This is a genomic window from Nostoc sp. (genome assembly GCF_036917235.1).
In the GTDB taxonomy this organism is placed as follows: domain Bacteria; phylum Cyanobacteriota; class Cyanobacteriia; order Cyanobacteriales; family Nostocaceae; genus Nostoc.
On record NZ_JBALDU010000007.1, the window covers coordinates 57,672 to 229,938 of the forward strand.

Annotated in this window: 166 protein-coding genes, 3 tRNA genes, 1 rRNA gene, 8 pseudogenes and 1 CRISPR repeat array (1 of these 179 running past the window's edge); of the genes and pseudogenes, 91 read left to right on the forward strand and 87 right to left on the reverse strand. The window is 40.9% G+C overall.

The features are described 5' to 3' along the window. Nucleotides 1-444 carry the 3' portion of an ATP-dependent 6-phosphofructokinase gene (locus tag V7K44_RS01945; RefSeq protein ID WP_334928423.1) on the forward strand. The gene continues 639 nt to the left of window position 1, outside the view, so only the last 444 of its 1,083 coding nucleotides appear in the window; its start codon lies beyond the left edge, outside the window; the stop codon is at nt 442-444. Nucleotides 445-552: 108 nt separating this feature from the next. Here V7K44_RS01945 and V7K44_RS01950 read toward each other — a convergent pair whose 3' ends face one another. After that, nucleotides 553-1,680, reverse strand: a complete 1,128-nt coding sequence (locus V7K44_RS01950) for a succinylglutamate desuccinylase/aspartoacylase family protein (RefSeq protein ID WP_334928139.1) — start codon at nt 1,678-1,680, stop codon at nt 553-555. Nucleotides 1,681-1,891: 211 nt separating this feature from the next. Between V7K44_RS01950 and V7K44_RS01955 the strand changes: the two genes are divergently transcribed. Further along, nucleotides 1,892-3,118 carry a cytochrome P450 gene (locus V7K44_RS01955; protein ID WP_334928141.1) on the forward strand — a complete coding sequence of 409 codons (1,227 nt, stop codon included), beginning with the start codon at nt 1,892-1,894 and terminating at the stop codon, nt 3,116-3,118. A gap of 40 nt (nt 3,119-3,158) precedes the next feature. Here the strand turns inward: V7K44_RS01955 and V7K44_RS01960 are convergent. The 3 genes and pseudogenes from V7K44_RS01960 to V7K44_RS01970 form a co-directional block, all read right to left on the reverse strand. Beyond that, a pseudogene (locus V7K44_RS01960) lies at nt 3,159-3,797 on the reverse strand (histidine phosphatase family protein). A gap of 914 nt (nt 3,798-4,711) precedes the next feature. Next, nucleotides 4,712-4,894 (reverse strand): CsbD family protein, encoded by a 183-nt coding sequence (locus V7K44_RS01965; protein ID WP_069070399.1) that lies wholly within the window; start codon nt 4,892-4,894, stop codon nt 4,712-4,714. Between the two features lie 359 nt (nt 4,895-5,253). Beyond that, nucleotides 5,254-5,718, reverse strand: coding sequence for a hypothetical protein (locus V7K44_RS01970; RefSeq protein ID WP_334928143.1), 465 nt, complete (start codon nt 5,716-5,718; stop codon nt 5,254-5,256). A 254-nt stretch (nt 5,719-5,972) separates the two neighbouring features. Here V7K44_RS01970 and uvrB point away from each other — a divergent pair, with 254 nt between their 5' ends. The 4 genes and pseudogenes from uvrB to V7K44_RS01990 all read left to right on the forward strand — a co-directional run. Then, nucleotides 5,973-7,970 carry an excinuclease ABC subunit UvrB gene (uvrB, locus tag V7K44_RS01975; RefSeq protein ID WP_334928145.1) on the forward strand — a complete coding sequence of 666 codons (1,998 nt, stop codon included), beginning with the start codon at nt 5,973-5,975 and terminating at the stop codon, nt 7,968-7,970. 423 nt (nt 7,971-8,393) lie between these two features. Beyond that, nucleotides 8,394-9,332, forward strand: coding sequence for a GIY-YIG nuclease family protein (locus V7K44_RS01980; RefSeq protein WP_334928147.1), 939 nt, complete (start codon nt 8,394-8,396; stop codon nt 9,330-9,332). Between the two features lie 195 nt (nt 9,333-9,527). Continuing rightward, nucleotides 9,528-10,088: a Uma2 family endonuclease gene (locus V7K44_RS01985; RefSeq protein WP_334928149.1), complete on the forward strand. Its 561-nt coding sequence runs from the start codon at nt 9,528-9,530 to the stop codon at nt 10,086-10,088. A gap of 157 nt (nt 10,089-10,245) precedes the next feature. Further along, a pseudogene (locus V7K44_RS01990) lies at nt 10,246-10,404 on the forward strand (Uma2 family endonuclease); the annotation flags it as partial. On the opposite strand, the pseudogene V7K44_RS01995 reads toward V7K44_RS01990, so the two are convergent. Continuing rightward, a pseudogene (locus tag V7K44_RS01995) lies at nt 10,388-10,834 on the reverse strand (tetratricopeptide repeat protein); the annotation flags it as partial. The pseudogenes V7K44_RS01990 and V7K44_RS01995 overlap by 17 nt on opposite strands. A gap of 215 nt (nt 10,835-11,049) precedes the next feature. On the opposite strand from V7K44_RS01995, the gene V7K44_RS02000 reads away from it, so the two are divergent. Together V7K44_RS02000 and V7K44_RS02005 are read left to right on the forward strand one after the other, a co-directional pair. Next, entirely contained in the window at nt 11,050-11,769 is a 720-nt protein-coding gene (locus V7K44_RS02000; protein ID WP_334928151.1) for a rhomboid family intramembrane serine protease, read from the forward strand. A 126-nt stretch (nt 11,770-11,895) separates the two neighbouring features. Further along, on the forward strand, nt 11,896-12,567 hold the full coding sequence (locus V7K44_RS02005; protein WP_334928153.1) for a rhomboid family intramembrane serine protease: 672 nt from the start codon (nt 11,896-11,898) through the stop codon (nt 12,565-12,567). A gap of 141 nt (nt 12,568-12,708) precedes the next feature. Here the strand turns inward: V7K44_RS02005 and V7K44_RS02010 are convergent, their stop codons facing one another. The 5 genes from V7K44_RS02010 to V7K44_RS02030 all read right to left on the reverse strand — a co-directional run bounded on the left by V7K44_RS02010 (nt 12,709) and on the right by V7K44_RS02030 (nt 19,847). Continuing rightward, nucleotides 12,709-14,883 (reverse strand): GumC family protein, encoded by a 2,175-nt coding sequence (locus tag V7K44_RS02010; protein WP_334928155.1) that lies wholly within the window; start codon nt 14,881-14,883, stop codon nt 12,709-12,711. A 225-nt stretch (nt 14,884-15,108) separates the two neighbouring features. Beyond that, entirely contained in the window at nt 15,109-16,461 is a 1,353-nt protein-coding gene (locus V7K44_RS02015) for a polysaccharide biosynthesis/export family protein (protein WP_334928157.1), read from the reverse strand. A gap of 235 nt (nt 16,462-16,696) precedes the next feature. Then, nucleotides 16,697-17,419, reverse strand: coding sequence for a cyanoexosortase B system-associated protein (locus V7K44_RS02020; RefSeq protein WP_334928159.1), 723 nt, complete (start codon nt 17,417-17,419; stop codon nt 16,697-16,699). A gap of 201 nt (nt 17,420-17,620) precedes the next feature. Beyond that, nucleotides 17,621-18,514, reverse strand: a complete 894-nt coding sequence (crtB, locus tag V7K44_RS02025; protein WP_334928161.1) for a cyanoexosortase B — start codon at nt 18,512-18,514, stop codon at nt 17,621-17,623. Nucleotides 18,515-18,662: 148 nt separating this feature from the next. Further along, nucleotides 18,663-19,847, reverse strand: coding sequence for a DegT/DnrJ/EryC1/StrS family aminotransferase (locus tag V7K44_RS02030; RefSeq protein WP_334928425.1), 1,185 nt, complete (start codon nt 19,845-19,847; stop codon nt 18,663-18,665). A gap of 749 nt (nt 19,848-20,596) precedes the next feature. On the opposite strand from V7K44_RS02030, the gene V7K44_RS02035 reads away from it, so the two are divergent. Continuing rightward, a complete protein-coding gene (locus tag V7K44_RS02035) occupies nt 20,597-22,150 on the forward strand; it encodes a GAF domain-containing sensor histidine kinase (RefSeq protein WP_334928427.1) in 1,554 nt (517 codons plus the stop codon). Nucleotides 22,151-22,478: 328 nt separating this feature from the next. Next, a complete protein-coding gene (locus V7K44_RS02040; RefSeq protein WP_334928163.1) occupies nt 22,479-23,897 on the forward strand; it encodes an IctB family putative bicarbonate transporter in 1,419 nt (472 codons plus the stop codon). 77 nt (nt 23,898-23,974) lie between these two features. Here V7K44_RS02040 and V7K44_RS02045 read toward each other — a convergent pair whose 3' ends face one another. Both V7K44_RS02045 and smpB read right to left on the reverse strand, forming a co-directional pair. After that, nucleotides 23,975-24,256: a WGxxGxxG family protein gene (locus tag V7K44_RS02045; RefSeq protein WP_334928165.1), complete on the reverse strand. Its 282-nt coding sequence runs from the start codon at nt 24,254-24,256 to the stop codon at nt 23,975-23,977. Nucleotides 24,257-24,438: 182 nt separating this feature from the next. Beyond that, nucleotides 24,439-24,906, reverse strand: coding sequence for an SsrA-binding protein SmpB (gene smpB / locus V7K44_RS02050; RefSeq protein WP_094349892.1), 468 nt, complete (start codon nt 24,904-24,906; stop codon nt 24,439-24,441). 649 nt (nt 24,907-25,555) lie between these two features. Here smpB and V7K44_RS02055 point away from each other — a divergent pair. Next, nucleotides 25,556-26,239 (forward strand): response regulator transcription factor, encoded by a 684-nt coding sequence (locus V7K44_RS02055; protein WP_334928167.1) that lies wholly within the window; start codon nt 25,556-25,558, stop codon nt 26,237-26,239. Between the two features lie 63 nt (nt 26,240-26,302). Here the strand turns inward: V7K44_RS02055 and V7K44_RS02060 are convergent, their stop codons facing one another. From V7K44_RS02060 to murC, 4 genes are all read right to left on the reverse strand, one after another. Then, nucleotides 26,303-26,782 (reverse strand): low molecular weight protein-tyrosine-phosphatase, encoded by a 480-nt coding sequence (locus V7K44_RS02060; RefSeq protein WP_334928430.1) that lies wholly within the window; start codon nt 26,780-26,782, stop codon nt 26,303-26,305. 118 nt (nt 26,783-26,900) lie between these two features. After that, on the reverse strand, nt 26,901-27,248 hold the full coding sequence (locus V7K44_RS02065; protein ID WP_323229391.1) for a YbaB/EbfC family nucleoid-associated protein: 348 nt from the start codon (nt 27,246-27,248) through the stop codon (nt 26,901-26,903). Between the two features lie 173 nt (nt 27,249-27,421). Continuing rightward, nucleotides 27,422-28,423, reverse strand: coding sequence for a UDP-N-acetylmuramate dehydrogenase (gene murB, locus V7K44_RS02070; RefSeq protein ID WP_334928171.1), 1,002 nt, complete (start codon nt 28,421-28,423; stop codon nt 27,422-27,424). A gap of 124 nt (nt 28,424-28,547) precedes the next feature. Next, nucleotides 28,548-30,011, reverse strand: a complete 1,464-nt coding sequence (gene murC / locus V7K44_RS02075; protein ID WP_334928173.1) for a UDP-N-acetylmuramate--L-alanine ligase — start codon at nt 30,009-30,011, stop codon at nt 28,548-28,550. A gap of 403 nt (nt 30,012-30,414) precedes the next feature. Between murC and nadD the strand changes: the two genes are divergently transcribed. Next, nucleotides 30,415-31,041 carry a nicotinate (nicotinamide) nucleotide adenylyltransferase gene (nadD, locus tag V7K44_RS02080; protein WP_334928175.1) on the forward strand — a complete coding sequence of 209 codons (627 nt, stop codon included), beginning with the start codon at nt 30,415-30,417 and terminating at the stop codon, nt 31,039-31,041. Between the two features lie 116 nt (nt 31,042-31,157). Next, nucleotides 31,158-32,171, forward strand: a complete 1,014-nt coding sequence (locus V7K44_RS02085; protein ID WP_292734731.1) for a type I glyceraldehyde-3-phosphate dehydrogenase — start codon at nt 31,158-31,160, stop codon at nt 32,169-32,171. Between the two features lie 54 nt (nt 32,172-32,225). On the opposite strand, the gene thiL is transcribed toward V7K44_RS02085, so the two are convergent. Continuing rightward, nucleotides 32,226-33,293 carry a thiamine-phosphate kinase gene (gene thiL, locus V7K44_RS02090; RefSeq protein ID WP_334928178.1) on the reverse strand — a complete coding sequence of 356 codons (1,068 nt, stop codon included), beginning with the start codon at nt 33,291-33,293 and terminating at the stop codon, nt 32,226-32,228. An 89-nt stretch (nt 33,294-33,382) separates the two neighbouring features. Here thiL and V7K44_RS02095 point away from each other — a divergent pair, with 89 nt between their 5' ends. After that, nucleotides 33,383-33,970: a Uma2 family endonuclease gene (locus V7K44_RS02095; protein WP_334928180.1), complete on the forward strand. Its 588-nt coding sequence runs from the start codon at nt 33,383-33,385 to the stop codon at nt 33,968-33,970. A gap of 45 nt (nt 33,971-34,015) precedes the next feature. Here the strand turns inward: V7K44_RS02095 and V7K44_RS02100 are convergent, their stop codons facing one another. After that, complete coding sequence (locus tag V7K44_RS02100) at nt 34,016-35,122, reverse strand: peptidylprolyl isomerase (protein WP_334928182.1); 1,107 nt, start codon at nt 35,120-35,122, stop codon at nt 34,016-34,018. A 202-nt stretch (nt 35,123-35,324) separates the two neighbouring features. Between V7K44_RS02100 and efp the strand changes: the two genes are divergently transcribed. From efp to V7K44_RS02115, 3 genes are all read left to right on the forward strand, one after another. Continuing rightward, nucleotides 35,325-35,882: an elongation factor P gene (efp, locus tag V7K44_RS02105; RefSeq protein WP_194042039.1), complete on the forward strand. Its 558-nt coding sequence runs from the start codon at nt 35,325-35,327 to the stop codon at nt 35,880-35,882. A gap of 108 nt (nt 35,883-35,990) precedes the next feature. Then, nucleotides 35,991-36,548, forward strand: coding sequence for an acetyl-CoA carboxylase biotin carboxyl carrier protein (gene accB / locus V7K44_RS02110; RefSeq protein ID WP_334928184.1), 558 nt, complete (start codon nt 35,991-35,993; stop codon nt 36,546-36,548). 62 nt (nt 36,549-36,610) lie between these two features. Beyond that, nucleotides 36,611-36,958 carry an ArsR/SmtB family transcription factor gene (locus tag V7K44_RS02115; protein WP_094349905.1) on the forward strand — a complete coding sequence of 116 codons (348 nt, stop codon included), beginning with the start codon at nt 36,611-36,613 and terminating at the stop codon, nt 36,956-36,958. 84 nt (nt 36,959-37,042) lie between these two features. Here the strand turns inward: V7K44_RS02115 and V7K44_RS02120 are convergent, their stop codons facing one another. Both V7K44_RS02120 and V7K44_RS02125 read right to left on the reverse strand, forming a co-directional pair. Further along, a complete protein-coding gene (locus V7K44_RS02120) occupies nt 37,043-37,654 on the reverse strand; it encodes a GerMN domain-containing protein (protein ID WP_334928186.1) in 612 nt (203 codons plus the stop codon). Between the two features lie 331 nt (nt 37,655-37,985). Next, nucleotides 37,986-39,800 (reverse strand): proline--tRNA ligase, encoded by a 1,815-nt coding sequence (locus tag V7K44_RS02125; protein ID WP_334928188.1) that lies wholly within the window; start codon nt 39,798-39,800, stop codon nt 37,986-37,988. Between the two features lie 211 nt (nt 39,801-40,011). Between V7K44_RS02125 and V7K44_RS02130 the strand changes: the two genes are divergently transcribed. From V7K44_RS02130 to V7K44_RS02150, 5 genes are all read left to right on the forward strand, one after another. Continuing rightward, nucleotides 40,012-40,581 carry a Uma2 family endonuclease gene (locus V7K44_RS02130; protein ID WP_334928190.1) on the forward strand — a complete coding sequence of 190 codons (570 nt, stop codon included), beginning with the start codon at nt 40,012-40,014 and terminating at the stop codon, nt 40,579-40,581. A 227-nt stretch (nt 40,582-40,808) separates the two neighbouring features. Further along, nucleotides 40,809-42,191, forward strand: a complete 1,383-nt coding sequence (locus tag V7K44_RS02135) for a 1-acyl-sn-glycerol-3-phosphate acyltransferase (protein WP_334928192.1) — start codon at nt 40,809-40,811, stop codon at nt 42,189-42,191. A 493-nt stretch (nt 42,192-42,684) separates the two neighbouring features. After that, nucleotides 42,685-43,614, forward strand: coding sequence for an XDD3 family exosortase-dependent surface protein (locus V7K44_RS02140; RefSeq protein WP_334928193.1), 930 nt, complete (start codon nt 42,685-42,687; stop codon nt 43,612-43,614). A gap of 651 nt (nt 43,615-44,265) precedes the next feature. Then, nucleotides 44,266-44,772, forward strand: coding sequence for a hypothetical protein (locus V7K44_RS02145; protein ID WP_334928195.1), 507 nt, complete (start codon nt 44,266-44,268; stop codon nt 44,770-44,772). Beyond that, nucleotides 44,762-45,076, forward strand: a complete 315-nt coding sequence (locus tag V7K44_RS02150; protein WP_334928197.1) for a protochlorophyllide oxidoreductase — start codon at nt 44,762-44,764, stop codon at nt 45,074-45,076. Before V7K44_RS02145 ends, V7K44_RS02150 begins: the two co-directional genes overlap by 11 nt. 152 nt (nt 45,077-45,228) lie before the next feature. On the opposite strand, the pseudogene V7K44_RS02155 reads toward V7K44_RS02150, so the two are convergent. The 15 genes and pseudogenes from V7K44_RS02155 to V7K44_RS02225 form a co-directional block, all read right to left on the reverse strand. Beyond that, nucleotides 45,229-45,498 (reverse strand): annotated as a pseudogene (locus V7K44_RS02155) (Uma2 family endonuclease); the annotation flags it as partial. Between the two features lie 102 nt (nt 45,499-45,600). Beyond that, nucleotides 45,601-46,146 (reverse strand): (2Fe-2S) ferredoxin domain-containing protein, encoded by a 546-nt coding sequence (locus V7K44_RS02160; RefSeq protein ID WP_334928198.1) that lies wholly within the window; start codon nt 46,144-46,146, stop codon nt 45,601-45,603. Between the two features lie 102 nt (nt 46,147-46,248). Continuing rightward, nucleotides 46,249-46,452 carry a putative nitrogen fixation protein NifT gene (nifT, locus tag V7K44_RS02165; RefSeq protein ID WP_114083693.1) on the reverse strand — a complete coding sequence of 68 codons (204 nt, stop codon included), beginning with the start codon at nt 46,450-46,452 and terminating at the stop codon, nt 46,249-46,251. Further along, on the reverse strand, nt 46,427-46,714 hold the full coding sequence (locus tag V7K44_RS02170) for a nitrogen fixation protein NifZ (RefSeq protein ID WP_094349913.1): 288 nt from the start codon (nt 46,712-46,714) through the stop codon (nt 46,427-46,429). Before V7K44_RS02170 ends, nifT begins: the two co-directional genes overlap by 26 nt. Continuing rightward, entirely contained in the window at nt 46,701-47,834 is a 1,134-nt protein-coding gene (nifV, locus tag V7K44_RS02175; protein ID WP_334928201.1) for a homocitrate synthase, read from the reverse strand. Before nifV ends, V7K44_RS02170 begins: the two co-directional genes overlap by 14 nt. 371 nt (nt 47,835-48,205) lie before the next feature. After that, the gene (locus tag V7K44_RS02180; protein ID WP_334897333.1) at nt 48,206-48,403 is read right to left on the reverse strand and encodes a DUF2949 domain-containing protein; all 198 of its coding nucleotides are present in this window, start codon (nt 48,401-48,403) and stop codon (nt 48,206-48,208) included. A gap of 305 nt (nt 48,404-48,708) precedes the next feature. Then, on the reverse strand, nt 48,709-48,939 hold the full coding sequence (locus tag V7K44_RS02185) for an Asr1405/Asl0597 family protein (protein ID WP_069070444.1): 231 nt from the start codon (nt 48,937-48,939) through the stop codon (nt 48,709-48,711). Nucleotides 48,940-48,991: 52 nt separating this feature from the next. Further along, on the reverse strand, nt 48,992-49,732 hold the full coding sequence (gene cysE, locus V7K44_RS02190; RefSeq protein WP_334928204.1) for a serine O-acetyltransferase: 741 nt from the start codon (nt 49,730-49,732) through the stop codon (nt 48,992-48,994). Nucleotides 49,733-50,103: 371 nt separating this feature from the next. Beyond that, a complete protein-coding gene (locus V7K44_RS02195) occupies nt 50,104-50,631 on the reverse strand; it encodes a hypothetical protein (protein ID WP_334928209.1) in 528 nt (175 codons plus the stop codon). Nucleotides 50,632-50,677: 46 nt separating this feature from the next. Beyond that, on the reverse strand, nt 50,678-51,154 hold the full coding sequence (locus V7K44_RS02200; protein ID WP_334928211.1) for a hypothetical protein: 477 nt from the start codon (nt 51,152-51,154) through the stop codon (nt 50,678-50,680). 237 nt (nt 51,155-51,391) lie between these two features. After that, nucleotides 51,392-51,832 (reverse strand): HNH endonuclease, encoded by a 441-nt coding sequence (locus tag V7K44_RS02205; RefSeq protein ID WP_334928213.1) that lies wholly within the window; start codon nt 51,830-51,832, stop codon nt 51,392-51,394. A 9-nt stretch (nt 51,833-51,841) separates the two neighbouring features. Beyond that, entirely contained in the window at nt 51,842-52,096 is a 255-nt protein-coding gene (locus V7K44_RS02210) for a hypothetical protein (protein ID WP_334928215.1), read from the reverse strand. A gap of 32 nt (nt 52,097-52,128) precedes the next feature. Continuing rightward, nucleotides 52,129-52,359: a type II toxin-antitoxin system HicB family antitoxin gene (locus tag V7K44_RS02215; protein WP_334928217.1), complete on the reverse strand. Its 231-nt coding sequence runs from the start codon at nt 52,357-52,359 to the stop codon at nt 52,129-52,131. Between the two features lie 40 nt (nt 52,360-52,399). Beyond that, a complete protein-coding gene (locus V7K44_RS02220; protein WP_334928219.1) occupies nt 52,400-52,630 on the reverse strand; it encodes a hypothetical protein in 231 nt (76 codons plus the stop codon). Nucleotides 52,631-52,645: 15 nt separating this feature from the next. Then, nucleotides 52,646-56,266, reverse strand: coding sequence for a HEAT repeat domain-containing protein (locus V7K44_RS02225; RefSeq protein ID WP_334928221.1), 3,621 nt, complete (start codon nt 56,264-56,266; stop codon nt 52,646-52,648). A gap of 140 nt (nt 56,267-56,406) precedes the next feature. Between V7K44_RS02225 and V7K44_RS02230 the strand changes: the two genes are divergently transcribed. Together V7K44_RS02230 and V7K44_RS02235 are read left to right on the forward strand one after the other, a co-directional pair. Continuing rightward, nucleotides 56,407-56,565, forward strand: a complete 159-nt coding sequence (locus V7K44_RS02230) for a hypothetical protein (protein WP_334928224.1) — start codon at nt 56,407-56,409, stop codon at nt 56,563-56,565. Nucleotides 56,566-56,946: 381 nt separating this feature from the next. Then, entirely contained in the window at nt 56,947-58,554 is a 1,608-nt protein-coding gene (locus V7K44_RS02235; RefSeq protein ID WP_334928228.1) for a sugar dehydrogenase, read from the forward strand. 509 nt (nt 58,555-59,063) lie between these two features. Here the strand turns inward: V7K44_RS02235 and V7K44_RS02240 are convergent. Further along, nucleotides 59,064-59,213: pseudogene (locus V7K44_RS02240) on the reverse strand (Uma2 family endonuclease); the annotation flags it as partial. Between the two features lie 954 nt (nt 59,214-60,167). Then, the gene (locus tag V7K44_RS02245) at nt 60,168-60,329 is read right to left on the reverse strand and encodes a hypothetical protein (RefSeq protein WP_334928230.1); all 162 of its coding nucleotides are present in this window, start codon (nt 60,327-60,329) and stop codon (nt 60,168-60,170) included. Between V7K44_RS02245 and nifB the strand changes: the two genes are divergently transcribed. The 8 genes from nifB (at nt 60,323) to V7K44_RS02285 (ending at nt 68,465) form a co-directional block, all read left to right on the forward strand. Continuing rightward, entirely contained in the window at nt 60,323-61,774 is a 1,452-nt protein-coding gene (nifB, locus tag V7K44_RS02250) for a nitrogenase cofactor biosynthesis protein NifB (protein WP_334928232.1), read from the forward strand. The genes V7K44_RS02245 and nifB overlap by 7 nt on opposite strands. 122 nt (nt 61,775-61,896) lie before the next feature. Beyond that, the gene (locus tag V7K44_RS02255) at nt 61,897-62,253 is read left to right on the forward strand and encodes a 4Fe-4S binding protein (RefSeq protein ID WP_334928235.1); all 357 of its coding nucleotides are present in this window, start codon (nt 61,897-61,899) and stop codon (nt 62,251-62,253) included. Nucleotides 62,254-62,290: 37 nt separating this feature from the next. Next, nucleotides 62,291-63,499: a cysteine desulfurase NifS gene (gene nifS / locus V7K44_RS02260; protein ID WP_334928237.1), complete on the forward strand. Its 1,209-nt coding sequence runs from the start codon at nt 62,291-62,293 to the stop codon at nt 63,497-63,499. A gap of 114 nt (nt 63,500-63,613) precedes the next feature. After that, nucleotides 63,614-64,513 (forward strand): Fe-S cluster assembly protein NifU, encoded by a 900-nt coding sequence (nifU, locus tag V7K44_RS02265; protein ID WP_289794937.1) that lies wholly within the window; start codon nt 63,614-63,616, stop codon nt 64,511-64,513. 223 nt (nt 64,514-64,736) lie between these two features. Then, nucleotides 64,737-65,093 (forward strand): globin domain-containing protein, encoded by a 357-nt coding sequence (locus tag V7K44_RS02270; RefSeq protein WP_334888291.1) that lies wholly within the window; start codon nt 64,737-64,739, stop codon nt 65,091-65,093. Between the two features lie 348 nt (nt 65,094-65,441). Next, the gene (gene nifH, locus V7K44_RS02275; protein ID WP_334928240.1) at nt 65,442-66,335 is read left to right on the forward strand and encodes a nitrogenase iron protein; all 894 of its coding nucleotides are present in this window, start codon (nt 65,442-65,444) and stop codon (nt 66,333-66,335) included. Between the two features lie 150 nt (nt 66,336-66,485). After that, nucleotides 66,486-67,868, forward strand: a complete 1,383-nt coding sequence (nifD, locus tag V7K44_RS02280) for a nitrogenase molybdenum-iron protein alpha chain (RefSeq protein ID WP_334928242.1) — start codon at nt 66,486-66,488, stop codon at nt 67,866-67,868. Nucleotides 67,869-68,225: 357 nt separating this feature from the next. Continuing rightward, nucleotides 68,226-68,465 (forward strand): DUF2281 domain-containing protein, encoded by a 240-nt coding sequence (locus V7K44_RS02285; RefSeq protein WP_334928244.1) that lies wholly within the window; start codon nt 68,226-68,228, stop codon nt 68,463-68,465. A gap of 73 nt (nt 68,466-68,538) precedes the next feature. On the opposite strand, the gene V7K44_RS02290 is transcribed toward V7K44_RS02285, so the two are convergent. From V7K44_RS02290 to V7K44_RS02375, 18 genes are all read right to left on the reverse strand, one after another. After that, a complete protein-coding gene (locus V7K44_RS02290) occupies nt 68,539-69,372 on the reverse strand; it encodes a hypothetical protein (protein WP_334928246.1) in 834 nt (277 codons plus the stop codon). A gap of 115 nt (nt 69,373-69,487) precedes the next feature. After that, a complete protein-coding gene (locus tag V7K44_RS02295; RefSeq protein ID WP_334928248.1) occupies nt 69,488-69,664 on the reverse strand; it encodes a hypothetical protein in 177 nt (58 codons plus the stop codon). After that, entirely contained in the window at nt 69,664-69,843 is a 180-nt protein-coding gene (locus V7K44_RS02300; RefSeq protein WP_334928250.1) for a hypothetical protein, read from the reverse strand. Before V7K44_RS02300 ends, V7K44_RS02295 begins: the two co-directional genes overlap by 1 nt. Then, nucleotides 69,843-70,022: a hypothetical protein gene (locus V7K44_RS02305; RefSeq protein ID WP_334928252.1), complete on the reverse strand. Its 180-nt coding sequence runs from the start codon at nt 70,020-70,022 to the stop codon at nt 69,843-69,845. The genes V7K44_RS02300 and V7K44_RS02305 overlap by 1 nt, the downstream gene beginning before the upstream one ends. Then, nucleotides 70,022-70,183 (reverse strand): hypothetical protein, encoded by a 162-nt coding sequence (locus tag V7K44_RS02310; RefSeq protein ID WP_334928254.1) that lies wholly within the window; start codon nt 70,181-70,183, stop codon nt 70,022-70,024. The genes V7K44_RS02305 and V7K44_RS02310 overlap by 1 nt, the downstream gene beginning before the upstream one ends. After that, entirely contained in the window at nt 70,180-70,593 is a 414-nt protein-coding gene (locus V7K44_RS02315; protein ID WP_334928256.1) for a type II toxin-antitoxin system VapC family toxin, read from the reverse strand. The genes V7K44_RS02310 and V7K44_RS02315 overlap by 4 nt, the downstream gene beginning before the upstream one ends. Beyond that, a complete protein-coding gene (locus tag V7K44_RS02320; protein WP_334928258.1) occupies nt 70,590-70,904 on the reverse strand; it encodes a hypothetical protein in 315 nt (104 codons plus the stop codon). Before V7K44_RS02320 ends, V7K44_RS02315 begins: the two co-directional genes overlap by 4 nt. A 246-nt stretch (nt 70,905-71,150) precedes the next feature. Next, nucleotides 71,151-71,480, reverse strand: a complete 330-nt coding sequence (locus V7K44_RS02325; RefSeq protein WP_334928260.1) for a type II toxin-antitoxin system RelE/ParE family toxin — start codon at nt 71,478-71,480, stop codon at nt 71,151-71,153. Beyond that, entirely contained in the window at nt 71,464-71,727 is a 264-nt protein-coding gene (locus V7K44_RS02330; RefSeq protein WP_334928432.1) for a hypothetical protein, read from the reverse strand. The genes V7K44_RS02325 and V7K44_RS02330 overlap by 17 nt, the downstream gene beginning before the upstream one ends. Before the next feature lie 349 nt (nt 71,728-72,076). Then, the gene (locus V7K44_RS02335; RefSeq protein ID WP_334928261.1) at nt 72,077-72,499 is read right to left on the reverse strand and encodes a hypothetical protein; all 423 of its coding nucleotides are present in this window, start codon (nt 72,497-72,499) and stop codon (nt 72,077-72,079) included. A gap of 98 nt (nt 72,500-72,597) precedes the next feature. Next, on the reverse strand, nt 72,598-73,197 hold the full coding sequence (locus tag V7K44_RS02340; RefSeq protein WP_334928262.1) for a hypothetical protein: 600 nt from the start codon (nt 73,195-73,197) through the stop codon (nt 72,598-72,600). Nucleotides 73,198-73,741: 544 nt separating this feature from the next. Further along, nucleotides 73,742-74,248: a hypothetical protein gene (locus V7K44_RS02345; protein ID WP_334928264.1), complete on the reverse strand. Its 507-nt coding sequence runs from the start codon at nt 74,246-74,248 to the stop codon at nt 73,742-73,744. Nucleotides 74,249-74,486: 238 nt separating this feature from the next. Next, entirely contained in the window at nt 74,487-76,013 is a 1,527-nt protein-coding gene (locus V7K44_RS02350; RefSeq protein ID WP_334928434.1) for a slipin family protein, read from the reverse strand. A gap of 592 nt (nt 76,014-76,605) precedes the next feature. Then, nucleotides 76,606-76,680 (reverse strand) — tRNA-Met (locus tag V7K44_RS02355). Further along, nucleotides 76,680-76,755, reverse strand: a tRNA-Met gene (locus tag V7K44_RS02360). The genes V7K44_RS02355 and V7K44_RS02360 overlap by 1 nt, the downstream gene beginning before the upstream one ends. Nucleotides 76,756-76,892: 137 nt before the next feature. Continuing rightward, on the reverse strand, nt 76,893-77,387 hold the full coding sequence (locus V7K44_RS02365; RefSeq protein ID WP_334928266.1) for a COP23 domain-containing protein: 495 nt from the start codon (nt 77,385-77,387) through the stop codon (nt 76,893-76,895). A 132-nt stretch (nt 77,388-77,519) separates the two neighbouring features. Next, nucleotides 77,520-77,777: a hypothetical protein gene (locus tag V7K44_RS02370; RefSeq protein WP_334928268.1), complete on the reverse strand. Its 258-nt coding sequence runs from the start codon at nt 77,775-77,777 to the stop codon at nt 77,520-77,522. 343 nt (nt 77,778-78,120) lie between these two features. Beyond that, the gene (locus V7K44_RS02375; RefSeq protein WP_334928270.1) at nt 78,121-78,699 is read right to left on the reverse strand and encodes a hypothetical protein; all 579 of its coding nucleotides are present in this window, start codon (nt 78,697-78,699) and stop codon (nt 78,121-78,123) included. A 169-nt stretch (nt 78,700-78,868) separates the two neighbouring features. Between V7K44_RS02375 and V7K44_RS02380 the strand changes: the two genes are divergently transcribed. The 3 genes from V7K44_RS02380 to V7K44_RS02390 all read left to right on the forward strand — a co-directional run bounded on the left by V7K44_RS02380 (nt 78,869) and on the right by V7K44_RS02390 (nt 81,146). After that, entirely contained in the window at nt 78,869-79,522 is a 654-nt protein-coding gene (locus V7K44_RS02380; RefSeq protein WP_334928272.1) for a TraX family protein, read from the forward strand. Nucleotides 79,523-79,644: 122 nt separating this feature from the next. Continuing rightward, nucleotides 79,645-79,797: a hypothetical protein gene (locus V7K44_RS02385; RefSeq protein ID WP_334928274.1), complete on the forward strand. Its 153-nt coding sequence runs from the start codon at nt 79,645-79,647 to the stop codon at nt 79,795-79,797. 389 nt (nt 79,798-80,186) lie between these two features. Then, complete coding sequence (locus V7K44_RS02390) at nt 80,187-81,146, forward strand: orange carotenoid protein N-terminal domain-containing protein (protein ID WP_334928276.1); 960 nt, start codon at nt 80,187-80,189, stop codon at nt 81,144-81,146. 310 nt (nt 81,147-81,456) lie between these two features. Here V7K44_RS02390 and V7K44_RS02395 read toward each other — a convergent pair whose 3' ends face one another. Next, nucleotides 81,457-83,070 (reverse strand): AAA family ATPase, encoded by a 1,614-nt coding sequence (locus tag V7K44_RS02395; protein ID WP_334928278.1) that lies wholly within the window; start codon nt 83,068-83,070, stop codon nt 81,457-81,459. 571 nt (nt 83,071-83,641) lie between these two features. Between V7K44_RS02395 and V7K44_RS02400 the strand changes: the two genes are divergently transcribed. The 4 genes from V7K44_RS02400 to V7K44_RS02415 all read left to right on the forward strand — a co-directional run bounded on the left by V7K44_RS02400 (nt 83,642) and on the right by V7K44_RS02415 (nt 88,224). Then, a complete protein-coding gene (locus tag V7K44_RS02400; protein ID WP_334928280.1) occupies nt 83,642-84,067 on the forward strand; it encodes a hypothetical protein in 426 nt (141 codons plus the stop codon). Nucleotides 84,068-84,201: 134 nt separating this feature from the next. After that, nucleotides 84,202-85,032 (forward strand): pentapeptide repeat-containing protein, encoded by an 831-nt coding sequence (locus tag V7K44_RS02405; protein WP_334928281.1) that lies wholly within the window; start codon nt 84,202-84,204, stop codon nt 85,030-85,032. Between the two features lie 110 nt (nt 85,033-85,142). Next, entirely contained in the window at nt 85,143-85,805 is a 663-nt protein-coding gene (locus tag V7K44_RS02410; protein ID WP_334928283.1) for a hypothetical protein, read from the forward strand. A gap of 232 nt (nt 85,806-86,037) precedes the next feature. Further along, entirely contained in the window at nt 86,038-88,224 is a 2,187-nt protein-coding gene (locus tag V7K44_RS02415; protein ID WP_334928285.1) for an ATP-binding protein, read from the forward strand. 68 nt (nt 88,225-88,292) lie between these two features. Here V7K44_RS02415 and V7K44_RS02420 read toward each other — a convergent pair whose 3' ends face one another. Beyond that, nucleotides 88,293-88,490 (reverse strand): hypothetical protein, encoded by a 198-nt coding sequence (locus tag V7K44_RS02420; protein ID WP_334928287.1) that lies wholly within the window; start codon nt 88,488-88,490, stop codon nt 88,293-88,295. A 188-nt stretch (nt 88,491-88,678) separates the two neighbouring features. Here V7K44_RS02420 and V7K44_RS02425 point away from each other — a divergent pair, with 188 nt between their 5' ends. After that, nucleotides 88,679-89,326: a class I SAM-dependent methyltransferase gene (locus V7K44_RS02425; protein WP_334928289.1), complete on the forward strand. Its 648-nt coding sequence runs from the start codon at nt 88,679-88,681 to the stop codon at nt 89,324-89,326. Nucleotides 89,327-89,380: 54 nt separating this feature from the next. Here V7K44_RS02425 and V7K44_RS02430 read toward each other — a convergent pair whose 3' ends face one another. Next, nucleotides 89,381-90,178: a dienelactone hydrolase family protein gene (locus V7K44_RS02430; RefSeq protein WP_334928291.1), complete on the reverse strand. Its 798-nt coding sequence runs from the start codon at nt 90,176-90,178 to the stop codon at nt 89,381-89,383. A 316-nt stretch (nt 90,179-90,494) separates the two neighbouring features. On the opposite strand from V7K44_RS02430, the gene V7K44_RS02435 reads away from it, so the two are divergent. Together V7K44_RS02435 and V7K44_RS02440 are read left to right on the forward strand one after the other, a co-directional pair. Further along, entirely contained in the window at nt 90,495-91,034 is a 540-nt protein-coding gene (locus tag V7K44_RS02435; protein ID WP_334928293.1) for a DUF2267 domain-containing protein, read from the forward strand. A 171-nt stretch (nt 91,035-91,205) separates the two neighbouring features. Next, nucleotides 91,206-91,406 (forward strand): annotated as a pseudogene (locus V7K44_RS02440) (Uma2 family endonuclease); the annotation flags it as partial. A 59-nt stretch (nt 91,407-91,465) separates the two neighbouring features. Here V7K44_RS02440 and V7K44_RS02445 read toward each other — a convergent pair. From V7K44_RS02445 to V7K44_RS02460, 4 genes and pseudogenes are all read right to left on the reverse strand, one after another. Beyond that, a complete protein-coding gene (locus tag V7K44_RS02445) occupies nt 91,466-91,930 on the reverse strand; it encodes an SMI1/KNR4 family protein (protein ID WP_334928295.1) in 465 nt (154 codons plus the stop codon). A gap of 122 nt (nt 91,931-92,052) precedes the next feature. Further along, nucleotides 92,053-92,328: a DUF5615 family PIN-like protein gene (locus tag V7K44_RS02450; RefSeq protein ID WP_334928297.1), complete on the reverse strand. Its 276-nt coding sequence runs from the start codon at nt 92,326-92,328 to the stop codon at nt 92,053-92,055. Beyond that, on the reverse strand, nt 92,325-92,609 hold the full coding sequence (locus V7K44_RS02455; protein ID WP_334928299.1) for a DUF433 domain-containing protein: 285 nt from the start codon (nt 92,607-92,609) through the stop codon (nt 92,325-92,327). Before V7K44_RS02455 ends, V7K44_RS02450 begins: the two co-directional genes overlap by 4 nt. An 85-nt stretch (nt 92,610-92,694) precedes the next feature. After that, a pseudogene (locus tag V7K44_RS02460) lies at nt 92,695-94,038 on the reverse strand (site-specific integrase); the annotation flags it as partial. A gap of 544 nt (nt 94,039-94,582) precedes the next feature. Between V7K44_RS02460 and nifK the strand changes: the two are divergent. From nifK to V7K44_RS02520, 12 genes are all read left to right on the forward strand, one after another. Then, a complete protein-coding gene (gene nifK, locus V7K44_RS02465) occupies nt 94,583-96,118 on the forward strand; it encodes a nitrogenase molybdenum-iron protein subunit beta (protein ID WP_334928301.1) in 1,536 nt (511 codons plus the stop codon). 145 nt (nt 96,119-96,263) lie between these two features. Continuing rightward, complete coding sequence (locus V7K44_RS02470) at nt 96,264-96,617, forward strand: Mo-dependent nitrogenase C-terminal domain-containing protein (RefSeq protein WP_334928303.1); 354 nt, start codon at nt 96,264-96,266, stop codon at nt 96,615-96,617. 113 nt (nt 96,618-96,730) lie between these two features. Further along, on the forward strand, nt 96,731-98,113 hold the full coding sequence (gene nifE / locus V7K44_RS02475; RefSeq protein WP_334928305.1) for a nitrogenase iron-molybdenum cofactor biosynthesis protein NifE: 1,383 nt from the start codon (nt 96,731-96,733) through the stop codon (nt 98,111-98,113). Further along, nucleotides 98,113-99,450, forward strand: coding sequence for a nitrogenase iron-molybdenum cofactor biosynthesis protein NifN (gene nifN / locus V7K44_RS02480; protein ID WP_334928307.1), 1,338 nt, complete (start codon nt 98,113-98,115; stop codon nt 99,448-99,450). The genes nifE and nifN overlap by 1 nt, the downstream gene beginning before the upstream one ends. Before the next feature lie 186 nt (nt 99,451-99,636). Next, a complete protein-coding gene (gene nifX, locus V7K44_RS02485; protein ID WP_185580866.1) occupies nt 99,637-100,050 on the forward strand; it encodes a nitrogen fixation protein NifX in 414 nt (137 codons plus the stop codon). After that, complete coding sequence (locus V7K44_RS02490) at nt 100,047-100,523, forward strand: NifX-associated nitrogen fixation protein (protein ID WP_334928310.1); 477 nt, start codon at nt 100,047-100,049, stop codon at nt 100,521-100,523. Before nifX ends, V7K44_RS02490 begins: the two co-directional genes overlap by 4 nt. A gap of 128 nt (nt 100,524-100,651) precedes the next feature. Then, a complete protein-coding gene (locus V7K44_RS02495) occupies nt 100,652-100,867 on the forward strand; it encodes a CCE_0567 family metalloprotein (RefSeq protein ID WP_265270016.1) in 216 nt (71 codons plus the stop codon). Then, the gene (nifW, locus tag V7K44_RS02500) at nt 100,864-101,181 is read left to right on the forward strand and encodes a nitrogenase-stabilizing/protective protein NifW (RefSeq protein WP_334928314.1); all 318 of its coding nucleotides are present in this window, start codon (nt 100,864-100,866) and stop codon (nt 101,179-101,181) included. Before V7K44_RS02495 ends, nifW begins: the two co-directional genes overlap by 4 nt. A 10-nt stretch (nt 101,182-101,191) precedes the next feature. Beyond that, entirely contained in the window at nt 101,192-101,998 is an 807-nt protein-coding gene (locus V7K44_RS02505) for a HesA/MoeB/ThiF family protein (RefSeq protein WP_099099962.1), read from the forward strand. Nucleotides 101,999-102,077: 79 nt separating this feature from the next. After that, nucleotides 102,078-102,449: a HesB/IscA family protein gene (locus tag V7K44_RS02510; protein WP_094339971.1), complete on the forward strand. Its 372-nt coding sequence runs from the start codon at nt 102,078-102,080 to the stop codon at nt 102,447-102,449. Between the two features lie 215 nt (nt 102,450-102,664). Further along, complete coding sequence (locus tag V7K44_RS02515) at nt 102,665-102,964, forward strand: 2Fe-2S iron-sulfur cluster-binding protein (RefSeq protein ID WP_069069799.1); 300 nt, start codon at nt 102,665-102,667, stop codon at nt 102,962-102,964. 104 nt (nt 102,965-103,068) lie between these two features. Continuing rightward, a complete protein-coding gene (locus V7K44_RS02520; protein WP_334928316.1) occupies nt 103,069-103,329 on the forward strand; it encodes a FeoA family protein in 261 nt (86 codons plus the stop codon). Between the two features lie 210 nt (nt 103,330-103,539). Here the strand turns inward: V7K44_RS02520 and V7K44_RS02525 are convergent, their stop codons facing one another. Further along, entirely contained in the window at nt 103,540-103,749 is a 210-nt protein-coding gene (locus V7K44_RS02525; RefSeq protein ID WP_334696543.1) for a TOBE domain-containing protein, read from the reverse strand. A 319-nt stretch (nt 103,750-104,068) separates the two neighbouring features. On the opposite strand from V7K44_RS02525, the gene V7K44_RS02530 reads away from it, so the two are divergent. From V7K44_RS02530 to V7K44_RS02550, 5 genes are all read left to right on the forward strand, one after another. Then, complete coding sequence (locus tag V7K44_RS02530) at nt 104,069-104,950, forward strand: AAA family ATPase (protein ID WP_334928319.1); 882 nt, start codon at nt 104,069-104,071, stop codon at nt 104,948-104,950. Nucleotides 104,951-104,985: 35 nt separating this feature from the next. Continuing rightward, the gene (gene lysS, locus V7K44_RS02535) at nt 104,986-106,125 is read left to right on the forward strand and encodes a homocitrate synthase (RefSeq protein WP_334928321.1); all 1,140 of its coding nucleotides are present in this window, start codon (nt 104,986-104,988) and stop codon (nt 106,123-106,125) included. Between the two features lie 328 nt (nt 106,126-106,453). Further along, on the forward strand, nt 106,454-106,942 hold the full coding sequence (locus tag V7K44_RS02540; protein ID WP_334928436.1) for an ankyrin repeat domain-containing protein: 489 nt from the start codon (nt 106,454-106,456) through the stop codon (nt 106,940-106,942). Further along, nucleotides 106,905-108,191: a SagB/ThcOx family dehydrogenase gene (locus V7K44_RS02545; protein WP_334928323.1), complete on the forward strand. Its 1,287-nt coding sequence runs from the start codon at nt 106,905-106,907 to the stop codon at nt 108,189-108,191. Before V7K44_RS02540 ends, V7K44_RS02545 begins: the two co-directional genes overlap by 38 nt. An 18-nt stretch (nt 108,192-108,209) precedes the next feature. Further along, nucleotides 108,210-108,584: a hypothetical protein gene (locus tag V7K44_RS02550; RefSeq protein WP_292842932.1), complete on the forward strand. Its 375-nt coding sequence runs from the start codon at nt 108,210-108,212 to the stop codon at nt 108,582-108,584. Nucleotides 108,585-108,603: 19 nt separating this feature from the next. On the opposite strand, the gene V7K44_RS02555 is transcribed toward V7K44_RS02550, so the two are convergent. Beyond that, nucleotides 108,604-109,074, reverse strand: coding sequence for a hydrogenase maturation protease (locus V7K44_RS02555; RefSeq protein WP_334928328.1), 471 nt, complete (start codon nt 109,072-109,074; stop codon nt 108,604-108,606). A 3-nt stretch (nt 109,075-109,077) separates the two neighbouring features. On the opposite strand from V7K44_RS02555, the gene V7K44_RS02560 reads away from it, so the two are divergent. Both V7K44_RS02560 and V7K44_RS02565 read left to right on the forward strand, forming a co-directional pair. After that, entirely contained in the window at nt 109,078-109,461 is a 384-nt protein-coding gene (locus tag V7K44_RS02560; RefSeq protein WP_334928330.1) for a DUF2281 domain-containing protein, read from the forward strand. Then, on the forward strand, nt 109,461-109,865 hold the full coding sequence (locus V7K44_RS02565; RefSeq protein WP_334928332.1) for a type II toxin-antitoxin system VapC family toxin: 405 nt from the start codon (nt 109,461-109,463) through the stop codon (nt 109,863-109,865). Before V7K44_RS02560 ends, V7K44_RS02565 begins: the two co-directional genes overlap by 1 nt. Before the next feature lie 106 nt (nt 109,866-109,971). On the opposite strand, the gene V7K44_RS02570 is transcribed toward V7K44_RS02565, so the two are convergent. Beyond that, the gene (locus V7K44_RS02570; protein WP_334928334.1) at nt 109,972-110,394 is read right to left on the reverse strand and encodes a hypothetical protein; all 423 of its coding nucleotides are present in this window, start codon (nt 110,392-110,394) and stop codon (nt 109,972-109,974) included. Nucleotides 110,395-110,732: 338 nt separating this feature from the next. Between V7K44_RS02570 and V7K44_RS02575 the strand changes: the two genes are divergently transcribed. Both V7K44_RS02575 and V7K44_RS02580 read left to right on the forward strand, forming a co-directional pair. Further along, nucleotides 110,733-111,401: a cold shock and DUF1294 domain-containing protein gene (locus V7K44_RS02575; protein WP_334928336.1), complete on the forward strand. Its 669-nt coding sequence runs from the start codon at nt 110,733-110,735 to the stop codon at nt 111,399-111,401. 163 nt (nt 111,402-111,564) lie between these two features. Further along, a complete protein-coding gene (locus tag V7K44_RS02580; RefSeq protein ID WP_334928338.1) occupies nt 111,565-112,143 on the forward strand; it encodes a Uma2 family endonuclease in 579 nt (192 codons plus the stop codon). 82 nt (nt 112,144-112,225) lie between these two features. Here the strand turns inward: V7K44_RS02580 and V7K44_RS02585 are convergent, their stop codons facing one another. The 4 genes and pseudogenes from V7K44_RS02585 to V7K44_RS02600 all read right to left on the reverse strand — a co-directional run bounded on the left by V7K44_RS02585 (nt 112,226) and on the right by V7K44_RS02600 (nt 116,539). Further along, entirely contained in the window at nt 112,226-113,821 is a 1,596-nt protein-coding gene (locus V7K44_RS02585) for a nickel-dependent hydrogenase large subunit (protein WP_334928340.1), read from the reverse strand. A 221-nt stretch (nt 113,822-114,042) separates the two neighbouring features. Beyond that, nucleotides 114,043-115,005, reverse strand: coding sequence for a hydrogenase small subunit (locus V7K44_RS02590; RefSeq protein ID WP_334928342.1), 963 nt, complete (start codon nt 115,003-115,005; stop codon nt 114,043-114,045). A 440-nt stretch (nt 115,006-115,445) separates the two neighbouring features. Continuing rightward, nucleotides 115,446-115,667 (reverse strand): hypothetical protein, encoded by a 222-nt coding sequence (locus tag V7K44_RS02595; RefSeq protein WP_334928344.1) that lies wholly within the window; start codon nt 115,665-115,667, stop codon nt 115,446-115,448. A gap of 92 nt (nt 115,668-115,759) precedes the next feature. Continuing rightward, a pseudogene (locus V7K44_RS02600) lies at nt 115,760-116,539 on the reverse strand (Rpn family recombination-promoting nuclease/putative transposase). Nucleotides 116,540-116,964: 425 nt separating this feature from the next. Between V7K44_RS02600 and V7K44_RS02605 the strand changes: the two are divergent. The 11 genes from V7K44_RS02605 to hypB all read left to right on the forward strand — a co-directional run bounded on the left by V7K44_RS02605 (nt 116,965) and on the right by hypB (nt 127,620). Then, entirely contained in the window at nt 116,965-117,933 is a 969-nt protein-coding gene (locus V7K44_RS02605; protein WP_334928346.1) for a hypothetical protein, read from the forward strand. A 53-nt stretch (nt 117,934-117,986) separates the two neighbouring features. Further along, nucleotides 117,987-118,253, forward strand: coding sequence for a hypothetical protein (locus V7K44_RS02610; protein WP_334928348.1), 267 nt, complete (start codon nt 117,987-117,989; stop codon nt 118,251-118,253). 8 nt (nt 118,254-118,261) lie between these two features. Then, complete coding sequence (locus tag V7K44_RS02615; protein ID WP_322697716.1) at nt 118,262-118,486, forward strand: hypothetical protein; 225 nt, start codon at nt 118,262-118,264, stop codon at nt 118,484-118,486. 136 nt (nt 118,487-118,622) lie between these two features. Then, nucleotides 118,623-119,468, forward strand: coding sequence for a NifU family protein (locus tag V7K44_RS02620; protein WP_334928351.1), 846 nt, complete (start codon nt 118,623-118,625; stop codon nt 119,466-119,468). A gap of 630 nt (nt 119,469-120,098) precedes the next feature. Further along, complete coding sequence (locus tag V7K44_RS02625; RefSeq protein WP_334928353.1) at nt 120,099-121,316, forward strand: hypothetical protein; 1,218 nt, start codon at nt 120,099-120,101, stop codon at nt 121,314-121,316. Then, nucleotides 121,306-123,654: a carbamoyltransferase HypF gene (gene hypF / locus V7K44_RS02630; RefSeq protein WP_334928355.1), complete on the forward strand. Its 2,349-nt coding sequence runs from the start codon at nt 121,306-121,308 to the stop codon at nt 123,652-123,654. The genes V7K44_RS02625 and hypF overlap by 11 nt, the downstream gene beginning before the upstream one ends. An 82-nt stretch (nt 123,655-123,736) precedes the next feature. After that, the gene (locus tag V7K44_RS02635; protein ID WP_334928357.1) at nt 123,737-124,051 is read left to right on the forward strand and encodes a HypC/HybG/HupF family hydrogenase formation chaperone; all 315 of its coding nucleotides are present in this window, start codon (nt 123,737-123,739) and stop codon (nt 124,049-124,051) included. Between the two features lie 27 nt (nt 124,052-124,078). Beyond that, nucleotides 124,079-125,257 carry a hydrogenase formation protein HypD gene (gene hypD / locus V7K44_RS02640; RefSeq protein WP_334928360.1) on the forward strand — a complete coding sequence of 393 codons (1,179 nt, stop codon included), beginning with the start codon at nt 124,079-124,081 and terminating at the stop codon, nt 125,255-125,257. A gap of 58 nt (nt 125,258-125,315) precedes the next feature. After that, nucleotides 125,316-126,419 carry a hydrogenase expression/formation protein HypE gene (gene hypE / locus V7K44_RS02645; protein ID WP_334928362.1) on the forward strand — a complete coding sequence of 368 codons (1,104 nt, stop codon included), beginning with the start codon at nt 125,316-125,318 and terminating at the stop codon, nt 126,417-126,419. 20 nt (nt 126,420-126,439) lie between these two features. After that, complete coding sequence (gene hypA / locus V7K44_RS02650) at nt 126,440-126,781, forward strand: hydrogenase maturation nickel metallochaperone HypA (RefSeq protein WP_334928364.1); 342 nt, start codon at nt 126,440-126,442, stop codon at nt 126,779-126,781. Next, nucleotides 126,772-127,620 carry a hydrogenase nickel incorporation protein HypB gene (gene hypB, locus V7K44_RS02655; RefSeq protein ID WP_334928366.1) on the forward strand — a complete coding sequence of 283 codons (849 nt, stop codon included), beginning with the start codon at nt 126,772-126,774 and terminating at the stop codon, nt 127,618-127,620. Before hypA ends, hypB begins: the two co-directional genes overlap by 10 nt. 165 nt (nt 127,621-127,785) lie before the next feature. Here hypB and V7K44_RS02660 read toward each other — a convergent pair whose 3' ends face one another. The 6 genes from V7K44_RS02660 to V7K44_RS02685 all read right to left on the reverse strand — a co-directional run bounded on the left by V7K44_RS02660 (nt 127,786) and on the right by V7K44_RS02685 (nt 131,048). Continuing rightward, entirely contained in the window at nt 127,786-128,160 is a 375-nt protein-coding gene (locus V7K44_RS02660) for a hypothetical protein (protein WP_179064263.1), read from the reverse strand. Beyond that, on the reverse strand, nt 128,150-129,157 hold the full coding sequence (locus tag V7K44_RS02665; RefSeq protein ID WP_334928438.1) for an LLM class flavin-dependent oxidoreductase: 1,008 nt from the start codon (nt 129,155-129,157) through the stop codon (nt 128,150-128,152). The genes V7K44_RS02660 and V7K44_RS02665 overlap by 11 nt, the downstream gene beginning before the upstream one ends. Nucleotides 129,158-129,305: 148 nt before the next feature. Then, nucleotides 129,306-129,641: a hypothetical protein gene (locus V7K44_RS02670; protein ID WP_334928441.1), complete on the reverse strand. Its 336-nt coding sequence runs from the start codon at nt 129,639-129,641 to the stop codon at nt 129,306-129,308. A gap of 347 nt (nt 129,642-129,988) precedes the next feature. Then, complete coding sequence (locus V7K44_RS02675; protein ID WP_334696574.1) at nt 129,989-130,300, reverse strand: hypothetical protein; 312 nt, start codon at nt 130,298-130,300, stop codon at nt 129,989-129,991. Nucleotides 130,301-130,302: 2 nt separating this feature from the next. After that, on the reverse strand, nt 130,303-130,590 hold the full coding sequence (locus tag V7K44_RS02680) for a hypothetical protein (RefSeq protein ID WP_334775473.1): 288 nt from the start codon (nt 130,588-130,590) through the stop codon (nt 130,303-130,305). 35 nt (nt 130,591-130,625) lie between these two features. Next, on the reverse strand, nt 130,626-131,048 hold the full coding sequence (locus tag V7K44_RS02685; RefSeq protein WP_334928370.1) for a hypothetical protein: 423 nt from the start codon (nt 131,046-131,048) through the stop codon (nt 130,626-130,628). A 1,019-nt stretch (nt 131,049-132,067) separates the two neighbouring features. Here V7K44_RS02685 and cysK point away from each other — a divergent pair. The 4 genes from cysK to V7K44_RS02705 all read left to right on the forward strand — a co-directional run bounded on the left by cysK (nt 132,068) and on the right by V7K44_RS02705 (nt 136,233). After that, nucleotides 132,068-133,027: a cysteine synthase A gene (gene cysK, locus V7K44_RS02690; protein WP_334928372.1), complete on the forward strand. Its 960-nt coding sequence runs from the start codon at nt 132,068-132,070 to the stop codon at nt 133,025-133,027. 589 nt (nt 133,028-133,616) lie between these two features. Then, nucleotides 133,617-134,312, forward strand: coding sequence for a LabA-like NYN domain-containing protein (locus tag V7K44_RS02695; RefSeq protein WP_334928374.1), 696 nt, complete (start codon nt 133,617-133,619; stop codon nt 134,310-134,312). A 116-nt stretch (nt 134,313-134,428) separates the two neighbouring features. Further along, entirely contained in the window at nt 134,429-135,139 is a 711-nt protein-coding gene (locus tag V7K44_RS02700; protein WP_334843397.1) for a response regulator transcription factor, read from the forward strand. 5 nt (nt 135,140-135,144) lie between these two features. Beyond that, the gene (locus V7K44_RS02705) at nt 135,145-136,233 is read left to right on the forward strand and encodes a sensor histidine kinase (RefSeq protein WP_334928376.1); all 1,089 of its coding nucleotides are present in this window, start codon (nt 135,145-135,147) and stop codon (nt 136,231-136,233) included. Between the two features lie 336 nt (nt 136,234-136,569). On the opposite strand, the gene V7K44_RS02710 is transcribed toward V7K44_RS02705, so the two are convergent. Beyond that, nucleotides 136,570-137,451 (reverse strand): succinate--CoA ligase subunit alpha, encoded by an 882-nt coding sequence (locus V7K44_RS02710; protein ID WP_334928378.1) that lies wholly within the window; start codon nt 137,449-137,451, stop codon nt 136,570-136,572. Between the two features lie 272 nt (nt 137,452-137,723). Then, entirely contained in the window at nt 137,724-138,950 is a 1,227-nt protein-coding gene (locus tag V7K44_RS02715) for a succinate--CoA ligase subunit beta (protein ID WP_334928380.1), read from the reverse strand. Nucleotides 138,951-139,569: 619 nt separating this feature from the next. On the opposite strand from V7K44_RS02715, the gene V7K44_RS02720 reads away from it, so the two are divergent. The 9 genes from V7K44_RS02720 to V7K44_RS02760 all read left to right on the forward strand — a co-directional run bounded on the left by V7K44_RS02720 (nt 139,570) and on the right by V7K44_RS02760 (nt 149,902). Further along, nucleotides 139,570-141,309 carry a hypothetical protein gene (locus tag V7K44_RS02720; RefSeq protein ID WP_334928382.1) on the forward strand — a complete coding sequence of 580 codons (1,740 nt, stop codon included), beginning with the start codon at nt 139,570-139,572 and terminating at the stop codon, nt 141,307-141,309. A gap of 584 nt (nt 141,310-141,893) precedes the next feature. Continuing rightward, nucleotides 141,894-143,564, forward strand: a complete 1,671-nt coding sequence (locus V7K44_RS02725; protein WP_334928384.1) for a tetratricopeptide repeat protein — start codon at nt 141,894-141,896, stop codon at nt 143,562-143,564. A 390-nt stretch (nt 143,565-143,954) separates the two neighbouring features. Beyond that, a complete protein-coding gene (locus tag V7K44_RS02730) occupies nt 143,955-144,659 on the forward strand; it encodes a hypothetical protein (RefSeq protein WP_334928386.1) in 705 nt (234 codons plus the stop codon). A 3-nt stretch (nt 144,660-144,662) separates the two neighbouring features. Further along, nucleotides 144,663-145,904 (forward strand): hypothetical protein, encoded by a 1,242-nt coding sequence (locus V7K44_RS02735; protein ID WP_334928388.1) that lies wholly within the window; start codon nt 144,663-144,665, stop codon nt 145,902-145,904. A gap of 70 nt (nt 145,905-145,974) precedes the next feature. Continuing rightward, nucleotides 145,975-146,112, forward strand: coding sequence for a hypothetical protein (locus V7K44_RS02740; protein WP_334928390.1), 138 nt, complete (start codon nt 145,975-145,977; stop codon nt 146,110-146,112). 357 nt (nt 146,113-146,469) lie between these two features. Beyond that, a complete protein-coding gene (locus V7K44_RS02745) occupies nt 146,470-148,329 on the forward strand; it encodes a Mu transposase C-terminal domain-containing protein (protein ID WP_334928392.1) in 1,860 nt (619 codons plus the stop codon). Between the two features lie 3 nt (nt 148,330-148,332). Beyond that, nucleotides 148,333-149,187, forward strand: coding sequence for an ATP-binding protein (locus V7K44_RS02750; protein WP_334928394.1), 855 nt, complete (start codon nt 148,333-148,335; stop codon nt 149,185-149,187). After that, a complete protein-coding gene (locus V7K44_RS02755; protein ID WP_334928396.1) occupies nt 149,141-149,695 on the forward strand; it encodes a TniQ family protein in 555 nt (184 codons plus the stop codon). Before V7K44_RS02750 ends, V7K44_RS02755 begins: the two co-directional genes overlap by 47 nt. Before the next feature lie 66 nt (nt 149,696-149,761). Then, a complete protein-coding gene (locus tag V7K44_RS02760; protein WP_334928398.1) occupies nt 149,762-149,902 on the forward strand; it encodes a hypothetical protein in 141 nt (46 codons plus the stop codon). Here the strand turns inward: V7K44_RS02760 and V7K44_RS02765 are convergent. The 4 genes from V7K44_RS02765 to dcm all read right to left on the reverse strand — a co-directional run bounded on the left by V7K44_RS02765 (nt 149,893) and on the right by dcm (nt 160,668). Beyond that, nucleotides 149,893-155,478 (reverse strand): DEAD/DEAH box helicase, encoded by a 5,586-nt coding sequence (locus V7K44_RS02765; RefSeq protein WP_334928400.1) that lies wholly within the window; start codon nt 155,476-155,478, stop codon nt 149,893-149,895. The genes V7K44_RS02760 and V7K44_RS02765 overlap by 10 nt on opposite strands. 30 nt (nt 155,479-155,508) lie before the next feature. Further along, entirely contained in the window at nt 155,509-156,411 is a 903-nt protein-coding gene (locus V7K44_RS02770) for a hypothetical protein (protein ID WP_334928402.1), read from the reverse strand. Then, on the reverse strand, nt 156,408-158,405 hold the full coding sequence (locus V7K44_RS02775) for a hypothetical protein (RefSeq protein WP_334928404.1): 1,998 nt from the start codon (nt 158,403-158,405) through the stop codon (nt 156,408-156,410). The genes V7K44_RS02770 and V7K44_RS02775 overlap by 4 nt, the downstream gene beginning before the upstream one ends. Nucleotides 158,406-158,520: 115 nt before the next feature. Continuing rightward, nucleotides 158,521-160,668, reverse strand: coding sequence for a DNA (cytosine-5-)-methyltransferase (dcm, locus tag V7K44_RS02780; protein WP_334928406.1), 2,148 nt, complete (start codon nt 160,666-160,668; stop codon nt 158,521-158,523). Between the two features lie 801 nt (nt 160,669-161,469). Here dcm and V7K44_RS02785 point away from each other — a divergent pair. Together V7K44_RS02785 and V7K44_RS02790 are read left to right on the forward strand one after the other, a co-directional pair. Next, entirely contained in the window at nt 161,470-161,862 is a 393-nt protein-coding gene (locus V7K44_RS02785; RefSeq protein ID WP_442940654.1) for a hypothetical protein, read from the forward strand. 127 nt (nt 161,863-161,989) lie between these two features. Beyond that, nucleotides 161,990-163,855 (forward strand): GmrSD restriction endonuclease domain-containing protein, encoded by a 1,866-nt coding sequence (locus V7K44_RS02790; RefSeq protein ID WP_334928407.1) that lies wholly within the window; start codon nt 161,990-161,992, stop codon nt 163,853-163,855. Nucleotides 163,856-163,943: 88 nt separating this feature from the next. Here V7K44_RS02790 and V7K44_RS02795 read toward each other — a convergent pair whose 3' ends face one another. Continuing rightward, entirely contained in the window at nt 163,944-164,183 is a 240-nt protein-coding gene (locus V7K44_RS02795; protein ID WP_334928408.1) for a hypothetical protein, read from the reverse strand. Between the two features lie 84 nt (nt 164,184-164,267). On the opposite strand from V7K44_RS02795, the gene cas12k reads away from it, so the two are divergent. Further along, on the forward strand, nt 164,268-166,175 hold the full coding sequence (gene cas12k, locus V7K44_RS02800) for a type V CRISPR-associated protein Cas12k (protein WP_334928409.1): 1,908 nt from the start codon (nt 164,268-164,270) through the stop codon (nt 166,173-166,175). A gap of 487 nt (nt 166,176-166,662) precedes the next feature. Then, a CRISPR array of direct repeats spans nt 166,663-167,283; the repeat unit is 37 nt; unit sequence GTTTCAATTACCATCCCGACTAGGGGTGGGTTGAAAG. A gap of 638 nt (nt 167,284-167,921) precedes the next feature. Here cas12k and V7K44_RS02805 read toward each other — a convergent pair. The 5 genes from V7K44_RS02805 to rsmA all read right to left on the reverse strand — a co-directional run bounded on the left by V7K44_RS02805 (nt 167,922) and on the right by rsmA (nt 171,530). After that, a tRNA-Gly gene (locus tag V7K44_RS02805) sits at nt 167,922-167,993 on the reverse strand. A gap of 171 nt (nt 167,994-168,164) precedes the next feature. Further along, a complete protein-coding gene (locus V7K44_RS02810; protein ID WP_334928411.1) occupies nt 168,165-168,776 on the reverse strand; it encodes a sporulation/spore germination protein in 612 nt (203 codons plus the stop codon). 397 nt (nt 168,777-169,173) lie between these two features. Next, the gene (locus V7K44_RS02815) at nt 169,174-169,503 is read right to left on the reverse strand and encodes a DUF3082 domain-containing protein (RefSeq protein WP_094353499.1); all 330 of its coding nucleotides are present in this window, start codon (nt 169,501-169,503) and stop codon (nt 169,174-169,176) included. 187 nt (nt 169,504-169,690) lie between these two features. Then, complete coding sequence (ispE, locus tag V7K44_RS02820) at nt 169,691-170,638, reverse strand: 4-(cytidine 5'-diphospho)-2-C-methyl-D-erythritol kinase (protein WP_334928414.1); 948 nt, start codon at nt 170,636-170,638, stop codon at nt 169,691-169,693. Between the two features lie 67 nt (nt 170,639-170,705). Next, a complete protein-coding gene (gene rsmA / locus V7K44_RS02825; RefSeq protein WP_334928416.1) occupies nt 170,706-171,530 on the reverse strand; it encodes a 16S rRNA (adenine(1518)-N(6)/adenine(1519)-N(6))-dimethyltransferase RsmA in 825 nt (274 codons plus the stop codon). 643 nt (nt 171,531-172,173) lie between these two features. Here rsmA and V7K44_RS02830 point away from each other — a divergent pair. Next, nucleotides 172,174-172,267 (forward strand): 16S ribosomal RNA (locus V7K44_RS02830); the annotation flags it as partial.

Sequence of the window (172,267 nt, forward strand, 5' to 3'; positions counted from 1 at the left end):
GAGCATATTTGCCACAAAATCAAAGAACGCCAAGAAAAAGGCAAAAACTATTGTTTGATTATTGTTTCTGAAGCAGTTCGTACCCAAGATGGCGAAAATGTGACGATTACCAATCGTTTAGGTCAATCTCGATACGGTGGGATTGGTGAATATTTAGCCGATGAAATTATTCAGCACATCGGTGTAGAAACGCGAGTCACAGTTTTAGGACACATTCAACGAGGTGGAACTGCTTCACCACTGGATAGATTAGTTGCAACCGCCTTTGGCGTAGCGGCGGTTAATTTGATTGCCGAGGATAAATACGATCGCATGGTGACATGGCAAAATCGCCAAGTATTAAGTGTACCAATTACAGAAGCGATCGCTCAATATAGCGCTGTCGATCCCAATGGTACTTTAGTTAAAACTGCTCGTGGTATGAGTATTTATTTGGGAGACTGAATTGAGTGCTGAGTGCTGAGTGAGGAGTGAGGAGTTAAAAAACTCTAAACTCCCAATGATAAATGACCAATGACCAATGACCAATGACCAATGACCAATGACAAATGACTAGCTAATAATTCCTAGTACAAACTCGCCTTCATTCACAGCCTGATTGGTTGCGACATCATAAACTAATCCATCATGTTGAGCGCAGACATCAATTACAGTAGGTAGTTGACCTTCTTTATTAAAGCTGAGAATCTGATACAGTTTTTCTCCAGCTTTGACTGTGCTACCTAATTCGATTCTGGATTGAATCATACCACCTGCGATCGCATAATATTTTTTCCGGTTGCTGCTAGATGCAAAAGTCATTTCATAGGTTTTTGTGTCATCCAATAAATTAGGAATTTGCAGTACACTTTTTTGCACTAAATAGTTTTTTACACCCCGTACACCTTTAGCAACTGAATCAGCGTTCATTTGCATTCCTGTTCCTAATTCCAGCGTCCAAGCTTCCACATCAAACTTAATTTCTCTACCCAAATCTTTAAAACAAGCTTCCAGTGCTAACCAAGGTTTGATAAAAGCTTCATCAAAAGCATCACCATCATATTTATCAAGTAAGATTCCGAAATCTAGTAGGAAGTATTTTGCACTATCTTCTCGATTTTGAAAGTAATAAACGTAGTCTAATGCTTGATTTGTAGAACTATGTAAATCAATTAAGTAATCTGCATCTAAACTGAGATTTTGTAGCTTATAGGCAAAAAGCTCAGTGTAAGGGACACCACTAGAAGAATTAAGTTTTTCTAAAATTTTTGCGAATTGTTGCTTAATTATAGTTAGATAATTTTGTCGAATGACCTTTAGATCACTATGAAGTTGAGATTTAGTAAAAGCTACTAAATCATCAGCTTCTTTCTCGTAGTCCCAAAAGATGCGATTCCAGTCTTTGGCTTCATAAACGCAGTAACGCCCAGGGGAGAAATGATGAGCGCGTTCATTTGTCCCCATTGGATTACAAACGGGAACTAGCCAAATTTCTCCAGTTAAATCTGTATCATTTATTGTTAGCAAAAACTCAATTAGCTGGTGAATAACGGCATTACCAGCAATTTCCGCACCGTGCAGATTGGATTGAATGTATACCTTTTTACCAGATTGAGCGCCGATGAATTTGTATATTTGTAAGTAGAGGCGATCGCCCGAAGCCATTTGACGTAATACAATGCTTTCAATAACTGGCTGCATAAAAATTTATTTGAGTAAATTATGACTGTATCTGTAATAAATCAAAAGCCACATAAACCCAAATCATACCAAGTATTTTCGTAAGGGAAGCAGTTGCAATTATTTGAGTTAGTATGTCGCAGTACAGACGAAGCAACCTGAATGTTGCTTTTGCTCTGGGATACTACTAGATATAGAATTATTGACTTATATCCTTAATCGCTTCTAACTCATGTCGTCACTCAGTAATCTAGAACAAGACCGATACAATCTATCTGCCCCAGAAGTACTGGCCAATCCCTATCCTACTTACCGCCGTATTTTATTAGAAGATCCTGTTTACTGGAGTGATTTTTTTGGGGGCTGGTATCTAATGCGCTATAAAGATGTTGCCGCAGCTATGCAAGACAAACGAATTTCGGCCAAGCGTCCGCCTATTAGTAAAATACCAGAATCAGAGCAACAGAATATACTTCCCCTTCTGGAAACTCTATCAAAATGGATTCTATTTTGCGACCCCCCAGAACACACGCGTCTGCGTGCGTTGTTTAACAAGGCATTCACTCCTAGTATCATTAGCAGCATGGCAGAGCGAATTCAGACGCTAGTAGACGAACTAATTGATGGTGTCTATGAGCGAGGTAACATGAATATTATTCATGATTTAGCTTACCCAATGCCCGCGATCGTCATCGCCCAAATGCTGGGCGCAAAGTCCGAAGACTGGGAACAGTTTAAGAAATGGTCTGACGATTTGGCAAGATTTTTTGGCATGTTCCGCATGAAGCCAGAAATTTTGACTAGCGCTCAACAAAGTATTATCGAAATGACCGAATATTTCCGCCACATCCTTGAAGAACGTCGTCATAATCCCCAAGACGATCTCATGAGTAGCCTCATCTTTGCACAAGAAAAGGGAAATTCTCTCAATGACGACGAAATTTTATCCAATTGCGTTTTCTTAACTTTTGCGGGTCATGAAACTACCACCAACTTGATTGCTAACGGCTTACTTGCTTTACTCAAAAATCCTAGTCAAATGCAAAAGTTAAAGGATGACCCCTCGCTAATTACAACTACTGTAGAAGAGTTTTTGCGCTATGACAGCCCAGTACAACGTCAGGCCCGCATAGCAGTTACCGATCTCGAAATTGATGGCAAACAAATTAGCCAAGGGCAACGCCTATTTCTGGTAATTGGTGCTGCCAACCGTGACCCTGAGCAATTTTTAGACCCCGATAAATTAGACATTACACGCCCTGAAAACCCACACTTGGCATTCGGAAAAGGAACCCACTTTTGCCTCGGTGCATCTCTTGGCAGACTTGAAGCACAAATTGCCATTAATACCATTGTGCGCCGCCTTAGTAATCTCCACTTGGATACAGATCGAATTGAATGGCATCAAAATCCATCCTTGCGAGGTATGAAATCAATGCCTGTAGCTTTCAATCCCTAAAATAATCCCCTAGTGAGAGTAATGCAATGTCAGTGACTCCTCACGTTCCTAGTAAATTTTGCAACCGCTCATCCAAATGACCACGGTCTGCCAAAACCTTTAACAGCGTCCCGTGTGAGGTAAATTCTACAATACTGACCGAAGCAACAGGACATCCCAACCGAAAACGGAAGCGTCCCACATCAATCCCCAGAAAACTACACAGAATAATTCTAATAGTTGCCTTGTGCGATACAACTAAAACATTGCCAGTACTGTAATTTTGCTTGATTTCTTCAATTACCTACAAGGCGCGATAAGCAATTGTAACAGCCATTTCTCCACCACTGGGAGCATTCCAAGCCGGATCTGCTGACCAGCGAATATAATCATCGTGATATTCACGCGTAATTACTTCTGGAGTTTTTCCTTCCCACAAGCCATAGTTGATTTCCTTCAAACCATCCCTAAATTGTGGTTCTATCCCTATTGCTTCACACAAAGGTTTTGCTGTCAATACAGTTCGCCGCATTGGACTACAAAATATTGCGGTCCAATCCTTAGAAGTATATGCGTCAGCAAAAGCCTTTGCCATATCCAACCCTTCTGGGGTAAGTTCTGAGTCTATGGAACCGCAAAATGAATTATTACGGCTGCATTCTGTCTGTCCGTGACGGAGGAAATAGAGAGTTAAGCTCACGGTATATTCTCATCGATTGTGAATTTAAGAACGCTAACAATCAAATGTAGCTGAAGATAGTTAATGCCCGTGTTATATTACTACAATTTCCTGATATTTGGAATAATTTTACCATTAAACAAAGTTACCGCAGCTACGCCCATCGTAAACATCACGCTACTTTGCTAATATCATCAGCAGTCATAGTCATGCAGTTGAGGTTATGTGTAGAAGGGTGCATCCCAGTTTTTACTTTGCGATCAGAGAATAACTTGTCATTGCGAACGCGAACAGCGTCTCGTAGAGAGGAGGGACGACGAACGCAAGTGCGCGTCGCAGACAAGCAATCCCCCAATATCTTACTAAGCACCAGTTGATGGGATTGCCACGCTCCACTTCGTTACGCTTGCAATGACAGGCAAAAAAGTGGGATGCTCCCTGTGTAGAAAGTCTCAACTATTGATATATGCCGATCGTTTAAATTTTGAAAGCTATTCTTTTAAATCTACGTAAACTAATTAATTGAATTTTTCAATGATAAGTTTAAATTTATGCTTAACTAATCACCATAGTGCTTAGTACAAGCTTTCAATACTGGGAGCATCCCAAACGTGTAAAAACATATTTTGTCATTGCGAACGCTTCATTCGCAATGACAATCTGTTATCTTAGTAAATTTGCAAAATTGGGATGCTCCCTCAATACTAACTTGCCAAAATAACTATATCTAAATTTTAAAATTTTTTGGAAAGTGTAGAGACGCGATCGCATCTCTACAAAAACTCTGCCAATGAAGCCAATACTTTACTGTCTACTCCTTGCTCAGGGAATATCACAAGAGTTTAGCTTGGTCTTCAAACAACTCACATTTTTCTGCAAAAATGGAATCCATCCCATTTATATTCCTAGACTTTCTGCAAAACAATCATGAATTATTAGTCAATGTTTTTCTTTACATTATCTTTTACGTCTTCAATCCCGTGACGTACTTCACTTTCAGCTTGCTTTGCTTTACCTTTAGCTTTATCTTCTGGATCTCCAGTGATATTTCCTAAGGCTTCTTGGGCTTTACCTTCAACATTTTTAGCAGCAGCCTTTGCGCGATCTTCGATGCTCATTTTGATACTCCTGATTTAATTAAAAACTCATACTCATTTCAAAGTTATAAAAAAACTAACTTTGAAACTCTTTGTTACTACTTTTACACAGTAACTTAATGTTTTTGCTAAAGCCTTCTACCACAAGGCATATTAAACAATTAAAAATTAAAAATTAAAAACTAAAAATGAAGAAAAGTAATGGTAGCAAGCATCCTGGCTGTTGACTTAATGTAAATTAAAGTCAGGCAAGTTTAGTTACCTATGCTAAAAGACGTAGAACAAATGTAAATATAAATATGGTAATATCTACTTTTTAAAGAAAAAACCCAGTTTCTTGTAGAAAATGGGTTACTTAAAGTTATGGGGATGTTTTTTGTTTAATCTAGAAAACCCATCAGGGTTTCAGAATTGTCAATCTCATTTGGTGCTATTGGACGATTACCGAATGTTGAATAGCTTTCAGAAATCACCAATGAACTTGAGGCAATTGGACGAATCCCAGAAAGATTTATACTTTCAACTACTTGGAATGTATTAGCGCCAATTGGACGAATACCCATTGAGTTATAGGTTTCAACTACTTCTAACGTACTAGTGCTAACAGGACGCACCCCAGCAATTGAGAGGTGTTCAGCAACTTCTAAGTCGCTAGCACCTATAGGACGAATTCCAGAAATGGCGAGTGTTCCAGAAGCTCCCACTGGCAGTTCAGTAACTTCCTCGACTTTATCTGCATTCAAGCTCTGGTCTTGTTGATTTTCAACTTCCTCTGTAGCTTCCCCTGGAGACTTGGCATACTTTTGCCGAGAACTGGTTGCTTTGCCAGCGTTGCTAATAGTCATAAACGAACACCTCTAGTTTGTTAATTGAATTTTACAATAATTAAGGAAAGATGAAATTTTTTCCCATATACCTTAGAGTTTAACCTTAAAAAACCTCACATAGATATAAGTATCTTTAAAACTGATACATAAGTAAACTTGAATTAATAATTTTCGTAAACAATGATTACTATTTATTTTAGTCTAAGAAGCCAGCTACAATGGACACAGGGCGGAATCGTCACCATGAGATAGGGTATTTACAGCAAAACTGTATGACAGAATTTTGTCTTCAAGCTCCCTTTAGTCCCACAGGCGATCAACCACAAGCGATCGCACAATTAACTGCTAGTATCCAATCAGGCAATCGTTACCAAACTTTACTAGGGGCCACTGGAACTGGTAAGACATTTTCGGTAGCAGCAGTTATTGAGAAAATTGGCAAGCCTACTTTAGTTCTGGCACATAACAAAACCCTGGCTGCACAGCTTTGTAACGAGTTGCGGGATTTCTTCCCCAACAACGCAGTCGAGTATTTTGTCAGCTACTACGATTATTATCAGCCAGAAGCGTATATTCCCGTTACCGATACTTATATTGAAAAAACGGCGGCAATTAATGATGAAATAGATATGTTGCGGCATTCAGCGACGCGATCGCTTTTTGAACGTCGTGATGTCATTGTCGTAGCTTCCATCAGTTGCATCTATGGTTTAGGAATGCCAGCAGAATATCTGAAAGCTGCCATCCCTCTTCAGATAGGTATGGAAGTAAATCAACGCCAAATTTTACGAGATTTGGCAAATGTTCAATACAGCCGCAACGACATCGAAATGGGCCGGGGAAAATTTCGTGTTCGTGGTGATGTCTTAGAAATTGGCCCAGCTTATGAAGACCGAATTATTCGCGTCGAATTCTTCGGTGATGAAATTGACGCGATTCGCTACATCGATCCGGTGACAGGTGAAATTCTCAAAAGTTTGGAAGCGGTGAATGTTTACCCCGCGCGTCACTTTGTCACGCCAGAAGAACGCTTAGAAGTAGCTTGTCATGACATTGCAGCCGAGTTAAAACAGCAAAAACTAGACTTAGAACAAGCTGGGAAACTATTAGAAGCCCAACGCATAGATCAACGTACACGCTATGACCTAGAAATGCTGCGCGAAGTCGGTTATTGCAACGGCGTTGAGAACTATTCCCGCCACTTAGCAGGAAGACAAGCTGGAGATCCACCAGAATGTTTAATTGATTATTTTCCTAAAGATTGGCTATTAGTTATAGATGAATCTCACGTTACCGTACCCCAAATTCGCGGGATGTATAATGGCGATCAAGCGAGAAAAAAAGTTTTAATTGAACATGGATTTCGGCTTCCTAGCGCTGCTGATAACCGTCCTTTGAAAGCAGAAGAATTCTGGCAAAAAGTTAATCAGTGTATTTTTGTTTCAGCAACTCCCGGAAATTGGGAAATAGAAGTTTCTGAAGACCATGTAATTGAGCAAGTGATTCGGCCAACTGGAGTGGTTGATCCAGAAATTTCCGTGCGTCCCACAGAAGGACAAATTGATGATTTACTGGGAGAAATTAAAGATAGAGCCGACCGCCATGAACGAGTGTTGATTACTACATTAACTAAGCGGATGGCCGAAGATTTAACCGAATATTTGCAAGACCACGGTATAAGAGTACGGTATTTACATTCCGAAATTACTTCTATTGAGCGCATTGAAATTTTACAGAACTTGCGCGAAGGGAAATTTGATGTATTAGTTGGTGTGAACTTGCTGCGGGAAGGGTTGGATTTACCTGAAGTTTCCTTAGTAGCAATTATGGATGCAGATAAAGAAGGTTTTTTGCGAACCGAGCGTTCCTTAATTCAAACTATTGGTAGAGCCGCGCGTCACGTCCAGGGACAAGCCATTTTGTATGCCGATAATATGACAGGTAGCATGATTAAAGCCATTGATGAAACAGATAGGCGGCGTGGGATTCAAACAGCACATAATAGATTGCATGGGATTACACCCCAACCAATTGTGAAAAAATCAAGTAATGCGATTTTGGCTTTTTTAGATGTATCTCGGCGGTTAAATGCAACTGACTTGAAAGTTGTAGATGAACATCTAGATGAACTGCCATTAGAACAGATTCCAGGGTTGATTACTCTGTTAGAAGCGCAGATGAAAGAAGCGGCGAAGAAACTGGAATTTGAAGAGGCGGGGAAATTGCGCGATCGCATTAAACATCTGCGGGATAAAATGTTAGGACGTTAACCTAAATCTTACGCTCACGAATCAGCAATTACCCGCATAGAAAGTTTATTAGGTCAACGTTTAGGTGACAAAGCACTCAACTTGCCACCAAGAAGCGATAATTTGAATCTACAACAGATGCTCAGTGGGATCGTGTAGCTGATATGGTACATTAAGAAATTGCTACGAGCTATAGCAATCCTATTTGATTCGTGAAAAATTTTAAATAAGAAAACGAACCGCAAAGTACGCTAAGGGCGCAAAGGGAAGAAAGAAGAAAGAGATATATAATTTTCACAAATGATTTAGGACTGCTATAGCTGTAACGCTTGATATATTACGATCAAGAAAAAGACTATATGAAAAGTTTCCATATAATCAATAGTTAGACCTAGCTCTGTTTTGGGATAACTATTAAAAACCTCATTATGGAAAAATTGGCTTATGTCTGGACGATCTATCCGCATTTTTCTTGTAGATGGAACAGCTACAGGAATAATGACAACTGAGATCATGAACTGGACGGGGAAAGTGATTGTAGCTCCTAGAACGCAGCTTGTTAGCCTAGCCCAACGTAGCGAAACAAAGCGAACAGGTATTTATGCGCTGGTTGGCGAAGACCCAAGTAGTCCACTCAAAGATAAGATTTATATAGGGGAAAGTGATAACATTCTAAAACGTTTAACACAGCACAATACCGATCCTGCAAAAGACTTTTGGAGCCGTACAGTTATTATCATTAGCAAAGATGAAAATCTGACAAAAGCTCATGTGCGCTACTTAGAGAGCCGACTAATTAAAATCGCGGTCCAAACTGGTCGAGCAACATTAGAAAATGGAACATCTCCTGATACGCCAGGTTTACCAGAACCCGATGTCGTAGACATGGAGTCTTTTCTTGAGCAATTATTAACTCTCTTACCGGTACTCAACTTTCACTTTGCAACTCCTGCGCCGACAATTTCAACAGTTTTAGCAGTTCAGACAGATCAACCAGCTTCAACAGAACCAAACAGTATTTCACCAATTTTTACAGCAAGTAGTTCTGACTATAATGCTCAGGCTCAGGAAATAAACGGACAATTTGTAATTTTGAAAGGTTCAAAGATTAAAAAGGAAACCAAGAGTTCTATTGGTGCAACATATAGAGCTATGCGAGATCAATTCATGAAAGATGGAATATTGGTAGAAACATCGGATGGAGTAAGTTTACAACTCACACTAGATGTTTCAATTCCTAGTCCAAGTGGTGCTGCCAGTATAACTACCGGAATATCTGTTAACGGAAGAGAGTTTTGGAAAGTCCAGAGCACTGGTCAGACTTACAATCAGTGGGATCAAGAACGTATTTCAAAAGTTGCAACACTGACAGTTGATGAGTAGTTTTGCTAAGTTTTAAGGCTGGGTAGGTGTAATTGCGCCACAATATCTAACACGTCATGGCAGAGGACGGTTGCAAATCGCTGGTGCTTAGTCTAAGGTTGCTGGCCGTTGCTGATTTTAGCCGTTAATGACTTGCTCAAGCGATCGCCAGAAAGCATCTGCGGGATAAAATGTTAGGACGTTAACGTGAATCTTATGCTTACCAATATTCGCCTAATTAGTGTTCAAGAATATCACCAAATGGCGGAAGCGGGAATTTTGCATCCTGAAGAACGCTTAGAATTAATCGCGGGACAAATCATCAGAATGTCAGCAAAAGGAACTGCTCACGAATCAGCAATTACCCGCACAGAAAGGTTATTACGTCAATGTTTGGGTGACAAAGTTTTATTAAGAATACAGTCACCAGTGCAACTTGATGATTACTCGGAACCAGAACCAGATATTTCAGTAGTGAAGCTTAATCCATTAGATTATGAGGATCATCATCCCGATGCTTCCGAAGTATTTTTACTGATTGAAATAGCTGATTCCAGTCTTAAATACGATCGCGAAGTCAAAGCGATCGCTTATGCTAAGTCAGGTATTATTGAGTACTGGATTTTAGATGTCAATGGACGCAAGTTGTATATGTATCGTCTCCCCAGTCCAAACGGATATCACAGTGAGAGCATACTTGCAGAAGATGTGACAATTTCACCTTTAGCCTTCCCTGATTGTGCGATCGCTATTCGAGAATTATTGCGTAAAGTCTGAGAGGCGATCGTGGCTATCAATCACTCCTTTATTATTATTAGCAGGGATAAAAAATTCGATGCTTATTCTGTTCAGAAAATGTGGGAATAGTCATAACAAAAGAGAAGGCTCTTTTTTCGCTATTCTAGATTAAGTCAATCATTAAGAGATCGCGCCGATGGTTGCTTTACCCGACAACATTTTGATGAGTGCAGAAGAATATCTGGTTTGGGAACCTACCCAAGAGGAACGCTACGAGTATTGGGATGGCGAAGTTGTGATGATGAGTGGTGCTACACGCAACCATAATCGGATTTCTCTGAATTTCTCGAAGTTAAAACATCATCTGGTGTACAATTTCCCGCATACAAATCATATACGCGCTGCATGATGCGTCGAGGGTCATTTTTCACAGTTAGCAAAGAATTACGTGCCTCTTCAACACCTAACAAACGAGCTATGCAGAGATATCGCCATACTGTTTCTTCTACATCTTGAGCATTCACTGTCAAATCTATTTCAAATTGTTCAGCACCCTCAGCAAATCTTTCTGCATAATAGTACGATAATCCCCATTGCCAGAGGTAAGGTTTAATACGGGCATCCAATTGTTCTGCTATGTCAAAATCTTGAATGGATTCATCAATTTGAGCCAGTTGAAAGTTAACCATGCCTCGGCGAATGTAAGCATTTGGGTTTTTTGGCTGATTGCGAATGGTTTCGTTCCAGCGCTGGAGTTGATTTTCCAAAGAATTTGAAAAAAACATGGGTTTGATGGGCTATTGAATTGGAATCAGATGTAGTGAACGGTTTAGAGATGGCGATCGCCTACATTATGACAAAAGGTGATCGCATTGGCCACTTACAAAATGACTCTTTTGGTTTTTAAGTCTCAAAATGAGATCCATCCACGAGGTAGAAGAAACTACTTAAAAAATTCAGTATTGTGATATTACTGTCTTAAAATCAGGAAAAAACGCCCGTGGTACCCATTAGAGATAATAATCCGACAAAAATCACGCCTTATGTTACTTATGGGCTGATTGCTGCCAATGTCCTCGCTTTTCTTTATGAAGCAAGTCTTCCCCCACAAGCATTAAATGGATTTTTACACCTTGCGGCTGTGGTTCCACGAGAACTGACTTTAAGCTTTGCTGGTACTTCTGTACATCAACCGGTGCCAGAATGGGCAACTTTGATTACTTCACAATTTTTGCACGGTGGTTTTTTGCACTTAGCTGGCAATATGTTGTTTCTCTGGATTTTTGGCAACAACGTTGAAGATAAGTTAGGTCATGCCAAATATTTACTGTTTTATTTATCTTGCGGTGTTTTGGCATCCTTGACTCAGTGGTTCTTCGCTCAAGATTCTAGCATTCCTTCTTTGGGTGCGAGTGGTGCGATCGCAGGTGTTATGGGTGCATACATTCTCCGCTTTCCCAACGCCGAAGTTCTTGGCGTTGTACCTTTAGGGTTTTTCTTCCCAACTTTCCGTGTCCCCGCATATTTCTTTTTAGGATTCTGGTTTCTCGAACAAGCCTTCTACGGACTTACCAGCCTGGAAGCACGTACCAACATCGGTATGGAAAGTGGTGGTATTGCCTACTGGGCCCATGCCGGCGGGTTTATCTTTGGGGCAATTCTCGGCCCACTGTTGGGTTTATTTAGTGATAAATCCCAGGAAGAATCTTGGTATAAGTAATTTTTCATAGTATCGTATTTACCCTCAATTATACTGATTAATTTAATAGGTGAAATTGTTTAACCTTCGCAACTGCTAGCCTTACAAGCTATATTGCAGTTAGTCAATAATTTAGGAAAAACACCTGTGTTTCCCCTCTACGATGAAAATCCGACGCGAATTACCCCGTATTTCACCTATGGGTTAATTGGCATGAATGTTTTAGTTTTTATTCACGAGGTGAGCCTGTCACATCCACAATTGAGTCAGTTTTTAAGTGAGTATGCAGTAGTACCTCAAGAGTTAACCACCAATTTGAATGGAGAGTGGATAACGTTATTTACGTCGCAATTCTTACATGGTGGTTGGTGGCACTTAATCTCAAATATGGTGTTTCTCTGGGTTTTTGGCAACAATATTGAAGATCGATTAGGTCATGCCAAATATCTGATTTTTTATTTGGCGTGTGGTGCTTTAGCTGCCTTGTGCCAATGGTTTATTGGCATGAATTCTCAGATTCCTTCCTTGGGGGCAAGTGGTGCAATTTCTGGGATTTTGGGTGCGTACATTATCCGCTTTCCCCACGCTCAAGTCATGACTTTAATATTTTTGGGGTTTTTCATCACCACAATCAGAGTTCCAGCACTAGTCATAATTGGAATTTTCATTGTGCAAAATGTCATTTCCGGTCTTGCTACCCTGCAAACAGCCGCTAACATGAGCGTGGAAACTGGTGGAGTTGCATATTGGGCGCACATTGGTGGTTTTGTATTTGGGGTAATTCTTGCTCCCTTATTTGGCTTGTTTCGACGTGACTGAATACAGCATTTCTTGAAACTCGCAGCACAAAAATTGCTATTTTTCAATTCTCTGCGCTAACCTTCTCTGCGAGATGATTCTCTTTGAGAGACGCCAACGCGAATGCGATAGTCTGTGTTAAAATTTACACATTTGAAACTATTAGTTTTTGTTGGCCCTGGCTGAAACTTCTTCTGACTGTTCTACCTCAGATGTAAATGCTGATGATTTTGGAACTTCTTCAGGTACAGAAACGATGATATCAGCACCATTAATAATTGCTCCCAATAACCCTAGTTCAGATTCAACCAATTGATCGATAGCTTCACCTAGCATATTCTCTTGCGTATAGTTTGGTCGCGCCACTAGTACGATCCCATCGCTGTAGGGTTGAATTAACAAAGGGTCATTGGATATGCTGAGGGGACTAGTATCTAAAATGACTAAATCAAAACGTTCGCGGACATCTTCTATCAGCCGCCGCATTTCACTGGATTCAAGAATAGCAGCGGATTGCCGTACTGGGCCAGGGCTGGGAAGAATGTATAAATTTTCAATATCAGGAACTAAACGAATACATTCACTCAAATTAGCGTAATAACGTAGGGGTTCAATAGTGGCTTCAGGGTCAGGAATTACTTTTAAGGATGCACAACGGGAAGGCGATCGCAAATCTGTTTCGATAATTAAGGTTCTTTTACCAGCACGGGCGGAAGCAACACCCAAATTATAAGCACTTGCTGTTTTACCCTCTAGGCTACTGGTGCTAGTAATCAATACTACCTTTAAGTTTTTACCACCAATCCGGCGCATATTACTACGGAATTTCTCATAAAATTCTAAATAAGGAGAATCTTGGGAAAATACTACCGGTACAGCATCTGGCTCCAAATCATCAACTGGCATTAAAGGCAATTCTCCCAACAGTGCCACTTCTCGTTGCTTGAGGCTCTCGCGAATATCCTCTCTGGTTTTGAAAGTCCCTTCCAGCGCTCCCAACAAAAATATCACCCCGCCACCAATCAATACACCTAAGAAACCACCCACAGCAAGGGTAATAGGCACACTCTTCGGAGGTTTGGGATCGAGAGTGACTGCGGGGCGTCTGGCAATGCTGAGACTACTAGTAGTTTCTGCCTCTGCGGTTTTCGCATCGGTTAGCTTCACCTGCATTTGGTCATAAATAGCTTTTTTGAGTCCAACCTCTTGTTCTAAACGCGATCGCTCTAATTGCTTATTGGGTATTAGAGCATACTCTCGCCGGAGTCGCGCTTCTAGTTGGATTTCTTGAGCTAGTTGTTGTTGCAGTGTCTCCCGTTGGGTTTGCAAAGACACCATTTGGTTTGCCAATTGCTGGCGTGTTGGATCTAAGCTGCTTTGAGTGCGAATACCTGCAACGTTACCCTGAAGCGGAGCCGCCGTTCCATCACCACCTAAAACTTCAGCAGCACGTTGTTGGAGTAATTCCTCAGCAGCTTGTTTCTGACGCATTAACTGCACCATCGTTGGATGTTCCGGCCGCAAATCTTTTCTGAGTACAGCGATTTGCGATTCGCTTTGATAAATTTGCGCTCGTAAGTTACCAATAATTGGATCGGCACTCAAAGCAGAAGAAACATAAGCTTGTGCGACTGTTAAGCCTAACTTATTTTGTAAACTGCGAACTTGACCATCAACCCCAGAAATAGTTAATTGAATTTGCCGTTGGAGATTTTGGCTGGCAGTAATGGCGCTTAACAAGCTGCCATTCTCTGCTGCTAATATTGCTGTTCGCTCGACGCGATCGTACTGTTCCAGTTTCTTTTCAGCAATTTGCAATTCCCGTTTAGCTTGTGGTGTGCGATCGTTAATCTTTTGAATAATTGCTTGTAATCGCCCAGTATTGATGTCACTACTAACCTTGACCATTGCTTGCATCAATTCTGTCAAGGCCTGTATGGCTCGTTTAGCGTCAGTATCTACATATTTCAGTTCAAAGAAAGGAGATTCTAATTCTCCACTCTTAGCATTTTTTTTCGGTAGAGAAAGGGCAACACTTGCACCGAGTTGTTTCGGTTTGACACCGACTTTCTCTGCCACGGCTGCAATTATCTGGTTTGATAGTAAAAGATCTTCATTCAGTTCCTTTCCTTGCTGTTGGATTTCATTACCAGTTGTAGAGAAAGAAACTGGTGGTCCACTATAAGTAAGTGCCCCAGATGCTATATAGCTAATAGGTGGCTCTGGTTGCATAGCCACCACAGTTGACCCAGCGACAACTAAAGCAAAACTAGCTAGTCCAATCCATTTATATTTATCAAAAGCAATAAGATAGCGTTTAACAATTGGTGGGGTCATGGTCGCTTCGCTCCAATTCAAAATTTAAAATACAAAATTCAAAATTTAGGAAGCACCAAACAAAGATAGTGGCTTTGATACAAGGACGCTATCAACTTCCTACTGTATATATCGGTTGATATCTTTAAGACTTTTCCATTAATAAATTCAAATATTCAGTTAGAGATGTGGCTTACTACACTCCAAACTATTTCTAGGTTGTATCCTGCTTTTAATGTTACTAATTTATCTACCACCAACGTTGTCAAAAAACCGGAGAAAGGATTGAACATTGAAGAAAGGCTGGGTAATAGTAGTTAGGAAATTAGTAATTCTACCAATGAGGTTCCGACCAACAACAATAACATCATTATCTTGAAGTGCTACATTTTGCGACGCATCACCGCCTAGAGCTTTTTTAGCATCAAGTTTTTGGGTAACAGCTTTGCCTCGTTCCGAATCAAAGCGAACCAGAGCGATATCTCTCAGATTAGCAGTGTCTAGATTTACACCTCCCAAAGCATCTACAAATGTACTGCCGTTAGGCAGTGCTTGAACGGAAAGACCACCCGCAGCGTAGTTTAAAACTCGGACTCTAATCTGTGGTGTGGCTAAGGATGAACGTGCTACTAAATTGCGGTCATAACCATCCTCATTACCAACTTCACGACGGGGCACGAGTATTGCATCTCCGTCTTGTAAGCGTAAATTCGGGATTGAACCGCCATTTTGCAATGCTGCGTATAAGTCAATCGTTTGTGAAATCACAGAACCATCGATTAACTTCCGCCGTACTTGTATTTGTCGCAGGTCTGCATTCAACGTTGAACCACCAGATGTTAGCAAAGCATCAGCAACGCGGGGTGTTGGTGAATTAATTGGATAAATTCCTGGTCGAAATATTTCCCCGCTAATGGTAACTTGAACTGGTCGCGTTCCTGCCAAGGATACTACCACGATTGGATCAGGGAAAAAGCGACTCAAGCCCAAACGAATTTTTTCTTGAGCTTCTTCCAAGGTTAAACCTTTTAATGACACCGTTCCCACTTGTGGCACGATGATGTTGCCTTCTGGACTAATTACAGCTTGAAAACTGAGGTCTTGACGCTGCGTTGCTAATGCTAAAACTATTATTGGATCGACTACATAACGATTTAAACCCAAGCGAATTTTTTCTTGAGCTTCTTCCAAAGTTAAACCTTGTAAAGAAATTGTTCCCAATAACGGCACCGCAATATTACCTTCTGGGTTGATTAAAGCTTGAAAGCTCAAATCTGGAAAGCGCTGAACCGAAACGCTAATTCCATCTCCTATGCCTAAACGGTATGGACCAGGTGGACGCTGAAGCACAACACCAATTGCATCTCCTGGCCCCAAAAGGTAGCGGCTCAGTTGCGGGGAAATTTCTTCATTTGCACCACTAGGTGCAACTTCATTAACTGGCACAGGTGAAGGGAATTTCTCTGGTGATTGTCCTTGAGATGGAAAAGGCTGGGCAACAACAAGTTGGATAGGTGTTGTTAAGAAAACTCCCACTTGAAGACTGACAAAACACAGGGCGCTGAATCTACGCATATAATAACTGGGATCTATGAACATCGGTGTAGAAAATATTGATATAGAAATTAGTCGCGCCGAGTGGTTATTTTACTCTAAAAATGCCTTAAATGTCTCTTTTATCTAGAAGTATTTACCAAGAGAAAGAGAATAATTTTGCTAAATTTAATTTCTAACTTCATGTTGTTAACATCATTTTAGGTGAGTTTCAGCCTGAACACAATTTATAGACATACTCTTGATAAATCCCTGCACTTGATAAATCTCTTAACAGACTCTACAAAGCGCCTGCCATTAATGCAGCTTGAACTGTTTCCCCAATAGACTGGGCTAAAGGCCAAGATGTTTCTACCTGCCCCAAAGGTTCCATTGGAATCAGAATGCTCACGCCAACCCAAGGAGTGCGTTGCTTGCGCCACTGTGCCAGTTGATCTGCCAAGAACCAGTGAAAAGGTGATGGATTTCCGCCGTCTGGCATCGCATACCATTGCAAAACAGCGAAGGTTTGCTGTGGTGTGGAGGCGCGAAAAAACCTAGCTTCTACTTTAGTTTCGACATTAGAAGCTAACTTTGCAGATGGTTTGACAGTAAATTCCGCAGAACGAGATTGAGCTATATCCCACTTTCCCCAGCGCGATCTTCCCCAACCGTTAACATCTGTCCACTCTACCTCTGGTTGATCCATAGGCCCATTTTGCGGCAACAAAAGCAGGATTGCTTGGGATTCGGAACCTTCTTTTTTAATTACCTGCAAAGACCAATTATGTTCGCCAATTTGCTGTTCTGCTTGTTCAATGGTTTGCCAACCAGGAAGGGTTAACCCAGTCTTGCGGATCTGTTTTAATTCGTGGAGGGTAGGAACAGGGGGCGGCTGTTTCCATTGCCAGTGTCCTGTCAGATATCCGGGAACCCCCGCCATTGCTAGCAGCAGTAGCAACAACAAAAGTGCTGCTACCTGAGTCAATTGGTTTTCCTTGAAAAATTTAGAGAAGGAAATCATCAGTAAAATTTGCAATACTTAGGCAAAATCTTACTTTATAAAATCACATTGTGAGTTCAGTAATATTTAGGACTTACGTAGAAGTGATGAAAAATTAAGGGATCAGGGGAGCAGGGGAGCAGGGGAGCAGGGGGGCAGAGGAGAATTTGCAGTAAGTTTTTCCCTCTGCCTTTTGTGTCCAATGCCCAATAATCAATGATTCTAACTTTCTACTTCTTGTTCAGTTTCTAGGGATGCTGAAAAATAGCTATTAATCCAATTCAGTAAGGGCACTAGTGACACCAGCATACAAGCAGAGTAGAGATCGCCACCCCAACCCTCATGCAGCCATTTAAAAGACGCTTCTTGACCCGTGCCGTGAAAGAAAGTCAGTAAAGTATTACGAATGATATTGGCAATAATACTAACGATCGCAGCAAGAGATAAAAACGATATGGTTGTGCGGCGTGAAGACAAAGCATCTGTCCAATAAAGCAGCATCAAGCCCACGTAGAGAGTCGTAAATAACATTTTCAGCCCTGCACAATAGGGAGCAACTTCTACAATCCGTCCTCCCACGTAAAGATTGATCTCATCAACGGTTACTTCCATACCAAATTGGTTCAGTATGAAGCCTGCTGTGCCAGCGATGAAGCTTTGGAGAGGCATGGTATAGGGAGCAATGAGATAGGGTAATGCTGTTGGGGTTGCTAAAAATACTAATAGTAGAGGGAATCCTTGTAATTGCAAACCTGCTATTCCTTTAAACCACAAGCATAATCCGATCAATATCACGGGCAAGGAAAGGTTAACCCACTCTGTAACACCGCTAAGATAAAAAATTGCCCCTAATAACAATAAAACAGCGCCCAAAGGATTGATGGTATCTGGCAAACGTTTCCACTTTTTCCGGTTCATCCAGGCCAGATAAGCCGCAAATGGTAGACCAATAATTCCGTGGCTGAAATATTCGTGTTCTGTACTGATATTTTTGTGCAGCCAACCATCCAACCAGTGTAACAATATCGGAGCATAAAGCAGCAGCAAAACGCCTAAAATAGCTAGATTTAACAAGCCTGATGCGTTTATATTTTTAACCTGTTGCTGGAGTGCCATGATTTTCAGTATTAGTCATTGGTCATTAGTCATTGGTCATTAGTCATTGGTCATTAGTCATTGGTCATTAGTCATTGGTCATTGGTCATTAGTTTTTAACAAAGGACAAATGTCTAATTTTTAGATGTACATTAAGTATGAATTAACTTCAGGCTACCACGCTGCCCAAGTCGGCAGGAGATAGATTATCTACCTGATAACTCGTTGAGACTGCATTAGCGATCGCTGCTACAACTTCTTTAACTTGGCTACTACTCAAACCAGGATACATCGGTAATGATAATATTTGCTTTGACAACTTCTCTGCTTGGGGAAAATCTCCCAGTTGATAGCCTAAGTTGGTGAATGCTGGCTGGAGATGACAAGGAATTGGATAGTGAATACCAGTTTGAATTCCCGCCGCTGTGAGTTTTTCCTGGAGTTGCTGGCGTTCTATTGGGCAAGAATCATCTACTTTAATCACATAAAGATGATAAACGTGTCCTGTATCGCTTTGATTTTCTATAGGGATAATTCCAGCGGTTGCTAAGGGTGCTAGTTCATTATCATACTGCTGGGCAATAGTCAGGCGATCGCGATTCCACTGCGGCAAATATGGGAGTTTTTTGTGCAAAATTGCTGCTTGCAAGGTATCCAAGCGGCTATTTGTACCTGGTTCAGTATGAAAATACTTTTGCGATGCACCATAATTTCGTAAGCGCACCATCTTTTGGGCTACATCTGCATCTCGTGTCAGCAGCATTCCCCCATCCCCAAATGCTCCCAAATTTTTGCTGGGATAGAAACTAAAAGCTGCTGCTATTCCTACTGAACCAGCGTGATATCCGTCTCTTTGGGCAAGATGTGCTTGGGCTGCATCTTCAAAAATTAGGAGTTTGTAGGTATCGGCAAAGTTCACTAGCTCGCGTGGTGATACCATCTGACCATAGAGATGGACAGGGATAATTGCTTTGGTTTGAGGTGTAATTGCCTTTGCTGCTTCTCTTAAATCAATTAAAGCAGTTTGGCGATCGCAATCTACCAAAATTGGCTTGGCCCCAGCACGTATTACCCCAATTAAGGTGGCGATAAAAGTATTTGCGGGTAAAATCACTTCATCACCAGCACCAATATTACACGCTTGTAATCCCAGAGCGATCGCATCTGTTCCTGATGCCACACCAACTCCATAAGCCGTACCAGATACTGCCGCAAATGCTGCTTCAAAATCTGAAAGTGCTTGTCCTAAAATAAAATCTCCCCGTTCCAACACTGATTGGATTGCATCTTGCAACTGCGTTTGAATTGGTTTATGTTGTAACTTCAAGTCTACAAACGGAACTCTAATAGTCATTTTATTCATTACCAGTCGTCCTCAAAAAATGTTTCATCACATGGAAAAAATAGAAAACCTTCTACAATTTTCGGCATGAAATTGTAATAGATTTAATCTATTGGGTAAAAGCTTAGATCAACTATTTAGGCGGTTATGGTTAATTCAAAATCACGCCCTCTTAATTTGAGCAACCGAAGTTGCCATCAGACTTCTCTGAAGCCGCCACTCCAACTTCTCTCAAAATTCAAAAAGTTCAGAAAGTGGGCTTTTCAATAATTTGATAGCTTGCTAATCCGTAGGGATATGGTTGGTCTATTTAGATCATCCTGCACTAGGATTATCATCTCTGGGTACTAGCTGTTATCAGTAAAATGTCTATATTTAATTACATGAATGTCTATTATTTTAAGTAAATTTACTTTGAATGTTCCAGTAAAAATTTTCCCTTATATACATAAAGAATGACAGCCCCTTTGTATTGTATCCTTAGCATTAGCTTACCCTGGCTGAATCCAAATCTAACGCAGTCTGATTGCAAAATCTCAAGCAAGAAAGACTACACCAGTGCTAAATAAAGAACATTCAGCACCAGTAACTAGTAACTAGCAGACACCACATCTTGGCTTAATGGAAGGGAGAAAAAAATTTTGCCCTAAATTTGTTTGTCAGAGGCAAAATTAGGGAATGCTTAAAAATAGCAATTGATAACCTAGAAATAGGACTTGGATCAATTACACGATCGAGAAATTATTAAGGTAGCAGTGGCAATGATAGAGCCTGAAAACAAATTATTTGCCCTAAAGGATGGTTGGGATTCTCATGAATCAAGAGAACAGCAACGCCTCAAAGCTTTGTCCGATTTAGGTTTGCGGCAACCAGAAACGATTCCGGTTTTTGAAGAAGCCACACAGACTGCCGCCCGCTTTTTGGAAGCACCAATTTCCATATTGGGATTTGTGGATCAAGAACGCCATTGGTTCAAATCGGCGGTAGGCTTATCTAGGCTGGGACTAATGAATCATTTGGCACAAAGCCGCCAACTACTACGCCGGGAATCATTTTGCACTCAGGTAGTAGAGAGTTTGCAATACATTAAAATAAATGATACGCATAAACTTAACGACCCAATACTTGTTAGCAGCAAGTTGGTGCAAGATTATGGCATTCGTGCTTATTTAGGAGCGCCACTGATTGATGCTGAGGGACGTTGTTTGGGTGCATTGGCAGTGATGGATTTAGTGCCACGCAATTTTACACCCCAAGACATTGAGTTTTTACAAATCATTGCTCGTTGGAGCATGAGTGAATTTGAACGTAACCGACTCCTGCAAGGGAAACTCGAATCAAGCGCTGCCAAGAACGTTCCGATATTCTCACTTAATGAGGAACGTAATACTGAGATTAAAATCACTGCATCCACTCAAGATAGCGACTCTGTTTCTACTAAACAATTGAAGCTAGAACTTTTGAGTCAGCTAACTCAGGAGTTACGCACGCCCTTAACATCTGTACTCGGTATGGCTAGTGTTTTGGGACGTGAGATTTATGGGCCTTTGACGACTAAGCAGAGAGAATATTTGGAAATTATCCAACACAGTGGTCGCTACTTACTTTCCCTAGTAAACGAAATTACCGAACTAGGAGCTATGGATGAAAACTCAACTGTGCTAAATCTAGCTCCCGTGGATATTGAAATGCTATGCCAACAAGCTATCAATACCCTAGAAGAAGTAGCTAATCGCCGCGAGCAAGATATTCGCCTGTCTATAGAACCGGGACGCAGCCGCATTTGGCCTTTAGATAAAGACAAGGTGCGGCAAATCCTCTATCACCTGGTTTTCAGTGTGATTCAACTTTCGGCTACAGGTAGCATTGTTCGCATTCATGTTTCTTACAAAGAAGATACGCTCAACATTACTATTTGGGTTTCCCATCCCTGGTTAGGGGATGGTATAACAGAGGTCGATCCTTATTTCCGTCTCAATTCTTTGTCGCTGCTGGAGCTTACAGGTGAGGTAGCAACTTACAATACTCATACAGAAAGACAAGAACAACTAGATACTTCATCAGTAGCAGTAGAAAATTCCAAAAACTTGAATGATTCCCACTCAAATTTCTTTGCTACTAGTTCAGGTATAAATTTAGCTAAATCACATGGAAGTCTTTCTCGTGAAAGCTTGGGTCTATTATTAAGTTGTCAACTAGCAGAATTGCATGGTGGACACATTTTGATTCAAGGTTCACCAGAATCAGGATATCGTTATGTACTTTCTTTGCCACTGCAACTAGCGACTTCCTCAAAAGCAATTAGCGATGTCTAATCGTGGGGATTGGGGAAGGTGGGGCCCCCTCTGGGGATAAGAGGTAATGGAGATTGGGAAAGACGTATTTTCTATCTAGATTTCATTAATTCTCTGTGTGCTTTTGCGCTTACCTATGCCTTTAAATTTCAAACCTCAATTCGCCACCATTTTACGTCAAGCTGTACTAAGTATATGAAGAACTATCTTAACTTCCTATTGGATGATGGCTAGGAATAAGAGCGCCATCATGCGATGTGCAATTTCTGTTATTACCTTTTTATAGCTATAGGCATTATGATCGATTCCAAGTTCTGCGTCGGCAGGCTAATCGATCGCAATGTTTTTTATGAATTTAGTCTGGCAACGATTTACTCTATCAACTTTACCGCTCAAAGAATATCTTGCTACCAGTTATGTACATCGCTCTCTGGTGGGACTGCTAAGTTCTTGGCGGCAAACTAGCGTCTTGCTTCAATGGGGAGATGCGATCGCAGCGGCTTTACTCAGCTTAATATATGCTCTAGCACCTTTTGCTTCGAGTACATTGGTGGGTTTTTTGCTGGTGGCTTGTGTCGGATTTTGGCTGTTGTTGACTTTATCTGATGAAGTAACACCAGCAAATGTCTCGTCAGTCACTCCCATTCACTTGCTGGTATTGCTCTACTGGGGAGTTGCCGCAGTCGCAACAGCATTATCACCAGTGAAAAAGGCGGCACTTAACGACTTGGGAACCTTGACCTTGTATTTGCTACTATTTACCCTTTGTGCCAGGGTATTAAGGTCACCTCGCCTGCGTTCTTGGATTATCATCCTTTATCTGCACGTATCGTTAATTGTTAGTGTATATGGGTTGCGGCAATGGTTTTTTGGAGCCACAGCATTGGCAACTTGGGTCGATCCAGAATCTCCTATGTCTAAGACTACAAGAGTCTATAGTTATTTAGGCAATCCCAACTTATTGGCTGGATACCTCCTACCAGCAGTAATTTTTAGCTTAGTGGCAATTTTTGTATGGCAAAGTTGGCCTAAAAAAGCTCTTGCATTAACAATGCTAATTGTCAATATTTCCTGCCTGATTCTGACTTTTAGTCGTGGCGGTTGGATTGGACTAGTGGTGGCAGTGTTAGCTGTGATGGCATTGCTAGTTTATTGGAAAAGCGTGGAAATGCCTCGTTTTTGGCGTACTTGGTCAATACCGATTGTTTTAGGGGGTTTGATCGGCGTATTGGTTCTAGCAGTAATATTTGTAGAGCCAGTGCGGCTGCGAGTCTTTAGTATTTTTGCCGACCGTAAGGATAGCAGTAATAATTTTCGCCGAAATGTGTGGGATGCTGTTTTTGAAATGATTCGCGATCGCCCGATTTTCGGCATTGGCCCCGGTCACGGCTCTTTTAATAAAGTTTATCCCCTCTACCAACGCCCTCGTTACACTGCTTTGAGCGCCTATTCGATATTGTTTGAAGTGACTGTTGAAACTGGCTTTGTTGGTTTAGCCTGCTTTCTCTGGTTACTAATTGTCACATTTAATACCGCATTTTTACAAGTGCGACGATTGCGACAAATCAGAAGTGTAGAGGGATTTTGGTTAATCGGAGCGATCGCTATTTTGTTGGGTATGCTAGCTCACGGTACCGTAGATACTGTCTGGTATCGTCCTGAAGTCAATACCCTTTGGTGGCTCATCGTTGCCTTAATTGCCAGCTACTGGACACCTTTAGCTCAAAACCAGACAAATTCAACTAACTCAGAAGCAGCAACAAACTAATATAAATAAGTTGTCAGTTGTTTTCTTATCGGACAACTGACAACTTTTGAATTTTCCATGAATAAATTTTGAATTGTCTAGTCTCTGTAGGTAGTGGCACTTGGAGCATTAGGGTCGCGATAAGCTACAGATTCGCGATCGTTCTTTTTGCCAGCCAAACCGCCTAGACCGAGTAAACCAAGCAATCCTAGCCAACCCCAATCAAAATCGTTGCGATTGTCAGTAGTCGTTGTTGGAGCAGTAGTAGTGGCTCCGGTGTCATTAGTTGTCTGAGCTTGTGCAGATAGAGATAAGGGTAAAATTCCCATACTCAAGGTGAGAACGCCAGCGCCAACAGCGGTAATAAAATTACTTTTCATAGTTGTAAAAGTTCCTGATGCTATTTGAAGTCACTCACCACTGTATCGAGTCTCAACCTTAACAAAATCAATCTGCGGCTATAAACTCGGCATTTTCATCACTCACGCTGTAGACATACAACATAACTTTCACAGCAATCCGTTCCTCACTCTTGCTGTGGTAGTTTAGCAACACCGAATCCTCAGTAGCTTTTCATGGCCCGTTGAATATCACGCTGGTCTTGGCGTCGTTTCAGGTCTTCTCGTTTATCGTGGAGCTTTTTACCTTTGCCAAGAGCTATACTCACTTTTAGCCAGCCTCGTTTGAGATACATTTTCAAAGGGATTAAAGTTAAACCCTGCTGTTCCACTTTGCCAATTAGCTTACGGAGTTCTTGACGATGCAATAGTAACTTGCGTGTACGCCGTGGTTCATGATTAAAATATTGTCCGCTAGCGTTGTAAGGCGAGATATGCACATTGATCAACCATGCTTCGCCATTGCGAAGCAAAGCATAGCCATCTTGGAGATTGACTTTACCCGCACGAATCGACTTCACCTCTGTTCCTGTCAACTCAATTCCAGCTTCGTAAGTTTCTAGAATTTCATACAAATAACGGGCTTGACGGTTGTCGCAAATAACTTTGTAACCTTCGTTCTTGTCGCTCATTGATAATTTTGTGTGCTTTAAATGTACCTAAAAAATTATTTGGATTGGCTTGTAAATTATACGGTGTATCTTAGAACCGCTATAAACGGTGAACTGTATATCACTAATTTAGCTTTTCTAAGTTCACAATTAAGCTTTTCTGGCAACTTTAAGTTATCTGATACCGATTACCTCTGAGGTTTCATAGAACAAGTTGCTTGAGCAACTTGTCTCACCAAGCCTGATTTTGTGCAGTTTCACAAATAGGACTTCATCAAGTAGAGGCAATACCCTTGGGAAGCCGCTTGTACGAAAGCCTCCGCGTAACTTTCTTCTTTGCGTTTAGATAAATTCCCCTCACTCCCTTTTTGCATAAATCCTGACAAATAATTGGTATGACGCTAAGGAATGAACATTCACTCTCCTTGATTGATGAGTTGTTACAAATTACAAAGCTCTCTATACCTCATAAGCACAGGGAGTCTAGGGTGGTACTTCGTTAACCTTCCTAATGATTTAAGATTTTCTTTATAAATAAACCCTGAGAGCAGTCATTAGCTGGTAATCCTGTCATAGTATGAAACATAAGAACACTATTATTGTCTGTGTTCAGTAACGGAGTACATAGAAGCAAATTTCTGAGTAAAAAAATGCTAGGGGTGTATTATCCATGCCCTTGACGATCCTTGTAGTGGATGATGATTTGGGCACTCGTCTGTCTGTTAGCGACTATCTTGAACTGTCTGGCTACTCAGTGATCACGGCTAATGACGGTCAAGAGGCCTTGTTTATGGTGGATGAGTATCATCCTGATTTGATTGTGACGGATATTGTTATGCCACGGATGAATGGCTATGAACTGGTGCGCCGGGTGCGTCAACAACCAGTGTTTCGTTTATTGCCTGTAATTTTATTAACGGCACGCATTAAGACCCAAGAAAGAATTCTGGGCTACCAGTCAGGGTGCGATTTATACTTACCCAAGCCTTTTGAACTGGAAGAGTTAGCAGCAGCAATCCGCAATCTTTTGGAGCGATCGCAAATTATCCAATCAGAGTATCGTTTTTCTCATAAAGATAGTTTGGGAATTTCCGGCTTGACAAAAGCGGGGGATGCCCATAATTCTCTGTCCACTCAAATTCAGAAATCCCATCTGCCCTCAGCCCTAACTCACAGAGAACAGGAAGTCTTAGAGTTATTAACTCATGGTCTTTCTAATGCCGAAATGGGCCTTCAACTACACCTAAGTCCTCGAACTGTGGAAAAGTACGTTAGCAGTTTATTGAGAAAAACCTCAACCAGCAACCGCGCGGAATTAGTCCGTTTTGCGATGAAGCATGGTTTAGTGGAATAAAAGTTAGGAGGAGAGACGCGATTAATCGCGTCTGTACAGGAGTGAGGAATTAAAACTCCTAACTCATAACTCCTCACTTTTAACTTTTGTCAGCAAACCTTCACAAGCATCGATCAGTAAATCAATAACCTGATTAAATCCCTCTTCACCGCCGTAATAGGGATCTGGAACTTCCTTTAGAGTGTGTCGAGAGCAAAACTCGCACATCAAACGCACTTTATGCTGATACTGCCTAGTTTGATCGAGAGTGAGGATGTTCTCATAATTTTCTCGATCCATAGCCAAAATTAAATCAAAGTCTTGAAAGTCTGACTTTTGAAACTGGCGTGCTCGACCACGCAGTTTAATTCCCAACTTAGTAGCAGCCGCAGCACTCATGCGTCTGTCAGGTGGGCTACCAAAGTGATAGCTAGATGTACCAGCAGAGCCACAGAGGATGCGATCGCTCAAGCCAGCCTGCTCAATTAAATGATTCATGAGATTTTCTGCCGATGGCGATCGGCAGATATTACCTAAGCAGACAAACAGCAACTTGTAAGGCATAGATATACTTTGTCCTTTGTCAATAGTCATTTGCCCTTTTTCCTTTGTCAATAGTCATTTGTCTTTTGACTAATGACCAATGACTAATGACCAATGACTAATGACTAATGACCAATGACTAAAATCCAGGTAACTCCAACCCACTGGTTAATTCTTCCATACGTTCCCGCATTGTTGCTGTGGACTTGTTGTAGGCTTCTTTCATTGCCACTGTTACAAGATCGGAAAGTACTTCTGCACCTTCTGCTAAAGCATCTGGAGAAATTTCCACTCGCTTGGGTTCTTGGTTCCCACTGACAATAACCTTCACCAGACCACCGCCAGATTCTCCTAGAATCTCCATTTGCTCCAATTCTTCTTGGAGTCGCTTTGCACCTTCTTGAACTTGCTGCGCTTTCTTAAAAGCTTCGGCTAATTCTTTCATTTTTCCTAAGCCAAAGCCGAATCCCTGTCCTTTTCCTGTCATAATTATTTGTACGCGTGTGCGTTGAATAACAAATCAAATTCAATTATAGATGCGGTAAGTAATTTGACTCTTTTTTTACCAATAATTAATGCGTCATAGAGTTGAGAGTAGGGAGTAAGGTATTGGACATTGGTTCTTATATTCTTCTACCTTATCTCCCCATTCCCCATTCTTTATCCACAAGCACCTTGAAACTCTCCGAGCATTTTGACTTCTGGCTCTAAATTAATAGACCAACGTTCTTGTACTTGATGTTGGATGTGGCGAATGAGACAGAAGATATCACTAGCTTTTGCTCCACCACGGTTAACGATAAAATTAGCATGGAGTAGCGCTACTTGCGCTCCACCAATTTGGTAGCCCTTCAGACCAGTTTGTTCAATTAACCAGCCAGCACTGTAAGGTTTGGGATTGCGAAACACACTGCCACAACTGGGGAAGTTGTATGGTTGAGTACTTAACCGATGCTTTTTATGTTCTTTGGTAATTGCCACAACTTTTGCTGGGTCTGCACCTGGCGCGAGTTGTAAGGTAGCTTGGGTGACTATGCGATCGCCACCTTGCAATAATGAAGTCCGGTAGCTATAACCTAACTGATCGGGGGTAAGAGTTTCTAGCGTACCATCGGGTGAAAGTACCTCGGCACTAACTAACATATCTGCGATACAGCTATTATGTGCCCCTGCATTCATCACCACAGCACCTCCGGCTGTTCCAGGGATGCCAACAGCCCACTCCAATCCTTGCCACCCTAATTCTGCTGCCGCCAATGCCAAGCTAGGAATTGATTCTCCAGCAGCAACGGTTAATTGACCGATTTGGGGGTCAAAGTTGCTGAAGCGGAGATGACGAGTAGCAATGACTAAGCCTGATATACCACCATCGCTCACCAGGAGGTTAGAACCTGCTCCCAGTGTTGTCACCTTTAAATTACGTTCTTTTGCGTATTTAAGACTTGCTTGCAGTGCTTCTAAGTTTCGGGGGGCAACGTATAAATCAGCTGCTCCCCCAACTCTATAGGAAGTAAATGCTGACAAAGAAGCCTGGGACTTGATCGCACAATCAGTACTCGGTAAGTAAATTACTTCGCTCTCCACTGAATTAGCTGTTTGCTGTTTCTTTGTATTCAAAGCAGAAACTGTGCAGACGTTTCCAGCTGCCTGGGAAATGGTCATCTTTACTTTGGTTTGGTAAAATTTTTACATTAATCTACCGCAAAGATACGGTAATAGAGTTCACAGATGAAACCGTTGCGAGAAGGGCGCTTTGCTTAGAAATAAAACTTCGCAAAGTTTCCACTTAGGATGTGGCTTTAGCCGGCTCACAAAGTGCCGTAATTACTTCAGGAATCACTTGGTTCAAATTTCCAGCCCCTAAAAACAGCGCCAAGTCTCCTGGGCGTAGTGTTTCTAGCAAGTAATCACACACTGCGGGTAAAGTTGGTTGATAAACTACCTGCGAATGCTGTTTAGCAATTTCCGCCGTTAGACGTTCACCACTAATTTGCCCTAAATTAGGTTCGCCTGCACTGTAAATATCAGTCAGCACCACCAAATCAGCATGGGTAAAGGACTCGGCAAATTCTTCTAAAAAGGTCAGTGTACGGCTATAGCGATGGGGTTGGAAGATAGCAACCACTCTTTGCCCTGGTCTTGCCTGTAAACGTGCTGCGGCGAGAGTAACGCGAATCTCGCTAGGGTGATGAGCATAGTCATCAATGAAGGTAATGCCATTGACTTCACCTCGGAACTCAAAGCGTCGTCTTGCTCCTTCAAAAGTGGCGATACCTTTGGCAATTGCTCCAAATTCTAAGCCCAAAACACGACCAACAGCTACTGCGGCTAGGGCATTGCTGAGATTGTGCCGACTGAGCAACCGCAACTTTAACACGCCCAAAGCTTTGCCTCTTTCCCAAACCAAAGCCGTGGTACCATCAGCACGATAATCAATATTGGTGACGGTGTAATCAGCGTCGGTATCTGAGTGTAAGCTGTAGCTGATTGTGGGTTGCAAGCGATCGCGCACCGTAGCACAGTCAATGCTACCTATTAACGTTTTACAACCCTTAGCAAATGTCTGGAACGTATCAATAACTTCTTCTAATGTATCGTAGTGGTCAGGGTGATCGAGTTCAATATTGGTGATGATACCAATTTCGGGAGCGTGTTTTACCAGAGAACCATCTGATTCATCTGCTTCGGCTACCAAATATTGGCTTTGTCCCAATCGAGCATTACCGGACCATGCATTGACTTCGCCACCGACCAAAATCGTTGGGTCTAAACCTGCTTCTAGAAGCATATAGCCAATCATGCTACTGGTTGTAGTTTTGCCGTGTGTTCCTGCCACTGCAATACTGTAGTAATCGGCAATTAAAGCTGCTAGTACATCTGAACGATGTAAAACTGGACAACCTAATTCCAGTGCTGCTTTGTATTCTAAATTATTAGTGTTAATTGCTGTTGAACAAATGACTTGAGGCAGTTTTGACTTAGTATCAGTAGGTAATTGTTCTTGTGAATTTAATACTACTGGATTCGCTAATATCTGAGGGCGAAAGAATTCGAGATTGCTTGCCTCTTGTTTACCAAAAATATGAGCGCCGATAGATTCCAACTTGTGCGTAATGTGGTTAGGACGAAGATCCGAACCTGATACTGGAAATTGACGCTTTGCAAGAACGTATGCCAGAGCAGACATACCTATGCCACCGATGCCAATGAAATGAAATGGTCTACCACTAAAATCTACAGAATTAGTCATTTATTGCTCCTCTTACACCACACCACACCATAATCACAAATGACACGCGTATCATAACAGGAATTTGATTTTTACCGTAACTACTCCTGTATCATGTTAATGTTTGATGCCCAAATGATGTTTCTGCTCTGGTTTTCCTGGTTGAGAATGATTTTACCTTGGTTAGAGGTTTTTGCTATTTCTGAACTGTTCTTAAGATTATTCTGAAAATTTTGGCCGCATCGGGAAAGAAATTCTTGTAATGTCAAATACATATTTTTGGCTACCTTACTGGAATTGGCTACATAATACATTGTTTAGTGAAACTAAATTGAAATTGCATCAAGTTTAGGCGTGAATTGAGTACAATAGTACATTGGTAATGAAACTATTTTTCAATTGCATATAACCCAGGCTTATCTGGATGCAGCAACTAGCAATTTTTGGTGGCACATTCGATCCAATTCATTGGGGACACCTGCTCGTAGCCGAGACAGCTTTGCATCAAGTCTCCCTTGAAAAGGTAATTTGGGTACCAACCCTAAATCCTCCTCACAAAAAAGCAGCTTTGTTTGAGCATCGTCTGCAAATGCTGCAATTAGCCATAAAAGATAACCCAGCATTTACTGTCTCACTAGTGGAGACTAATCGCTCTGGGACTTCTTATGCCATTAACACCCTGATTGACTTATCTACTTGTTACCCAAATACTCACTGGTACTGGATTGTGGGCTTGGATACTTTCCAAACCTTACCCGGTTGGTACCGGGGACACGAATTAGCACAAATGTGTGATTGGTTAATCGCACCCCGACAGCTAGGTGGTGAGACTATAACTCAAAGCAAATTAATCTGCAAGCAAGTGGAGCAACAACTCAAGGAGCAGTCTGCGATCGTTCACTGGCAACTCTTGAATATACCTTTGGTAGGAGTTTCGTCAAGTCTAATTCGCAAATTTTGCCGCGAACGCCAGTCAATTCGTTATTTAGTCCCGGAAGCGGTCAGATCATATATCACTAACAACAATCTCTACTCTTACAAATCTGAATAAATTATGTGTTTTTTTATTGATCTAACACTTTATGGTTAAAAGTGCCCCCCCCCTTTGCGATATGATTGGGGTCAACGATATCAACATATAAGCATAAATACAGAGGGCAAGACACTGTGATTAGAGTTGCAATCAACGGTTTCGGGCGGATTGGACGTAACTTTGCGCGTTGTTGGGTGGGTAGAGAGAATAGTCAAATCGATCTTGTCGCTATTAATGACACTTCAGACCCTAGAACAAATGCTCACCTGCTAAAGTATGACTCAATGCTAGGCAAGATCAAAGGTGCTGAGATTAGTGCCGATGATAACTCTATCATCGTTAACGGTAAGACCATCAAGTGCGTATCCGATCGCAACCCCGAAAACTTGCCCTGGAAAGATTGGGGAATTGACCTAATTATCGAAGCAACTGGGGTATTTACTAGCAAAGAAGGAGCGCTCAAGCACGTAAATGCTGGAGCCAAGAAAGTTCTGATTACCGCTCCTGGTAAAAACGAGGATGGTACTTTTGTGGTTGGTGTGAATCATCATGACTATGACCACAACATACACAATATTATCAGTAACGCTAGCTGTACTACCAACTGCTTGGCACCAATTGCCAAGGTGTTGAACGATAAGTTCGGCATCATCAAAGGTACGATGACCACTACCCACAGCTATACAGGCGATCAGCGATTGCTAGACGCTTCTCACCGGGATTTGCGACGGGCGAGGGCCGCAGCGATAAACATTGTACCCACCTCTACTGGCGCAGCAAAAGCAGTGGCGCTGGTTATCCCAGACCTCAAAGGCAAGCTAAATGGTGTTGCCTTGCGCGTACCAACCCCGAACGTCTCAATGGTAGATTTCGTAGTTCAGGTTGAGAAGCGTACTATTACTGAAGAAGTTAACCAAGCTCTCAAGGATGCTGCGGAAGGCCCACTTAAAGGAATTTTGGACTACAGCGAACTAGAATTAGTATCTTCCGATTATCAAGGTAGTGATGCTTCTTCAATTGTCGATGCCAATTTGACTTTGGTGTTGGGTAATGACTTAGTAAAAGTTATGGCGTGGTATGACAACGAGTGGGGTTACAGCCAACGAGTCTTGGATTTGGCAGAATTAGTAGCCGAGAAGTGGCAATAATTTGTCATTGGTCATTAATCATTGGTCATTAGTCATTAGAAAAATCACAAAAGACTATTGACCAAAATGTTGAAATCCCTGGCTAAGATTCAGAACTTGGTCAGGGAATTTTTTTTGCTCGTCGTGCAATATTACTGTCGATCCGGCTGTAATCCTGCCTGCGATCGCAGCACCTTCTCCAATATGTTGCACTAAGGCTAATGCTAATTCTGGTGGTAAACACAGTACTAATTCAAAGTCTTCGCCACCATATAGAGCATATTTTAACGCTTGCTCTGGTGGCAACCAATGATTAAAAGTTTTTGGTACGGGAATTTGTCTATGTTCTAAAACAGCGCCAACGCCACTGGCGCGGCAAATTTGGATAATCGCATCTGCCAAACCATCGCTGCTATCCATACCAGCAACAGGAATTTTGGATTTTAGACTTCGGCTACGCTCAGTCGATCGATTTTGGATTTTGGATTGGGATTCTAGAATTTTCTGGAGGATTGGTAAGACATCTAATCGTGGCTGTGGGCGTTGGTGTGCGAGGATTAGAGCCGTGCGTTCTGTATCTTTGAGGTTTTGTGTTAATTCGGGATGCAAGAGTAATTCTAAGCCAGCGTAGGAGCCTCCATGAACGCCTGTAACAACGATTGCATCCCCGATCGCAGCAGCAGAACGGCGGATAATTTGACTAGGGTTAACTTGACCAAAAGCAGTAATTGACAGAGTAGTAACAGGCGATCGCACCACATCACCCCCAACAATCGGGGTATTGTATTTTTGCAGGCATTCTGTCATTCCCTGGTACAAGCGTTCTACCCAACTCACCCTAAGTTCACCGGGTAGTCCCAACCCGACAGTGATTCCCAATGGAGAAGCACCCATTGCTGCTAAATCTGATAAATTGGCAGCAGCAGCTCGCCAACCAGCATCTTCTGGGGAAGTGGTGAGGTTGCTAAAATGAACGCCATCAACCAGCACATCTGTAGTCACTACCAAAGATTTCCCTGGTGCAGTCTCAATTACTGCGGCATCATCACCGATCATTTCTGGAGGACAGAAACGCTGTAATCTTTCTAAAAGACCTTGTTCGCCAATGTCTTTTACCTGTTGAGAAGATAAATCACTGTTCACAATCGGTTTTCCGTGTTGCAAAATTACGAAGAAAACTGATGATTTACTTTACTGTTTAAGATAAGGGTATCGTCTAGGAGTCAGTTGGAATGGTAACAACACCAGTAACCAGCATCACATTTGAGGAGTACTTAACCTATGATGATGGTAGCGATTTTCATTATGAATTGGTGGATGGCAAGCTAGAGCTAATGAATCCACCTACTATTGAACATTTTCTGATTGCCAAATTTCTTGAGCAATTACTAGATGCAGAAATCAAACGTTGTAACTCTACTTGGCTGTGTTTTCGGGAAAGTGGGGTGAGAACGGGTAGAAATAAATCTAGGTTGACTGATCTGTGTGTGGTGACACTTGAGCAAGCTAGAGAATTGTTGAATGCTTTAGCAGTATTTGAGTCACCCCCGTTACTAATTGTCGAGGTAGTCAGTCCAGAATCGGTGAAACGGGATTATCGCCATAAGCGATCTGAATATGCGGCCTTAGAAATTCCTGAATATTGGATTGTAGACCCACTACAAGCAAAAATTTCAGTGTTAATACTGGAAGATGGATTTTACGAAGAAACAGTTTTTACAGCCAACCAGGAAATTGTATCACGGACTTTTCCAGAATTAAGGATCATAGTTAAGCAGATATTCACCGCCGGAAATTTGAATCAGGAGAGACGCGATTAATCGCGTCTGTACAAGAATTATTCTTCTCCTGCCCTCTGTGTCTTCTTATGCAGCTTGCGGTTCAACTAGATTTTCTATCCCCTGAACCACTTTTGCTGATTCGATTTTGTCACCAGCTTTCAGTTTATCCAAAACTTCTTTACCTTCGGTAAGATAGCCAAAAACGGCATAGCGACCATCCAATAGATTGCGTCCGGCGGGAGTGAGTTCTGGTTCAAACAAAAAGAAGAAAAATTGTGATGAACCACCATTTACTTCACTTTCAGGACGAGCCATCACTACTGCACCAAAGGCAGAGAAAGGTAGAACTGGCATATCAACGTAACGACCAGCTTCTTCTAAAGTAATGCCATAAGTAGGTGCTTTATCTCCTTGAACTAAGACCTCTAAGGGAATAGCGCGATATTTGCCCGTTTTGGGGTCAATGAAACCCACATCTTTCCCAGTTGGATCTCCAGTTTGGAGAAAGTAAGATTCTTCAGAACGGGTAAATTCTAAACCATTATAAAAACCCCTCTGCACCAAATCTACAAAATTACCAGCAGTCACAGGAGCGCTGTAACCATCCACGACAAGCGCCAAATCGCCTTTGTTGGTTTTGATTTCTACAGTGGCATGACCTTTAAGTTGTGGCAGGTTACTGTACTCAGCGGGAACTTCAAAGGGGAATTGTTTCACCATTGACTCTTCTAGCTGAGTAACGAGATTTAGCAGTTTACCTCTCTCTTGCAGAATTTGTTCTTTATCTTTGCTATTCGCCAATTCTTGCAATTTACCCACCCCAGATTTCAACTCGGTAATCCAAGCTTCGGCTTGGGGTTGGCGTTCTGCGGGAACGCTTGTTAAGATTTGGGAAGGTTTATCGAGAATGCGGGATGCTTGGCTGATGTCTTTGGAAATAGCACCCCAACGCCGATTCGCCCGCAGTTGGGCAGAGATGTCTTCTAAACTGCCTTGTAGTTGCCGCACAGGTTTGTTATCTATCGGGAGTGCATACCGCAACAAAGCCTTTCCGTCGGTAATTGCATTGCCGGCTGGCAGTGCGGCGCTACTGGAGGGAGTCCACCCAGCTGTAGTTATGCCTAAAAATATTGTTACCAGCAGTATTGCTATTAGGCTGTTCTTCAGCCAGGATTTTAATAAGTTAAGCATGGGATAACTCAAATGCAGCAGTGAATTGTTGACTGGACGTAACCCATAAATAATCTTCCCACGTTAGGTGATGAGTGGAGCATAGGTCTAGGGCAGAGGAAAAATGACTAATGACAATGACACTAAACTAATGACAAATGCCCAATGACGACCCTAGAAGGGTACAATAAATGCCGATTGTCTTCCAAAATTTGAAAGTTTCATGATCTCCAGTAACGACTTTCGACCCGGTGTTTCAATTGTATTGGATGGGTCTGTATGGCGAGTGCTTGAATTCCTACACGTCAAGCCAGGCAAAGGTTCCGCCTTTGTACGAACTAAGCTAAAAAATGTCCAGAGTGGGAGCGTGATGGAAAAAACGTTCCGCGCAGGGGAAACAGTGCCGCAAGCCACTCTAGAAAAAAGCACGATGCAGCATACCTATAAAGAAGGCGATGAGTTTGTCTTTATGGATATGGAAACATACGAAGAAGGCAGATTGACTCGCGAACAAATTGGCGATCGCGTCAAGTACCTGAAGGAAGGTATGGAAGCTGAAGTTATTAAGTGGGGCGAACAGGTACTAGGAGTAGAATTGCCTAAGTCTGTGGTTCTAGAAATTGTCCAAACAGATCCAGGTTTAAAAGGTGACACCGCCACAGGTGGCTCAAAACCAGCAACTCTGGAAACTGGTGCAGTTGTGATGGTTCCTTTGTTTATTTCCCAAGGAGAACGCATCAAAGTTGATACCCAGGAAGATAAATATATCAGCAGGGAATAACTTTCATCTCTACGGAGATGCAAGTCCCGATTTAAATCCCTACATAGGGATTAATCCCCTGCCACACTTAAAATGCTAATTTACGGATAGGTCGAGGTAATAAAAACTGTGCCATTGGACTTTAATGAAATCCGCCAACTTCTGGCAACTATCGCACAAACAGATATTGCAGAAGTCATACTCAAAAGCGATGATTTTGAGCTAACAGTCCGTAAGGCTGTGAGTATTAGCAATCAGATGTTGTCGGTAGGTCAAGGGACTTTAGGCGGTGTGGTAGGTTCAGGCTTGACATCAGGTTCATCTGGGGGAAACCAGGTGAGCGGAAGTCAGGTAACGGAGGTGTCCACATCTCGTGTGTTTGAGAATACTGGTACTAGCACACAAATGCAGCTGTCAGTAAGTCCTCCCTCAACCATTGACCAAAGATTAGTAGAAGTACCTTCCCCAATGGTAGGAACGTTTTATCGCGCTCCTGCGCCTGGGGAAGCGGCATTTGTGGAAGTGGGCGATCGCGTCCGCAAGGGTCAAACAGTCTGTATCATTGAAGCTATGAAGCTGATGAATGAAATCGAAGCCGAAGTTTCTGGACAGGTGATGGAAATTCTCCTCCAAAATGGCGACGCTGTAGAATATGGTCAACCTTTGATGCGAATTAACCCTGATTAAGTATTAATGTATATATGATGTGAGTCATTGTTAAAATTTTCTTTCCTTGCGGGTTAACCCTGATGAAACAAACGTTGCCTTTACCACCAGAAGTGGTGCAACAAGTAGCTGAATACTTCAGCCTGTTAAGTGAGCCAATGCGCCTACGGCTGCTACACTTATTACGGGATGAAGAAAAATGCGTGCAAGAGTTGGTAGAGGCAACACAGACTTCTCAGGCAAATGTGTCAAAACACCTGAAGGTAATGTGGCAAGCAGGTATCCTTAGCCGCCGCAGTGAAGGAACTTGCGCCTATTACCGGGTAGAAGATCAAATGATTTTTGAGTTGTGTAATCGGGTTTGCGATCGCCTCGCCACAAGGTTAGAGCAGCAAGCCCGTAATTTTCGTGTATTAAATAGCAAACGTTAGTCTTTTGTCATTTGTCCTTTGTCATTTGTCACTTGTAAAAAACTAATGACTAATGACTAATGACTAATGACCAATGACCGATGATTAAAGGGGATAATCTTTCTGAAACTGTTCACGAGTTAGCGGTTGTTGTATCTCTACACCCTCACCGCCTAAAACATCCAACGGTTTGCCGTTCACATCAATGTACACCTTGGCTTTGGGATTTAAAGTTGTTGCAGTGTAAACAACTTGTCCCACGCGGCCCATCATTGAGGTGCTACCACCACCGCTGGTAAAATCTTCAGATAAATTAACGTGAACTTCATTATTTTCCGCTTTCAGCCCTAATAGCTTGGTTCCTTTAGGGATAGTTGTTGAATCTGTCCCTTCTGTTGGGCCTGCTAACAAACTTTGGAAAGCTGATTCTAAAGCTTGGTTGGGTAGTACAGAAGCTACTTTAACAGGCTGAGGAACCAAAGTAACATTTTTGTCTTTTGGTCTTAGCCAGTAAACGTTCGGGGTTTGCTCATTAGCTGGCTGTCTAGTTGATGGCTGTGCTGGCTGTTCAATGCGGCCAGAGGGGTTTGACGGTGTAGGAGTATTGTTGGATTGTGTGGTAAACCAAGCTACACCACCACCCACCGCTACAACCACTGCTGATACAGCTGCAATTGCGCCTGAAGAAATACGATTAGATCCTTGTTGGTCTTTCATGTTCAAAACCTTCCTAACTGAGGGCTGATATGGTAGTTATGTGAGGAGCAGCCTGGTTAAAGACGATACTTACAAGTAGAGAGTTTCCCACAACCTAGAGGAGACTTGATGCCTTTTAATTCTGCAAGTCCCTAATCCAATTCTAGAATTTTTATTTCTAATCCGTCACCCACCTGCCAAATTATGTAAATTTTGGGGAATGGGGAGTAAAAAGTTAAGAGTTAGGAGTTAGGAGTTAGAAGTTAGGGACAAGGGGACAAGGAAGACAAGGAGAAATTATTGAACAAGTCTCTCCCTTGTCTCCTCCCTCTTCCTTGTCTCTTCTCCAAACTTATGCCTTATGCCCTATTGCTTCTGTAATCCACTGTTTAAGTGTTGTTGTCACTTCATCAATGACTATTTCTTGAGATTTACGGGTGGCTCTTTCTACAACTTCAACTTTGCTATTAGCGATCGCACGTCCGGTTACAATTCTATAAGGTATGCCAATCAAGTCCGCATCTTTAAATTTCACTCCCGCCCGTTCGTCGCGGTCATCTAGTAGGGTTTCAATTCCCGCTTGATTGAGTTCTGTGTAAAGTTTTTGGGCGATTTCGATTTGTTGAGCATCCTTAATGTTGGGAATTGTGACGATCACGTGGTAGGGTGCGATCGCAACTGGCCAAATAATCCCATCTTTATCGTAAGATTGCTCTACGGCAGCTTGTGCTAGTCGTGATACGCCTACACCAAAACAACCCATAAATAGCGGCTTTTCTTCACCCTGTTCATTGGTATAAGTTGCACCCATCGCTTGAGAATATTTAGTGCCTAATTGGAATATATGACCTGCTTCAATTCCACGGGCGCTTGCAAGAGTTTGTCCTGGGTTATGAAGGGCGCGATCGCCTGGTCTTGACTTACGAATATCTACTACTCGCTCTGGTAGTTTAAATTGCTCACCCCAATTAGCACCAACTACGTGATAGCCAGCTTCATTTGCGCCTGTAACAAAGTTTTTTAAATCAACGGCTGTTTGATCTACCAAGCGCAAAAATTTAGGATGAATCTGTTTATTAGCGGTAATATACTCATCTGTGATGTCTGGCGCAATGTAGCCTAAAGGTAGAGATTTCGCTGTCCATGCTTGCTGTGCTTCTACATTTGATACATTCAAACTAATAATAGTTTTAGCGCCATACTCAGAAGCTAATTTGGTCAGTTCATTTTGCAATTTAACTTCATTAACTTCCTGATCGCCTCGGATGCTTACCAGAACCAACACCGTTAAACCATTATCATAAACTGTCTGATAAAGGACATTTTTCACTAATTGAGTGGGAGAAGAGTTGAGGAGTTGACAGACCTTTTCAATGGTTTCTGTTCCAGGTGTATCGCGTTTCTCGTAGGTTGTAAACCGTGAGGTTTCGGCATCAATTGGTAAAGAAACAGCCTTTTCTACGTTGGCGGCGTATTTACCATCTTCAGTGTAGAGAACTTCATCTTCACCAGCTTCCGCCAAAATCATAAATTCTGTGGAACCAGAACCGCCAATTGCACCAGAATCAGCTTCCACTGCGCGAAAAGCTAAACCCGAACGCCGTAGGATATTGCTGTAGGCTTTATACATATCCTGGTAAGTTTCTTTGAGGCTGGCTTCATCGAGATGGAAAGAGTAGCCGTCCTTCATGATAAACTCTCGTCCGCGCATTAAACCAAAACGGGGACGAATTTCATCGCGGAATTTGGTTTGAATTTGGTAGAGGTGCAGTGGTAGCTGGCGATAAGAGCGAATCATATCACGAGCGATCGCTGTGATTACTTCTTCATGAGTTGGGCCTAATCCTAATTGTTGCTCGCGGCGGTCAATTAGGGAAAACATAATTCCCTCAGCTTTGGTGTAAGTGTCCCAGCGTCCCGATTCCTTCCATAAATCAGCAGGTTGTAATTGTGGTAAAAGACATTCTTGTGCGCCTGTAGCGTTCATTTCTTCCCGCACAATCTGGGAAACTTTTTGCATTACCCGCCACATTAACGGCAAATAAGCATAAAGACCACTACCGATGCGACGAATGTAACCTGCACGGAGTAATAATTTATGACTGGGAATCTCAGCATCAGCTGGATCATCCCGGAGTGTAACGAATAACATTTGTGATAGTCGCATCGTTTATTCCCTTTCCAGAATCTCTAATTTGTTTATAAACCACCTGGCGATTATAAATCGCGGCCACACAAACCCTCGTCCGCCTGGGTGCATTCAGAAGGTATCCTAGTTTTTGAACCTGCGAGGTAGGCAAAGCGCAAGCGCGATCGGCATCAGCCGTTAAGATATGGCATGATATAATCTTTGCAACTATTTAATCTAGGTCTAGGTTATGAGTCATTTGACATTAAAACTAGACACTGTTCACCTTAGTGACGAACAATTTTATCACTTATGCCAAAATAACCGCGAATTGAAATTTGAACGCACTGCCAAGGGAGAATTAATCATCATGTCCCCCATTGGAGGTGAAAGCGGCAATCGAGAAGCAGATTTAATTATTGATTTGGGAATCTGGAATCGGCAAATTGGCATTGGTTTTACCTTCAGTTCTTCTACTACATTCAAATTACCTAATGGTGCTGACCGTTCTCCAGATGCCGCTTGGATTCAACGAGAACGTTGGCAAGCACTTACACCTGAACAAAGACGCAAATTTCCCCCCATTGCACCCGATTTTGTCATTGAATTAAGGTCAGCAACGGATGATTTGGAAATGTTGCGTTCCAAAATGCAGGAATATATAAATGCAGGGGTGCAATTGGCATGGTTAATTAACCCCCAACAGCAACAAGTAGAAATTTATCGCCAAAAACAAGATACGGAAGTGCGAAATCTACCCACACAATTATCGGGTGAAAATGTATTGCTAGGATTTAGCTTGAGTCTTTCTTGTTATTAAGATTTGCAAGTGCCGCTAAACTCCACTATCTGCCCATACTTTCCATAGCAGTAAAAAATACTCTATAAGTCTGCGTAGGTGCGCTTCATTAGAAGAACCTGCCTAAGCAGATTTTGTCGTGTGTGGCTGTGACTTCTAGTCGTCAGGACATATTACAGCAGCTAAGATAGCTTAAAAGAAATAACCATCAGGCGATTAGAATCAGGGCATCTTTAGGAGAAACTACTTTGGCAGATGTAATTTATCAAGCACAAGCACCCTTAGAATTTATTCCCCCCGCGTTTAACCCTTTATTGCTACGAGTTGTCCATCTGTTGCTACCCAGTTGGATAAAATGGCAAACACCTATTACCCAAATTGAAGCAGACAACGTAGAGGTTCTGGTGGATCTCTATCGCCAATTTCAGGAGGGTAAGATCCGTTTTATGCTGGCATTTCGCCATCCGAAAACAGACGATCCGTTTTGTTTGGGTTACTTGCTATCTCAACTCGTACCAAAGACAGCGCGATCGCAGGGTACAACACTACAACATCCCATTCACGCTCATTTTATCTACGATCGCGGCATTCCTCTATGGGCAGGTTCCCAGGTTGGCTGGATTGTTTCTCATTTAAGTGGGACTCCGATTCAGCGAGGTAAAGCTGACTGGACGGGGTTACGTTCGGCGCGTGACTTGTTCGCCAATGGGAAATTCCCGATGGCGGCTGCGCCTGAAGGTGCTACCAATGGTTTATCAGAGAATATTAGCCCGTTAGAACCTGGTATTGCCCAATTAGGCTTTTGGTGTGCTGAAGACTTGCACAAAGCGGGAAGCGACCAACAGGTTCTAATTGTACCAGTTGGGATTAAATATAGTTACGTTGATGCTCCTTGGGATGCGATCGCTAATCTTTTAAGTGAATTAGAAGCAGCTAGTGGTTTACCTGTAAATCCACCACAACAGGCTTCCGTAGAGTCGCTTTATCCCCGATTGTTGACTTTGGCAGAACATTTACTTTTGCTAATGGAAGAATTTTACACCCGGTTTTATCATCAAAAACTGCCAGATCCCAAGATTGTTGCTGGGCAAATCCCAGATAGAAATGAAGCATTAGCAGTTCGTTTACAAGCGTTGTTGAATGCAGCGCTGCTAATATCAGAACAGTATTTTAATTTACAGTCAAAAGGTAGTTTGAGTGACCGTTGTCGGCGAGTAGAACAAGCAGGTTGGAATTATATATTTAGAGAAGAATTTAAGGATGTCAAAGGAGTATCTGCGGTTGAAAGAGCTTTAGGCGATCGCATTGCAGAAGAAGCAAATGCACGGATGTGGCATATGCGTTTAGTAGAAAGTTTTGTAGCAGTTTCTGGTAATTATATTCGTGAAAATCCAACAGCAGAAAGGTTTGCTGAAACAACCTTAATTTTATGGCAAATGATTGCTAAAATCAAAGGCGATAAAGCTGTACAGCGTCCGCAATTGGGTAAGCAAAAAGTAAAAATAACTGTGGGTGAACCTATATCCATTTCTGAGCGTTACCCGGCGTATAAGGAAAATCGTTTGGGTGCTAGACAAGCTGTTGCTGATGTGACAAATGATTTGCAACACGCGTTGGAAGGTTTGATTTGATTAGAAAGGTTGCATCTTTAGCTAGGAACCAGAATAAAGGTGTCAGTCGTCTAGAGGTTTATTGATTTCGACCCCTGCCTCCTGACTCCTTTAAATAGCAAAATGCAATGTAAATGCCCAAGTGTTCATCCGAATCGGATATTACTTTCTAAAGTAGATGCGCGTTTAGATGCCCTGTACGGAGATGCTGGCGGTATATGGTTTATTAAGCTTACACAAACCCAAAAGTTTTTTAAAGCTATCTAATTAAATGGGTGCAGATAATCGTAGGCTGCTAGACGTGCTTGCCTTTGCTGCTATTTCACTTTAATACCATTGGGTTAGACAAAGGCAATTGTAACTAAATATATCATTTCTTATTTGAGTTTTATAAAATTAACGTTAAGTTATCCAAGTTATATTTTCAGAAAAATCACGCTTTTATATTTTTGTAATTCCAATTACAAATAGAGAAGTCCAAAAAATTGTGATTCTCTAAATCAATTTATAAATAATGAAAACTCAAAACGTATTCAATTTACTGAAGGTTGGTATTGCTACTTTTGGAATCTTCTTTGTGGCTGGTCAAGGAGCCTATGCCTCAGACTTAAAGGGAACAGCATTTAGCATCTCTTTGGAGTGTATGAATGACACTACCGGCCTTTTGATGGGTCAAAACTCCACTGATGCTAGCGGGTGGCAGTATGCATTTGATTCAAACAAAGATGGGATGAACGGGAATTACTGGGTTGGTGCCGCGGCAGGAAAAGTAAATCCCTACGATATCTCTGGTATGGCCATCAAAGAAACTGCTACCAGCATCATTGTGGCAATTAATGGCAATATGAAGTTAACAGGAGAGGCTGAACAGGGTGCTGCCGGCGGTCAAATTGGATATGGTGATTTGTTCTTCAATATGGCGGGTAAGACCTTTGACAATGCTATGAGCAGTGGGGATTTGTTTGGTATTCATTTCGCTTCAGCGAATGCTTCAGGGGTACAACAACTAGGTGTTTATAGTGGTGTTCAGGCAAAGACAGTTACTAATATCAAAGAAGGCTACACTGTTGCTACATATGGTGGTTTAGCAGGAGGAGGGAATTCTTACGAAAGTCAGGTAAAACAAGGTGGTGGTATTGTCGGTTATGGTGATTTGACCAGTAGTTATTTTACTAATAACGGCAAGGACAATACATTTAATCTCAATGTCATCAACTCTGGAAATTATCTGAGTGGAATCTCGTTCCTAGCACAAGGTAATATAACGCAGCAGTTGCTAACCACTGGCTATGATGTCAGCAAATTCAACGGCACACAAACCATTGCATTTGAATTCAAGAAATCTTCTATTGTGCAATCGACTCCTGAGCCTGCTAGTCTCGCTGGTTTAGGAATCGTCGGTCTGGCTTTGGCTGGTAGCAAGCTACGCAAGAAATTAGCATAGCAATTGTGTGGGGACTATTCGCAATACGGTTTGATTTATTTTCAGTGATTATAGACAAGATAAAAGACTATTTTCTCTCATAAAAATGATCGCTGGAGTAATAAAATTTTGGATGAAGCTTAAGCGAAAAGTATCCCAAGCTCTATAGATTTCTCCACTCAACATTAAATCAGTAAATTTAAATGCTCTTACTAGAAAGTAAGGGCATTTTTTCTCTCAGAGAGTTATCAAATACAAAAACTCATCAGGCAATTCTCTAAACCATCTTGGTAAATATTATTACAGCATCCATCAGTAATTAGGCAAACAAAAAGTCAAAATTACTATGGGTGAGTCCATATCTATTTCTGAGTGTTACCCAGCCCAGCGGATAAAAAAATGTTTGGGTGATAGGCAAGCTGTTGCTGATGTAGCGAATGATTTTCAGCACACAATAGAAGGATTGATTTGATTGGGATGGTGAGGCTCTTTCTCTCCTTTACTATTGCAATCTATAAATTATCTTGAACTGTTAATTGCTATCTGACTAGGTAGTTCTTTATAATCTATGAATCTGAAACCTTGCTACTAAAAGTTTATACAACTTAATTGACTACCATTGGCTCCTATAAGGTAAAAGTCCGAATTAAATCGGCAGTCGAGGAAATTGCTATGCTTTCTCCAGCTACAAACAATGATATGCCTACTAATTGGTCTTTTAACTGGTTTAATTTGTGGCAGAATACCGATTTTGACTGTCAAAACATTGTCAAACTTGTTTATGAGGGTAAAGTCTGGGGATTAGTGCGATATGGTCTTTATCCCTATCCCGGCTCTCCAAAGTTTTTAGAGATAGAACAGATAGAAGCTCACCCTACAAGTCGAGGAGAAGGGGCTGAACGCTTTATGGAACCAATCGGCAAATGGTTAATTTGGTATGCAACCAAGGTTGCATTGGAGTTGTGTCAAACAGAAACAGATGAACCACTGGTTGTCCTGGTTGCTCTAGATACGGCTTTGTCCTATTATAGTAATAATGTGGGGATGGAATATCTGGGGTCTGTCACAATCGCTCCAGAAGAAGATGGATATGCTTTTAGATTCTTGCGGAAAGCAGCCCTATCCTTCTGTGATCAACAAGAAAGCTTAAGAGGAGTGCCAAAGTTATATGGCCAGTAATACAATAAAAGCCGGGTCAAAAGTTGTTATGACTCACGCCCAAAGGCAAGCTTTCCTGAAATCGTCTCCTTTGGGACAACTATTCGGAGTAGCACATTTGCTACCTGAAGTCGAAGATTCAAAAAGCTACAACTATGATTTAAGTAATCAAGGAAAATTGGTAGATGTAGATATATCATTCTCTAGCAAACATAAGTTTCAGTATGAGATGTTAGAGCCTTACAGAAAAGGTCGTGGTAAATGGTTCAGAACTATATCTTGGATGGATTTATATCACTTAAAGCTTGAACAAAGTTCATCCTAAAGAAAGACAATGGTAACAGTGTAAGTAGCAATAAAAACACTTTACATAAATCTAAAAGCAAATAATGCAAAGATTAAAGACGTGATTAATCGCGTCTTTAGTTACTTTGATAATTTTAACTTTTTATCCGACACAGCATCAATCTCACTACATTAACCTGGAAATACTTTAGATAAATCCAGAACTAAATCAGTAAAATATGGCAGACTAACTGATTCATTTTGCAGAAAAATTAACTTACGGCGATAACTAAATCTACCTTCTAAATCTTTATAAAGTTCGCTGTAAGATTCTAGGTAGTTATCTACTAAATTAAATATCCAATAGTGGCAAATACCAGCTTCTGCATAAACAGATAATTTTACATCTTGGTTATATTTCAAAGTGAAATTAAAAATTTCAATTACCAACAATACATCAGATAGCCGATCGCAGTTTGACAAGAGTTACTTACAATAAATAGGGATAAAAATTTTACCCCTAAAAAGTTGTGCATTAATTTTAAGAAAAGCTAGAAAAGCTTATTAATCTGAAGTTAAGTGACTTTCTAGCAAAGTTGCGATCGCGTCAGGATGAATATTCTTGTATTTCTTTTTGCCAAGCTGCAAAACACAGTTGGGAGCGCTGCCACAGCATTTTTGGCAACTTGTATGTTCAATAGTAACTTTGTCTAACAAACCGCGATCGCACAAAGTTTTTTCTAATTCTGATAATAACCCTTTACCGCCACGTTTAAGGCAACCGCCCTTTTGACATACCATAATCCTCGCTTTTGATTGAGGTGGTAAATCTTGCTTTGGACACACATCAATTGGTGTTACCCGATAGGCTTTAATTTTTATTTTACTTGTGCGCGAGTCTACTTCACTATGGCCACAAATGCGAAGTTGCTGCCCAGGAACTAAGGATGAACTTAGTAAACGGCGTAACTCTTTAGGCAGTTTTATTTCCACATCTCCAGATGGAACTGCCAATTGCAAGTATTTATATTTTCCTGGTTCACCACCAACAAAACCTAGTAACTGTCCCTCAAGGTTCAATTCTGATAACGTCAAATACTTGTTACCCATGATTGATAAAAATTTAGGAGTGGGGAGTTAAAAGCGAAGAGTTAGGAGTGAGGAGTTAGGAATTAAAATTTATAACTCATAACTCTTAACTCCTAACTGTTTTTAAGCTAGGCGTTTAGCTTCTACTGTTTGAGGTAAATTTGCTGTGTCTGGCAAATCACGAAATTCTAATTCCCAACCATTTGCTAGGGTGAGAATCTTGCCATCATTTCCATCGGTTTGTTTGACGACTTCTTCTTCCAGGTCTTTTTTAGCAACGTAAACTACTAAAGTGCCGGCATCATTCATCCGTAGCATTACTTTCATGAGATTCCTCAACAGATTCTAGTTCTTTTTTCATACAGCCGACGACGAACCCTGTTTCTAAGAAATGCACAGCATATATATAGGAAGTCTGCAAATATGTGCCTATACTCGCTATGTAACCGATATCTCCCTTGTTCACTAAAACTTGGCCTACTTCCTTACCGGGAAAAGTACCATCGTTTTTTAGTAGTTTACGAACTCTGACTTTTTCACCAATTTCAAAAGCAGGTGGCAAGTTTAGTTCTAATTCATCGCGTTGCATGAGAGTACCTCTGTTCTCTGACCAAATTCAACAGTTCTTCTGTCGTCAAACTGCGTTTTTTCTGTACCGATTGATGGCGCACTGCGTCTAAAACAGATTGGGTTTCTTGAGAGTTCAAGAAAATTCCATGCTGTTCTAGCAAGTTAGCAACTAAATGCCGTCCAGAATGTTTACCTACTACTAAACGCCGTTCCCAACCGACTTCTTCAGGTGCAAATGGTTCGTAGGTGATGGGATTTTGCAATACCCCGTGAGCATGGATGCCTGATTCGTGAGCAAAAGTGTTTTCGCCAACGATCGCTTTCCAGGGTGGTACATCGGCTCCTGATGCGGCTGCAACTAGTTGAGAAAGTTCCAGCAAACTGGGTGTGTTGATGCCCAAATCAACGCCGTAGATGCGTTTGATCGCCATGACAACTTCTTCTAAAGCTGCATTTCCTGCCCGTTCACCCAATCCATTAACTGTAGTATTCACTGATGAGGCTCCGGCTTTGATACCCGCAAGAGCGTTGGCAGTTGCCAGACCAAAATCATTATGCGTGTGGATTTCTAGGGGAATCGTCAACGCGGAAACCAGCCTTTGGACTTTGGTGTAGGTGGTGAAGGGGTCGAGAACTCCAACAGTGTCGCAGAAGCGGAAGCGAGATGCACCCCATTCTTGGGCATAAAGTGCTACATCTAAGAGGAAGTTTTCATCAGCCCTGGAAGAATCTTCTCCGCCGACTGCTACCCAAAGACCTTGGTCGAGAGCGAAGTTGATTGAGTCTTTGAGTTTTTGCAAACTTACTCGCCACTGACCATGAAATTTAGTAGCAATTTGGATACCAGAGACGGGAATGGCAATATGCACCCGATTCAGACCGCAAGCGATGGAAGCCTTGATATCTGAGATGACAGCGCGGTTCCAGCCCAAGAGTTTTGCTTGTAAACCCAAGTCAGAAATTGCTGCGATCGCACGGGTTTCTTCGTCGCCCATTGCCGGTATACCCACTTCTAATTCCGGTATACCAATGGCATCGAGAAACTTAGCGATCGCTACTTTTTCTTGTAGAGTAAAGGCAACACCTGCTGCTTGTTCGCCATCACGTAATGTAGTGTCATTAATTATGATTTGATTCATTGCAAATATCCCTCTATTGGAAGTATTCTTAATATCCTTTCCCTCTACAATCCCCAGCGATGGCAAATGCTAAAAATATCACAATTCATAATGTAGGATACATGATCCTTAATTATTGCCCCATTATTAGCATCACATCTGTATGGCAGGGAACTAAATCAATGTATAAATTACTAATCGTTTTTACCGATGTCAGTTGAAATGTCTTCGAGTAGCAATGAGCTAATATAACTATTAGCAAATCCTGAACAAAGTAATACACAAAATCCAGCAATTAAGGATGTAATCATCTTCGTAACCTCATCTTTTCTAGTGCATTTGGGTGTAATTTAGGCAGATAATGCTACTTAAAGCTAAGGGGTACAAACTAGCTAACTGTGGTCTGCTAGCCAATCAAATATCTTTCCTAGCTGCTCCAAATCAACGAAACCATACTGCCAGAGGAGCATCGGTAGTGGGCCATTTTCTAATTCGCGGTGTCGCAGAGCTACAGCAATATCGGCATTTGAAAGTTCAAGTTCATTGTGCAAAAAATTGAGTAGTTTTATATCTCTGTTCCGAGTCGCCATAATTGATTGAACTTTCAATTTCTTAATTTGGGAAAAATTAAAAATCAGAAATCCCAATTTATATTTGAGAATTTCGCCTTTCTAATTGTTGCTATATGTCAGGGGAATTTCAGATTTAGTAGACCCAACAAAATCTAAACCCCATCTAATCCATCTCAGTCTGCAACAAATTCTGCTAGCGGACAGTAGCTTCAAACTCTAAACCTATTTGAGCTTTGTGCATCTATGGACAAAAAGGATAAAGTCCAGTATTTGCGTCATGAATTCAAGATTAATCGTTTCTGAATTAGGTCTTTTTGAAATAATCATGACTCATCACTGTAACGCCAGCAACGCTCTAGCCATTCTAATAATTCGTGACGAGAAGCAAGAAGTTGCATAACTGTACTACGAATTAGAATTACTTCGAGCAAATTGTTCACTTGCACTCGTAAAGAACCATCAGGGGGACAAGAGCAATTAATTTTTAACTCTTGCAATCGGTGATAGATTCGCCAGCGATCGCTCAAAGGTATCTGCAAAACGTGATTTGTCATTTGTCATTTGTCCTTTGTCATTTGTCGGTTGTCCTTTGTCCTTTGCTAATGACTAATGACTCTTAACGCCTAAAGTTTGCAGTTGTTTTTCGAGTTCTTCGATGCGCGAAAGCAAAGAACGAATCACGGTTGCTTCCACATCGGGTAGCTTTCCATGTTCTAGAAGAGAAAGGCTGGCGCTTTCGTTGCGAGAAATAATTCTGCCGGGAACTCCAACAACTGTGCGATCGCTGGGGACATTCTGCAAGACAATGGAACCTGCGCCAATACGGACGCGATCGCCAATTTGCAGATTACCCAAAACTTTCGCACCCGCCCCAATCACTGCATTTTTGCCCACTGTGGGATGACGCTTACCAGTTTCTTTACCAGTTCCGCCAAGGGTAACGCCCTGGTAAATCAGTGTATAGTCGCCCACGATCGCAGTTTCGCCAATGACTACACCCATTCCGTGGTCGATAAACACGCCCTGGCCAATCTCTGCACCTGGGTGAATTTCAATACCTGTCAAAAATCGCCCCAAATGAGAAATTAAACGGGGGATGAAACCGACTCCTCGACCATGTAACCAGTGAGCAAGACGATGCAAAGATAGCGCGTGCAATCCAGGGTAGCAAAACACCACTTCTAGCCAATTACGTGCTGCGGGATCGCGCTCAAAAATAATGCGAAAATCACTCAATAATGGCTCAAAAAAAACGCCAGAGAGGAGATTTTTCAGCATGGATGTGCGGGCAGAATCCTGCTTTTTGGTACTTGGGGGATCGCTAATACTGTCTAAAGACTGTTGCATCGGTAATGTCTATCTGGTAATTGAGTCATCTGCTATTTTTATGCTTATATCAGGTGACTTCCAACTCGATACAAAACTCAATGCTGATTGGATTTATTGGATTGATTACAGTTGTACTCAAACGCCAAAACCCCGACTTAACATAAAGTTAAAATTTGTCTGGGGTTAGAGGCGCTAGTATTTAACGATGGGGGTACTAGTATTTTTAGGGCGGGGGTTAAGAATTTTTGTTCGCGCTACAAGAAACTTTACCCGTAAGCCTTTGCTAAGATTTTGTCAAGATATTTTGCAATATATTAAGCTGTACTCAGATGCACTCAAACATGATTTAGATAAGACTACAAATCAATTTTTTGTATATGCTACTACTATTAGTATCCTATTATTTGGTTGGGCGAAAGACGGATTTCTTTATTTTCTTTTAGGATTTGCTGTCTGTATGCAGATATACGTTTCAAAATATAGTTATAGCTTGTAGCGACTGTTTTCTTATTATATAGATGTGTGGGAATAGCGATCGCCAAAATTTTTATAAATCTCGTTTCCAAATTTAAATTTCGTTTCAGGTAGAACCTAGAAATATACTTCATTGTGACTCTGCCGCGAATTTGGAAGGTAGAGGCTGCAAATAGGCATTCCCAGCCATAGACTGGGAACGACGTATCTGAAGATTTGTTAATAAAGTTCAGAGGTGCATTAATGGAGTTTAGAGGCTCATTAATGGAGTTTAGAGGCTCATTAATGGAGTTCAGAGGCTCATTAATGGAGTTCAAAGGTGCATTAATGGAGTTCAGAGGTGCATTAATGGAGTTCAGAGGTGCATTAATGGAGTTCAGAGGCTCATTAATGGAGTTCAGAGGCTTATTAATGGAGTTCAGAGGTGCATTAATGGAGTTCAAAGGCTCATTAATGGAGTTCAGAGGTGCATTAATGGAGTTCAGAGGCTCAAGAACCAGAGGCAGCTTTAGTAGGTCTACCTTTGATAGCTTTAAAGCGTTCGCCCAACTGTTCAGCGACAGTTTTTAAGCCTGGAGTCTTTTTTGATGCAGTCTTGACGTAATCATAAACAGTCAAACTGCTAGTCATAGCTTCACTACCGACAGCCATTAGGGTATCATCTACCTGTTCGCTGAGTTGCTGGATTGAGGTTAAAAGTTCAGTCAGCGCTGCGGCTAATTGATAATCTCGAACAAGTTCTTCAACATCAAAAGTGGCTGGAAGGATTTCGCGGTTAGACTGAGCAGCAGTGACGCTATTATTTACAAAGGCTAGGCTTTTGTCGCCCATTTTCACCACCTTCCGGCGTTCTTCAGGGCTGAGAGTAACTAAAAAGGGTAGCTTTTGTTGGACTGTCTGTAGCGCAGCTTTAATTTCTTGGATATCTTGTGGCGAAAGGGCGGCTGCAATATTTTGATAAGCCATGATATATTTACCTTGGGAGTTCTAATGGTGAAGTAGCAAGTGTTGCTAAGTATAGAATTCCCGTTGGTGGATGCGATCGCACATTTTGTTATAATTTTTAGTTTAGTAGAGTGTGTTAGCGCAGCGTAACGCACACAATACAACTGCCTAATTGATTATCCCGAACAATTTCTTCTAGCGATGTCTACGACGGGCTTCTCTACGAGACGCTACGCGAATGCCAACGCACATCATAACCTATTTATTTATCTGTTTTAGTGCCGATGCTGAAGGATACTGACCAGATGCAATCAAAGCTTGTCGTTCTTGAAGCCTTTCATCACCGTTAAAATCTAGAATGCGTGCTGTGACTTCTCCAATCTCTGTTTGATGTTGAATTACAGCCTCATCTAGTCGAAAATGCTCACCCCAAAAGTCTCTGCGTGGGTTAAAAAACCGCACAAGTTCGCCAGTTTGCCAATTAATTGATCCTAAATCCGTCCCTTTTTGCAGGTTACAGAAAATACAGGCATAGCAGAGATTATTTTCTGTTGTAGCGCCGCCGTGTTTGACGCTGATTATATGGTCAACTTGAAAGCTTAAACCGTCTCCTTCTGGATATAAACAATACTCGCATAGATGGGCGGCGCGATCGCAAACTAAACGCCGCAGTTCTGCATTAATATATAGACGAGACACTTTGAATACTCACTTAGGGTTAATGTACTGATTAGCTCTTGCTTTTGCTAACCTCATAATATGCTCTAGCGTGAGGAAATGATCTAACTCTCGCTGGTCACTTCCAGTAAGACCTTCAGTTTTTGCCCGATAAACTAAATCCTCTAAACGGTCTTTGGCTGCATCCGAGAGTTTGAAATCGATAACACTTTGGGGCGTGGTTCCAGCAGCAATAAACTCTATAATTTCGTCGTAGACTTTGGTGGTATTTACAGATGTAGTCATGAGATTAGCTCTTTTTATTTAATTTAACTGATTTACAACGCTACTTTTAGCGACTTTCTTAGCGTTTTAGGCTCTGGTAGAGGTTCACCGTCAGCTAAAGATGATTCAATCAGCATTTCTAAAACTTCTTGAGCATTTTTAAGAGCGTCTTCATAAGTTTCTCCGTGAGTACAAGGCTGCATTACATCTGTAAACTCAGGTAAGAAAACTACATAAGATTGGTCTTCTTTTGACCATTGAATCACGATTGTATATTTATTCATAAGCTTCTCGTCGATGAGCAATAGAGCGGATAACACAACGTTATACATCAGACCGAATTGTTCTCCAGTTTTTTACCCGACCTTCAACAATATCTTTTTTACCCCTTTCAAAGGATTCAATAAATCCAGGGATATCAAGCAACTCTTGGGTAGCATCTTCACTTTCTTTATCTGCGAGATACGCTAAAAATTCAGCAACCAGTTCTAGGCGTTCTGAAGATAATCCATCTAGATACTGGTTGATTTGCTGACGAACTTCTGTATTGTTCATATTTTCACTGCTCTTTTACTTCTCTAATTGTGCCAACTTCTTCTGAGCAAATTCCCGCACTTGCTCATCTGGGTCATTCTCGGCGCGATCGCGCAACAGTGGTAAAGTCTGGTCATGCTGAGGAAATTGCTTGATAATTATCTCTAGTGCAATGCGCCGAGGGTTGGGGTTATCGCGGGGATGATAGCTACCTTTAAAGGCATTATCGACAGCGCAGTGATAGTAGATTTCAAGCAACTCAGGTTGATATTTAAAGTGTTGAGCTAATTCTCGGACTGCTGCACCTCGTACATAATTGTCATCATCCTGGGTAGCGCATTCTTTGAGGATGGATTTGGTGTCGGGGTCATCTTTGAAGTGTTGAGCTAATTCTCGGACTGCTGCACCTCGTACATAATTGTCATCATCCTGGGTAGCGCGTTCTTTGAGGATGGATTTGGTGTCGGGGTCATCTTTGAAGTTCCGGGCTAATGCCCTGACTGCTGCACTTCGCACATCTTCGTGAGCATCCTGAGTAGCGCGTTCTTTAAGCCAGGTTTTGGTGTCGGGGTCATCTTTGAAGTTCCGCGCTAATGCCTGGACTGCTGCATCTCGCACACGCCCATGAGCATCCTGGGTAGCGCGTTCTTTGAGCCAGGTTTTGGTGTCGGGGTGATATTTGAAGTTCTCCGCTAATGCCCAGACTGCTGCATCTCGCACATCTTCGCGATCATCCTGAGTAGCGCGTTCTTTGAAGAAGGTTTTGGTGTCGGGGTCATCTTTGAAGTTCCGGGCTAATGCCTGGACTGCTTCAAGTCGCACATACTCATGAGCATCCTGGGTAGCGCGTTCTTTGAGGAAGGTTTTGGTGTTAGGGTCATCTTTAAAGTTCTCGGCTAATGCCCTGACTGCTGCACCTCGTACATAATTGTCATCATCCTGGGTAGCGCGTTCTTTGAACAAGGTTTTGGTGTCGGGGTCATCTTTGAAGTTCCGGGCTAATGCCCAGACTGCTGCATCTCGCACACGCTCATGAGCATCGGTAGCGCGTTCTTTGAGGAAGGTTTTGGTGTCGGGGTCATCTTTGAAGTACTCGGCTAATGCCTGGACTACTACATCTCGCATAAACCAGTGATCATCTTGGGTAGCGAGTTCTTTAAGGATAGATTTGGTGTCGGGGTCATCTTTGAAGTGATTCGCTAATTCTCGGACTGCTGCACGTTGCACAAACGCGTTACCATTTTGGTTAGCACGTTCTTTGAGCCAGATTTTGGTGTCGGGGTCATCTTTGAAGTGATTCGCTAATTCTTCAACTGCTGCACGTCGCATAAGCCCGTTATCATCTTGGGTAGCGCGTTCTTTGAGCCAGGTTTTAGTGTCAGGAGATTCTTGCCAGGTCGTTGCAATTGCTGTGACTGCTTGAGTGCGAATTTTCCTAACTAGCATAGTTTCTTTTGTATTTAAGTGGGAGTCGTAATAGTACCAGAGGTCAAATTGAGTTAAGTCTTTTAACTTCCCAAGTAATTTATTAGCTGTTAACGCGATCGCCAAGCGATTTCTCACCTCTACAAGACACTTAGCCGCTAAAAAGAGATTGGCAAACTTTTCTCCTTCGCCATCTTGCACCATTAAATATTCAATAATTTCACCCACAAATTTAGGCTCAATCATTCCCGCAATTAGCAGCAAGACTTCATGCCAACTTTCATCTTGCCAGTGTTTGCCAAAAACTTCATCCTTAAGTTCCTCAATAGTCAGCGTTTGCGTTTCCTTAAACTGCCAGACAAACTCCCAAGCACAGAAATATTCTAAAAATGTCCGATGCACAAAAGCATAATAATCCGCACCCAGGAAACATAACATAAAGTTGCGAGTCCGCAGTTGATTAATCATCACTCGCGCAACATCTCTGGGTTTATCAAATTCTATAGTTTTGAGATAATCAGTCAGAACTTTGACTAAATCATTTTCATTAATCAAATTACCAGCCAAACCTTTCTCACCAGTTTGCATAAGATAAGCAACCTGACGCAGCATTGCTTGCTTATCTTTATAATCAATCGTCTTGGGGTCTAACCTCTTATCTTCTGTCAAAGCGCGTTCCACATCCCATTGATGTAGCAGTACCCGCGATGCTTGATTATAAAGCTCGGCTCTATCTCTTGGTAGCTCTTGATTACGATTCAGAATTGCCATCATCGTCAACAGCAGAGGATTTCCCGCCAATTCTGCAATAGATTTGGAAGCTGCAATTCCTCTTTGTAGCCGTTCCCGTTTTCTCACCTTATCTACTGCATCGGTAAAAGTTAACTCATGCCAACGGTTGATAAAATCCTGAATTTGTTCTGAGTCTAAATCTTGTAAGATAAAGTGGCGAAACTCAGCATTAAGCAATCGTTGCGGTTTATAGCCAATAATCCGAGAAGTGACAATTACCTGCACATCAGGATAGTCATTAGTAAAGCGATGAATATCAGTAATTACATCCTCTCGCTTACCAGGGTCAAATACCTCATCCAAACCATCAAACATCACTAAGGCATTACCAGCTTTTAATTGTTTATCTACTTCAAGCTGATTGAGATGATGAATTGCACCACTACATTGATGAAAGAATTCGAGAAAATTATTGCACTCTTTATCTTCCCGTCGCCGCATATAAGTGCGTAATTCAATTAGCAACGGAATTGGTAAAGATATAACATTATCCAGTGGTGACTCTGCCCAATTCAAAGCCAGAAATTGCAACAAAGTAGACTTCCCGGAACCAGGATCGCCCAAAATCACAATATATTTATAATCTTGCTTTTTATTGACAACATCTAAGACTGAACGGATCGGCTGTTCAAAATAAACCCGTTTGTGGCGTTCTAATTCTTCTAACTCAACAGCTTCTACTTGCTCACTTTCTCGCAGCCGTCTCAGATGTTCTTTAGGCAGTTCGTGAACTTGCGCTAAAACTTGATGAGTTTCCCGGACATTTTGAGCAGTAAAAATCCGCCATAATTTCAGTTCGTTATAGGCATAGCCGCTTGTATCTAAGCTATCTAACTTGAGATTGCCATAGCACTCACGGATTCCTTCTTGATATTTAACTAAATCAAATGTAGTAATTTTCTGAGCATTGCCTTCTAAGATGTCTTTGATTTTATCCAGATTTTGGGAATCGAGAATCTCTCTGAGTTCGGGAATTCCTTGAATAATCTCTTTAACCTTTTGCAGATATTTCTTAGCAACCCGCTTCCAGTTAAAATCATCTGGTAACGGATTTGAAACATTAATTTTATCCCAAATCTCTTGTAATCTATTAGTATCTATAGCTGGATTATTATCTTTAAAGGCATTTCCCAAAACTTCTTTGACTTCTTGATTTTTGATAAATTGCTTTATCGGCTGCGTATACTTTTTGATTTCATCTTCAGAAAGTTCTCCACCTTTTAAATCTTCCTGCACCAGTTGTAAAAATTCTTTTAAGGCTTTCCCAGCAGCGATTTCTATGTCTTCTTTCTTAAGTTTCTCTAAAATATTGCCAGGGATGCCTTTTAATAAATCTTTAGCCCAATCTTTAGCCGCATCCTTGGCTAAGTCTTCCAGAATGGGTTTAAAAATCAACCCGGCGGCCTGAGTTACACCCCAAATAGCTAACCAGTCCAGCATAATACTCGCTTCTGTTGAGAGTTTGATTACGAGTATATCCACTAGCTTGAGTAATGTTTCCAGATTTCAAGGTTATTGCAGAAATATTACAGGTATCTAAGAACCTCTCTCTAAATCTCTCTCCTAAAAGGAGAGAGACTTTGAAATTTCCTCCTTACCGCGTCGGGAAGTGGGTTAGGTTTCGCGTTGGTTTTTTTAGATCAATTCCTAAGTGCGATGTCTACGACGGGCTGCGCCTACGCAATTTTTCTGCGATCGCAATTTTTCCCACAGCACGCTCACTCTCGCTACAACCATGAGCCACGGCTAGTTATACCAAGGGATATGTGCAATCAATCACCACTATTTGAGAAAAACCAAGTCCTCAGCCTTGGGCTTTGCAAACAAAAACTTGGCTTATTGACTGAGAAGGAACCCTGTTAAGACCCTCTACATAATGGTTTCGAGGCTAAGTAGCTTGAGGAATATTTTAGTTGGGAAGTGCGATCGCTCTGCCTTTTTTATAACTCTCGGTTGATGAATTTTTTGATGAGTTAGAAAAAATAGTGGTAGATAAAGATATTTTAAGTCTTTCCAAAAAATAACACCCCTGAGTTAACTTTGTTCAGACTCTCGGTGAAATCGGCTAGCCGAGAATGATGTGTAACATAAATCACTACCAAGCTAGAGGGAAGTTAAAAATGGTTGCATCTACTCTAAAACCAACACACATATTTGGACGCATACTATCCGCATCGCTAATTAGTTTGATGTCCTTAGAGGTTCTTAGCACCGCAGCGATCGCTCAACCGCCGGCTGCATCTGTTGACACCCAGATAAAAGTGCCTAGTACAATGACCTCTTGGCCCTTTAACACTACCCGTTACTTGAAAATCCCGCCCAATTTCTCCGTCTCTGTTTATGCTCGCATTAACAAAGCTCGCTTTATGGCAGTTGCTCCCAATGGGGATCTTCTAGTATCACAACCCAGTTCCGGTAAAGTGTTAATTGTCCGGTCAAATGGCAGCAAAGACCCAATTATTTCTGACTTCGTAACAGGTCTACGCAAACCACACGACATTGTGTTTCATAAGATTGACAACACCACATACATTTATATCTCTGAGAGTCATCAAATTAACCGCTTCATCTACAACTCTGGAGACTTAATCGCCAAAAATCGCCAAATCGTTGTAGTCGGTTTACCAGACAGCAGCACCCAAGAACTTAGAGGTGCTTATGGTCACGAACTGAAAAATATCGCACTTGATGCCAACCACAAACTCTACGTGTCAATCGCCTCTACGTGCAATGCCTGTAAGGAAGATACTGTCAGCACTCCAAAGCGTGGTGCGATTTACCAGTACGACGCTAATGGAACCAATCAGCGGCTTTTTGCCCAAGGTTTACGTAATGCCGAAGGGTTAGCATTCTTACCTAGCACAAATGACCTTTGGGTAGTTGTTAATAATCGAGATCAGATCGCTTATCCCTTCAACGATAGCAGTGGCAATTACGGTAAAATTATCCCCTCCTATGTAGACAACCACCCACCAGAGGAGTTCACGAAAGTCCGAGATGGCGGTAACTACGGTTGGCCATTCTGTAACCCCAATCCTGACACCTCAAATGGCCTCAACAATATGCCATTTGACCGCGACTATCAGTTCAATGCTAATGGAAGTGTTAATTGCAATGCAATGGACAGGATTAGCAAAGGTATCCAAGCCCACTCCGCTCCCTTGGGACTAACATTCTTACAAAATACTAACTTTCCCAGCCTTTACTCAAATGGAGCAGTGTCAGGGCTGCATGGTTCATGGAATCGGCAGAAGAAAACGGGCTACAAAATAGCTTACTTTCCCTGGAACAGTACAACAAAGACCCCAGAACAAGAGATAGATTTAGTCACCGGTTGGGTAGTTCCAGCAAGCCAAGAAACCTGGGGGCGACCCGTGGATATGGTAGTAGACCAGCAAGGTAATTTGTTAATTTCGGATGACTTCAGCGGCACTATCTATAAGCTTTCTTACACGCCGTCACAACAGGTCAAGTTCTACAGAGACCCTAACTTTGGCGGAATTTCCCAGTCTTTTCCTACGACTCCAGGAGTATATAAATACAACCAAGGTGACTTAAATATTGTTGGTAATGACACTATTAGTTCATTCAGTGTACCACCGGGTACGCGGATACGTGTGTGCCAACATATAAATGGTAATGGTTTATGCCGTGAATATACTGCTGGTGATTATAAATCCCTTGGAAATGACCTTGATAATATCATCTCGTATATAGAGGTCAAGTAGCACCACTCACCGAATTTTAGATTTTGAATTTTGGATTTTGGATTGAATACTTTACAGCAATTTTCATGTATTTGAACCATATCTGCCATAAAAGTAGAGCATTGCTGTGTCCCTACCGCGTGGTCTATTTAGCTGAAATATAGCTGTAAAAGTGTTCTACTGAACGCTTACACCGTACCCCTCTGGGGAAGCAAGCTACGCGTAGCGTTCCGCAGGAAAGTCCAAAATTTAAAAAGGTCTGGTATCAAGTCCGGTTAATCACTTATGATTACCGGATCTGTGCAAAAATCGGAAACGCCTTTTTCCCCCTGCGGTCTAAATTATAAGTCTTTCGCCAGACACGAGATGAGATGATGTTTGGAAAGTCAACTTGAAACTGCGATGTCTACGACGGGCTGCGCGATCGCAATTTTACCCACAGCACGTCCAGTTTCGCTGTAATTGTGAGCCGCCAATGGCTGCTCCTTCCCCCTTTCAAAATAATTATCATTCTATTTATTGGTGATTTTATTTTTTGGAAGTCCCTTATGGGGAATTGTACCGCCTGTCATTGCAAACACTTCACCATTGGCATATTCATAGCGAACGTCTTGCTGAGGTTCCCATTCCAGATATTCCTCAACGGTCATTTTTGGCGCTTCTTGGGGAATGGCTATGATAACTCAGATTTTTATCACACTTAGTTGAATTGTAGCTTTTAAACCTCTCTCCTAAAAGGAAAGAGATTTTGAATTTTCCCCCTTCCCGCGTCGGGAAGGGGGTGAGGTTTTTGCTAAGGTTTGTAATGAGCAATTCAGAAAATTCATTGCGATCGCTCAATCATGTTAGATTATAGTTTGTTGTTTCTCTTAAACACAAAATCCTACAGTTTCTTACCCATCTCCTCATAGTGGTCATGAAAGAAAAGAAGTAAAAAGTTAAGTTTTTTGAAAATGATATGCAGCAACACACCTATTTTCATTACCTCATATCGCTTATCACACAAGGCTTACAACCACAATTGAATATGATTGTCAAAGCAAAAATTAAAAAAATATGAATTGCATTTTTACCCTCAAAAAAATGATATGTTAGATACAGAATTGAATTTCGCACGTTTCTGGAGTAGAACAATGTAGACTACTCCAGTTTTTCACCCTCAAACCCTTGGCATCTCTTGCTTTTGACGGAAACTGAGGGTAATCTGAGTACACATTTTAATAACTCAAATCCAGTTAGAATTAGATTAAATTCCTTGCTGAGATTGAGTTTTAGCTGAGTACAAATAAATCCTGAACCCCTATCTATAAACACTAGAACCCCAACCAAAAAATACTAGAACCCCTACCTGAAAAAAACTTTTTTAATTCTTGTAATGCTTGAAGAATTAGGGTTTTTAGTATTTGAGTACAAAAGTAATAAATCCAATAAATTCTATCCTAGAGAGACGCAACATCTGGCTGGGAGACGGCTGCTATAAATCTTATATCGCCAATCACCTAACGCTCTGAAACAAAACAAAGCGAAGGGTGAGTGGAGGGATGACATAGCACCATGCCTGAAGTGAAGAGAAGTCGCGGCTGTAAGCACAAATTCTACCCAAGAACCGAACGTTGACACACACCAGCCGAACATCAGATATCTATCGCCTGTCTGACTTGAAAATAAGTCGCCCTCACCCAAGGGTTTGCAGGAAGTGTGGAAGACGCGACTTCAATTCTGGGCATAGAGAGCAGCAACAACATCTCCCACAGTGGCAGCCAAGTCCACCGACCTTTTGCGAAACTCAATGACATCACCGTCTACACGACTCCTCAACTCCAACGCTACGGAATCGCCAACCCAAGCAAAATCAGGTGGTTGCGGCTGTGACAGCACCACCAGCACCACCGTGGAAAGGGACGAAAAGCTCCAAGAACGCATTGCTAAACATCCCTGCTACAGCGAAGACGCTCATCACCACTATGCGCGGATGCACGTTGCAGTTGCTCCAGCTTGCAACATTCAATGCAACTATTGCAACCGCAAATATGATTGCGCTAACGAAAGCCGTCCTGGAGTAGTTAGCGAATTGCTAACACCAGAAGAAGCATCACACAAAGCTTTGGTCATTGGTGGTAAGATTCCTCAAATGACCGTTGTGGGAATTGCCGGCCCTGGCGACCCATTGGCGAACCCAGAAAAAACCTTCCGCACATTTGAGTTGATTGCAGCACAAGCACCAGACATCAAGCTGTGCTTATCAACCAATGGTTTAATGCTCCCTGACTACATCGATCGCATTAAACAATTAAATATAGATCACGTTACGATCACCATTAACATGGTAGATCCAGAGATCGGTGCATTGATTTATCCTTGGGTTCACTACAAACGCAAGCGTTACAGAGGTCTTGAAGGTGCAAAAATCCTCCACGAAAGACAGATGGAAGGATTACAAGCCCTGAAAGATGCTGATATCTTGTGCAAAGTCAACTCCGTGATGATTCCCGGAATTAACGACCATCACTTAGTCGAAGTGAATCGAGTCATTCGTGAGAAAGGTGCATTCTTGCACAACATCATGCCATTGATTTCTGCACCAGAACATGGCACACACTTCGGTTTAATCGGTCAACGCGGCCCCACACCCAAAGAACTCAAAGAAGTTCAAGACAACTGCTCTGGTAACATGAAAATGATGCGTCACTGTCGCCAGTGTCGTGCCGATGCAGTCGGATTATTGGGAGAAGACCGCAGCCAAGAGTTTTCCAAAGAGAAATTCTTGGAAATGGCTCCTGAATATGACATGGAACAACGCGCTACTGTTCACGAAGGAATTGAGAAGTTTAAAGAAGAACTTAAAGTAGCCAAAGACAAGGCGTTAGCTGGTAAGAAAATTGCCAATAGTCCGAAAGTTTTAGTTGCAGTAGCAACCAAAGGCGGCGGATTAGTTAACCAACACTTCGGTCATGCGAAAGAATTCCAAATTTACGAAGTGGGTGGGGACGAAGTTCGCTTTGTTGGTCATCGCAAAATTGACCAGTACTGCCAAGGTGGATACAGCGAAGAAGCTTCCTTTGAGCATATTATGAAAGCGATCGCAGATTGCAAAGCAGTTTTAGTTTCCAAGATTGGTAACTGTCCTCAAGAAAAATTGCAAGAAGCTGGAATCAAGACTGTTGAAGCTTACGACGTGATTGAAAAGGTTGCTTTGGAGTTCTACGAGCAATACGTTAAGGAATTAGGGAATAACGAATAGGGCATGGGGCATAGGGCATGGGGCATGGGATAAGAATTATCCTCAATGCCCTCCCCTAAACCCAATCCTCAATGCCCAATGCCCAATGCCCAATGCCCCATTCCCCAAAAGGAGAATAAATCATGGCTTACAAAATTCTTACTAGCCAGTGTATTTCCTGCAATCTCTGTCTAACGGTATGTCCCACAAATGCAGTAAAAGTGGTTGATGGACAGCACTGGATTGACCCTGAACTTTGTACAAACTGTGTTGGTAGCATTCATACCGTGCCTCAGTGTAAAGCTGGTTGTCCCACCTGCGACGGTTGCGTTAAGCAGCCTAGCGATTATTGGGAAGGCTGGTTTGCTAATTACAACCGCGTAGTCGCTAAATTAACAAATAAACAAGATTACTGGGAACTTTGGTTTCAAAGCTATTCTCAGAAATACTCAGAGCAGTTGCAAAAGCGCCAAGCCCAAACAATGGGTGCAGAAGCTTAAATAATTCGTAATTCTTAATTCGTAATTGAAGACAACAATGCAAAATAACTGCATCTATCTCGATAATAATGCCACCACTAAGGTAGATCCACAAGTTATAGAGGTAATGTTACCTTACCTCACAGATTATTACGGCAATCCCTCCAGTATGCATACCTTTGGTGGGCAAGTCGGTAAGGCAGTGAGAACAGCAAGAGAACAACTTGCAGCCATCCTGGGAGCCGATGAGTCAGAAATTGTCTACACAAGTTGTGGAACTGAGGGAGATAACGCGGCGATTCGAGCCGCACTGTTAGCGCAACCAGAAAAGCGACATATTGTCACCACCCAAGTTGAACATCCAGCAGTACTCAATGTCTGCAAACAATTAGAAACCCAAGGTTATAGTGTTACCTATCTATCAGTAAATAATCAAGGGCAGCTGGATCTAGATGAACTAGAAGCTTCCTTGACGGGTAACACCGCCCTGGTGACAATTATGTATGCTAATAACGAAACTGGGACGATTTTCCCGATTGAGCAAATTGGGTTGCGCGTAAAAGAATATGGCGCTATCTTCCATGTAGATGCGGTGCAAGCAGTGGGAAAAATCCCTCTGAATATGAAGACTAGCACCGTGGATATGTTAACCCTGTCTGGTCACAAGTTGCACGGACCAAAAGGAATTGGTGCTTTGTATATTCGACGCGGGGTTCGGTTCCGTCCTTTTATTCTTGGGGGACACCAAGAACGCGGACGTAGGGCGGGAACAGAGAATGTTCCAGCAATTATCGCCTTGGGCAAAGCTGCGGAACTGGAACTGTTACACTTAGAAGAAGCGATCGCAAAACAAAGAAAGCTGCGCGATCGCCTCGAACAAACTTTACTAGCTACAATTCCCGATTGTGTCGTTAACGGTGACGTTACGCAGAGATTGCCAAACACCACAAATATCGGCTTCAAGTATATCGAAGGTGAAGCAATTCTACTGTTATTGAACAAATACGGTATCTGTGCATCATCCGGTTCTGCTTGCACCTCCGGTTCTCTGGAACCCTCCCACGTCCTGCGGGCAATGGGCTTACCCTACACAACTTTGCACGGTTCTATCCGCTTCAGTCTTTGTCGCTACACCACCGAAGCCGAAATCGATCAAGTAATAGAGGTAATGCCCAGTATTGTAGAACGTTTACGCGCCCTCTCACCCTTCAAAAATGATAATGCAGGTTGGTTGCAAGGACAAGAACAAGCACTGGCGCATCGTTAGGGGCTAGGGACTGGTGACTGGGGATTAGGGACTGGGAATTAAGGAAGAATTTTCCCAATACCCAGCACCCAATCCCCCAATCTAAAATCCAAAATCTAAAATCTAAAATTCATTATGTGGGATTACACCGATAAAGTATTAGAACTGTTTTACGATCCCAAGAATCAGGGAGAAATTGAAGAAACGGGCGAAGCTGGAGTTAAGGTTGCAACGGGCGAAATCGGTAGCATTGCTTGCGGCGATGCTCTGAGATTGCACCTGAAAGTGGAAGTAGAATCTGATAAGATTCTAGATGCTCGCTTTCAAACCTTTGGTTGTACTAGTGCGATCGCATCTTCTAGTGCATTAACCGAAATGGTCAAAGGTTTAACCTTAGATGAAGCTCTGAAAGTGTCCAACAAAGACATTGCAGATTACCTTGGTGGTTTACCAGAAGCAAAGATGCATTGCTCTGTTATGGGACAAGAAGCCCTAGAAGCCGCTATCTACAATTATCGTGGCATTCCTCTAGCTACCCACGATGATGATGATGAAGGTGCATTAGTTTGCAGTTGCTTTGGCATCAGCGAATCTAAAATCCGTCGCGTGATTCTAGAAAATCATCTCACGGATGCTGAACAAGTAACAAATTATGTGAAAGCTGGTGGCGGATGCGGTTCCTGTCTGGCGAACATTGATGATATTATTAGATCAGTTCAACAGGAATACGCCTCACCTGCTCTCAACAATTACGGCGTAAAAGTTGCCACAGAAATTGTTACGTCCAAAGAACGATCGCTAACTAACGTCCAAAAGATTGCTCTAATTCAAAAGGTTCTTGATGAAGAAGTCAGACCCGTACTGATTGCAGACGGGGGAGATGTAGAACTCTATGATGTAGAAGGCGATCGCGTTAAAGTTGTACTGCAAGGTGCTTGCGGTTCCTGTTCTAGTAGTACAGCAACTCTGAAAATTGCGATCGAAGCCAGATTACAAGATCGTGTCAGCAAGAGCCTTGTAGTCGAAGCAGTTTAGGAATTGCTGTAGGACTTAACGTAATCTACAAATACGCTCTAATATGCATTCAGCCAGGAACAGAAAGTAGGATTTGAACCATATAATTGTCTCCACATCAATGCTTCAATCCTACCGACAACCGATAGCTAAATTAGCTATAAAGGCTAACAGCATATAGGCTGCATAGATTAAGCGCCTACTTGCAAATTTCATCATCCAACTCGCTTCAAAGGAACAGGATATGAGCACATTGTACGACAACATTGGTGGACAACCAGCTATTGAACAAGTAGTAGATGAACTCCACAAACGCATTGCCGCAGACAGCCTCCTCAGTCCCATTTTTGCTGGTACAGACATGGCAAAGCAACGTAATCATCTAGTTGCTTTCTTAGGTCAAATATTTGAGGGGCCAAAGCAATACGGCGGTCGTCCAATGGACAAAACCCACGCAGGAATGAATCTACAGCAACCACACTTCGATGCGATCGCCAAGCATCTCGGCGAAGCAATGGTTGTGCGTGGAGTGTCAGCAGATGACACCAAAGCTGCACTAGATCGCGTCACAAATATGAAGGGCGCTATTTTGAACAAGTAATAGGACTTATGCATTGATTGTTGACAAATAACAACATCAAGTCCTATTGAATCTTGCAAGCTGAAACACATTATGACGTATTTGTAAATTGCGTATTTTTCTTTGTTCTTTGTCAAAACAAATGACAAAGGACAAAGGACAAAAACCAAAAGAAAAAAATTTTAACGAGGAAGATCGATGAACTTACTGTCAATAATTTTGGCTGTGGAGCGATCGCCCCCAGCAGGCATTTATGCCAATGCTACCAACGATGCTCTACACGCGCTCACTACTGTCGCTCAACTGGCGTGAACGCAACTGACAAACGCACAGACCCACCAACCAACCAATTGCAGGGAAATACGAATCATGACAGACGAAAAGATAAGACAGATAGCTTTCTACGGTAAGGGCGGTATCGGTAAATCTACCACTTCCCAAAACACCTTGGCAGCTATGGCAGAAATGGGTCAACGCATCCTCATCGTCGGTTGCGACCCTAAAGCTGACTCCACCCGTTTGATGCTGCACAGCAAAGCTCAAACAACCGTTCTTCACCTCGCCGCAGAACGTGGTGCAGTAGAAGATATCGAACTCGAAGAAGTAATGTTAACCGGTTTCCGTGACGTTCGTTGCGTAGAATCTGGTGGGCCAGAACCCGGTGTAGGTTGCGCCGGTCGTGGTATTATCACTGCCATCAACTTCTTAGAAGAAAATGGTGCTTACCAAGACCTAGACTTCGTATCTTACGACGTGTTAGGTGACGTTGTGTGCGGTGGTTTCGCAATGCCTATCCGTGAAGGCAAGGCACAAGAAATCTACATCGTTACATCAGGTGAAATGATGGCGATGTACGCTGCTAACAACATCGCTCGTGGTGTTCTTAAGTATGCTCACACTGGTGGCGTGCGTTTGGGTGGTTTGATTTGTAACAGCCGTAACACAGACCGGGAAATCGACTTGATCGAAACCTTGGCAAAACGGTTGAACACCCAAATGATTCACTACGTACCCCGTGACAACATCGTTCAACACGCAGAATTGCGCCGGATGACTGTTAACGAGTACGCACCAGAAAGCAACCAAGCTAACGAATATCGCACATTGGCTACAAAGATCATCGACAACAAGAATCTATCTATTCCTACACCCATCGAAATGGAAGAACTAGAAGAATTGTTGATTGAATTCGGTATTCTCGAAAGCGACGAAAACACTGCAATGCTAGTTGGTAAGAGTGCTGCTGAAGCTCCTGTAGTATAATTCGCTGCTAATAAATAACGCTTTAGCACAAGGAAAAAGGAAGAGTTTCATATCTTCCCTTTTATCCTCTCCCTTACATCTCCCCCCTAATCTTAGAGGGGACTCCTAGTCCCCCTATGCCCCGATCCTTACGAGTCACAGAGGCTAAATATGACACCTCCAGAAAATCAAAACATCATCGAAGAAAGAAAAGAACTAATTAAAGAAGTTCTAGAAGCTTATCCCGACAAAGCTAAGAAAAAACGGGAAAAGCACTTAGGCGTATACGAAGAAGGTAAGTCCGATTGCGGCGTTAAGTCTAACATCAAATCCCTTCCAGGTGTAATGACCGCTCGTGGTTGTGCTTACGCCGGTTCTAAAGGTGTGGTTTGGGGCCCTATTAAGGACATGATCCACATCAGCCACGGGCCTGTAGGTTGCGGTTACTGGTCTTGGTCTGGTCGTCGTAACTACTACATTGGAACCACAGGTATTGATACCTTTGGTACCATGCACTTCACCTCCGACTTCCAAGAAAGAGATATCGTTTTCGGCGGTGACAAGAAACTTACCAAGCTCATCCAAGAACTTGATGTACTTTTCCCCCTCAACCGTGGTGTTTCCATTCAATCTGAATGTCCCATCGGTCTAATCGGGGATGACATCGAAGCAGTTGCTCGGAAGACATCCAAAGAAATTGGCAAGCCAGTTGTACCTGTGCGTTGCGAAGGCTTCCGGGGTGTTTCCCAATCTTTGGGACACCACATTGCTAACGACATGGTTCGTGACTGGGTTTTCACCAGATCCGACCAAGCGAAAAAAGACGGTACACTCAAGTTTGAAGGTACTCCTTATGATGTAGCCATCATTGGTGACTACAACATCGGTGGAGATGCTTGGGCTAGCCGCATCCTGTTAGAAGAAATCGGCTTGCGCGTAGTCGCTCAGTGGTCAGGTGATGGCACAATCAACGAAATGTTGATGACCCCCAATGTGAAGATGAACCTCATCCACTGTTACCGGTCGATGAACTACATCAGCCGTCACATGGAAGAAGCTTATGGAATACCCTGGCTTGAATATAATTTCTTCGGCCCCACCAAGATTGCTGAATCTTTACGGGAAATTGCTTCTAAGTTTGACGAAACAATCCAAGCAAATGCTGAAAAAGTTATCGCCAAGTATCAGCCAACAATGGATGCGGTAGTTGCTAAGTACCGCCCCCGCTTGGATGGTAAGACCGTTGCCATCATGGTTGGTGGTCTACGTCCTCGCCACGTTGTCCCAGCTTTCCTAGACTTGGGCATGAAGATGATTGGTACAGGTTATGAGTTCGCTCATAATGACGACTACAAACGTACCACTCACTACATCGAAAACGGCACCATCGTTTATGACGACGTTACCGCTTACGAATTCGAGGAATTTATCAAAGCGCTGAAGCCTGATTTGGTAGCTTCTGGTGTGAAAGAGAAGTACGTCTTCCAAAAGATGGGTCTTCCTTTCCGTCAAATGCACTCTTGGGATTACTCCGAACCTAGCGATCGCTCTTAAACATCATATAATACAAGGGTTTTTAGCAGCAGGAGAAAAAAGAGCCTATTTCTAGCCTAAATGCAAGTTGTAGGGTTATCTAAAAATAATCTGTTTTTATGCTTTAAACAATATAACTCTTATTCTGTCTGGCTTTTAGGATTTGTTGGCATTTTTATTAAAGAAAAACTGTAAAATGAAATACTATTTATAATGACGATTTTTTAGATTAAATGGTGCGAAACGGCTAAATTGAGCAGTAGATCAAATTTGCATCCACACCAGGATCTTTTGTACGTTTGCTCCATAAAGTGTTAGCCTGCTAGACTAAAATAATTAGACGTGAAAAAGACCGATGAATAACGTCTGGGGGTTTCCTTGATCATTATACAAACTGCCACTGAAAAAATGCGATCGCTCCCGCCAGAGAAGCAACAAGAGGTCTTAGATTTTATTGAGTTTCTGCAAAGTCAGTTAGCACAAAAAAATACAAACATTGAACAAATTGAGCCTATTTCATTTTTGGCAGCATCTCAAAAATTTGCTGGTTGTGTTGATGGTGGTCCCGGTGATTTGGCGACTAACAAACAATATCTGGAAGGTTTAGGAACTGAATGAAGCAGCGAGTCATCATCGATACGCGTCCGCTATATTTGAATTGTCAGCCCCTCTGAGTTGTGGTTGTTAACTTCTAAACCATTCCAGGCAGATTAACAATTGCATCACCCACATTTTTTATATCCTGATGTAGCTCGTATCCTAAATAACTTAGATAAGCTTCCGGCTTTCCAATAGCTCTCGGCTTGCAAATAGAAAATGGCCGAAATCCAAAACGATCTGCGATAGCTAACTGTAAATTTCCTCCAATAGTTTTGTATTCACTATTTTGAATATGTTCTTCAATAATGTAACGGGGAATTCTCGACAGAGGTCTACCAGGTTCACTGTCTCCATTAAAAGCTTTTTGAATTTTCTGCGTCATATCTTTTCTATCCTCACCAAGATACACAAAGGATTTTTCATTTAGATCGGTGTAATCTGTGCATTTTAATACATATTCATTATCATCTTTAACAGGATAGTAGTGAAAAATATGTTGTTTTTGAGTGACGTGACACCACCCAAATAAAGCAACTTCAACGCCTGAATGCTCGCAAGCTATTACTTTGTAATCATCAAAAGCTCTACCTAAATACTGCAAGATAAAATCCGCCACATCAGCCATTTGAGGGATATATGGTTGAACAGTCGCTAAATTACTTAAGAGAGGCATTAATGCTAGAAATGTATTTTGACCTAGCAGAGTACTGCCTGCAAAACAGTACCCATAGGTGTGAAAGTAACCTATCTGTGAGAAAAATCCGTCTTCACCAGGAAACCTGCATACCACTGGCAACGCGAATACTTTTGCAGCATCATCAATAAGAGTAGAATTTTTATTGTTGGACACACGGCTATCTGAAGCTACCCAAAGAGAAGGATTTTCAGACATTTCGTTATTAAACCAAATAGCAATAGCTGTCATTCTGTTTTACTAATACTCCATAGCATGAACGAGCAAATAACATTAAAGTAACTTAATTCTGTAAAAGCTGGCAAATAGGCAAATAGCCAAAAAATTTTGACTATTATCCTAAGGTTCAATTTGTGTCTGATATTTGGGATGTTTGATATGATGGTGCGTTGTGCTTTACGACAACACACCCTACTGGATTATGGCGATTGCCCTCACTCGACAAGAAACTAGGCGATCGCAGTAAAAGAAGTAGACTATTATAGCGATCGCACTCACTCGGCAATAAACTAGGCGATCGCATTAAACCATCCAACCCTCAATTAACAATCCGGGTAATTTGCCCAAAGCCCGATGATTGCCTGTTAATAAAACTAATTTACGAGATAGTGCGATCGCATGACAGAGATTATCTGTGAGATGCATAAAAATTAGACTGTTGGTGCGATCGCCCTCACTCGACAATAAACTAGGCGATCGCATTAAACCGTCCAATCTTCAATTAACAATCCGGGTACTTTGCTAAAATCCCGATGATTGCGCGTTAATAAAACTAATTTACGAGATAGTGCGATCGCATGACAGAGATTATCTGTGAGATGCATAAAAATTAGACTGTTGGTGCGATCGCCTTTACTCGACAATAAACTAGGCGATCGCATTAAACCGTCCAATCTTCAATTAACAATCCGGGTACTTTGCCCAAATCCCGATGATTGCCTGTTAATAAAACTAATTTACGAGATAGTGCGATCGCAGTAAAAGAAGTAGAGTGTTGTTGCGATCGCGACTTAAATAACGTTTTTTTACTTGGGACACTCAATCAGACAACAAGATCGCAAAGCCTTCTTGGGTAAAGTGTTTATCATGGGTCAGTACCTCTATAATCTCCAGTTGGCGCATAGTGTGCATAGAAATGCAATCTGTCAGGCTATAGCCTTTATCAAAACGTTGAGAATACAGAGCTAGACCACCTAAAAAGGATTCGCGTGTTTGGGGAATAACTTGAACCCGATCATTTTGTAGAATGCTTTGTGCTAGTTGAAATATTCCGCTTCGGGTGTATCTACCAGCAGTTGAGAAATAATTCACAAACTCAGTCAGCACCTCATCGGTTGTAATCAGTTTTGTTTGCATCAGCGATTTGTGTATTTCTTGAGTGCGGACGTGCCATGCATCTCGTGGATTAGCAAGCGCTATCCAGTAAAACGTGTCTACGAAAACAGGATTCATGCTGATGTTTGAGGAGTTCCGTAAAGATACTGATCGTGCTGCTCTGCGCTATCTGTGTGCAAGTTAACCAGTTCTTCAGGAGGAATACTCTGAGCAAATTGCTCGAACTCGTTGAAGAGATTTAGCAGAGAGTTATCTGCTTGGATAGTAGAAGCAATTACTTGAGTGCTATCTACTTCTTGAATACTATCTTGATTAGAACTTTTGAAGCTAGGTTGCGCCTTTACAGACTGCAAAATGTACAAAATTGCTTCTATCAGTTCCTCTGGTGCTTGCTCAATTTCTCGAAGAAGTTGCTCTTTCGCTGTCATTGCTGATACCCTCAAGCAAATACTTGAAATTGTACTATTAAGTTGAACTCCCATCACTCTCACTTAAATAATATTTTAAGCGATGTCTACGACGGGCTGCGCCTACGCATTAAACCGTCCAATCCTCAATTAACAATCCGGGTACTTTGCCCAAATCCCGATGATTGCCTGTTAATAAAACTAATTTACGAGATAGTGCGATCGCAGTAAAAGAAGTAGACTGTTGTAGCGATCCGCCTTTAAACCCTAAACCCCACCTTCTAAATCATCTATTGTCAGTGGTGCTTGAGCAGTATGACGCACATACAACACATAAACTGTGGTATCTCGAATTGTAAAAAGCACTCGATATACATTTTTGCCTTTACCATAAAGGAGTTGGCGTACTTCTTCTGGGAAAATCTCATGTTCGACTGCTAAAGTACAGCGTTGAGGCTTCTCTTGTAGCGTAGCAATAGCATTCATCAATCCTCGAAACCAACGATCGGCAAATTGAGGATTTTGCTCTCGATACCAGCGATATGCTTGCTCAATCTGAGCTTCCGCAATTGGAGTAATCTCAACTTGAAATGCCATACTTTTGCTGCATTTCTTGGACGAAATTCCCAATAGGGCGAGTTTGACCAGCGTTGAGTTCCTCGAAGCCTTGGCCAATACCTGCAATGGTCTCCAACTGATCGATCAGTTGGCGTAGTTTAGTTGGATCAATTTTGCTAAGATCGAGAAAGGTAACGAGAACTTGAGAGCGATCGCTAATATCTTCTGGTAGCTCAGTTAGCTGAATCTGCCCATCCTGATAAATGCCTTCGATGGTTCTGATCATAAGTTGCATTTAGGTTGGTATTTTCTTAATTCTACCAACTAGCACCAGGGAACTGTCACAACTGAAATTGTAAATTAGAGTAGGGGGTGGCAACTCCCTCAAACCTAATTAAAAATGATTTAATTGATTTTATGAGCGATGTCTACGACGGCCTACGCCTACGCCTTTAAAGATTATCTGTGAAATGCACAAGAAGTAGACTGTTATTGCGATGTCTGCGAAGGGCTATATATAGGGCGTCGCCCTCACTCGACAATAAACTAGGCGATGTCTACGACGGGCTGCGCCTACGCATTAAATCGTCCAATCCTCTATTAACAATCCGGGTACTTTGCCAAAATCTCTTTAATCAACAATGACAATCAATCGCAACCACTATATTGTCTTGATATTGGCGTAAAAGACTTCGGAACTTTTCTAGCCATTCTTCATTGGATTTTCCTTCACGATCGTGCCACTTTCCATCAGGCGTAACGATAGCGTATGAAACTAAGTCAGACATTAGGGCAGAGATAGGACGAATATTGTCTTCTGATTGCACAATATCTAGCCCGTATCGATGTTGAAATTCTTCGGGATTGAGATTGTAATGCTGCTCCTTACCCCAAATTATGCCATCATACTGACCACCAATAGCAAATCCGTCACATTTTGCTTGCAAAGATGGATTATCTTCATCCGTTTCAAAATATGGCAGCATCAATTCTTTAGCCTTTTTGCTTGGGTTTGGTTCTGTGCGATCAACAATCACAAGTGTTAGAAAATGGCTCATCTTTCAGTACGTTAAATTGTGGTTATCATTGTTCCAAAAAATACGTTATGAATCATTAGGTTTAAGCTTTGTATCATTCCTTATAAGTATCACACAAATTAACTACTGAATTGCTGAATAATTGTCTGGACAATTGCCAAAATAGCTCCGACGTTATCCAAGTAATATCTTTGCTTATCAAGCAAAGCCACTTTTTGCGAAAGTTGAAGAAACTGCCATACTTCTCCTGTTGTCACGCATCCATACACGGGTATTTCTGCTTGTCCAGATGAACGATTGAATAAATCCGCCGCCACCATTTGGGCGATGCACTGTCCTAACCCAACTTCAACATCATTTTTCTTCGCTTCCACAACAGTGATAATTGGGCTTCGCAACGGTGGTAAAGGTGGAGCTATTGCTAAAATAAAATCACATTCCCCAATCAAGCCCTGTGTAGGATCAACATCAAGTCTTTGTCCAGAGAAAATGGCCAAGCTATCTTGGCTCAGATCCCGACAGGTTAGTAAAATCGGTACAATAATAAATTCGCTCCGAGCCTTTTCACTAATCAGAGCTAATTGGGTTCGCTTTCCTAAAGTTTCATTTAACCACGAAGGAATAGAAAGAGGTACAAGCTTAGGGAACAAATCTGCTTCTTGGGTGGTGATTCCCAAAACAGCCGCAGCTTTTTCTAGAGTAAAGTCGCTGTACTCCATAGTTTTGACTCATGAATGTTGCTCAATACACTTGAGGCACAAAAAACTGCTCATTGCGGGGGGCGCGAACATAATCCTCAGCCACAGGTCTAGACGAAAGCTCTAAGGGAGGAGGTGTCATATCTTCGTAAGGAACTTTGCTTAACAAATGATGAATGCAGTTGAGCCGCGCCCCTCTTTTATCATCTGCTTCAATTGTAAATCAGGGGGCTTCTGGAATATTTGTGTAAGCAAACATCGTATCTTTTGCCTTTTCTAGGTTTTTTATTAAGTCTGTAGCTGGTTGAGTTAGATCATTATTTTGCTAATTTTTAATTTCATCAATTGACATCGCAACGACTCCATGCGATTGAATCGGCATAATTAGAGTTTATCTATATATATTTTAATGCGATCTAAGTGTAAATATACACCTTCATAAGTATTATTACACCAAAAATGTAAAATCAACAGGCTAATGACCAAAGTCAGCGGCAGCAAAAAGCGATCGCACTATGCCATAATTCTGGTATTTAGTCACATTTTTTACGCTTAATCACGGTTTTTACTGAAGCTTCGTTGTATTGTTTTTGGGCAACTCAGGACGTTTAAGTAAAGCTGGTACTGTCCTAGTATCCTTTTGAATGTCACGTTTTAAGCTGATCTGAAGATAAAAATCATCATCATCGATGTGAAATTGATCAAGCTTCATTCCCAATCGTTCAACAGCTAACTCGAATGCTTTCTTATTTGATGGATTAATACAAAGCGATCCGCCTTTTGATTTCAACATGATTTGTATATTCTTTGCCAATCGACCAGCTTTATCAAGCTTGCTTGTGTTCTGTTCTCCACTGACCTGACTCCTATGCGATGGAGAGACTGTTTTGCATTTCTTCTGCTTTTCAGTCTTATGAGAAGGCTTTGGCTCCAACTGCTGCCTAGAGTTGTCTTGAATAGCCTCAGACTTAATTATAAACTCTGCTATGCAGCTACCACACATGAAATCTCCATCATCATAAATGCCGTCAAATAAATCAAATGGCATTGCACAATAGTCACATGTTGGCATAATCTTCATCCTCTAAGCTATTTGCTGCTGACACTCTAGCTCAGGTTGTCATGATGTACAAAATTCTTATACATAAAATTATATTATACAATTTTATCCGTATATATACTACTAAAACTTCAGCTAGCTACAGACAAGCAACTTTTATATCTTGAGTTAGAAGCGATCGCAAACATTTTGTCACAATTAAATTCATCAATACGCAACCTAACCCAACTCTTAATCTTTAATGACCAAATCACTGCGGATTCATCCGAATCAAGTCAGTTAAAATACTATCCAAGCTGCCATTAACTTGAATCCGATCGATCTTCTCTGCAATCCGCTCTAATACTTCGAGTTCTTTTAAACGCAATGCGACGGGGTTATCCTCCATCACTTTGGCAGTGTTTAGCATACTGCGAGTAGCAGCAGTTTCTTCTCTACGTCGGACTACGTTTGCTTGAGCGGCTTTTTCTGCTTCAACTACCTTGCTCAAGATAGTCTTAATTTCACCAGGTAAAATAATATCTTTGACACCTACAGAATCTACTTCAATTCCATAGTCTGCGGCTTTCTGGCGAATGTATTCAGAGATACTTCTATCAATTGCACCTTTATCTTCTAATAAAGTATCTAAGTTGCGTTCGCCGACTGCACCACGCAAAGCAAACTGTAATTCTTTGTACAAATAACCAGAAATATCTGATAACCCGTTTTTTGCCCTCAATGGGTCGAGTATGCGGAAGCCAGCCGTCAAGTTCAACCGCAGAGGTACTTTATCTTTAGAGAGGATATCTTGGCCTGATACTTCCATATTTTGGAGTCGTAGGTCAATGGTTTCGGTTTGAAAAGAGCGGCCAAATAACCACCAAGCATGTACCCCTGGCGATCGCAGTCCTTGAAACTCTTGATTAATGTATACTAGTCCCACGTGTTGGGCGGGAACTTGGCAAATATGCAAACAGTTGCGACTGAGCAATTTTACTTCTGTTGAACCCTCAACCAATTCAGCCACTAAGCTAGGCTGTAACTGAGCATCAGCGCTAATGTCGAGAATTTCTACTGCAACACCCTGCCAAAATAACTTCCGGCTGGTGGGTGGCAAAATAGAAATCACTTTCCCCCGATATCGCACAATTGCAACTTGCGAAGTCTGTAATTGCACGACTTCACAGTAAGCAGTTATAAAGTCGGGATGTTTTTCAATGAGTACATCTTCGAGGGGAAAATCTGGGTTAGGAATAATTCGGCTGAGAGTTCGGACTGTAACATCTCTATCTACCGACCAAAAAGCATACTCTCCTGGTTCTAGAGGTCGCACAAAATTATTTTGCAGATATAGTAAACCAATCTCAGACTCTGAGATTTGGAACTTCTTCACTCCATTCAAGGCAACTGAGCGCAATTGCTGCACAAAGAAACTAGGTAATTCTAAGCTTTCTTCCAAATTGAAGAGATGAGACTCTACCTCAATAAAACCACGCCAAAAAGCAATCAATTTATTTGATGCAACGCTTACCCAATTCTGACCGTAGCGGACTAACGCAGCTTGGTTAAATGCAGTTCTGATAATCAATAAATCTTGTTGCAGTTCGGCTTCGTGATTTCGCAACAGCAGTTCTAGGTTTTCAATCTGAGCTAGTGGCTGATTGAGGTCATGAATTTTTACTTGCCAATGCCAACCTAAATATGTATGTGTACCGGGTTGCAAAACTTTCTTAAAGTCACTGCGGTGATATAAGATGCCGATTTCGTTAGGTTTGATATAAAACGTTTGCCACATAGTAATTTTCATAAATAATTTGCGCGATCCGGTACGCGATCGCAACCAGCTAAGAAGATTTGCTCAAGACATTTATAACCTTCCTTGAACTCAAATACCACCTATTTTCTTACAGCTTAACTAATAGAGTTTTTGGAGTTTGCAACCTTGTAGAAAAAGGCTCAAGGATTAATTTTAGCTATTCGTACTACTATAATCCTACAAAATATTTTTTAACTCTGCAAGTGCAAGTGTTTACAGTTCAGGTGTGGGCAAAAGCTTCTCCAAAGCTGGATTAAGATTGCTATTATTTTTCCCCGACTACTCAATGGCAATCTAGAAAAAATAACCGCGCTCAAATATGCCGTTCGTTTGCCAATCCAGAATCCCGAAGGAAAACTAGATGTAGGAAAGGAAGGAACATACTCAAGTTAGGGAAAAATGCAGTTGCGCTTACTCCTTAACTGTGGCTACCGAACATTACCCTTACGAGTGATGACCGACAGCAAAACACTTGCACGCAGAGTTGAGAAAATGAGGGGTCTCGAATCTGTTAAGATCCGTACCATATTGGCTACCTTGGAAGGGTATTGTCTTTTGACCCGGACAGGGTTGGGTGAAAGTATAGGAATCGAACCTACAACACATCGATTATGAGTCGATTGCTCTACCAGTGAGCTAACTTCCTGGGGTTTGATACAGGACTCGAACCTGTGACGCATCGATTATGAGTCGATTGCTCTACCAACTGAGCTAATCAAGCGATATAGTTTAAAGTACTCGGCGGTATACGCTTATATCAGAGATTGACGCACCAGTTAGGCATATAGAACCCAAACTATAGCTTTGTAACTTTACTACTATCCCGCTTCAAATGTAACACAGGAAAAAAGCTGTAATTTATTCTTTGGGAATTCCTAGATGTTGCCTTAAATCAACGTAAGGTGTTCTATTACTTTTACTTAAGGGTTGATGCCAAGCCAAGAGATTATTTAGCGCTTGTACCCCATCTTCATTGGGTTTGAGAGTCAATATCAACTTTTCGCAGCGTCCATTGACTTGATTTGCGGTGCAAATCACATTTTGTCCGTTCATTTTGCCGACAGTAATAAATCTCAGGTCTCTGTTACGGCGGTAATTTTCCAAACGTTGGCTTACGTCTTGACAGCGCGTTACTTTATTGTAGCCAGCATCTTTAAAGTAGTTGGAAGTCCAGCGAATCCAAGGCTCACTAACACCTCTAGGATTTGTGTACACTGTCACGGGTTTGTTTCCTGATGTGTCACAATAAAATCCTCGCCTACTTTCGGCTTGACTTGGCTGATTGATGGTTGCAGTTGCACTGAGGGCAATTCCACCTGCAACCAAAATATTTGTCAATGATGCCAATTTCATGAGTATCTCTCAAATCTTGAGTAAAAAGTTTTGATTTGCCTTGTATTTGGCACTCTTCCTACTTCATTTAGTAGGGAGATGATAAGAAGATTTAACTTCTAATATCCCAAGCAATTGGGATATTAGACGTTTTTACTTGTATACATAATGAGCCGCAACCCACTTGCGACCATGATTTGTTTTTTCCCAATGTCCAGGAACCAACACTTTCTTTTTCACTGGTGGTGTATAACGCTTAATTTGTGGTGGCTTTTTTGCAATTATTTGAGCAGGTCTATTAGGACTATGGGGATTAACAATAACCTGTGATGCTGAGGCTTGTGAAGGAATAGAAGTAACAGCAAATGGTAAAAGAAGTGCTACACCAGCAAGAATCTGTTTGATATTCATCACTCAATCTCCTTTAGTAAACTGGATGATTAAAGTTTTTTGAACTTTAATCTGGTTGATGTCTTATGTTTATAAGGATATGAGTTAAAACAGCTACGAACTAGTGATAAAAGTAACTATTGAATTATGACTTAAGTAATCTTTAACATCCATGATTGAAATCGGTCAAAACCTCGTTATGAAATTAGCTGCGTTAGTGGATCTAGACTCATTCCTTATATTGAAAGTAGGAGTATTATTAGCTTACCCCAACTCTACAAAAAACAATTTCCTCAAATATAATGTCTGCACTGAATTACGCCTACGCCTCAATTTGACTGATGCTCACGATTTATTCTTGTGCTTAGTCTGGGAAAGCTAAACCAGTCATAGGGTCACGAATATACAACCCTAGCGTCAGGCTACGCATCGCTTCATCCCAAACGGGTATTAATTGTTCTGCTTGATCTGCCCAATAATCGAATGTAATCAAGCATTGAACATTTGACCCCAAACCAATGCAAGTCCGCGAAAAAGCTTCCCGTGGTTCTTCTTGAGTGTCAATGAACTTCATCTCTGTCCAGACAATTCTGGCGGTTTGACGCTTGACGGTAATAATTTCTCCCTTGGAAATGATGTTGCGGCTGTCGTCTTCCAGAACTTTCTTCAACGTGGATTTTAGCGGAAACTGGCTCCAGTCATTGGGTGGCAGACGATTGAAAGATACTTCCAGGCAGCAATCATCGTTGGGGGGTTTTTTATCCATGAACTTAAAGGATTTCTCTTGTGGCTCAAAAACCCAATCCTGGGGAACATTGAAGCGAACAGCGCCTCTATCTGCGACAAAAATTTTGTAGCCTGATGGAGATTCCCAGCGATGGTCAGGTTTTAGTTCAAGGGTTTCTTTAATCCACTGGAGATTGCTTTTCTTACGCTTTGCCATAATCTTTCTGTTATCTCTGCTAAAGAGGGTGTCACTAAACAGCCTTTCGTAGACATTGCCCTTTTTGTTAATGTTATCAAATTGCTAGGATTTTGAATCACTCTTGTATTAAATAAATAAAATTTTAGATATTTTATATTAAGGAATCTAAGAAGGTAACTGTAACGTTGTGATTAAAGTTTCAGCTTTTAACATTAAAATCTTAGCAGTAGTGTTCATGGTTATGGATCATGTGTGCTATTTGCTAATGCCAGAGTTTCTAATCTTGCACTTTTTTGGGCGATTGAGCTTTCCCCTTTTTGCATGGCTTCTGGCGAAAGGCGAAAAACACACCAAAAATGTTTACCGCTATGGAAGTAGGCTATTAATTACAGCAATTATATCTCAGCCAATCTATAGTTTTATTTTCCAGAGGTTATCATTTAATATTCTTTACACGCTTGTTCTTGGACTTGTGATGTTGCGCTTAGTAAAGCGTTACCCGCAATTATGGCAGCAATCAATAATTATTGGATTGTGTGCAGTAGTTGCCAAGAGCTTGGATTTTTCGTATGGAGCTTATGGGATTGGAGTAATTTTCTTTATGTCTCTTACAGACAAACTAAAGCCCAAAATATGGTTGCTCTACTGGTGCATCTTTCACTTTTTTAGTTTAGTAATCCTATCTATGATTAATATAGTTCAAGGTTGGGCAATTTTTGCAGGACTCATTGTTTTTCAATTCAATGGTAAACAAGGTTCACAAACTAGATGGTTCTATGTGTTTTACCCGGCTCATTTAATAATCTTAGGTATAATCAATTATTTAATATATTCCAGGTAGATTTATGATTTATCGGCGATGTCTACGACGAGCTATGCCTACGCTAAGGTTTGATCGTAGGCAATCGGCAACTTCGTTAATGTTATTAACATTGGATCAGAGCTTTTAATATTGTGTTTGCAATGACTTCGGGTTTAGATACAAGTTTGTCGTCTTTGGTGAAAGCTAATAATTTTACTCCAGTTTTAGCCGCTTCTTTGCAGGTACTCTTATCTGATGTCTGCAAGAATTTTTCATTTCAATTGCGATCGCTCTACATTCTGTTGATCGCATAGGCGCAAAGAGGCTTGCCGCAGAAGCGCAGAAAAAGCAAAGAAACTACAGAAGAATTTTTACAAATGATTTAGGATTGCTATACATAATATAACAGTTATAAATCATTAATATCTTTCTTGAGGAAGATACATTTAGCCAAAAAAATTACCTTATTATAAGTTTCAAAAAAATAGTATATACATTTAATTCAATGATATTCATTAGGTAAATCTTAGTCTTTCGTTAACGTTTACCAGCTATGATATCCGAGTAGTAAATGAAAACAATTCGGATTTAAATATCTAGGGATAATTGTGTCATTCAGAAAAAATTCCCTAGATTTATTCCTCATGCTGCAAAATGTAGCCGAAACCAACTACTGAATAGGTAAATATTTAAGGTAACAAGCATGACTTATAATATCGAGTCCGCACGCAATATTTTCTCTAGCACTCAAGTGGCAGATGCTGTTCCAGCCACTACAGCAATGTTTGCTAAACTCAACATTGAGGATCAATTAGCATTTCTCTGGTATGCCTACGCTGAACTAGGTCGTACAATTACTCCAGCTGCTCCCGGAAAAGCAAATCTCCAATTAATGGAAGGTATATTCAACGACATTAAGAAGATGTCTCATGAAGAACAAACTCAGTTAATGAGAGATTTAGCGAGTAATGCTGATACTCCCATCAGCCGTTCTTATGCATATTTTGGTGTTAACGCCAAGCTAGGATTCTGGTGGCAGTTAGGAGAGTGGATGAAAGAGGGTATCGTTGCTCCTATGCCAGTTGGCTATCAAATGTCAACTCAAGTTAAAACAGTGCTAGAAGCTGTTCAGAGAATCGATCAGAGTCAGCAAATTACTGTACTACGCAATACTGTAGTAAATATGGGCTTCGATCCGTCTGTGGCTGATAACAAACAGACAGAAGTCATAAACTTTAAGTTTCCACGTGCATCTCTAAGTCCCCAATTTACTATTGAGGGAGTTACAGAACCGACAGTGCTGAAATACATTGAAGCGATGAATGCAGATAACATTGAAGCTGCTGTTGCTTTATTTGCTAACAATGGTGCGCTGCAACCACCCTTCCAAAAACCAATTGTTGGTAAAGAAGCGATCGCTTCCTATCTACGAGATGAGGGACAAGGGTTAGTGATGAAGCCAACCAAAGGCGTTTCGGAAACCATAGAAGATGGTTATACACAGCATAAAATTACTGGTACGGTCGAAACTCCTTGGTTTGGGGGTAATGTTGGGATGAATATTGCTTGGCGATTTTTACTCGATCCTCAAGGTCAAATTTACTTTGTGGCTATTGACTTACTTGCTTCTCCCAAAGAACTGCTTAACCTAACTCGCAAGTAAAACTTCTTTGTCTTAATACAAAAGCACTTGCGCTTGTCTAAGATGATGTTTTAAAAGGGTTTTTTGCTCTCATCGTTAGGAAAGCATTTTATCTTAGTACTAGCTAAAACCTTAATTTGGCGTTGTACTTAACCCAGGTAGAACTGCAAAATTATAACTTTCGGGACTTTTAAAACATTCTCTAAGCGTTATAACGCTCATCAAATAAAATCTCAATTAAAGCTCGGTTCACCTAGAACCGAGCTTTAATTAAATGTAGTCAAATTAGTGCAACGCATCTTACAGAGGGATGCGATCGCACTACATGTAATCATGCTGCCTCAATGTCAGATTCCAACGTGCCGAAGAGAGATTTCACAAAAGTTAGTGCGTCATTGTTATCCATTAGTAGTTTCTGTACAGCCCCCTCATACTTTTTACGGTTTTGAAACCCAAGTTCTTTTGCGATCTTGTCTAGGGCAGGCGTTTCCCGAACCGGATATTGTGAGATAATTTCTGCCAAATTGCCAGCATCAAGTGCATCTTGTAACCTTTCACGCTCTGCTGTGACAGCACTAACCACATCAATAGAAACACTTATGGGATTACCATCGGCAATTTGTTCTCTTCGAGGCAAATGCCGAAAAATCTCTTCACGAAGCGCCTTTTCAGCAGTTCGCTCACTCAAACGTTGAACATTTGCCTGGACTGCTGCGATTGCAGCAGTTTTGGCATTAGCGAGGCAAGTAGAGGCATCATCTCCTGTAACGACTGCATAGCGCTGTGCAACAAGGTCTTGAACGTATGGATGGTAATAGATCGACTCGACAGAGAAGACCGAAAGGGCATATACACCCTTCTCTTTGAGCCGATTAATGTCGGCTTCCGTCCGTCGATCATTATCAACGATACCAAAAGCACGAAGCCAGTGAAGCTTGTCAGCGTCTCGGATGCTGGAAACGACATGTTCAACATCACGACAGTTCGATTTAGCAACGACAGAGACGTTTGGAAACACTAGACTATAAAGCGGTTTATCAAGGCTTCGCTCGGTGCCTTCGATAAATAGGAGCTTTCTGCGCCCACCAAGGATATCCTTTTTGAGGTCATCATCAATCTCAGTTTCGAGAGGAAGAAGATCCACGTCCCAACCACTGACGGAAGAGTGAGCATAGGTGCAGCCTCGGATGAGCAACGTACGTGCGCCTGGATTATCGAGGGGCAGCATCACGTCGTGCGTAGACACGATGAATGCACAATCATGCCTTATAGAGAATAAAAGTGTCAGGAGCGGTGAGATGATCGAGCGATGAAGATGACGCTCCGGCTCATCAATTAGTACCAATGTACCGCTCTTAAGAGTCAGTACGTTTGCCGCAATTAATAAGGCATTACGTTCGCCGTCCGAAAGCTCCGCAACGCTGTAAGGAGTACCGCCACATTTGCTTGCAACCACTTCATCGTTCTCACTGACAGATATCTCAATCGGAATATTTGAAAGACGTAAAAGCTCATTAATAAGCTTTATAGGGGCATGTTGCTTTGAAAGAGTCTTTGCAAGCTCAATGTTGTTGCCATCGACTGCACCAGCAATTGATCGAGCACGCACGTTTTCGGCGTCAATCAGGTCATAGATCGCAATGCTCGTGCGTTGTTTAGCAAAATCGTCTTTCCAGCGCGACTGTAAATTGGTGTCTCCGCTTCGCATATTGGATTCATAGTCTTGCTTTTGCTTGGGTGATAAATCCATTGCATTGGAAGAAAACCAATTTTGGCGATGTGCCGATATTCGTCGCGCATTAGCGTGATGAGGAGTATATAACTGTTGCATCAAACTGGACTTGCCAGTACCGTTAGCACCAAGAATGAATAGGTTTTCTCCCACGCTGACAGTGAGATTGAGTGGTTCGCCAGCAGAGCGAGGAATAGCCAAATCAAAGGTCACGGCGTGTTACCATTTAGACTTTTGTAATTATAGACAATATATAAAGCAAAATAGGTAAGATGGCAGCGCCCCCTAAATGCCTAACTAGTTTTACAATCTTTTACTGTATGATGTTATACCCATTTTTTATTTGAGATTTTTAGAATGACTATAACTGATCGCTGCATCGGGAAAATAGATAAAGTCAAATTTAGTTAGCAAAATGAGCTTTTGCTTTCTCAAAATGCCATTTGACTTAATCATTTCGGTGTTTTCCGCAAGCAAAAGCAGCTTTTACTTTCTCAAACCCCAGTTTGCTTTCTCATTTTGGTGTTTTCCGCAAGCAAAAGCAGCTTTTACTTTCTCAAACCCCAGTTTGCTTTCTCATTTTGGTGTTTTCCGCAAGCAAAAGCAGCTTTTACTTTCTCAAACCCCAGTTTGCTTTCTCATTTAAGTAGTTCGCGCAATCTGCTGTAATTATCCCTATGTAGCAAAAGGCATTGCAGATTTGCCGGAATTCTCTCAAGCCGATCTATACGGAAATTTTTTAAAGTAAAGAATATTAACCGTACTGTATTACAAGGTGTAGATTATGGCTCGCAGAAAAAGAACTTCCTCAGTGTTAGAAAGAGCAGTGCGCCGTGCGGCTAGCATAAACTCTATCGATCCGAATTTAGATTTAGGCAATGGACTCACCTTACCTGCTTTCTCAACCCTGATCGAAACGATGCGAACTAAAGAAAATGCATATAACAGTGCGCTTTCCACCTTAGATAAATTGTATCGTGAAATGCTGGAAACAGAAGATGAGTTAGGAGATATGACAGAACACATGCTAATGGCAGTTGGAACTCGATATGGCAAAAGCAGTGTAGAGTACGGTATGGCGGGAGGAGTTCCTAAGACCCAGCGTCGCAAGGGACTACGAGGCGAGTCACTAACTCCCAGTAATGAGCAACCTTCATTCGTTGCCAGTGTAGAGGGCAAGAATGGAAAGAAACCAGCAGCGACAACTTAGGATGTGCGTTATTACTCAAAATATTGTCAAGCCCAAATAATTGCATAGATGTAAAGTGATATTAAAGTGCTTTGCAAAGAAGAAACTGGGTCAGTGGAATCTCTTAAGTTAGTGCGATCGCACTGTAATCATTTATGGCTAACCTGAACTACACCAACCAGAATTTGCAAAATTGCTCTTTCAAAGGGCAAGACTTGGCTGGCGTAGATTTCAGTGGCTCAGACTTGCGGGGATGCAATTTTACAGGAGCAACCTTAATTGGGGCGAACTTTCAGAATATCAAAACGGGACAGAGCTACCGCCAAGTAAATATTTTGGTTGCTGCTACCATAGTTTGTCCAGTAGTTTTAATCGGGGTTAGTACGATCGCAGTCCAAGTCTCAACTATCTTATTTAGCGATCGCTCTGATAAGATATTTAACTTCTTTTTCGGTGCTATGCCGCTATTAGCTTTAATATTCGAGATATTTATCCAAGATAGTATTACCTCTAACTTTCCACAAGTCACGACCTTCTTAGGCATTGGAGCCATTACTATACTGTTTGCAGTAATGGTCAGTTTTACGGTTGGGTTTGCCATTGTTAGCACCTCTGGTTTCAGTGATGGAAGCAGTGGCCAGGGATTTTTCCTCTTACTGCTAATGGTCATTTCTGCGATCGTCACCTTCCGTATTTTCAAATGGCTGATTCAATCTATCCAAAGCAATCCCGGAACATCTTTCAGAAAAGCAAACTTAACCGACGCTGATTTTAGTCATTCTGAGGTGCAAAATACAGATTTTTCCTTTGCTGTTTTAACGGGAGCTTGTATTTTTGACTGGGCAATTAAACCCCATAACCAATTCACAAATGTTTATTGTAAATACTTTTATCTAGAACCAGCGCACCAAAATCGCCAACCTGCGAAGGGAGATTTTCAACCGGGTGAGTTAGAACAGGTACTAACTCAATTTATTATCAGATGAATATTATTGAGCAAACATCGACTAAATTAAAGTTTCAAGCACACGATCGATGGCCTTGGACAATGTTGTTTGGCCTCCCTTTTGTGATGATTGGATTCGGGATATGTATTGTGACTGACAATGTAACTACATTAGAATGTCAACGAACTAAGCCTACCCAAGTTACTTGCCAACGAACAATTGCCGGTTTATTAGGAACAGAGACGACCTTGATACCTGGGCAGGTAAAAGGAGCTTATGTCGAGACAGCATCATCGACTGGAGTTGTACTGTACACTTATAATATTGAGCAAGTCAAGCTAATTGACTCTGGTGTACTTGTTGTAACTGAAAAACACAGCAAAATTGCAGACACAATCAATGCTTTTATCCATAACCCTCTACAACCTCGGCTAAAAATTCAAGAGGACGATCGCTCCGAAAGATTTTTTTTGGCAATGGTATTCTTTTTGCCTGGAATTGGATTCATTTTGCGCTGCCTGACAATACCAATGCAGGTATTGTGTGATTTTGACAAAATATCAGAGCAGATGACGTTAGAAAAACGCTATCGTTTGTTTGGCACATTTACCACACAAAAAAAGCTGACTGAAGTTCAGCAAGCTCAAGTGATTCAACTACTCTTACCAATTCAAAATCCGTCATATTTAGTGCAACTGAAGTTGAGATCGGGCAAACCAATTTCCTTATCAGCACCCACTGCCGATCGCCAACAGTGCCAAATCATTGTAAATGCGATCGATCGGTTTCTTCATCTCAAACAAGGGGCTTAAGCTCCAAGTCTTTTTTAAGAGAGTAGCTTTGATTGTTTGCTGCGATCGCACCTAAGATTTTCCATTAGGTACACTTGTATAGCCGCGATTTCTAATCGGCTGGTATATTTGCAAAAGTGAGATGTTCCCAGCGGCTTTTTACTTGACAAAAAAATTTAAACAAACGTAAATATGCGGACATCTTGGGAACTATAGAAGCAAATCAAATTAGTAAAACTTCCAGCTTTCAGCAATGAAGATTCCCTATCCCCGCAAAGGTAAAGCGTTCCCTTTACAGATTGTTCTTGTTGTTCCCTTCCTAATTCAAATTTTTGGAGCGGTTAGTTTAGTGGGTTATTTGTCCTTTAAAAACGGACAAAGAGCAGTTAACGATCTAGCAGAACAGTTGATAGATCGCACCAGCGAGGTAGTAAATGAACATCTGAAGTCTTATCTCTCCATTCCGCAAACCCTTAATCAGATCAATGCAAATGCCATCAGCAGAGAAATATTGGACGTGCGCGATCGCAAAACCCTTGGCAAATATTTCTGGGATCAGATACAGGCTTACGATCTGACTTATATTGGTATGGGACTAACAACAGGTGAGGGGCTAGGAGCGGCTCGTTATGATGGCAAGACGATCACTATTGACGATTGGACTGCCAAGCCTCCTAATAATACCTACACTTACGCCACAGATAATCTAGGTAATCGAACTCAGGTTAATGCTCGGTGGGATTGGAACAATTTCAATGAATCTTGGTATACCCAACCAATCGCTGCTGGTAAACCTATTTGGGCAAAGATTGTAACTGGGAATTATCCCACTGGCCCATACATTGCCGCTTCTGCCAGTCGTCCCATCTATGATTCGCAAAATCGCTTACTAGGAATGATTGCTATAGATATTCATCTGCTCAAACTCAGCGATTTTTTACGCAGTTTGAATATTAGTCAGTCGGGGCGAGTGTTCCTTTTAGAACGGGATGGCACATTAATCGCCAGTTCTGGTACAGAGAAGCCTTTTATTCTCGTCAATCAAGGTATCCGGCGATTGAAAGCGATCGATAGTTCTGACCCAATCATACAAAACATTGCTAAACACCTTCAAACTTCTGGGTTTGGATCTATCAACCAAGACACAGATTTTAAACTTGAGGTGCAAGGAAAAAGGCATTTTGTCGATGTTGTACCTTGGCGTGACAAGTATGGCTTGAATTGGCTGATGGTAGTAAGTGTGCCTGAAGACACATTTATGGCGCAAATTAACGCCAATACACGCACCACGATCGCTCTTTGTTTGGGCGCATTAGTCGTTGCTTCAGTGATGGGCGTGTTTACCTCCCATTGGATTGTCCGCCCGATTCTGCGCTTGAATTGGGCAAGTGAGGCAATGGCATCTGGCAATTTCAATCAGATAGTAGAAAGTAGCAGTATTCGAGAACTTAATACCTTATTTAACTCTTTCAACCACATGGCAGGGCAATTGCATGAATCCTTTACTGCTTTAGAGAAAAACAAAGAAAAACTAGAAGAACGGGTAGATGAACGCACCACTGAACTGAAAAATACATTAGGGGAATTGCAGCGTACTCAATCTCAAATTGTTCAAAGTGAAAAAATGTCTAGTCTGGGACAACTAGTGGCTGGAGTCGCACACGAAATTAATAATCCAGTTAACTTTATTCATGGCAACCTCGCCCATGTGCAGGAATATACTCAGGATTTATTAGCACTGATGCAGTTGTATCAGCAATATAATCCCTATCCTGCTGCTGAAATTCAAACCGTTGCTGAAGACATCGATTTAGAGTTTTTGCAGGAAGACTTGCCAAAAATGTTGTCTTCGATGAGAGTAGGCACCGATCGCATTCGTCAAATTGTACTGTCGCTGCGGAATTTCTCTCGCATCGATGAAGCGGAATTTAAACGCGTCGATATTCATGAAGGCATCAACAGTACTTTGATGATTTTACAGCACCGCCTGAAAGCTAAACCAGAACAACCTGAAATTGAGGTGATTAAAGACTATGGCACTGTACCCTTAGTAGAATGCTATGCCGGACAACTCAATCAGGTATTTATGAATATTTTAGTAAATGCAATTGATGCGTTAGAAGAAAATAATATTAAGCTTACTTATCAGGAAATTAAGGAAAATCCCAGTCAAATTAAGATTCGCACATCGGTAGTTAATTTAATGTGGTTGGAAGTGGCGATCGCTGATAATGGAGTTGGTATTTCTCACGAATTTCAGCAACGAATATTCGATCCCTTTTTCACCACCAAACCCGTTGGCAAAGGAACCGGAATGGGTATGTCTATCAGCTACCAAATCGTCACAGAAAAACATGGCGGTAAACTAGAGTGTTTCTCAACTCCTGGAAAAGGAACCGAGTTTATCATTCAGATTCCTCTGCAACTAAGGAATGATTGAACTATGAATTATCGCTGAGGCTTGGGGGAACAGGAAGATGTAGAGAGTTTTGGATTATACAGCAGATTTCAAGTTGAGGAGGGGTGTACTTCATTGACTTGTAAAGTGCTGTTAGTAACAATACTTTTGCTAATATCCGAACGCTTGAACAATGATTTGCTGTTTAGAGCGATCGCTCTGCACGATTGCAACAGTGCCATTGGTGCGTAGGCGTAGCCCGCCGGAGGCATCGCAATTTTTGATAATACACCAACTCCTCTTGTCACTTCGCTGCTATAGATATTGTTCAGTCAAAGGATATCGGAGAATCTGTGTATTATAAAGTTATTTTGTTGGTAATAGAATATACTATGAAGTTTTTTTATTGGTCAGAGAATATGCAAATTTTGGGCGCTAACAGATTATACAGTTGAACAGATAGTTAAAATCAGTAGTTCTGCTTGTTAAAAAATCTATGCAAATACATCAGGTGATTGAAACCTACGATCGGGGATCGGTGGATTATGACGCAATTATGAAGCGTTACTGGCACATCGAGCGCGAACCCTTAATTGCTTCCTTGCAGCTAAAGCCAGGACAAACCGTATTGGATGCTGCGGTAGGAACTGGTCTTAATCTTCCAGCCTATCCTGAAGGTGTAAGTGTCGTCGGTGTCGATCTTTCTGAGAAGATGATGGATGAAGCACGTAAAAAGCACGTATCCGCAGACATCACCTTCAAGGTATTGGATCTCTGCAATCTTGATTTTCCTGATAATACTTTTGATGCAGCAGCATCGGGATTTACCCTCTGTGTCGTTAGCGATCCAGTCCGCGCCCTTGCAGAGATCCTGCGAGTTACTAAGCCTGGTGCCTTGATTGCCATTCTCGATTACTGCAAATCCCAAGATCCAGAGATTCAGAAATGGCAAGAATTAATATCTGATAGTTCTTCACAACTAGGCTTCCCCACTGGCAAGATCAAATGGGATGCATTGATGGATTATGATGAATTGATTTACAACAGCAAGCTTCTCATTGAAGTACTTGCAGACGATCGCATAGAAAGTCCAAATCCGTTTTTATGTGGTTGTCAATTACTGCTTAAAAACTCAAAAGCTTAAAGACTAAAGTATCGCACTCATTAGACAAGAGTGCGATATTTACGACAAGCCGAATTACAAGTGATTTTGAAACAATTCTAAAACATGTTGCCAAGCATCAGGAGCCGCTTCTGGGTTATAACTTGGATGCTGCTCTAAAAATGGGTATTGATCTTTAAAGAATCCAGCAAAGAATCCGTGTCCTGCATCGTATCGAAATACACGATGATTTATGTGATGTTTCTTTAATTCTGCCTCAATTTGCTCGTTTTCTTCTTGAGAAACTAATGCATCTCTTGTACCAAAAAATGCATAAATAGTACCTTTAATTTCTGAAGTGCGATTAATGGTTGGAGTGTCTTCACCATAATTAGCAGTGGTAATCCCGCCACCATAAAACGAAGCTGTGGCTTTGATATCCGGTAAAGTTGCAGCCATATAAGCAACATGACCGCCAAAACAGAAACCAATCACACCGATGGCATTATCTTTGACATTAGGTAGAGTTTTGAGATAAGCGATCGCAGCTTGAATATCGCTGAATATCTCTTGATATTTTACTTGTTGATAGTATTCCAACCCCAGCCTATAGCTTTCTGGACTAAACCCAACATCTTCTGGGCTAAAGTCAGCTTCAAAACCGGGAGCAGTACGTTGATACATCGCTGGGGCGATCGCTACATAACCTTGTTTAGCGATTAGTTCGGTGATATCTCGAATATTACTGTTGATACCAAAAATTTCTGGAAAAACTATAACTGCACCAAAGGTTCCATTTTGTGCTGGTTGAGCTAAGTAAGCATCGATTTCTAAGCCATTGTTAGGAACTTTGATATAGGAAGTGTGAATTTCGATGTTTGTTGTTTCTACCATCTTTGTTTCGGCTGCTTTTATACTAACTCATCTATTTTGACTGTTTTTTGATACCAATGGGTGATGTCTACAACGAGCAAAAACACTAAAAGTATTGCTTTACTCAATAGATATGATATTTCCAGAAATTAAATATGTGTTAGCCAGAACCTTTTTAGAGGGGTAGTTCTATTACCTATATCTATGCAAATCAGATGAATTTCTAACTTTTGAATAAATGGCATCTCAAACTTCTGGATGATACTAAGGGTTTTTGATTTGTGCGACCTTACATAAGGTAAGCATAAATCAAAATTAATAACCAGAAGAAAAAACAATGCCAGATCAAAGTTTTAGAACAAATATTCCAGAAGTTGACCCAACGGAGATTGAAGATAATCGAACTGCGATCGCTGACGAACATCACTCTTTTCTTGAAAAAGTCATGGTTAGAAGCGGATTTGCAGATTTGTATGACGCAAGAGACTTTACCGAAGTTGTGTATCGCGTTATGCGTGACTTAATGACCACGGACACAATTGATCGCGTCGAGTCAGAACTGCATACAGAAGCTATACCTACAGATGAAAAAGCACTCCAGTTTGAAGTGGCTGAACTCTGGAAAGACACCAATCCTGTTGTGAGATTTTTAAGTCGAATCCGTCAACCTTTAAAAGGCCCTGCTCCCATTGGAATTGATTCCAAGCTATTTCTAACGCGGGTTGCTAATGAAGGAGGAGTTCCAGGATCAGTCGAAGCAGAACAGGCAGTGAAAGCAGTATTTTCTGCTACCAAAGACGAACTTTCCGAAGAGCGGATTCAGGAAATTGCTGGCGCGCTCCCTGACTATGTACGTCAGCTTTGGGAGCAAGCTTAATTAGAAGTATAAAAAAGTCAAGCCTGTTTGCGATGATTACTCACAAACAGGCTTTTTATATGGTAGACATCTCCAGAAATTAAATATGCTTTATCCAGAATCCTTGTAGAGACGTAGCAGTGCTACCTACGTCTCTACATTCATTTTCACTTTTATGTCTAATAGGTTTAATTTCAGATGTATCGATCAATTCCAAGTTTTAGCGAATATTTATTAGTCGAGCAAGATGAACCTTTTGTGGAACGCTACAGTAAACAAGCTGAAGGTTGGTTGCTCAGTGATTTTAGCAGCTTAAAGGTATCTATTTCTTTAGATTCAGTTGCGATCGCATTATCGATGGCAGAAATTTATCGCGGCGTTGTTTTTGAGTAAATCACCTTCGTGACGATGTATGCTTTGGGAGGGGTGCGATCGCAATCAGCAATACAGGGTTAACTTCTGCTTCTCAACTCCTCAACCAACTCTTGTACCATGCTAGTCAAACTAGGATAGTTTGGCTCTCTTTCAACCACTTCTTCAGGAATATCGTTGCAATAAATTGGAGCAGTTTGACATTTTTCCTGCGTTCCCACAAAAAAGTATCCACCATCCTCGACCATAAAAAGGGGAAACAAATGAAAAGAACCTTTCCAATCTTGAGCAATACTAATTGCTTCTTCCAATGAGAAGAATCTGGCAAGATCCCAAGCATCGGGGTGAGGAAGAAAAGGATTTACACCACCGTTTTTCCATTGATAAAGTTCATAAATTTCTTCTGGTAAATAAAAGGGAAGTTCTTTAGCTTTTGCCTCAATTGCATCACGGCTCAATCCTCGGTTCATTGCAGCAGGATGATTTGGCATATATTGCTGCACCCAATTACCAACAAACTCAAGAGCTTCAGTTAAAACGGACATATGTTTTTACGTATATTAACTATATTTATATATCTTCAGCGTAATTACTAAGAAACACCAATTGATTTATCATCTCTTCGCCTGACTTAGCTGCCATCAGCTTGAATACTCTTCGCATTTGTTCACCAATCGAGTAATCTTGCGATGAAATTATAATCCCTGCATGACTTCCTTCGTTTCTTTTGTATGTGGATGCTGTGCAACTGGCAAAAATCACCAACATTGAATGTGTATAAAACTCTTTGCAGTTCAGTTGCTAAAGTCAGTTGTTCCTTATCGCTAGAACTAATCGTTTCAACTTCACCAACACTTGTAACATTTACTCCCCTTGCTCTCAATGCTTTGATAAATCCCTGATCCATTGAGTCTTCATCAATAAATAATCGAATTTGACTCATATTGCTTGCCCCATTTCTGTAGCTAATCGCTTATAATCTGCTTTTTCAGCAGAAATATATGCCTCAATTTCCTCTCGATTAGCGTGATAATAAGTTAGAACGGCATAGACTTGTGTAAGATTTACATTACCCATACGTTCAGCAATTTCTTCTGCATTCAGCCCAAGTTTGTACCAAGCTGTAATGCGTTGAACAGAAACTCTAGTACCAGCAATGCGAGGACGACCGCCTAGAGTTTCAGGTGACTTAACAATCAGTGTTCCAATGTCAGTAGCCGACATAAATATCTTAATGGGTTTATTTGGATGATTTTTCACCTATAAATCATAGCAAATTCTCTAAATTTAATAGAATTTATCAGTAAATTTAATTGTGTTTATAAACCATTTCCATTCTCAACTTCTCAATCTCTAATCTCAACTTGTCATTCTCCATCCTCAACTTAGCATTCTCCTCTCTAATCAACTCAACTTCATTCCTCTTACTCAACGCCTGATTAATCGCCAACTTCCGCATATCTAGCGAAAACCAACGCTGATAAGTTTGCGTATGAACTTGCACGCTATGCCCTAAATTATCCGCCGCCGCTTTAATTGGTATTCCCAAAATATGCGCCCGAATTGCCCAAGCGTGACGTAAATCATAAGGTTTAAAATCTAATCCTATCTTGCGAAACCACCAACTAACTCGCTGTGTTAACGCCGTTATCTCAGCATGATTTGTGTTATCTTTTTTAGCGATCGCACTCCCCAACATCTCCAAATATTTAGGATTTCTCAAATCAAACTCCTCAATCCATTGTCTATGTAATGGTAATGCTTCTCTCTCACCAGTCTTACAATCTTTATCAACTTTCCAGGTTAAATCTGTATTTTCTTGACTCAACCACCAATCAAGATCGGGATTAATAAAAAGTTCCCGTGGACGTAAACCAAAAACTGCTAACATTCCATACGTCCAACGCCAAAGTTGCCAACTATCTTGAACATTTTGATTAACTTGATTTCCTCTGTTATGCAAATAATCTTCAAACTTGATAATTCCATCAGCTATTTCCGTATCTGTAGGGATAGTGCGGGAACTATTCTCAGGCATTTTGGAATATTTAGATAAATCGATTTCGATTTTAAATGTCATACAGAATGCCGATATAGCTCTAGCTGCATTATATTTAGCCCATTCCTTATCTATTTGTTCAATTGAACTTATCAAATTTTCAGCGATCGCTAAATCTTGGTGATTAGTAAATCGTTTAGTTCGGGAAAAGTAATAAAAAAAAGTATGCTCGCTTTTGGTAGTTCGTTTATGAGTCTTAAAATACTCTTCTTCAAATTGTTCGAGTAATTCTCCTATAGTTTTAAATTCTTTCTTAATTGCCTCATTACCTAAATATTTATCATTCCATTCAAAAGTTTTCCGAGCAATTAACTTCCCTAATTCATAGGCTTCTTCCTCAGCCGTCTTGAGTCCATCCAAGTTAGAAGGAATATTCAAACTGATATTGTATTGTTTTCTCCCAATACCATTACTATCTTTGTCTCCCGGTTTAATTGGTAACGTCGCCCGTAATTGCAGACTTCCATTCGATTCTCTAATAGTCACCTTTGCCTTTGCAGACTTCAAACGCAGATTAACCTTCTCTAATTCTAGTAGTACTTTCGTTCTCATGTGTTCTTTTTGCTGCTGTGCTTGCAGAGATGAGCAAAAAAATGGGCGATTGTTTAATCGCCTTGGCTCAGGACAACATTTAAATGATGCGTGAGTCCTGAGCCGAATTATGCTGTCTTTTTAGCCTATATTTAGCCTAAAAATAAATGTGTTATTAGCGAACAATGCTTATCGCTGACACTGTTTACTGCAAACATTAGACAGTTGAAAATAATTAAACCACTAAAAGGATTACTCCGGCCCTTATCACGGTTATGACGGCTTCGCCATCTTCGCACGTGACATGGACTTGGCACTCAACAGCCCAACCTGGGGATTAATTGGCGCTCCTTGGAATGAAAAAGCTCAGGCTAAGAAGGCTGAAGCTAAGGCTAAGGCTGCCGTTTAGGGAAATGGGAGAGTGAGATAAGTAAGGATAACCTGGGGCTAAAACCCCAGGGGGGAGTTGGGAATACAAAATTCAAAATTGAAAGATTAAAAATTCGTTTTGATTTTTGCATTTTGAATTTTGAATCATATTCCTACTCCCGCCTTAAATCTTCATTCCTCAATCAGTAAAGAATTCAGTAACCTTGGAGATCCAGAAATGCCTCAGAATCCAGAAAAAATTCAAGATCACGTCGAGTTATTCCACCAACCTGAGTACCAACAGCTATTTGAAAACAAAAAGCAGTTTGAAAACGGTCACGAAGCCGAAGAAGTAACACGGGTTGCAGAGTGGACAAAAGGTTGGGATTATCGTGAAAAGAACTTCGCTCGTGAAGCTTTAACCGTTAACCCTGCTAAAGGTTGTCAACCATTAGGAGCAATCTTTGCTGCTGTTGGTTTTGAAGGTACCCTACCTTTCGTTCAAGGTTCTCAAGGTTGCGTTGCTTACTTCCGCACCCACTTAACCCGTCACTACAAAGAACCATTCTCTGGTGTATCTTCTTCAATGACTGAAGATGCAGCCGTGTTTGGTGGTCTGCAAAACATGATCGACGGGTTGGCGAACTCTTACCAACTCTACAAGCCTAAGATGATCGCTGTCTGCACCACCTGTATGGCAGAAGTAATTGGTGATGACTTACAGTCTTTCATCAACAACGCCAAGGAAGCTGGTTCAGTTCCTCAAGATTTCCCAGTACCTTACGCTCACACCCCTAGCTTTGTTGGCTCCCACATCACTGGTTACGACAACATGATGAAGGGAATTCTTTCTAACCTGACCGCAGGTCATAAGAAAGAAACCAGCAATGGTAAAATCAACTTCATCCCAGGTTTTGACACCTACGTAGGCAACAACCGCGAAATCAAGCGGATTGCTTCGCTGTTCGGCTTTGACTACACAATTCTAGCCGACAACAGCGACTACCTAGATTCACCAAACACAGGTGAATTCAATATGTACCCAGGTGGTACAAAGCTAGAAGATGCAGAAGATTCAATTAATGGGAAAGCTACGATCGCTCTGCAAGCACACTCTACTCTCAAAACCCGCGAGTACATCGAAAAGGAATGGAAGCAACCAACTTCAGTTTCCCGTCCTTGGGGCATTAAGGGTACTGATGAGTTCTTGATGAAACTCAGCGAATTGAGTGGTATCCCCATTCCCGAACAATTGGAAATTGAACGTGGTCAGGCAGTTGATGCCATGACTGACTCCCACTCATGGATTCACGGCAAGCGCTTCGCTATCTACGGCGAACCAGATTTAGTATACAGCGTAGTTGGCTTTATGCTAGAAATGGGTGCTGAACCTGTGCATATCTTGGTTCACAACACCAACGACGTATTTGAAGCAGAAATGAAAGAACTGCTTGCTTCTAGCCCCTTCGGTCAACATGCAACTGTTTGGGGTGGTAAGGATTTGTGGCACATGCGTTCATTGTTGTTCACCGAACCAGTAGACTTCTTAGTTGGTAACACCTACGGTAAGTACCTGTGGCGCGACACCAAGATTCCCCTCGTGAGAATCGGCTACCCCATCATGGATCGCCACCACCTACACCGCTACGCCACCATTGGTTATCAAGGTATAATCAACCTCCTCAACTGGACTGTAAACACCCTGTTTGAAGAAATCGATCGCAACACCAACATTCCTTCTAAGACAGATATTTCCTACGACTTGATTCGTTAGAAATTGCGTAGAAACACAACGTGTTAATTAAAGGGTAAAGAAGGGGAGTAGGGAATAGGGAGTAGGGAAATATCCAAACCCAATCCCCAATTCCCAATCCCCAACTCCCCTTTTTCTTGATAGCATTTACCCAAGGGATTTATACATGGAAACCATCAATCACACTCACGAACACACTCACACTCACACTCATCCTCATCCTAATTACCATCCACCTAATCAGAAAAAACCAGGTTGGTTCCACAATCTTCTTAATCCGTTGCGCCTTGTAGTAGATGGAATTCAGGTTAAAAATAATCGCATCGCTCATCTAATTTGCCAAACAATTCCTTGTTGTTGTCCCTTTGAGCGACAAATTAAATTATTTGGGAAGTGTATTGATATCCCACCACTATGTAAACTCAATCCTTTATATGACGAATTTGTAGGATTGCGTTTTCGCGCTCTATCTTACCTTGCTGATGTATGTGGAGAGGATGTCACTAAATACATTTGTTAGTCATTGGTCATTAGTCATTAGTCATTGGTCATTAGTTGTTAGTTGTTAGTTATTCAAAGGACAAATGACAAAGAACAAATGACAAAGGACAATTAACAATTAAGAGAAGAGAGATGAAAAGCACCCAAGGCAAAATCAACGAGCTGCTGACTGAGACAGGATGCGAACATAATCAGCACAAACAAGCCGAAAAGAAAAACAAATCATGCGCTCAACAGGCACAACCTGGCGCGGCTCAAGGGGGCTGTGCCTTTGATGGTGCAATGATTGCTTTAGTGCCGATCGCAGATGCAGCGCATCTAGTCCACGGGCCGATCGCCTGTGCTGGTAATTCCTGGGGCAGTCGTGGTAGTCTGTCGTCTGGCCCTCAACTCTACAAAATGGGCTTTACCACTGACTTGGGTGAAAATGATGTCATCTTCGGTGGCGAAAAGAAACTCTACAAAGCGATTCTGGAACTCAAAGAGCGCTACCAACCAGCAGCAGTATTCGTCTACGCCACTTGCGTTACAGCCTTAATTGGCGATGATATGGATGCTGTCTGCAAAGCTGCGGCTGAAAAAATTGGTATTCCTGTTGTTCCCGTCATTGCTCCAGGATTCATTGGCAGTAAAAATCTGGGCAACCGTTTCGGTGGTGAAGCTTTATTAGAATATGTTGTCGGAACAGCAGAACCAGAACATACAACGCCCTATGATATTAACTTAATCGGTGAATACAATATCGCCGGGGAAATGTGGGGAGTAACACCACTGCTAGAAAAATTAGGCATCCGTATTCTGTCTAAAATTACGGGCGATGCTCGCTACGATGAAATTCGCTACGCCCACCGCGCCAAGCTCAACGTCATGATCTGCTCACGAGCGCTGCTCAATATGGCGAGAAAGATGGAGGAGCGTTACAACATCCCCTACATTGAAGAGTCTTTCTACGGCATCGATGATATGAATCGTTGTCTGCGAAATATCGCTGCTAAATTAGGCGACGCTGATTTACAGGAGCGGACAGAAAAGCTAATTGCAGATGAAACGGCTGCTTTAGATTTAGCATTGGCTCCTTATCGCGCTCGACTCAAAGGTAAGCGAGTTGTTTTGTATACAGGTGGTGTCAAGAGTTGGTCGATTATTTCGGCTGCTAGAGACTTAGGCATTGAAGTTGTTGCTACTAGTACTCGGAAAAGTACTGAGGAAGATAAAGCCAAAATCAAGAAGTTGATTGGCAACGATGGCATCATGCTGGAGAAAGGCAACGCTCAAGAATTGCTACAACTGGTTAAAGACACTCGCGCAGATATGCTGATTGCTGGTGGACGTAACCAATACACCGCTTTGAAAGCTCGAATTCCTTTCCTTGATATCAACCAAGAACGCCACCATCCTTATGCAGGTTATGTAGGAATGATTGAGATGGCGCGGGAATTGTACGAAGCTCTGTATAGCCCAATTTGGGAACAAATACGCAAACCCGCTCCTTGGGAAGAAGAGGAGGAAGTTTAATGGCGATCGTTACCGCTTCTAACAAAGCACTGACAGTTAATCCCCTCAAGCAAAGTCAAGCTTTGGGCGCAACCTTAGCCTTTTTGGGATTGAAAGGGACGATGCCCTTATTCCACGGTTCTCAAGGTTGTACTGCTTTCGCTAAAGTTGTCCTCGTGCGGCATTTTCGGGAAGCCATTCCCCTAGCTACTACAGCAATGACAGAAGTCACTACAATCTTGGGTGGTGAAGAGAATGTGGAGCAAGCAATTCTCACTCTGGTGGAAAAGGCTAACCCGGAAATTATTGGTTTATGTAGTACTGGGTTAACGGAAACTAGAGGCGATGATATTGAAGGGTTTCTTAAGGAAATCCGCGATCGCCATCCCGAATTGAATGATTTAGCGATCGTTTTTGCACCAACTCCAGATTTTAAAGGTGCGTTGCAAGATGGTTTTGCTGTTGCTGTAGAAAGCATCGTTAAGGAAATTCCTCGCGCAGGTGGACTCAGAACTGAACAAGTCACGATTTTGGCGGGTTCTGCTTTCACACCTGGGGATGTACAGGAAATCAAAGAGATAGTCACATCCTTCGGATTAGTGCCGATCTTTGTACCTGACCTTGGCGCTTCTCTAGATGGACATTTAGAGGATAGTTATAGTGCGGTTACAGTCAGTGGGACTACCTTAAAACAGCTACGAGAAGTAGGTAGTTCTGCCTTTACCCTGGCATTAGGTGAAAGTATGCGGGGGGCTGCCAAGATTCTCGAAGAACGCTTTGGCACACCTTATGAGGTGTTTGGCGAACTGACTGGATTAGAACCAGTAGATGAGTTTATCCAAGCATTAGCGTTTCTGAGCGGTAACAGCGTACCCGAAAAATACCGCCGCCAACGCCGTCAGTTGCAAGATGCGATGTTGGACACTCACTTTTACTTCGGTGCAAAACGAGTTTCCTTAGCACTGGAACCAGACTTGTTGTGGTCAACAGTGCATTTTCTGCAATCGATGGGAGCGCAAATTCATGCTGTGGTGACAACCACGCGATCGCACCTTTTAGAAAAACTCCCAGTTAAAAGCATCACCATCGGCGACTTAGAAGACTTTGAGAGTTTAGCGGGTGGTTCTGATTTGCTGATTGGTAACTCGAATGTGGGTGCGATCGCTAAACGGCTCTCGATTCCTCTTTATCGTCTAGGATTGCCTATTTATGACCGCTTAGGTAATGGTCAATTTACCAAAGTTGGCTATCGAGGCACAATGGAGCTTTTATTTGGCATCGGCAACCTGTTTTTAGAGGCAGAAGAAGCGAGAGTTAAGCAGTTCCAAGAGTTCGGAACTGTGAGCGCTGAGTTTTGAATTCACACTTGAAATTCAAAACAGTTCAGTTAAGAATTGATCCTCCCTAACCCTCCTTAAAAAGGAGGGAATAGAGCAAATCTTAAATTAGCCCCCCTTTTTAAGGGGGGTTGGGGGGATCTTCCGAGGCTAAATATCACTAACTGAACCGTATTGCTTCAAAATTCAAAACTGAGGAGAATTACAATGAAAATAGCCTTCACGACGAGTGACCGAGTTCATATTAATGCCCACTTCGGATGGGCAAAAATGATTGATGTTTACGAAATTTCCGATGAGGGATATCACTTCGTAGAAACCCTCACCTTTGAAGGTGAACTCAAGGAAGATGGAAATGAAGACAAAATCACCCCAAAACTTGAGTCAATAGGCGACTGTACGATTATTTACGTAACAGCAATTGGTGGTAGCGCCGCCGCTCGGTTAATCAAGAAAGGTGTCACCCCAGTGAAGGCGCGATCGGAAGAAGAAGAAATTAGTGAAGTGCTAAATAAGCTAGTGAAAACCCTCAAAGGTAATCCTCCACCTTGGTTGCGTAAAGCTTTACAGCCAAAAACCACAAACTTTGCTGATGAAATTGAAGACGAAGCAACAGTATGACCACAAATAATAGTGTTAACGGAACTGCTACAACTGAAGTCTTGAACTCACCTTTCCTTAAGGTATTAATCAAACAAATTCGTGGTCAAGACAGTTATGGAGTTTATCGTACTTGGTCGGATGAGTTAATTCTCAAACCCTTTATTGTCACCAAACAAAAGAAACGGGAAATCTCCGTTGAGGGTGAAGTCGATCCGATCACACAAGCACGAATTATGGCATTTTTTCGGGCTGTAGCGGCTGGAATTGAACAAGAAACAGGCTTGATATCTCAGGTTGTAGTTGATTTGAGCCATGAAGGATTTGGCTGGGCGCTAGTTTTTTCTGGTCGTCTCTTGCTAGCTGTAAAAACCTTGCGAGATGCTCAACGCTTTGGTTTTGACTCAGTAGAGAAATTAGCAGAAGAGGGAGAAAACTACGTCAAAAAAGGTCTTGATTTGGCGAAACGTTTTCCTGAAGTTGGCAAAATTTAAAGAGTGAGGAGTTAGGAGTGAGGAGTTGAATTAACTATTAACTGATAATTCATGATTTACAGTTACTGATTTATAACTCATAACTCATAACTTATAACTCCTAACTTTTAGAAAAGGAGTGGCTGATTGTGCAAGCAGAAGAAACGAGTATTGAGGAACTACAAGGACAAATCAGACGGCTCAACAGCAAAGCAGGTCAAATGAAAATGGATCTGCATGATTTAGCCGAAGGCCTGCCAACAGATTACAAACAACTAATGGATGTTGCCGCCGCAACTTATGAAATCTATCGCCAGTTAGATGAACTTAAGCAACATCTGAAACAATTGGAGAATGCTAAATGACTGGAACACTTGATGAATTCAAGAAGCTCGTAGATGCAGAAGAATTTTTTCAATTCTTTAATATGTCCTACGACTTAGAAGTTGTGAATGTGCATCGTCTACATATTCTGAAAAAGTTTTCTCAACATATGCAGGAAATTGATGATAATTCTCCTGACTTGAGTCAAGAAGAGAAATTAAATCAATATTCATTGGCTTTGCAAAAAGCTTATCAGTTATTTACCGAATCGACAGCTTACGAACAAAAGCTGTTCAAAGTGTTTAACGACAAGCCGAAAAATGTAGTCACACTGACAGAAATCACTTCTGATTAGGAGGTATAAATTGGTTAACCTAACGCCTACCGAATTAGAACGCTATCGTCGCCAAATGATGCTTCCGAATTTTGGCGAAACAGCACAGAAACGCCTGAAGTCAGCGACGGTTTTGGTTACAGGTGTGGGGGGATTAGGCGGTACGGCGGCGCTTTACTTAGCAGTAGCGGGCGTTGGGCGGCTAATTCTAGTCCGGGGTGGTGATTTGCGGCAAGATGATATGAATCGTCAGGTTCTCATGACTGATGATTGGGTAGGTAAGCCAAGGGTATTCAAAGCTAAAGAAACTCTGGATGCGATTAATCCTGATGTCCAAGTGGAAGCTGTTCATGATTACATCACCCCGGAAAATGTAGATTCGTTAGTGCAATCTGCTGATATGGCTCTTGATTGCGCCCACAATTTTACAGAGCGCAATTTGTTAAATGAAGCCTGTGTGCGATCGCGTAAGCCAATGGTAGAAGCCGCAATGAATGGAATGGAGGCTTACCTGACAACGATTATTCCTGGTGTGACTCCTTGTTTATCTTGTCTATTTCCAGAAAAGCCTGATTGGGATCAGCGCGGCTTTTCAGTTATAGGCGCTGTTTCTGGGACACTAGCTTGTTTAACGGCTTTGGAAGCCATCAAGTTGATCACCGGGTTTAGTCAGCCTCTATTGTCGCAATTGCTGACAATCGACCTAAATCGGATGGAATTTGCTAAACGCCGTTCTCACCGCGATCGCTCTTGTCCAGTATGCGGCAATAGTGCGCCTTGGAGACACGCGCAATCCAATTCGATGGAACCCACAGGTATTACACAGAATAGTCATTAGCAAAAGACAAATGACAACTGACAAATGACAACCCACACCTGAAATCAGAACAACTAATCGCTACAAATCAGGAGACTTCATGGCCGTTATTTTATCAGAAAAAGCAGAATTTCATCTGCGGGCATTCCTCAAAGGTTCGGCACCCGACGCTAATGGCGCAACTAAAGGTGTTCGCATCTCGGTAAAAGATGGTGGTTGCAGTGGCTATGAATATGCGATCGATATCACCAGCAAACCCCAACCAGATGATTTGGTAAGTCATCAAGGCAAAGTGGTAGTTTACGTTGATGCCAAAAGTGCGCCGTTATTAGACGGAGTTATCGTTGACTTCGTTGAGGGAGTGATGGAAAGCGGTTTTAAATTCATCAACCCCAATGCAACTGATACCTGCGGTTGTGGAAAGTCCTTCAAAACAGACGATGGTACGCCTACTGGTGTACCTTGCAGCTAACATCATTCCGTTAGCGCTAAGTCAATTTTAGAAGCACTCCGCAGAATTTCAATGCTCTTGAGGTAGCTTCTAATTCGCATTGCATCCCTTACCCCTATAAAGAAGCTAACTAAACTTAGCATCTCTGTAAGAAGAAGGGAAGCAAAAAGTAGGATAGGTTGCTCAAATACTTCAGAAATTACACCAACTGTATAACGTTTGAGGAGAATCGAAAAATGGCTTCCTATCAAGTTAGATTAATCAACAAAAAAGAAGACATCGACACCACAATTGAAGTTGACGAAGAGACCACCATCTTAGAAGCAGCAGAAGAAAATGGTATTGAGTTGCCCTTTTCATGTCATGCAGGTTCCTGTTCTAGCTGTGTTGGTAAAGTTGTCGAAGGTGAAGTTAATCAAGACGATCAAAACTTTTTAGATGACGATCAGGTTTCTAAAGGATATGCTTTACTTTGTGTAACTTATCCTCGTTCTAATTGCACAATTAAGACACATCAAGAAGCATATCTGGTCTAAGTTACTACTTTGGTTGCTGCCTTTAGCGACCAAATAAAATATGAAGGATGAAGGATGAAAATATACTTCCTTCTTCCTTTCACAATTCCTAATTTATAATTAAAATGTTTACCAGCTTTAGTGTTACTGGTTGCTCATTAGAGTTATTGAGAGCAGGAGAGCAAGGAATCGTCACTTTCTGCAAAATTCAGGATAAAACAATTTTAAAAAAACTTATATCAATAGGAATAATAGAAGGAAAAAATATCACTATAAAACAAGACTTTCCCTCTTTTATTCCCAATATTGATAACAGAGATTTTGTACTAGATTTAAAAAGTGTCCGAGCCATTTATGTTCGCGTTATTGATAATTACATAAGTTAGCATTTATGTATAGCCTTATTTAATTTTTGCTAAAAAAATACCCGATTTTTTAAATAAATCGGGTATCCATGATATTCAATTCTTAAAAATCTAATATAATTGCTGTAATTACACTAAACTAAGCTATTGCACTCTTTTGGTCACTAATATTATATAAATGCAATTTGATATGAAAATAGAGTGGCTTGCAAAAGAAGCCAACTCTATTTTTTAATCAACAGCAACTATCACATCTGATGCTTTAATCACGGCATAAGCCTGTTTACCTTCTGCAAGTCCTAGCTTTTCTGCTGATGATTTTGTGATTATTGACACTAGCTCTACTCCTGGCGCTAGTTCTAAAGTTATCTCAGTATTAACTGAACCATGTACAACTTTTTTGACAGTACCCTTAAGAGAATTACGAGCGCTAATTTCCATGTTTTTAATTCACTAACTTGAACTCTTTATACCTTAGTTAAGTTAGCAAGTTTTGATTTTAAAACTAGCTATATTTAAGATATCTTAATAATTTTGAAATAATTCTCATTTACTTAACGGTGGTATTTCTGCTTTACGAGCATTACAAAAATTGGCAGAGCGGTCATTTACTGAAAAAAGCAAGATAAAAAATTTAAAAAAACTAACTATTGATGGATATTATCATTCATTTAACACAGCTATTTTAATTATGTACAAATACTGGGGCTGTAAAACATTTATGTACTTATAATAACTAGACTAAAAAGAGGTTTATATTGTGCAGCATCAAGTTAATACAACAAGGCCAAATCTATTTTTTGAACATTTAAGTCCAGTTGTAGGTGTAGGATTTCCTGTTCCTAAAGACTGGTTGCCAATAACAAGTTTTCCCTTACTTATTCTAGTAGGTATGACTGGCGTGGGAAAAAGCACAATCACAAAAGCTTTGGCTGAAGAAGGCTTGGATTTTACACTTTTACCTAATCGTCGTGTTTTAACCGAACGTGTGATAATTGCACCAATGTTAAAAATGCAAGAGAAACTCGTGCAACCACATTGCCGGATTAAACGTTTAACTTATACTCGCCTTTATCGAGAATACTTTCCTGGTGGAATGGGTCACATTTTAGCTTCTCTACACATCAATCCAGAAGAAGTCAACTCTATGTTAGTTTTCGATAGTTTGCGTGGTGAAAATGAGGTTCGCTATGCAGCTACAGCTTTAAAAAATGCCAAATTTGTAATGTTGACCGCACCAAATACGGTGCGTTTAGAAAGGCTTATAAAACGTCATGATTCTTTTGATCGAATTGCTCATCAAGAATTAGACGATCGTATGCAAATTATCCCAGAAGTACTGAGCAATTTTGCTAGTTTGGGCGTACCAGAGGCTTCTGCTTATTTTACTCCTAAAGAAGAACAACAAATCTTAGAACTTGTAAGCAAACAAGTTATTACAGGTGTAGAATTGCGAGAAAAACTAAAAATATTTGTGGAAGAGAGTCAGAACTATGATTCGGTTCCGACAAAACAGATTTTAGAAGTGATGGATACAAGCGATCGCTCTCTTATAATTGAGACTATAACTAGTCCCCAAGAATCAGCCAAAGCAATTATTTCTCGATTATGCAAATCTGTTAATATAAAAACTAATAAGTGAATATCCTTAGTAAGAATTAGTATAGGGATTGCTCAATGTCGCTATCTGAATTTGCAATTGTAGAAAGTACTCTCCGTGAAGGTGAACAATTCGTCAAAGCCAATTTCTCTTCAGATGATAAAGTCGAAATCGCTGAGGCCCTTGCTGCATTTGGAGTGGAATATATAGAGTTAACGTCACCAATCGCTTCACCTCAATCTAGACAAGACTGTAAAAGATTGGCTCGGTTAGGCTTGCCATCCAAAATATTAACTCACATTCGCTGTCACTTAGAAGATGCTAAAGTCGCTTTAGCAACAGGCGTCGCTGGGATTAATTTAACTATTGGTAGTTCTTCTTTGATGCGTCAGTTCAGTCATGGTAAAAATATTAATCAAATTATTGATTTAGCATCTGACGTTTTAACTTTTATTCATCAACAAGCCCCCGATATTGAGTTACGGTTTTCGGCTGAGGATTCGTCACGCACTCCCATAGAAGATTTAATTACAATTTATTCTGAGATTGAAAAGTTAGGAGTTGTCAAACGCATAGGAATTGCCGATACAGTAGGAATTATTACGCCAATGCAAGTATTTGAATTAGTGAATACTTTGCGCCAGTTCACTAATTTAGATATTGAGTTTCACGGTCATAATGATACAGAATGTGCAAATGCTAACAGTTATACAGCACTGGAAGCGGGTGCAACTCATATTGATACTTGTGTTCTGGGTATTGGTGAGCGAAATGGTATTACCTCACTAGCTGGATTTATTGCGAGGTTATATGCTACAAATCCAGAGCAGATTAAGTCTAAATATCGCTTGGAAGAACTTGGTTACTTGCATGAATTAGTTGCGAGAAAAGTTGGGATTTCTATTCCTTTTAACCATTGTGTTTTTGGAGAGAGTGCTTTTAGTCATAAAGCTGGCATTCATACTAAAGCTATGCTCAATAACTCTGAGACTTATGAAGCTATTAATCCCCGGAGTTTTGGTGTAACGCGCTCAATTTTAATTAATCATAAATTGGCTGGGAAACAGGCGGTTAATCACCGAGCTAATGAATTAGGACTTTCCTTTAATTTATCGCAGCTTAAAGATATTACCCATAGATTGAAAGCTTTAGCTGATAACCAAAGTCTTACCATCGAAGATGTAGATAATATTTTATATTCTTATCATTGTCAGTAAATTTGAAAATATACGCACTTACTGTCCAAGTGCAGATCCCCGACTTCTTGAAGAAGTCGGGGATCTAAATCCACCTATATCTGCTATTAATCTATCTTATGTAAGAAAACTGTAAAAATTACTGCTTTTCCATTATTTTTCAAGCTTTTTTTAAGAAGAATGTTTTCTGTTCTTTATAAATGATTCATAATTTAAACTTATAAAATTGATAGCATATATGTAAGTTAAAAGGATTTAAATAACATTTTTGCAAAAATGGTGAGCAATGCTCACCATTCTATTTGCCAAGCAAATTTATATTAGTAAAAAAGTTAACTTAGGAGTAATTATGAATCGAACCAACAGTCAAAAATTGAGTGAAGCAACAAGCCAATGGTTAATAGCAAAAGGCTATAGTCCTGGGGATTTGAATCAACCAGGAGAAAATGGCGATACAGCTTTGATGAAAGCTACAAGAGAAGGAGTTTATACAGTCGTCAAAGAACTAATTGATGCTGGTGCGGATATTAATGCTCGAAATAGCGATTGCAACAATGCTTTATGGTTTGCTTGTTTTGGTAATCACTACGATTTAATTAATTTACTCTTGGCTCATAACATTGACATTAATAACCAAAATGATAACGGTGCAACTGTTTTAATGTACGCAGCATCAGCCGGAAAGATAGAAGTTGTCAAGTTACTTTTACAACATCATCCTAATTTATCTTTAAAAAACTTAGACGATTATAAAGCGATAGATTTTGCTAGTAACGTAGAAGTCTTAAGGATAATTAAAAATGCCATCAAGTCAGATATCGGGCAAAGCTTATCATGACGCTACCAAGCATTCTTACTTATCGGTACAACTCGATCCAAATTATGTAGATGCTTCAACACAGCCATCTGCATTTAAAGTTTATCCCAAGTTTTATCGGAGAGTGAAATTAAATCTCAATAATCCTGTTCATTCTTTTATCTCATTAACCAGTGCGATAACACTAGAAAAAGTATATAAAGATAGTCCTTATAAACTGCGAGTAAATCCATCAGCAGGCGCTCTGTATCCTACAGAAGTTTACGTACAGGTTCGCGGGGTTGAGGGAATAGTAGATGGTATTTACCATGTAGAAGTTGAGAATAATTGTCTAACTCTCATCTATGAATTAATTGATGATGGGTTAGAGAATTATATTATACCGGGTAAATGTATCAACGGATTCATCTTTTTAATTAGTTGTGTTTATTATAGGTCTAGCTGGAAATATCAAAATAGAAGCATAAGATATTGCTTATTAGATAGCGGACACCATTTAGGTGCGATCGCAGCTTCAGCTTTTCTCCACAACCGAGATATACAACTAATTTTCGACTTTGATAAATTCGCTCTCAATTCGGATTTGGGATTTGAGAATAAGGAGTTTATCACGGCTTGTGCGGTGTCAGGAGAAGTACAAGACAAAAAAATCAGACACTTAAGGCTGAAAGTTCCTTTTGTCTCTGGTACTGATTATTTTGAATCCAATCAATTTATTGAAGATGCCTATCAAGCAACTGCTCTCGAAAAGAGTCGCCAGCAGAAATTAGAGTATCCTCAATTTGATTTCGATCGGGAGAAATTTTATCAAACAGTTTGGGCTAGACGTTCTATTAGACGTTTCCGGAAAGAGGCTATTTCTGAAGAAGATTATTTATATGTAGTGCAACAACTTCAACAGTCAATACCGACAGAAAACTATGAGGAAATAGAAATTTACTCAGTGGTGCATCGAATAGAGGGAATGACACCTGGGTTATATAGAGGTACACATCTGATTAAAACGGGTAATTTTAGTGAAAAGACAGGTTACTTATGTATTAATCAGGCTATTGCTAGAGATGGCGCTGTAACTTTGTTTTTCGTGTCAGATTATTTAAACTATCAAACTGCTATGCAAATAGCTGGTTTTCTCGGACAAAGACTTTATTTAACTAGTAATTATTTGGGAATTCAATGTAGTGGGATTGGTGCTTATTATGATGATGAAACCCAAGAACTATTAGAAACAAATAAAGATGTACTTTATGGAATGGTGATTGGAATATAAGCAGGAAGCTAAAGAGAGATGGCTAGAAAGATGTATTACTTTAATGGTGATGACTCACATCCTATACAACCGACATCTGCGGATATTATACTGCGGCAACAGCTAGAGGATTCTATTAGCAGATACTTTTATGAAGCGTGCGATCGCACCATTCAAAATCTTCTGTCTGATTGTCGGTGGTATGTCACAACCCACGCCAATGCTCTGACATTGGTAATTGAATGTCCCGATCAAGTTATCAATTGGCGTGTTTTACAAAAAATTGTGCCAATGGGGACATTGCTATATGGAATTGTTAACAGTGCTAAAATCCGTGTTTGTCCGCCAGAAAGTCAAGGTATACCTTTTGAAATGAGGGTAGATGAACTTTCTGTTTATCGAGATTGGGCATAATTAAATTTTGGATTTTGGATTAGTTAATATTCTGTTTGATAAGTGCAGCTACCTCTTCAAAAACTAAATCAGCAGAATGTTTGATGGCAGGACTTAACTCAAGTCCCAAAGCAAGATTTGCCGCCTCAATTAAATAAACTGTGACATCTTCGGGAAAGTCATTGTGAAAGATTTTCCGTCCGGCGGCTAAAGCATTATCCCAACGAAAATCATGCAAGTTATAACTAGGTTCGGGCATTGCTTCCAGTTCTTTTCCTGGAACTTTAAACACAGCACCCGGTTCAGAACCTGTTGAACTTGCATCAATAATTACTAATTGTTTACTACCTCTAGCTTGAAACATTACTTCCATCCCTGCGGTGCCACAGTCATAAACTCGCACATGAGGATGAGGGTTTTCAGCTAGATATTTTTGTAAGCGTTGGGCAATGATTACGCCTACTGCGTCGTCACTGCGATTGAGATTGCCGCAACCGATAATAGTTAGCATTTTTTGTACGCCAATGTCTTCAGCCGTCACCACCGCGATCGCATAAAGTACAATAAGTCAAAGCAATCCTTTCCTTTTGTCAAGCGTATGGATACTTTGACTACAAATAGACAGACATTAATTGAGGCAATTAATGCTCTCCCAGATGAAAAATTAATTGAGCTAGCAAGCTTTGTTGAATATCTTCAATATAAATCGACAAGGCAAAAAGAAGTAAACAATCATGGGTCTTCTTTTCTAATGTCTATTGCAGGATTAGGAGCTTCTGCCGAAACTGATGTCTCAGAACGGGATGAAGTACTTACTCGTATTCGTCAACGAGCAGAGGCATTACCGATGGAATCAGAAAGTCGGGTGCAGACTTGGAAATCAGAAGGACGACTCTGATGGTGATTGATACGATGGTATTTGCTTATGCACTCTTACACGTAGAGGATAGGTATGAACAGGCGATCGCTGCTTTAGAACCTGTAGATCAGATTGTAGTGCCTGATTCGTTGTTTGCCGAGTTGGGCAATGTGATTTGGCAATGGATACAATTTCGGCAACTACCCATGCAAATAGGTTTAGATGCGCTGCAAGATGCTGAGGCATTGGTTGATATAATGATTTCTAGCTCTCAAATTCGGGATGTTGCTCTAAAACTGGCAGTTGAGGCAAGTCATTCGTTCTACGATACATTATTCGTGGCAGCAGCAATTCAATCTGACACTCAAGTACTGACTTACGATCGCAAGCTGGCGGCTAAGTTTAGCGATCGCGTTGTATTACTACAATCAGGTAATTTATGATGGACAGAAGCTTTGTTTGCGACGAATGATATTCGCAAACAAAGCTTTTTGTCTAAAGTCCAAAATATAGACAAAGCCTCTGAAAAACTAAATTATCAGCAGGAAACTAAAACTCTACACCATGTTTCTTGGCGATTTCATTCAGTTTATCATACTGATCTTGTGACACTTTAGTTAATATCTCTTCAGCTTGTTCTTTAGTACTTCCTTCTTTAGGAATTAAATACTTGACATAAAGAGATACAAAATCAGCAGCGATCGCTAAACCGGATAAACTATGTTTGTCTGCTTCTTTGCCTGCGATCGCAGCTACCAAACCAGCTTTAATTGGATCTGGTTTAACTTTCATGAACTGCTCGACCAGTTTAGGAACGTAGTCTTCTGGTGGTAAATTATCTAACTTACTTCTATCAGGAGTAAAGTTACATTCTGCGGCTTGAGCTTGCTCTAAAACACACCATTCTATGTATTCTTGCAATGCTGCATCGGGAACGCGAGGGAGATAATTATGTAGCGCTAAATCAGACACAAGCTTACCGTGTAAATTGCTGTTTTATGCAAATGCATTAACGTAAGCCTAACCCACTATTTCTATAAGTTTTAGTGTGGTACGCTACGAGTTTTGAATATAAGGCATTGGGAATAGGGCATTAGGAATAGGGTATTAGGAATAGGTTATTTTTCCCCATTTCCCCACTTCTCACTCTCCGGTTAAAAAAGTTGGTGGCGCTATGTCTTCTCTACGAGACGCTACGCGTAGCTTGCTTCCCCAATGGGGTACGATGGGCTACGCCTACGCATTTTGGTGTTATCTTTTTGTGTAAATCAGGGCACATTATAATAAAAGTACAAATATGTGATTTGTTCATGAAATCTGCTTTACATATAGGACAGCTAACCATCTGGAAAGACGATCGTGGGTTTGGTTTTATACAACCAGATGATGGTAGTCAAGAAGTCTTTTTACACATTACAGCATTGAAAGACGTTAACCGTCGTCCTCAAGCTGGTGATTTTGTTTGTTATCAACTGACAGCTAGTAAAGATGGCAAGGTACGCGCTTTTAATGCTTCAATCAAAGGAGTTACATCAAAGTCCTCATCTTCTGCTGCACCACAGAAATCTATATCCAGAACCATAGACAAATCTACATCATTAGCATTAAAGACATTACTTCTATCTTTACTACCTGGGTTGGGTTCAATCCATCTTGCACTAACAACTGGCAACCCAATTCCTCTAATTCTTTATCCTGTTATGAGTTTCATTACCTTTGGACTATATGCCGATGATAAGTCTCGCGCACAACAAGGACAATGGAGAACGCAAGAAAACACTTTACATCTATGCGAATTTATGGGTGGTTGGTTAGGTGGATTTGTTGCTCAACAGAGGCTACGTCATAAAAGCAGCAAAGTTTCTTATCAAGTTGTATTTTGGGTAATAGCAATTCTTCACATTGTATTTTGGTTAGATTGGCTATTTTTTGGTAAAACGTTGATAAATCTGTTTTTCAGTATTGCTTCTAGAGGGTAAGTAAGTTTAGTCTGATTGTCATAGATCGCTTAGTTCGATGACCAATTCAGTAAGCTGTAAGTGAGCGTTGTAACCCACCTGATAATTAAATTAAACGGGTAAGTCTTAGAGATATTGTGATAATAGTAAGCTAATGATGTTTTTACCAGAAGGTAAGGTGATTATGGCAATCACATTAGATAAAGCTGCATCTGGGAATATGACTCTTGAGGAGTTCTTTAATTATGACGATGGTACAGATGCTCTCTATGAGTTTGAAGATGGAGAATTGCTTCTGATGACGGCTGAGAGTGAGATAAATCGACGAATTGCCATGTTTATCCTTGTCTGCTTTGTGCAACTGGGTATTCCTGCTTATCGGCTGTCGATGAAAACGGAAATTATGACTACTGGCTCACGGGTGCGCGTTCCTGATTTAGTGGTGTTTTCTGAAGAGTTGGCGACGGCGATGGAGGGGGCTAAACGATCTACGGTAATGCCAGAGATGCCACCGCCGTTATTAGTGGTTGAAGTGGTAAGTCCAAATCAGAGTAGTCGTGATTATCGCTATAAGCGATCTGAGTATGCCGCACGGGGTATTTTTGAGTATTGGATTGTTGATCCGATACAACAGCGAGTGACAGTTCTGGAATGGGTAGAGGGTTTTTATGAGGAGAAGGTGTATCTAGGAGATAGTGCGATCGCTTCACTGGTATTTCCCGATCTAAAGTTGACTGCTGTTCAAGTTTTGCAGTGCCATTAATGACGACTAAATGAGTCTTGAACAGCTACAAGAACTGATGGATTGAAGAAATGGTGATAGAAAGCCGGAAGAATTTTGAGACTTAAGCTGTGCGAAAACGCGCCAACTCTTCACCAGTCTTAGCATCATGGGCGTGGACTGTACACACCAAACAAGAATCAAACGATCGCGCCACATGACCAACTTCCACCGGATCGCTAGAATCGTAAATGGGTGTCCCAATTAACGCTTCTTCAATTGGGCCGCGGATTCCTTCACCGTCACGAGGCCCGATATTCCAAGTCCCAGGGGCAATAACTTGGTAATTTTTAATTTTACCGCCTTCTATTTCTACCCAGTGACTCAAGGAACCACGTGCTGCTTCTGTTGCACCCCAACCCTTGCCATCTTTTTCTGTGGGTTTAATATACCAAGGGTCGTTTAACTTGAATTCGCGTAAACAGTGTTCAGCTTGACGATATAACTTGACAAGTTCGTGAACTCGTGCTAATTGACGCACATGAATACTAGCACCACCCATGTTTTTGAAGACATCGAGGATGAAGGGGTCGTAATGTTGCCAAGATTCGCCATGTTTACCACCGGCTACTAATTGACGGGCTAAAGGGCCAGTTTCCAAGCGTCCGAAGTCTTTGTGAAGAACTGCACTCGACCAAGAGTAGGCGTTATCGAAGTCTTTGGTATTGATTGCAGTGGGTTTAGTGGTGCGATCGCTAGGGTGAATATCTGCTGTCCCTTCATCGTACCAAGAGTGAGTTGTATTCTCGCGGGTAAATGACTGATCCATTAAAACGTGAGTGTCTGCGAAGCTGTCATACACTCCACTTTTCATGATCATCGCCGCATTTCGCCCTTCGATAGTCGGCTTTTGGTATTTATCTTCATGGGCTAAATATCCCCAAGTGACATATTTACCAACACCAGCGCCATATCTATCTAAGCCGATGTCTAAACCCATCCGCCAATAAAAACCTAAGTCGGAATCTCGATGATTGCGGTCTTCATCTAACCAATCTCTGAAGTCATCATAAGTTTGGATTTGTTCGTAGCGTTCTAAAGAACAACCTAACCAAACTGGTTCTAGCCAATTGGTGCGGAAATATTCAAGAAGCGCCCAAGCACGGGTAATATCTGTAAGAGTAGGGGCGCACATCACGCCGCCGGGAACCATATAACTAGAATGAGGCCATTGTCCGCCTAATAGTGCATAAATTTCTACAGGTTTCGCGGAAATTGTTATACCGAGTTCGTAAGATTTGCCAGTGAAAGCAGCAAAGCGTCTCACAGCTTCGTCATAATAGCGACTATTGCGGTATTTTTTATTAGTTAAATCAATAGCAAAGAGTCCATAAAAATAGCGGGGGATGCTTTGAATTGTCTCAACAATTTGACCGAGATTTCTCGCCAAAATTGCATTGCGGGGAACTTCTGTTTCCCAAGCTGTATCTAATGCCCAAGATGCACAAGTTAGGTGAGAACCGCCGCAAATTCCGCAAATGCGAGGCGTGACAATTAATCCGGCTTGGGGATCTTTACCGCGGAGGATCACTTCAAATCCGCGAAATAGTTCGGCGTGTGTCCAGGCGTTAACTACCCGCCCATTCTCAATGTCAACTCGGACATCTAAATCGCCTTCAACTCTACCAACGGGCGAAATATCTAATGATTGAATTGTCATTTGTCATTTGTCCTTCGTTATTTGTTATTTTTCTTTGGTCATTTTTGTTCAATAAAAGGTTGTTTGAAAAATGGTGGCTTGAGGTATCCAAAACTTTAGATCCTCCTAAATCCTCCTTAAAAACGAGGACTTTGAAAAGGTTATTCCCCCCTTTTGAAGGGGGACTAGGGGGGATCTGGATACAAGCGTAGACTTTTCAAACATTCTCTAATGACTAATGACTAAACTGTAAAAAAGTCTTCTTCTGCCCAAGGTGGTGCTGCGTCTTTTGCAACCATTGTGAGTAAGGCGTAGTCTTTTTTGTTCACCCCTGGCGGTAATTCTTTGGGAACTCCCATCACTGTTTGAGTTTTGAATACGGTTCCTGGTTTGAGGTCAAAGAAGGGAAATTCTGGTTCTGTGCAACCTAAACAAGGCATTCCGGCGCGAGTTTTGGATGAAACGCGGTTCCATAAGATGCGGTTACAGGAAGAATGAGTCATGGGGCCGCGACAACCCAAATCATAAAATAGGCAACCTTTGCGCTGACCAAATTCGGCGGTTGATGCTTTGTAGGCAAAGTGGACGTTGCGCGTACAACCTGTTTGGGTATAGGTGTTGAAGAAAGTTTGGGGACGATTTAGTTCATCGAAAGCAATGTCTGCTATGCGTCCGGTAGCGATCGCAACTAATATCTGCGTAATCCAGTCGGGATGGGCGGGACATCCAGGTATATTAATTACAGGTAATCCGGCTTGTGATACGAAATCTTTCCCTAAAAAGCCGCCTTCTTGACGTTTGAGAAATTGCAAACCTTCTGATTCGCTAGGGTTGGGTGACATAGCAGGAATTCCTCCCCAGGTTGCACAGTCTCCCACAGCTACAATAAATTTAGCAACTTTGGCGAGGTCTAATAACCAATCTTTCATGGCGCGATCGGCAAACCGATTCCATTCGCCTGTGCCGTTGGGGGCGTTAACAACACTGCCTTCAAATACCAAGATATCTAAAGGAATTTTGCCAGAAATGCAATCCCGCAGCAGTGTTTGCAAGTTGTTGCCTAGTTCCACTCCCAAAGATGGATGCCAAAGTAACTTGATGCCAAAATCAGCAATTAAATCGCAGACTGTCGGTTCTTCGGCGTTGAGAAATGACATGGTGTTGCCTGAACAAGCACCACCTTGTAGCCATAGTACGTTAGTCATCGGCTATGTATTTTTCTATTGTTTCCCATGCATGATGTAGGTGATAATGCTTGTAAAGTCTCACCTGTTTATCAATATTTGTTTTTCAATAGTAAGATATTTTTTTATCTAATTCACTTTCATTAAAAAAGAATTAATCATTAACAATATACTAAATAGTCTCAATATTATTTCCAATAGCTTTGTCTGTTACATACAACACATTTAACAAATGCAAAATAGTAAAAATAAGCACTGCATCTTACTTTGAAATTTTGACGTTAAACAAACTTAATATGCTTAATTTATCGCTATCAAAACTCTATAATAGTTAATAATTACTGTCAACTGTTAATGCGCGTGAGGTGATGAGTATTTTAAGTCATCAGATTTCCATGTAATAAATGAGCCAAAAATAGGGGCACTAAACTTTGCGCCCCGTCAACTATATATCAGTTCTTTTAGGATTTTGGTTGTGCAGCTTGCCTAACAACTTCTTCGTCGAAGTCTAACGCTTGAGCTATCTGCTCAATACTGCAACCAAACGCTAATAAGTGCGGTATCACTTCTAACTTAGCTTCTTGTTTAGCTTCTTCAAAAACTTCTTGCTTACCTTGTTTTTTCCCTTCCTCAAAAACATCTTGGAAAAATCTAGTTTGCCTCAAGTCATTTAATTCAAACATTTTTCCTATCTCCTCCTGGCTCGATCGCGGCAACTTGTAGATTAATATCGTCTCTATTAAACGCACTGTTAATCCTTCGCGCACTTATTATTTTAGGATTTTGGTTGTATAGCTTGCCTAACAGCTGGTTCGTCCAAACCTAATGCTTGAGCTATCTGCTCAATACTTAAACCCAATCCTAATAACCGAGGTATAGTTTCTAACTTACCTTCTTGTTTACCTTCTGTAAAAACATCTTGGTAAAATCTAGTTTGCTTTAATTCATTTAATCCAAACATTTTTCCTATCTCCTCCTGGCTCAATCGAGGTAACTTGTAGATTAATATCGTCTCTATTAATTGTATAATTTCCTTAATAGTAGTGACATCTGAAATTTGCTGTCGGGCAATGTTTACTATCTCTACAGCTTTTATTGTCGCCGTTGATTCGGGTTCGATGATGAGTTTAACTGTCTCTATGCCGATTGATGATGTCTCAATTGAGCTTAATTCGTCAAGATAGACGCGAGTCACTCGTTGTGAGTTAAGTAATTCTGTATATCTTTCGGTATCTCCAGTATCAACGCTACGGTTGGGGTAGATGACAACACCGCGCCAATTGTTGGTTAATTCGGTTTTATCGAGATAGTTAAAGATTTCGGTAAATAAACGCGAGTAGAACTTTTTGTCTGGTTGAAATTGCACTTCAGCAAAATAAATGGGTAGTTCTGCTGCATTTGGGAGGAAAACGCCATCGATTCTAAAGGCTAGTTGTTTGACTTCGACTGAAGAAAATTAGTAAACACTAGCTAGTTGTGGCGGTTGGTTAATCAGTTCAAAGAACGTAGTGGGGATACTCTGAAAAATCCGATAGAAGATACTGTCTGTTTTCAAGGTAGCTTGTTTTACAGTTGATGAACATATTTTACACTTTGATGATCCCGTGGCGACTATTTTGAGTACAATAAATATTATGTATGTCAACAATTGAATAAAAAATATTTAAATTGTATAACTCGATGATACAAAAAGTATTTAAAAAAAATTAGGTGTTTAAAGCTGACATTAATATTAGCAATTTCCCCCTAGAATTTTAGAAATAGGGTGTTTTATATTTTAGAGATTGGGGATTGGGAAAACTCTTCCCTAACCCACAGTCACCAGTCACTAATCCTAGTCTCAGACAAAAAAGGGGAATTCCGCCTAAAGGACTCGAAGCCTGCGTAAATCAGTATGGCCCGTGATGAAATGCGATCGCGTGTTTCGATCGTTCATGGGTGTTGGACTCAATTCCCAATTGGCTAGAGTACGGCAGAGTTATGACCCCCAGCATTACAGATTCGGTGGTGAAGGCTGCGGTAGCAGCTGTTGCATCGGAGTCAGCTTCAGCAGAAGAAAAAATCCAAATGCTGATTGAGATCGCACAAGGTTTTCAAAAAAAGCCCAAAACAGCCCAAGACTTGCGGAATGCAGTTGGCTTATATTATCGGGCTTATGAAATGTGTGGCGAGGAGTATCCCCTACTGAAAGCCAGGGCGCAAGTAGGGATGTCAGGGACATTACAAGCAATACCGGATGCTGATTACCAACTGCTGACGCAAGCGAAAGCAGGTTATGAAGAAGCACTGCCAATTTTACAGCAATTAGCTTCACCAGAGGAAGTAGCAGAGACACAGATGAATTTTGGGCTGGTGTTGCAGTCATTAGTGCCCTTCAATTTGGCGCGGATAACCGATAGCATCCAGGCTTATCATGAGGCTTTGCGGGTGTTCACTTGGGAAGATTACCCCCAAGAATACGCGATTTTGTATAACAATATTGCGATCGCTTACCTTTCTATGCCACTGGCATCAGAACGGGAATACTTGCGTCAAGGGTTAGCTGTGCAATCATTTGAGGTCGCACTCAAGCATATTAATCTGATCGATCATCCCAGAGAATATGCGATGTTGCAAAACAACTTGGGTAACGCTTTGCAATATTTAGTGAGTTCCCATCCTGTGGAAAATAACTTACGTGCGATCGCAGCTTATGATGAAGCGCTAAAAGTCCGTAATCTCCAAGATACACCTCTAGAATACGCTAACACAATTTCAAACAAAGCCAACGCCTTATTCAACTTACCAGATGACTCAGAAAAACCAGAAGCGGGTAATCCTAACAATCTCTCAAAAGCTCGTATTTACTATCAACAAGCCTTAGAAATATTTACCCAAAATCAACAAATAGAACAAGCAGAGATAGTCGCCCAAGCTTTACAAGATATTGAAGTAGAAATAAGGCATTGAGCATTGATTATTCTCCCTCATTCACCCCCTCGTCATCAGGAGAACAAAACAGCATGAGAGATATTTTAACAAATCCTTCCGTGAGAGATTTTCTCACAAGTTTAGCAGATGGTGACTTAAATATAGCAACAGGATTAGTGTGGATAATCATAGCAACAGCCTTGTCTATGATCGGCGGTGCTATTGGTGGAATGCTGTTAGCTGGAAAAGATATCGGCTATCAGTTTTCAGCAATGCTTGGGGCATTATTTGCTCCTGCTGGTGTAATTCCTGCTATTCTCTTAGGATTTATAATCCTAGATTTACTAACAAAATATTAGGAGTAAATATGTTAGAAATTGGATGGTTTTCTGCAAAGTTATTTTTCAAAGGAAAATTACTGCGCGATCCAATGTATTTTGTTCAACGAACTGCTATTGCTACTGCTATAGGTTCGTTACTACTAGTGTTATTTGCACAAATCGATATTCCGTTTTACTTACCAATAACATTATCTAGCCTAGTTACAGGCTTGATTATGCCATTTCTCCTCAAAGATTTCAAAATGAAGTAATTTGTTATTTATTAATAACCAATGCCCCTAAAGAGTGCTGAGTGGTAACACTTGTTTACTCACGACTAGGAACGGGATAAACGCCCTGCTAAAGCTAACGGGACTCTGAACTATTTTGCCTAATGACTAATGACTAATGACAAACCTTGAAGAATTAGTTCGGGAAATTAACCGCTTTGAGGCAATTATATCCGAATGGGATGAAAGCCAAAGGTGTGTAGCAGTTGGTCTAAAAAGAGCAATTGAAGCTTTGCACAAAGCAGCATTAACTAATTTAATTAAAAGCCTCAAGCAAGAATCAATGTCAGCATTGCGTCATGCTGTGACTGATGAAGTAGTGTACGCAGTACTGCTTTATCACGAACTAGTAAAACCACCAAAACCACCATTAGCACAGCGAATTCAAACAGCCCTTGAAGAAGTTCGCCCAGGCTTAAAAAGCCATAATGGGGATGTAGAACTAGTAGCAATTAAGCCCCCAGATACAGTAGAAGTCAAATTAATCGGAACTTGCAGCAGTTGTCCGGCTTCTACTTTAACTTTATCTCAGGGAGTAGAACAGGCAATCAAAAATCATTGTCCCGAAATTACCAAAGTAGTTGCAGTCAATAATAGCCCTGCTGTTAAGAACGCGAATTCTGGTTTAATCAGTCCATTCTCTTCAAAAATAACTTGTACTTGGATCAAAGTAGCAACTATTGATGAAGTTCCTGAGTTTAGCGTAATCGCAGTACAACTTGCTGGTACTTCACTAATTTTACATCGTCAAGGCGTTACAGTTAAATGTTACCGTAATGCTTGTACCCATCTAGGATCTCCCTTAGAAAAAGGTAAAGTTGAAAATGGTATTATTACCTGTCCTGCCCACGGATTCCAGTACAAATTAGAAACAGGTAAATGCTTAACCGTGCCTGATGTTTCGCTTCAGTCGTATCCAGTCAAGGTTAAAGACGATAAGGTTTTTGTAAAACTACAAAAATGATCATGCGAAGGTAAGATTTCAGCAAATATACTTGGCGATTAGTCAATCATGGCTAATTTGCTTTTTCATTTCAGTAGTTCGCGCATTCATTTTAGTGTTTTGTATAAGCAAAATGCCCGAATGCTTTCTCAATATCCCTGAATTCATTCTCATTTGTGTAATTCAGGTATTGATTTTAGTGTTTTCAGAAAGTAAAAAGGCATATTACTTTCTCAAAAGGTCATTTTACTTATTCAAACCCCAGTTTGCTTATTCATTTTAGTGTTTTCCGCAAGCAAAAGTAGCTCTGACTTATTCAAACTCCAGTTTGCCTACTCATTTTGGTGTTTTCCGCAAGCAAAAGGTTATTTGACTTACTCATTTTAGTGTTTTCCGCAAGCAAAATAAGCTTTTACTTTCTCAAATCCCAGTTTGCTTCCTCATTTCAGTAAATCGCGCACTCCTGTAAAAGATTTGCTATGTAGCAAAAATTACTGAAAGCCATATTGTTTTTTTTAAGCTTGATTAATATAGAAGTTGATTAGAGGTTTTAGGTGAATTTTAAAAAAACATAATGCAAAATCGTTACTATTGTTACATGCTAATCAACATTAATGTTTTTAAATAATTATCAGCGTCTATCTGCGGTTCATGGATATCCCAATCACAAGTAATCCCATATCACAATTACCGCTAGAAGCAACAGATATTTCTCAATATTTACCTCTATCACCTCAAGGTGCAGAGGTAATTTTAGGCAACATTATTGAACCAGAACAATTAGTCATACCTGTAGCACCTAGTCCCATAACAATGTTCGGGCCTCGTGGTGCTTGTTTGTTATCAAAAACCGGCCCTTTATGGGTATCAGATACCGGACATCATCGATTATTAGGATGGAAAAAATTACCCACAATAGATAGTCAATCGGCTGATTGGGTAATTGGACAACCTGACTTTTATCATGAAGGGCAAAATGCTAAAGGTACACCGGGAAGCGCAACCTTAAGTGTACCAACAGGGATTTGTGCTTGTGGCGAAGGGTTAGCTGTCGCAGATGCTTGGAATCATCGAGTTTTAATTTGGAAAAACTTACCAGAAGATAACAATGTTCCAGCAGATTTGGTGTTAGGACAAGCTAATTTTATCGATAATGAACCAAATCGGGGAAGTCAACAAGCATCTGCCAGTACAATGCACTGGCCTTATGGTGTTTTCTATCATCAAGGACGGCTATTTATTGCCGATACTGGTAATCGCAGGGTATTAATTTGGCATCAGTTACCAACAGAAAATGGTCAGCCTGCTGATGTAGTTTTGGGACAACCAGATATGATGTCTCGCAATGAAAACGGCGGTGCTTCTGCAACCGCAGCGAGTATGCGTTGGTGTCACGATATCACCCTTTGGGGAGAAAATTTAGTTGTTAGCGATGCAGGTAATCATCGAGTGATGATTTGGCAGGGAATACCAACAGAAAAGAATACCCCTTGTGCAGTGGCTTTAGGACAAAAAAGCTTTGATTTTGTAGAAATGAATCAAGGAGTTTATTTGCCAAGCGATAGTAGTTTGAGTATGCCTTATGGTGTCGGGGTGTCTGGGGATTGGTTAGTAGTTGCAGATACAGCTAATTCTCGCTTGTTAGGATGGAGAAAGCTAGAATCGATTTTATCACTACAAGGTGCAGTGGCAGATGGGTTAGCAGGACAAATAAATTTTCAAAGTAAAGGTGAAAATCGTAATTTCGGACTACCTAAACGAGATAGCTTAAATTGGTGTTACGGGATAAAAATTTGTGATAATACAGCAGTGATAGCTGATTCTGGAAATAACCGAATTTTGCTGTGGCAGTTTAACTATGCCGACTGAAGAAATTAGAGTTCGTGGTATCGTTCAAGGAGTAGGATTTCGTCCTACTGTCTATCGTCTGGCTAAAGCCTGTGGTTTACGTGGAGATGTTTGTAATGATGGACAAGGTGTTTTAATTCGGGTATCTGGTAGTGAGAAAGCAATAACAGAATTTGTTGCCAGATTACAAACAGAATGTCCACCTTTGGCAAGAATTAATCAACTAACAAGAATTATTTCTGAAAGTGAATTGAAGTTTGATAATTTTGTGATTTCTACTAGCGTCAGTAATGCCATTAAAACAGAAATTACCCCTGATGCAGCCACTTGTTTGCAATGTCAACAAGAAATATTCGACCCCTTTAGCCGCTTTTTCCGTTATCCCTTTACTAATTGCACTCATTGCGGCCCCCGCCTGAGTATTATTCGTGCCATTCCTTATGACAGATGCAATACCAGTATGTCTGCGTTTGTCGTATGTTCCGAATGTGGAAAGGAATACCACGATGTCGAAAACCGTCGTTTTCACGCCCAACCTGTAGCTTGTCATGTTTGCGGCCCCACTGCTTGGTTAGAACGCGCCGATGGGAAATCGGTTACTGCTTCCATGTTTTCAATGTTAGATGATGTTGATGCCGTTTGTACTTTGTTGCAAAAAGGTGAGATTGTGGCAATTAAAGGCTTAGGTGGTATTCATCTAGCTTGCGATGCAACACAGGAAACCGTTGTAGAAAAACTGCGTCAGCGTAAAAAGCGCTATCATAAACCCTTTGCTTTAATGGCGCGGGATATTGAAATAATTGAACAATATTGTATTGTCAACGCTAAAGAAAAAGAATTATTAACCAGTTCTGCTGCACCAATTGTTTTATTACAAGCTTCAGATAAAAAACAATTAGCATTGTCAGTTGCATTAGGGCAAAATACCCTTGGTTTCATGCTACCTTATACACCCCTGCATCATTTAATTCTGCGGCGGATGAATTGCCCAATTGTTTTAACAAGTGGGAATCTTGCTGATGAACCACAATGTATTGATAATGACGAGGCAAGAAAAAAATTAGGGACAATTGCTGATTATTTTCTCTTTCACAATCGAGAGATTATTAATCGGGTAGATGATTCGGTTGTGCGTGTTGTTGCTGATAAAGTTCAAACAATTCGCCGTGCCAGAGGATATGCACCAGCATCAATTAGTTTACCATCGGGATTTCAGAATGTACCGCCAATTTTAGCAATGGGTAGTGAGTTAAAAAATACCTTTTGCCTATTGCGTGAAGGAAAAGCAATTCTCTCTCAACATCTGGGAGATTTAGAAAACGCTGCTGCTTTTAATGCTTACCAAGAAAATTTAAATTTATACTTAAATTTATTTGAGCATCAACCAGAAATAATTGTCATTGATAAACATCCTGAATATCTCTCAAGCAAACTTGGTAAAGAAATTGCAGACACAAATCAAATTAAAGTTTATCCAGTTCAACATCATCATGCCCATATCGCCGCCTGCATGGCAGAAAATGAGATTCCTTTAGATTCACCTCCAGTATTAGGTATCGCTTTAGATGGTTTAGGTTACGGCGACGATAGTACATTCTGGGGTGGAGAATTTCTTCTAGCGGATTACCAGAAATTTAAACGACTAGCAACATTTAAACCAGTAGCAATGATTGGTGGTGAACAAGCAATTTATCAGCCTTGGCGTAATACTTATGCCCAATTATTAGCTGCTAATCTTTGGGATGATTGCGAACAAAAATATACTGACTTAGAAATATTTAAGTTTCTGAAAGATAAGCCACTTAAACTACTCAATCAACTGATAGAGAAAGGAATTAATTCTCCTCCAGCTTCATCAGTGGGGCGATTGTTCGATGCAGTGGCAGCGGCTATCGGTATTTATAGAGATGAATGTAGCTATGAAGGACAAGCTGCGATCGCAATGGAAGCTATAGTAGATGTTAGTAGCTTAAATAATGATAAAGAAACCCTAATATATCCTTTTAACTTTAGCTTTTCAGATAGTATTTATTGTATAGACCCGCGTCCAATGTGGCAAGCCTTGCTTGATGACTTACAGCAGCAGATTCCCCAACCAGTTATGGCTGCCAAATTTCACAAAGGTTTAGCAAATGCGATTGTGGAAATGGTTAAGTATCTTAGTCAAGAAAATCTGATTAATCAGGTAGCTTTAACAGGAGGAGTATTTCAAAATTGTATATTGTTACAGCAAATTACCAAAGGATTAGAAACATTGGGAATAAAAGTACTTACTCACAGCTTAGTGCCAGCGAATGATGGCGGGTTATCTTTAGGACAAGCAGTTATTGCAGCCGCACAATTAATACACGAGTGTTGATATTTTACAACCTTTCTCTCACAAATAATTCTCTCTGCGTTCTCCGCGTCTCTGCGGTTAGTTTATCTTAAAGAATAAAAAAATGTGCTTAGGAATCCCCGGACAAATTATAGAAATTACCAACATTAACCATAAATTAGCCCTAGTTAACATTGGTGGTGTTAAGCGCGAAGTAAATATTGCTTGTATCGTAGATGAACAACATCCCCCCGAAGCTTGTATTGGGGATTGGGTATTAGTTCATGTTGGCTTTGCCATGAATCGAATTAACGAACAAGAAGCAGCGGAAACATTACAACTCTTCCAAGAATTAGCAGCAGCACAAGCAGGGATTAGTACTAAACGAACCGCAGAGGGCACAGAGAGAAGAAAGAAATACTTAACTCAGCCGTATTGACATAAAGCTTACTATTCCCAAATCCTTATGAAATATGTTGACGAATTCCGCGAACCTGAAAAAGCTGAAGCGATACGCCGCGAAATCGCCAAATTATGCCGCCAGTTAGAAAAACCTATCAAAATTATGGAAGTATGTGGCGGACATACCCATTCCATTTTTAAATATGGTATCGAAGAAATTTTACCCCAAACCATCGAACTAATTCATGGGCCTGGTTGTCCAGTATGCGTTATGCCAAAGGGGAGATTAGATGATGCGATCGCAATCTCTCAAAATCATAACGTTATTTTTGCCACCTTTGGCGATGCCATGCGGGTTCCTGGTTCCAACACCACATTACTGCAAGCCAGGGCACAAAGCGCAGACATCCGTATGGTGTACTCTCCCCTAGATAGCCTGCAAATTGCCAGAGATAACCCCGACAAAGAAGTAGTCTTCTTTGCATTAGGCTTTGAAACCACAGCCCCCAGCACCGCCTTCACCATCCTGCAAGCCGCAGCCGAAAAAATTCCTAACTTTAGTATGTTTTCCAATCACGTTCTCGTGATTCCCGCCCTCAAAGCACTCTTAGATAATCCCGATTTACAATTGGATGGATTTGTTGGCCCTGGCCATGTCAGCATGGTAATTGGCACTGACCCATATCAATTTATTTCCCAACAATATAATAAGCCAATTGTCGTATCAGGATTTGAACCCTTAGATATTCTCCAATCAATTTGGATGCTATTGCAACAGCTAGTAGAAAATCGTTGCGAAGTTGAAAATCAATATAACCGAATTGTAGAAAAAACTGGAAATAGAGTAGCCCTGCAAGCCATAAACAAAGTTTTCGCCGTCCGAGATAGTTTTGATTGGCGCGGCTTAGGTGACATCCCTTATTCAGGATTAAAAATTCAACCTGAATATGCCCAATTTGATGCCGAACTTAAATTTGCCATTCCTAACCTGAAAGTAGCCGACCATAAAGCTTGTAAATGTGGAGAAATTCTCAAAGGAGTCTTAAAACCTTGGGAGTGCAAAGTATTCGGTACAGCTTGCACACCAGAAACACCAATCGGTACTTGCATGGTATCTTCCGAAGGTGCTTGTGCAGCGTATTACAAATATGGACGACTCTCCACAATTGCCAAAAGAACAATCACCCAAAAACCAAAAATAACTCAAGAACCCCTCCCCGCCTGCGGCTTCTCCTCAGAATAATACTCAGCGTACCTCCGCGCTTCCCTCTGCGTCCCTTTGCGTTTAAAAAAAATTTAATATGAATTTCCCTCCCACAAACCCAATAAAAAATCCTCTATTCCAAAAAATAGAACAAGTCCGCCGCCGCAAAAGTAAAGTGCAAGACACTCATATAACTCTCGCACATGGCAGCGGTGGTAAAGCCATGCGCGATTTAATAGATGATATCTTTGTCAGCAATTTTGATAACCCAATTCTCTCACAATTAGAAGACCAAGCCAGCTTCAACTTAACCCATCTCCTCCAACAAGGAGACAGACTCGCATTTACAACAGATTCTTATGTTGTAGACCCGTTATTTTTTCCCGGAAGTGATATAGGAAAATTAGCCATAAACGGCACAGTTAATGATTTAGCAGTCAGTGGTGCTAAACCTTTATATCTAACTTGTAGCGTAATTTTAGAAGAAGGATTACCTGTTGAAAACTTACGCCGTGTCGCAAACAGTATGAAAGCAGCCGCAGAAAAAGCTGGTGTTCAAATTATTACTGGTGACACAAAAGTTGTACATCGAGGTGCTGCTGATAAACTCTTTATCAATACTGCTGGTATTGGTATCATCCCGCGAGGGGTTAATATTTCTGCTCACAATATTAAACCTGGAGATACCATAATAATTAATGGTGAAATAGGTAATCATGGGACAGCAATTTTAATTGCCCGTGGAGAATTAGCTTTAGAAACTAGTATTGAAAGCGACTGTCAACCGTTGCATAGTTTAGTAGAAACTATTCTCCAAGTATGTCCTCAAGTTCATGCTATGCGAGACGCTACCCGCGGTGGTTTAGCGACAGTTTTAAATGAATTTGCCCTTACTTCAAATGTGGGAATTCGTCTGTACGAAGAATCTATCCCAGTACGGGAAGAAGTTAACGGAGTTTGCGAAATTCTCGGTTTAGACCCGTTGTATTTAGCTAATGAAGGTAAGTTAGTTGTAGTGGTTCCAAAAAAGAATGCTGAAAATGTTTTATCAGCTATGAAATCTCACCCAGCAGGTAAAGATGCTTGTATTATTGGCGAAGTTATTCCTTCACCTCCAGGTATCGTATTGTTAAAAACAGTTTTTGGTGCTGAAAGGATTGTGGATATGTTGGTAGGCGACCAATTGCCACGAATTTGTTAATCTTTAATAAATTTTATAGTATGCACGAACTTGGAATTACCCAAAATATTGTGGCAATTGTGATTGAACACGCCAAAGGCGCAAAAGTACAGCGAGTTTTATTAGAAATTGGCAAACTTTCAGCTATTATGCCCGACGCAATCCGATTTTGTTTTGATATTTGCACTCAGGGTACAGTTTTAGAAGGGGCGACATTAGAAATTTTGGAAATTCCTGGATTAGGGCGATGTCGCCAATGCGGTGCAGAAAAATTTTTAGATAAATCTTTTGGTATCTGTAACTGTGGTAGCGTGCAATTAGATTTAATTACTGGTGAAGAACTTAAAATTAAAGAAATAGAAATAGAGGAATTATGTGTGTAACCTGTGGTTGTTCTGATGATGGCGAGATAAAAATTACAAATTTAGAAACAGATGAGGCTGAACATCATCATACTCACACTTTACCAGATGGAACTGTCATCACTCATTCTCACAATCATATAGAAGCCTCTCAAGTTCATGCCAAAATACACAATACAACAATATCCTTAGAACAGGATATATTGGCAAAAAATAACCTCCTAGCTGCCCAAAATCGGGGATGGTTTAAAGGTCGAAATATTCTCGCCTTAAATTTAATGAGTTCTCCCGGTGCTGGGAAAACAACTCTTTTGACGCGAACCATTAATGATTTGAAGCATCAATTATCTATCAGTGTCATTGAAGGCGACCAAGAAACTGCTAACGATGCCAAAAAAATTAAAGAAACTGGTTCTAAAGTCATCCAAATAAATACCGGAACAGGCTGTCATTTAGATGCATCAATGATAGACAGGGGTTTACAACAACTGAATCCGCCACTAAATTCAGTTGTGATGATTGAAAATGTCGGAAATTTGGTTTGTCCAGCTTTATTTGATTTAGGAGAACAGGCAAAAGTTGTGATTCTCTCTGTTACGGAGGGAGAAGATAAGCCGATAAAATACCCACATATATTCCGTGCAAGTGATATCATGATTCTCACTAAAATTGATTTGCTACCTTACCTACAATTTGATGTTCAAAAGTGCATAGAATATGCTAAAGAAGTAAATCCCAAAATTCAGATTTTTCAGCTTTCTGCAACTACTGGTGCTGGGTTAGAAAATTGGTATGCGTGGCTAACTGAAAAGGTAACAAACTTGTCAGCACTAATTTCTTCTCGCTTGAAGGATACGTAATTTTTTTAACGAACCGCATTCCCGCAGCGTCTCGTTAGAGAAGGAAAAGAAAGATAATTTTAAAAACCTATGTAACTCTTCTAAAATTGCAACACCCTGCACTTTAAAAGTACAGGGTGTAAAACAGCTATATTTTGTGTGATTCCCAATTCTGGCCTATTTACCTCAAAGCCAATCTCGATAAGCTGATATTTCATTTACGCTGATTTCAAATGGCGTCCCCTTCCCAAATGGCGGATAAACGCGGATTTTGCCATTGCTAGCAAACCGCTCTAACCTATTACCTAACTGGGGAATATTGCTGACAATATGCCAGTAAGATACTAAGTCAGGGCAATCAATAATTAATGTGAGGATGCTAGCATTTGTTGTGAGATACCACTGACAATTAGATAATAGGACTCGCGTAATGCGATCGCAAGCTAGAAAAAAGCATCTGCCAGTAGACTGTTCTAGCTCCATTTGCAGCATTCCATCCTGTTTTGTTACCTCAGTGGGAGGTAAATCATCGGGAGGAAGCAAGTATAGTTTAGAAGACATAATTTCGCACCTCTTGGTTGTAGCGCGTCAAACTGTCCAGGTTTTTTTGCAAATCCGCAGACGAGGGTTTGAGTGCTAGCGTACCTAAATTTAATTCGTCCTGAAATTTCTTGATTTTGTCTCGACAAGTCTCCACATCACCGATAATTGAATTCTCAATCAAATAATCTTCATCGAAACAAATATTTGTGCGGTCGAATGGTTTTTGGTTGGGATTCGCACTATTTTTCAATACTTCAGCCGTATTAGCTTTCATTTTCTGGCTAAATTGGCGAACGAAAGGTAACGCTTCACTCACTGCCTCATCAGATGTTTTGCCAACAAAAAAGAAGCGTGCCAACACTAATTTTTCCGTACCACTAGAATTTAAGGCTCGATATTTGCTAACAGTATCCTTCAATCTCTCTAGGGAAAATGGCGGCCCACCCATCAAGCTGAAGGAATGTTTCGCGGCAAACTCGATACCGTCATCGCCGCCAGTGGCAACATACACTGGTATTTGACTCTGCAATGGTTTTGGGTAAATGGTCAAGCGATCGCATTGATAATATCGCCCATTAAATGATACATCAGTTTCATACAAGAGCTTTTGAATCAGTGCGATCGCCTCTAGCGTCTTAGGACGGGCTTCACTTGGTAGAGTCGCAAAATGCTTATTTTGTTGAGGAAAGGGGCCGCCTTTAGCAACTCCAAATAATAATCGTCCATTGCACAAGTTATCCAAAGTGGCAATATCTTCCGCCACCCTAATGGGGTTATGGAATGGCAGTAACACCGCCGCAGTGCCTAATTGGATAGTTGAAGTCAATCCCGCCAAGTGTGCCATTAACAGCAACATAGATGGGCTGAGATTGGATTCACTAAAATGGTGTTCGCTTACCCAAGCTTCCTCAAAACCCAAGCTTTCAGCCTGTTTTACCAGCGCGACTTGCTCAAACATGGCACGACGAGCATCTTGGTGAAAATTATCGTAATTGCAGAAAATTCCAGTTTTCATTACTTGCGTTAATACTTTGTACTCACCGTAGGTGCTGGCTATTCTAGTGGTCGATAGGTTTGTAGTAAGCACTAAAGTGCTTAAATATTTGAGGAATAAAGTCCTCTCTACAAAAGCATTTACCCCTCTCAATTAATGCGATTAATCACTAATTTGCAACCCACTGAAACTCCAACCATAGACGTGGGTTGTTCTCTTTGACCTTCGACATCGGATCGCGCAACAATCGCTTGGCATTTATGCAGACAATCTGAATTAAACCCATATTGTCTGCTACTTCTCTGAGTATTTCTTTTTGAGCTTGCACACAGGAAATCATTTCGTCAGAGCAATAAATTCCTATATATTGCAAACGTCTGGCAGGTCGTCCCCAAAAACAGGTGATGACTTTCACATAACACCCATCCAGCAATTCCCCAACTTGCGGATAGTAATGGTTGACGACTCTTGTGAATTCTTTGGCTAAGATATCTTCAGCAATCATTGGAACTGATATTTCTGTAGCGTCTATCACGCTATTTAATATAACATATTTTTGTCAATTAAAGATAACAAAATAGCTTATTAAGCTTAAATAAAACCTTAAATATTACATAAAAAAAAGAGGTATACCTCATTTGGCATCACCTCAGATTTGCGTAAAGCATCTTTATACAATTAACTCTTGTGGGGTGGGCATCTTGCCCGCCCAGTTTATATGGCGGGCAAGATGTCCACCCCACAATATTGGATAATTTATTTCTTGGATTTTCCTAATCGCCAGGTATATTTGTAAAAGTGAGATGCTCCCAAATACTATGATGTTGAATTCCAACTTTTGAATTTTAATTATTAGCGAGCATTGCGTTCACAAACTAAGACCTCTGCGATGATATCTGGCACATTTACAAAATCTGTAAATCCTTCAGAACCCCGGATTGGTGAAATAAATGTATAGTTTGGATCGCACGCTCCAGTGTCATATACTTGAATAAACCACCGATCGGGAAATCCTTCTATACCTAATTCCACAGTGTACCAACTCTCGCCAATCAGACGAGAGTTAAAGATGGTGAACCACTCTCGGTTCTCTTCTGAAATATTCCAATCTGCCATCAGCAGTTCTAAAGCTATTTGTCCCGCATCCGTTGAAGTCAACAGCATTTTTACTCCTTACTTGCAACTTCAGTATTTGCAACTTCAGTACTGGGAACTTCCGGGTATAAACCTAATTCTTTAGCTAACTCACGCGCCACAAAAAATAGAAATTGGGCACCATCTTGATTGCCTTCATGGGCAAACATAGTTGCTACTTGTAACATTGTTTGTACTAAACCAGAATCAACCAATTCTGGCTTAGATTCTAAAATTTCTGGTTCTTGACCATTAGGACATCTGAGTAACTCATCAATCAGATTAAAATACAGGCTTTGGCGTTGTTCTTGGTCTGTCATGGTAATTTTCTTGATTTTAGTAAATTGTGAATAAGTTACTGTTCGATACTTTGGTGCCACAGTCTTTCCAACATTTCAACTTGTTCTTTTAAAACAGCAGCACGATGAACTAGATATCTGTCATAAAAGAGAATCCCTAACCCAACACAAATTGGGGTTAACAAGAAGAACCATTGCAGGATAGTGGCAAATTTATATTGTTCAGCAACAGTTAGCATTTGATGAACCACATTGCGATCGGAGGATTGAATGCTAGTCTGAGGGGAATGTGTACCCTCTGTCTGGGGAGCCAAGGCGGGAGCATCTGTAGTTGTGTTGTTAACTTCGTAAGCTAAATTCTGAGATTTTACTAACTCCAGATGTCGCTCCCAAATTATGCCAAATACTACTAGTTCTGGTGAAAGCACTGCTAAGGTAACGACGCAAACTGTAAGAACATTTAAAAGTTTGGCTTTCATCTTGGCTCTCCCTTGCTAGGTAGTATGCACCCAGTAAGAAAATATCTTTTGCTGTTTATCTAAAGTAGTTATATATTTCTACCTCTTAAACAGTTTTGATATTAAAATATGTGTAATCGGTAATTTTTACAATCATTAGTGGTCAGTTATTTTTCTCGTCACTACTGACTACTGACTAATAAAAATTTACCACCCTTTTCACAAAACATAGGATTATTCAGTCAGAAAGAACGCACTTAGATTCGGGAATCTGGTTTCATCCTACTCTCAAAAGGGAGATTAAGAAGTCCCCCCTAGTTCACTAAGCTTTCGCTTAGGAATGTTGGGGGGTAGAGGGGAATCTCTGCGTAAATCCTATACGATTTATATCAGCCGCTCTCCACCAAACAGTTTACCCCAGCCCTGTTAAGATTATTAAATTCATTAGAATAGTACTCAAAGCCTGTAATCCACACGTGATAAGTCTTATAAAAATTCATTGGGGTATGGGTGCTAGTGTTTTTCGGACGGGGTTCTAGTATTTTCGAGGTGGGGTTCTGGCGTTTTTGCACTCAATCTCAAAGCAATGTAGGCAATGGTTAAAGACTGTTTTAGATGCATTTTGGGACTGACAAAATCTGCACTCAAAATAAAATATCAATGTCTCTTGATAAAGATAGACTAAGAAATTAGGAAAAGCAATTAAATATTTTGAAAGTAAATTATATTTTTAGAATAAATAGAAAATAATGGAAAAAATATTCATATATACAGAATTATAAAAATTTAATCTCAACCCAAGAGACAATAGTCAGCAATTCCAAATGGTAAACTAGAAGAATGGTAAGCTAGCCTCTTCTCAAGTGAGAATCAATGGGAATATCTCATAAAAGTTCTTCCTAAACTTTCATATTTTATGGTTAAGTTAGAATACATAGTATATACACTCATTGACATTAAACGGCAAAATAAATACATCAAAGCTTATTGTTATAAGTAAATACTCTGTACTTAAAATTTAGGATTTTAGGGGTTAAATAATGCGGATTGCTCAAGACATAACAGAACTAATTGGACGAACTCCTTTAGTTCAACTGAACAAGATTCCTCAAGCTGAGGGAGTAGTTGCAAGGATAGTTGTTAAATTAGAAGGTATGAACCCAGCGGCTTCGGTGAAAGACCGCATTGGGTTAAGTATGGTACTCTCGGCGGAAGCTGCTGGCTCAATTTTCCCAGGAAAAACCATTTTAGTTGAGCCTACTTCCGGTAATACAGGTATTGCTCTAGCAATGGTAGCAGCCGCGCGTGGCTACCGTTTGATTTTGACCATGCCAGAGACTATGAGCCAAGAACGACGCGCTATGCTGAGAGCTTATGGTGCAGCTTTAGAGTTGACACCAGGTGCTGAGGGTATGCGGGGAGCAATTCGCAAAGCCGAAGAAATTGTGGCTAATACTCCTAATGCTTTTATGCTGCAACAATTCTGCAACCCTGCTAATCCCAAAGTTCACCAAGAAACTACCGCCGAAGAAATTTGGGCAGATACAGACGGGGAAGTAGATATCGTCATTGCTGGGGTAGGTACTGGTGGAACAATTACCGGGATTGCCGAAGTACTTAAGCAGCGCAAAGCGACTTTTAAAGCGATCGCAGTTGAACCCAGCAACAGCCCAGTTCTCTCTGGTGGCGAAGCCGGGCCACATAAAATTCAAGGTATTGGCGCCGGATTTATCCCAGATGTTCTCCGCCTAGAATTGGTTGATGAAGTAATTAGAGTCAGCGATGAACAAGCGATCGCTTATGGACGACGTTTGGCAAAAGAAGAAGGCTTATTATCTGGCATATCCTCTGGTGCAGCTTTGTGTGCCGCAATTCAAGTCGGTAAACGTCCAGAAAATGCCGGACGTTTAATCGTGATGATTCAGCCTTCCTTTGGCGAACGTTATCTCAGCACACCCATGTTTCAAGATTTGTCTTTAGAAACTGCTGGCGCGCGTTAAGCAAATAGGAGGACAAGAGAGCAACGAATCATCTCTGTCCTTCTCATTTGGCTCTTAGATAAATTAATACAACTTACTTTTTGAGTTACCTTTTGAGGTGCGATCGCATTCCATATTACGTTATTAGTGCTTCTAACTCTTTGGCATTCCCACCGCTGCGTAAATATTGCTACGCTCATTCCCCCTAAAAACAGTGGGATGTGCGGAATTTGCTTATGTCGGGTTGCCCCTATTACAGGTCTTACAGTTCATACTTACCCAATTATAGATATAGTGCTTCTGGGTTGAGTGCAATACAAATTTAACAAAAACAGCCCTTACCCTGACAAAAAGATTTATTTTATCGAAACTCTTGCTGTCTGGGTGGGTAAAGATTAACATATCTGTGGGCAGAGGCAATATCTCGTTAAATCAACCATAACAATAGTGAAAACCTTGCGCTGTCTATTTTGAATCTTGTTTAGCAGCAGTTAAACTTATCTGCATATAGTGACTCAAGACCATTACCTGCTAGGTTATAAATCAAGCACAGACTATACTATAGAAAATTTAGTCAAAATTCTTTACAGCTTTAAAATCAGAGGTATCAATGATTATAACTAATTTTAGCAAACAAAAAAATGAATTTAAGGAATCTAAAGTACTCAAAGCGAAACCACATTGGCAAGGGCAAAATTTGAGCGATACTGCTGTCAAAGGTAAAGATACCAAGATGCGAGAGCCGGCACCTGATAGTTTGATTTTGAATAACTTAAATCGTGGTCGAGTTGCTATTTTTATTGATGGCTTAAGCCTCTTCCATACAGCCTTGCAACTTGGCATAGAAATTGACTATGTTAAATTGCTTTGTCATTTAACCAGTGGTTCCAGACTATTGCGTGCTTTCTTCTATACTGGAGTTGATATCAGTAATGAAAAGCAACAGGGTTTTCTCTTGTGGATGCGTCGTAATGGCTATCGCGTAGTGGCAAAGGAACTGGCTGTACCAACAGAGAATTTCAAAAAATCAAATCTGAACGTAGAAATTGCTGTAGATATGATAACTTTAGCTCCTTACTATGACACAGCGGTCTTAGTCAGTGGCGATGGAGATTTAGCTTATGCTGTGAACGCTGTCAGCAGAATGGGCGTTCGGGTAGAAGTAGTCAGTCTGCAAACAACGACTAGTGAAAGTTTGATTGATGTTGCTGACTGCTTCATTGACCTTGATAGTATTAAAGCACACATTCAAAAAGATTCTAATCTTGGCTATAGTTATCGCACGTCGTCAAATTCAAACCTCTAATTAACAAGAGGTGGAGAGTGGGAGACACAGGGACGCAGTGAAAGATATTTTTGTGTCTCCTTTTCCCCGTGACTTCGTGACCTGCTTTGCCCATTTTGCTCGACTTTATATTTCAGATGGATATTTTAATAGTTGAAGATGAACCAGAAATTGCTCATTTAATTGAACTCTCTTTAGAAAAAGAAGGATTTTTTTGTCGCACTAGCCGCGATGGCATGAATGCTTTGCGGATGTTTCAAGAGCAACCACCGGATTTAATCATTTTAGATTTAATGATTCCTGGTTTGGATGGGTTGGAAGTTTGTGCCCGAATTCGCCAGAAACCAGGTGCAAAAGATCCTTACATTCTAATGCTCACGGCTAAGGGTGAGGAAATCGATCGCGTCATTGGTCTATCTACTGGTGCTGATGATTATATGGTCAAACCCTTTAGCCCCAGAGAGTTGGTAGCTAGGGTGCGGGCACTATTACGGCGTAGCCTCCGCCAAGGGGGACAACATCAAATCAATCGTACCCAACACTTTATTGTCGATGTAGACCAGCGCACTGCCAGTCGCCAGATAAATTCTCAAGAAGTTGAAATTTTGGATTTAACTACCCTAGAATTTAACTTGCTAACTACCTTTGTCAGCAATCCTGGTCGAGTTTGGAACCGCACTCAACTAATTGATAAGCTTTGGGGAGATAATTTTTTTGGCGATGAACGAGTGGTAGATACTCATGTAGCTCGGTTGCGAAAAAAGATTGAACCCGATCCGGCAAATCCGACTTTTATTAAAACTGTTGTTGGGGTGGGCTATAAATTTGAAGATCCTCTGGTAGCGTAAATGTTATGAAGATGGGGCTGAGAGGACGGCTATTTTTCTCCCACTTAGTAGTAATGATTGTGGGGGTAGCTAGTCTGGTGAGCATCAGCAAAATCTCTTCCCCCCGCTTGTTTGTCTTACATTTGGAAGGATTAGAAAATCAGGGGTTCGACTTAATCGATGTCCGTGCTGAATTGGTTACAGGATTTGAACTTGCTTGGCAGCGCAGCACTATTTGGTCAGTCTTAGTTGGTACTACCGCCGCCGGAGGATTGAGTTACTGGGTGTCCAGACGGATTATGCAGCGATTGACCGAAATGGAACAAATCACCCAAAAATTTGCTGCTGGTCAAATGGATGCACGGCTACCTGTGTCTGACATTCCAGAACTTAGTGGATTGAGCAGTAGTTTCAACCGAATGGCAGCCAGTTTAGAAGGTGTAGAAGCGCGGCGGCGAGAAGTGATTGGAGATATGACCCATGAACTCCGCACACCATTAACTGTGGTGCGCGGTTACTTGGAAGAACTGGCTGATGGGGAAATTGAAGCGTCTCCTGAAATCTATCGGCGTTTAGCTAAAGAAACTCGACGCTTAGAGCGATTGGTGAACGATTTACAAGAACTATCTAAGGCAGAAGCCGGTTATCTACCAATTAATATCCAACGGGTAAATTTGCGTCCGTTGTTAGAGTCATTAGTAGAAAAATTTACCGACCAACTATTAGAAGATGGGCCAGTTCTGCTCTTGCAATGTCCGTCTGTGCTACCTCCTGTATTGGCAGATATTGACCGCACGGAACAGGTATTGGTTAATTTGCTAGGTAATGCAGTACGTTACACTAACGAAGGTTCAATTACCATTACTGTTGGGACTGAAGCTTCTCAACTCTCGATTGCGGTTAGTGATACAGGCATTGGTATCGCTCCAGAAAATTTGCCTCATGTGTTTGAGCGCTTCTGGCGAGCCGATCAATCGCGCGATCGCCATTCGGGAGGTACTGGGATTGGTTTAACTATTTCCCGCCGTTTGATCGAATTACAAGGCGGTCAAATTCAGGTTGAAAGTGAATTGGGAGTTGGCAGTACGTTTCGCTTTTTTCTGCCTTTGGCTTGAGACAAAACTTTGAGTTCCGAGGGATTGACACAAGGTAGTCATGGCTGTGTCATACACAATTGCTAATTTGAAAGTATCCAAAATTCTAGCTTGTTGATGAATGCCAGGATTTTAGAAATGCATAGAGTGTAACATTATGTCTACTTTTATTTTGGCTGCTTTTTTGGTTAGTTTACTCAGTGCTTCGGGTTATGCTGCGATCGCCTACCTGTTCCCTCAAAATCGTTCCCAAGACTGACGAATTAAAATAATTCGTAATTCGTAGTTAAAAATTGAATTACGAACTTGTACTGAGCGTAGCCGTTGGCGCAGCCTCTCGTAGAGAAGTATTAGTAATTAGTTAATTTCCTTTCGCAATAATTCGGGAATTTGAGAAGGGCGTTCGGCTACTGTAACTTCTGCTTCTTTTAAAGCAGCTAATTTACTTTGGGCTGTGCCAAAGTTAGGATCGCGTCCGATAACTGTTGCTAAAGTCCCAGTTTGACGCCAAGTTTTTCCTGGTGGTGCAAGTCTACCTGCAATGTAGGCAATTACTGGTTTATCAATTGCCTCAGCAATGTACCGCGCTGCTGCTTCTTCACTACCACCACCGGGTTGACCGACTAAAACGATCGCTTGTGTGGTTTCATCTTCATCGAGAATTTGCAGCCATTGCAAAAATGAGGAACCGACGATCGCATCACTACCAATACTGACACTAATCGACTGCCCTAAACCTGCTTTTGTTAATTCGTAAGCGATTTCGTAGGTGAGGGTACTGCTACGACTAACGATCCCCACTGTTCCAGGGGTATAAAATTCGCTGGGTTGAGTCCCTAAAAGTATTTTTCCCGGTACAATGATCCCCGGACTATTTGGCCCGATTACCAAAGTTTCACAGGCTTCGGCTTTGCGGAGTAATTGCACCATATCCAAAGGCGGCACACCAGCAGTAATAATAATAATCTGGCGAATCTTAGATGCGATCGCTTCTAATGCCGCATCTAACACGTCGTAAGGATCTACACAAATAATTGTTGTATCAATTGCCCCAAATTGTTCTATTACCTCCTCTACTAAATCAAATACTGGCAGTCCATGCAATTCCTGTCCACCGCATCCAGGATTGACACCAGCTACCAAATTTGTGCCATAAGCTTTCATTTGAGCAACATGAGTGCTTGATATAAATTCACAAAAGCCTTGAATTAAGACTTTACTTTCTGGCGTTAGGTTCATAAAAAATTACCGTAAGTTTGGCGACCCAGTGCCTTCAACCACTGGGTATATTGATTCAATTTTTACTGAAATTCCAAAAACTAGTTTTGAAGGCGAGTGTTCCAAAAGTCAGAAAACTAGCCCCTAGCTAGGAATATTCAGTTTGAATGCACCATATAATTTAGTTCCAGAAAGCAAAGCTGTACTTGATTTGAGCATCAAATTCAACAATTTATACCCGACGGTAAAAACTAATAATTTTTGATTTTTGAATTGGAACAAAATGACATTCACTATCTTTTATTAGCCGTTGGTTTAGCAAGGAGAACTGCTGCTGCCACTGCCTCATCTAAATTTTCTACCACGACGAGCGCATCGGTGTGGGTTTTTAGTGTTGTCAAATATTTTCTCGCAGTGTTAAATTCGGAACCAGCAAGACGGACAACTAAAGATGGAAAATTAAGCTGTCGCCGAACTTTACTACCATTAGAACGTACAACCTGTGATTGAAGTTCGCTGTTGTCTTGCTGCACAACTCTAGCTATAACTTCAGCTACTTCCTCAGTTTGTGGAATGCTACCCAGAAAGTTAATTAATATTACTTGAATGCTTTTATCAGCCTCCAGCATTTTCAAACCTGTTTCTAGGCGATCGCGGAAGGTAGTTGGTGTAGTATCTGTAAGGAAAGCATGACGTAGATTCAAACAAACACCTGGGTTGCCACCAGCATTGGCAACTAAATCTAAAGTTGCCATCACTGAACCAGTACCATTACCTAAAATACCGATTTTTCCATGCATTTGCACACCATCCCAGTCACCTAAAATACCGTTAATTTCAGTAGTGGTATGACGACTGATAATTTTTGCTGCCATCTCAGCGAGATCGGGATGACGCTTGATCGACCGTTCGTTGACCCTGACTTTACCATTAAGAGCCATAACTTGACTAGTAGTACTGACTGCCAAGGGATTAATTTCGACTAAATCCAGGTCTTTTTGGACAAATAAGTGGTACATCTTCTCCACAACGCTGCTTACCGACTGCATCAGCGTCCCTTGTAAACCCATTTTCAAAGCCAATCGTCGAGCATAAAATGGCGAGAATTCCTGTTCCACAACAACATGGTGCATTCTTTCCCCAGCGGATTCCCAATCAATATCTGCTTCTTTGCAACCTAAAAGTACCGGTCGGCAGACAGCTGTGTCTAAAACCACTGCTAGATAAAATTCTTGGTTGGCGTCGTATCTAGATTCTGCCAGCACAACTTCCGGCAATTCGCCCCATATTGGTAAACTAAAGATATTTTGAGCAGCTGCTATCGCATCGATAGTCGTTTGGGCAAACCTGACTCCACCCGCTTTTGCCCGTTCCGCTCCGTGGACTTGAGATTTCAGTACAATTGGAAAGCGAATTTTTAACCGTTTCAAATCTGTAGGATGGTCAATTCGTTGCGAAGGCAATACCGGAATGCCTATCTTCGCAAACCATTCTTTAACTTGGTACTCTAATAAATCCATTGATACACCTTGTATTGACACTTTCCAAGATTTTGGTTATTCCTGTCTTGATATTTTGCAGCTATAAAAACTTATTTTTCACGGATCAATTTTATCGAATTCAGCAAATGAAGCATATTAATTTTGATAGTCAACTTGTTTGTGCCAGAGCCACAACACATAATTAATCTCCTCAGCAAGTTTTCCAGCATAGAAGATAACTAGCTTTTTTGTCAAAACCCTCTGACATAGCATCGTTTTCTTAACCTTTAGATAATTTGGCAAAAATTGCTCTGCAACTAGAATTTCGTAAAGCAGATAGCTTTTGTGAATTTAATTATCGCAAAGTAATGCAGTGAAAATACTCAAACCTTCTATTATTCCCATTTTTTATTTGTAATTTATATCTGAAGACAGATTATTTAATTTTGCATATAGCGCTGTAAAAATGTATTGTTACGAACAATATTTACTTTTTTAATTTTTGGTGAAAAGTCAGAATTTGTGTTAGAAAGTTGGTCGTTCAGATTCTCAGGCTGTGGTTGGTTAAATTGTGCATTTGCATTCAACAAACCTAAAAAGTTCATTTCATCCCCTTAAAGATAATCAAAACAATATAGAAGTTCAGCGGGAAAGCTCTATGAAAGTAGCAGTCCAGCAGGAAGATTTACAGCTTTTAGCCAAGACCTTGCAAGAACAATTACTTGTAGAAGTCTCAACGGCTGAAGTCTTCGAGGTTAAGTGCGTCGTCAATAAAGGCGAGCTAATGATTTTAACGCAACACGCGTCAGATGTAATCGTTGACGCTCAACTAATTTTTGCAGTCATTGAGGAGGTACTTCAGTCTCTAGCACCCCACAAAGAACAGCGGGTGCAATGTTTCCTCAGAGTTTTTGGCGAACAACTCCCTTATACTAAATGTTTCTTGGCATTGAAGCCGACGGGGGGATGGGTAGCAGAGGGAGATGAGGAAGTAATATCCCCCTCATCATCTCTGACATATTCTCCATTAATCAATGAGAACGAAGAAGAAAAAGAAGAAGAACTGTTTGACCCGTTTGCAGATGTGCCGAATTTCTCGGCTTCAAAGCCAGGATTCCAGGTCAAACCTATCCTACTGGGTGCAGCGTTGGTGGGAATTATAGTTTTAGGCGGTGGTGTTTACTTATTGACTCGCCCTTGCGTGATGTCTGAGTGTCAAGAAATACAAAATGCCAAGCAATTAAAAACACAATCTCCGCAACTGATGCGCCGCGCTAAGTCTGAAAAAGAATTAGTAGCTGTACAACAGCAACTTGCAACAGGCAGTGCAGACCTGAATGTAATTCCTAGTTGGTCGCCTCGCTACCAACTGTCACAGGAACTAAAAGCAAGTTTGTCTGGACGAGCAGAAAAAATCAATCAGGTGGTCAAAGCTGTGCAAACGGCATCTTTGGCGACACAAAAAGTTCAAAATCCAGCATCTAGCTTAGAAGAATTACAAACTCGGCAACACTTATGGCGACAGGCTATAGCGCCACTAGAAAGTATAAGTTCCAGTAGTGAACTCTATGGGCTAGTGCAGGGTAAATTACTAAATTATCGTGTCCGTTTGCACGCTGTAAATCAACAGATATTTATTGAGGAAAAATGGCTGAAAAAGCTAACAGTGGCAAAAGGTGTAGCCGTTGCAGCCGAGAAGCGGGAAGCTGCTGCTAAATCCTTAAATGACTGGCAAAAGGCGCAGTCTACTTGGCTAGTAGTAATTAATGCCTTGAATACCATTCCCCGAAATAGCGTTGGATACCAAGAAGCCCAAAAGCTGTTGGTAGATTATAAACCTAAGTTAGTATTAGTACGCGATCGCGCTACTAAAGAACAATTAGCTGTTAAAACCTACCAACAGGCCCTTAGCACTGCCAAGCAAGCCAAAGTTTATGAACAACAAAACCAATGGCAAGCAGCGGCGATATATTGGGAGCAGGCTTTGCAAACTGCTAAAAAAGTTCCCCAAGATAGCTTGTACTACACTCAGGCTCAGTCTCTCATCGAACCCTATTCATCTGCGCTCAAACAAGCACAAGAAAAACTACAAGTTGTTAGTAGTTTGCAACAAACCCGCACTGACTTGGATAAGACCTGTACTAATGGAATTCGGATTTGCACCTTTACTATGGACAATGCAGAAATTATTGTCCGACTAACCCCTGAGTATGACCAAATAAGGCAAAATAACTTGGCTAATCCTTATTCTAAGAATTCAGATACTGCTGTTGATGTTACCAATCACTTGCAAATCTTACGCGAAGCCCTAGCCGTAATTGGTGAAAATGCCAATCTATCACTTTTTCTTTATGATTCCCAAGGTCAAGTAATTTATACGCGGACTTTAGGCGGGTAAGTAGAATTACCAGTGAAGTATAAAGGATGAATTGTACATTAACTAATTATAACTGCTTGCAGTTGAGTCAAATATCAAGGCGACCGCATCATGTCAAGAAGCAAAGTATATTCTCAATGAGTCAAAATTAATGTCATTAACTCTTACTTATTGCGAAAGGTTTAGGCGATTGCTTTGGGGCTTAAAAAATAATCAAACGCAAAATCCTGATTTTTTCGTTGGTTTTTAACCTTCGTTGTGATCAAGAGTAATTTAGATGTGTTTGCCCTGTACCTGTTACTGCTATTAGTAAGCTTTATCAACCCAAAATCTGGGCAGGATTACAAAGTCTTGCTATGGTTATCCGTGTCCGTCATCTTTGGAATAAAACTACTCGCGAAGTTCAGTTTTATTTGACTTCTTTGCACAGTGATACTCAACTTATCGGTTTGGCTATTTGCAAACATTGGGGTATTGAAAACTAGACTCATTGGACTCTAGATTATACATTGAGAGGGCTGCGCTATGAACTTATGCAAAGCTGTACTTAGCTTGTCACACATCGTGTATATACTTAAAGATAAAGGTTTCTATTTGGGTAAATTGTGAAAAACCCTAAACTAATTATTCTGCTTTTAAGCTTATTTCTAACAACAACACTACAATTGGTATCTGCCCAAGCCCCTATTCAACAGAGTCCTAAACAAGAATATGTTGAATCACTATTTCTATTAGGCAATGCTGCCCAAAATGCAGGTGAATACTTAAAGGCTGAAATAATTTGGCGTAAAGTGTTGAAAATTGAAAGTAACAATGCAATAGCTCACAACAATTTGGGCATTACCCTGAGAAAGCGGGGGAATTTGGAAGAAGCAGTAATTGAATATCTAGAAGCTATCCAAATCAACCCTAAAAATGCTAATGCATACAAAAATCTGGGCATTGCGGAGTATTATATAGGAAATTTGGAAAAAGCAGTAGATGCATATCGCAAAGCTATCCAAATCAACCCCAAAGATACTAATACATACAAAAATCTGGGCATTGTCCTGAGAAAGCAAGGGGATCTGCAAGGAGCAGTAGGGACATACTACGTAGCTATCCAAATCAATCCCAATGATTCCTTATACTACAATCTAGGTCTTACACTGTCTGACCAAAAAAAACTGAATGAAGCAATAGCTGCATACAAAAAAGCTATTAAACTCAACTCAAAAGATGCTAGTGCATACAAAAATCTGGACATTGCCCTGAAAAGCCACGGTAAACAGAATAAAGGAATAGCCAACTACTATGAGGGGCAAGCTATAAGTTTACAAGATTATATTGACACACCTACAACTACTCAGACATTGGCTCACAATGGTTTGGGATTTGCTTTACAGCAGCGAGGCTATTTAAAAGATGCAATTAAAGAGTATAAACAAGCCATCTCCCTAGACGCAAATTTCGTAATTTCTCAAAACAACCTCAAAGAAGCACAACGACTTTTGTTATTGAAACAAAATCCACCCCCACCAAAAAAGATAGATGATCGCCAATGGCTACCCAATCCTAAACAGGAACCATTAGTTGGAGTATTACGTTCTGTAGTAAGAATCATTGCTGAAATTCCTACCGGCAATAATATTGGCGCAGGTTGGGTAGTAGACATAGACCGTTCAAAAAATACAGCCTGGATTCTCACCAATCGTCATGTCGTCACGGATGCTCAAGATACAAAGCACAACAGTGAAAAAATTGAGTTGGAATTTTACAGTCACCCGCCTTGTGACGCGTGTCTCCCTCGATATAAAGCCAGAATTATGAAAATCACAGAGGCAAACGATCCTCTAGATTTAGCTTTACTTAAAGTTAAAGACATACCAGAAGATATCCAACCATTAACAATGTCTTCATCTTCTAAAGCTGTGGAGCGCACCACTGAGGTAATTGTTATTGGTCATCCTAGTAATGGCACTGACTGGACTACTGAATCGGGCAGGATTAGCAATGTAATCCCTGAAAAAGACCAACTCCAAATCACAGCCACTCTTGCAGAGGGCAACTCTGGTGGCCCAGTCATCAATAAAGAGACAAAGCAGGTTGTAGGTATTATGGTGCAGATTACTGGGTCTGGATTTGAACGAGAAAATGCTACCCAAAATCAGTCTCAACCCTCAAATCCTGCCACAGGTGGATTTGGTTTTGCGTACGATATGGACGTAGTAATTGAAAAACTTCGTGAATGGAGAATAAACTTCTTACAGAAGTCAGTTAAACAGATTCAATTTTGAACAGACGAAGTTCATAATTGTACAAACCAGCTATGAGATTAAACCTCAAGCCAAATCTTTTTCTACGATTGTGATAACTGTCAGATAAAATTTTAAACACTTTGAGTTTTTGTAACATCGACTACCACTACATCTACTTGATAATCAGAGCTAGAAATATCTAATATTTTAATGAGATGAGTGTAAATAAATATAACTATGTTACAAAAAAACTCTCGTTATGACACGATGATTGAATGGCATATAATCTCTTGATACCAATTTAATGTGAAGCTGCATAAAATGATTAACTCTCTATTCCAGCGCTCTTGGCGTTCTTGGGGGTTCGTTTTTAATTCTATGCATCTTCATAAAGAATTGGTATGAGGTGCAATGACGGCAATAACAACTATGAAATATAAACTTTTATTCACAAGTCTATTTTTTTTAATTAGCCTTAGTACCCTTTCAGCCCAAGCTTGTCCCAATGGCAAACCCCAAATAACTAGTTATATTCGCAGGGAGAACAACCGTTGCGAAGGCATTGAAAAAACAGATGCAGCAGGTGGTATTAACTTGATTTCCATTACCACTCGTGGCATTATTAACTATCCTGATCTTCTGACTCTGCAAATTCACTCCTTGACGAATACCAACACTAAGCCAGAAGTAAAAATACAATCCCTAAGCAAAAATTATATCTTAGATAACCTATCTTTGAAACCAACTCAAGGCCGTTTTACCTTTTACTTAAACACTTATGTTTTAAACAAAGTTGCAGTCCCCCCGAACAGTCTACGCGCTCTTGCTTCTGTTAATTCAGTTTATCTACCAGTTACTATTGGCAAACCCTCTGGTCAATATGAAATTGTATTTTATACTTCTCGTCGAGCAAAATTCTCCACCTTTGAAATATTGCGTAAGGGCAAAATTGTCTATAAAAGCCCTCAGAATAATCCCCAGGATGGTGAATTAGTCTTTACTTGGAATGCAATCAAAGCCCCTGCTGGTCGCTATCAAATTCATGTGATAGCCAAACAAGAACGCATTGGTAGACCAGATGATCCATTTGAACGGCGTTATGATTTTGAACACAACCCCAGCTGGCTGAGATAAATTATGGCATTTAGGCAAAAGACTAAATGGTTACTGCAAATAATCAAAAATTTAATCATTATTTTGCAGCGTTCTGTTCATATAGTTATCAGATTTATTCACCAAAGTTTTAGTCAGTTTAGTAAAGATTTAGCTGGCAAAAAGTTAATTATTTTTGTTCTGTTGTTATTACTAATTTTTGGTACTGTCAGCCTTCTCGCGCTTGTTCCTGGCAATCATATCTTTGAAGGCTATCTCGTTGTAGAAGAAATGAGTTTTACCTATAACGGCCAAAAGCAAAAACTATTTCTGCAATCAATTCGACATCTCAAAACCCTAGAGATAGAGGGTATTCAAACCTTAACTTTAACAGGCAAATTTAACAGCCAAAATTTTCCAAAACTCAATCATTTAAATACTATCAAAATTAATCTAACTGAGAGTAATAGTAAGTTAATTATTGCCCCAATTAACTCGTCAGTAATTAGTGAAATAGACTTAAATGAACTACGACTCCAAGCAAATACCAAAATAATGCGCTTGAGTTACGACTTTTATCGACAAAGGCTAGCTTTTTTAATAAAACCCCAACCCATACCAGAGTTAGAAAATCAACCAACTATTTTAAAGCTTTCTTTAGGAGAGCAACCACTAAAAATCAGTTTACAAGGTTATAAATTACCAGATATAAAAATACCAGAACTTCAAGGTTCACAAACCCCACTAGAATTTACTTTTAATCCTGACAATAAAGAATTCGATTTTAAAATTAGTCAAGATAATATTATTTATCTAACTGCATCAAACTTGCCAGAATATGATGAACAATGGTTTTGGAGTAAAATTGCTACCAAAGATGTAATATTTGAGCGTTTAGAAAGAAGTGGTGATCTTAACGATGATTTAATATTTTCCACTATTGTCGAAGGCAAAGTCCAGATGGCAGAACAGCAACGAGAAATTAAACAGGGTCAATTTCTCATGACAGAAAAACCTGATATACCTTTGAATATAGAATTAATCCGCCATATTCAGGTTATTCCTAAAAAAGGTTTAGAAGTTCGTTTTGTTGGTAAAACTAAACAAATTAAAATTGGGCTAGATAAAAATTTTCCGGTATCTAGTATTAAAGGTAGTCTTTTAGATGAAATATTACCTCATGATGTAGTTATCGCTGTATTTGCTTTTGCTGCTGGTACAATTACCTCGTTATTATCTTATGTAATTGAAAACGCTTTCAAACCAAATTTAAAATCAAGTTCATAACTTTTAAAAATATAGCGATTCTAAGAGGTGTTTGAAAAGTCCGTGAAGATTTATGTTTAGAATAAGTTAAGTGGATGATAAATCGAATGAAATTACAGCAATTCCAGAATATTGTCACAGCATTTTAAATACCTATAACCTTGATATAGTAGGGATTATGTCAAAGTTTTTCTTATTTAAGGAAAATAGCGATCGCACTAATGGCTAAAAGTTACAGATTTTAGACAATAACTTCACAATAAACCCAAGCAGCTGCTCAACAATTGGTTGATATCCCCATTGATAGTGAAAACTTACTGTACATTCGCAAATTATATGTCGCAATTCGCAGATAGTGTCGCAACCGCATCTAAATAACTGAAACCTTTATCCTGTAAGGATTATAAACTATTTAATGACACAGAAAATAAATTTGTTTAATTCGCATTTTATATGTCGTAAATCCTAGATTATCAAATTAAATGTCGTTTGTTAAGATTTAGGTATTTATCAAATTGTATGTCGCATTCTTAGTCAATTAATGGTACATTAGTACCTTAATTATTCATGAGTGTTTTTCACTCCAATGGCAGACAAACAATTGGAATTCACGGAAGAATTAACGCAAGTTTCAGATGGAATTTTTCTTGACAAGAGTAATTTTGTTATAGATCCATCCCAAATTATTCTGGAAACATCAGATAGGCATAAACTGACATTTAATCTGATCCAGTGGCTTGCTGAATCACCGAATCGCACGATTAAGTCTCAGAGAAAGCAGGCTGTTGCAAATACTCTTGGTGTTTCTACTCGCCAGGTAGAACGTCTCCTCAAGCAATACCATGATGACAAGTTATCAGAATCAGCAGGAGTACAACGCTCAGATAAGGGAAAACATCGAGTCAGCGAAGACTGGCAAGAATTTATCAAAGCAATTTATAAAGAAAGTATTAAAAACAAACATCCAATTTCACCAGCATCTATAGTTCGCGAAGTAAAGCGACATGCGCTCGTTGACCTGAAGCTGAAACCAGGAGATTATCCTCATCAAGCTACTGTTTATAGGATTTTAGATCCTTTAATTGCACAACATAAACAGAAGACAAAAGTCAGAAATCCGGGATCGGGATCTTGGATGACAGTTGTAACACGAGATGGACAGCTACTTAAGGCTGACTTTAGTAACCAAATTATTCAATGCGACCATACCAAACTGGATATTCGCATAATTGATAGTAATGGTAATTTATTGTCTGACCGTCCTTGGCTAACTACTGTTGTGGATACTTTTTCAAGCTGTGTTGTTGGTTTCCACTTATGGATCAAACAACCAGGTTCTACAGAGGTGGCTTTAGCCTTAAGACATGCTATTTTGCCCAAGAAGTATTCTGAAGATTATCAGCTAAATAAAGTTTGGGAAATATGCGGTACTCCTTTTCAATATTTTTTTACTGATGGTGGAAAAGATTTAGGATCAAAACATCTAAAAGCCATTGGTAAGAAACTAGGATTTAAGTGTGAACTACGCGATCGCCCTCCCGAAGGCGGTATTGTAGAACGGCTTTTTGGAACTATTAATACTCAAGTTCTCGAAGATTTACCTGGTTATACAGGGTCAAATGTTCAGGAACGCCCCAAAAATGCAGAGAAAGAAGCGTGTTTGACAATACAAGATATAGACAAAATCCTAGCTAGTTTCTTTTGTGATATTTATAACCACGAACCATATCCCAAAGATCCCCGCGAAACAAGATTTGAGCGATGGTTTAGAGGAATGGGAAGAAAACTGCCTGAACCTTTGAATGAGCGAGAATTAGATATCTGTTTGATGAAAGAAGCGCAACGAGTTGTTCAAGCGCATGGATCTATACAGTTTGAGAACCTGATTTATCGAGGAGAATCACTCAAGGCATATAGAGGTGAATTTGTAACGCTGAGATATGATCCAGACCATATCCTGACTTTATATATCTACAATTGCGAAAATAATGATAATGAAGAAGAGTTTTTGGGTTATGCTCATGCCGTAAACATGGATACCCATGATTTGAGTGTAGAAGAACTGAAAGCTTTGAATAAAGAGCGAAGTCAAGCTCGTAAGGAGCATTTTAACTATGATGCCTTATTAGCATTAGGTAAACGGAAGGAACTTGTAGAGGAACGTAAAGAAGACAAAAAGGAAAAAAGACGCTCAGAACAAAAGCGTCTACGTTCAGCTTCTAAAAAAACCTCAAATGTTGTTGAACTGAGGAAAAGTAGAGCTAATGTTTCTTCAAAGAAAGATGACAAACTGGAACTCTTGCCAGAGAGAGTTTCAAGGGAAGAAATACAGCTTCCGAAAATAGAACTGCAACCAGAACTATCTGGTCAAGCTGACACTAAAGAGCGGGAGAGACACAAGCTGCTTATCCCTAACCGTAAACAAGATTTGAAGAAGATTTGGTAATTTATGGCGCGATCGCAACTTGCTATTCAGTCCTCCGTTGAAGCCTTAGCTCCTGAGCTAGATTTAAATTCTCAACTTGCTAAAGTCGTTGAAGTTGAAGAGATATTCAATAATTGCTTCATACCAACTGATCGTGCTTCCGAATATTTCAGATGGTTAGATGAGTCGCGGATATTGAAACAATGCGGTCGAGTAATTGGCCCCAGAGATGTGGGGAAAAGTCGAGCGTCTCGTCACTATCACCAAGAGGATAGGAAAAAACTTTCCTATGTAAGAGCTTGGTCAGCATCGAGTTCCAAGCGGCTATTTTCGCAAATCCTGAAGGATATTAACCACGCAGCACCAACAGGTAAGCGGGTAGATTTACGTCCAAGATTGGCTGGTAGTCTTGAATTATTTGGGATAGAACAGGTCATTATTGACAATGCTGAAAATCTCCAAAGAGAAGCACTGCTAGACCTTAAACAACTTTTTGACGAATGTCATGTTCCTGTCGTCTTAGTTGGAGGACAGGAGCTAGATAAAATCTTGGCCGATTTTGATTTGTTGACTAGCTTTCCAACACTGTATGAGTTTGACCGCCTAGAATACGATGATTTTAAGAAAACACTAAGTACAATTGAATTCGATATTCTGGCTCTGCCTGAAGCTTCTAATTTATCTTGCAGTCCTATATTCGAGATTCTAGCTGAAAGTACAGGTGCGCGAATAGGACTGCTAGTCAAAATACTCACTAAGGCAGTTTTACATTCACTCAAGAATGGCTTTGGCAAAGTTGATCAAAGCATTTTAGAAAAAATCGCTAGTCGGTATGGCAGAAAATACATTCCCCTTGAAAACAGAAATAGCAATAAATGAAGATTATGACATTTTGCCAAGGTTAGGTTATGTCGAGCCATACGAAGGAGAAAGCATTAGTCATTATTTGGGGCGGTTACGTCGATTTAAGGCTAACAGCCTACCTTCAGGATACTCTTTAGGAAAAATTGCTGGTCTTGGTGCTATCACAACGCGATGGGAGAAGCTTTATTTCAATCCCTTTCCGAGTCTTGAGGAATTAAAAGCTTTGAGTAAGCTAATTGGTGTGCAGGTCGAGAGGTTATATGAGATGCTGCCACCCAAGGGTGTGACTATGAAACCCAGACCAATTCGGTTATGTGGTGCTTGCTATGCAGAAGCTCCTTGTCACCGCATTGAGTGGCAGTTTAAGGAGAAAATGAAGTGCGATCGCCACCAGTTGAGTTTATTAACAAAATGTACTAACTGTGGAACACCATTTCCAATCCCTGCCGATTGGGAGGTAGGGCAATGCCCTCATTGTTCCCTGCCTTTTGCAAAAATGGCGAAGCGTCAGAAGCGTTGTTGAAGTTGGCTACTGTAGTTTTTTAAAAACGATACTTTATCTTGGAAATGCTTACGCGACAGCCTCGCTGTGAATTGGGTTCCTGGGCTAATTATTTTCTATTGTGTTACCCAAAAGTTGAGCGGATCGCTCTATCGGTATTTTCCTGTATTAATGATGGCGATCGCTCAAACAATCTTTAGCACCGAACCAAGCAAACATCATTCATAGGGGAAGCGAATGGCGGTAAAAATTGATTTTAACTTGGGAGTCAAGCCTTGTTCCTGTGCTTCTGTGTAGCCTTGCACGATTTCTGGTCGTAAATTTTCAGGGTTTATGTCCCAAAGAGGATGTATGAGGATTATGGCTTCGCTATTAAAACTATCGATACCTGCTAATAAACTACCGAAAGTCGTTTGCTCCAAACCCAGCCCTGAGAAGTAGGAATTAGCTGTACTGGATACCAAATCCACCCAGTAATCATAATTTAAATCAATTTGTGCATTGGGATTTAGTGCAAGACGCACCATATCGTAACCAAGTCGCCAGTCTAAAATCGAGTGGTAAGCCATATTACCAAACTCCCGCAAACATCGATGGCAAGATGTAGAACATTCTTCTTGATGTCCAGTAGAAAGTAATGGAACAGTAAAAGTTTGACTTGAAGAATGTTCGTCACCGAGAATAAAATGCAGGAGGTTTTCAAAACGCTCTGGCTCCGCTAAATGTGAGCTATAACCCGCTCCATTTTCTAGGCTATCAGACAAAAATATCCGAGCGGATGGTGGGGCAAAAGGGCTGCTAAGGTCTGTAAAGGGTTGAATACCAACATCAAGCTCAGATTCTGCAACATCTAAGCTGACAGCAGCAGCCCGCCTAATAAGAAAACCAAATGAGTACCAAGCAGCTCTTGCTTCCGGTAGTGCTGGATTTAAATTGAGTCCGGAACCGCTATTGGGGATGCCTGCAATTAATACATCGGTTGTAGAAATGGCAGCCAAAGCTCTAACAATCGGTTGAACAGAGGGATCGGGAACAGGCTCAATAACCCTATCACGTTCTTCTGGTGATAAATCCAATAAAGCTTGGTCAAATGCTTTTTTAGAAATCCAAACGTTCTGGCTAGCTACTTTAAAAAATTCAAAGTCTTGTCCGTTATTATCGTTTATCCGATAAACCGAAGCTTGTGAAATACATCTAATATCAAAGTTTTGACGAGTTTCAAAACTATATTCCTCAGAAGGTGTACCCAAACGTGTCTTGAGTGCCCGTGGAGTAAATTCAAACGCTCCATTATACTCGGCGTTAATTGCCCACCATGTATTAAATCCTGGTGGTTCGCTAATATCAACCGTTCGGTATCCCTTTTCATCTCTGGGAGCCGAGCAATAGGGGCAACCTCCTTCTTCTGACGGATTCTTGACTAAAGCTTGACATTGGCGACAAACACCAACACGAATACCTTGCCCCAAGGGATTTGGTTGGAATACAGTTTTATTCCCCGAAGGGATAGGATCGATAATTCCTACTGCGGTAAGCAGCATATCATCTTTTACAGTTTGGGCACCTGGAGCAAATTGACTAATTGCAATATCCAATTCTCTGTCCACAACACCTGCTTTTGGAGGCCATTCCCCTGCTTCTGTTTTGGGATATTTATGGTACAGGTAACGGGTGCGGGTGGGAAATCCAAACATGGGAAGGATGCCACGCGATGCTAAACGCTGACTTAAGGCTAAGTGTTGAAAGTCCGTAGAGTCATCAACAACTACATCAATATCTTGTAGCAGTTTATTACGGATGTAATCAACCATTATTGCTTCGTTTATTAAAGTACGGCGTAAAATTACTTCACAGATTTCTTCAATTTCTAATGGGTGATTTTGTATCCATTCTTCAATAATTGGTCTATGTTGTAACCATTGCCAGATTTGACCAAATTCACCGTGAACATTATCTCCCGTGTATTCAAGAGGGACATTTTGAAATGCTCTATGGAGAATTTCTTTGTTTATAACTCGCTTGGCAATTTCTTCACGCCTAACGTCAACGTAAGGTTTTGGTGGAGGTTCGGCAGTAATAAGTCGGGGACGTTCAAAATAGTAATCATCATGACTACGCCCACGGCATAATGTTAAAGCAACAGACATACCTAAACCGCGACGACGACCAGCCCTTCCCACGCGTTGCTGATAGTTAAAACGGATTGGAGGCATATTTGCCATACCGATAGCTTGAAGTGAACCAATGTCAACTCCTGCCTCCATAGTGGTTGTGACACTTAAGAGGTTAATTCTAGAAGGATCGGGTTGTTCGGATGGTTTAAAAACATCTTGGAAAAGGCGTTGTCGCACACGTCGAACACTAGGATCAGTTTGACCTGTGAGTTCTTCAGAATTAAGCGAAAATATTGGTTCGTTAGAACGTGCTAAATATTCATAATAATCGCAATCTTCCAAATCATCACTTAAGTTGTAAGTACCTGGAATGTTCGCTAAAGGACTGTTACAACTGGTACAGATTCCTCCCGAAGCATGTAGGTGAATTCGTCCGCATTGCCCGCAGGCATAAATATCTATTTGGTTATTTTCGTTAGGACGTGGACTAAGAACCTGTAAAGATTGGGGAACAATTCGCCATTGGTCTAAAACTGAATTAATAATGTTTAAAGTTGCTTGCTCTAATTGTTCTCGATTGTAGCTCCTGATTTCAGCCACGCGGTTAAGGTACTCATTAATGTAATCAGGAGGGTTATATTTTCCGGGATAACCTGAGCCGTTCCAACGTCTTCTTTGTGCCAAAAGCCGGATGACAGAAGCAGCAACTTGCTCTTCTAAGCTAGAAGGTGGAGAATCGTCAATCCACAAAAAACCAAGCTTGAGAGACTCGAAATCACGAGCGCCACTAGCAAATAAAACAGCTTTTACAACCGACTCTAATAAAGCGGTTTCAATTTGTCTCATTGCATCTCGTTGTGTGGGCTGTAAATCTAGGTAACATCTTGGCGTTGAATTCCAATCAACTAAATCAGTCCACGAACGCTCATCATTATTAGAAAATTTATATTTTGCTAAGGAAGGACTTGAACCACCAGGGTTTAAACCAATTGAAAGTAACCCTTCTCTAACAGCGTCTAATAACAAATTAAATCGAAGGGAAATAAAGCCTCCAGCACTTGTCGGAGGTGTTAATGCTAGAGGTGGATTTCCTACGCCACCAGTAGATGCATAGCTAATCACGACACCTACTATTTCAGTAGGCAATAAATTACACAACTGTGAATAACGAGCCATGTTAGCATTAGCTGCATCTTGTCTAATCTGCCTTTGCAAATTAAATAACTCCGAAGCTAACCTATATTGAGTCTGAGCCTGCAAATACTGTGCTTCTGATTCTTGTGCTTGACGCAGAAGCCTTTCGTAAGCAATTTGGCGGACTGTATCAAGATAATGATCGCGTTTAATCCCTGTAGATAGTTTGGCAGCATCTTGACGGCTATCTGAAAATAAAACCAGCTTGCGACCTATTTCGGGTGACATTTGCCGCATTAAAGCATCAGATAATACTTGTACTACTCGTTGAAAACCAGAGCCAAGGTCACGAATCGAAGAACTGACCCGCCTACCACGCCAGTCAGCTTCACAATGAGGACATTTTGATGGAAAAGCGTTTACCTCGTTTTTTGGTGCTATAAAAACATAGCCAGCAGTAGAACCACTTGAAGCAGCATTTGAAGAAGCAGGTAATGTTAAACGTCCTAACAGATGATCGAGTAACGCAGGTCTCCATTCATAACCCTTCTCATTATCTTCCTGCCACTGCCATCGTGGGATACGAGTTTGGGTTTGTTTTATTAATGGTCTTCCGTTTGCAGGCCAAAATACCAAAAATTCTCCGAAAGTGCGGCTTAACGATGCTGCCTTATCTGGAACATTTTCAAGATAAGGGTAATCTGGAGATAAATACCAAGCATTTGATGAATCCTGGTCTTCACGTTTAAACCCACCAAGAAATACTTCGCCACATGATTGGCAGTAAAGAAGCTCAATAACTCTCGAATTACAGCAATCGCATCTTGGTCTAGGGTCTAAGAATAGTTTACCAACAGGCGGTGTTTGTTCTCCTGGTGGAGTTACCCCCGTTCGCCCAGAGCAATTAGGATTTACACAAGCCCAAATCCTACCTGCGTTATGGAAAAAGTAGTGCGAACGTAGGGGAAGAAGGGCTTCATTGTCAGAGTTTCTTGCTAAAACAATAGTTCGAGCTAATCCGCGAGCCGCAGTTTCTCCCCTTGACGATAGATCGCCAAAAACCGCTTCTGCCAATTCTTTGACTGTCAATGGATATTGGCTGGCTGAGGTTTGTACAGCCCCAAACGCTTGGATGTGATTTAATCCCTCAGTTAAAACTTGCCTTGGTGGAGCATCTACGTTAGGAAGATGAAGCGTATTCGCTAACGTTGTTGCTGCTTCCTCAATAACCGCATCCTCATCATTATTTTGGCTTTGGTTAAGGATGTTGTCGATTTGTGCAAATGTCTCTTTGTAAGGTTCTAGTGGGTTTGGCTGATGTTCCGAGGTCGGGAAATTTTGTCGTTCCCCAGGAAGAATCGAAAATGTATTGCGATCGCGTCCAAAAAATTGTTCGAGATAATCAAGACTTTCTTCATCGTTGCTAATAGAGGCACTAGTGGCAATAATTCGTAATTGTGGCGAATCCGGCTCCAAGCCAATCCGATTGAGTAAAGCCCTCAAAAGATAGCCAACCTCGGTTCCGGGTGTTCCTCGGTATGTGTGAAGTTCATCTATGACAAGGTGGAAAATATGATGCTGCCGATCTTGCTCCAACCACTGCTTGGTTTGTTCAAATATGTCATTTTCAACACTACGCATCAGCATGATATTTAACATGCTGTAGTTGGTAATTAAAATATCGGGAGCTTTATCCTGCATATCCCAACGAGACCACATTTCAGAACCATCAGGATTTTGAAAATAGTAAATGAGTTCCTCATCAGAAACTTGATCTGACCACTCATTATCCATTTCTAAAAGCTGTTTTTTAAGCTTTCCCTGCTTTTGAGAATTAACATTCCCATCTTTCATGCGTAATCCCGCTACAGGTGTCGCTCCGTTATATCGCCCAAACCAAAACCGATTTCCATTCATATTGTCTTCTCGCCACTGTTGAACATGCGGGTTATCGCAAGCTCTACGAATGCGAGTTAATTGGTCTTCAATAAGTGCGTTGAGTGGGTAAAGTAATAAAGCGCGGACAGCAGATGGTCTTTCTGGAGATTCATGCTGTCGTTGAGAAACCCATCCTTGTCTTGATTGCCTCCACCATTTTTGTGAAGTACCATTTGAGGAACCCCATGCGGGTAATCCTGGGGTTAAATGCCCAAGTGCTTCTTCGGCTAGATAAGCAAAAATGGGAATTAAGTAACATTCGGTTTTTCCCGAACCCGTACCTGATGTAATGACTACTGCTCGTCCTTGCCGAGATAGTTCCCAAGCCTGAAACTGATGCTGATAAATTTGGCGCTGGGGAGAAAATAAACCCCCATTAATAAAGTTGGCAACGGCTGAATTAATCCCAAAATGTTGACAGGCTTCGGCAATAGTAAAACCTGAAGGTAAATAAGGCGCAATCGGTTCCAGTAGAGGTTCTCGCCATAGTTGACCATCTTGGTCAAGCATTGCTCTGCGTTCACTCATCAGGGCTTCATATCTAACCCGGAATGGGCTTTCTAGATAACGCAGATAGGTTTGTCTAATTGAATCAAAAATTTTAAACGGATCGTTCATATACGTTTCCTGGCAGGGCGTTTAGTTAATTTAATTAACCCACCGGAGTCCTGGATGATTTTGTCCAATAGCAACCAGAAGCAAACCAGCTAAATCTGGTGAAATCTCGTTATAAACAATTTGCCCCTGAGCAATCTGGCTTGGTCTACCTGCACAAAAATAAGCAACACGAGCATACATTTCAGGTAGTGGACTTGATACATCGGTGGTTAATGTACGTTGAGTTTTATTGTATACCGCAAGTTGAAGATAACGTAACGCGGCTGCCGCATAAAGTGCCTCATGCTTTGGCATCCGCACTAATCTACCTTGCTGATTGTGGACAAAATAATGACGAGTATTATAGTAGCTATATTCACATACTGTATGCTGTAATACACCATCAACCCATTTTCGAGATTGCCAATCGAATGACTGAGCCGACCATCCAGCTAGCGGAGTTGCTTCATCTGCAATTTCTAGTTGCTTGAGAATAGGGTTCAAGTCTTGGCTTAGACATTTTGCTTGTTGAGGAACAAAAGGAATACCAATAATCGCAGCTATCTGGCGAATACCCGCTTCTGTACCCTTAACACGTATTTCAGCTATTTTTTGAGATGTCGTATCGCTAATTATTTGACAATTTAAGGTTGCTGCAACATCGCACATCTGTGAAAGCAATTTCGGTGTTCGCCCTCCACATAGTACGGCGGTATCAGGACTATTAAGCAATCCTGCGAGTATTGGTGGACGAACCTTCCATCTTTGGGAACCATTAATGAAAAAATCTATATGACTAGCCTCGGACAATTGAAACCGGAGATTTCTACATAGATCGCTGATATCGACATCAAGATGTTCAAAAGAAGCAAGCTCTGTGACTGCTCTACGAAAAGTTGTCCATGACCCCTCTTGCTGATGAGTTAGCCAGTAAAGCAATGTATCCCAACTCATCTATATCTCCTTTTTTGTTGTCGCTTAATTTCGCGTGCAGCTTGCATATAACCCTTCCAAGCTACTTGTAAATTAGAAGCTTTTTCTTCGTCGTAAATCGATGCTAGTTTGGGACGACGAATAGCCGCGTTGTAAACCAGTGATGTCCAACGTTCCATTTCCGATGGGATTTGAGTCTTTGCTATGGAGAGTTTTAGCGTTTTAGGACGGGGTGGACTCTTTGTCAAACAGACAACTCTTGCTCCTGTACCTGACCCGAATTCTATAGCCCACACTGCCTGAAAAGAAGATTTGACTATTATTCCCTGTTGAGATTCATAGATTGTTGCTTGCGTTACCTCACCAGGATTTGCGCCTATGATTGTCCAATTACCTGGGGGGAGAGCTACATGAGAACCCGTGACATTGGTGCGGTAAAAATTTTGTTCTTCTTTATCAAAATTAATTTCAGGTTCAACAATCTCAATCTTTTTGCATACCGAACCGACTTCTATCCAATGAACTCCTGGATGCATCAAATGCGATAAGTCAACTAAAGTTCCATCTTCCGCAATAGTTACGGGTATACCATCAATTTTGGGTTGTTGACCTTCTTGTAAACCCGTAATCATTAAGCGGGGGGGCGCACCTAAAAGCCATGCCGACTTTTTGCCCAAACGTAGTCCTCCCGATAGCACTATATCTACAGATGACTCTACGTAAAGTGATTCCAGTCCAGAAGGTATATTTGCTATATACTTTTCAGCCTTTACGTCACGAAACAAACACCAACCATCAGGGAGTCGTTTATCGTGTATGGGATTAAAGCTACGAGATGAAATTTCCTCAAAGTATTCTCTTGCATTTTTGGCTACATCCTCGTGTACCAAGACGTTGCAAGCGATGCCAGAGGGTAAACTATGGCGAGAAACAAACCCTGTATAATCCGAACTGGGAGCAAGTGCGATCGCAGAACAACCCGCCCTTTGTAAAACAAATTGAATATTGTTAGATTTTGTACTCCAAGAGAAACCTTCACGTAAATCTCGTCCGTTTTTCTCTCCAAGCGAAATCGGACTGTACCATCCCTCTCCGCTCGACTCTAAATATAATTCTTCACAATCAAAAAAGGAAGGAAACGAGTCTGGACATCTGGGAAGAAAAGAAAGTTGCGGTTGTCGTCGCACAATATCGAGAAGAATCTCTACAGATGCACTTCTTCTACCGTATGAGTCATTTATCGCACCATCCCACAGTTCTAGCTCGTTGTTAACCTGTGCAATTACAGCTTTGAGTCTCTTATCAGCAAGGGCTTTTTTTCCGGTAAGCGTGAAGTAGCAACTTCCCCATCTTGAAATATCTACTTCTAACTTGTTGATTGGAGCTATTTGTCCGGGAGTATAACCAGCCCATGCAAAAAAATTTGGTAGCTTTTCAATATCAACTTGACGAAGAGGTACGTGGGTTAAAGGAAAAGCAATATATATTTTCTTTGCTGTATTTGCTTCTGGCATTGCCAAAAGCAACGATTTTTTGTGCTTAAGCCATTTATTTAGTAATTTCCAAAGCTTTTCAAACTCATCTGTATGAAAGCCTTCAGGAAAACCCTTGACTATTTTACATCCAAGAAGTTCCGCAAGTCTAGGGTAATAAGCTCCGGTGCTAACTTCTTCATCCGAATGCATTCGATAAGCAGCTAAAACACACAAAGCTAAAAAAGCAATATATTTTGGAAACCCGTTTTCATCGTCTCCATGCAAGACACTAAATCCTGCTGAATATGAAAGTACCCTGTGGCGATATGCTGATGAAACTACATCAACAAAATCTTGTTCTGCTTCTTCAGGTGACAATTGAATTACTTGAATCTTCGCAAAAGCAGCAGCCAGACTTTTTGGAGATATCGTCAAGTAAATTTCTTGTTCATTGGAATTGTTAGAGAAAAAGTATTCTGCGATCGCATGATTCCAAAGACTATATTTTTGTGATGTAGAGAGCGCATTTAAGTGGCTCATGGAATAACGGTAGTACCCTTGCAATAAAAATAAGTGCTTATTTTTACATTTTATTTTGAAATAATACAGTGGTGGTTAAGTTTACACAAAAAACACGATAATTTTACATAATCTATTAAAGGTCAAAAAGAAATTCTGCTATGGCTTTAGTTACAAGTGGACAGACAGCATTAGCTAATTGCTGTTGCTTGTGTACTAATCCACCGTTAATGCTATCTATACTTCCAGCAAAACGGAACCAATCTGGAATTGATTGTAGTCGGGATGCTTCCCTCAAAGATAGACCTCGATGTTGTTGTGGGTGAATTAACATACTCTTGCGATAGTGTCCAATAGTAATAGATGGTTCATCCCAGCCAAGCCTTCGGTAGATGTTACTATGAGTTCTTTGAACATCACTGTAATTAGTGAGTTTGTCTTCAATATCCTGCCAATTTCCTCCAGGTGGTATCTGTTGATAACGTTCAATTACATATTCAGAATGACGGGAAGTAATATGGTCTGTGATTAAACCAACAGATGCTCCTTCTCTCATAGCTTTTAAAAAAGGATTTGTGATAAGTTTTTGGTTCCTTAGCTCTTCATAAGCCATATTGTGTTCAAGACATCCGTTACCAATAGTAGGTAAATCTTGTATTGCATCTCGTACTGTTACATAAGGCTTGTCTTGACCCAGACCATGCGTAGGTAAAGGGAATGGCCCCCACTCACCGAAATCATCTTTTCTATAGCCCAAATCTTTATGTATGCCAAAAAAGAAAAAGCGGTTACGATGTTGTGGTACTCCATACCAAGCTGCATCTATAAGTTTTGGGAAAACAATATATCCAGCTTTGTGCATACGTTTAATTACCCAATCTACAACATTGATTTGAGTAGAACTTTGACCTGATTTTGGTGTCCACAAGATACCCTGAACATTTTCCATTAAAAAACAGCGAGGTTTTAATTTCTCAACATATTTGAAAAAAGTATCTACAAGTTGGTTATTTGGGTTTTCGCTATTCCCTGAATTACGATTGGCGCTAGAAAAACCCTGACATGGTGGGCCACCAATTAATATATGGACATCGCCTAATTCCCTGCAACGACTTTCTGTAAATTTTTGTGCTTCCTTTGTACGTAGGTCAAGAGGTTCTATTTGTTCTGGAACACAATCAACTCCAGATATCTGAGAGAGTTGACGAAAAGCCGCATGATTATGTTTAAGAGTCTCTACATAAACTGGATTAACCTCACCGCAAAAACCTATCTTATAGTGTTTATTTGGTTTGGTTGCCATTAAAAAACCAAGTCCCATTGCCCCTGCCCCGGCAAATAGTTCGACAACATTCAATCCATTTGATGAATCACCTAAAGTTTTTTGCAGGCTTGCTCGTCTCGAAGGACTTTGTTCTTTAGTAAAAGTAAGATTTATATCTTGTTTGCAGGCTAAAGTGATATTAGAACGAATGACTAATCCGGCATATTTATCTTTTGTATTTTGTGAACAGGAGCTTGATTTAGTATCCAAAGCAACTATTTTGTTCCGCTCTTTTTTTCTAAGAATTGTTCTGATCCATCGCACCCAACCTACTGTTTGTACTAAGTCTTTTAGCCCTAATTCCGAGGCTGAAGACAGAGCAAAAATTGTATTTGAACCAAATCCTGATACACCACCTCTATAAGCCACAATTAGACGAGCAGAACTATTATCTGGTAAAAGTACGTTGGGTAATTCAGCTACGCTGTAATTTACGACTTGTCCCGTTGAATATTCTATGATCGGCTCTTCTTGCCACTCTATATCTGAATCTAATAATGATGCTGCAACAATTTCTATTGAACTATTGTAATGAGAATGCTCACTGCCTAAGCGCACTTTAGTAGAAGGCCGAATTTGTAGCGTGAAACGAAAATTCCGCGATTGAATCCCTTGAATAAAGCGCTTCTTACATCCATACAAAGCACTCGCAACAACCATAGCTTCACTTCGTCGTGGCTTTAGACTATCAAGTAAATCTAATGCCACATCCACTTTCTGATTTTGTTGCGATCCACTAGATAATTTTGCTGGGCAAAACTGTTCTGCGATTATTGTTGGTTCATTTTCATCAATATAGTGTAAACGCACTTGCACAGGGTGAGGCAAATTGTTCGATATACCAACTACAGGACGTAATACAGAGGTATTACTATTGTCCTCGATAAGTAAAATATGGGACACAAAAAAGTCTCTAGAAAAATTGGAGCTAAATTGCACGATTTTAGTATTATTAATCACACTCTCAAATATTTATAAATGTTTTAGCCATTTGACATAGTAATTTTCTGGGTTGCCTGTAAAAGTATCATACTTTTTTGAATTAATTTTTACATTAACTTTGATAGTATATTAGCTAGAATGCTAACTCTTCATACTCTATATTAAGTATAAAAAAGTTTAACCTGCAATGTTAAGGTAGTTACAGCCTGACTACTGTTAAGGCAGAGTTTGCTTCTTCTGGGAATCCGCACAACAAGATCGCTAATGAGACGATCTTTCTTGTTCCTCCGCCATCTCACAGCTTACTTGATAGACATCTTTGTATGAGTTTGTATGGGATTGCTCTGGCTTATCAACTCAAAAAGGATTTGCTGACAGTTGAACATATTCTCATTATTTATGAACACGGTTACTCACGATTCATGAGTAACCGTGCTACTCAGATTAAGTAGGGTGATAGACATCAATCGCCCAAGGGCTGAATATAGAATCGACGCGCTTAGTGAAAAGCCCTTGGAGCCGCTGGAATACTGTAAAAAATGGGTTGATATGTCCCCTGATGACCGGGGGTACAGAAAAGCCTGCATAGCCTCTCTTACCGAAGCAACTGGGCTAAGTCCAAGGACTATAGGTAATTGGGGTTCCAACTTTGAGAAACGCCCAAATTATGTAACGCATATTTTACGAATGGCGGATAAACTCAACCAAATCAAAAAAATAGTCTTACCTCCTGACTTCCCTCAAGAATAATTTACTCGTGATTCGTGACTAAAATACTTGTGCTAAGAGCAGATATTTCTTAAGTTGAGGTCAGCAACTATGGGTTTTGCGTGCAGTAGCTTGATGCTTCCACAATTCTCTATTGCTGTCACCTTTAGTAACTCACGAACGCTCAAGATGCAAACTGGGAGGCAATCCCACCAAAACAAACATCAAATTGATACCCTCTGTCAGTTGCCCCTAGAACCGATGGAGTATTGCCGTCGTTGGGTTACTCACGAACCAGGACGTAATTATCGCAAAGCTTGCATTAATGCGATCGCGGACGTTACAGGTACTAGTCCAAAAACTGTTAAAGATTGGGGGACAGGCTTTCGCCGACGACCCAAATATGTTACCCGAATATTACGGCAAGCAGACCTAATTAATCAATTTAAACATCTCGTTGCAAAGGGAATTGCTACTTTACCACCAGACTTTCCTCAAGACTAAGCAAAAGCGATCGCTACTCACGACCAACTGCCCCAAAAACCCCTTGCTGTTGCCCCAAAGAGAATCTTAGGCTTAGGTACAGAAGTACTAGCTGTAGCGAGTAGCCGCATCTTTCTTGATGACAAAAATGGCAGAACATCCAATGGACTCAATCTCTACCTTTGACATCACTAAATATTTTCTCCTTGATGTCATGAAAGACATTAAAACTGGACGTATCCAACTTCCAGATTTTCAACGAGATTGGGTTTGGGATGATATCCATGTGCGTCGTCTGCTTGCCAGCATATCTCTGGCTTACCCAATTGGCGCAGTAATGATGCTTCAGCAAGGTAATCAAAGCCGACAATTCAAACCCCGCCTAGTCAATGGGGTATTAAAACCAGAAAATTCTACTCCAAACCTATTAATCCTTGACGGCCAGCAACGCCTGACAGCTTTGTTTATGGTGCTGCTATCTGAGCTACCTGTATGCATCAAAGACCAAAAAAGCCAGAAAATTATCAAAAAGTGGTACTACCTAGATATCAAAAAATGCCTCGACCCAGAGTGCGATCGCACCACAGCGATCGTTGTGTTGCCAGAATCCAAAATTATGCGAATTTTCTCCGGTAACTTAATTGATTGTTCTACTCCCGAAAAAGAATATGAGGCACTCTTGTTTCCTTTATCCAAGGTTTTCTTTTTTTCGGAATGGCGTAGTAAATTCTCTAAGCATTGGCGATACAATCCTCAAAAGCTGGAATTAATTGATACTTTAGAACTAGAAATTCTCAAGAAATTCGAGCATTATCAAATACCTGTTATCCAACTGCGTGACTCCTTACCAAAAGAAGCTGTTTGCCAAGTCTTTGAGGATACAAATACTTCTGGCTGTGACCTTAATTATTTCGATTTAATGAGTTCCAGCTATTGCACTGCTGATTTCAGTTTGAGAGATGATTGGAAGCAACGAGAAAATCGCTTCAAATCATTAAAAGTATTGCGAAAGCTACGAAGCACTGATTTTGTACAAGCAGTTACGTTGATCGCCAGTTACGCTAAGAGGATAGAAGCTTTAAAAAAAGGCTGGAATGTCGATAAACTACCGGGTGTTGCTTGCAGTCGCGCTGAAGTACTAAAACTCACCAAAGAAGAATATCAGAAATGGGCTGACCCAATTACCAGAGGTTTTGAAGAGTCTGCTCGCTTTCTTTATAACCAAAAAATCTTTGATGCAGATGATTTAGCTTACCCCATTCAATTAGTCATCCTCAGTACCATTTTTACTGTTTTGGGAGAGCGCTCCCGTTCTTTTCAGATACGTTCTATGCTGGAACGCTGGCTATGGTGCGGGATGTTTGGTGAAATATATACACGCTGGTATGAGGCACGAGCTGGGCGAGACGTTATAGAAGTACCAGAATGGTTAGCAGGTGGTTCACTGCCGCTCACTATTCTACAAGCGGATTTTTCTTTTGATAGGTTAATTAGCGTCAGAAAACGTTACGGTGCAGTGTATCAGGGTTTAGCTGCTTTACTACGACGTGAGGGGGCAATTGATTGGTGTACTGGTGAAGAAATCAATGATGTGATTTATTTTGAAGAACAGATAGATTCGCACCATATCTTCCCTGTGGCATGGTGTCGCAAAAAAGGCATTGACCCCAAAAAGTATAATTGCTTGATTAACCGCACCCCTCTAAGTGCCAAAACAAACAAAAAGATTGGGAGTAAAGCACCTTCGGTTTATTTAGAGGAGTTTAAACTTTCTGGGACATCAGTTACAAGACTTGATGAAATATTGCGATCGCACGCTATATCTCCAAAAACTTTACGAGGTGATAACTTTGAAGCATTTTTCCAGATGCGGGCAAATAATTTGCTAGCGCTAATTGGAAAGGTGATGGGCAAAAGTTTAAGTTTTGAATCTCTTGAGGATTTTGGTGGGCAGTCTCATAACGGGAATAGCAGAGACTATAAGCTTTATCCGGAAATTCTCACGAAATCTTAAGCCATCAGCATCATAATCCCCGACTTGACTCAATAGTGAAGTTTGTGGCAGTAAACATCACTGATAGCAAACCCATCCCTCAATTTTCCTATTGCTGTTTTTCTGAAGACTCTTTTTTTTGTAACCAATCCTTAATCGCCTCCTCCAAAGCCGCAGTTTGCGTTACTTCCAGACGCGCACAGGCAATTTCAAACGCGATTTTTAAGCTTTTAGGGAGTCTCCCTCTAACCTCTCTAGTTTCTTCTGCCATCGTGATTTGAAGCCAAAGTTTGCGGCTTTCATTTTTGCACAGCCTCTCAGTAAAAAAACATTTGCGGTATTGCGGCATTGCGGTATTGCGCTATACTTAAAGAAGTAAAAAAACAATTAACAACCCTGTCAGTGTTAGCGAATCCACAAAGCTGAGGACACCATGAGCGTTATTACAATTCAATGTCGCTTGGTTGCTGAAGAAGACATTCTCCGTCAACTGTGGGAACTGATGGCTGAAAAAAATACACCACTCATCAATGAATTATTGGCACAGGTAGGAAAATATCCAGAATTTGAAACCTGGCTAGAAAAAGGCAAAATACCTACCGAATTCCTCAAAACACTTGTTAACTCCCTCAAAACCCAAGAGCGTTTTGCAGGTCAACCCGGACGCTTTTACACCTCAGCGATCGCTTTAGTGGATTATGTATATAAATCCTGGTTTGCGTTACAAAAACGTAGAAAGTACCAAATAGAAGGGAAAGAGCGTTGGCTGAAAATGCTCAAAAGCGATCTAGAACTCGAACAAGAAAGTCAATGTAGCTTAAACGTAATTCGTACTAAAGCCACGGAAATTCTTACCAAATTTACCCCCCAGTCCGAGCAGAATAGCAACCAGAGAAAGGGCAAAAAGACTAAAAAATCTACAAAGTCCAAAAAATCTTTACTTTTCCAAATTCTCTTAAACACTTACGGAGAAACAGAAGACTCTCTTACTCGTTGCGCTCTCGCATATCTGCTCAAAAATAAGTGTAAAATCAGTGAACTCGACGAAGACCCAGAAGAATTTACTAGAAATAGACGCAAAAAGGAAATAGAAATTGAGCGATTAAAAGACCAACTTCAAAGCCGCATACCGAAAGGTAGAGATTTGACAGGAGAAGAGTGGTTAGAAACTTTAGAAATTGCTACAGCTAATGTAGCTCAAAATGAACAAGAGGCAAAAGCTTGGCAAGCAGCACTTTTAAGAAAAACTGCTGATGTCCCCTTTCCCGTGGCTTACGAATCTAACGAAGATATGACATGGTTAAAAAATGACAAAGGTCGTCTCTTTGTTCGGTTCAATGGCTTGGGAAAACTCACCTTTGAGATTTACTGTGACAAGCGTCATTTGCAGTACTTTCAACGCTTTTTAGAAGATCAAGAAATTAAACGCAATAGTAAAAACCAATACTCAAGCAGTTTGTTTACTCTCCGCTCAGGAAGGCTTGTTTGGCTGTCAGGTGAGCAAAAAGGTGAACCTTGGAAAGTAAATCAACTAAATCTTTACTGTGCTTTAGATACTCGGATGTTGACTAATGAAGGAACTCAACAGGTAATTGAAGAGAAAGTCACAAAAATTACCAAAATTTTAGTGAAACAAAAACAGAAAGATGACCTCAACCCTCAACAGCAAGCTTCTATTACTCGTCAGCAATCCACGTTAGATCGAATTCATAACCCTTTCCCTCGTCCCAGTAAGCCTAATTATCAAGGTCAACCCTCAATCCTAGTTGGCGTTAGTTTTGGTCTAGAAAAGCCAGTCACAGTAGCGGTGGTAGATGTTGTTAAAAATGAAGTTTTAGCTTATCGCAGCGTCAAACAATTACTTGGTAAAAACTACAACCTTCTTAATCGCCAGCGACAACAACAGCAACGCCTATCTCACGAACGACACAAAGCTCAGAAACAGAATGCGCCAAACTCCTTTGGTGAATCAGAGTTAGGGCAATATATAGATAGATTATTAGCAGATGCAATTATTGCGATCACCAAAACCTATCAAGCAGACAGCATAGTTATCCCAAAACTCCGCGATATGCGTGAGCAAATCAGTAGCGAAATCCAATCCAGAGCAGAGAAGAAATGTCCTGGTTACAAGGAAGCTCAACAAAAATACGCCAAAGAATATCGGATTAGCGTTCATCGCTGGAGTTATGGACGATTAATCGAGAGTATTCAATCTCAAGCTGCACAAGCTGGAATCTCTACTGAAATGGGGACACAGCCAATTAGAGGCAGTCCACAGGAAAAAGCGCGAGATTTAGCCCTCTTTGCTTACCAAGAACGTCAAGCTGCACTAATTTAGTTTACTAATCCGAACCTTGAAAATATAATATGGATACAACAGCGCCGCAGTTCATGTTCCTCTGTACTGTGAAAAATCTGGGTTAGTTTGGCAGTTGGAAGACTGTCATGCTTTCTGACCCTGGTAGCTGCCCGCTTCTGATGCTGCCATCTGTAGAATTCTATAGATGGGATAGGTGCGCTCCCAGCAATAAGGAGTAAGGCTTTTAGCCATAGTCGTTATTTATAACGATGTGGATTTCCACAATGGTGGCTACTGAATCACCCCCTTCGTCGGGGGAATCCTCCTAAACATTTTTTTTGGCGAACCAAAGTGAGGGCAAAAACCCTAGGGGTCTGCCAAAATCTTGAATTCCTTGTCCAGTATTGATTTGACTCATTTGAGTATTAATGAATGTCCTCACTTGAGAGCAGAAAAACAAGTTTTTAAACAGGTCTGCCAAAATCGCATCTGGAAACCTGTATTGGCAAGGGTCTAGACGGGCGGGGTTTCAATTACCATCCCGACTAGGGGTGGGTTGAAAGGCTAAAAGCTGGAAGCTCTCGCGAAAGTTTTTGCGGGTTTCAATTACCATCCCGACTAGGGGTGGGTTGAAAGAGAAAATTTACAAACAACTAAGCATCTTTGAGTTTTTGTTTCAATTACCATCCCGACTAGGGGTGGGTTGAAAGGTCTTCTTTAGAGATGCGATCGCAGGATTTTAGGCGTTTCAATTACCATCCCGACTAGGGGTGGGTTGAAAGTCCCGTCTGCTCGTCAAAGTTGAAAGTTTCAAGTTTCAATTACCATCCCGACTAGGGGTGGGTTGAAAGAGATACTAGATACTGTCAAAGAGCAGACGAGTAAAAGTTTCAATTACCATCCCGACTAGGGGTGGGTTGAAAGAAGCCAGTGTTGTTGACGCAAAAAGCCTTTAAAGTTTCAATTACCATCCCGACTAGGGGTGGGTTGAAAGAATCGCAGAAAAATACTTGGTCGAAACGTCCTTCGCGTAAGTTTCAATTACCATCCCGACTAGGGGTGGGTTGAAAGACGACAAGCGTTACACAAATTTTTCAGCACTAGCTCAAGGTTTCAACAACCATCCCGGCTAGGGGTGGGTTGAAAGGCTCTCTAAAACAGCGTTGGGTGCTGGGCATTTGTGGTTTCAATAACCTCCCGGCTAGGGATGGGTTTAAAGTATTTGCATCTGTTTCAATTAGTACTAGCTATTGATGCTCAAGAACCATCTCGTCTAAAAGTTGCTTAAGAGGGTTGAAAGGAATGTCATCTTCCCAATACTAAGGTGATTTACAAGAAAGAATTTACCGATTAAAAGAGCCAACAGCCGTTTTCCTCTACGATGGAATGATGTTGAGTGGTAATTTTTATTCTGGAAATCATATAAAGTGTCAAAATCCATACTGGCTAATGGAAGGTTGAAATAAATGAGTATTTTCTTGTAAAGACAATATGCTACCAGTTACTTTCACTGATTAGTTGCTTCATCATAATTATGTTTAATGGGTAAGGGTAGTCCTGAGAACGGATTAGGAAAATTTACCCATTGAAACTTGGTTTAGCAGAATATTGGTGAGTAAGTTTAATATAGAAGCTAGTGTGCTATTAGAGCATAATCTAATACGACATTAATTTGCAAAAAACTAGCATAATTAAATTGACTCTAAAAAATAGCCCGATCGACATTAACTTGCGAAAAACGACACTAATTTGCGAATTGCGACATATAATTTGCGAATGTACAAAAGCGGGCGATGGGACTCGAACCCACGACGTTCACCATGGGAAGGTGACATTCTACCACTGAATTACACCCGCGAATTGCTACGATAAACTTAGTAATCAAATAAAATATACCATTATTTGCAGCTGTTTTCAATTGCCTAGAGCATACACTACTCTGACAAATACCGATCCATGAGTCATGCGGCTGTTCAGATGGGAAAATCTTTTTAGCTGGCTGATGACGGCACTTACTACCATATTTAACTAAAGAACAATGTCCTCGCCTCCCTCGGTGAAGCGAACCTCTTTAATATTCCATTGAGCATTACTCGTTAAGGTTTTGCGGAGACTGCCAAACAGAGCAAACTGTTCACAACTAGAAAGAGAAGTTATTTGCCGCTTTGACTCAGGAGATATGCGTAAATCAACTGTAGCAATGCCATTTTTAATGTTGACACGATACCCAGACAAGCTAAAGTCGCTTGTATCTCGTTTTTCTAAGATTTTACTTACTACATTTGTCACTGGTTCTTCGGCTGGTACTGAAACCTTTTCTGGAATTAGTTTTTGACACTGGGTATCACTTGTGTATAGTGTTACGCTAGTTGTTTTGGCAGTAGCAACCTTAGAAGTTGGTGAGGAAGGCGTATTTTCCTTAGAAGATTCTTGATTAGGAGATTTTTCTCTCAACTGAGCTACGCTAGGAATTTGGCTGGGAGCCTGAGAAGGTAGGCTATTCGTTGGTGCTGGTGCTGTGGTAGGGTATGACGTTGCGCTGTCAATATTACCTGCGGTAGGGTTAGAACTACAACTACCAAGGCTGACAACCATTGTCACAAAAATAGGGGGTAAAAAATATCTCTTGATTGTGTTCATAAACTTGCTTATAAATGATGTTGCTGCTATCCATTTCAGTATCGCTGGTATTAATTCCGCATAAATTAGTGAATATTGAGCCAGTCTATAAAGTGTCAACCCAAAATCTTTTAAAATCAAATCTTACACTACTTACCAAAATTACAACATTTGCTATTCAAGGAGTCATGTCTGACAACAAGCCACTTTGTGTCTATGTCAATCCCAAAAAGCTCGACTAAAACAATTAGGGATACAATAAACCAGAGAATTACTGCAACCACTAGCACTGCATCTGCGCCTGCTGCTGGTGCTAAATAAATTTGGCAACAGTAAAATCAACTCCTTGTAGAGTAAGGGTAAGTCGTGGTGCCTTAGAAAAACTTGTGCTTTTAGATTACTGATTAAAAGCAAATTACTAGTTTTCACTACTTTTTTGCTTCGTCAATTGCTGCACTAATAATTGCACTCCCAAAGCCAACAAACCAATTGCCACTATAGCAAAAATCCCGCTACCTAAAGCAACTACACCAACAACCAGAGTGCGGACAGCAGAAGAAATCTTCACCACCAATGGATTGATTGAATGGATCGGTTTACTAGCAAAATTTGTCGCGATCGCAATCATCAGCGAATACGCTGCAAATCCCATCCCTCCAGAAATCACTGCCCCAGTAAAACAGCGTAATGGACTCGCTGTCACCTGTTCTTTAGCATCTGTTTGCGGCGTTAGATTTTGGTCATTCATAATATTTAGATTTTAGATGTTAGATTTGGGATTAGAGCATTAGGAATAACTATTGTCATCAGCTTGTTGTCATTCAAATTGCATCTTTGCGTCTTTGCATTTATTTTTTTGGCGATTTTAACTATGCAACTTAAAAGCTCATTAGCTTATTCCCCATACTTCATTAACAATAAAGATTTATTTAAACTCAAGATGCCACCTGAATACCATGTGTAATTGTCCGAGTCACAAACAATTCTAAGTCTTCATCAAGAATTGCTTCCCTGACTTGCAGTTTCACTTGTTCTGCCTGCTGCTGAGACTCAAAAAGAGCAAATACTGTTGGCCCAGAACCAGACATCATTGTTCCTAAAACGCCTTCTTGATTTGCAAACACTTCTCGCAGTTGTAAAACTTGGGGATAAGCTGGCAATACAACGCGCTCTAAATCATTGTGCAGTTTTTGGGCAATTTCTCCTGCATCTTTATCCAGAATAGCTTTTACTATTGCTCCTGAATGAACTGCATTAGCACGCGCTGCTAAATTATCAGTATCTCTAATATAAGAATGACCAAACTGCTGCCGATAAGTTTTGTATGCCCAAGGCGTGGAAACTTCCAGACTGCGGTATTTCCCCAATACTATATATATGTTATCTAAACTTGGCAGCGGAGAAAGTTGCTCACCTCTACCTGTTGCGATCGCAGTTCCACCCGCCACACAAAACGGTACATCTGAACCGAGTGTGCTTCCCAACTCCTCTAATTCTGACTGAGTTAGCCCCAACTTCCACAGTAAATCTATCCCCACCAACACAGCAGCTGCATTTGTCGAACCCCCAGCCAACCCAGCAGCTACAGGAATCTGCTTGTTGACAGTAATCTCCACACCTCCATATTTAGCAAAGGCTTCGGGAAATTGCCTCACCATTAATTCTGCTGCTCGGTATGCCAGATTACTTTTATCTGTCGGTACTTGTGGGTGGTTGCAGTGAACACGGATATTGTCAGTGCTGATGGAACGCACGTCAATCTGGTCTGCAAGCCCGATACTTTGAAGTATCATGGCTAACTCGTGATAGCCATCGGGGCGAGCGCTAATGATTTCCAGATACAAGTTGATTTTGGCAGGGGCAATTAAGTTGTAGGAACGCATTTTCTGGGAATTGGGAATGAGGAATGGGGAATGAAGAATGGGGAATGGGGAAAATCTGCCTTGTCCCCTACTCCCTAATCTCCACTCCCAATTCATTTGCTAAAATTACCCATTGCTGAACGCTGAGGTCTTCAGCTCTGGCTTGGGGATTTATTTTTAATTGTTCCAGTAAGTGGCTCAAGCGATCGCGTTCTATAACAGATTGCAAATTATTTCGTAACATTTTGCGCTTGGCACCAAACCCTAACTTTAAGAAATTTTCTAACTGTCGGGGATTAAGTGCTGGTATCTCTATTTTTCGGGGACGCAATCGCACTACTGCTGAATCGACTTTTGGCGGTGGATGGAATGCGGCTGCTGGGACTGTGCAGATTAACTCACACTCAGCCAAATACTGTACCCGCACACTCAACGCCCCAAAAGCTTTTGAGCCTGCTTTAGCATATAACCTTTCTGCTACTTCTTTTTGTACCAGCAACACTATAGAGTCAAATGGTTCGGGGTTAGGGTTAGCGATCGTACCCAATAGTTTCTCAATGATTGGCCCTGTAATGTTGTAGGGAATATTGGCTACTACCTTATTTGGCTGTTGGAAATTGGGAAAGGCTGCCAGATAAGATGGTAAATCTAAAGTCAGAAAATCACCTTGCAGCAGTAAAAATTTTTCAGTCTTACCAAGCTGCTTTGACAACAGTTGGCATAAGTCACGGTCTATTTCAACTGCAACCAGAGATTGCACTAAGGGTAATAAACGACGAGTCAGAATGCCCGTTCCAGGCCCAATTTCCAGGATGCGATCGCTTTCTGTACACTCAGCTGCTTTAATTATTGCGTCGAGCGCCTTTTCACTTTTGAGCCAATGTTGAGCAAAGACCTTACGCGGTCGGATCATCTGTATTTATTGCCTAGTCTAGTTTTTAGCTTTTTCTCAAAAATTCATTATAAATTTTGAAGCCCCTCTACAGCGCTAGACTCACTGTAACTCCTATCTTCTCTTCCAAACGATCAACGAAAGTAGTGATGATGGCGATCGCGTAGATGCCGATATAAGCGTCACCTGTAAGATGGGAGTCTTAAATCGCAAGCTCCGCAACAATTATGCTCTTAATATATATGGTTAGTTCAGGCGTAATAATTACAGGATAAATCCCTCCAGCAAGACTATTCCTGCCTTTTTCGATAATCACTCAACCTGAATTATTCACCCAGTCAGGTTTAGCCACTTTGTTTTTGCCCCCTCCCATTGCTTAAGGCATTCACCTGAAAGTAATGCCACTCAGGCGATTTGCCCTTTTAGCAAAAATAATAAATTTACCCCTTGACAAACTAGGGGATGACTAGTTACTCTAGTTAAGTCGGGAAGCAAAAGACGCAAACGACCGCTGAACCTAAAAAACATAATACTTTGAAAGCTTAAGAAAAAAACCAATCCTCGTCAAAAGATTTTACTTTTGGGATTTCCCAAAAAGATAATCAAAATTGTAGATAGGATTCTGGAAAATATTTTTTTCAGAGCCACAAACTCGAAACACAACAAAACGGAGAGTTTGATCCTGGCTCAGGATGAACGCTGGCGGTATGCTTAACACATGCAAGTCGAACGGTGTCTTCGGACATAGTGGCGGACGG

Coding starts and splice junctions, on each gene's coding strand:
- V7K44_RS02425 (WP_334928289.1), top strand. CDS start 88,679: ATGCAAATACATCAGGTGATTGAAACCTACGATCGGGGATCGGTGGAT.
- V7K44_RS02610 (WP_334928348.1), top strand. CDS start 117,987: ATGAGAGATATTTTAACAAATCCTTCCGTGAGAGATTTTCTCACAAGT.
- V7K44_RS02785 (WP_442940654.1), top strand. CDS start 161,470: ATGGGTTTTGCGTGCAGTAGCTTGATGCTTCCACAATTCTCTATTGCT.
- V7K44_RS02385 (WP_334928274.1), top strand. CDS start 79,645: ATGACTTCGGGTTTAGATACAAGTTTGTCGTCTTTGGTGAAAGCTAAT.
- V7K44_RS02685 (WP_334928370.1), bottom strand. CDS start 131,048: ATGAAAGCCAAACTTTTAAATGTTCTTACAGTTTGCGTCGTTACCTTA.
- V7K44_RS02710 (WP_334928378.1), bottom strand. CDS start 137,451: ATGAACCTAACGCCAGAAAGTAAAGTCTTAATTCAAGGCTTTTGTGAA.
- V7K44_RS02770 (WP_334928402.1), bottom strand. CDS start 156,411: ATGAGTTGGGATACATTGCTTTACTGGCTAACTCATCAGCAAGAGGGG.
- V7K44_RS02790 (WP_334928407.1), top strand. CDS start 161,990: ATGGCAGAACATCCAATGGACTCAATCTCTACCTTTGACATCACTAAA.
- cas12k (WP_334928409.1), top strand. CDS start 164,268: ATGAGCGTTATTACAATTCAATGTCGCTTGGTTGCTGAAGAAGACATT.
- V7K44_RS02125 (WP_334928188.1), bottom strand. CDS start 39,800: ATGCGACTATCACAAATGTTATTCGTTACACTCCGGGATGATCCAGCT.
- V7K44_RS02020 (WP_334928159.1), bottom strand. CDS start 17,419: ATGATTTCCTTCTCTAAATTTTTCAAGGAAAACCAATTGACTCAGGTA.
- V7K44_RS02320 (WP_334928258.1), bottom strand. CDS start 70,904: ATGACAGCGAAAGAGCAACTTCTTCGAGAAATTGAGCAAGCACCAGAG.
- V7K44_RS02045 (WP_334928165.1), bottom strand. CDS start 24,256: ATGAAAAGTAATTTTATTACCGCTGTTGGCGCTGGCGTTCTCACCTTG.
- V7K44_RS02235 (WP_334928228.1), top strand. CDS start 56,947: ATGGTTGCATCTACTCTAAAACCAACACACATATTTGGACGCATACTA.
- V7K44_RS02775 (WP_334928404.1), bottom strand. CDS start 158,405: ATGAGCCACTTAAATGCGCTCTCTACATCACAAAAATATAGTCTTTGG.
- ispE (WP_334928414.1), bottom strand. CDS start 170,638: ATGCGTTCCTACAACTTAATTGCCCCTGCCAAAATCAACTTGTATCTG.
- V7K44_RS02220 (WP_334928219.1), bottom strand. CDS start 52,630: ATGAACAATACAGAAGTTCGTCAGCAAATCAACCAGTATCTAGATGGA.
- crtB (WP_334928161.1), bottom strand. CDS start 18,514: ATGGCACTCCAGCAACAGGTTAAAAATATAAACGCATCAGGCTTGTTA.
- hypD (WP_334928360.1), top strand. CDS start 124,079: ATGAAATATGTTGACGAATTCCGCGAACCTGAAAAAGCTGAAGCGATA.
- V7K44_RS02335 (WP_334928261.1), bottom strand. CDS start 72,499: ATGAGCCATTTTCTAACACTTGTGATTGTTGATCGCACAGAACCAAAC.
- V7K44_RS02730 (WP_334928386.1), top strand. CDS start 143,955: ATGAAATATAAACTTTTATTCACAAGTCTATTTTTTTTAATTAGCCTT.
- V7K44_RS01970 (WP_334928143.1), bottom strand. CDS start 5,718: ATGACTATTAGCAACGCTGGCAAAGCAACCAGTTCTCGGCAAAAGTAT.
- V7K44_RS02315 (WP_334928256.1), bottom strand. CDS start 70,593: ATGAATCCTGTTTTCGTAGACACGTTTTACTGGATAGCGCTTGCTAAT.
- V7K44_RS02700 (WP_334843397.1), top strand. CDS start 134,429: ATGGATATTTTAATAGTTGAAGATGAACCAGAAATTGCTCATTTAATT.
- nifE (WP_334928305.1), top strand. CDS start 96,731: ATGAAAAGCACCCAAGGCAAAATCAACGAGCTGCTGACTGAGACAGGA.
- V7K44_RS02185 (WP_069070444.1), bottom strand. CDS start 48,939: ATGACAAATCACGTTTTGCAGATACCTTTGAGCGATCGCTGGCGAATC.
- V7K44_RS02095 (WP_334928180.1), top strand. CDS start 33,383: ATGGTAACAACACCAGTAACCAGCATCACATTTGAGGAGTACTTAACC.
- V7K44_RS02160 (WP_334928198.1), bottom strand. CDS start 46,146: ATGGGTAACAAGTATTTGACGTTATCAGAATTGAACCTTGAGGGACAG.
- V7K44_RS02750 (WP_334928394.1), top strand. CDS start 148,333: ATGGCGCGATCGCAACTTGCTATTCAGTCCTCCGTTGAAGCCTTAGCT.
- nifU (WP_289794937.1), top strand. CDS start 63,614: ATGTGGGATTACACCGATAAAGTATTAGAACTGTTTTACGATCCCAAG.
- murC (WP_334928173.1), bottom strand. CDS start 30,011: ATGACTAATTCTGTAGATTTTAGTGGTAGACCATTTCATTTCATTGGC.
- hypB (WP_334928366.1), top strand. CDS start 126,772: ATGTGTGTAACCTGTGGTTGTTCTGATGATGGCGAGATAAAAATTACA.
- nifH (WP_334928240.1), top strand. CDS start 65,442: ATGACAGACGAAAAGATAAGACAGATAGCTTTCTACGGTAAGGGCGGT.
- V7K44_RS02735 (WP_334928388.1), top strand. CDS start 144,663: ATGGCATTTAGGCAAAAGACTAAATGGTTACTGCAAATAATCAAAAAT.
- hypA (WP_334928364.1), top strand. CDS start 126,440: ATGCACGAACTTGGAATTACCCAAAATATTGTGGCAATTGTGATTGAA.
- V7K44_RS02145 (WP_334928195.1), top strand. CDS start 44,266: ATGCTTTCTCCAGCTACAAACAATGATATGCCTACTAATTGGTCTTTT.
- nifX (WP_185580866.1), top strand. CDS start 99,637: ATGAAAATAGCCTTCACGACGAGTGACCGAGTTCATATTAATGCCCAC.
- V7K44_RS01985 (WP_334928149.1), top strand. CDS start 9,528: ATGCTTACCAATATTCGCCTAATTAGTGTTCAAGAATATCACCAAATG.
- V7K44_RS02345 (WP_334928264.1), bottom strand. CDS start 74,248: ATGCCAACATGTGACTATTGTGCAATGCCATTTGATTTATTTGACGGC.
- cysK (WP_334928372.1), top strand. CDS start 132,068: ATGCGGATTGCTCAAGACATAACAGAACTAATTGGACGAACTCCTTTA.
- V7K44_RS01950 (WP_334928139.1), bottom strand. CDS start 1,680: ATGCAGCCAGTTATTGAAAGCATTGTATTACGTCAAATGGCTTCGGGC.
- V7K44_RS02470 (WP_334928303.1), top strand. CDS start 96,264: ATGGAAACCATCAATCACACTCACGAACACACTCACACTCACACTCAT.
- V7K44_RS02390 (WP_334928276.1), top strand. CDS start 80,187: ATGACTTATAATATCGAGTCCGCACGCAATATTTTCTCTAGCACTCAA.
- V7K44_RS02150 (WP_334928197.1), top strand. CDS start 44,762: ATGGCCAGTAATACAATAAAAGCCGGGTCAAAAGTTGTTATGACTCAC.
- uvrB (WP_334928145.1), top strand. CDS start 5,973: ATGACAGAATTTTGTCTTCAAGCTCCCTTTAGTCCCACAGGCGATCAA.
- V7K44_RS02665 (WP_334928438.1), bottom strand. CDS start 129,157: ATGAAAACTGGAATTTTCTGCAATTACGATAATTTTCACCAAGATGCT.
- V7K44_RS02795 (WP_334928408.1), bottom strand. CDS start 164,183: ATGCCGCAATACCGCAAATGTTTTTTTACTGAGAGGCTGTGCAAAAAT.
- V7K44_RS02255 (WP_334928235.1), top strand. CDS start 61,897: ATGGCTTACAAAATTCTTACTAGCCAGTGTATTTCCTGCAATCTCTGT.
- V7K44_RS01965 (WP_069070399.1), bottom strand. CDS start 4,894: ATGAGCATCGAAGATCGCGCAAAGGCTGCTGCTAAAAATGTTGAAGGT.
- V7K44_RS02210 (WP_334928215.1), bottom strand. CDS start 52,096: ATGACTACATCTGTAAATACCACCAAAGTCTACGACGAAATTATAGAG.
- V7K44_RS02325 (WP_334928260.1), bottom strand. CDS start 71,480: ATGGCATTTCAAGTTGAGATTACTCCAATTGCGGAAGCTCAGATTGAG.
- V7K44_RS02625 (WP_334928353.1), top strand. CDS start 120,099: ATGGATATCCCAATCACAAGTAATCCCATATCACAATTACCGCTAGAA.
- V7K44_RS02575 (WP_334928336.1), top strand. CDS start 110,733: ATGAAATCTGCTTTACATATAGGACAGCTAACCATCTGGAAAGACGAT.
- V7K44_RS02170 (WP_094349913.1), bottom strand. CDS start 46,714: ATGCAACGCGATGAATTAGAACTAAACTTGCCACCTGCTTTTGAAATT.
- V7K44_RS02660 (WP_179064263.1), bottom strand. CDS start 128,160: ATGTCTTCTAAACTATACTTGCTTCCTCCCGATGATTTACCTCCCACT.
- V7K44_RS02375 (WP_334928270.1), bottom strand. CDS start 78,699: ATGGCAAAGCGTAAGAAAAGCAATCTCCAGTGGATTAAAGAAACCCTT.
- V7K44_RS02455 (WP_334928299.1), bottom strand. CDS start 92,609: ATGTCGGCTACTGACATTGGAACACTGATTGTTAAGTCACCTGAAACT.
- V7K44_RS02400 (WP_334928280.1), top strand. CDS start 83,642: ATGGCTCGCAGAAAAAGAACTTCCTCAGTGTTAGAAAGAGCAGTGCGC.
- rsmA (WP_334928416.1), bottom strand. CDS start 171,530: ATGATCCGACCGCGTAAGGTCTTTGCTCAACATTGGCTCAAAAGTGAA.
- V7K44_RS02225 (WP_334928221.1), bottom strand. CDS start 56,266: ATGCTGGACTGGTTAGCTATTTGGGGTGTAACTCAGGCCGCCGGGTTG.
- nifD (WP_334928242.1), top strand. CDS start 66,486: ATGACACCTCCAGAAAATCAAAACATCATCGAAGAAAGAAAAGAACTA.
- V7K44_RS02130 (WP_334928190.1), top strand. CDS start 40,012: ATGAGTCATTTGACATTAAAACTAGACACTGTTCACCTTAGTGACGAA.
- nifV (WP_334928201.1), bottom strand. CDS start 47,834: ATGAATCAAATCATAATTAATGACACTACATTACGTGATGGCGAACAA.
- V7K44_RS02120 (WP_334928186.1), bottom strand. CDS start 37,654: ATGAAAGACCAACAAGGATCTAATCGTATTTCTTCAGGCGCAATTGCA.
- V7K44_RS02540 (WP_334928436.1), top strand. CDS start 106,454: ATGAATCGAACCAACAGTCAAAAATTGAGTGAAGCAACAAGCCAATGG.
- V7K44_RS02295 (WP_334928248.1), bottom strand. CDS start 69,664: ATGCGATCGCCTAGTTTATTGCCGAGTGAGTGCGATCGCTATAATAGT.
- nifW (WP_334928314.1), top strand. CDS start 100,864: ATGACTGGAACACTTGATGAATTCAAGAAGCTCGTAGATGCAGAAGAA.
- V7K44_RS02490 (WP_334928310.1), top strand. CDS start 100,047: ATGACCACAAATAATAGTGTTAACGGAACTGCTACAACTGAAGTCTTG.
- V7K44_RS02550 (WP_292842932.1), top strand. CDS start 108,210: ATGGCTAGAAAGATGTATTACTTTAATGGTGATGACTCACATCCTATA.
- V7K44_RS02305 (WP_334928252.1), bottom strand. CDS start 70,022: ATGCGATCGCCTAGTTTATTGTCGAGTAAAGGCGATCGCACCAACAGT.
- V7K44_RS02585 (WP_334928340.1), bottom strand. CDS start 113,821: ATGACAATTCAATCATTAGATATTTCGCCCGTTGGTAGAGTTGAAGGC.
- V7K44_RS02715 (WP_334928380.1), bottom strand. CDS start 138,950: ATGGATTTATTAGAGTACCAAGTTAAAGAATGGTTTGCGAAGATAGGC.
- V7K44_RS02695 (WP_334928374.1), top strand. CDS start 133,617: ATGATTATAACTAATTTTAGCAAACAAAAAAATGAATTTAAGGAATCT.
- smpB (WP_094349892.1), bottom strand. CDS start 24,906: ATGAGCGACAAGAACGAAGGTTACAAAGTTATTTGCGACAACCGTCAA.
- lysS (WP_334928321.1), top strand. CDS start 104,986: ATGTCGCTATCTGAATTTGCAATTGTAGAAAGTACTCTCCGTGAAGGT.
- V7K44_RS02615 (WP_322697716.1), top strand. CDS start 118,262: ATGTTAGAAATTGGATGGTTTTCTGCAAAGTTATTTTTCAAAGGAAAA.
- nifT (WP_114083693.1), bottom strand. CDS start 46,452: ATGAAAGTAATGCTACGGATGAATGATGCCGGCACTTTAGTAGTTTAC.
- nifS (WP_334928237.1), top strand. CDS start 62,291: ATGCAAAATAACTGCATCTATCTCGATAATAATGCCACCACTAAGGTA.
- V7K44_RS02200 (WP_334928211.1), bottom strand. CDS start 51,154: ATGGCTTATCAAAATATTGCAGCCGCCCTTTCGCCACAAGATATCCAA.
- V7K44_RS02270 (WP_334888291.1), top strand. CDS start 64,737: ATGAGCACATTGTACGACAACATTGGTGGACAACCAGCTATTGAACAA.
- V7K44_RS02605 (WP_334928346.1), top strand. CDS start 116,965: ATGACCCCCAGCATTACAGATTCGGTGGTGAAGGCTGCGGTAGCAGCT.
- V7K44_RS02675 (WP_334696574.1), bottom strand. CDS start 130,300: ATGCTGTTGACTTCAACGGATGCGGGACAAATAGCTTTAGAACTGCTG.
- V7K44_RS02620 (WP_334928351.1), top strand. CDS start 118,623: ATGACAAACCTTGAAGAATTAGTTCGGGAAATTAACCGCTTTGAGGCA.
- V7K44_RS02035 (WP_334928427.1), top strand. CDS start 20,597: ATGATAGAGCCTGAAAACAAATTATTTGCCCTAAAGGATGGTTGGGAT.
- V7K44_RS02765 (WP_334928400.1), bottom strand. CDS start 155,478: ATGAACGATCCGTTTAAAATTTTTGATTCAATTAGACAAACCTATCTG.
- V7K44_RS02215 (WP_334928217.1), bottom strand. CDS start 52,359: ATGAATAAATATACAATCGTGATTCAATGGTCAAAAGAAGACCAATCT.
- murB (WP_334928171.1), bottom strand. CDS start 28,423: ATGACCATTTCCCAGGCAGCTGGAAACGTCTGCACAGTTTCTGCTTTG.
- V7K44_RS02245 (WP_334928230.1), bottom strand. CDS start 60,329: ATGTCATTGAGTTTCGCAAAAGGTCGGTGGACTTGGCTGCCACTGTGG.
- V7K44_RS02405 (WP_334928281.1), top strand. CDS start 84,202: ATGGCTAACCTGAACTACACCAACCAGAATTTGCAAAATTGCTCTTTC.
- V7K44_RS02055 (WP_334928167.1), top strand. CDS start 25,556: ATGCCCTTGACGATCCTTGTAGTGGATGATGATTTGGGCACTCGTCTG.
- V7K44_RS02450 (WP_334928297.1), bottom strand. CDS start 92,328: ATGAGTCAAATTCGATTATTTATTGATGAAGACTCAATGGATCAGGGA.
- V7K44_RS02515 (WP_069069799.1), top strand. CDS start 102,665: ATGGCTTCCTATCAAGTTAGATTAATCAACAAAAAAGAAGACATCGAC.
- V7K44_RS02040 (WP_334928163.1), top strand. CDS start 22,479: ATGAATTTAGTCTGGCAACGATTTACTCTATCAACTTTACCGCTCAAA.
- V7K44_RS02670 (WP_334928441.1), bottom strand. CDS start 129,641: ATGATTGCTGAAGATATCTTAGCCAAAGAATTCACAAGAGTCGTCAAC.
- V7K44_RS01980 (WP_334928147.1), top strand. CDS start 8,394: ATGTCTGGACGATCTATCCGCATTTTTCTTGTAGATGGAACAGCTACA.
- V7K44_RS02565 (WP_334928332.1), top strand. CDS start 109,461: ATGGTGATTGATACGATGGTATTTGCTTATGCACTCTTACACGTAGAG.
- V7K44_RS02430 (WP_334928291.1), bottom strand. CDS start 90,178: ATGGTAGAAACAACAAACATCGAAATTCACACTTCCTATATCAAAGTT.
- V7K44_RS02415 (WP_334928285.1), top strand. CDS start 86,038: ATGAAGATTCCCTATCCCCGCAAAGGTAAAGCGTTCCCTTTACAGATT.
- nifN (WP_334928307.1), top strand. CDS start 98,113: ATGGCGATCGTTACCGCTTCTAACAAAGCACTGACAGTTAATCCCCTC.
- V7K44_RS02705 (WP_334928376.1), top strand. CDS start 135,145: ATGAAGATGGGGCTGAGAGGACGGCTATTTTTCTCCCACTTAGTAGTA.
- V7K44_RS02290 (WP_334928246.1), bottom strand. CDS start 69,372: ATGACAGCTATTGCTATTTGGTTTAATAACGAAATGTCTGAAAATCCT.
- V7K44_RS02510 (WP_094339971.1), top strand. CDS start 102,078: ATGGCCGTTATTTTATCAGAAAAAGCAGAATTTCATCTGCGGGCATTC.
- V7K44_RS02555 (WP_334928328.1), bottom strand. CDS start 109,074: ATGCTAACTATTATCGGTTGCGGCAATCTCAATCGCAGTGACGACGCA.
- efp (WP_194042039.1), top strand. CDS start 35,325: ATGATCTCCAGTAACGACTTTCGACCCGGTGTTTCAATTGTATTGGAT.
- V7K44_RS02030 (WP_334928425.1), bottom strand. CDS start 19,847: ATGACTATTAGAGTTCCGTTTGTAGACTTGAAGTTACAACATAAACCA.
- V7K44_RS02815 (WP_094353499.1), bottom strand. CDS start 169,503: ATGAATGACCAAAATCTAACGCCGCAAACAGATGCTAAAGAACAGGTG.
- V7K44_RS02435 (WP_334928293.1), top strand. CDS start 90,495: ATGCCAGATCAAAGTTTTAGAACAAATATTCCAGAAGTTGACCCAACG.
- nifK (WP_334928301.1), top strand. CDS start 94,583: ATGCCTCAGAATCCAGAAAAAATTCAAGATCACGTCGAGTTATTCCAC.
- nifB (WP_334928232.1), top strand. CDS start 60,323: ATGACATCACCGTCTACACGACTCCTCAACTCCAACGCTACGGAATCG.
- V7K44_RS02300 (WP_334928250.1), bottom strand. CDS start 69,843: ATGCGATCGCCTAGTTTATTGTCGAGTGAGGGCGATCGCACCAACAGT.
- V7K44_RS02015 (WP_334928157.1), bottom strand. CDS start 16,461: ATGTTCATAGATCCCAGTTATTATATGCGTAGATTCAGCGCCCTGTGT.
- V7K44_RS02595 (WP_334928344.1), bottom strand. CDS start 115,667: ATGTTTGAATTAAATGACTTGAGGCAAACTAGATTTTTCCAAGATGTT.
- V7K44_RS02010 (WP_334928155.1), bottom strand. CDS start 14,883: ATGACCCCACCAATTGTTAAACGCTATCTTATTGCTTTTGATAAATAT.
- V7K44_RS02370 (WP_334928268.1), bottom strand. CDS start 77,777: ATGAATATCAAACAGATTCTTGCTGGTGTAGCACTTCTTTTACCATTT.
- nadD (WP_334928175.1), top strand. CDS start 30,415: ATGCAGCAACTAGCAATTTTTGGTGGCACATTCGATCCAATTCATTGG.
- V7K44_RS02065 (WP_323229391.1), bottom strand. CDS start 27,248: ATGACAGGAAAAGGACAGGGATTCGGCTTTGGCTTAGGAAAAATGAAA.
- V7K44_RS02720 (WP_334928382.1), top strand. CDS start 139,570: ATGAAAGTAGCAGTCCAGCAGGAAGATTTACAGCTTTTAGCCAAGACC.
- V7K44_RS02745 (WP_334928392.1), top strand. CDS start 146,470: ATGGCAGACAAACAATTGGAATTCACGGAAGAATTAACGCAAGTTTCA.
- V7K44_RS02755 (WP_334928396.1), top strand. CDS start 149,141: ATGGCAGAAAATACATTCCCCTTGAAAACAGAAATAGCAATAAATGAA.
- V7K44_RS02180 (WP_334897333.1), bottom strand. CDS start 48,403: ATGGCGACTCGGAACAGAGATATAAAACTACTCAATTTTTTGCACAAT.
- V7K44_RS02365 (WP_334928266.1), bottom strand. CDS start 77,387: ATGAAATTGGCATCATTGACAAATATTTTGGTTGCAGGTGGAATTGCC.
- V7K44_RS02350 (WP_334928434.1), bottom strand. CDS start 76,013: ATGTGGCAAACGTTTTATATCAAACCTAACGAAATCGGCATCTTATAT.
- hypF (WP_334928355.1), top strand. CDS start 121,306: ATGCCGACTGAAGAAATTAGAGTTCGTGGTATCGTTCAAGGAGTAGGA.
- V7K44_RS02810 (WP_334928411.1), bottom strand. CDS start 168,776: ATGAACACAATCAAGAGATATTTTTTACCCCCTATTTTTGTGACAATG.
- V7K44_RS02445 (WP_334928295.1), bottom strand. CDS start 91,930: ATGTCCGTTTTAACTGAAGCTCTTGAGTTTGTTGGTAATTGGGTGCAG.
- hypE (WP_334928362.1), top strand. CDS start 125,316: ATGAATTTCCCTCCCACAAACCCAATAAAAAATCCTCTATTCCAAAAA.
- V7K44_RS02580 (WP_334928338.1), top strand. CDS start 111,565: ATGGCAATCACATTAGATAAAGCTGCATCTGGGAATATGACTCTTGAG.
- V7K44_RS02680 (WP_334775473.1), bottom strand. CDS start 130,590: ATGACAGACCAAGAACAACGCCAAAGCCTGTATTTTAATCTGATTGAT.
- V7K44_RS01955 (WP_334928141.1), top strand. CDS start 1,892: ATGTCGTCACTCAGTAATCTAGAACAAGACCGATACAATCTATCTGCC.
- V7K44_RS02060 (WP_334928430.1), bottom strand. CDS start 26,782: ATGCCTTACAAGTTGCTGTTTGTCTGCTTAGGTAATATCTGCCGATCG.
- V7K44_RS02590 (WP_334928342.1), bottom strand. CDS start 115,005: ATGACTAACGTACTATGGCTACAAGGTGGTGCTTGTTCAGGCAACACC.
- V7K44_RS02330 (WP_334928432.1), bottom strand. CDS start 71,727: ATGATCAGAACCATCGAAGGCATTTATCAGGATGGGCAGATTCAGCTA.
- V7K44_RS02340 (WP_334928262.1), bottom strand. CDS start 73,197: ATGGAGTACAGCGACTTTACTCTAGAAAAAGCTGCGGCTGTTTTGGGA.
- V7K44_RS02525 (WP_334696543.1), bottom strand. CDS start 103,749: ATGGAAATTAGCGCTCGTAATTCTCTTAAGGGTACTGTCAAAAAAGTT.
- V7K44_RS02545 (WP_334928323.1), top strand. CDS start 106,905: ATGCCATCAAGTCAGATATCGGGCAAAGCTTATCATGACGCTACCAAG.
- V7K44_RS02140 (WP_334928193.1), top strand. CDS start 42,685: ATGAAAACTCAAAACGTATTCAATTTACTGAAGGTTGGTATTGCTACT.
- V7K44_RS02100 (WP_334928182.1), bottom strand. CDS start 35,122: ATGCTTAACTTATTAAAATCCTGGCTGAAGAACAGCCTAATAGCAATA.
- V7K44_RS02520 (WP_334928316.1), top strand. CDS start 103,069: ATGTTTACCAGCTTTAGTGTTACTGGTTGCTCATTAGAGTTATTGAGA.
- V7K44_RS02635 (WP_334928357.1), top strand. CDS start 123,737: ATGTGCTTAGGAATCCCCGGACAAATTATAGAAATTACCAACATTAAC.
- cysE (WP_334928204.1), bottom strand. CDS start 49,732: ATGCAACAGTCTTTAGACAGTATTAGCGATCCCCCAAGTACCAAAAAG.
- V7K44_RS02115 (WP_094349905.1), top strand. CDS start 36,611: ATGAAACAAACGTTGCCTTTACCACCAGAAGTGGTGCAACAAGTAGCT.